The organism is Enterobacter asburiae, assembly GCF_007035645.1.
GTDB lineage: Bacteria > Pseudomonadota > Gammaproteobacteria > Enterobacterales > Enterobacteriaceae > Enterobacter > Enterobacter asburiae_B.
In genome coordinates this window covers 2295515-2526200 of the sequence record NZ_AP019632.1, presented here as the reverse complement: position 1 = coordinate 2526200, position 230686 = coordinate 2295515, and the positions used below count along the sequence as shown (strand labels likewise).

Sequence of the window (230686 nt, the reverse complement as noted above, 5' to 3'; positions counted from 1 at the left end):
GAATGCGACGAGATCGAGATGATGAATAGTGACCGTTATTTGTTATATCCCTTTTTGGTAATCGTGCCATAAATAACCACCATCCGGGCATTTTGACTGGTATGATTATGTCACTGAAATTAATGGCTTAAGGGACACGAAATGGCTTCAGTTAAGGTGACGGCTCTATGGGTCGGGGATGAAAAATCGAGTATTTCATTCGTTTCTCCAGTTCTGAATGACAAAAAACTCAATTATGACAATGCTTCCTTCGGTTTTGGCGTTGTAGAAAACTACGAGGCATGGGGAGTCGAACGATACCCATTTGTAATGGAAGAATTTGGGAAAGGTTTAGCCCTTCTTGATTGGGGGTCAACAATCCACAAAAACATAGCCACAATTGATGTATTGGATGTCCCTCTAAATGTTGACGGCATCATTACATACAACGAAATTGACGAGAACGGATCGCAACGTGGGCCTTATGTCTACCGAATTTCGACTGTGGAATCGTTTTAATAATAAATAGGATCTCACGTGATTAACCCAGCCTTCGCTGGGTTTTTTTATGCCCGGAGGAAAGGTGGCGATCGAAACATTTACCTGGCGAACCCAGATTCAAGCGGGAATGGAAGGGGAGTTCACTTACGCAACACGCTCTGCATCCTTCGGAGACGGCTTTGAACAGATCGCCGGTGAAGGCATCAACCCTGAAAAACAGTCATGGCCGATGACCTTAACGGGAAAAAAGGCAGAGATGCTCGATGCGCTGAGTTTTTGCCGCAAGCACATCACAAAATCCTTTATCTGGACGTCTCCTGTTGGCGAAACCGGTTTATACCGGATTGAAGCTGATTCCATTAAAGCCCAGCCGCTATCCAGCAAAGTGATGACCATAAAAGCAACCTTCAAACAGGCATACGCACCATGATTACTGAAGATTATCAACGCCTCGAACCGGGTGAAAAAATACGTCTTCTTGAGGTAGACGGTTCTACGTTTGGTCTGGACGACGTTCTGCGCTTTCACGCTTATAACCTCCCGCATACTGAAGAAGAGATTACGGCGGCTGGTGGCGACGAATCAAAGTTAAAGGCGAAGAGTATCTGGTGGCAGGGCGAAGAGTATGGTGCCTGGCCATATAAGCTCGAGGGACTGGAAGCTTCAACCGATGGCAGTAGCGCCCAGCCGACGCTCACCGTTGCCAACATTGACAGTTCTATCACTGCGCTCTGTCTGGCATATGACGATATGCTGCAGGCCAAAGTTACGATTCATGAAACTTTTGCGCATTACCTGGATGAGCGCAATTTCCCGGATGGAAATCCAACAGCAGATCCCTTGCAGGTGAGAAAGCGGGTTTTCTATATCGACGGTAAAAATAGCGAGCTTCCCGGTGAAAGTATCGAGTTTGTTCTTACCAGCCCGATGGATCTGCAGGGGTTGATGATCCCGACCAGGCAGCTTCATTCCCTGTGTACCTGGTGCATCCGGAATAAGTACCGCACCGGCGATGGGTGCGATTATACGGGCACGCTTTACTTCGACAAAAACAACAATCCGGTAAGCGATCCCTCATTGGATGAATGTAACGGCACGCTCACCGCCTGCAAGCTTCGGTTTGGTGAACACAATGAACTTCCTTTCGGTGGTTTTCCTGGAACATCTTTGATCAGGAGTTAACATGCGTCAGAAAACAATTCAGGACATCCTGGTGCATGCCGCGAAAGAATATCCCCGCGAATGCTGTGGTGTAATAGCGCAGAAAAGTCGGGTGGAACGCTATTTCCCATGCCGTAATCTGGCTGCCGAACCAACGGAACAGTTTCACCTTTCGCCAGAGGATTACGCTGCTGCTGAAGACTGGGGGACGATAACGGGAATCGTACATAGCCACCCCGACGCGACGACCCAACCAAGCGAACTGGACAAGGCTCAATGCGATGCAACGTTGCTGCCCTGGCATATTGTTAGTTGGCCGGAAGGCGACTTTCGCACCATCACTCCCCGCGGTGATTTGCCACTGATCGGGCGGCCGTTTGTGCTTGGACACTATGACTGTTGGGGACTGGTGATGAGCTATTACAGGCAGGAACATGGTATCGAATTGAAAGATTACCGTGTTGATTATCCGTGGTGGGAGGACTGCTATCCGGACAATTTCTATCAGGATTGCTGGTATGAGTGTGGTTTCCGTGAATTCGACGGGCCGCTGCAACCGGGGGATATGGTGATCATGCAAGTTCAGTCTAGCAAGTGGAACCATGCCGGCATATTGCTTGAAGGTGATATCTTACTTCATCATCTTTACGGTCATTTAAGCCAGCGTGTGCCATATGGTGGGTATTGGCGTGAGAGGACAAACAAAATCCTTCGCCATCAATCGAAGTTTATATAATAATGAGTCCAACTTACTTCATTAACGGATATTAATGTGGCATTTGTCAACTTGAATAATTTTTATATTAAAATGGTCGTGGTCTGCGTTCCATTTGTCGTTGGGGTCGGGCTTGCATGCTTGAGTTTCTTCGGGCACAGTCACAATCTATGGACTGGGTTTGGATATTTGATAACGTCCGTAGCAGTGAGTTTTTTCCTGTTGCGATGGTTGGTATGGGGAGATTTGAACCTCGCCAACGGTTCAGCCATTGCTACAATCGGAGGTGGGTTAGGTCTGATAGGAATCTTGGCTGGTTCAAATATTACTGATCCTGCATTTATTCAAGTGCGCACCGATTTACAGGAGTCCTTCTTAGATGCGTCCTTAAATTGCAAAGGTAATAAGACGTTATTTGACGGTGCTCTTACGTCTTGTTTAGCAGCTACTTCTAAGGATGCTTTGGCGTTGGGGCAAGAGTTGATTAAAGCCAGGTATTTAGCTCCGACATTATCTTTGGCAGATGGTGTGTATCATTCGAGCGATGAAGCTAAGGCGGATGCATGTTTAGTAAATTATTATTTACTTTCAAAGGAATGCCCAAGTAGCTTTATAGAATTCAATAAAAAACACCCAGAAGTTGCTAATCCGTCAGCCAATAATAAGTAAGTTGATTTGAATTCTTGGATTGCGTGGTAAAAACATCAAAAAGTCTATCAACATTAACAGTCTCTCTTAGTCAAGAGAGACTTTGGAGGCATGTATGACATTTTTAACTGGTCAGCCGATGAGAACCATACGCCTCTATGGAATACTTGGCTCAACATTTGGTCGTGAATTCAAACTTTCTGTTGCTTCGCCTAAAGAAGCCGTTCGTGCATTGTGTGTGATCGTGCCGGGTTTTGAGCGTTTCCTGAATACTAGTAAGCAGCGCGGGCTTACTTACGCTGTATTCAGTGGAAAGCGTAACCTGAACGATGATGAACTCTCTATGGATCAGAGCACCGCTGATATCCGTATCGCGCCGGTTATCCTCGGGAGTAAACGTGGTGGAGTATTCCAGACCATCTTAGGCGTGGCTTTGGTCGCAGTTGGTGCTGTGGCGTCATACTTTGGAGGTGGTGCTGTTGGCGTACCTCTAATGCAATTTGGCGCTGCGATGGCCCTTGGCGGTGTTGTGCAGATGCTATCTCCACAGACAACCGGACTTGCGAGCAAGCAATCGGCAGACAACAAGGCTAGTTATGCCTTTGGTGGAGTAACAAATACGACAGCTCAGGGCAATCCGGTACCTCTCTTGTACGGACGGCGCCGTATAGGTGGCGCGATCATCTCCGCCGGTATCTATGTTGAAGATCAGCAGTAAGCATGGTGTAATGAGCTTACTTAATATGGGGTAACTTGAGCTTAGATTCAAAAATGAAAAAAATATCTACTCTTTTCCTTTGTACTTCCTTATTTTCAGGCATGGCTTTAGCTGATAACAATTACATACCTCTCCTCTATAATTTATCTACTATGTTTGATTTCAATCCAGTTAAAGGAGCTGTCAAATCATTAGATACTGATGTTGAAGAAAATGGTAAGGTCACTTATAAAATAGCCATCAGACTAGCTAAGAATGGTTGTGTCGAAAGCTTAGATCTTGATAACGTTTCGTCTGGTCATGAAACAAATCTAAAAAATAGCAATGGTAGTCTTGTTGGCCAAAGAGATGGTAAGCCTTTCTCTATACAGCTCGATGAAAAATGTAATATTTTGACTAAAAATGAAAATGGTGACGAGTTGCGATATAGTCTTTACTCGAATGGCTTAATTAAAGACACCTATTATTTGGGTAAGAAAATATCTGAGCATTTTTATGATGATAATTCTAATTTGATACGTTCTGAGTTTTATGGTTCTGGTAAGGTCCTCTCTAAAAACGAAATATCTTATGTTGACAAAGACAGGAAGCCTCTTGATTATAAAATTATAAACACATCAGTTTACTCGGAAGGTTATACAGCAACGAATACTTGTCATTATACCGAAAAGCTTGTCCCTGAAATATGTAAATTAACAATGCAGAGCGCAGGGAATCCTGTGCCGAAGCCAGTATTAATGACAGCGAATACGAAAGTTGAATTCTACTAGATTAAATACATTTCAATAAGCCACCTCCGGGTGGCTTTTTTTATGGGCGCAATATGGCTATAGCAACCGCTATTAAAGGCCGCAAGGGCGGCAGTTCAAGCTCAAGAACTCCTACGGAACAGCCAGACGATCTGCAGTCAGTAGCCAAGGCAAAAATCCTTCTCGCGCTGGGAGAGGGAGAGTTTGCTGGTGGCCTGACTGCGCGCGATATTTATCTCGATGGCACTGCACTTGAGAACGCAGATGGTTCGCAGAACTTCAGCGGTGTGGCGTGGGAGTTTCGTTCTGGAACTCAGGCGCAAAAATACATTCAAGGGATCCCGGGTACCGAAAATGAAATCAATGTAGGTTCCGAAGTTTCCAGCACCACTGCATGGACGCGCACGGTCACCAATACGCAGCTTTCAGCTGTTCGCCTGCGTCTAAAATGGCCTTCTCTCTTCAAACAGGAGGACGATGGCGATCTGGTTGGCTATTCGGTCAACTACGCAATTGACCTTCAGACAGATGGCGGTACCTGGCAGACGGTGCTAAATACCAGCGTGACCGGGAAAACCACCTCCGGTTATGAACGCAGCCACCGTATTGATTTACCTCAGGCGGGCAGCACATGGACCATCAGGCTGCGCAAGATTACAGCCGATGCCAATAGCGCGAAGATTGGCGACACGATGACGCTGCAAAGCTTCACAGAAGTAATCGACGCGAAACTGCGTTATCCGAATACCGCGCTTCTGTACATTGAATTTGACTCGAGCCAGTTCAATGGTTCAATTCCGCAAATTTCCTGCGAGCCCCGCGGGCGTGTTATTCGTGTGCCCGATAACTATGACCCTGAAACACAAACATACAGCGGTACCTGGACGGGCGCATTTAAGTGGGCATGGACGGATAACCCTGCGTGGATATTTTACGATCTGGTGGTCACTGACCGCTTCGGCCTTGGTAATCGGCTAACGGCAGCCAATATCGACAAATGGACGCTTTATCAGGTCTCTCAATATTGTGATCAACCAGTACCGGATGGTAAGGGCGGCAGCGGAACTGAACCTCGTTACACCTGCAACGTATACATTCAGGATCGAAATGACGCTTACATTGTCCTGCGAGACTTCGCTGCCATTTTTCGAGGTATGACCTACTGGGGAGACGACCAGATTGTTGCCCTTGCAGACATGCCCAGAGATGTCGATTTTACCTACACGCACGCTAACGTCGTCGACGGCAAATTTGTGTATGCCAGCAGCACAACCAAAAGTCGCTATACAAACGCTCTTGTATCCTGGTCTGATCCGGCAAATGGCTATGCTGATGCAATGGAGCCCGTCTTCGAGCAAGCGCTGGTGGCGCGCTATGGTTTCAACCAGCTTGAGATCACCGCCATCGGGTGCACCCGACAGTCTGAGGCAAACAGGAAAGGGCGCTGGGGGATCCTGACCAACAATAAAGACAGGGTTGTAACGTTTGACGTTGGTCTGGACGGCAATATTCCTCAGCCGGGCTACATAATTGCTGTTTCTGACCGAAATCTTTCAGGGAGAGATTTAGGTGGTCGATTATCCGCGGTTAATGGTCGTGTACTCAAACTTGACCGGGTGCCAAGCGCTAAGGCCGGTGACAGGATAATGGTAAACCTGCCGTCGGGCATTACCCAATCCCGGACGATTCAGTCCCTGTCCGGTGAAATGGTCACCTTAACAACTTCCTTTAGTGAACTTCCGCAGGCTGAGGCTGGATGGGTAATTGAATCTGATGAACTCTATGCGCAGCAGTACAGGGTAATTAGTGTCACCGATAACAATGACGGGACATATACCATCACGGGGGCAAATCACGATCCGGATAAATATGCCCGAATCGATACGGGTGCCATCATTGATCAGCGGCCGGTAAGTGTCATCCCTCCAGGCAATCAGTCGCCGCCAGCCAACATCGCGATCAGCTCGTTTTCGGTGGTTCAGCAGAATATCAGCGTCGAAACCATGAGAGTGAGCTGGGACCAGGCACAAAATGCCATCGCTTATGAGGCGCAGTGGCGCCGCAATGACGGGAACTGGGTTAACGTGCCGCGCAGCTCCACCACGTCATTCGACGTCCCGGGGATTTATTCCGGGCGCTACCTGGTGCGCTTGCGCGCAATTAATGCCGCTGAAATTTCCTCAGGATGGGGATATTCAGAAGAGAAGATCCTGACCGGCAAAGTAGGTAATCCGCCTAAGCCATTAGGATTCACGGCCACGGGCATTAACTGGGGGATCCGTCTGAACTGGGGTTTTCCGGCAAACACCGGCGATACGCTAAAAACGGAAATTCAGTACACTGCCAACAGTGACTTTTCAGATCCACTCCTGCTCTCAGATGTGCCTTATCCATCTGCGGAATACACCCAGCTCGGCCTTAAAGCAGGGCAGGAATTCTGGTACCGCGCGCAACTGGTAGACAAAACGGGTAACGAGTCCGGTTATACCGACTGGATCAGGGGGATGTCTAACGATAACGCCGATGATTATCTGGGTGAAATCGCAGACGATTTCCTTACCTCGGCCGACGGCGACCGCTTGACCAGCGATATTGATACCAATCTTGAAGCCACAATGCAGAACGCGCTGGCCAACCACGGAACAGTTGAACATCAATGGGCGCAATACGGAGAGGTTCGCGCCGATATTCTGGTTGTGAAAACGACTATTGCTGAGGTGGACAGGGCAATGGCCGAAATGTCGACACAGGTGCAGGCGCAGATCAACAACGTCACCGCCTCCCTGGAAGACAAGCTTACAGCCGTTGTTGATGCCTCCGGCGCTTCGGCAATCTACACCCTCAAAACAGGCGTGAGGATAAACGGTGTGATGTACAACGCCGGGATGTCGATTGCCGTGCTTGCTGAGGCCGGGAAGCCAGTAGTTACACGTGTTGGTTTTAACGCTAATCAGTTCGTGCTGGTGAGTGGCAGCGATGATACCCAGTATTCACCGTTCGCGGTTGTTAATGGTCAGGTATTTATGAGCTCAGCGTTTATTCAGGATGGCACCATCACCAATGCCAAAATCGGCAACTTCATCCAGTCCAACAATTACGTCCCAGGGCAGTCCGGGTGGAAACTGGATAAAGGGGGGACCTGGGAAAACTACGGCAGTGACGGGCAGGGCGCAAGAAAGACTACGAACGTTACTGACAGCATCAGGGATGCGAACGGCGTCCTCCGCGTACAGATTGGCAAACTTACAGGGGTATTTTAATGACGTGGGGCATTCAGACATGGGATGCCAATGGCAATCCGAACAATTATGGTATTAAGCCAGTTTCAGTGGTCGGCCGTATTCAACTTTCTGAAGGGCAGAACTCCGGAAGCTGGTCGTTTACCATTCCGGCAGGAATGAAGGTCGGGTTTGTCGTTTCTCTGGATAAGGGGGCGATATCGGTGGGGCGCCGTATCGTCGCAAGCGGAAATACGATAACTCTCGGCGCTGCAAGCAGCGTAGGGATTGGAAACTATCCAGCCTCTGAATGTGAGCTCGTAGTTTTTGTGGAGAAGGCGTAATGGCAGATTATGGCGCACTGATAGCTCTGGATAATGGGAATCCCTTTATCACGCCACAGTCCACACCATTTTGTCTCTACAGGAAGGTAGTGGTTAATTCAGTAGCAAGCGGGGCATATCACGGTGCATCTGCAGAAGTAGCTCTGGACGTGTCTTATCCAGCAATGGTTTTTTGCAAAACGAGTGATACAGTTCAGCCTACAATAGTCACTGCGGCCCGATCAGGAGGAAATATTCTTGTTGGATCGAGCAATCCTTATGGACAGGCACATACATTAACGGCTTACATCTTTGCTATTTATCCTCAGACATTGCCAAAATGGGGATTTGCTATCTGGGATGCCACTGGGAAGTTGGTTCTGACAAACGAAAGTCGGATACTGAGTGACCTTGTGACTGTTGGGTCGCCTGGAGCTACGACAGGTGGAATTAATATTGACGTCACTCTGCCTGGTAGTTATGCGGTGGCACCCGCTATTCTTGGCTCCCAGATAATCCAGAACAATAACACTAAACCACCCACCATTGTGAATATCACCGCTTACTCAGGATGTCGGTTTAATGGTTCATCAACCAGAATTAATGCCGCGCCTTCGACCACGGCTACCGGTTCTGCTGCTGGTGGGACAACGACTGGGATAGCTTTGACGGCTATCAACACTGCCGCCTATGATTGATCGTTTTAAGCGATCAAATCCACATAATTGATCTGTTATATCTATTTTATATTTTAATACCGCTGCGTTAGTTTTACTTATTAAAAACTAGCCAAGGTGTGAAATGACAAAAATAATATTCGCGATGGTATTCTGCCTGTTTCTTTCTGCTTGCTCCGGTTCAGTTCTGCAAAAGCAGGAACCATTATGCGAGGCAGAAGCGCTTATTGGTGGCCAGGTTCAGTCGGTACAGATTTATGGTGTGCGTAAAGTAGCCAGTCAGACAGAATATAGAGCAGGCTACCCCTTCAACTGGCGATGGGTGAGCAAAAATAACTTCACCAGGTCGACCTGTTCAAAATGAACAAAACAAGAACCCGCTTCGGCGGGTTTTTTATTATCTGAGCTCAGGAGTTTTTTATGTCGGCAGGTACAATTACCCTCACAAACGGGTCCGCTATTGTTGGTGGTAGCGGAACGGCATTTGCAACTGAAATCGCTGCAGGTGACTTCATTGTCTCAACTGTGGGCGGCGTTCCGTATACGCTGCCAGTCAAATCAGTCGAGAGCAATACCCAGTTGACGCTGGTCAGCAACTTTACCGGGCCAACGCAATCCGGTGCGGCCTGGTCAGCAGTTCCCCGCGTGGCGCTGAACATGGTAACTGCCGCGCTGGTGGCGCAAAGTGCTGAAGCACTGCGTGGACTGAATTACGACAAACAGAACTGGCAGCAGGTTTACACCGCCGCTGGAAACATCACAGTGAAGCTGCCAGACGGCACTACCTTCAACGGCCCTTCATGGAAATATCTGTCTGACAATATGGCAACGAAGAGCGGCGGGGCAGTGCCTGTTAACCAAGGCGGTACCGGATCGACAACCGAATCAGGCGCTCGCACAAACCTCGGTTTGGGAGACAGCGCCACCATGGACGTCGGAACTGCGGCTGGAACGGTAGCCGCAGGCGATGATTCGCGCTTAAATACTGTCGATCAGAAAGCGGGTGGGAAAATTACGAGCCCAATTACAGTCCAGCCAGGGATTAACGGTAACCCCGGATTTGCCATCAATTCAGGGGATAATGGTGGCGGTGGATTGATGAATAACGGCATCAGCCTGGTCGTGGCCAGTGGCTATAACCCAAATACAGGTAATTACGTCAACCTCATCAAAGGCACCTGGTATACAGGAGAATGGTCTTTCGGGGGAGCCCGTGGTGGCGGGGCTAATTTTGATAATGTCACACTAAACCTGAAAGGGTCTAATCAGGAAGGGATGGTCACCTGGGTTTTCCATTCCAATGGCGCTGCCACAGGCAATTGGGTAACGGCATCTGATGAGCGTATCAAAGAGAATGTAACGGTAATCGCAGATCCACTTATGAAAATGCAGCAGCTTCGAGGCGTTGAATGGGATCGCCTCGACACTCCTGCGCATGGGTATGGCTTCATTGCTCAGGAAGTTGAGAAGGTTTTTCCTGAAGCAGTTAAATCATATGGAAAAACAACGTTACGAGATGGCTCAGAAATAGAGGATGTAAAATCAGTCGATACCTTCGGTGTGGCCGCCGCCCTTCACCATGAAGCCATCCTTGCGCTAATGGATGAAGTTAGTTGCATCAAAAGGCTAATCAAAGAACTGGATGTAGGGGCTTTGGATTAAAACTACTCAAATGGAGTTTGAAGCGAATAATTTACAAAAGTCATAATTCGAAACGAGAGAGAAACTTACAAGCGAAACGGCGAAGCTTTAAGCAGTAATGGTAGGGCCTGTATCTTGCGGACACATACAAACACAACTACTGTATATAAAAACAGTGCTAGAGGTGTGCGCAATGGACTTCATTAGGCCAACAGAACTGCGAGAAATTATCGCTCTCCCGCTTTTCAGTGACTTAGTACAGTGTGGTTTCCCAAGCCCTGCGGCTGATTACGTTGAACAGCGCATCGATCTCAATGAGTTACTTGTCGCTCACCCGAGCTCAACATACTTCGTCAAAGCCGCAGGTGATTCAATGATCGAAGCCGGGATCAGCGATGGTGATCTGCTTGTGGTGGACAGTTCGCGCACAGCTGAGCACGGTGACATTGTCATCGCCGCGGTGGAAGGGGAATTTACTGTTAAACGCCTGCAGCTACGTCCAACTGTCCAACTCATCCCAATGAATAGCGCCTATAGCCCGATTGTTGTAGGCAGCGAAGATACGCTCGACGTTTTCGGCGTTGTTACTTTCATAGTCAAATCGGCGAGCTGAGTATGTTTGCGCTCTGTGATGTGAATTCGTTCTACGCATCATGCGAGACGGTGTTTCGGCCCGATTTGAAAGGGCGACCGGTTGTCGTTCTCTCGAATAACGATGGCTGTGTAATCGCACGCAGCGCCGAGGCCAAGGCCGCTGGAATTACAATGGGAGAGCCTTTCTTCAAGCAAAAGGACTTATTTCGGCGCGCTGGGGTTGTTTGCTTCAGCAGCAACTACGAGCTGTACGCAGACATGTCGAACCGGGTAATGACGACGCTTGAGGAAATGAGCCCCCGCGTCGAAATTTACAGTATCGATGAAGCTTTTTGCGACCTGACTGGCGTTCGCAACTGCCGGGACCTGACTGACTTCGGGAAAGAGATCCGCGCTACAGTTCTAAAGCGTACGCACCTGACAGTTGGGGTTGGCATCGCGCAGACCAAAACCCTCGCTAAGCTCGCAAACCATGCCGCCAAAAAATGGCAGCGGCAAACGGGCGGGGTAGTGGACCTATCCAATCTTGATCGCCAGCGCCGACTGCTTGCTCTGGTTCCGGTGGGGGACGTCTGGGGCGTCGGCAGGCGCATCAGTAAGAAGCTGAACGCCATGGGCATCAAAACGGCTCTCGACCTCTCAGAGCAGAGTACGTGGATTATTCGAAAGCACTTCAATGTCGTCCTGGAGCGAACTGTCCGGGAACTACGCGGCGAACCATGTCTGGATCTGGAGGAGTTTGCACCAGCTAAGCAGGAAATCGTCTGCAGCCGGTCATTCGGCGAACGCGTTACTGAGTATGAACAGATGCGCCAGGCTATTTGCAGCTATGCCGCCCGTGGTGCTGAAAAACTGCGGGGTGAACATCAGTACTGCCGCTTTATCTCTACGTTCGTGAAAACCTCTCCCTTTGCGCTTAACGAGCCGTATTACGGTAACAGTGCGTCCATGAAGCTTCTCACCCCCACTCAGGATTCTCGCGACATCATCAACACCGCTGTAAAGTGTCTGGACAAAATTTGGAAGGATGGCCACCGGTACCAGAAGGCAGGGATCATGCTTGGGGATTTTTTCAGCCAAGGCGTGGCCCAGCTCAACCTGTTCGATGAGAACGCGCCGCGTGCTGGTAGCGAGAGGTTGATGGAAGTTCTGGATTATCTGAACGGGAAAGATGGAAAGGGAACGCTTTATTTTGCCGGGCAGGGCATACAGCAGCAGTGGCAGATGAAACGGGATATGTTATCTCCACGGTATACTACGAGGTATTCAGACCTAATAAAAGTTAGATGATCCTTTAAACGGTATATTCATTCGAACCTAATTATCGGCTATGAGTATTAAGATTAATATGTCTACTACTATGCTTTTGTAATGTAAATAAGCCCCTGCAATTATACAGGGGCTTATGGGTATGATGCCGGGTGCCTCCCGGTGAGTCATTGAACTAACCACTCGTGACTCGCTGCTTCAGAAATTCAGGATGAGCCGCTGGATATACAAATCATCAGGTTAATTAGCCCTGCCGCTTAGGAGGATTCATCATTAAACCGAATGTAACAGCAATGCTTAGCAAATGATACAATATTTACTGATGTGCCTCATGATTTTCTTTCGCAGTTTTCACGGTCACGGAATTTTCAGATGGTGAAGGTTAAAATATCGATGTTCATTTTTTTACTTTAAGTCTTGAGACAAAGGTTAAGGTTTTATCTTCTGGGCAAATCATTAGAAAAATTGCTGTGGGAGATTTTTCTAAACGTGTAATTCCATGCAGCATCTGGTAGAGTCTTTTTTTTAGTTTTTCTGCTCCATCTTTTTCAGACTCCCACTCTAAAACTGCCTGACCCTCTGAACCAATGAATGCATGGGATGGAAGTTTGACACCTCGGTTTGACTTACTTGAATAGTTTCGGTCATGCAAGAGACCCAAGATAAGAGGGTTGATATTATTATCTAAGAATGGGGCCTCAAGAACTATTAATACTGTGTAATGCAGGATTTTCATGGAAGCCTTATGGTTGCCTCAGCAATAAAGTCATATTGCCATGGTGTTGGATGTACATGTCTTAATTATAAATGTTTGTGTGGGGGTAAAAAAAGCCTGCGTTAAGCAGGCTATAATAATTAAACGTAGTTATAATAATGATTTCATGAATGTCTGTGTTGAATCCCTGGCGTCAAAGATACTTCTGCGCCGCATCTAATATTTCCTGAGAGGTAAGCTCTCGATCTGATGCCACATGGACCACTTCATGGTCACCTGTTAAAGAGGGAAAACCTGCTGACATTATCTGAAGGTTTATCACTTCTCCATTAGGATATTCTTCGCGTATTGATGTCACACCTTTAAGCACAGTGATAACTTTACTTGGCTTACCATTAAAAAAAACGATTACTTTTTTCATATATCACCATGTATTTTGAGGGTTTCTAGCCCCTGCAGGTGGTCGAAAGGGTTCTGTTTGTTCATTTTTTTTGCCTCTTTCGAAATTAAAACAAGCATTATACTTTCTTAACGTGTACTGTAACGGTCCATTTGAACTGGAGAAGTCTATGTCTGCACGTAAAAACACTCAATTCCGCCGAAATTATTTAGTAAAATGTCCTTGTCCAAACTGCTCAAAAGATTCCGAACATAGTTACAATCGTGTACAAAAGGGGGCTCAGTTGGTGTGCCCATACTGCTGTGCTTTGTTCAAATCTTCCCAGCGCTTCTAAAAAAATTATTAAAAAAATAAGAAGTGATGCTTTTGGAGGCTGCCTAACCTCTTACGCACTTTAGTATTTTATAAGCAGTTAGCTTCTGCTTTGAGACTGTTCATGCAGCAGTCCTGCATTTCATCACATCGGTCAGCAAACTTGATGGTAAGTAAATATGCTGGCCTGTTGTAATGATGTGAGTAACCGAACATCACCTTTCACTAATAAAGTCATGCTGGCTTAAGCAAACCATCTAAAAATTATCTATCGCAAAGTGTTACATTGGCAGCGACTGGACCTTTAGTTCCAGCTATGATAGCGAATTTGACTTTTTGTCCTTCAAAAAGAGTATTAAATGTTTCTCCCTGCAGGGAAGAAGTGTGAACAAGAACATCTTTACTTCCATCGAGTGGGGAGATAAAGCCAAACCCCTTATCTTCGTTAAACCACTTAACAAGACCTATGATTTTAGATGACATACAAACTCCGTTTGAACATTTCAAACTGACAAGCAAGCTCATGATAAGAAACGTATGCTGGTATATGTATGGACTCAAGAGGAGGGATATCAGAGATAACACCTAGTTATGAGAACGGCTTTTGGAAAAGTTAGATTCATCATCGCACCGAATCAGCCAAACCATTAAGGCACGTGTTGAATGATTAAGCAAATTTTATCTTAGCCTTCTAGAAGGCCGTTAAAATAGTGTTAGCTATTATTAACTGATCCTGTATAGTGAAATCTGGATTACCATTAGGAAAATATTTGTCTCGTAAAATGACAGGAGTTGTCAAAAGTTTTGACTTCAAGAGCGGAAAGGGATTGATTATCCCATCAGATGGCAGAAAAGATGTTTTTTTGCATGTTTCTGCGTTAAGTAATAGTGAAATCCAAACGTTAAAGCCAGGTGTTCGTGTTGAATTTTATCGTATAAATGGACTTAGTGGTCCGATGGCTGCAAATATATTCCTTTCTTAAGATAAGATAATATTTAACCAAATATAAAGTGCGCATCAAAAGTACGGCAGATTATATATTTGTTTGTTCTATCAATTTTCTCCCCTGATTTTTTACATTTCCAACATCACGGGCCACTGCATGCCAGATAAACATCTCAGCTGGCACAGTGCCGTCGGCTGCGATCTCTTCAGCTTCTTTCCCACCAATATCCTGCCGCATCCACTCACGTGCCGCTTCTGGTGACAAAACAAGTGGCCGGCGGTCGTGAATGTCGACCAGACCTTTATCCGCTGCCGATGTCACTATAAGAAAACCCTCAGCTTCATCACCACGCTCAAATGGTGTGCTGCCGATCGCTGCCATAAATATTGGTTGGCCATTGGCACGGTGAATGAAGTAGGGCTGTTTTTTGTCACCTTCTTTTTTCCACTCGAACCATCCATCGGCGAAGCAGATCGCGCGGCCATGTTGCCATAGAGGTTTAAACATTCTGCTGGTGGCCGCCGTTTCGACGCGCGCATTAATCAGGGGTGCTTTATCCCACCATCCCGGGGCATAACCCCATAATACAGGATCAAGATGTAACTGCTCGTTTCGTTCGCTTAGCAACAGGACCTTCGTGCCTGGAGCCACGTTGTAACGTCCAATCGGCTCAGGGTCGAATGCGATGTCTCGATCGGCTTCATCTGCGAGGTATGCCAGATATTCTTCACGGGTTTGGGCTTGTGCAAAGCGTCCACACATAGAAACCTCCAGCCAGATATCAGACTGAAAGTATAGGGCAGGGAGAAAAAGAGATGCGCTGGTTAAGTCTTACAAACGAATTCGTGGCGACCATGCTGATCAGATAGAGAGACGTAAAGCAGAGTGTTGCGAACCCGGAAGGAGCTTCGCAAAACAGGGGAATATTGGGGGCAAATTTGGGGGCATTTTGAAAGAAGGGACACCGATAGGGGCATCAAAAAGACCGTGCATGTCCGTATATGTCCGTTAAACGTTTCTGGCTAACTCACTGATACCATGACAAATAAAGCCATTTCAATGAGTTGCGAATTTTCTGCACACTAAAACTGCACAAACAGCTTTTTCATTGGATCTCACCGAAGAAACGCTTTGTGCAGAATATACATGAAAACCCGTCGATATTTTCATGTCTGTGGAGCGCGTTACATGGCAATTGCGCTGTTTTTTACCTTGGCGATGAGTGTTTCCGTTACGGCCAGTCCTTCCGCAATGTGCATATCAATCACATCGGTACCGAATTCGTTAATTAAATCCAGAAGTATTTCGTAAGTCTGGATGAGCTCAAGGAGATCAAAGAGCGCTTTTTGATCGGCGCGTGAGGGGGAGGAATGGCTAAGTGCAGCCTGATTAACAATCCATTCAAGATTGGTTTTGATGGCTTCTACCTGACTGTAGCTATACATATTTCATGGGCTTAAATCCTCATTTCAAGATTTTATGGGAGAGGTATCGTCAGAGCTTCACGGTGAAAAAAGAGTCTGCATGTCGCCGGGGCAGTGCTGGCTGTAGAAAGAATGGATGAAGATTTAATTATGGGATAGTTCGCGTGCTTAGCAAGTTAATTGTTGCGCAAACGTAAAAATAAACGCGCGAAAGAGAGGGCATTGCTGCGTAATACCTTCATTTCGCGCACGTTATGCTAGCCAGGTAACGGAATCAGGTTTCCCAGGCGTGCGGGGCAAACAGATAACCCTTGTTACGCACGGTTTTAATGCGGTAGGGCTCGGTAGCGTTATCCTGCAGCTTTTTGCGCAGACGCGAAATCGCCACGTCAACGCTGCGGTCCATTCCGTCATAGCTCACGCCACGCAGGTTTTTCAGCAGCGCGTCGCGGTCCATGATTTGCCCGGCGTGCGTTGCCAGCTCCCACAGCAGGTCAAAGTCTGCGGTGGAGAGGGCGATAAGCTCGCCGGAGAGCAGCACCTGGCGGTTAATGGGGTCAATAGACAGCGTACCGAAGCGCATCGCTTTGTGCGGCGTCAGAGACGGCGCGGGCGCTTCGCGTTCGATGCTGGCGTGCTGGCGCAAATGCAGGCGCAGGCGGGCAAGCAGGACGGCAGGCGGTGTGGTTTTCAGAATGTAGTCATTGGCGCCCATCTCCAGCGACAAAATGTGGTTCATATCGCTGTCCAGTGAGGTGAGCAGGACGATAGGACCCTCCCACCGGGCGCGCAGGTCACGGCAGAGCGTCATGCCGTCTTTGCCTGGCAACATAATATCCAGCAGTACCAGATCCGGGTTTTCACGGACGACCACCTCTTCGGCACGATCGCCGCGAGGTTCAACAATGACGTCCATATCATGTTTACCCAGATAGGCGGCGATCAGTTGCCCGACCTCGGGTTCGTCTTCAACATAAACAATCTTATTCATACAGCGTCTGTTTTCGTGAAAAAAGCCAACATACACCGCGGAACCTTAACCTTCCATTAATCTTTCAAAATTAACGCCGGTTCCGTTATTCTGGCTCATATTGTTACTTGATTGTTATAGGGAAAAGTATGGGGCTGGTAATCAAAGCCGCACTGGGCGCGCTGGTGGTGTTACTGATTGGCATTCTGGCAAAAACGAAAAACTACTACATTGCCGGGCTAATCCCGCTGTTTCCGACCTTTGCGCTAATTGCCCACTATATCGTGGCTTCTGAGCGGGGTACGGAAGCGTTACGCACGACCATCGTGTTTGGCATGTGGTCTATCATTCCGTATTTTCTCTACCTGCTTTCGCTGTGGTATTTCACCGGTTTTCTGCGTCTTCCCCTGGCGCTGAGCGGGGCGGTGGTCTGCTGGGGACTCAGCGCCTGGGTGCTAATTTTCTTCTGGAGCCGTTTTCACTAGCGCAGCGGGCGGCCGCCGTCCACGGCAAAGGTTCTGCCCGTGACGTAGCAGCTGGTGAGCAGGTAATCCACAAGGTCGATCACCTCTTTCTCGCCCGGCGCGATTTTCATGAGCGACTTATTCAGCGCCTGCTGGCGATACTCCGCATCATCGTTTTCGTTAAACAAAATCATCGCCGGGGCGATGGCGTTTACCTTCACCTCGGGCGCGAGCTTGCGGGCAAACGAGCGCGTCATATTATCCAGTGCGGCTTTACTGGCCGCGTAGGCGATGTGCTTGTCGCTGCCGCGCTCCACCACATAATCGGTGAAGTGAATAATATCGCCCGCCGCGTGCCCATGGCCGCGCAGCAGATCCTGCAGAGCGTGGTTAAGCAGATAAGGGGCATTGACGTGGATCTGCAGCATGGCGGAGAGCGTTTCGCTGAGTGACGTACCGGGTTTTTCGGCTCGCCATGCGCTGGCGTTATGGATCACGGCGCGCAGTCCCGTCGTGGTGGCTTTTACCTTTTCCGCGAAAGCCAGAATGCCTTCATCGGTCGAAAAATCAGCCTGAATGCAGACCGCCCCGGCTTTGCGTAACCCTTCAATCGACGGGTATTCCGTACGGTAGCTGACAATGACCGGATGGCGAAGGTTGAGAAAGTGATGGGCGAGGGCGAGGCCGATACGGCGGCCTCCACCGGTAATCAGTATTGGGCGAAGCGGTGCATTTCCCATCGTATTCTCCTTTACAGTTCAACAATGGGAAAGGCGATGCTATCCCATTAACATCCAGGTTGCCGGTAGGGCAGCAACCAGTAACAATCCAATTAAGGCCATCTCACGGCGCTTCAGCGCGTTCTCCAGCTGATGCGTCCGGCGGGCGTAGATAAACACCAGCAGACCCGGTGCGTACAGCACTACCGACAGCAGCAGATGCATAGGCCCGGAAGCATACAACAACCACAGGCCGTAAATACAGGCTCCGACACCCACGACATAATGCGCCGGGCGTGTGGCAATTTTTAACAGATACGCACCTACTAGGAAATAGGGTACCAGAATCATCTCCGAGGCGATGGTTAGCAGGGTGTTATAGTCTGAACCTGTGAGCCAGATCAGCACCAGACAGACCTGAACGCTGATGTTGGTCAGCCAGAGCGATGCCGACGGCGCGCTGTTTTGGTTTTGACGGGCGAACAGACGTGGAAACGCCTTGTGCGTCGCGGCCAGGAAAGGCACTTCAGCCGCCATGATGGTCCAGCTCAGGTAAGCGCCGCAGACGGAGACGATCAGCCCTGCGGCAATCACCACGTCGCCCCAGGGGCCGAGCATTTTCACCATCAGGCCCGCCATTGACGGGTTACGCATTTCAGCCAGCTCAGGACGCGCCACCACGCCCAGCGACAGCAGCGTGACCAGCAGATAGACCCCCAGCGCAGCCAGTACGGCCAGCAGCGTGGCGCGGCCCACATCGCGTTTATTCCTGGCCCGGGCAGAAACCACGACCGCGCCTTCAACACCGATGAACACCCACAGGGTAATCAGCATCGTGTTTTTCACCTGCTCCCAGACGGGCACGCCCAGCGCAACGCCGCTGAAATCAAGCTTGAAAACGTCCATACGGAACGCAATAAAGGCAAGAACGATAAACAGGCCGAGCGGAACCAGTTTCGCCAGCGTCGCCACCAGGTTGATGCTGGCGGCCGTTTGTACGCCACGTAACACCAGCCAGTGGACGAACCACAATAACACCGAGGCGCCCACAATAGACTGCCAGGTATTTCCGTCGCCAAAGAGGCGCAGCTCAGGCGTATCGGTAAAGAAACTGAGCGCCGAGAAGACGATCACCAGGTAGGAGACGTTGGCGATAACGGCACATAGCCAGTATCCCCACGCGGAACAGAAGCCAATCAGCTCGCCGAAACCCTCACGCGCATAGGTGAAAATGCCGCCGTCCAGATCCGGACGAATGCGGGTGAGCAGGAGCATGGCGAAGGCCAGCAGCAGTATGCCGACACCCGTAATGCCCCAGCCAATGATGAGCGCGGATGGGCTGGCAACGGCCGCCATATTTTGCGGCAAACTGAATACGCCTGCACCCAGCATTGAGCTTAAAACGAGTGCAGTCAGAGCACTCAGGCCAAGTTTCTTTTCCATTGGCTTCCTGTTATGAAAGGTCAAAATCCAGAATAATTATTTCGCTCAGGCGCATAAAAATGGTGGATCACACTAAGGCGCGGGATTTTACGGAGTGTAACGAATGCATGCAATGACGTGAGGCAGAAATTCAAAAAAAGTAACAAAAAAAGGCGGCATTGCGCCGCCTTTCGTAAACGATGTTGTTACTTGTACAGATCGGCGCTGATGGTCACGTTGTTACCACGTTCCTGCCACTGGCGGGTGATGTGGTAGTACTTCGCCCCTTTCTTCGCCGCACGCTTCGCGACCTGGTAAGAGACTTCCGTCATGTTGCCGTAGTTGCCGGTAAACTTGATGCTGTCGAACGGCACCATCTGCGCTGCAGTGGCGTTGTTCAGCTCTTCAATTTTGGTACCGTCAGGCAGCGTAACGGAGTAACGGCCACCTTTCGTGGACTGCGTTTCGAAGAAACGTCCCACTTCAGCGCTTGGGGCAGCCGTCGTTGCTACGCCTGGAATTTCAACTTTCTTCGCTGCTTCGCCGCCTTTCGCTATCGCCGCGCGACCTGCTTCTGAATTCGCCGGGATGGCATCCGGGCTCTGCAGAACACGTTTTTTCGCATCTTTTTTATAGATGAACGCGGTAATACGCTGGTTGCCACCCTGGTTAGCATCGACCTGACGCACGATGAAGAAAGAGTAGGCCCCTTTCTCTTTCGCGGCTTTGGTGATGGCATCGTTCACTTCAGGCTGGCTGCGATAGAAGCCCTGAACGGTGACGGTGTCGTATGGTTCCAGCTCAATCGCCTGATCTTTCGGCAGTTCAACAACACCGTTGATCACGCGGTTTTTCGGTGCGTCAGCTTTTGGCGCATTGTCTTTGAACAGCGCGATGGTCACGCGCAGGTTACCGCTGTTGCCGTAATCGGACTGGTCAACGACATAAAACGAGGCCGCCCCGTTTTTATCAGCGGCTTTTGATGCAGCGGCGACAGCGTCGCCAATAGAATTATAACGACCCACAATGACCGTATGGTCAAAAGGTTTTAACGCTGCCGCTTGCTCCGGCGTTAACTCTGTTGCGGCATTCGCAGACAGGGCGGTCGCGGAAAGAAGTGCGGACGCCAGGAGTGTGTTCTTAAGCTTCATAAAAATGATCCTTCGCCTTGCGCAAACCATGTACTGGTATTGTTGTTAATTTGAGACGGTCCCGATTATTGCATTTAAAACCCGTCGCTGTCTGCGCCATTTTTCACTGCCTGTGCTTACTGAATCACCGAATTCGATAACATTTAGTGATATGTTGAAAAAACACGCGTTTGACAAGTAAAACTGATAAAGCATATGACTTTTACAAGTTAATTTAATGTTAATAAGTTGTTCTGTCATGGCGCTATATCATGTTTTTACCGCTTCGCTTGCGCGATTTATCGGTTCTGGCAGTGAATTTAAGGTAAATATCACTGTCAGTGACGCCGATCGCTTATTTTTCACAGATAAAGTAAGAAATAGTGTTTTCTGGCGGTAGATCACGGGCGCTATTTTCAGTAGGTTATAGACAGTTTGTTACTGTTTTATTTTCCGGGGTTAATCATCTCTCGTCGCTCGCGCGATGGCGAAAATTGATACAAACCGCGGGCATTTATCGATAAACCATCATCAAAAACCGATGGAAGGGAAAACTATGCGTATTGGGGTACCAAAAGAACGGTTAGCCAATGAAACCCGCGTAGCGGCAACACCGAAAACGGTGGAGCAACTGCTTAAACTGGGTTTTACGGTCGCGGTTGAAAGCGGCGCGGGCAAACTGGCGAGTTTCGATGACGAGGCCTTTATCCAGGCTGGCGCGGAAGTGGTCGACGGTGCTGACGTCTGGCAGTCGCCGGTGATTCTGAAGGTCAACGCACCGGAAGAGAGTGAGATTGCGTTGCTGAATCCGGGAACAACCCTGGTGAGCTTCATCTGGCCTGCGCAAAACCCGGAGCTGATGGAGAAGCTGGCGGCCCGCGGCGTGACCGTGATGGCAATGGACTCCGTGCCGCGCATTTCGCGCGCGCAGTCGCTGGATGCCTTAAGCTCCATGGCAAACATTGCCGGCTACCGCGCCATTGTTGAAGCGGCCCACGAGTTTGGTCGCTTCTTTACCGGTCAAATCACCGCCGCGGGTAAAGTCCCTCCGGCGAAAGTGATGGTGATTGGCGCAGGCGTGGCGGGCCTTGCCGCAATCGGTGCGGCAAACAGCCTGGGCGCTATCGTACGCGCTTTTGACACCCGTCCTGAAGTAAAGGAACAGGTCCAGAGTATGGGCGCCGAATTCCTTGAGCTGGACTTCAAGGAAGAAGCAGGCAGCGGCGATGGTTACGCGAAGGTAATGTCCGAAGCCTTCATCAAAGCCGAAATGGAACTCTTCGCCGCTCAGGCGAAAGATGTCGACATTATTGTCACCACCGCGCTTATCCCGGGTAAACCGGCGCCGAAGCTGATCACCCGTGAGATGGTTGACTCCATGAAGCCGGGCAGCGTGATTGTCGACCTGGCCGCCCAAAACGGCGGTAACTGTGAATATACCGTTCCAAATCAGGTAACCACGACCGCTAACGGCGTGAAGGTGATCGGCTATACCGATCTGCCGGGCCGTCTGCCAACGCAGTCTTCTCAGCTCTACGGCACTAACCTCGTTAACCTGCTGAAGCTGCTTTGCAAAGAGAAAGACGGCAACGTCACGGTTGATTTCGACGATGTGGTGGTGCGCGGCGTCACGGTGGTCCGTGAAGGTGAAATTACCTGGCCTGCGCCGCCTATTCAGGTTTCTGCTCAGCCTCAGGCGGCAACGAAAGCGGCACCTGAGCCAAAAGAACCCGCCAAACCCGCTTCTCCATGGCGCAAATACGCGATCATGGCGCTGGTGATTATTCTGTTCGGCTGGCTGGCTGACGTTGCGCCAAAAGAGTTCCTCGGCCACTTTACCGTCTTCGCGCTCTCCTGCGTCGTGGGCTACTACGTGGTGTGGAACGTCTCCCATGCGCTGCATACGCCGCTGATGTCGGTAACCAACGCCATCTCCGGGATCATCGTGGTGGGGGCGTTACTGCAGATTGGTCACGGCGGCTGGATCAGCTTCCTGAGCTTTATCGCGGTGCTGATCGCCAGTATCAATATTTTCGGTGGTTTCACCGTGACTCAGCGCATGCTGAAAATGTTTCGTAAAGGCTAAGGGGTAGCATATGTCTGGAGGATTAGTGACAGCTGCATATATTGTTGCTGCAATCCTGTTTATTTTCAGTCTGGCGGGGCTTTCCAAACACGAAACGTCTCAGCAGGGTAATAACTTTGGTATCGCCGGGATGGCGATTGCGCTGATTGCCACCATCTTCGGGCCGGATACCGGCAACGTGGCGTGGATCCTGGTGGCGATGATCATCGGCGGCGCGATTGGTATTCGCCTGGCAAAACGCGTTGAAATGACCGAGATGCCGGAGCTGGTTGCTATCCTGCACAGCTTCGTGGGTCTGGCGGCGGTGCTGGTGGGCTTCAACAGCTACCTGTATCACGAGCCGGGTCTGGAACCGATTCTGGTGAACATCCACCTGACGGAAGTGTTCCTCGGTATCTTCATCGGTGCGGTGACCTTCACCGGCTCTATTGTGGCGTTCGGCAAGCTGCGCGGGAAGATCTCCTCTAAACCGCTGATGCTGCCAAACCGTCATAAGCTGAACCTCGCGGCGCTGGTTGTGTCGTTTGTTCTGCTGGTGGTCTTCGTGCGTACCGAAAGCGTGGGCCTGCAGGTACTGGCGTTGCTGGTAATGACCATCATCGCGCTGGCGTTTGGCTGGCACCTGGTGGCATCCATCGGCGGTGCGGATATGCCGGTGGTTGTCTCGATGCTGAACTCCTACTCCGGTTGGGCGGCAGCGGCGGCAGGCTTTATGCTGAGCAACGACCTGCTTATCGTCACCGGTGCGCTGGTGGGTTCTTCCGGTGCGATCCTGTCTTACATCATGTGTAAGGCGATGAACCGCTCGTTCATCAGCGTTATCGCCGGTGGTTTCGGGACCGATGGGTCTTCTTCCAGTGCGGATGAAGAAGTGGGTGAGCACCGCGAAATTTCTGCGGAAGATACCGCAGACATGCTGAAAAACTCGCACTCCGTGATCATCACTCCGGGCTACGGCATGGCGGTGGCGCAGGCGCAGTATCCGGTTGCGGAAATCACCGAGAAGCTGCGCGCGCGGGGCATCAAGGTTCGCTTTGGTATTCACCCGGTGGCAGGGCGTCTGCCTGGCCATATGAACGTGCTGCTGGCGGAAGCGAAAGTGCCTTACGACATCGTGCTGGAAATGGATGAGATCAACGATGATTTCGCCGACACTGATACCGTGCTGGTCATTGGTGCCAACGATACCGTTAACCCTGCTGCACAGGACGACCCGGGTAGCCCAATCGCCGGTATGCCTGTTCTGGAAGTGTGGAAGGCGCAGAACGTGATCGTCTTCAAACGCTCCATGAATACCGGCTATGCCGGGGTTCAGAACCCGCTGTTCTTCAAAGAGAACACCCACATGCTGTTCGGCGATGCTAAAGCCAGCGTGGATGCGATTCTGAAATCACTGTAAGTTGCGTTGAAACGAAAAAACCGCCGAATTCGGCGGTTTTTTTATTGCCGGGTGGCGCTGACGCTTACCCGGCCTACGGTTTTGTAGGCCCGGCAAGCCTGCGCCGCCGGGCGTCAGGCGTTAATCGTCTTCCGGATCGTCCAGCTCAACCGGCGTCTGATACTCATCCGGCTTAATGACCAGCAGGTCGCAGCGCAGATGGTCGATCACCTGTTCGGCGGTATTGCCGAGGAACGCGGCAGAAATACCGGTCCGGCCAATGGTGCCCAGCACCACAATCCCCGCCTGCAGGTGTTCCGCCAGGTCCGGGATCACCTCTTCAGGCAGCCCTTTTTCCACGTGAGTCATTTTCTCATCGATGCTGAATTTCTGGCGCAGCGCTTTCATGGCCAGCAGATGCTGACCGCGGATCGCGTCGTTGTACACGCTCGGGTCAAATTCAGGGAGCTCAATAGCAATGTTAATCGGGGTGACCGGATAGGCGCCAACCAGATGCACTTCGGTATGATTCACCTGATCGGCAAGCTGGATGGTCTCCTTCACCAGCTTCTCGTTCAGCGAATTGTGGTAATCCTCTTCGCTCGCGAGGTTTACCGCCACAACGGCTTTCCCGCCTTCAGGCCACGGCTGGTCTTTCACCATCCAGACCGGGCAAGGGCATTTGCGCAGCAAGTGCCAGTCGGTCGGGGTGAAAATCACGGACTCCAGCTTGTCGTGCTGGTGCGCCATCTTCAGCAGCAGGTCGTGCCCACCGGCGACAATTTCCTGGATGATGGCTTCGAAAGGTCGGTTATGCCAGACCACTTTAATATCAATGGGCACGCCCGCTTCCAGGTAATACTTCGCCTGTTCACGGATCCACGCGGTACGCTGGCTGATGACGCCCTGACGCATAGCGGTGCGCTCGTCAGGCGACAGAAGGGTGGTCATCTCATACGAGAAGTCATAGATCGGCAAAAACGCTTTGATTTTGCCACCAATCCGTTGATGTAAATACACAGCACGTCGTAATGCCGGCTGATCGTCCTGATTCGGATCGATAGCTACCAGCATGTTTTGATACTTGGCCATACAGGTCTCCTTACTACTGTCACCACAGTCTGTAATTAAAAGAGTAACCTATATATCCTGAATGAAACAGAGGGGAGGTTTTGCCAGATCAATAATTCATGAAAATTTATCAGAGGAAAAGTACCGTCGTCGTCACCGCGATAAACGCAATAAACAGCAGCACCATCACCGCTATCGCAAAGGTCGTGGAGTCCTGGACGTAGGTTTTTTCCTCCCCCTTCATCGGGCCGACAAGCATGATCCAGATGAAGATAAAGGTCACAGAGGCAATCACGACTGAAACGAAAAACAAACTTTCTCTCAATTCATAACCTCAACGAGAACCTTTCGGGCGCTGTGTGGGGACGTGCTACGGTGAAAATTTCTTGAAACGGAAGTGATTACACCAGACCAATAAATCACAAGAATTTATGGTCTGGTCATCAACATGCGGAGAGTTACGCCACGTTGCGGGCGTGCCCGGCAAGAACGGCAAGCGCTTCACCGTTTTCGATAGTGATGTATTTACCTTTAACGGCCAGCATCCCGCTTTTCTGGAAACGGCCCAGCAGACGGCTGATGGTTTCTACGGTCAGACCCAGGTAGTTGCCGATATCGCCACGCGTCATCGTCAGACGGAATTCACGCGGCGAGAAGCCACGCTCGGCGAAGCGGCGGGAGAGGTTGTAGATAAACGCGGCCAGGCGCTCTTCTGCGTTCTTTTTAGAAAGCAGCAGAATCATGTCCTGATCGCCTTTGATCTCACCGCTCATCAGACGCATCATCTGCTGACGCAGGTTAGGCATCTTACCGGACAGATCGTCCAGGGTTTCAAACGGGATTTCGCAAACCATTGAGGTTTCAAGTGCCTGAGCAAAGCTCGGGTGATGGCCCGTGCCGATGGCATCAAAGCCCACCAGGTCGCCCGCCAGATGGAAGCCGGTGATCTGCTCATCACCCTGTTCGGTGATGGTGTAGCTTTTGATGGTGCCAGAACGGATAGCATAGAGCGATTTCAGTTCGTCTCCCGCTTTAAACAGCGTCTGCCCTTTCTGAATAGGCTTTTTGCGCTCGATGATATTATCAAGCTGATCGAGTTCATGCTCATTCAGGGTAAACGGGATACAGAGCTGGCTGATGCTGCAATCCTGGCAATGGATAGCACAACCGCCAGACTGAATGCGTCGTATAATTCGCTTTTCCGGGATCATAGGTTTGCTCAAGCCTTAATTGATATTGGTCAATTTTAACATCTTTTTGGTAAGTACGTAAGCCTGACAAACCCTCAATAAGGACAAGAGACGGCAACGTGTCGCCATCTTCTTGAAATTCCACAGCTTGATTATGGATTTTTAGCCTAACCGGTAGAAAATTAAGCACAAAAAGCCTGGGAGCTAGAGCAGGAGATACCCTTCGTGACGCAGTAACCACTCTTTGCGCTGCACGCCGCCGGCATAGCCTGTCATGGTACCGTTGCGGCCAATGACGCGATGGCAGGGCACCACGATGCTGACCGGGTTAGAGCCGTTAGCGGCCCCCACCGCGCGTGCGGCCCCCGCGCGGCCTAGCTGTTCCGCGAGCTGGCCGTAATGCATCACCTGCCCGCACGGAATCGACCGCAGCGCCTGCCACACCTCGCGCTGAAAAGGCGTGCCTGCCGTGGCGGTCGGCAGAGTATCGATGATGCTGAGATCGCCTTCGAAGTAGGCGGCAAGCTTGTCGCTCAGCCCGCCCGGGTTGGTGGCGCGGATACGTTCATACCCCTGCGCGCGGTAGTGAACATTGAGCAGTTCTTCCATCCGGTCGCTGTGCTCTTCCCATTCGACGGCGCGCAGGCAGAACTGCTCGTCCGCGATCACCCACAGCGGCCCGAGCGGCGTCGCAATCTTATCTTCGAGTAATCTCAGCATCCTCATTCCTTTAGTTCAGCCTCGGGTAAATCCCCGGCCCAATCGGCAGGCCGACAAGATACCATGCGACCAGCATCACCAGCCATACCCCTAAAAAGATAAGCGGGTAGGGTAAAACCAGCGAATAGTAGGTACCCAGTTTGGCCTCGGGTTTATAGCGCTGCAGGAAGCCTAAAAACAGCGGGACAAACGGCGAAACCGGCGCCAGCGGTATCACCGAGGAGTCCGCGATGCGGAACAAGATCTGCGCGAAAGCCGGGTGGAACCCCAGCATCATAAACATCGGCACGAAGATCGGGGCCAGAATCGACCAGATGGCGGAGCCGCTGGCGATAAACATGCACAGCAGGGATGACAGCAGCGCCAGGCCGACAAACGCCGGAACGCCGCTTAGCCCGGCCGCCTCCAGCGCGTCGGTCAGGCCCACGGCCATAAACTTGCCCATGTTGCTCCAGTTAAACATCGCCACAAACTGCGCCAGCGGGAACACCATCACGATAAAGCCCGCCATCTCCTTCATCGGCTCGATCATCAGCTGCGGCAGATCGCCCTGACGGCGGATCTTACCGGTCGCGATACCGTAGGCGAGCGAAACGACAAAGAAGAAGAGGATAATCAGCGGCACGATGCCCTGAATAAACGGCGACGGCAGAACGGTATGCTTAACCGGATCGCGCAAGATGCCGTTTTCCGGCACCACCATCAGCGCCACCAGCGCGATGAAGGCCAGCGAGACAACGCCCGCCACGCGCAGGCCGAAGCGCTGCTCTTTGCTTAGGGTTTCCAGCTTTTCATCGCTACGGCCTTCCCATTTACCCAGCCGCGGCTCGATGATTTTATCGGTAATCAGCCCGCCGACAATCGTCAGGACAATCACTGAGCTGGCCATAAAGTACCAGTTGTCGATCACGCTGACGTGCATTGCCGTATCAATGGTCTTCGCCGCCTCCGTGCTGATGCCAGAGAGCAGCACGTCGGTGGTGACGATCAGCAGGTTAGCGGTAAATCCGCAGCCCACGCCCGCAATCGCCGACAGCAGGCCTGCCACGGGATGACGCCCGACGGCGAGGAAAATCAGCGCGCCCATCGGCGGCATGATCACCAGCGCGGCGTCGGAGGAGATATGGCTGAAGAAGGCGATAAACAGCACCATATAGCTGGCGTAACGCGCGCTGACGTGGGAAGCCATCTTCACCATTAATGCGGGCAGCAAGCCCACGCGTTCAGCCAGCCCGGCGCCCAGCACCAGCGCCAGAATGGCGCCCAGCGGGGCGAAGCCGCTGAAGTTCTTAATCACGTTGGGTAAAAACCAGTGCAGCCCGTCAACGCTGAGCAGGTTTTTCACCGCCACCAGGCTGCCGTCGGCCGGGCTGCGCACGCTCACGTCAAAGGCGGAGAGCACGGCGGTGGCGACCATTAAAATCACAATCAGATAGATAAACAGCAGGAAAGGGTGCGGCACTTTATTGCCGATCCTTTCAACCCAGCCATAGAGCTTACCGGATGGGGAATGCGAAGGTATGGATGACATACTCATGGGCGTTCCTCGGGAGTGTTGTGTTGTTGTGTTGTGTTTTTTTATTTTAAAGGTGACGGTGTCACGCCCTGTGGGATCGGACACACGTACGGTTTTTCTTGTATTTGTTGTTCGAACTCTTCACGGCATTTTTTCAGCAGCGCCGCGTCCTGCAGCAGATTGAGCGCGGTTGCGCCCATCACTTTTCCGGCCAGCAGCATGCCTTTGTGGGCAATGGAGGTACGGCCCTGCGCCACCAGCTGCCAGGTGTGCAGCGGCGTGCCGACGGTAAAGCAAGGGCTGAAGCACTGGGCGACCGGCATTTTCCAGCTGACGTCGCCCACGTCGGTTGAACCCGCCAGCACGTTGTCGGTGATGGCATAGGGCGCGACTTCATCCACCAGCAGCGTCTCCTGATGGCGCCGGGCAAAGGCTTTACCCGCGTCACCGCCCGTCGCGGCAATATTTTTCAGGCTGTTTTGCAGATCGTTGGGCGTCAGGGTGGCGCGGATCTCGCGGGCGAAGGCGCGTTCCTCCTCCGTCCAGAGCGGCGTGCCGTAGTGCTGCAACGCGCGATACATCGCCGCTTCAAGCGTGCGGTTCGGCAGGTAGCTGGAGCAGGCTTTATCAAAGCGGCACTCGACGGTGGTTTCGGTCATCATCGCCGCGCCCTAGGCGATTTTTTCGATGCGTTCGTAGATCTGCTGCGCATCGGCCATCTCCGGGGCGCGGATCAGGTACAGCACCTCCGCCTGCGCCTGCACCACGTTGGGCGAAATCCCGCCGGTGTCGGTGATGGCGTAATGGACGCGCGCTTTCTCAATGATGTGTTCGTTGAGGAAGTTTGTGCCGGTGGTCATCAGCGTCACGGCGTCAAGCGCGCTGCGTCCCAGATGGGGGGAGTTGGCCGCGTGTGCCGCCACGCCGTGAAAACGCCAGGCGGCCTGAATATTCGCCAGCGTGCTGACGTTAAACATCCCGGCGAAGGCTTCCGGATGCCAGGTGACGGCGGCATCGACGTCATCAAACAGGCCTTCGCGCACCATAAAGGTTTTCCCGGAGCCACCTTCCTCGCCGGGACAGCCATAAAAACGCACCGTTCCGCTGCCGCCGTGCTGCTCCAGCCAGCTTTTCACCGCCACCGCGCCCGCAAGCGCCGCGGTGCCTAAGAGGTTATGCCCGCAGCCGTGGCCGTTGGCTCCCGGCGTGGCGGATTGCGCCGTCGCGCAGTGCGCCTGCTGGCTTAGCCCGGCCAGCGCGTCGTATTCGCCCAGCAGGGCGATGACCGGTTTCCCGCTGCCGAAGCTGGCGATAAAGGCATTTGGAATACCGCCGGCCTCGCGCGTCAGCGTGAAGCCCTCGGCCTCAAGCTCGCTGGCGAGCCGCTCGGCGGACCAGAACTCTTCAAAGCGGGTTTCAGGACGATCCCAGATCGCGTCGGCAATATCGGTTAACGTCCGACATCGCGTGTCGATCGCATCGGCAATAAAAGCGTAGTTCTCCTGCATTACACACCTCGCGTCCACGGGAAATTGAGCGCAGTTCGCGCCAGCGTTTCAATGGCAATCGCCATGACCTGCTCATCGAAGTCGAATTTTTCGTTGTGATGTCCGGCGCTCAAATCCGTGCCGAACACCATATAGGACGCCATGCCGCCGTTCTCCTGCACGCGGGCCATCATCAGCGTGGCGTCTTCGGAACCCGCTGGCGCTTTCACCTTGTCGATGGCGTGAATAACCCCGGAAACCTGGCTCGCCTGTTCGCGCAGGTAATCCACCCACGCCGGTGTCGGCGCGCTGGACGTCGCGGCCCCCATCAGGCGCATCTCAGCGCGCACGCCGTAGAGCGCCGCTGCGCCGGTAATGACCGCCTGCGCGCGTTCAAAGACGTACTGATTAATCGCTTCGCTTTCACCGCGGGTTTCAACCTTTATCAGAGCATTCGCGGGCACCACGTTGCGTCCGCTGCCCGCCTGCATCACCCCGACGTTCACCCGGGAGGCGCCGTCGCTGTGCGGGGCGATGCTGTGCAGGGCGAGGGCGGCCTGCGCGGCGGCGAGCAGGGCGTTACGTCCGTCCTCCGGCTTACCGCCCGCGTGTGCGGCAACGCCGGTAAAGTTCACGTCGAACTTGGTGGTGGCCATAAAGTTATCGCTGCCGCAAATCACCGTTCCGGCAGGGACGCCGGTACCAATATGGATGGCCGTAAAATAGTCCACGTCGTCCAGCGCCCCGGCGGCAACCATGGCGCGCGCCCCGCGGGTGCCTTCTTCGGCTGGCTGGAAGATCAGCTTGATGGTGCCGTTGAGCTGTGCGTCATTCTGCTTAAGCACCTGCGCCAGCCCCAGACCAATAGCGGTGTGGCCGTCGTGCGCGCAGGCGTGCATCATGCCCGCGTTGCAGGAGGCAAACCCGTCGCGGAACGGGCGATGGCTTTCATCCAGCGCTTCGCTTAAGTCAAGGGCATCCATGTCGACGCGAAACGCCAGGGTCGGTCCAGGGCGGCCGGTATTGAGGGTCGCCACAATGCCGGTAAACCCGCCTTCAAACGGCGCCAGCCATTTCTCAGGCGCGCCCTGCGCCCGCGCGCGGGCAAACTCTTGCGCCAGGGTAGCGGCATCGGGCAGCCCCATCCGGCTTTCGGCATCGACGACGTCGCGGCCCATCGCCAGTTCGTAGCCCAGCGAGTCGAGGATTTCCGCGACTTTCGCGGCCGTTCGAAACTCTACCCAGCCGGATTCCGCAAAATGGTGAAAATCGCGACGCCATGCGCTCAGCTGCGGGGATAGTGTCTGGATGTACTGCGCCAGTGTGTCCATATCTGTTCCTGTCATCATTAAAATATGTGAACTGCTTCACGCTGTGATAGTTTTTACTTATCACTAACCGATTTTTCACAGTTTTAACCGTTCAGGAATTACCCTCGCACATCCCTTTCCATTAAAGTAGATGACAGTTTCTTTACTCTGATAAACAACGGTTATCGGTCGGGCTATGACATTCCAGATTAAATTTCATCAAATCCGGGCGTTTGTTGAGGTAGCGCGTCAGGGCAGCATTCGCGGTGCCAGCAGGACGCTGAATCTTTCCCAGCCGGCGCTGACCAAATCCATCAAAGAGCTGGAGGAGGGCATGGCGGCGCAGCTTTTCGTGCGCAGGAGTAAGGGCGTCGCGTTGACCGAATGCGGTGAGGGTTTTTACCAGCGTGCCAGGTTGATTCTGGAAGAGCTGCGCGCGGCGCAGGATGACATCCGTCAGCGGCAGGGTGAGCTGGCCGGGCAGATCAACATCGGGATGGGGGCCAGCGTTTCACGCACGCTGATGCCCGCCGTTATCACCCGCTTTCATGCGCAGCATCCGCAGGTCAAGGTGCGGATTATGGAAGGGCAGCTGGTATCGATGATCAATGAATTACGCCAGGGCGAGCTGGACTTCACCATCAACACCTATTATCAGGGACCTTACGACCAGGAATTTACGTTTGAAAAGCTCTTCGAAAAACCGTTTGCGGTATTTTGTCGGGAGGGGCATCCGGCAATGGGGGCAACGTCAATTAATGAGCTCCTGCATTATAACTGGACAATGCCGACGCCGCGGGGAAGTTATTATAAGCAATTAGAGGAGGTATTTAGTCATCGTTCGCAAATACCGCGAATTGGTGTGGTTTGCGAAACATTTTCTTCCTGTATTAGCCTGGTCGCGCAAAGTGATTTTTTAAGCATATTGCCGCAGGAGCTAGGCTGTGACCCGCTGCTGGCACACCGTCTGGTCATGCTGCCGGTTGTCGAATCGCTTCCTAAAGCAACCTATTATTTAATTCAGCGCCGTGATTCACGTCAGACGCCCCTTGCTGAGTCATTAATTACGCAGTTCAGAAGGGAAGCGAGAAAAATAATCGTCGCGTGAAATGCAGATTAAAAAAAACAGGATCTGCCCGACATCAGACAGACCCTATAGTACACACAGCAGTGCGTCCTTTCGCCAATCCTGGGTATTATTTCCATGAGGCAGGTATATTTAGGTATAACACCTTTTCTGAAAAATGAAAGGCGGGCGAGTGATTGATTTCACGAAATTTTAACATAAATCACGTATTTTACCTTTGCTGAAATTTTAGTTAAGTCTGATTTAAATCTATTTAATAATTACTATATATATTCATCAGGTTAATATTATTACCGCGCATTGCCCCGTAACGGTGATTGAGGCCGGTCTCTGGCGCAGGTATAGTACAGCCCTCGGATGTAGCCGGAGGATGTCCATGAACCCTGACGACAAATCATTTTTTCTTGACGCCATGGAAGATGTCCAGCCCCTGAAGCGCTGCGCGGATATTCACTGGCAGCCCAGCCGCAATACGCGGACGCGCGAGGAGGTGGATAGCGAACAGCTGGATAACTTCCTGACGCTGGATTTTCTTGACATGCTTCCCCTGGAAGAACCGCTGGCGTTCCAGCGCGAAGGGGTACAGCAGGGCGTTATCGATAAGCTGCGCTCGGGGAAATATGCCCGCCAGGCCAGCTTAAACCTCCTGCGCCAGCCCGCCGAACGCTGCCGTCAGATGCTCTATTCTTTTATTCGCCAGGCCGGACGCGACGGGTTACGCAATCTGATTATCATTCACGGGAAAGGGCGCGAGCAGAACTCGCATCCCAATGTGGTGCGCAGCTATCTGGCGCGCTGGTTAACCGAGTTCGAGGAAGTGCAGGCCTTCTGCGCGGCGCTGCCGCATCACGGCGGCAGCGGGGCATGTTATGTTTCACTGCGAAAATCGGATGAGGCAAAACGGGAAAACTGGGAGCGGCACGCCAAGCGCAGCCGCTAGCGGGCGATCTCCTCGCCCGCCGGTGACTCAGAACGTTTCCCAGTTGCTGTCGGTGGAGGCGGTTGTCGTTGCCGGGCGCAGCAGCTGTGGCGTTTTCAGACTGGCCGGGCGCGGGGCGACCGCTTTTTCTTTGCCGTTCAGGCGAAACGCGGCTACCGCCTGGCGCAGCTGCTCGGACTGATCTTCCAGTGCCGCAGCCGCCGTGGCGGACTCCTGCACCAGCGCGGCGTTTTGCTGCGTCACGCTGTCCATCTGCGAAACGGCCAGGCTCACCTGCTCAATACCGCGGCTCTGCTCGTCAGAGGCTGATGAAATCTCACCCATGATATCGGTCACGCGGGTGACGGCGGCGACAATTTCCTTCATGGTGGTGCCAGCCTCGCTAACCTGCTCAGAACCGGTATTCACCCGGCTGACGGAGTTCTCGATAAGCCCTTTGATCTCTTTCGCCGCCTGCGCGCTGCGGCTCGCCAGCGTACGGACTTCACCTGCAACAACCGCAAAACCACGGCCCTGTTCCCCGGCGCGTGCTGCTTCCACCGCGGCGTTAAGCGCCAGAATGTTGGTCTGGAACGCGATGCTGTCGATCACGCCGGTAATATGCGCAATTTGCTGCGAACTGTCGGCGATTTCGTTCATGGTGCGAACCACGTTATCCACGACGTGACCGCCGCGCGCGGCCGTTTCAGAGGCGTTTTTCGCCAGCAGCGTGGCCTGACGGGCGTTATCGGAGTTCTGCTTAACCGTCGCGGTCAGCTCTTCCATGCTGGCGGCGGTCTCTTCGAGCGAGGCGGCCTGCTGCTCGGTGCGGGCGGAAAGATCGTTGCTTCCTGCGGCAATTTCGCCTGCGCCGGTGTAGATGGAATCCGTACTTCCCCGTACGGCGCTGACGGTGGTCACCAGCGACTGCTGCATCTCATGCAGGCCCGCGGCCAGCTGGCCCATCTCATTGCGACCGGAGATAGCGATCTCCTGCGTCAGGTCACCCCCTGCAATGGCGCGAATATGGTTCATAATGGAGTGGAGGGGTTTTAACAGCAGGTGTTGTAAACCCTGCCAGATGACCACCAGAACCGCGATAACGGCCAGCAGAATCGCCGCCAGCGTCCACTGCATCTGCGTGAAGCTGCTCTGGTTCTCTTCGGTTGCGGCCTTCAGCAGGGTGTTGTTTTCGGCGCGCCAGCGGTTATAAACCGCCTCCATCTCGTCCTGCGCCTGCTGGGCGTCCAGATCGCCATAGGCCTGATAGTTGTCGGCACGCAGATACTCAATCGATAGGCGCATCACTTCGTGCATCTGGTTCCAGGACTTCTGCATCTCGTCGGTTAATGCCGCCTCCTGGCCGTTAACCTGCGGCAGCTTCTGCCACTCTTTGTTATAGGTTTCGGCTTTTGCCAGCGAGTCGGCTGCGGTGCCAAGCAGTTTATTGATCGCCGCAAGGGAAGCCGGATCGCGCTGGTTTTTCAGGTAGCGGATCGCCACCCGGGTGACGGTGACGCGCGTTTTCACCAGCGTGTTCACGCTGTCGCTCAGGCTTTCCTGCTGGGCATTGAGCACGCCGGAATTCTGGAAGTTATGGCGATCGTTGCTGACGGCAGAGTAGAACAACCCTCCCGTGACAACTTGCAACAGACAGAATATGGTGAGGGCAAAGATAATACCGGTAATCACGTGCAAATTTTTCAGCATAGCGGTCGTCCGTTAGAAAGGATGCAGAGGTACACCAATACTATCGTCGTATAGAATTTAAACTTTAATTTAACTCGCGCTTAACTAAGGGCTCCGGTGAGGAACCTGTTGTAAATCCGGATCATTTTTATGAGGAAGGTTAACATGAGCAGCATTGATAAAAGCGGGACGTACGCGCTCGGGACGCGGACGGTAAAACGACTGGGCTACGGTGCGATGCAGCTCGCCGGGCCGGGCGTCTTTGGTCCACCGAAGGATAAGCAGGCCGCGCTGGACGTGCTGCGCGAAGCGGCGGCGGCGGGGGTGAACCACATTGATACCAGTGATTTTTATGGTCCTCATGTCACTAACCAGCTGATCCGCGAGGCGCTTCACCCTTATCGGGACGATCTAACGCTCGTCACCAAGATTGGCGCCCGTCGCAACGACAAAGGTGCCTGGCTACCGGCCTTTTCCGCGCAGGAACTGACCCAGGCGGTGCATGACAACCTGCGTAATCTGCAGCTGGACGTGCTGGACGTGGTGAATCTCAGAATCATGTTTAGCGCGCACGGGCCGGCGGAAGGGTCAATTGCTGAACCGCTCTCCACCCTGGCCGAATTACAGCAGCAGGGGCTGGTGCGTCATATTGGCCTGAGCAACGTCACGGCCACCCAGGTTGCGGAAGCCCAGAAAATGGTTCCGGTGGTGTGCGTGCAGAACATGTACAACATTGTGAACCGGGGTGACGACGCGCTGGTGGATCTGCTGGCGCAGCAGGGGATCGCGTATGTGCCGTTCTTCCCATTGGGAGGCTTTACGCCACTGCAATCTTCCGGGCTGAAGGCCGTCGCGGATTCACTGGGCGCCACGCCAATGCAGGTTGCGCTGGCATGGCTGCTGCAGCGTTCCCCGAATATTCTGCTGATCCCAGGCACCTCTTCCGTAGCGCATCTGCGGCAAAACCTCGCGGCGGGGGAGCTGCGTTTGCCGCCTGAAGCACTGGAAACGCTGAATTCGCTGAGGGATTAAAAGTGACACGCGCAAAGCCTGGAGGGTGCTTCCGGCTTTGCGCGCTTAGGCTCCTGTCTGACTTTTCTGCCTGTGAAGCGCTAACGCTTCCGCCACAATCTCCTGCTTGCTCTTACGCGTCTCAAAGGCGGTGGTTCTGATGTACTCCATCAGATCGGGATCGATGCGGGCGCTCAGCATCCTGAGATCGGCCTCCTTTGCCAGACCGCGTGCAACACGCTTGTCTGGATAGTCACGGGCTGGCATTGAAAATATTCTCCAGTAAGTCTTGTTAATTCGTGCCGTAAAATATGCTTTTATCTGACTTAAAAGTCAACATGTAGTTATTGCATAGTGATGTTATTTTTTATAAGTCATAAACTAGATGACTTTTATATGACTTGTGCTGTCAGGCCTGTTAACGGCGGGCAACGTTGCTAAATTAAAACCGCTCAAACTTCAACGCGTTTGGGTTCGCCTTTGGAAATGACCTTGATCCTTGTCCATAATCCGTAATACTGTATTTATATACAGTACCTGGCGAGAAAGGCATTATGGACACTCTCTTTTCTTATCACCCAAAACAAGACATTGAATTACCTTTGTTTTTAGAACGCGTTGCCTGTGGTTTCCCCAGCCCGGCGCAGGATTATGTGGAGGATCGTCTCGATCTTAACCGGCTGGCAGTCAGACACCCCAGTGCGACCTATTTTATCAAGGTGAGTGGAGACTCCATGATTGGGGCGGGGATCGGCGACGGCGATCTGCTGGTGGTCGATCGTTCGTTAAATGCCGAACACGGGGATATCGTCGTGGCGTCGGTCGCCGGTGAGTTTACGGTGAAAGAGCTACAGACCCGTCCGGTTCTGAGACTTCTGCCGCATAATGCCCGCTATCAGCCGATTACCTTTCAGTCTGAAGAGGAGCTGCAGATCTTCGGCGTCGTCACCCACACGCTCAAAACGCATAAACATGTTCGCGCTGGTTGATGTGAATAGCTTTTACGCCTCCTGCGAGCGGGTCTTCCGCCCCGATCTGCAGGGGAAACCCATCGTGGTGGTGTCCAATAACGACGGCTGCATCATTTCGCTGTCGCGGGAGGCAAAGCAGTTCGGCATAAAAATGGGTGAGCCGTATTTTAAATTCAAAGAAAAGCTATATCCGTCAAAAGTTTACGTCTTTAGCTCGAACTATGCGCTGTATGCCGATCTCAGCAGTCGGGTCATGCAGACGCTGACCGATCTCGCCCCGGCAATAGAGATTTACTCCATCGATGAAGCGTTCGTGAACGTTTCAGGGGTCAGCCACTGCCTGTCGCTGGAAGCGTTCGGTCACCAGATGCGCACAGAGGTCTTTAAAAATACGGGCCTAACCGTTGGCGTCGGTATTGCCCCGACCAAAACCCTTGCAAAGCTGGCCAACTATGCGGCGAAACGCTGGGCCAGCACGGGCGGCGTGGTCGATCTCTCAGGCCGCGAGCGGCAGCGTAAGCTGCTGGAAAAGGTTCCGGTAGAGGAGGTGTGGGGCGTAGGGCGGCGCATCACGAAAAAGCTCAACGCTATGGGCATTACCACGGCGCTGGAGCTGGCGGAAGCGTCGTCCTGGGTCATCCGCAAACATTTCAACGTGGTACTGGAGCGGACGGCCCGCGAGCTGCGCGGTGAGCCCTGTCTTGATCTGGAGGAGTTCACCCCCACCAAGCAGCAAATCATCTGTAGCCGTTCGTTTGGACACCGTATTACCCAATATGAAGAGATGCACCAGGCCATTTGCGCCTACGCGGAACGCGCTGCGGAAAAACTGCGCGGCGAGCATCAATACTGTTGTTTTATCAGCGTGTTTGTGCGCACCAGCCCGCACGCGGATAACGAAATTTATTACGGCAATCAGGCTTCCGTCACCCTGATGACGCCTACCAATGACTCACGGGATATCATCCGCGCCGCCACGGAGGCGCTGGGGCGTATATGGCTCGACGGCTATCGCTATATGAAAGCCGGGGTCATGCTTGCGGACTTTTTCAGCAGCGGCGTCGCCCAGCTTAACTTGTTTGACGATAATCGCCTGCGCGCCAACAGCGCGGCGCTGATGGAAACGATCGACAGCCTGAATCATTCCGGCAAAGGGAAGATATGGTTTGCCGGGCAGGGTATTGAGAAATCCTGGGCGATGAAGCGTGAGATGCTGTCACCGGCCTATACGACGCGGTACGCCGATTTGCCGGTGGCGAAGTAGAAGATGGTTGCGTTATTTCTTTTGCGTCAACCAGGTTGCCGCAGCCGTCAGCACGCCAATCCACGGCATTTGGCCCGCTCCGGCCAGGAAGTTATGGCGATCGATCTCGTTATTTTTACGGATATCGGCAAGGCGGGTAAGCGCCTCTTTTTCATCCGCGGCGCCAATCTCCTCAAACTGTTTTTCAAACCCCTGAGCGATGAGCTGAGCGGCCGCATCGGTGTTTGCGCTCTCGATCGCAATGAGGTTCGGGCCTTTTTGGAAAAAACGGTAATCCGGCATAAGTGCTCCAGAAAGAGGAGGATACGGTAAAAACACTCTATTCCTGGCGGTTAAAAAATGCACGTCATTTACGGCGGAAACAATCAATTTTTCTTGAGTATTTCAGGCAGTAACTGCTCGATTACGCTGACGACCTTTCTGACGCGCTGTGGAATAAAGCGGGCGTCAGGGTAGACGGCATAGAGGAAGCGATCGGGTAACCGCCAGTCGGGCAGCACCGGTACCAGCGTGCCCGCCTGCAGCGCCCTGTCCACGAGCGGTCGCTGCATGCCGCCGATACCCATGCCGGATTCCAGCGCCTGCAGCAGCGCGTCGCTGGTGTTGGCTCGGAAAACAGTATTCACGTTGATCTCGACCGTTTCCTCGTCGGACATCAGGCGCAGGGGGGCATCCAGCGGAATACCGCTGAACCGTACGTGTGGCAGCGTCGCCAGCTCGCTGACGGCGTGTACCACCTGAAAACCGGGAGCGGCAAACAGCGCGGCTTCAATACGCGCCAGCACGCGAGCCGCGTGCGCCTGCGGAGGCTCACTGCCCAGCCGTATCGCGACATCCACGCCCTCCGTCACCAGATCGGCAAGGCGGTCATCCAGGGAAAGCATCAGCTGCAGTTCGGGATGCAGGTGCTGCAGCGCCAGCAGATGCGGCAAAAAAATCTGCCCCAGGCCGCTCGGCAACTGGACATGGACGCGTCCCTGAACGCGATGGTCGGCAGGATGTAAACGCCTCTCCGCTTCCCCCATGGCGTCCAGCACAAGCTGCATATCACGCCGGTAACGTTCACCCTGTTCGGTCAGCTTCATCGTACGCGTCGTACGGTGCAGCAGCACCACGCCAAGCTCATCCTCAAGCGCCGCGATCTGTTGACTGACGGCGGACTGCTTAATGCCGGTCTGACGGGCGGCCGCTGAAAACGAGCCCGCTTCAGCGACGCGTAGAAAGGTAGAAATGGCGGTGAGCTTATTATTCATTTAATGATTCTGCTTATAAGTGCCATCGGTTTCAGGGGATATCTCCAGAAAAAATAATAGATCACACTGCGTCTGTCACCCTTTGCGGAGAAACACCATGAATAAGATGCAGCAGCACAACGTCGCCCTGGTCGCGGGGGCCAGCGGCATTGTCGGCAGACAGCTGGTCAACACGCTCCTGCACCATCAGTGGGAAGTGATCGGCCTCAGTCGCCGCGAGGTAACCCATCCGGACGGCATTCCCATGGTGAACGTTGATTTACTGGATGCGCAGGACACCGCAAGGGCGCTGCACGCCCTGAACGGTATTACCCACATCTTTTACAGCGCCTGGGCGAACGCGGCGAACTGGACGGACATGGTTGAGCCGAACGTCACCATGCTGCGCAATCTGGTCAGCACCCTCGAAAAAACGGCACCTTTGCAGACGGTCAGCCTGATGCAGGGGTACAAAGTCTATGGTGCGCATCTGGGGCCGTTTAAAACCCCGGCGCGGGAAAGCGATCCCGGCGTGCCGGGTGCCGAATTTAACGCCGCGCAGCTCGCGTGGCTCAGCCAGTTTCAGCGGGGGAAAGACTGGCACTGGAATGCCATCAGGCCGGGCGTGGTGGGGAGCCCGGTACCGGGCAATGCCATGAACCTTGCGCTGAGCATCGCCCTGTACGCCTCCCTGTGCAGGGCGCAGGGTTTACCGCTGCGCTTCCCCGGTTCGGAACAGGCCTGGCACAGCATCGTCGACCATACCGACGCCGGGCTGCTGGCCGAGGCCACGGTGTGGGCCGCCGCGTCACCTGCGGCACAGAATCAGGCGTTCAACGTGAACAATGGCGATATCTGGCGCTGGAGCGAGCTGTGGCCGCGCATCGCACGCTGGTTTGAACTGGACTCTGCGCCGCCGGTGAGTCTGTCATTTCATCAGCTGTTTAACGACTATCGCGGCGTATGGCGCGAGCTTGCCGAAGAACGGCTGGCGGAAGCGGATATTTTGCAGCTGAGCGACGGGCATTTTGCCGATTTTGTCTTTGGCTGGAATTACGACATGTTTGGTGACGGGAGCAAGCTGCGCAGGGCGGGCTTCACGCAAATGCAGGCGACCGATGAGATGTTTTTCAGCCTGTTCGCGCAGCTGAGAGCCGCGCGGATTATTCCCTGATGAGCCGGGCGTCCTGGGGCAGGCCAGGACGCTGGGTGCTTACTCAACCGTTAACGCATTCACAACCTCGGCCACGCTTTTCACGCTGCGGATGTTCCCAATCCCCGTGCCGAGCGCGATATAGCCTTCATCGGTATTATCTTCCAGCATGCCCAGGCGCAGGCCCCGTAATCCTCCCATCGCCTTGCCCAGCGCGTCGTTGCTTGCGCCAGCTTTATCCATCGCCGCCAGTTTTTCCGCCAGCCTGCCGGGAAGAGCGCGGTAGTAATGGGGCACGGTGCGGAAAAGCAGTAAATCGAGACCGTTGGCGGCAACGATTTTCTCTTTGACCCCCTGCGGCACGCGGCTTTCTTCCGTGCTGATAAACACTGAACCGGCAAACACGCCTTCCGCGCCCAATGCATGCGCCGCTCTGGCGGTGCGACTGTCGGTAATGCCGCCCGCGGCCATTACCGGGATGTGCTTCACGGCATCGGCAATCAGCGGCACGATGGAAAAGGTGCCAAGCACCGTTGCGGGTAACGTCCCGCCCTCATCAAAACCGGTGGCGACGATAATGTCAGCCCCCATTTCTTCTGCGAGGCGGGTGTTCTCAGGCGTTGGGTTGATATCGCGGTAGATAATGGCGATACCCGCCTCTTTTAACTCGCGGAACAGCGCGGGAATAATGCTGCCTTCCCCGTAGCCCGTATACACCACGGCCCTGACGCCTTCGTCTTTCACCACCTGAAGAATAGGCCCTGTCCAGACGTCATTAACGGCCGTGGGGATCAGGTTCACGCCAAAGGGTTTTTCGGTCAGCCGTTTGGTTTTACGAATTTCTTCGCGCATTTTTTCGGCGGTCTCTTCCGGCGTGGAGACCGCGGTGTCGGCGGTTAAACCGGCATTGGGCCCCAGCACGCCGAGCCCTCCGGCATTGCTGACCGCTGCGACCAAGCGGGCATCGGTGAGCCAGGATAACGGCCCCTGAATAACAGGTTTTTCGATGCCCAGGATCTGACAAATACGGTTATTTTTCATAGCAGACTCTCCCTCACGTTTGAATGGGGAAGAGTGTAGGGCGGAGGATTGTTAGGAAAAATAGCCAAAAAGATTCATCACTGTTATAAAATTAATAACAATTATATTATTCTGCTCGCGGCAAAAGCATTCCTTATGCAAATAAACCTCTTTGAATCTATTCGAATTTTTATTGAAATTGTTGAGTCAGGCAGTCTTAGCCAGGCGGCGGAGAATCTGCAGATCCATCGTCCGGCAGTCACCAAAGCGTTACAGCTTCTGGAGCAGCACAGCGGCACCCGGCTACTGCAGCGCACAACGCGTCGGATTAGCCTGACCCCGGATGGGGAAGCCTTTTATCGCCGGAGTAAACCCCTGCTGGCGCAGGCGGACGAATTACTGGAGTCGTTTGGTACGGACCGGGCAATACACGGCCAGCTGCGTGTGGATATGCCGGTCTCTTTTGCCACGCTGCGGGTGATACCTAATCTGCCTGATTTTTATCGTCAGCATCCTGAGATCGACATCATTCTGAGCAGCTCTGACCGCCGTCGGGATATGCTGCGGGATGGCCTGGACTGCGTGCTGCGGGTGGGAGAGCTGGACGACGGCGAGTATATCGCGCGTAAAATCGGGAACATCAAAATCACGACCTGCGCCAGCCCGGCCTGGCTGGCAAAGCACGGTACGCCAGAAACGCCGGATGATTTACGCGAACATCAGGCCATCAACTGGATTAATAACCGCAGCAGACAAATTCATCCGTGGACGTTTACCACGCCGGAAGGCATCGCGGAAATTACCCTGCCCGGTAAGCTTGTCGTGGATAACTCCGAAGCTTACATCGCGGCAGGTCTGGCCGGACTGGGGTTAATGCAGGGGATGAATCTCTTTCTCCAGCCTTACATTGACCGCGGTCTTCTGGTTGAAGTCCTGCCGGACTATCGCTCGCCGGACCGCAAGCTGTCACTGCTCTATCCACACCGCCACCTCTCCCGCAAGGTGCGGGTCTTTACCGAGTGGCTGGAGAGTCTGGTGTGAAAGCGGCCAGCTCGTGACACAGCGCGCCAATCTGTTCTACGGCGTTCAGCAGGCGGGGCGTGGGTTCGTTTGCGCAGTTCAGCCGCAGAAAGTGCGTTAACTCTGCGGCAGGTGAAAACAGAGGGCCAGGGCTGACGCCAATACCCAGCGCCAGCGCGCGACGGTGCACCTCCAGCGCGTTGACCCGCTGAGGCAGTTCAACCCACAGCAGGAAACCGGCAGCGGGCACGTTAACGCGCGTACCGGGCGGAAAGCTCGCCTTGACCTGCGCCACGACGGCGCGAACGCCCTCTGCGATCCGGCGCTTCAGCCGCCGCAGATGGCGATCGTAGTCGCCGCTCGCCAGAACCTCGCTCGTCGCCGCTTCCAGCAGCGGGGCGCCAGCCCATTCTCCGGCCATGCGGGCCTGTAAGACCTGCGGGGAGTAGCGTCCGGCGGCGATCCAGCCGATTCGCCATCCGGGCGCAAGCGTTTTGGACAGGGAACTGCAGTAAATCACATTCCCGCTCTGGTCGAACGCCTTGCAGGCCGGAGGGCGTTGCCCCTCGCCGACCAGGTCACCGTAAACATCGTCCTCAATTAAAGGAATTTCAGCCTCTTCAAGCAGGGCAACCAGTTCCTGCTTGCGCGCGACGGGCATGCTGGCACCCAAAGGATTTTGCACCGTGGGCGAGGCCAGAACGGCCGCGGGGCGGTGGCAGCGAATGGCGTCCGCCAGCGGTTCCAGCAGCAGGCCTTCCACAGGGTCGGTGGAGATCGCTAACGCCTTCAGGCCTAAATCCTCCAGCAGCAGGAGCGTGCCAAAGTAGGCGGGCTGCTCAATCGCCACGACGTCACCCGGCTGGCACACGGCCCGAAGGGCCAGGCGCAGCGCCTGCGTCGCGCCTGCGGTAATAATGAGATCGTCCGCGCCGAACCGGGCTCCCCACTGGGCAGAGCGCGCGGCAATCTTGCTTCGCAAATCCCGCCTTCCCGGAGGCAGGCTGTAGCTCTGTCCATGCGCGTCCAGACGACGGCCCGCAGAGTGCAACGCCCGCTGCAGGGCATCTCCCGGCAGCCACGCGGGATCGGGCAGGGCGGCGCCCAGCGGGATCAGCCGGGCTTCTGCACTGCTGAACAGCGACCGGGCCACGGCGGACATTGTGACGGGGACCGGGCCCGGCGTGGAACGCGCGGGCTGGCTGGTCTGGCGGATGTAATAGCCTGAACGCGGGCGCGCAACGATCAGCCCTTCAGCCTCAAGGCAGCGAAGGGCCTCCAGCGCCGTCGGAAGGCTAACGCGCTCGCGTTCGGCCAGTTTGCGCGCGGAGATCATCCTGTCACCGGCGCGCAGCGCGCCGGACGTAATGGTAAGACGCAGCATATCCGCAATACGGCGATAGTGAGGAGCGGACTGGGACGGGGCAGACATGGGTAACTGTTCAGGCTAATTTTCGATAAAACTGACTATACAGCCAATGATGCGCGCCATCTATAGTGTCCGGCATGTTCAGGACAAGGAGGCATTATGCACAGCGATAACTTCAACATTTCCACCTATTTCAAACGCATAAACTACACCGGACCGGCGGGTGCCGATACGGCCACCCTGCATGCGCTGATGCGTCATCAGCTCTTTTCCGTTCCCTTTGAAAATCTGGACGTGCAGGCGGGCAAAGTTGTCTCGCTGGCGCCAGACGATATCGCCGATAAGGTGTTAACGCAGGGGCGCGGCGGCTACTGCTATGAGGTAAACGGGCTTTTTGCCATGGCGCTGGCGGCGTTAGGGATCCCTTACCGCTTCGTGGCGGCGCGCCCGATGTTCTACCCCGCGCGGCGGCCGAAAACCCACATGGCGATCGTCGCTGAGGTAGATAGCCGACAGTGGCTTTGCGACCTCGGGTTCGGCAGCTACGGCATTCGTGCGCCGATGGCGCTGGACACGCTTGATGTGGATATCACGCAGGATTTCGACACGTTTCGGCTAAGCCGCGGCGCGGAGGGTGAGTATCTGCTTGAGGCGAAGGTTGAGGGTGAATGGGCCCGGCAGTACGGCTTTGATCTCACCCCTCAGGAATGGATTGACTTCGTTCCGGCCAACTACCTTAACTCCACGCACCCGGATGCCATCTTTGTGCAGAAGCGGGTAGTGGTGCAGCACAGCCCGGAGGGACGCCAGATTTTACTGGGCGATATGCTGAAAACCATCACGGCGAACGGCACTGAAACGCGGCAGCTGGCGGAGGATGAAATCCGCCATGTCCTGAAAGACCTTTTTGGGCTGACCGCCGCGTAATCTGCCGGGAAACGATGGAGCCTCAGCGCAGCCCGTCTTCTGCGGCGTTGCGCTGAGTTCCCCACTGTAACAGCAGGCTAAACGACGCGGGTAACACGGTCAGCGTCACCAGCGTCGCGACCAGCAGCCCGCCGATAATCGCATAGGCCATTGGCCCCCAGAAGACCTGATGAGAGATCGGGATCATGCCCAGAATGGCGGCGCAGGCGGTCAGACAGATGGGTCTGGCCCGGTGCTCCGCGGCCGCCATAATCGCGGCATCGTTTGCCATTCCCTGAGCAAGATTGCTGTCAACCTCGCTAATCAGTATCACCGCGTTGCGCACGATCATCCCCGCCAGAGCGATGACGCCCAGCAGCGCGACAAACCCCATCGGCGTGCCGCCGGGCAGCATAGCCAGCACGATCCCCGGCAGGCCAAACGGGGCCATCAGGAGGGCCAGCAGCATCCGGGAATATCGCCGCAGCTGAAGCATCAGCAGCAACAGCATGAGGACCAGCGTTACCGGAAGAACGGTAAAGACGGAGCTGTTCCCCTTATCCGATTCGGCAACCGCGCCGCCTTCTTCAATGCTGTAACCTGCGGGCAGGCTCGCGCGCAGCTTGTCGACCGCCGGACGCAGCGCCGCGGATACCGCTTCAGCCTTCAGCCCCGGGGCAAGATCCGTTTGCACCGTGATAAAGGGCACGCGCTGCCGACGCCAGACGACCGGATCGTCCACGCCCCAGACCGGCGTCGCGACGGCGCTGAGCGGAATTTTTTTACCGTCATTCCCCTGAATCGTGAGCGAGGAGAGGGTGGCGGTGCTGTGACGTGCATCGTCCGTGGCCCGCAGCACCACGTCGACAAGGCGGTCGTTATCCCTGATGGAGGTGACAACGCTGCCGGACCAGACGGTGTTCAGCGTGCGGGCGAGGCTTTCTGACGATATTCCCGCCGCTCTGGCCGCCGTCTGATTCACCTTAAGGGTGATGACCCTCTCCGGCTCTCCGGCCGTCTGGTTAACGTCGCGTGAGAACGGGGACTGGCCAATCGCGTCCGTGAGACGGTTCGCCAACGCCCGGACCTGCAGATAATCTGGCCCGCTCACCCGGTATTTGATGGGCCAGCCGACGGGCGGCCCCAGCTCAAGGGGCGACACGCGCGTGATGATGTCGCTAAACTGCGTCGCCAGGATCCTGTTGAGCCGAGCATGCAGACGATCCCGCGCCTCAAGATCCTTAGCCACCACGACCATCTGGGCGATGTTTTCATTTTCCAGCAGCACGTCCATCGGCAGGTAAAAACGGATGGCTCCCGACCCGACGTACGTCGAATAGCGATCGATGTTGCCGTTGCCTGCCAGCGCCTTTTCCAGCTTTTCCACCTCTCTTAACGTTTCCGGCTGCGACGCGTTGGCCGGAAGCGTCAGGCTGACCAGCAGCTCTGGCCGGTCCGAAGCGGGGAAAAACTCGCCCTGCATAAACGTCGTGCCGTACGCTGACAGCCCCAGCGCGGCAAGCGCAATCAGCACGGTAGCGAGCCGGTGGCGCAGTGCCAGGCGTAAAAGGCGCCCGTACCTGCGCGCGATCCTGCCGGGGCCTGCCGCGTGATGTCTGACTTTTTCCGGCAGCAGCCACGTGCCCGTCAGCGGCGAAAACAGGATCGCGACAGCCCAGGAGCAGAGCAGGGCAATGAGCACCACCGCAAACAGGGAAAAACAGTATTCACCGGCGCTGGAGGCCGCAAAACCAACGGGAATAAAGCCGGCAATCATCACCAGAGTACCGGTGAGCATCGGGAAGGCCGTCGTTTTGAACGCATGCGTGGCCGCGTGCCGACGGGAATCCCCCGCTTCCAGCCGGGAGACCATCGTTTCGACGGCGATCATCGCGTCATCCACCAGCAGGCCCAGGGCAATGATCAGCGCCCCGAGCGAGATACGCTGAAGGCCAATACCGGCGAGCATCATGCCGGCAAACGTCATGGCGAGCACCAGCGGAATGGCCGTCGCCACCACCAGCCCGGCCCGTAACCCCAGCGAGACAAATGAAACCGCCAGCACGATAACAACGGCTTCGATAAGCACCCGGATAAACCCGCTTACCGCGTCACTGACCACCGCTGACTGATCGGCGACTTTCACCATCTCGATACCGTGCGGCAGCCCGGCGCTGAGGGCCGCCATTCTGGCATTCAGCGCAGCGCCGAAACGCAGCATGTTGCCCGTTGGCGCCATCGACACCGCCAGCCCGATAGCCGGTTTGCCGTTCACCCGGTAGGCCGGGGCCGGTGGCTCGGCGATTTCCCGGGTGACGGTGGCAATGTCGGTCAGCGGAATATAGCGATTGTTCACGTGCAGCGTGACGGCGCGTAAGCTCTCTTCGGTCGTGAGCGCTCCGCTGACCTTGATCGCCATGTTCTCTTTTTCGGTACGCATCGTTCCTGCCGGGACAACCGCATTTTGCGCCCGGAGGGCGTCGGCGACCGCCTGAATATCGAGCCCCATCCCGGCCAGGCGCGCCGGAGAAAAGGCGAGAACCCACTGCTCCTGCTGTTCGCCCAGCAGGGTGGTTTTGCCTATATCCGGCAGGGACATCAGCTCGCGCCGTATTGTCTCTGCGCGATCCCGCACCTCCCGCAGGGTAAAACCTTCGGGAATAAAGGCGTAAATTGTGCCGAACGTGTCGTCAAATTCGTCGTCCACGGCAGGGCCCTGCACCCCTTCGGGCAGGGACGGCGCGATGTCCTGCATTTTTTTGCGAACCTGATACCAGATATCCGGCACGCGTTGCGGGGGCGTATCGTCACGGAGGTTGACGTGGATAACGGTGCGTCCGGCCCGGGTTTCACTTTCGAGATAGTCCAGCCAGGGCGTTTCCTGCAGCTTTTTTTCAAGCGTATCGGTCAGCAGGCGGGTGGTATCCGTCACGGAGGCTCCCGGCCACTGCGCGGAGACGACGGCCGTTTTAATGGTAAAAGCCGGATCTTCGTTACGCGGCAGCTTCTCATAGCAGAACACGCCCATCGCAATTACCAGCAGCATGAAAAAGCTGACCATCTGCTGGTTCTTCAGCGCCCAGGCGGAGAGGTTAAATTTGGCTTCCGGTAATGTGTTCATGGCTGAACCTCTCCGGCAACCACCGGCTCGCCGGACCGCAATGTGCTCACGCCCGCCGTAATCACCCTGTCGCCCGGCTCAAGGCCGGAGGCAATCATGACGGAGGTGGCCGTATAGCTCGCGGGCACCACCGCGCGCAGCTGCGCCCGCGACTGCGGGGTAATCACAAAAACGGCCGGTTTGTCGCCGACGCGGGTCAGCGCCGAGGCGGGAAGGGTGTAGCCGCGCGGGGCAGACGATGGCAACGTGACGGTAACGCTGGCGCCCAGCGCCATGGCCGCCGGCGGGTTTTGCAGGGTGGCCCTGACGCGCCAGGTGCGGGTCTGAGGATCGGCCTGCGGCGTGATATCCCGCAGCGCGGCAGACGCCTGTACCGACGGGTCGCTGAGGAGGGAAACCCGCAACTCCGCCTTATCCAGAGGCGGGATCGCATCCGGAGTGGCAATATCAAACGCCACGTCGCGGGCTTCACCCGTTGCCAGCGTCAGCACGGACTGACCGTCGCTGACAACCTGCCCCGCAGAAGCGTTCACGGCCGTGATGACGCCCGCCTGCGGCGCGATCAGGCGCGTCCAGCCGAGGCTTTCACGGGCATTTCGCCACGCGGCCTCGCTGCTTTTTAAGCGCGCGCGGGCGACAAGCCAGTCCGCACGGGCGCTGTCGAGCTGCGTGCGGGCTATCGCGCCCGTTGGCATGAGCTTTTGCATTCGACTGACGTTAAGCGCGGCGACCTGCGCCGAGGCTTTGGCGCCTTCATAGTCGGCCGCCGCGCCGTCGAGCTGGTTTTGCCCGGTCGCGTTGTCAAGCGTGGCCAGCAGCTGTCCGGCAGTGACCCGGTCGCCAATATCAACGCTGCGCGTCAGTATCCGGCCCCCGGTCCGAAAGCTCAGGGGCGTTTCATCGCGGGCATGGATCTCACCGGTTCTTTCCAGCGCGGGAAGGGTCTGGGCGGCCCCGACGACGACGTAGCGTACCGCTCGCGCCGGGTCAGGCTTATTTTCGTGTTTATCACCGCAGCCGGTCAGCGGAAAAATCGCCAGCGCAAGCAGGGCCAGGGGAAGAAAATGCAGCCAGGAAAGGGTGCGCGCCACGCCGTACAAATGATGCAGGCAGTGGCGGAGGGAGAGAAAAAATTCGTCTGACATAACGCCGCTCCATAAAGGGAATGGCGTTATTAAATGCGCGCTACGTCGAGAAAGATTCGATGTTCTGTCAAGGCTTTATCAAGAGTGAAGATTTTCATTACCGGACGGATGCCAGGGCAATAAAATGCGCACGGCGAGGCCGCCGGTTTCCGGTAATGACGCGCTAATCTCACCCCCATGCGCCTCGCAAATCGCCCGGGCGATGGATAAACCGAGGCCGCTGCCGCCGGAATGCCGCGCGCGGGACTGCTCCTCGCGGCTAAAGCGTTTAAACATTTCCGGTAAAAACTGGGGCGAGACGCCCGGCCCGTCATCGGTAAATTCGAGGGTGTAGCGCCCGCTGGCGTAGTGCAGCGCCACCTCGAGGTGGCCGCCCTCGCGCCCGTAACGTAGCGCATTTTCCATGAGGATGGTAACGACCTGTCCAAGACGGAACGCATCGCCTCTGAAGGGGCTGGTGCGCGGGTTGCGAAGCGTTATCCGAAAATGATGCGCGTCAGCCTCGGGCATGATCCAGGCAGCCCGCTCCTGAATCAGCTCATCCAGACAGAACGGCTGGTCCTCCAGCACGAGGTTACCCGCGTCGGCGAGCGAGAGAAGGTGAAGCTCATCGGTGAGGCGGTTGAGGTGCTGGAGCTGTTTCATCACCATGCCGAGCTGCGCCGGGCTGGCGTCAAACACGCCGTCTAACATGCCCTGCAGACGCCCGATGGCGGCCGTCAGGGGCGAGCGCAGCTCGTGCGCCATCGCAACGTGCGAGGCGCGGAGCTCTTTTTCATAGCGGGCGAGCTGTCCCGTCATGGAGTTAAAGTCGGTCGCAAAGCTGACCATTTCAGCCGGCGCATCCTTGATAAGTTCCGCCTGGCGGCCAAACTGCCCGTCGGCAACATCCTTTGCCGCATCGCGAAGGCGGCTGAACTGCAGCGCCAGCGGCCGGGCGTGTTTGAGCCCCATCACCACGATAAACGGGATCATCACCAGCACCAGCAGGGCCACCGTGGCCCAGTCGGCTGAGGCGATAGATGGCGTGGAATAGCTCAGTCCCCACCAGGTGTCCACAATCGAGTGGAAGCGGGCCGGATTGGCCTGCGGGTTCTGGCTGAGCGTCAGAAACTCCTGCCGGACCGCCGCTGGCATTTTGCCCATTATCCAGTAGTTCTGTACCGCATAGCGCAGCCACATGCAGGTGGCAATGACGATCACGCTGCCGATAGCCAGCGCCAGGATGCGCGCGCAAATCCAGCGCCACAGAGAGGAGTGCTGATTTTTAATCATGGCTGTCTGAACCTGTAACCCACGCCGCGAACGTTGATCAGCACGCCGGAGATCCCCGCCGCTTCCAGTTTTTTACGCAGGTTATAAATATGGGTGTCCACCACGCGCTCCAGCGCCTCGCTTTCCGGCAGACAGTGCTCCAGTAAATACTGGCGGGAGAACGGGTGCGCCGGAGAACGCAGCAGCGTTGCCAGAAGCGAGAATTCCGTTGGCGTAAGATCGAGCATCACGGGCGCGTCGCCGCCGTTATCCACGCTCGCCACAATGGCGGCAACGTCCACCTCGAGCGTTTGCCAGCGAAGGATCGCTTCGTCCGTCTCTTTTTTACTGCTGCGCCGCAGCACCGCCTGCACCCGAGCCACCACTTCCCCCGGATGATAAGGCTTCACAACGTAATCATCGGCACCGTACCGCAGGGCACCAATGCGGTCCGGGGTATCCCCCATGGCCGTGACCATGATCACCGGCACATCGCTTTTACGACGCAGGCCAGCCAGCACCTCGGTGCCGTTAAGCCCCGGCAGCATCACGTCCAGCAGGATGAGGTCGGGCTTCCACCGCTGCGCCATATCCAGCCCGGAATGACCGTCTCCGGTAATGGTCACGTCGTAATTTTCCCGCCGTAAATAGGCCTCGAGCACGCCGGCCGCATCGGCGTCATCTTCAATAATCAGCACTCTTCTGGACAACATCCGTTCACCTTGACCATTTCTTAACACTATCCCGACGATTCATTGATTCAGCCAAATCATACTGCGCCAACGTTGTGTGGCCGCCCCCGTATCAGGAGGCGCCAGCGTCCGTATGGAGAGCAGTATGATAGCGATAAAAAAAGTCCTGTATATGTCCGTCCCGCTTCTGATGGCCGTGGCTTCCGGCGCGCAGGCGGATGATGGCTCCGCGTCCGATTCCTTAACCGTCGGGCTGGGGGGACAGTATGCCCCACGTTACTCAGGCTCAGACAAGCAGGTGTGGCAGGTGGTTCCGGTGCTGCAGGGTCGTAAAGGCGCTTTCTTTATTGATGCGCAAAAAGGGGTGGGATATGACCTGCAAAACGACAGCGGCTGGTATTTTGAACACACGCTGGGCTACGACTTCGGAAGGGCTGATAAAAATTCTGGCTGGCGTGAGGGCGCAAACAATCTGAAAGGGATGGGGGACATTGATGCCACCCTGAATACCGGCCTTGCCGTCGGCTGGCAGGCCGCGCCATGGCTGAGTATGGAAGGCAAAGCGACGCTGCCGTTAACGGACAGCCAGGGGGGAAGCTATCAGGCTTCCGTTACGCTAATCCCGGTACAAAATAATCAGGACACGGTCGCCTTTCAGTCTGCGGCCCTGTTTGGCGACAGCCGTTATCTGAATACCTGGTATGGGGTCAGCGAGCAGCAGAGCCGCCGCACCGGCTATCGCCGCTATGCTGCGACGGGTGGATTCTATGGCGTCGACACCAGCCTGACCTGGAGCCATCAGTTCGATGCTCACTGGGGGACGGTGCTGAGCGCGGACTATACCTGGCTGGGCGCTCGTGCGAATAACAGCCCGATCGTGATGCGGCGCAATGAGGGGGCTGCAACCGCCGCTATCACCTGGACATTTTAAATTCGAGAAGCACGAGGGGACGAGAGGATTATTTCTTCTTATCCATCATCGCTTTTAAATCGGCAAACGGGTTAAACGTGGCGACGCCTACGTCTTTTTGCGCGTCTTCCCCGGCGACCACGGTGGTGCCGTACTGATCCGCTTCGGTGTATTTCGAATGTTCGTGGTCGTGGCAAAACAGGCACAACAGCTCCCAGTTGCTGCCATCTTCCGGGTTGTTGGTATGGTCGTGATCGATATGATGAACCGTGAGTTCACGCAGATTGGAATAGACAAACTCGCGCGAGCAGCGTCCACACACCCATGGATAGATTTTTAATGCTTTTTCGCGATAGCCGCTTTCCAGCCGCGCGTAGTTTTTGGGGATCAAAGCCATTGCCGGTTTTACCTGTGATAAAAATAGTGTGCCAATATAGCCCATCGGGTGCCGTAAAGGTAAACGCCATTGCTCCGTTAGAGTGAAAATGCGCCTTCAAGCGTAATCACACATTTTCCCCCTACGCGAACCACCGCCTTTCCTGACGAGGCATCGTATCCCGCGAACAGCACGCTTGCTCGCCCCATATCAACGCCCTGACTGACGTTAAGGTTAAGCGTCGTTTTATTGCGGTGCAACGCCAGCAGCGCCGTTGTAGCGGCGGTCGCGCTACCTGTTGCAGGATCTTCTGTCATGCGGGGAGTAAACATGCGGGCCTGCACATCGTGAGGTTCATCGGGATCCGTATCCAGGGTATAGGCATAGAGGGAAACCGCGCCATCCAGCGGTAACGTTGCGCGAAAACCCTGTAAATTCGGCACGCACCGACGAAGCGCCTCGCGAGAAGCCAGCTCGGCTATCAGGAAGGGCAGACCTACCGACGCGACAACAGGCATATGTACCGCGGTACGGATATCTTCTGCGTTCAGGGATAAGCAGGCAGCCACGCTTTCCGGGCTTACTTCAGAGCGGCAGGAGAGTGCCTCAGGCACCAGGAGTTCTGCGCCAGTCACGGTATCGTTGTCACGCAGCAGGCGTACTGGCACCAGACCGGCTATTTCCTCGAAGTGCAGCGTTTCAGGCAGGGGCTGATGATTCATCGCGGCGTGATAGGCCAGCACGTACGCAGTTCCAACATTCGGGTGCCCGGCGAAGGGGATCTCGCGCGAGGGCGTAAAAATTCGCACGCGTGCCGTACTGGAGGGATTGTCTGGCGGCAGAACGAACGTGGTTTCGCTGTAGCCAAATTCAACGGCGACCTGCTGCATTTGTGCTTTGCTCATACCCTCCGCATCGAGTACGACGGCGACAGGGTTACCCTGAAACGGGGTGTCAGTAAAAACATCCGCAACAACATAGCGTCTCTTCATTTTCTGTCCGGTGTAAAAATCCTGACATAGAGTAGTAACGTTAAATCAAACCGATAACCAGCCGTTTTTTACCTGACGGACCTGAAAAAAATTCAATCAATTTATTTGAATTATTCCGTTAAATAAACGGCATTTATTATTACCGGGTAATGCGTAAAGTGTATAGGACGCAAAGCATTCTCAGGACACATGGTTATGAAAAAGATCGGGTTTTTATCCTTTGGTCACTGGACGCCTTCGCCGCAGTCCGGCACGCGCTCGGCGGCAGACACGCTGCTGCAGTCCATTGATTTAGCCGTGGCGGCTGAAGAGCTGGGGGCAGACGGCGCCTATTTCCGCGTGCACCATTTCGCCCGACAGCTGAGCTCGCCGTTTCCTCTGCTGGCGGCCATTGGCGCAAAAACGAAAACCATCGAAATCGGTACCGGCGTAATTGATATGCGCTATGAAAATCCGATGTACATGGCCGAAGACGCGGGCGCGGCGGATCTGATTTCCGGCGGTCGTTTGCAGCTTGGCATCAGCCGCGGCTCGCCGGAGCAGGTCATTGATGGCTGGCGCCATTTCGGCTATGTCCCGCAGGAAGGGGAAAACGAATCGGACATGGCGCGCCGTCATACCGAGGTGCTGCTTGAGGTGCTGCGCGGTGAAGGGTTTGCCAAACCCAATCCGCAGCCTATGTTCCCGAATCCGCCGGGGCTGCTGCGTCTGGAGCCGTATTCTGAAGGGCTACGCGAGCGTATCTGGTGGGGCGCTGGTTCCAATGCGACGGCCGTATGGGCCGCAAAGCTGGGAATGAACCTGCAAAGTTCAACCCTGAAGGACGATGAAACCGGCGAGCCGTTCCATATTCAGCAGGCAAAACAGATCCGCGCGTACCGTCAGGCCTGGAAAGAGGCAGGGCATATGCGCCAGCCGCGGGTGTCGGTCAGCCGCAGCATTTTTGCGCTAATGGACGACCGCGACCGGATGTATTTCGGTGCCAGCCGCAACGACAGCGATAGCGTGGGCTACCTTGATGAGAAAACGCGCGCGATCTTCGGGCGCAGCTATGCGGCGGAGCCGGACAAGCTGATTGAACAGCTGAAAAAGGACGACGCGATTGCCGAAGCCGATACGTTATTACTGACCGTGCCGAACCAGCTGGGTGTGGATTACAATGCGCACGTGATTGAATCCATTCTCAAACACGTCGCACCGGCAATGGGCTGGCGCGAGTAGTTGGCACGCAGGGATAGCGCGTGGCGTGATTCTCAATCTGTAACTATCCGGGCGCTTATCGCGAAGACAGGAGGGGCAATACGTCCCTCCTGTCAGCGCTATTTATGGCTCATATCGCTCAGCAGCACGGCGATAGTTTGCCCGCCCGCCGTCTGTTCCAGACCAATCTTGACGATAATGGTCAGCGGGACGGAGAGCAGCATCCCAACGGGCCCGAGAAGCCAGCCCCAGAAAATCAGGGACAAAAAGACCACCAGCGTGGAGAGTCCCAGCCCCCGACCCATCATGCGTGGCTCAAGAATATTACCGAACACCAGGTTGATGACCAGATAGCCGGCCAGCAGGATCAGCGCGTCATAAAGCCCGCTGAAAACCAGCACCTGAAGGATAGGGGGGATCGCCGCCAGCACGGAGCCGATGTTGGGAATGTAGTTAAGCGCAAACGCCAGTAACCCCCAGACAAACGCAAAGCGAACGTCCAGCGCAAGAAGCATTCCCCAGACAACACCGCCCGTGACCAGGCTAATCGCCGTTTTCAGCACCAGATAGCGGGAGACGCTGTCCAGCGCGCGTTGAATCGCTCCCATTCCTTCAACCGGACGGACCATCATCTGCTGCAGCTTTGCCGGCAGCTGCGGCACCTCCAGCAGCATAAACACCACAGTTAAAAACAGCAGGAAAATGGAGGTCATGGCATTGGAAAGCTGCGCCAGCAGGCTGGTGACGATCGTCATGGCCGCGTTGGGGTCGATATATTTCAGGAGTTCCTCAACCGAGACTTCGATGCCCGCGCGCTGCAGCCAGGGTTCCAGCTGCAGCAGCGGTATCGCCAGCGAAGAGCGGTACTTCGGCAGCGTTCGCGCCAGTTCATTGAGCGAGGTCCCCAGATACGCCACCAGCAAGACCATCGCCACAATGATGATGCTGATAAGCAGCGTTATCGCCAGCACGCGCGGGATGCGTAGCCGCGTCATGCGCTGCACCAGCGGGTTAAGGATCACCGCAACAAACAGGGCCAGAATAAAAGGCACAATAATGTCGGCGGCAAAACGAACGCCCGTCAGTATGATCACCAGCATGCCCAGCATGATGACAATTTTTAACCCGTTCAGGGTAATAATGGGTTTAGCCATGGTGACTCCGAATTTTTCTTTATATTTATAATAAAGGTGAAAGGCGTTGCAATAAACTAACCAAAATCAAACGGTATGGGTAAAGAATTGCAAAGACTTTGAGTAAAATCCTGGCTTATGGTACAAATCTGGTGTGTTTAACTACCGAGGACAATTTTCATCCGCAAAGACGAGAAGCAACAACGCGGATAATTGTAATTTTATGGACAATATGTTCAGGACGTACTCTTCAAACAATACCGCTGTATACTCCACTTCTTTCTGCCTGCTTTCTGGTGAGCAACACTGGCGCACCGCACTATAGTCACGTCTTCTGCCTGAGCTGGCGCTAAGCGCTTAGCTATTTGATTTCAATTCGTATTTTTTTGGTTTGCTGCACGCAGCGAGCCATGATGGATTATATTCTCAAGCAGGAGAAAAACATGTTTTACTGGATCCTATTAGCGCTGGCTATCATCGCTGAAATTACCGGCACGCTGTCTATGAAATGGGCAAGCGTCAGCGATGGCAACACCGGTTTTATTTTGATGCTGGTGATGATTTCGCTTTCTTATATTTTCCTCTCGTTTGCGGTGAAAAAAATTGCGCTGGGCGTCGCGTATGCACTGTGGGAAGGGATCGGTATTTTGTTGATTACGCTGTTCAGCGTGCTGATATTTGACGAAACATTAACAACAATGAAGGTCGCCGGATTAACGACGCTGGTCGCGGGTATTGTGCTGATTAAATCGGGTACCCGTAAACCTGGCAAACAGCAGAAGGAGCAGAACCATGCAACAGTTTGAGTGGGTTCATGCGGCCTGGCTGGGGCTCGCCATCGTGCTGGAAATCCTGGCGAACGTTCTGCTGAAATTCTCGGATGGTTTTCGCCGTAAACTCTACGGCCTGATGTCGATTGCCGCGGTTCTGGGGGCGTTCAGCGCGCTGTCTCAGGCGGTAAAAGGGATCGATCTTTCGGTGGCCTATGCGCTGTGGGGCGGTTTTGGTATCGCCGCTACCCTGGCCGCTGGCTGGGTACTCTTCGGCCAGCGCTTAAACAACAAGGGCTGGATGGGGCTCATCTTGCTGCTTGCCGGCATGATCATGATAAAACTCGCCTGACAGACCTCTCGCCATGATTTACAGGCAGCGAAATTCGCTGCCTGTATTACGCTTAGAAAAGCAAAACATGAAGAGGATGGCTGATGTATCGCACATTAAGCTGGCGCAATATTCCCAATGCGAGAACGTTGTTTGCCCTGGTCTTCATGGCGGGCATCGGCTTAATCATCTCCATCGTCGCACTGCTCTATCTATCCCTGCATCTTATCAGCACCAAAACCAACGAAATTGATGAACACCGCACGGCGCTTTCCGTGCAGGGGTCTATTCAGACATCGGTTAACCGCGTCTCCTCTCTGGTGCTTGATAACGCCGTCTGGGACGATGCGGTGCGGGAGGCCTACCGTCCCACGCTCGATACCGACTGGTTGTACAACACCTGGGGTACTGGCTTTAAAATCAATAACCTCTATGACGGCACCTTCGTGCTGGATGAGCATTTCAACGTCCTCTGGGGATCGTTTCAAAGCCGGCCCTTTAACGAAAAAAACCTCGACTTCTTTGGTAAAGGCCTCAAAGCGCTTATCGACCAGCACGGGCGCGAGCTTGCGGGCGAAAAAAATATCTATGCGGGGATCAGCCAGACGCGCAACGGCGTGGCCTTTGTCGGCATTGGGCTGATTCGCCCGATGGTCGGCAGCTTACAGGTCCACGACGGAACGCGCCGCTATCTGGTGATTACCCGCCATCTGAACGCCAGAATATTATCCGACCTGGGCGGCACCTTTCAGATCGATAACCTCCATTTTACCCCTGGCAAAATCAACGATCGCAGTATGCCGCTGCACAGTGCGGCAGGGGAGTTAGTCGGATATCTGAACTGGCAGGCGCGGCTCCCGGGCGCACAGGCCGCCCGGGCGGCATCGTCTGATATCAGGCAGATTGTGGTGCTGGTGTCGGGGCTGATTCTGCTCTTCATTCTGGTGAGCAGCGTGGGGCTGTACAAACTCGCGCGCGGCGAAAGCCAGGCGCGTCTGGTCGCAAGAACGGACTGGCTAAGCCATCTGCCGAACCGGCGCGCGCTTATAGAAACGCTTGATCGGGTGCGTTTACGCGGCGATACCGACGTCAAAAGCGTGGTGTTTATCGATCTGGACGGTTTTAAAGATGTGAATGACATCTACGGCCACAGCGTGGGTGACGACCTCATCGTGGCGATAGCAAAAACGCTGAATGAACGCGTGCCGCCGGGCGGGATGCTGGCGCGCATGGGCGGGGATGAGTTTGCCATGACCATCGGTGGAGATGATGCAGAGGCGCAGGCTACCGCCTTTGCCGTTTCCGTGCTGGATTTTCTCACCACCCCGGTTCAGCTGGGGGAACGCACCATCCATATCGGTGCCAGCATCGGCATCGCCAGCGGAACCCTGACCGAATGCAACAGTTCCGAACTGTTTCGCCGTGCCGATATTGCCATGTATCACGCCAAAATGAGCGGGAAAGGGCGTATTACCCACTACGACGCGGAGCTGAATAGCGTCCGGGAACGCAAGCTGGCGATTGAAAATCAGATCCGCAGCGGTCTGGAGCGCGATGAGTTTGAGGTCTGGTATCAGCCGATCGTTGACGCCCGCAGTCAGACAATGAGCAGCGTCGAAGCGCTGGTCCGCTGGCCACGTCGCCCGGAGGGGCCGCTGGGTCCGGATACCTTTATCGCCATTGCGGAGACCAGCGGTCTGATTTACAAGCTGGGTCAGTTCGTATTGCAGCGAGCATGTGAGGATCTACAGCCGTACGGTGAATTAAAGCTCTCCGTGAATATCTCCCCCGCGCAATTTCGCGATCCTGCCTTCGAAGAAAAAGTGGCCAGCGTGCTGGAGAGCACCCGTTTCCCGGCCAACCGGCTGCAGCTTGAGGTTACGGAGTCGTATGTACTGGAAAATCCGGAGCGAGCCCGCATGGCGATAGCGAATCTTAAAGCGCTGGGTACGGCGGTGGCGCTGGATGACTTTGGCACCGGCTATTCCAGCATTGGCTATTTGCGGCGTTTTAACTTCGACACCATCAAGATTGATAAATCCCTGGCCGGGCTGATGGATAACGATGAACAGGCGGCCGCGCTGGTGAGCGGTACGGTGCGGATCGCCAATGCGCTGGGCATGGCGGTGGTGGCAGAAGGGGTGGAAACCGAGAAGCAAATGAAACTGCTGCGGCTGGCTGGCTGCGATCAACTGCAGGGTTTTTGGTTCAGCCAGCCGATGCCAATTGAGTCAATCAAAGCGTTACGTAAGGTCAGGCGCTGCTGATTTACTGCTGCGCCAGCGCTTCCAGCTGGTCGCGGAAACCGGTAACGGACAAGGCGCGGTTATCGGCGCGCCACCGGTCTTTTGCCGCCGGGGCAGAGCTCTGGACACCAATCAACTGCCAGCCATTGTCGGTTTTCAGCATCAGCGGCGAACCACTGTCACCCGGCAACGTATCGCACTGATGCGAGAGTACGCTGGTTTGCGCCCAGCCCGTCACAATACAGTCGCTGTGCGTATAAAGCGTATCCAGATGATCGACAGGATAGCCTGACTGCGTCACCTTTCGGTCGGCGGCTTTCAGCGCGGCGGTGAGAGCGGCCTTGTCGCCGTCAAATAACGGCAGCGGCGTAATGCCCGAAGGCGGGTAGCGTAAAACGATCAGGCCAAAGTCCCATGAGGCGGCCGCCGGTGGCACGATCCAGCCGTCGCCATCCGGCTTCAGGCGTTTGCCGAGAGACGGATCGACCCGTCCTTCAATGCCGTGGATTTCATAGCGCCAGGTCCCTTTTTGCGACACAAACCGCAAGGCAACCGCTTTATCCGGCTTGCCGTTTGGCGGCGTTAACAGGCAGTGGCCTGCCGTCAGGGCAAGCTGCGGGGTGATCAGCGTCGCGGTGCATAAGTTACCGCTGGCGGTTTCCAGTTGACCTATAGCATCCCAGGGGGCCTGGGTGGGATCGGCGACGCGCGTACGATCGTCATGACCGAAAAAAAGCGTCTTTAGCTCTTTCGCGCTAATGGTGTCATCACCGCCATCATCCGCATGTGAGAATCCAGAAAAAACACCAAACGTTCCCAGTAACAACACAACAGATTTACGCATATCACACTCTGGTGGGGGTAATTATGATTATTAAAAGTGAACCCTATGAAAATACTATAGACGGGACAGCGCTAAAGTGGGAGTAAAATCAGCGTGCTACAATCAGGAAAGATAAAAATGGCTGGCGATGAGCGCGCATAAAATAAGCAGGATAAGAATCAGCTCAAACCGATAGCGTCGCAGCATACGCCCTCCGGAAATAAAAAAACGGCGCGGAACCTGTTCCGGTTCAGCGCCGGTTTACCAACGTGCCCCGAAGGGCACGGTTAAGCTTGTACTCTTACGCAGCTGGCTGTGCAGCTGGTTTAGCAGCTTCGTGTTTTACTGCTTTTTTGTGATGCTTTTTAGCAGCCTGAGCTTTCTGTTCTACAGCCGGTTTGGTCGCTTTTTTGTGGTGCTTTTTAGCAGCCTGCGCTTTCTGCTCTACAGCCGGTTTGGTCGCTTTTTTGTGGTGCTTTTTAGCAGCTTGCGCTTTCTGCTCTACAGCCGGTTTAGCGGCTTTTTTGTGGTGCTTTTTAGCAGCCTGCGCTTTCTGTTCTACAGCCGGTTTAGCGGCTTTCTTGTGGTGCTTTTTGGCAGCCTGAGCTTTCTGCTCGGTTGGTGCTGCGGTTGCTGGCGCAGCGGCTTCTTTTTTCACTGCAGCTTTGTGATGTTTCTTATGGTGAACCGCTTTTGCTGGCGCAGCGGTGGTGGTTGCTGCAGGCGCGGCAGCCGGTGCAGCAGTTGCGGTAGTGTCAGCAGCAAATGCAGCAGAAGACAGACCCATAGCAGCGGCAACAACCAGAGCTAATACTTTATTCATTCTCATACCCTCGAATTTGGTTTTTCATTTAACCCCACTGCGGGGCCGTTGAAATAACTATATCCCTGTAAATTCGAGGTTTCCGTGAGTGATTGGTATCAGCGTGTAACGGAATGTACAGCGGGGAGGAAAGTGTACGAACAGGCCAAACGCCGCTGCTCGTACGGGCCTCTGTTATTTGTTCAGTGTGGCCAGAATAGCCGCCGGAGACTGACTGCCTATAATCGTCCGTGATTCAGGCTCGATCACCACCATTACCGGGGTGATGCTAATGCCCAGTCGTTCTGCCAGTGCAGATTGCCGCGCGATCAGATCGGAACAGGCTGTGGTGGTGTCGTTATCCGGTAAAAATCCCGCCATCGCTTGTTGCAGGCTTTTGACCTTATCGGTTGAACACCAGACGCGCCCCATATCTTCAATCACCGAATCGCGAATGGCGTTGGGCGCAACGGTCAGAAACGACATCGTCAAACCGGCATCCGTATATTGCTTAACGCTTTTCACTACGTTGCTGCAGTAAATGCACTGGTTATCAATAAACACCAGCAGCTTATATTTTTCAGCAGGAGCCTGAAACGTGATGGGCTGGAGGTCTGCAAGAGAGCGGGTAATATCGTTGAACGCGTCTTGCGGGGTAGTATCCGTGGCTGCGAAAGTACTTAAACTGGTCGCACACAGAATGGCTAACATCGTTTTCATTATGCCTTTCATCATTCATCCCTTTATTTTTTTAATCCTGACCTGATGGCAGTCTAATTGTGTCGGAAGGACACGCATTCATACACCCGACACATTCATGACAACATGTGCTAAATCATATTCTTATTGAAAAGGGTGAGAAGAGTGCCGGAGCAGGCTCCGGCAGAGGGATTAAAGATAACGGGAGGTCAGATGTTCGCGGAAGTAACGGATATTCAGATCTTCGCCCGTCGCCAGGGTGATTAATTGCGACGTGCTGAAACGGCTGCCGTGCTGCCAGATGTTCTGACGCAGCCACTCAAAGAGTGCGGAAAAATCGCCTTCAGCGATGGAGGTCTGCAGACCCGGCAGTGCGGTTCGGGCGGCATGGAACAGCTGCGCGGCGTACATAGCGCCAAGGGTGTATGACGGGAAGTAACCAAAACCGCCGTCGGTCCAGTGGATGTCCTGCATACAGCCGTTGCGGTAGTTGTCTTTGGTGGATAATCCGAGCCAGGCCTGCATTTTCTCGTCCCACAGGGCGGGAATATCGTCCACCTCGATCTCGCCGTTGATCAGCGCACGCTCAATCTCATAGCGCAGCACCACGTGTGCCGGGTAGCTCACTTCGTCCGCATCGACGCGGATGTAGCCAGGCTTCACGCGCTGGTTCCAGGCAATAAAGTTCTCTTCGCTGAACGCCGCCTGGCTACCAAAGCGGGCGTGTACCGCAGGGAGAAGATGCCTGAGGAAGGCTTCACTACGCCCCAGCTGCATTTCAAAGAACAGGCTCTGTGACTCATGGATCGCGGTTGAGCGCGCCAGGGCAACCGGCTGTCCTGCCCACGCGCGCGGCAGGTTTTGTTCGTAGCGGGCGTGTCCGGTTTCGTGGATCACGCCAAACAGCGCGCTGAGCAGCTCATCTTCGTCATAGCGCGTGGTGATGCGCACGTCTTCCGGGACGCCGCCGCAGAACGGGTGCGCGCTCACGTCCAGGCGACCGCCGTTAAAATCGAAGCCGAGCATCTTCATGGCTTCAAGGCCCAGCTCACGCTGTGTTGCCGTCGGGAAGGGGCCTTGCGGCGGAATAAACGACCGTTGAGCCTGCTTTTCCACCACGTTTGCCAGCAGGTCCGGGAGCCAGGACTTCATATCGCCGAACAGAACGTCCAGACGCGCGCTGGTCATGTCGGGTTCAAAAATGTCCAGCAGCGCGTCGTACGGCGTACAGCCTTTGGCTTCGGCCCGCAGGCGAGCCTCTTCGCGGCTGAGTTTGACCACCTCTTTCAGGTTGGCGGAAAAACCCTGCCAGTCGTTAGCGGGGCGCTGAGTACGCCAGGCGTGTTCACACTTGCTGCCCGCCAGGGATTTGGCTTCCACCAGCGATTCCGGCAGCAGAGTGGCCTGCTGGTAGTGGCGCGTCATTTCGCGCAGGTTGGCCTGTTCGACATCATTCAGATCTTCACCTGCCGCCGCCGCTAACAGGTCGCCGACTTTTTTATCGGTCAGGATCTGATGTTGCAGGACGCTCATCTCCGCGAGTGCTTCACCGCGCGCGGCGCTGCCGCCCGGCGGCATCATCGTGAACATATCCCAGCTGGCGATGGAGGAGAGGTGGGAGAAGCGGGAGAGACGCTGGAAGGTGCGGGTGAGTGCCTGATAAGCCGATGATTTTTCCATTCTTGTTCTTCCTTATCGTTTTGGGAGTATTGAGGGAGTGTATCGCGAATTATGGAGGATTAGTGCACTTTTGATGCAAGGGGCGCGAAGCCCCTTATTAGTCAGTCGTAGAGCCACTTTCCTGCTTTTGCCGACTCTGCAAACATTCTTACGGTCAACGGTATGCGGGTTGCCTCAATTTCTTCCCGCTTTAACCTGAACCAGCGCTTTAACAAGGGCGTATTCTGCCAGGGAAAATAGCGAGACCAATCCACACCAGACAAATCGACGTTGAACTCTTTCTCGTATCGGGTTAATGCATCGTGTAGGTCATCGCCCGGTGAATCGAATAAATCAGAATCCAGTTCCAGGGGAACTTCTTTCCAGTCGTTATCCAGATAACCAGGAATTTCATCCCGAAACATAAATAACACGTCGTCTACGATGCTCATTAGAAAGATGTCCACGCTATGCGGTCTTTTGGTCGTGCAATCAAATTGTATTTCTCTCGTGTACGCGTTGAAACTCGATGAAGAGTCAGTGCAAGTGAGGCCCATCCAAGCCAGGGGATATAGCGACCAATTACCGCTGCGAGTTTGTTAGTTGGCTGCATCCTGACTCCCACGGGAGTGGGAATTTTAATCCCGAAAGGAAGACGAGCGTCCCGTAAAATTATTCGCGCGTACATAGAAACAACGCTTGTCCCCAGGGTAGCGCCTTCGGGTTTTGCCCGAGTACTTAGCCACGGTTGTCCGCCTAAAATAGCCGCGCCTGAAACGGCATCTATCCCCAACTCCATACAGAACTCCTCAAGAAAAATGATCTCAAGTAACTCGCCCGAAGTGACGTTTGAATGACCTCTGTAGAAGTAGGTTCCGTTAATCTCTTCCGTTGTATCCATACCAGTACCCCAGTTACGCTGTCGCCCGTTCATTCCATGCGTCAGAGAAAATGATATTGCCGTCGTTATGTTTCCACGTAATTTTCTCATAGCGCAATTCAACCGTTTCGAGGTGGTTGTTATTATTGTCGCCCGGCGCAGCCATTGCAGGTGATACTGAAACAATCCGCACGCCTTCCAGAAGAATATTGAAATACTCCGCTTCAAGACCTGCGTCATTAATCTTGTAGAATTTAAGTTCGGCTTTTTGCAGAGCCTGACCTGTCGCGACCGCTTTGTAGAGATAGGGTGATGAGTAATCAAATTCCTTTACGATCATCATTGGGGAGTGGATGCGTTTACCCGTAGGTTTACCCGTCAGGTTATCGGTTGGCGTCGAAAGATTGTGGTGAAATCCTTTGAACTCAATGCTGTATTCCCTGTGCTGCACATCACAACCGCCTTTGATAAGCGCACCACCGTCATCGAACAACCACATATTGCCTGGAATGGCCATTTTAAAATCCCTCTTTTCATACGATGAAGTCGATGAGCTTACAGAGAGAGGGAAGAGAGCTGAATGCACAAAATGGTTATAAAGAATTCGTTTTACTTAATACTGAATTAAGTTTAGCTAACATGAGAAACGCGCCCCCGTACATTAGCTGATATGCGGGGGATAGCGTTTGTTTATTTCAAACGCTGATGCAGGCTTCTCCCCACCAGCAGCGCCGCGCACAGCATCAGCGCGATAAACCCGCCCACGCCGTTCCAGCCGTAGTTATGCCAGAACACGCCGCCGAGGGTCCCGGCGATACTGGAGCCCAGGTAATAGCTGAACAGATACAGCGATGATGCCTGGCCTTTGGCGCGACGCGCGCGCGGGCCAATCCAGCTGCTGGCGACCGAGTGGGCGGCGAAGAACCCGGCGGAGAAGAGCAGCATCCCGGCAAAGATGAACCACAGCGAGGATAATAGCGTCAGCAGCAGGCCGAGTAACATCACGCCCGTGAATACCAGCAGTACCGGCCCGCGTCCATAGCGTGCGGTCATCGCCCCGGCTTTCGGCGAGCTCCACGTGCCGGTGAGATAGGCCACAGAAAGCAAACCGACAACGGCCTGATTCAGATGCCACGGCGAGAGCATCAGGCGGTAGCCAATATAGTTAAACAGCGTGACGAAGGCGCCCATCAGCAGGAATCCCATCAGAAACAGTCGCGGCAAACCTTTGTCGCGCCAGTGCAGGCGGAAGTTGATAAACAGCGTTTTCGGGCGCAGCGATGTCGGGCGGAAATGACGCGATTCCGGCAGAATTTTCCAGAACATCAGCGCTGATGCCAGCGCAAAACACCCGATGACCGCCAGCGCAATACGCCAGTTAAAGAAATCCGTAAAGACCCCGCTCAGCAGGCGGCCGCTCATTCCGCCAATCGAGTTCCCGCTGATGTAAAGCCCCATGGAGAAAGCAACAAAGCTCGGGTGAATCTCCTCGCTGAGGTAGGTCATCCCGACCGCCGCCACGCCGCTGAGCGAGAGCCCAATCAGCGCGCGCATCACCAGAATACCGTGCCAGCTGGTCATCATGGTCGAGAGTAACGTACAGACCGACGCCAGCATCAGCGCGGTTACCATCACCGGTTTACGGCCAATGGCGTCGGACAGCGGTCCGGTAAAGAGCAGGCCAATCGCCAGCATGCCGGTAGAAACAGAGAGCGAAACGCTGCTGCTGGCAGGCGATACGCCAAACTCATGAGAGAGAACGGGCAGGATCGGCTGAACGCAATAGAGCAGGGCGAAGGTCGCCAGACCGGCGGAAAAGAGCGCCAGCGTGACGCGCATAAATTGGGGGGTACCACGTTTAATGAACTGGACCGGCTGCGGTGCTGCGGGTAAATCATCGATATCTCTTGCCGGATCGATATCAATAGTCGTTGTACGGCTCACACTGTTTCCTTGCTTAAACATCCCCGTGATTTCTGGTGACGGGTATGACCACCTGTTCAGGGTAGGAAAGTGTAAATATTCTGTCTAATATATTAATAATCTCAAATGATACTTTAAAAATATGAATATCGAGCTGCGTCATCTTCGCTACTTTGTCGCCGTCGCCGAGGAGCTGCATTTTGGCCGCGCGGCGGCACGCCTGAATATCTCTCAGCCACCGTTAAGCCAGCAGATTCAAATCCTGGAGCAGCAGGTCGGGGCGCGCCTTCTGGCCCGCACCAACCGCAGCGTGAGTCTGACGGCGGCGGGTAAGCAGTTCCTGATCGACAGCCGACAAATTCTGAGCATGGTCGATGACGCCGCCGCCCGTGCAGAACGGCTCTATCTCGGGGAAGCCGGAGAGCTGCGAATCGGGTTTACCTCGTCCGCACCGTTCATCAGCGCCGTCTCGGAGACCCTTTCGTCATTCCGTCGCCACTTTCCGGATGTTCACATTCAGACGCGCGAAATCAACACCCGCGAGCAGATTGCGCCGCTGAATGAGGGTTCGCTGGATCTGGGGCTGATGCGTAACACCCAGCTGCCGGACACGCTGGCGTGGGAGGTGATCCTGCGCGAGCCGCTGATGGGTATGATCCCGCACGATCACCCGCTGGCGTCGCGTCCGTCGGTTTCGCTGGCAGAGCTGGCAAAAGAGCCGTTTGTCTTTTTTGACCCGCAGGTCGGGACGGGCCTGTATGACGATATCCTTGGGCTGATGCGCCGCTACGATCTTGCCCCGGTCATCACCCAGGAAGTAGGGGAAGCGATGACCATCATCGGCCTGGTCGCGGCCGGTCTGGGCGTGTCTATTCTTCCGGCCTCCTTTAAGCGGGTGCAACTGCGCGAAATGCGCTGGGTGACCATCGCCGAAGAGGATGCCGTTTCCGAAATGTGGCTGGTGTGGTCAAAACACCGTGAACAGAGCCATGCCGCACAGCGCTTCAAACAGCAGCTAATGAGCGCCTCTGCCGGGCGGCATTTTCACGTAAAAGAGGGTAAAAATGTGCGGTAAATCACATGGCTAAGTAAATATTTGACGACGGCCATGCAAGTGCTTCACCATAGCAAACAGTTTATTTCGAAGCTCGAAAATAAGGGAGTACGAGGTGGTTGCTGATAGTCAGCCAGGGCATATCGATCAGATTAAGCAGACCAACGCTGGCGCGGTGTATCGCCTGATTGATCAGCTTGGTCCGGTTTCGCGTATCGATCTTTCGCGCCTGGCACAACTGGCACCTGCCAGTATCACCAAGATTGTCCGCGAGATGCTGGAAGCGCACCTGGTTCAGGAGACGGAAATTCAGGAGCCGGGCAGCCGCGGTCGTCCGGCAGTCGGGCTGGTGGTTGAAACGGAAGCGTGGCACTACCTGTCACTGCGCATCAGCCGGGGGGAGATCTTCCTTGCGCTGCGCGACCTGAGCAGCAAGCTGGTGGTGGAAGACCGGCTTGAACTGCCGCTCAATGCGGAGGAACCGCTCCTCGACGCGATTGTCTCGCATATCGATCACTTCTTTATCCGCCATCAGCAGCGGCTGGAACGCTTAACGGCGATTGCCATCACCATGCCGGGCATTATTGATACCGAAAACGGGATTGTTCACCGCATGCCGTTTTACGACGATGTCAAAGAGATGCCGCTGGGCGAGGTGCTGAAAAACCATACCGGCGTGCCGGTCTATATTCAGCATGACATTAGCGCCTGGACGATGGCGGAGGCGCTGTTTGGCGCGTCGCGCGGCGCGCGGGATGTGATTCAGGTGGTCATCGACCATAACGTCGGGGCGGGCGTGATTACCGACGGACGTCTTCTCCACGCCGGGAGCAGTAGCCTGGTGGAAATCGGTCATACCCAGGTCGACCCGTACGGCAAGCGCTGCTACTGCGGAAACCACGGCTGTCTGGAGACCATTGCCAGCGTGGAAAGCGTGCTGGAGCTTGCGCAGGTCCGGCTCAGCCAGTCCATGAGCTCCTCGCTGCACGGCCAACCCCTGACGGTGGATTCCCTTTGCGCCGCCGCGCGCCAGGGCGATCTGCTGGCGAAGGACATTATTACCGGCGTGGGGAATAACGTTGGCCGCATACTGGCCATTATGGTGAACCTCTTCAATCCGCAAAAAATCCTTATTGGCTCACCGCTGAGCCAGGCGGCGGAGATCCTCTTCCCGGCGATTTCGGCCTGCATCCATCAGCAGTCGCTTCCCGCCTACAGCAAAAATATTGCGGTAGAAAGCACCCAGTTTTCCAACCAGGGAACCATGGCCGGCGCGGCGCTGGTCAAAGATGCCATGTATAACGGCTCGCTGTTGATCCGCCTGCTGCAGGGTTAACTCTTTTCCGCAGATGTAAGAAAAATTGCGCTATCTCAAGCCGGGTAGCGCACGCATCCCGTAGACTTCCTCCACTGAATTATTTACCTGGTTTATATTTTCGAAGCATACCCAAGAGGTGGAGTGAGTCATGCTTAAGCGTTTCTTTGTTACTGGTACAGATACCTCTGTCGGCAAGACCGTCGTATCCCGCGCATTGCTGCAGGCGCTGGCAGCAAGCGGTAAACGCGTGGCAGGGTACAAACCGGTCGCAAAAGGCAGTAAAGAGACGCCAGAGGGATTGCGTAATAAAGACGCCCTGGTGCTGCAAAGCGTCTCGTCACTGGAACTGCCTTATCACGCGGTCAATCCCATTGCGTTAAGCGAAGAGGAGAGCAGCGTAGCGCACAGCGGCCTGATTAATTATCCCCTGTTGTCCGACGGCCTGGCGAACCTGAGCGAAAAGGTGGACCACGTGGTCGTGGAAGGGACGGGCGGCTGGCGCAGCCTGATGAATGATTTGCGCCCGCTGTCTGAATGGGTCGTACAGGAACAGCTTCCGGTGGTAATGGTGGTGGGTATCCAGGAAGGGTGCATCAACCACGCGCTGCTGACGGCGCAGGCGATCGCCAATGACGGCCTGCCGCTGATTGGCTGGGTAGCAAACCGCATCAACCCGGGCCTGGCGCACTACGCCGAGATCATCGACGTGCTGAGCAAAAAGCTGCCCGGGCCGCTGGTGGGTGAACTGCCTTATCTGCCCCGCGCCGAGCAGCGCGAGCTAGCGCAGTACATCGATCTCTCTGCCCTCGGTGGCGTGTTGACCGTAGACCGAGTCGTGGCGTAACGTCCGCGACAGCACGGACGCCACCACGCAGGCGACCAGCAAGCCGGGCAGTAAAAAATACTGCCCGGTCATTTCACAGACCATCAGCGCTGACATAATGGGCGCATGCGTGGTCGCGGCAAGTAGCGTTGCCATCCCCGCCAGACCCAGCAAAATCGCCATCTCAGAGCCCGGCAGCCACAGCGCGAAAAGCTGCGCGAACAGCATTCCTGTTGCCATACCGACAAACAGCGTGGGCGTAAACACCCCTCCGGGCGCGCCCGATCCGCTGCTCGCCAGTACCGCCAGCAGTTTACAAACAAACACCCCGGCAATGACCGACAGCAGCGGCGGGGCGAGCAGAAAAGCCTGAACCACGCTGTAGCCATTCCCCCACACCTTCGGCGTGAGAAGAGACAGCAGCCCGACGATCGCACCGCCCAGCGCTAATTGCCACGGCGGCGAAAGCTTGAGGCGCAGGAAAAGCCCGTGGCTGACATCCATCAGCCACATCAGCAGCGGTCCGCAGAGGCCCGCCACCAGCCCCATCGCGACGAGAAGAGCATAATCGGCCGCGGTAAGGAGGCCGCTCAGATGGACCGCGTAGAGCGTACCCGCGCCCGGAGCCAGGAGCTGAGTGGTGAGAAGCGCCACCACCGCCGCGATCACCACGGGGCCGAGCGAGGCCAGCATCAGCGTGCCAAACAGAATTTCCGCGATGAACAGGCTTCCGGCCAGGGGCGCGTGATAGGCGCTGGCCATCCCGGCGGCGGCACCACAGGCTATCCATAATTTCCATTCGGATTTGGGCGTAAAGCGCCGGGCGAAAAGGGAGGCGGCGAGGGCGGCAAGCAGGATCATCGCCCCTTCACGCCCGATGGCGCTTCCGCTGGCCACGACCAGCAGCGAGGCAAGGGATTTCACAAGGCTGGCGCCGTAGTCAAACTGGCCGTCTCCGGTCTCCAGCGCTTCCATGTAATCGGTGGGAGCATGAGGCCGCTGCGCGGTCAGACGCTGCCAACCCCAGAGCAGCAGTCCGGCGGCCAGCCCACCCAGTGCGGGCGTCAATGCGCGTCGCCAGGGCGAGAGCGACGCGGCCGCATTCACCAGGCTGCCGCTGTCGTTGCTGAGAAGCAGCCACTCCAGCAGGTACATGCTGTGGCGGAATACCGCAACGGCCAGCGCGGCCAGCACGCCGGTGACGGTGGCAATCAGCAGACGACGAAACATCGCGCGGATGTCGGGGTAGGTATGAAGACGTTGCATGGGTCGCGTTTTAACGGGGACGATACGATATTGTGGCGGGAAATCGCGGGGTTAGCAAAAGGTCTGCGTGCGAAAAGCCGGGCGATGCCCGGCCAGAAAGGTTAGCTGTCGCTATGAATATTCAGCGCCCGGCGCGTACGCCCGGAGCTCAGGTACTCGGCAATATAGTCCTGCGAAATCTCGCCGTTGTAGCGACCGTCCTCATCCACGATCGGCATCCAGCTGGTATTACTCTCATACAGACGTGAAAGCACCACGCGCAGGTTGTCTTCCGCCTTGCCGGTCATGCGGAACGGATGCAGGATGTCGGCGCAGGTACCGCTGGCGTTACGCGCTTCGCGACGCTTCACAAAGCCCTGCGGTTTGCCGTGCTCGTCAACCACCGTAACGGCCCGAATGTCGTTATCATCCATGGTCGCAAAGGCTTCGGGAAGCGGAGTAGAGCCCCGCACCGTAATGGTCGGCTGCTGGTCGGTGACGTCGCCCGCCGATACCAGCAGCAGACGCTTCAGGGTGCGGTCCTGACCGACAAACGAGCCGACAAACTCGTTCGCCGGTTTCGCCAGCAGTTCATCCGGGCTGGCGCACTGCACGATTTTCCCCTGACGGAACACCGCAATACGGTCGCCGAGCTTCAGGGCTTCGTCGATATCGTGGCTGACCAGCATGACGGTTTTTTTCAGCTTGCGCTGCATCTCCAGGAACTGGTTCTGGATCACCTCGCGGTTGATCGGGTCCACCGCGCCGAAGGGTTCATCCATCAGCAGTACCGGAGGATCCGCCGCCAGGGCGCGGATCACGCCGATACGCTGCTGCTGGCCGCCGGACATCTCGCGCGGGTAGCGGTTGAGGAACTTATGCGGATCCATCGCCACCATATCCATCAGCTCTTCGGCGCGGGTTTTGCAGCGCGCTTTATCCCAGCCCAGCATGCGCGGCACGACGGTGATGTTCTCTTCGATGGTCATGTTAGGGAACAGGCCAATCTGCTGGATAACGTAGCCAATGTTGCGGCGCAGGGTGACGGTGTCCATCCCGCTGGTGTCTTCACCGTTGATCAGGATTGTCCCGCTGCTTGGGGTAATGAGGCGGTTAATCATCTTCAGGGTGGTGGTCTTCCCGCAGCCGGAGGGGCCGAGCAGGACGCACATTTCCCCTTCGGGTACGGTCAGGTTAACGTTGTCGACGGCCTTAAAGGACTGGCTGTGCTTCTGTGAAAATTGTTTGGTGAGGTTTTCCAGTTTTATCATTATCGAATCCCCTTTGGAGTCAGAACAACCTGCAGACGGTGCAGCAGCCAGTCGAGCACAATTGCTAAAAGACAAATCATCAGCGCGCCCGCAATCAACATGCGAATATCGCTTCCGCCGATACCGTTGAGCAGCAGCAGGCCCAGCCCGCCCGCGCCGATCACGGCGGCAATCGCCATCACGCCGATATTCATCACCACTGCGGTGCGGATCCCGCCGAAAATCACCGGCAGCGCCATCGGGATTTCAACCCAGCGCAGCCGCTGCCAGAAGGTCATGCCGATGCCGCGCCCGGCTTCGCGCAGGCCCGGCGGCAGACTGTCGAGCGCCGTATGGGTGTTACGCACAATCGGCAGCAGCGAGTAGAGAAACACCGCCGTGATCGCGGGCAGGGCGCCAATACCCTGACCGATCAGCGAAAACAGCGGGATCATCAGGCCAAACAGGGCGATGGACGGAATGGTCAGCACGATGGTAGCAATCCCCAGTACCGGCGTTGCCAGCCACTTATGGCGGACAACCAGAATGCCCAGCGGTACGCCGATGATGATGGCTAAACCTACGGCCAGCGCCACCAGCCACAGGTGCTGAAGGGTGAGGGTTAAGAGGTAATCCCAGTTGTCCAGAATGTAGTGAATCGTCTCCATAGCGCCTCCTACAGCAGCTGTTTGCTACGCAGGAAATCGCGGGCGACCTGCTGCGGTGACTGATGGTCGATATCCACCTTCTTATTCAGCTCGGTGATAACGTCGTTGTTGAGCTGCGCCGAGAGGGTGTTGAGCGCCTCTTCCAGACCGGGGTTCGCCTCCAGCGTGTCCTTACGCACCACCGGCGTCACCGCGTAGCTCGGGAAGAAGCCTTTATCGTCTTCCAGCACCTTGAGGTCGAAGCCTTTCACGCGCCCGTCGGTGGTGTAAATCAGACCGGCGTCAACGAAGCCGTCGCGCACCGCGTTATAGACCAGACCGGGGTCCATCTGACGGATTTGCGGGCGGTCCAGTTCCATCTTGTAGGCCTCCTGCAGCGGCTTCATACCGTCGCTGCGCCCGGCAAATTCCAGGTCTAATCCCAGCAGCCAGTTTTTGTCCGGGTTGGTTTTACGGATCTGCTCAATCTTCGCCACCATCTCTGAGATGGTGTTGATGTGTTCCGCCTCGGCGCGCTTGCGCTGCATGGCGAAAGCGTAGGTGTTGTTCATGTCGGCGGGATTGAGCCAGACCAGACCGTGCTTCGCGTCCAGGCGTTTCACCGTCTCGTAAGACTCCTGCGGCGACATGCGCTGGTTGATATGGTTAAAGATAATCAAAGACGTGCCGGTGTACTCCCAGGTCATGTCAATCTGCTTGTTGATCATCGCGTTGCGGGAGATCACCGTGGCAATGTTGGTTTGCGGCTGGACCTGAAAACCTTTCTTTTGCAGGTACTGCACGGTCATCGCCGAGAGAATATGCTGCTCGGTAAAGCTCTTGGTCGCCAGAATCAGCGGGGCCGCCATCGCCTGGCTGGTGAACAGCGCCGCGGCACACAGCGCCGTCAGGCCGGAAAACAGTCTCATAAAAGCTCCTTGTTATTGTTATCGAGCGAGATGGGGACTCATCGCGCGACCCAGCGCCGCCAGCAGGGTATCGAGGATCAGGGCGAACAGGGCGGTGGCCGCCGCGCCGAGGATCAGGGTCGGGAAATCGTTCAGGTAGATACCGGGGAAAATCAGCTCGCCGTAGCTGCTGGCCCCAATCAGGAACGCCAGCGGCGCGGTACCGACGTTAATGGCGGTGGCGATGCGGATCCCCGAGAGCATGACCGGCCAGGCGGCTGGCAGCTCAACCTGACGCAGACGCTGCCATTTAGTCATCCCGATGCCGTTTGCCGCTTCCAGCAGCGACGGCGGTACCGAGCACAGCCCGGCGTAGGTATTGCGCACGATTGGCAGCAGCGAGGCGAGGAACAGGGCGATGATGGCGGGCGTATCGCCAATGCCAATCACCACCATCGCCAGCGCCAGTACGGCCAGCGGCGGGAGCGTGTTGCCGACGTTAAAAATTTGCATCACATATTCGGCGATACCCCGCGCGGCCGGGCGGCTCAGCAGAATACCGGCCGGAATACCGACCAGCAGGGCAAAAAACATCGATGAGAAAACCAGAATCATGTGCTGTTGCCCGAGATAAACCAGGTCAACCTGGCGCGCCCTTATCGTTTCCAGCCCGATGCCCCAGACGAGGAGGGCGAGGACCACGATAATGGCGCCGACAAACAGCAGCGAACGTTTGAGTAATGGGTGCATTGCGGTGTGTCTCCCTGTGCGCATGCGTTATAGCAACCACCGGTTGCCTGTTGTTATGCCATGTTTCGGCAGGGGTATTTCACCTATAGCAAGCGTTTGGGAAGGGTTCCAGCGAAGGGGTAAAATCAGTAACCCTATGAAAACAGTGACAACCTTGGGTTAAGCCTTATGGCATAAGGGCTGATTGAGGGTCAGGCAGAATAGTCCTAAAGCGAATTTTTAGATGTGACGGTGTCACATCTAAAGAGCTCATACGCCGGATATCGGTCATTAACTTCAGAGAGAGGCACGAACCCGTCGAACCCGCATCGAGACGGTGATAATTGAAACGATAGCGACCACGGCGAGCATCAACCCGAGCGCCAGCATGGCGTTAAACCCGATCCATCTGAACAGCAGCAGCCCCGCGATGCCGCCCGAAATAAACGAGAAAAGGGTGGTTAAGTGGTTTTTAAGCTGACTTTTTTGCGCCGCCGTATCTTTGGAGTAATCCCTGCGCAGCATCGCCACCAGTACGGAGGCCAGGGATATCCCCGCGTCCGTCAGCGTGCCGGTAATGTGCGTCGATCTCACCCGTCCGCCGGAAAGCTGCGTGGAGGTGGAGTTATGAATACCCATTAGTCCGCACAGAAAAAGAATAATCACGCGGTTGCTGGTGAGGGCGTGAAAATACATCTCATAGAAGGAGACGCCGGTCAGCAATATTCCCTCGACAAACAGGATCTGGCAAAAAATCAGCCTGACGTTATGGATAATGCCCCATATCACGATCGTGCGCGCAACAATGGCGCCTGCAACAAAAGAGAGAATAATCGAGCCGAAGAAAATGATATCGCTGAGATCGGTGGAGGAGACTTCGCTGGATAACTGTGAGGTGTTGCCGGTCATGTGTGAGGGGAAAAAACCAAATGCCCCGAGGGCGATGGCATTCAGCAAACCTGCCGAGGTCGCCAGCCAGAGAGCAAGCCGGCGATCCTCCTTATGCGTTCGTTCTTTCTTGAGTCTAATCAGCAAGAATACCTCCAGGTTGAGCTTTGCCTGAATAGTCAGGCTAGCAAAGCGGTGCAACGGGCTGTCCAGGATATGGCTTAATTATTATTCCCTCTGGCGACTTTCAGGGTTAAGTAATTAAATAAAATATCCTTGCTCAACATGGGGCGTGAATACTTCACATCATGCCGTTATTGCCGTGACGCAAAAACGCCGGGCGCTGGTTAAGACGTTGAAACCAGGCCTCGATCGCGGGCACGTCGGGCTTATCAAAGGGCGTCATTTTCCAGCGATTCACCGACAGCCCAAGCACGACATCCGCAAGGGTAAACGTCTCGCCCGCCGCAAAGGCCCCGGTGCGCTGCAGCTGGTTTTCCAGAATGGTGATGCAGTGGTTCCACTCTTTTATTCCCGCCGCAATACGTTCTGGATCGTTAAAGTCCGGGTTTTTACGCCCCAGCGCCGGGAAGACATAGCGCCAGGCGTTGTTAAATTCGGTTGCCTGCCAGTCCATCCAGCGCTCAACGTTGGCGCAGGCCTGCGGTTCTGCGGGCAGCAGATCGTGACGTCCGGCCTTGCGCGCCAGGTATCGGCAGATGGCGTTGGATTCCCACAGCACGAAGTCGTCATCGATCAGCACCGGCACCATGGCGTTGGGATTCAGCGCGCGGAAGGCATCCGTTTCCGTTGAGGCAAAACCGCTGCCGTAATCTTCCTGTTGATATTCGAGGCCTGCTTCTTCGCAGGTCCAGAGCACTTTACGAACGTTGATGGAGGTGGTTTTGCCGAGGATGGTGATCATTGCGCAGGTGTCCTTTAGAGGAATGAATTGTCTAAAAACAATACACCAGTTGCGCGGGGAAGGTTGGGGCAAAATTTGGTGGGATGTACAGTCTTACCCAATCGACCACTTCCGGCGATGCCGATCTTTTTGCCGTCGCTGACAGCTGCGCCGCGCTCATACCGCAGGAGTTGTCGATGGTACAAAGGCAGCAACCATCGCTTTCCTGCCAAAAAATATAAATCCCGCGCAGGGAATTCCAAAAAATGATTTCTGTGCAATTGACATCCTTTATTGGACACAAAACCGCTCCAATATTGCCGCATATTTATCTAATATCAATCTATATGGAATTATATTTATAAATGATACGATGTTACAACAAAAAATAACGGAAATTATACTTTATGAACCTCGGCCACTGTTTCGCAATGCGGCCAAAAACAGCATCCAGGCCGTCAATGGCTCTCTGTTAGAGATTGAACCAGATGCGCTATTAGAAGAGGTGCCTCCCTTTACTGACCAAGCGTCTTTATTCGCTGCAGGCCTTAGTGGTGCCGGTGAGGAAATATATTCGCTATTACGGTTAATTCACCATCTAATAATGCAGGGAAAAGAAATTATCGTATGGGTCGCAAAACGGGATGACCTGCTTATCAGACTGATGTACCAGCTTGGTGTACAGACGCTACTCTGCGAAAATTATTTGGAAGAAGAACTCGCTCAGCGCATGTTATCCAAAAATTTCAGTTCAGAATATTTGCCTTTACGCTCTCCGCAAATAAATAACATGAATAGAATAAATAGGCTCACACACTCTGAACTGAATATTCTTATCGACTGCGCCCGAGGTCTGAGTGCCTATGAGATCGCCAGTCTGCGCCATATGGGATATAAAACGGTCTTCACCCATAAACAAAACATCCGGTTGCGTCTGAGCCTGCAAAAGTCAGCCAGTTGGCTGGATCTGCTTAATCGTTTGGATCAGATCTATTCAGTCTGAACATCTGGAGAACTATGTTTACTTTTACTGTTTGTTCCCGTGTGGTTCATCCGACTCTACTGAACGGGTTTCTATCCAGCCTGAAGGCTTTTCGCGAACAAAATCCCGAATGGAATTATGAAGTTGTTCGGCATGATAATGCACATCTGACTTTACTTGATTTCACTGCATATGACACGCTTACTGATATCTCCGCCGCGGAGTACGAAAGTCTCTGCCGGCCAGGTGAAGGAACTGCTCTGGTTATGCTCTCTGCATGTCAGGAGAAGCTGGCGCATCAGCTCATGAGGTCATACCGATGTTCACTGCTTTGTGTGGATGAACGTCTGCTTGAACTGCGTGAGCTAATAAAACACAGTTTGAAAAAACAACGTTATATCAGTGCTCACTTCCTGCGACTGCAGGAGCAGGAGCAGGAGAATAATATAACCGACGGTATGATTTTTACCTATGCAGAAAAAAAAGTACTTATTGGCCTGAAAAGCGGTAAAACCGGGATTGAATTATCACGCGAAATGTTTCGAAGTCAGAAAACGATCAGTACCCATAAGCGAAAGATTATGTTTAAGCTGGGGGTCAAGAATGATCTGCAACTGCGCAAAGCGATACAAAAGCTCCAGCCGCCGCAATGATGCGGCGGCTGTTCTTACGTCAGGTAATTTATCCTCCGGTATTTTTTGTCAGATGTAACGGCCTAGTGTTAATTATCCGTTAAAAGCGTTTAATATTTCTCAGGCAATTTATTAATTTTTATCAGAATACCTCGATTGATCTCAATATAACCACCGATACGCAAATCGCCCAGTATTTTAATAACACGACTGCGTGAAAGTCGGGTTTTTTCGAGAATATAATCACTGACGTTGATATAAGCACTCAACGCCTCATCTTCATTCATCAGGGCAATCAAATTCAGTATTATCAACTAACTGCTGAGGCAGTATCGATAATTCCTGTTTTCCCGCCTTCCTGATCACAGAAAGGAAGAATGATGAGGTGGGGGGATTTGTGCACGTCGTTGTTAAGGTTTTTCACTACCGCCTCAATTAAATACGGTGCACTGAACGGGTTGCGCACGATTAATGAAACTTCTTTTTTTGCTGCTTTATCTAAAAACGGGTGCCGCGAAAATTGACAGTGTCGGAGGTATTATGAATGAGGGCAATTGCAACGCAGCCAGTTAATATAGGTAATGTGGCTTTCAATCCTGGCTACACAATAATTAATTGAAACAAACTCCGTAATATTATTATCTGGAGCTCCTTGCAGATCTTAAAAGATGATACTGAGGAAGTTAAAAAAGTCTCTTTTGTAAGTCCTTAAAAGGATTGTGTTCTGGTTGTTACATCAGACTAAATTTCTTTATTTGTCCGCTATTATCATAAAACCGTGTTTATGAACCAACCTGATGTATCTGCAGGCAGGGCTCTTTGGTTGCTGGATTGCGATGGGTTTCTGAGGTGAGGGCGGCAGGAGCGGGGGAGAAAGCTGGCTGAGCAGAAACGTGTTATCTTTTTGTGCATGCGGAAGCTTTGTAAAAGGACGTTATCTTTGCAGGCTTTTCGTAAAAAAACCGGGCATAACATCATGCCCGGTTTTCGTTCGTGTCATTTATTACCAGGTGTAGCCGACACCGGCATTCAGCATCCACGGTGACTCATAGTTATCCTGACCTTTGGCATAGTTCGCCCCGGCCCAGCCGCTCAGGTTTTTGCTGAGTTTCACATCCGCGCCCAGGCCAACGATGCCGCGTGAACCGTCGGTGCTGTCGTTGATTTTCTCGCCGTTGATGTCCATCGTGTTGCCGTTCTCGGTTTCACCCGCAACGGCCAGATGCACATACGGACGGACCTCGGTGCCATTGTTCAGCGCCATCGCCATACCGGCATTCACACCGCCTTCCAGACCCAGTGACGTGCTGCCGTCATCTTTCGTGTGCAGGCCATTTTTCAGCTTGTAGTCGACGCTGTTATAGCGTGCATATGAAATCTGGGCATAAGGTTCGATATACCAGGCATTAAACTGCTTGTGGTAGCCCGTTTTGAAAGCCCCGCCGAAGCCATTGTTGTTATAGTCGCCGGTAGTATGACCGCCGTCCAGAGACGTCACGCTGATGTCGTTTTTCAGGTGCGTACCCTTGATGCTGGCATCAAAGAACAGACCGTTGTTCAGACGCAGTGAGGTATACAGTGAGGCGCCGTAGCTGTCGACATCTGTACCTGCACTGCCGCCGTCATGCATGTTCACATCCGAATACCCGCGGGTGGCGGCAAAACCGAACAGCAGGTTGCCCGGGGCGATATCGACACGCTTGTCAGCACCTAACATAAAGCCGTTGTTGGTCTGATCGTAGGCAGTACTGGTCTGCTCCATCTGCTGACGGTGGTAGCCGCCGTAGTAGCTGCCCCAGGCGTTCACCGTGCCGTCGCTGCTGCCGGTGAGGCGCTCGTTATCCAGACGGCGGTTCAGCACATCCTGTTCGTCGCTCCAGATGCTCATCGCTGCCGCACGGGTATTCACTACAGCCTGCGCGGCGGTTGAGAGCGTGCGTGAATCCGGGTTCGGATTCGGGCCAGGGGCCGGGTCTGGCGTTGGTTCTGGCGTAATGTTATCGAGGATCACGCTGGTTGACCCGTCTGCGTTAGCCACGCTGCGTGATTCGTAACGGTAAACCCCGACATCGCTCTGCATGGAGTTGAAGGTCGCACCGGAACCGTCCGTCACCTGAACAATGGTGTTGCCGGTCATATCGCCCGCCGCACCGCTGGAGCTGGAGGTGACGCCGGCATTAAAGCTGCCGGTAGCCTTGTCGGCCGTGAGCACGAAGGCTGAACCGGTTTCCGCGTTATACGTGGAGTAAATGGTGGACGCCGTCGGGCTGGCCGCCGCCAGCAGCGTGGTCGGTGCGGTGTCGGAAAGACTTGCGGTGTGGATATTCCCGCCGTCCATCACGATGGTGCTGCCACCGGTCAGGCTGATGGCATCGATATCCGTGGCCGCGTTGTTGATCCAGGTTGAGCCGTTGCTGATATTCAGCGCCAGCGCGCCGGTTCCTGTTTTGCCGGCGCTGCCGGTCCAGGCTGAGCTGTCGATGTTCACCGACTGGTCAGCACCTGAAGAGGTGGTGATGGCGCCGGAAAGGGTAGAGCCCCTGAAATCAACAGTATCTACCGCGCTGGTGCCGGAAATCTGCAGCAGATTGGTTTTGCCGGTGACGGTGGAATCTTTCACGTTGACGGTAGCGCCAGTGGTATCTCCTTTAAGGACAATGGCGTTCTCACCTTCAATAGTTGACCCTGCACTCGAATTTAACGTGAAACCGCCGCCCAGTGAAATACCATTGCCGGTCGACGAACGTACGGTGGAGCCATCAACATTGATGATATTATTTTCATTGTTAGTATCTTCAGTGAGGATCCCATTATTAGCACCGTTTATTGTTGTGCCATTAGACAGCGTTACGGTGGTGTTTTTATCACCGGATGCCGTATAATAAATGCCCATATCATCACTATTTACAGTGGTGTTTGAAATATTGTAAATACTTCCGTCATTTTGCGTTAATCTGAAGCCAATCTTAGCAGAAATGGTTGAGTCCTTAATATCCATTACGCCGGAATAACCACCATTGGACTGGATGCCGCGATCGTCCGATTTAATCGTGCTGTTAGTTATATGGACAACACTACTCCCTTCGCTAATAAATACGGCCGCGTCGCCAGAAGCGCCACCATTAGCTTCTATCAAGGAATTAGAGATATCAATGTTACTGCCACTTTTCCCCGTGCTTTCCCAAACATAGATTCCGTTTTTCCCACCCTTGACTGTCGAGTTTTCAACCTTCAGATTTGCGTTAGCCTGACCATTAACATTATTACGGACGAATAAGCCGGTTTCCACGCCTTCAACATACGCGTTATCCGTGACGTTAACCTTAGCCCCTGTGGAGTTGGCTACATCTATACCAATTTTTCCACCAGAAATAGTGGTCCCTGCGCCGCTGACATTCAGTGTTGCGCCTTTCGTAGGATCTGTAAGATTAATGGTTACACTATCTTTATCAGGGGCATTACTTATTTTGCTACCGCCATTGATATTGGCAGTGACACCAGCAGTGTCTATCAGCACGCCATCAGTAACATTTTTACCAGTAACATCGGTATCGGCACTGATGGTTTGTGCAGATGCGCAGGAACCCCAGGAATAAAGGGCGCCTAAAATAACAATATTAATTGCCTTGATTTTTGGTTTAAAAGTATTTGGAGACTGCTGTTTTGCGTTTGCCATAATGCACCATAGATAATAATTTCGCCATAAAAATGGCACCGATATATTGCGGCGAGCAATATTAATTGCGGCCGACTAAAAAGTTGGCAAATTTTACTTACAATTAAAAAGAAACACTCAGAAAAAAAAGTCCACTTTAGTACTTTTTCCCCTAAAAGGTCAGATGATTGTTACAAGCGACTGATAGGGTTGTCGTTTTTTGACGTTATTACCCTGGGTTTATCCAGGTAACAGGATTGCACTTTAATGCGAAAATGATGTTAATATTTCTTTAATAAAACGAAAATAAAAAGAAAAATTCCGTTCAGAATAAACTGAACGGCATCTATTATTACGGGACGCATTACAGGTTCTATTATTAACCCGGAAAGGTGCGATAGAGCTGATTCGGCACCGAACGCGCTAAACGCCGGGCGACCTCATTAAGCATTTGAACTCACGGTACAAAGCGCACTGCAGCAGAAAAAATGTCTGCTTTGAACGAAAAGTTGACGTGTAAGCTGGCGTCCTGTCCTTTCGGGAGAAACGGGATACAGAGCGCGTCGTCATGGCCTGTGGTAGAAGAATTCCCGCCCTGACCGAGCGGGGGGATTCATATTCCGGTTTTGTCCTCACCTGCCATCCCCCATTAGCGTGTTACAGGGCTGAGACGAGGTTGCTGAAGAGGCAATTTTTGAATCACAGATCCTGATGATTTTCGCCTTCATTTCCTGGCGCACGCCATCTCCTTATTTATGTTCTGAATATGAAACAATGACATTGTTACCATCAACCAGCAGTGGATCCCGACAGACAGCAAAAAAGCCGTAAGCAGTTATCTGCTTACGGCGCCAGGATCGGTGATGGTTTTTCTGACAATCAGGCCGCTTTCACGGCCCTGATTTTTTTCGTGTCAGCCGCATCGGATTCTGTTTTACCCGCTGCAGCTGAAGCATTGAGATCGGGAAGCTTGCTGGTACGCAGAATATGCTGCACGGTATCTTTCTGCTCGGCGAGATACAGGCCAAGATTTTCAGCCTGCGTTTCATCCATTTGCATTCCGCTTTGCAACAGCCAGTCGGTGAACGCGTCTGCCATATCGAGCAGCTTGTCGTGAGCGTCAGCCTCTTTCTTACTGGCAAATGTCATTTTCTCTTCACCTTTTCTTACGACAACAAATTTTGTTTCAACAGCCATCGGGCACCTCGCTATACTGTATTTATATACAGTATAGCAGCTACCGATCGATGTTGCAGCAAAATATGCGTCACTGGCAAAGCAGCTGCGATTCCGGGCCACCCATACTCCGCCGCCACGCCCCGGGCGCCTGACCATACTGACGCTTAAAGCTGCGGTTGAAGGACTGCTGGGAATCGAAGCCCAGCGCGATCGCCACGTTCAGAATCGGCTCATCGCTGCGGGTTAAGCGCTCAACCGATTTTTGCAGCTTTTGTGCGCGAATATACCCGGCGAGGGGATAGCCCGTATGCTCTTTAAACAGGCGCTGGAGATGCCATTTTGAGTAGCCGGATCGCCTGGCAACGGACCCAATGTCCAGACGGCTATCAAGGTTGTTGTCGATCCAGTCGAGTAAATCATGCATAAATGCGCCAGTGTTCATCGGGTTACTCCCACGCTGCCTGTTAAAAAGTATCTTTGTCTGTTGCATTAAAAGGTGGCGCGTTTTTGTATTAATTGCAAGTTTTATTGTTGCATTTAAATCCCTGACCGTAACGGGTCTTTTCACATCCGCTCAAATAGCACATAAAGTGCAACAATTATTCTTGCACTTAGTTAAGCGCCTTCCTACAATCGCCGCGATAGTGTATTCGCAACTGTTACAGTTTTGTGGCGATGAACGACACAAATGGCCTTAAGACAGCCACCGGACAAAGGAAGTGGCGCAGTGCCTCCTGCTGCGTCTTGCCCGGCGGCGACAATTACCGGAATAAAAATAATGAGCCTGCAAAAAACCTGGGGTAACTTTCATCTGAACGCGCTGGGGGTCATGTTGCTCTCCATGCTGCTCGTCGGATGCGACAACAGCGTCGCGCAAAACGCCGCGCCGCCTGCGCCCGCCGTCAGCGCTGCTGACGTGGTGGTGAAATCCATTAGCCAGTGGGATAGCTTTAACGGCCGGATTGAAGCGGTGGAGAGCGTTCAGCTCCGTCCGCGCGTTTCCGGCTACATTGATAAAGTGAATTACACCGACGGCCAGGAAGTGAAGAAGGGCGAGGTGCTGTTCACGATTGATGACCGAACCTATCGCGCGGCGCTGGAACAGGCGCAGGCGAACCTGGCGAGAGCTAAAACGCAGGCCAGCCTGGCGCAAAGTGAGGCTAATCGTACCGATAAGCTGGTCAATACCAACGTTGTCTCCCGCGAAGAGTGGGAGCAGCGTCGTTCGGCCGCCACTCAGGCGCAGGCCGATATCCGTGCCGCGCAGGCGGCAGTTGACGCCGCGCAGCTCAACCTGGACTTCACCAAAGTCACCGCGCCTATCGACGGTCGCGCCAGCCGGGCGCTGATCACCAGCGGCAACCTGGTGACAGCGGGCGACACCGCCAGCGTTCTTACCACTCTGGTCTCGCAGAAGACGGTTTATGTCTACTTTGACGTGGACGAGTCGACCTACCTTCACTACCAGAATCTGGCCCGCAGCGGGCAGGGGGCGTCCAGCAATCACACGGCGCTTCCGGTTGAGATTGGCCTGACGGGCGAGGAGGGTTATCCCCATCAGGGCAAAGTGGACTTCCTTGATAATCAGCTGACGCCGAGTACCGGCACCATCCGCATGCGCGCGCTGCTGGATAACGCCCAGCGTCAGTTCACGCCGGGACTTTTTGCCCGCGTCCGCCTGCCGGGCAGCGCGGAGTTCAAAGCCACGCTTATCGACGACAAAGCGGTGCTGACCGATCAGGATCGTAAGTACGTTTATATCGTCGATAAAGAGGGGAAAGCGCAGCGCCGTGACATTACGCCGGGCCGTCTGGCAGACGGTTTACGCATCGTGCGGCAGGGGCTGAACCCTGGCGATAAAGTCATCGTCGAGGGTTTACAAAAAGTGTTTATGCCGGGGATGCCGGTTAACGCGAAAACCGTTGCCATGACCGCCACCAGCGCCCTCAACTGATCCCTTGACCTGAGAATCCATCCATGGACTTTTCCCGCTTTTTCATCGACAGGCCGATCTTTGCCGCGGTGCTGTCGATTCTGATTTTTATCACAGGGTTAATCGCCATTCCGCTCCTGCCGGTGAGCGAATATCCTGACGTCGTGCCGCCAAGCGTGCAGGTGCGCGCGGAGTACCCGGGCGCCAACCCGAAAGTGATTGCCGAGACGGTGGCGACGCCGCTGGAAGAGGCGATCAACGGCGTTGAGAACATGATGTACATGAAGTCCGTCGCGGGCTCCGACGGCGTGCTGGTCACCACCGTCACCTTCCGTCCGGGTACCGACCCGGATCAGGCGCAGGTGCAGGTGCAAAACCGCGTCGCGCAGGCCGAAGCGCGTCTGCCGGAAGACGTGCGGCGCCTGGGCATTACCACCCAGAAACAGTCCCCGACGCTGACGCTGGTTGTGCATCTGTTTTCGCCTAACGGTAAGTACGACTCCCTGTATATGCGTAACTACGCCACGCTGAAGGTGAAGGACGAGCTGGCGCGCCTGCCCGGCGTCGGCCAGATCCAGATTTTCGGCTCGGGTGAATACGCGATGCGCGTCTGGCTGGATCCCAACAAGGTGGCGGCCCGCGGGCTGACCGCGTCGGACGTGGTGACGGCGATGCAGGAGCAGAACGTGCAGGTGTCCGCCGGGCAGCTTGGCGCCGAGCCGCTGCCGAAAGAGAGCGATTTCCTGATCTCCATTAACGCCCAGGGGCGTCTGCATACCGAAGAAGAGTTCGGCAATATTGTCCTGAAAACGACGCAGGACGGTACGGTCGTCCGCCTGCGCGACGTGGCGCGTATCGAAATGGGGTCCGGCAGCTATGCGCTGCGTTCCCAACTGAACAATAAAGACGCGGTCGGGATTGGTATCTTCCAGTCGCCTGGGGCGAACGCCATTGATTTGTCTAACGCGGTGCGCGCGAAAATGGACGAACTGTCCACGCGCTTCCCGGCTGACATGAAGTGGGCGGCACCTTACGATCCGACCGTTTTCGTGCGCGATTCGATCCGTGCGGTGGTGCAAACGCTGCTGGAAGCGGTGGTGCTGGTGGTGCTGGTGGTGATCCTGTTCCTGCAAACCTGGCGCGCGTCGATCATTCCGCTGATCGCGGTGCCGGTTTCGGTGGTGGGTACCTTCAGCATTCTCTACCTGCTCGGCTTCTCGCTGAACACCCTGAGTTTGTTCGGGCTGGTGCTGGCCATCGGCATCGTGGTGGACGACGCCATCGTGGTGGTGGAAAACGTCGAGCGAAACATAGAAGAGGGGCTTGCTCCGCTTGCGGCGGCGCATCAGGCGATGCGCGAAGTGTCCGGGCCGATTATCGCGATTGCGCTGGTGCTGTGCGCGGTGTTTGTGCCGATGGCGTTTCTCTCGGGCGTTACCGGTCAGTTCTACAAGCAGTTTGCGGTGACGATCGCGATTTCCACGGTCATCTCCGCTATTAACTCGCTGACGCTCTCTCCGGCGCTGGCGGCACTGCTGTTAAAACCGCACGGCGCGCCGAAAGATTTCCCGACCCGGCTTATCGATCGTCTGTTCGGCTGGATTTTCCGTCCGTTTAACCGCTTTTTCCACCGCAGCTCGAACGGCTATCAGGGGCTGGTGGGCAAAACGCTGGGACGGCGCGGCTCGGTATTTGTGGTGTATCTGCTGCTGCTCTGTGCCGCTGGCGTGATGTTTAAAGCGGTGCCCGGCGGGTTTATTCCGACGCAGGATAAGCTGTACCTGATTGGCGGCGTGAAAATGCCGGAAGGTTCTTCGCTGGCGCGCACCGACGCGGTGATCCGCAAAATGAGCGAAATCGGGATGAATACCGAAGGGGTGGATTACGCGGTTGCGTTCCCGGGGCTGAACGCGCTGCAGTTTACCAATACGCCGAATACCGGGACGGTCTTCTTTGGCCTGAAGCCGTTCGACCAGCGCAAACATACTGCGGCGGAAATAAACGCGGAGATTAACGCGAAAATCGCGCAAATTCAGGAAGGCTTTGGCTTCTCCATTCTGCCGCCGCCGATTTTAGGGCTGGGTCAGGGGTCGGGCTATTCTCTGTACATCCAGGACCGAGGCGGTCTGGGGTATGGCGCGCTGCAAAACGCGGTGAACACCATGTCCGGCGCGATTATGCAGACCCCGGGAATGCACTTCCCGATCTCAACCTACCAGGCTAACGTTCCGCAGCTGGACGTGCAGGTCGACCGTGACAAGGCGAAAGCGCAGGGCGTGTCGCTGACCGATCTTTTCGGAACGCTGCAAACCTATCTGGGCTCGTCGTACGTGAATGACTTCAACCAGTTCGGCCGTACCTGGCGCGTGATGGCGCAGGCCGACGGGCAGTTCCGCGACAGCGTTGAAGATATTGCGAATTTACGCACCCGTAATAGTCAGGGCGAAATGGTGCCGATTGGCAGCATGGTGAAAATCACGACCACCTACGGGCCGGATCCGGTGATCCGCTACAATGGCTACCCGGCGGCGGATCTGATTGGCGATGCCGACCCGCGCGTGCTCTCGTCCTCGCAGGCGATGACGCAGCTGGACGCGATGTCTAAGCAGATCCTGCCAAACGGGATGAACATTGAATGGACGGACCTGAGCTTCCAGCAGGCGACGCAGGGCAACACGGCGCTGATCGTCTTCCCGGTCGCGGTGCTGCTGGCGTTCCTGGTCCTGGCGGCGCTGTATGAAAGCTGGACGCTGCCGCTGGCGGTGATCCTCATCGTGCCGATGACGATGCTCTCCGCGCTGTTTGGCGTCTGGCTGACCGGTGGCGATAACAACGTCTTCGTGCAGGTGGGGCTGGTGGTGCTGATGGGGCTGGCGTGTAAAAACGCGATTCTTATCGTGGAGTTTGCTCGCGAGCTGGAAATTCAGGGCAAAGGCATTATGGAAGCCGCGCTGGAGGCGTGCCGCCTGCGTTTACGTCCGATTGTGATGACCTCCATCGCCTTTATTGCCGGGACTATTCCGCTGATCCTCGGCCACGGCGCGGGCGCAGAAGTGCGCGGCGTCACCGGGATCACGGTCTTCTCCGGGATGCTGGGCGTGACGCTGTTTGGTCTATTCCTGACGCCGGTGTTTTACGTGACGCTGCGTAAATTCGTGACGCGCGGGAAAAAAGAGGAAAGGGACGTTCTGCCCGCATAGGAACGCTGCAGATAATAAAAAACCGCCTTCATTGTGAAGGCGGTTTTTTTACATCTGAATGTAGGCCGGGTTAGCGCAGCGCCACCCGGCAAGTTCGCTAAGACGTTTTTTGATACTGGGCAATAAGGTCCGGGAGGGGATCCCATCCGCTGCTATCGGCGTTTTTGACCGCTTCCAGGGCGCTGGCCACGGTATGGCGGGCCAGTACCGCTAACGAAGCCTCCTCGGCTTCTTCCGATATTGATTTGAAGTACCAGCAGGCGTTAGCGCTGACCACGCAGCGGGCCGGCACGTCAGGGCGCGACGCCCACAGCTTTTTATCTTCGATGACCGAAAGGTAGATGTCGCGCAGGGTGATCTCTTCCGGCGGGCGACCAAGATGAATTGAGCCGTTACGGCCAAGCGTTGAGACGATGATGCCGTCACGCGTCAGCGGAACCATCAATTTGCGGATGAAGCTCGGGTTCGCTTCCAGGCCGTAGGCCAGAATCGCACTCGTGGAACGTTCACCCAATTGCTCCGCCATCGCTACGCTGAGAACCATCTGCAAAGCTGTCGGGAAGCGGTAATCTAACATTTCTCTGTCCTGGGTTGCGGTGAATCTTGTTCTTTTTGGCACCGCAGAGGTGAATAAGCAATAAACAACAATATAACAAATACGGTAATTATTTTGAAGCAATCTGCGGCATTTGCGATCGAACTCCCTGTTCTGATTTAGCAAAACGTGCGGTTCGGGAAGTCAACCGTCACCATCAGGCCACCTTCAGCGGAAGTACTCAGGTTTACGCTGCTGTTGTGTTGCTGCGCCACCGCTTTAACGATGGCAAGCCCCAGCCCGCTCCCGCTTTGCACCTGATTGGGGTCGCGGAAAAAACGGTCGAACACGCGCTCGCGCAGTTCAACCGGAATACCGGGCCCTGCATCTGAAACGCGAAGCCGCGCGAAGCCATCTGCTATGCAGACATCGACCTGAATCCGCCCGCGCTCGGGACTGTACTTCACAGCGTTCTCAATGAGGTTATCAATAAGCGACACCAGGCGTTCCCTGACGCCGGGGATCCAGATGTCATCCTCGGCGAAGAATTCCAGCTCAATCCTGCGCGCAGACGCCAGCGGTTCCAGCTCGGCCATTCGCTCCTGAATAAGCGTCGTCAGCGGCACGGGCTCCCTGTCCGTATCAATCCGCGCTTCGCTGTGCATCATCAGCAGCAGCTGGTTGACGAGACGCGCTGCCCGACTGTTGCTGCGAATCACCCCCGCAAGCAGCTCCTGCTGACTCTCACTGATGACCCAGGACTGCAGCGCTTCCACGTTGATGCGCATCGCCGCGAGGGGCGTACGCAGCTCGTGCGCGGCATCCGCAATGAAAATACGTTCCCTTTCCGCGCTTTCACGCACCCTGGCAAGGAAGTCATTGATCGCATCCACCATCTGGCGAAGCTCCCTGTGTCCGGGAACGGCTTTTAAAGGGGAGAGATCGTCAGGCGTGCGTAGCGTAATTTCATTGACCACCTTGTTCCAGGGGCGCATCGCAATGCGGATTGACAGCCACGCGGGAAACAGAAGAAAAGGGAAGCAGACCAGCAGCGGCATGATGTAGTAGCCGCGCGAGTTCAGGTAGATAAAGAAGTTCCAGCCGCCGGCCGGGGTGAAAAGGGTAACCTCCACGTCGGAATGAGCGGATTTAAGGGTTCGGCTGGTCCAGGTACGACCATCGCTCTGAACACGCTGCATTTCCCCAAACCGGGTGTTGGTTACCCCCGTTGGCGCATCAGGCGATGAAAAAATAATCGCGTTATTTTTGCGCACGATGAAGTTGATTGACAGCGCGGGATCTTCGCCGCCGCCATAGCCCTCACGCAGCGCCTTGCTAAAGGCTTCCAGCACCGCGGTGCGATCCTGCGGGTGTTCGTCCATCCGCTCGACCAGGATAAAAAGGGTGTCGTAGGTATGACTGCCCGTAAGGATGGGAGGGCTGCGCAGGTCCTCCCACAGAATAAAGGTTAAAAATAGACACCACAGCAGGGTAAGCAGCAGCAACTGGGCGATAATAATTCGCCGTACCAGCGTTGGGCGTCTCAGGTGGTACCAGACGTTTTGCATTACCCGGACACCTTCTGGACTGAAACGGTATCAATGACATACCCGACGCCCCGCACCGTTCGCACATACCCGTCGCCGATTTTTCGCCGCAAATTTCCCATATGCACGTCGAGCGCATTGCTGAGGTTCTCTTTGTTACCGAATATCCGTTCTTCCAGAAACCGTCGCGTAATCACGCGGTCAGCGCGCAGCATCAGCGTTTCCAGCAGCGCATATTCACTCGCCGTCAGGTCTACGTGGCGCGCGCTCACCGTCACGCGGCGCGTCGGAACATGAAGCGATAGGCCCCGAATTTCTATCGCCTCATTCTCGAAACCGTAGCTGCGCCGCGCCAGGGCTCTCACCCGCGCCAGCAGCTCGGCGAGAATAAATGGCTTGACGAGATAGTCGTCCGCACCGGCATCCAGCCCGCTCAGCCGATCCTGCAGCGTGCCTCGCGCCGTCAGAATGATGACCGGGATCCCCTTGAGCTGCTGACGCAAACGCGCCATCAGGCTCATGCCGTCGCCGTCGGGCAGCCCCAGGTCGAGCAAAATAAGTTCCGGCACGCAGACGTCCAGCTGATGCAGCGCATCCTCTTTGCGGCGAACCCATATGACGTCAAACCCTTGATCGGAGAGGGCGATACGTACGCCGTTGCCGAGATCCAGGTCGTCTTCGATTAGTAGAATTTTCACACTGGTAACTGTATCAACCGTGAATGAAGAACTTCTTAAGAAAAAAACGGTATCAGGAAACCTGCCCGGATTACAGCACCGGCTCGCGCTTCAGTGTTTCTTCATGTTCGGCTCATAAGAACCTTAGGGTCGGTATTCAAAATGGGCGTTCTGGCGGTTAACCGCATGCATCGTCATCATTTGAATCCAGAAGGGCTTCTTTAATGAGAAACATCGAACTGCGTCATACGTTCCCCCATTTACTCCCGGGCCGCAGCCTGAAAAACATCGTGCCGGGCGTCGTTCTGGCGTTACTGGCCACGCCCGTACTGGCGGCAGAACAGAGCCAGGGTAACGTCTTAACCCTGGGGGGAGGCGTGGACGTCGCGCCGCGCTACTCGGGTTCAGATAAAACCCGCGTTTCCGCAGCTCAGGTGGTGGAGTACGCCATGGCAAACGGCTTCTTTATCGGCACCACGCGAGGGATCGGTTACGGCAACAACTTTGGCAATCTTGATTACAGCGCCGCGCTGAGCTATCGAGTTGGGCGTAAAGATAAAGACGTGAGCAGCGATTCGATCAGTTCCGGCAGCGACGAGCTGCGGGGAATGGGCGAGATAAAAGGCTCGGCAATCGTTGTGCCAGGGCTTGAGTACAGGGTGACCGACTGGCTTCACCTGCAGCTGCAGGCAGAGGTTCCGGTTTCTGAGAGGGACAACGGTGAAGCGGTGCATTTCGGCATTTCCAGCCCGTTCTATACCTCACCAAAAAATGAGGTGACGCTGGCGCTGACCGGCAGCTGGGGATCCGACAAGTACATGCAGACCTACTACGGGGTCAGCGCCGCTCAGTCGAGCGCATCGGGCTTTGCCCGACATGACGCCGGGGCGGGGATTTATGGCTACTCGATGAATCTTGACTGGACCCACAGGCTCACCTCGCGCTGGAGCGTGCTTGCCTCAGCGGGCGTTATGCAACTGACGGGTGATGCGGGTGATAGCCCCATTGTGCAACGCAAAACGTCGCCCACGGGGAGTTTGAAGGTGACGTACAGTTTTTGATTGTGGGCCGCGGTGGCTTAACGTTTTGAGCACGCACTTGCGGTAATTAAAGCCGCTCCGGTTGAGATGGCGGGGCGGTTCCCTTTGCAGACAGTTAGAGCACTGCACACGAGGTTGACGGATTTATCTAAAGCTCCATTGTGCCGTAATGACAAACACGGAAGGTATGATAATACCCACATCCATTCCAAAATAAGATGTAAAATTATACTGGAACCCATGATATATATAGGGCGAAAATCCTATCCCTGTTGCTTTTTTAAAATCATGGTATGAACCATGGTCACCACAATCATCGAAAGTATCAAAGAAAAATTCACCTACATATCCATAGATTCCTTTAAAAACCCAACCGTTATCCCATCCAGCCCAGTCTCTTCTTACGCCGGCTGCCAGGCATCTGTCATTAAAGCTGTTTTTCATTGTCCCTAGCACAAGACTGTATTTCGACGTATCCGAGAATTTCCTCTCCACGGATATGAACTTATTTTCAAAGTTTTCCGTGTATTGTCCTCGATTATGGGTCAGATGATAAACGTATGAGCCGGTGTTTATTGAATACAGATTTATTTCATCTGCAGAGCAATGCAACGTAAAAAGATAAAAACTTCCGCACCACAGCCATGTGGGGCATCTTTTCCGAACTGTCTGCTTATGTGGAATATTATCCATATTCGCTCACTTTGGCTAACGTACTGAAATTATAAGGACTGTTTTCGGTCTTCAGCTGGATAAATTTTAGCATACATACCAAAACTCGAGATATTCACGTCACGGATTGGGGGCTAAAATTACATAGAACATGTTCTGCGAACCCTTACCCCACGCGCTTACAGGAGTGAAAATCAGCCTTTTGCCGCCGCTAAAATCATAGCCTCTGAGGTATAATCGCTGTTCAGAAAACGGCAAAGAGGATGTGACAAGATGCTGACTTATATCACTATAGGTACAAATGATCTTCAGCGCGCCGCGGCGTTTTATGACGCGATTTTTAACGTGCTTGGCTATTCACGCTTGCCTGCCTGGACCAAGGACTGGGCAATGTGGGGAGATGAAAATAATCCAGATGAGGGGTTTAGCTTCTGTATTTGTCCTCCCTTTGACCGACAACCCGCAACGGCGGGAAACGGGACAATGTTCGCATTCCGAGCAGCTAACGCGGAGCTTGTCAGACGTTTCCATGCAGCAGGCCTTCTTGCGGGAGGGAAGAGTGAAGGCATGCCAGGGACACGAACCGCGTACGGCCCCGATTTTTATGTTGCCTATCTGCGCGATCCTGACGGGCATAAGCTGGCATGCGTTTGTCAGCATTATTCTCCTGAAGCCGATACGTTCCCGGACGAAGAATAGTCACAAGCGGTCGTTTTTGAACTATGTTTAACACCAGTCAGAATAATAAATAGTTCAACTGTTATTAGATTCTGAACAGTGGCGCCTTAATCCGGAGCATTTGAAAACCAGAACCTCACTGAGAAGTGTGCCAGCATGACGTGGCTAATATCCCTATCCGGAGAACAACGTGTTCGGAAAACAATTGCTAAACTTCATGCCAGGTTTACAAACTTTGTTAGCCTACGATAAAAGCTGGCTAAAACATGATATTAAAGCCGGGTTATCCGTTGCGGCTGTCGCGCTACCCGTGGCTATTGCTTATGCTGAATTGGCGGGTGTTGGGGCAATAGTGGGGCTCTATTCCTGCGTTTTACCGATGATAGCGTATGCACTCTTTGGTTCTTCACGTCAGCTTATTGTGGGCCCTGATGCCACGACCTGCGCGGTGATCGCGGCCGTCGTGTTTCCTCTTTCTGCAGGTAATTCCGAACTGCACTGGCAGCTGACCATTATCATGACGTTGATGATGGGCGGGTGGTGCCTGCTTGCCAGTAAATTTCGTTTGGGCGCACTTGCCGATTTACTTTCTCATCCCATCCTCACGGGGTTGCTTAATGGCGTTGCCGTGACGATTATTGTCGGGCAATTAGGCAAGGTGTTGGGGATAAAACTCGACGAAGCGCAGGTAATTGAGAAAATAATGGCCTTGCCAGGCCGTCTTTCCGACAGCCATTTATTAACCGTTGGCATATCGCTTTTGACGTTAATTATTTTAATGGCGATCAAAACGTATCGCAGCCACTGGCCAGCACCGTTGATTGCCATTGTGATGACAACGCTACTGGTATGGGCGACATCTGCGCAACAGTACGGTATTGCCACTATTGGGGGTGAAGGCTTCCAGCCTGGTTTACCCGTCGTTAACTGGGGCGCGTTCCAGCCCGGTCCGATGCGTGATTTAGTGATCCCGGCACTGAACCTGGCGTTGGTCAGTTTTGTCAGCCTGATGCTGACCGCCCGCAGTTTCGCCGCGAAAAATGGCTATGAAATTAATGCTGATGCAGAGTTCAGAGCGCTGGGTATTGCGAACATTATGTCTGGGTTATCTCAGGGGTTTGCTATCAGTGGAGCCGATTCCCGGACAGCGGTTAATGATTCAGTGGGTGGGAAAAGCCAGCTGGTTTCCATCGTCGCAGCCTTACTCATCGGTATCGTGGTGGTGTTTTTCACTCAGCCATTACAATTTATTCCGGTATCTGCATTAGGAATTGTTCTGATGTACGCATCCTGGTCATTAATTGATCTGCGCGGGTTATGGAATCTGAGGCGAAGAAATAAACAGGCATTTCGCCTGGCCTTTTTCACGTTTGGCTGTGTGTTAATTATCGGCGTTATCCAGGGGATCGGCCTTGCGGTGTTGCTTGGCCTGTTACAGTTCCTGCGTACGGTGTTTCGTCCCTCTGAGCACTTACTGGGAACCGACGAAGATGGAATGATTCACTCGTTAGGGAATACAACCGATATTAAAATGGTCCCGGGCGTGCTGATGTATCGATTTAACTCCCCGTTGACCTATTTTAACGTGGCTTATTTTAAACGTCGGGTATTGAACCTGGTTGATGGTGCAGCAGTACAGCCTAAATGGGTGGTCATTGATGCCGTTGCATGCTTCACCTATTCAGATATCAGCGTTCTGGCAACCATAAATGAGTTAAAGCGCGATCTGAAAGGTCGAGAGATTACGTTAATCCTTGCGGGCAGAAAAACGGAATTAACGCGCTGGTTTAAAGATAGCCGGCCAACGATGAATGATGATGACATGATTCTGGCGCCAGACCTCTATCTGGCACTTCGGTTCATTCAAAGCAAAGAGAGTGCGAGTGAATCAGGTGGCGAGGTATAAGCTAAAGGCTTGCCCGCCAACCGCGAGCAAGCCACACCCTTAGCGATACAGCGTTTTTTCCGCAACCGGAATAAGCAGACCGGATCGCCAGTCCGCGAGCGTCAGCTGCGCAAGCCTGCCCAGCGCGGCATAAAACGGATGCCCGGCGTTGTCGACAAACACCGACAGGAAGCGGGTGCTCCACGGCAGCAGGTGCCACGCCAGAAGCTGAGCGCACTCTGCTTCGCGGCCATTCTCGGCCAGCCACGCCGCCAGCAGCAGCAACGTACCGAAATGATCTTCCGGCTCATTCTGCTGCATCTCAAACGCGATATTGTTCTCCCGCATCCACTGGCGCAGCGCGAGGGTCGAGTCGCCAAACAATACGGATTCACGGTCCAGCCAGACGGAACTCCACGGCGGAGCGGGCAGGGCATACGGACCAATAAACAGCCGTTGCCAGGCGTCCGCCAGCGACTCATCGGAAGATGAAGCAAACGTATCGGCAACGGGCTGCAGCGTTTCCGTAGGCAGGGGCCAGTCCTGAACCCATTCGCCAGCGGTGAGCGCTTTCACCAGCGGCGCGGCCTGCTCGCTGTCGGGAGCGAAATAAAACAGCGCGCCCAGCACCCGGGCGCTGAACGCGAACGATTCACGATGTGAGACGTCTTTCATTAAACTTTCCTTGCTCGCGCGGATGACGCCCGCGCGACTGTGTTAACCGATAATAGTGACCACAGAATAAACCAGGGTCTCGCGTTTCACCCTCTACACCTTCTCAATCTGCACCAGATTGGTGTGCTGCGGGTTGCCTTTTGCCAGCGGAGAAGGTCGATGGGTCGTCAGCGTGTTGATGCATGAACCGTGATCGATACGATCGCCATTCATATTGGCATCATGCCACGCTCCCTGGCCCATGGCGCTCACGCCGGGCATGATGCGTGGCGTGACTTTCGCTTCAATTCGCACCTCGCCGCGATCGTTAAATACGCGCACCGTATCGCCGTTCTTAATGCCGCGTTTTGCTGCATCGACAGGATTAAGCCACACCTCCTGGCGACAGGCCGCTTTCAGCACGTCGACGTTACCGTAGCTCGAGTGGGTACGGGCCTTGAAGTGGAAGCCGAACAGCTGCAGCGGGAACTGCGCGCGCTCGGGCGCATCCCAGCCGTCAAAGGTCGACGCGTAGACGGGCAGAGGGCTGATGGTCTCATCTTTGGCCAGCTCCCAGGTAGCCGCAATCTCCGCCAGCTTGCTGGAGTAAATCTCAATCTTGCCCGATGGCGTTTTCAGCGGATTGGCTTCCGGGTTCTCGCGGAATTTTTTATAGGCCACAAAGTGTCCGTTCGGATCGTTGCGCTTATAAATGCCCATTTTTTTCAGCTCGTCATAGGACGGAAGCTTAGGGTCTTTCTCGAGCATTTTGGCATACAGGAACTGCAACCATTGTTCCTGCGTGCGTCCTTCGGTGAATTTCTGAAGGATATCCGGCCCGAGGCGTTTCGCCACTTCGCTCATCATCCAGTAGATCGGCTTACGCTCGAACTTCGGCGCGGTCACGGGCTGGAGGAAAATCAGGTAGCCCATGTTACCGGCATAATCGTTAGGAATAATGTCTTCCTGCTCGACGGTCATCAGGTCCGGCAACACGATATCGGCGTACTTCGCTGACGAGGTCATGAAGTTGTCGATGACGACAATCATTTCGCACTTGCTTTCGTCCTGCAGGATCTCGTGGGTTTTATTGATATCGGAGTGCTGGTTGATGATGGTGTTGCCCGCATAGTTCCAGATGAACTTAATCGGCACGTCCAGCTTATCCTTACCACGCACGCCGTCGCGTAAGGCGGTCATCTCCGGCCCGCGGGCGATGGCGTCCGTCCAGCTGAAGCAGGAGATTTGCGTTTTGACCGGGTTATCCGGTATCGGCATACGTTCGATGGTAATGGTGTAGGTCGACTCGCGCGCGCCGCTGTTACCGCCGTTGATGCCGACGTTTCCGGTGAGGATTGGCAGCATGGCGATGGCGCGGGACGTCAGCTCGCCGTTCGCCTGGCGCTGTGGTCCCCAGCCCTGGCAGATATAGGCCGGTTTCGCGGAGCCGATTTCACGAGCAAGCTTGATGATGCGATCCGCAGGAATGCCGGTGATGCGTGAGGCCCACTCCGGCGTTTTCGCCGTGTTGTCATCGCCCTGGCCGAGAATGTATGCTTTGTAGTGGCCGTTAGCGGGCGCGCCTTCCGGCAGCGTTTTTTCGTCATAGCCCACGCAGTATTTATCCAGAAACGGCTGGTCGACCAGGTTTTCGTCGATCAATACCCACGCGATTCCCGCCACCAGCGCGGCATCGGTACCCGGACGGATCGGGATCCATTCATCTTCGCGTCCGGCTGCCGTATCGGTATAGCGCGGGTCGATAACGATCATGCGCGCATTGGATCGCTCGCGGGCCTGCTCCAGATAATAGGTAATCCCGCCGCCGCTCATGCGGGTTTCCGCCGGGTTATTGCCGAACATCACCACCAGTTTGCTGTTTTCAATATCCGAGGTGCTGTTGCCATCGTTGCTGCCGTAGGTGTAGGGCATCGCGCAGGCGATTTGCGCCGTACTGTAGGTGCCGTAGTGGCTCAGGAAACCGCCGTAGCAGTTCATCAGGCGCGCCACCAGCGAAGCGTAAGGGGAGGAGCGGGTGATATTGCCGCCGACAATCCCGGAGGAGTAGTTGATATACACCGCTTCGTTGCCGTATTTGCTGACCACGTTTTTAAGGCTGGCGGTGATGGCGTCCAGCGCTTCATCCCATGTGATGCGCTCGAACTTGCCTTCACCGCGTTTGCCCACGCGTTTCATCGGGTAGTTGAGACGGTCAGGATGATTGATTCGACGGCGAATTGAACGTCCGCGCAGGCAGGCGCGCACCTGATGGTTACCGTAAATATCCTCGCCGGTGTTATCGGTTTCGACCCAGTACACTTCGTCGTCGCGGACGTGCAGACGCAGCGCGCAGCGGCTGCCGCAGTTGACCGAGCAGGCGCCCCACACCACTTTATCTCCAGAAGGCTGGACGGCGTTCTTCACCGCCGCGGCGGCGCTTTTTAAGCCGAAAGGAAGCGAGATCCCGCCGGCGGCCAGCGCCAGAGACCCTATTGCCGTGGATTTCACGAGAGTTCGACGGCTAATTCCGCCGTGATGTTCAGTATCGGACATGGCTCACCCCATCATTATAATTACGTATTATTTTTCCCGAAATGATAACCGGGCTAATGATGGGGTGAGTGTTACTGATTTGGGGGTATTAAATCTTAATCCTCATCAAATCAAAGGGGATTGAGGGTAAATTACTGCGCTTCAGCAGCCCCGCTGCCTGTACGGGTGTACAAAATTTTAAAGGTGTCGTTGGCGCAGTGGCCTACCACCTGAGTGCCCGCCTGGTCAGCCTGATCGTTCGGCACAATGCTCAGCGTAAAACCTGATTCAGGCACGCCGTTGTTGATAATTTTCTGCTGAATGTCGCTTTTCACGCGCTCGCAGGAATCCGGTGCCGCTAGCGCGGCCGTTGAGGCACTCATTAACAGCAGGGCGGTAATCCAGGGTAACCGTTTCATCTATAGCTCCTTTTCTCTGTGTAGAGATTAATTTTAGCAGGCTTCGTGTAAACAACTGTATTTGCTAATATGATTGGGAATAATCTCCCTGTACGGTAATAAATGTGAAGAAATACGCAGCGATAACGCTACTGGCAGCAACACTGGTGGGGTGCGACAACAGCTCCGCGCCGCTGTCGTTTACGCCCGAGATGGCGAGTTTCTCGAACGAATTTGATTTTGATCCGCTGCGCGGCCCGGTGAAAGACTTCACCCAGACGCTGCTCAACGAGAAGGGCGAAGTGTCCAAACGGGTGACCGGCACCGTGTCGGCGGAAGGGTGTTTCGATACCCTGGAACTGCACGACCTGGAGGCCAATACCGGCGTGGCGCTGGTGCTGGATGCCAATTACTACCTTGATGCGGAAACCCAGCAGCGAAAAGTGAAGCTGCAGGGGAAATGCCAGCTGGCCGAACTGCCGTCAGCCGGAATAACGTGGGATACCGACGACAACGGTTTTGTGGTGGCGGCGCACGGCAAAGAGATGGAAGTGAAGTATCGCTACGATGCGGATGGCTACCCGCTGGGCAAAACCACCGTCTCGGGGGATCAGCATCTGTCCGTCCAGTCGACGCCGTCTAAAGACGTTCGCAAAAGAATGGATTACTCGGCAGTGAGCATGTTGAATGATAAGCCGCTGGGCAACGTGAAGCAGAGCTGCGACTACGATCGACACAATAATCCGGTGAGCTGCGATCTGACGATCACGGACGATAGCGTCAAACCTGCCGTTGAGCACAAATACACCATCAAAAACACGATTGAATACTACTGAGAATAAAACCGCGCAGGTTACTGCGCGGTCGGTTTCAGCAGGCTGGCGCCTGACGGCTTGTGCCCGGCAAGATGCTGATGCTGGAAGATGCACATGCGAATGGTATTGCGGTATTCGCCGTTGATAAAGAACTCGTGAATCAGCTCGCCTTCCACCATAAAGCCCAGCTTGCGGTAGATATGGATCGCTTTCTCGTTCTCTTTATCCACAATCAGGTAAAGCTTGTAGAGATTCAGAACGTTGAACCCGTAATCCATTGCCAGCTTCGCTGCCCGTGAGGCAAGGCCTTTTCCCTGATGCTCAGGGGAAATAATGATCTGAAACTCCGCCCGACGGTGAACATGGTTGATTTCAACCAGCTCCACAAGACCGGCTTTTTCGCCTTCACACTCCACCACAAAACGACGTTCACTCTGATCGTGAATGTGCTTATCGTAGAGATCGGACAGCTCAACAAAGGCCTCGTACGGCTCTTCGAACCAGTAGCGCATTACGCTGGCGTTATTGTCCAGCTGGTGGACGAAGCGCAGGTCTTCGCGCTCCAGCGGGCGAAGCTTAACGTCGCAGGGCGCCGACATTACGGGGCTACCGTACGGCCAGTGCGGCGATCCAGGCAGCGCAGGGTGTTTGGCTCCCAGTAGGCGTTGACGTTTGCACTTTGCTGACACTTATCGCGCGCGTCAAAAGCGACATCTTCTTTATCCCACTCTTTCTCAGCACGTTTGTTGACCTTGTGGCGAAGGCTGCGGGTGTCATTCCATTGTTCTTTGTCCATAGCGGCGTTCTGGCGGCTTTGCGCGCTGTCACCAGACTCAATAATGAGCTTGCTGGTTTCCGCTGTCGCAGAGGCGGCAAAGGCGAACGATGACAGCGCCAGCAGGGCTGTCAGACAAAGGCGTTTGCTTAATGTGGTCATAGCGTTTCCTTTTAAACGGGTGCAGATAATCAAGTTACCCCGAACAGATTCTACACCAAAGCGAAAAGACGTCATACCCGCGGTGCAAGTATGGAAAAGTAAAGGATATCATCAGGTATGATGTCTAAATAAATCCTCACCTGACGTGAAATATGCTCAAAACGACGCTGCTTTTTTTTGCCACCGCGCTATGCGAAATCATCGGCTGCTTCCTGCCATGGCTCTGGCTGAAGAAGGGGGGATCCGTATTGCTTCTCATCCCGGCAAGCGTCGCGCTGGCTCTGTTTGTCTGGCTGTTAACGCTGCATCCTGCTGCCAGCGGCCGCGTCTACGCCGCTTACGGTGGTGTCTATATCTGTACCGCGCTGCTGTGGCTACGCGTGGTGGACGGCGTCAAGCTCAGCGCGTACGACTGGGCCGGCGCGCTGATTGCCCTGTGCGGCATGCTGATTATTGTGGCGGGATGGGGGCGGGCCTGAGCCCCCGGTTTTGTGATCGTTAGCGGATTTTATGATCATTATACTTGTATGGTAGTCTGGTTAGTGGGTAAGTTTCCAGCATCACAACGAATGATGTAAGGAAAGGAAATATGAAGATTGTCGCGGCTGACGTGTTTGTTACCTGCCCGGGGCGAAACTTTGTCACCCTTAAAATCACCACCGACGAGGGGATTGTCGGCCTCGGTGACGCTACGCTAAACGGGCGTGAACTCTCCGTGGCTTCCTACCTGAAAGACCATCTCTGCCCGCAGCTGATTGGCCGCGATGCGCACCGCATCGAAGACATCTGGCAGTTCTTCTATAAGGGCGCCTACTGGCGTCGCGGCCCGGTCACCATGTCGGCCATCTCAGCCGTGGACATGGCGCTGTGGGACATCAAAGCCAAAGCGGCCAACATGCCGCTCTACCAGCTGCTGGGCGGCGCATCCCGCGAAGGCGTGATGGTTTACTGCCACACGACCGGTCACACCATTGACGACGTGCTGGAAGATTACGCCCGTCATAAAGAGATGGGCTTCAAGGCGATCCGCGTGCAGTGCGGGGTGCCGGGCATGAAAACCACCTACGGCATGGCCAAAGGGAAGGGGCTGGCCTACGAGCCTGCGACCAAAGGCGACTGGCCGGAAGAGCAGCTCTGGTCCACCGAAAAATACCTCGATTTCACACCAAAGCTGTTCGACGCGGTGCGCAGTAAATTCGGCTTCAATGAACATCTTCTGCATGACATGCACCACCGCCTGACGCCAATCGAAGCGGCGCGCTTCGGCAAGAGCATTGAAGAATTCCGCATGTTCTGGATGGAAGATCCAACGCCTGCGGAAAACCAGGCCTGCTTCCGCCTCATTCGCCAGCACACCGTCACGCCAATTGCCGTGGGCGAAGTGTTTAACAGCATCTGGGACTGCAAGCAGCTCATCGAAGAGCAGCTCATCGACTATATCCGCACCACCATTACCCACGCGGGCGGGATCACCGGGATGCGTCGCATCGCGGACTTCGCCTCGCTCTATCAGGTGCGAACCGGCTCGCACGGCCCGTCGGATCTCTCGCCGGTATGCCACGCCGCCGCGCTGCATTTCGACCTGTGGGTGCCAAACTTTGGCGTCCAGGAATATATGGGCTATTCCGAACAGATGCTGGAAGTCTTCCCGCACAGCTGGCGTTTTGATAACGGCTATATGCATCCGGGCGACAGGCCGGGGCTGGGCATCGAGTTTGATGAAAAGCTGGCGGCGAAATACCCCTACGATCCGGCCTATCTGCCGGTGGCCCGTCTTGAGGACGGCACGCTGTGGAACTGGTAAACGAGGAGCGAACGATGAAAAGCGTAGTGATTCAACAGCCGAACGAACTGGTGATTGAAGAGCGGCCACTCCCGGCGCCAGGTGCAGGTGAAGTTCGCGTCAAAATCACGCTGGCGGGGATCTGCGGCTCGGACAGCCACATCTATCGCGGCCATAACCCGTTTGCGAAATATCCACGCACGATCGGCCACGAGTTTTTTGGCGTGATTGACGCCGTAGGCGAGGGTGTCGACAGTGCCCGTCTGGGCCAGCGCGTCTCGGTCGATCCGGTGATCAGCTGCGGACATTGCTATCCGTGTTCCGTCGGAAAACCGAACGTCTGCACCTCGCTGGTGGTGCTGGGCGTACACCGCGACGGGGGCTTCAGTGAATACGCGGCGGTACCCGCTAAAAATGCCTGGCCTATTCCGGATGACATTCCTGATAAACACGCCGTCATGGTGGAGCCTTTCACCATCGCCGCCAACGTGACGGGGCAGGCCAACCCCATCGAGCAGGACGTCGCGCTGGTTTACGGCGCAGGGCCGATGGGGCTGGTCACCGTGCAGGCGCTGAAGGGCGTCTATAAGGTGAAGCAGGTTATCGTGGTTGATCGCATCGACGAACGCCTGAAAATGGCCCAGCGCAGCGGCGCGGACTGGGTGTTGAATAACGGCGAGCAGTCGCTGCAGGCCGCGCTGGACGAACGGGGCATCAAACCAACGTTAATCATTGATGCCGCCTGTCATCCGTCGATATTGCAGGAGGCGATTACCCTGGCCTCTCCGGCGGCGCGTATCGTGCTGATGGGCTTCTCCAGCGAGCCGAGCCATATTGTCCAGCAGGGCATCACCGGCAAAGAGCTGGCGATCTTCTCCTCGCGCCTCAATGCCAACAAATTCCCGGTCGTCATCGACTGGCTGAAAAAAGGGCTGATCGACCCGGAAAAACTGATCACTCATGCCTTTGACTATCACCATGTAACAGACGCCATTGAACTGTTTGAGAAAGACCAGCGGCAGTGCTGCAAAGTCTTGCTCACGTTCGGGCAATAATCCTTTACGCGGTTAAGAGCCTGCGCAGACAGGCTCTATGTGGTACGCATCTTACCCTTCAGAGATAGCCATTATGACGCAAGCACAACCTCAAAGAACTACCTCCGATCTGGTGAAAGCCGCCGTTTCCGGCTGGCTGGGCACCGCCCTGGAGTTTATGGACTTTCAGCTTTACTCGCTGGGGGCTGCCCTGGTCTTTCACGAGATCTTCTTCCCGGAACAGTCAGCCGCGATGGCGCTGATCCTCGCGATGGGGACCTACGGCGCAGGCTATATCGCACGCATTGTCGGCGCCTTTATCTTTGGCAGAATGGGCGACAGCATTGGTCGTAAGAAGGTGCTGTTTATCACCATCACCATGATGGGGATCTGCACCACGCTGATTGGCGTCCTGCCGACCTACGCGCAGATCGGGATTTTTGCTCCCGTTCTGCTGGTGACGCTGCGTATCATCCAGGGCCTGGGGGCCGGGGCTGAGATCTCCGGGGCCGGGACCATGCTGGCGGAGTACGCGCCGAAAGGCAAACGCGGCATTATCTCCTCGCTGGTGGCGATGGGCACTAACTGCGGGACGCTGAGCGCCACGGCGATCTGGGCGGTGATGTTCTTTGCCCTCGACCGTGAAGAGCTAATTGCCTGGGGCTGGCGCGTGCCGTTCCTCGCCAGCGTCGTGGTGATGATTTTCGCCATCTGGCTGCGAATGAACCTGAAAGAGAGCCCGGTCTTTGAGAAAGTGAACGATGCCCAAACCGTACAGCCGGACACCTCGCTGGGTTCAATGGTGAAAAGTAAATCCTTCTGGCTTGCGACCGGGCTGCGTTTCGGTCAGGCGGGCAACTCGGGGCTGATCCAGACGTTCCTCGCCGGGTATCTGGTCCAGACGCTGCTGTTCGATAAAGCCATCCCGACCGATGCGCTGATGATAAGCTCCATTCTCGGGTTTATCTCCATTCCGCTGCTGGGCTGGCTTTCCGATAAAGTAGGGCGCCGTCTGCCGTACATTATCCTCAATATCTCCGCCATTCTTCTCGCCTACCCAATGCTGTCGATCATCGTCGATAAGAGCTATGCGCCGGGGACGATTATGCTCTCCATCATCGTTATCCATAACTTCGCCGTGCTGGGGCTGTTTGCGCTGGAAAATATCACCATGGCGGAGATGTTTGGCTCGCGAAATCGCTTTACCCGCATGGCTATCTCGAAAGAGGCGGGCGGTTTGGTGGCGGTGGGCTTTGGTCCGGTACTGGCGGGGATCTTCTGCAACATGACCGGCTCATGGTGGCCGATCGTCGCCATGCTGGTGGCTTATTCCGTGATTGGGCTGGTCTCGGCGTTCCTGATGCCGGAAGTGCGCGACCGTGATTTGAGCGCGGCGCACGACGCAGCGGAGTCCGCGCCAGAGGAGAGCTTGGGTTACGGCGCGGTCTCCTCGCGACGCTAATGGTTTATAACTTACGTGACCTGTCACATAACTTTATCTTTATGTCACACCACATGAGCAAAAGTTAATATAAATCAAAATCTCAAACGGCAGTATCAGTATGGTTGATGGCAGTTATTTTTTTACCCCAACTGCCATTCTAGTTGGTGTAGTCAGCAGGCGCTGCCGCTTCAGAGGAGCGGCAGCGGTCCACGACTTTCTAATTAACGAGTCTTAATCATGGAAAACACCTTATTACAGGCCAACGCGACGCTGCCTCAGTACGATCGCGACAGCCTTCAACCACGCATTGTTCATCTGGGTTTTGGCGCCTTTCACCGGGCGCACCAGGCGGTGTACGCCGACATTCTCGCCGCCGGGCACGGCAGCGACTGGGGCTACTGTGAGGTTAACCTGATTGGCGGCGAGCAGCAGATTGCCGATCTGAACGCGCAGGATAACCTCTACACCGTGGCGGAGATGTCTGCCGATGCATGGACATCCCGCGTAGTTGGCGTGGTTAAAAAAGCGCTGCATGCGCAGGTTGACGGGCTGGAAAGCGTGCTGGCGGCGATGTGCGAACCGCAGGTGGCGATTGTCTCGCTGACCATCACCGAGAAAGGGTACTGCCATTCACCGGCGACAGGACAACTGATGCTCGATCACCCGTTTATCGTCGCCGACCTGCAAAACCCGCACCAGCCGAAATCCGCGCCGGGCGTGGTGGTGGAAGCGCTGGCGCGTCGCAAAGCGGCGGGTCTGCCCGCGTTTAGCGTGATGTCCTGCGACAACATGCCGGAGAACGGACACGTGATGCGCAATGTGACCTGCGCGTACGCCCGGGCCGTAGACGGCGAGCTGGCGGACTGGATCGAGGCTAACGTCACCTTCCCGTCAACCATGGTGGATCGTATCGTGCCGGCGGTCACGCCCGATACGCTGGATAAAATTGAGCAGCTGACCGGCGTGCGTGACCCGGCGGCAGTCGCCTGTGAACCGTTTCGCCAGTGGGTGATCGAAGATAACTTTGTGGCAGGACGTCCAGAGTGGGAAAAGGCCGGAGCCGAGCTGGTGTCAGACGTGATCCCGTTTGAAGAGATGAAGCTGCGCATGCTCAACGGCAGCCACTCGTTCCTGGCGTACCTGGGCTATCTGGCCGGCTACCCGCATATCAACGACTGTATGGAAGACGAGAACTACCGCCTCGCCGCGCACGCGCTGATGCTTAACGAGCAGGCGCCCACGCTGAAAGTGAAGGGCGTTGATTTAGGCCGCTATGCCGATCTCCTGATTGCCCGCTACAGCAACCCGGCCCTGCGCCATCGGACATGGCAAATCGCGATGGACGGCAGCCAGAAGCTCCCGCAGCGTATGCTGGACTCCGTGCGCTGGCACCTGGTGCACCAGACGCCTTTCCCGCTGCTGGCGCTGGGGGTGGCTGGCTGGATGCGTTATGTCGGCGGCATTGACGAGCAGGGTAACGCCATCGACGTGAGCGATCCGCAGCTGGCGGTGATTCAGGCGGCGGTGAACGAAAGTGCGGAAGGCGAAAGCCGGGTCAATGCGCTGCTCGGCATTGAGGCCATCTTTGGTAACGAGTTACCGCAGGAGCCGCGCTTTGTGGCTGCGGTGATGGCCGCGTACCGGTCGTTGCTGCAACAGGGCGCGAAAGCGACCGTCGCGCAGTACGCGTCTCAACGGTAGTTCAGCACATGCCGCCGTGCGCGGCGGCATGGCTGCGCACAGCTTAGTGCATCCCCAGGCGAATCAGCTCAATCGGTTCGAACTTACCTTCGCATCCTTCCACTTCAACCGTTTTGCTGCGGCGCACCTGCGCGGCATCCAGCCCGTCGCTGTGGATCGCTTTAATCACGCCAGTTTTGCCCGTGCCGCTAATCATGACGCGGCTGCCGGTGGTGATTGCATTGCGGTTACGGTCGTATGTCATCATGGTATTTTCTCCTCTCTAACCTGTTCGTTACGGCGCTATTTCGGGTTATGCCGTTCACGGGGCATATAAATACGCCTGTCCGCGCTTCATGTTTTTGTTTTTGATCAAACTCACACTTTTTTCTTTATTTCGTCGGGCGCTGACGGTTCAGGACGGTAATTTACAAAGTGGACCGTTATTTTCATTAATTGATAGTTTCGACAGGGAAGCGTTGAGGGTTGGTTTATATTCCTGATGTCATCCTGTGTGCAGGAAATAACCCTTTCATCGGAATAAGGAGTCAGGCTTATGTATAAGAACATTTTGATGCCTGTAGACGTGTTTGAAATGGATTTGAGCGACAAAGCGGTTCGCCACGCGGCAAGCCTTGCGAAGGCTGAGGGCGCGTCGATTACCCTGGTCAATATTCTGCCTGCCAGCAGCCGGTCTCTGCTGCGCGGTTTCAACGCCGATATAAAAAAGTTTGAAGAGTATATGACCGCAGAATCCGGGAAGAAAATGAACGAGTTAAAAAGACTGTTCGATATTGCCCCTGAGAATATTCACAGCATGGTGCGTTTTGGCAACGTCCGGGATGAAATTATCAAGCTGAGCAAGGAGGGGAAATATGATGCGATTGTCATCGGGTCGAAAAATCCGAGCATCTCCACGCATCTGCTGGGTTCAAATGCGGAATCTATTCTGCGCTACGCCACGATCCCGGTGTTAGTCGTTCGCTAATCACCTCGCCGCACCCGAAAGGGGCGGCGCATATTACTCTTCGCTAAACCACTCGCTATTTTCCTGACGAATAAGCTGCACGGATTCGCTAATTTCCTGCAGATGCAGCGTCATCGCTTTTTCCACACCGTCCGGGTCGCGTTTTTCCAGCGCGCTGAAAATATCATGATGCTGTCGGAGCAGCATTTCCGGCGGGGAGACGTGATCGAGGCTCATATAGCGCACGCGGTCAATGGTGGCCTTGATGTTCTCGATGGTGTCCCAGGCCAGCTGACAATCCGCGATCTGCGCCAGCTTCTGGTGGAATTCATCGTCAAGCTGGAAGAAATCATTGAGCTGCTTACGGTCAATCGCAATACGCTGCTGGTGCAGGTTCTGCTCCAGCTGGTAACACTGGTTGTCGTTGATAAGCGTTGCGGCACGGCGCGCCACCGCGCATTCAATGGCCTGGCGAACGAAACAGCCGTTGCGTACCTGAGAGAGTGAAATTTTGTTCACGTAGCTGCCGCGCTGCGGGCGGATCTGAATCAGTCCGTTCTCAGCAAGCTTAATAAACGCTTCACGTACCGGCTGACGGGAAACGTCAAAACGCACAGACACCTCTTTTTCAGAAAGCGGCGTTCCCGGTGGGATCAGGCAATGGACAATATCACGTCGCAAAATGCGATAGATTTGCTGGTTAACGGGCTGGGTGGGATTGAGTTGCGATTCAGCGGCCATGAGTTGTCATTTCTCAGAGAGTTAGCCTGAACATACTACCATTCTTTTATAACCCGAAACAGACCCGGCCCGCAGGCCGGGAAGGGCAGATTTAGCCACGATGGACGCTAAGTCCGGCAAAACTCTGGCTGACGGGCATCATTTCCACGGTATTGATGTTGACGTGTTTTGGCAGCGTTGCCACCCACCAGACCGTTTCGGTCACATCTTCCGGCGTCAGCGCGTTAGCATTTTCGTAGGTTTTATCCGCTTTCGCGTCATCGCCTTTGAAACGCACGTTGGAAAACTCGGTGCCGCCCACCAGGCCCGGCTCGATATCGGTAACGCGAATGGCGGTGCCGTGCAGGTCGGTACGCAGGTTAAGGCTGAACTGGCGCACAAACGCCTTCGTTGCGCCATAGACGTTGCCGCCCGCGTAAGGCCAGCTTCCGGCGGTGGAGCCAATGTTGATAATGTGGCCGCGGTTGCGCTCGACCATGCCCGGCAGCACCGCGCGGGTCATATAGACCAGCCCTTTGTTGTTGGTGTCGATCATGTTTTCCCAGTCTTCAACGCTGGCTTTGTGGGCGGGCTCCATGCCCAGCGCCAGACCGGCATTGTTGACCAGAACGTCGATGGCGCGCCACTCGGCGGGCAGGTTGGCAATCATCTCTTCAATGGCCGCGCGGTTACGCACGTCCAGCTGCGCGGTCAGGATGCTGTCGCCTAATTCGTCCTTCAGCTCCTGCAGGCGCTCCTGACGACGGCCCGTGGCAATAACCTTGTGCCCGTTGGCGACGAAGCGACGCGTGATGCTTTCACCAAAACCTGCCGTTGCCCCGGTAACTAAAATAATCATCTCACTGTTCCTCAACGCTTTTTGTGTTGTACTAACATAGCACGGCCGCAGAGGGTGCGTTAAGGCAACATTTGTATGACGGCGTTGCAGGGGATGGCGGCCTGGCCTACTCTGGGAGGATACCCGTACTCAGGAGCGAAAGATGACGGCCACGAACCCCTTTTTTGACATCAGCCTGCTGCCTTACCAGGCCCCCCATTTTGATGAAATCAACGATAGCCACTATCGCCCGGCCTTTGATGAAGCGCTTCGCCAGAAGCGGGCGGACGTAGACGCCATTGTGTCTCAAACCGCTGCGCCGGACTTCACCAACACCGTGCTGGCGCTGGAGAAAAGCGGCGCTTTGCTCTCGCGCGTCAGCAGCGTGTTCTTCGCTATGACCTCCGCACACACCAATGCGTATCTGCAGGAGCTTGAGGAGCAGTTCTCCACCGAGCTTGCCGCGCTGGCAAACGACATCTGGCTGAATGACACCCTTTTCGCCCGCGTGGAGAGCGTCTGGCAGGACCGTGCCGCGCTGGACGCCGAATCCCGCCGGCTGGTCGAGGAGACGTATCAGCGGTTTATTCTGGCCGGCGCGCGTCTCAATGAAACGGAAAAAGCCGAGCTGAAGGCGCTGAATACCGAGGCGGCGACCCTGACCAGCCAGTTCAATCAGCGTCTGCTGGCTGCCGATAAGACGGGTGGGCTGGTGGTGGATTACGCGCACCAGCTTGATGGGCTCAGCGCCAGCGAGATCGCCGACGCGGCGCAGGCTGCCGCGGAGCGAGGGTTAAACGACCGCTGGCTGATCCCGCTTCTGAACACGACTCAGCAGCCCGCGCTTTCCGCACTGCGCAATCGTCAGACCCGCGAAAACCTGTTCAACGCAGGCTGGACGCGCACCCAGAAAGGGGATGAAAACGACACTCGCGAGCTGATCCTCCGCCTTACGGCGCTGCGCGCCCGGCAGGCCCGCCTGCTGGGATTTGACGATTACGCCAGCTGGAGTATCGCCGACCAGATGGCGAAAACCCCGGACGCCGCGCTGGAATTTATGCGCGGCATTGTGCCCGCCGCCCGCGCCCGGGCAGAGCGCGAGCAGGCCGATATTCAGAAAGTGATTGATGACGAGCAGGGCGGTTTCACCGCGCAGGCCTGGGACTGGGCCTTTTATGCCGAGCGCGTGCGTCAGGCAAAATATGCCCTCGATGAATCGCAAATCAAACCCTATTTTGCGCTCAATACCGTATTGCACGATGGCGTATTCTGGGCCGCAAGCCAGCTGTTTGGCATCCGCTTTGTGGAGCGCTTCGATATTCCGGTGTATCACCCGGACGTCCGCGTCTGGGAAATTTTCGACCACACCGGTGAGGGCATGGCGCTGTTTTACGGCGACTTTTTTGCCCGCGATTCCAAGCAGGGCGGGGCCTGGATGGGGAATTTCGTCGAGCAATCCTTCGAGCTTGCCGCCCGTCCGGTGATCTACAACGTCTGTAATTACCAAAAACCGGCTAACGGCGGCGTCGCGCTTCTCTCCTGGGATGACGTGATCACCCTGTTCCACGAGTTTGGCCATACGCTGCACGGTCTGTTTGCCAGCCAGCGTTTCGCCACGCTCTCCGGGACCAATACGCCGCGCGATTTCGTTGAATTCCCGTCGCAGATCAACGAACACTGGGCCAGCCATCCACAGGTATTTACCCACTACGCCCGCCATTACGAAACCGGTGAACCGATGCCGGACGCGCTGCGGGAAAGCATGCTCAACGCGACCCATTTCAACAAGGGTTATGACATGACGGAGCTGCTGGCTGCCGCGCTGCTGGACATGAACTGGCACGGGATTAGCGAAGCCGTTTCGAGCGTAGACGCGTTTGAAGCGGCAGCACTGAAAAAAGAGGGGCTGGATCTGCCCGCCGTACCGCCGCGCTATCGCAGCAGCTATTTTGCCCATATTTTCGGCGGCGGCTACGCGGCGGGATATTACGCCTACCTGTGGACGCAAATGCTGGCGGACGATGGCTATCAGTGGTTTGTCGAACAGGGCGGTCTGACTCGTGAAAACGGACAAAAATTCCGCGAGGCGATTTTGTCCCGTGGTAACAGCACGGATCTGGCAGAACTTTATCGGCAGTGGCGCGGGCACGATCCGAAGATTGAACCGATGCTGGAAAATCGCGGGTTGAGCGAATAGAGCCAGTCTCGTCAGAAAAAAGAACCGGGCTTTACGCCCGGTTTTTTATAGTCTCCAACGTGCTTGTAACGTCTTCTGCAAAAACAGTTTTAATATGTTTTCTTTATAAATAAAACAGGTGAGATTAAAACTTACTTCGAACAGTATATTTAATTAGCCAAGATTAGGCTTTAAATGAATTAATGGTTAATAGTTTGTTCTGGATTGTAAAAATAAAAACCTTTAGCTTCGGATTTTTAGCTATAAATTTTTGTTATTTTGTGCCGATAAATGAAAGTGGCATAAAAATCGACGCAGTAGCAGTTAAGAAGGCGAAAGATGACCCTACCTCTGAACAATCCGGGCTTCACGGATACCGAGCCTTCTAAAGGCCTGATAAATAAAACCTTTACCTATATTGTAACGTTGTTGATAAGTATTTTTATTGCGGCAATAATTTCCCTGCTAATAATAAAAGGTAATGTGAATGAAATCAGCGACAAGCACGATGAATTTTTGTTAAGGAAAGCCCTGGAGACCCGCCAGGAGAGCATGCGAAGTCATTTGAAAGATAATGCCGAGTGGGGAGATGCCTACAAACATCTTCATCTGAACAATGACGTTCACTGGGCGTGGGATAAGCAGAACCTGGGTAAGTCCCTGTATGACAACTTTGGCTACGAAGGGGTGTTTGTTCTCTCTCCGGAAGGGAGTACGCGATACAGTGTCGTTGACGGGAAACTGAAGCTGCAGGAGCTGGAGAGCTGGTTAGACAAATCAACCAAAGACCGTTTACTCCATGAGTTGAGTATAAAAAAGGGAGTGCCGGTTTCTGTGCTAGCGCTTATCGATTCCGTGCCGGCCATTGTTTCTGCGCAATGGATAACGACGGGCGATGATGCGAGCGTGCAAACCATGCCCGGAAAACCGTCGACAATGGTGTTTATAGACAAGTTAACGGCTAAAAAACTCCTCACGATTGGGCAGGATGACGGCATCCAGAACGTTCGTACTTCACCTGATACAGCCACTTCTCAAATAAATAATCAGACGGAATTTACCTTAAGCACCCAAAATGGGGATGTGCAAATTATCTGGGACGGTGAAAATCCCGGCCAGGCGTTAATAATTTATTTTTTGCCATTGCTCATTCTTTCCGTCGTTCTGACGGTATCGATGACGGTGATATTGATGCGCCATATTATGCACAAGGCGAGAATGCTTGACGAAAATACGTTTCTCCTTGAGCAGGCGCGGTTGAATCTTATTACGAGTGAAAAACGATTCCGGGACGTCAGTGAAACAACCAGCGACTGGTTCTGGGAAACAGATTTATCGTTAAGGATAACGTGGCTATCGGGTCGTTTCTCTACAATAACGGGATATGAAAATAGCAAATGGATAGGCCGCAGGTTGGATGAACTCTTTCCGGCGACAGGCGAATTATCACATGACTGCGCCGGGCAGCGGGATTTAACCGAACGCTTTGAATTTAAAAACTGTCCTTATACTCACGCGCAAAAAAACACGTCATATTGCACGCTTCTGGCAAAGTTTTCTGCTCAGCCTGATGGAACGGTGGTGTTGCGAGGCGCGGCAACCGACGTCTCTCAGGAAGTTGAAGCAACAAAACGCGTGGAGTTCCTGTCACGCCATGATGAATTAACCGGTCTGCCGAACCGGTATCATATTAAGGAATTTTTGGCTGGCCAGTTGGCGAAAGAAGACCTCAACCGTTATCCGTTTGCCATGATTTGCCTTGATTTAGACAAGTTTAAACCCGTCAATGATATTTTCGGGCACTCCACCGGCGATGCCCTGCTTGGCGAGGTCGCTTCACGTCTTAAAAATTGCGTTCGTCGGGGTGATTTTGTCGCACGGCAGGGAGGGGATGAATTTATGCTTCTCCTCGGCAACACCAGCCAGCAAGACCAGATTGAGGAGGTGTGTCGTCGTATCGTGCACGAACTTAACCGTCCTTTCGCCATTGAGGGCAATGATGTGGCGATAGGCGTAAGCATGGGCATTGCGCTGGCTCCCCGGGATAGCAGCAGCGCAAACGATCTTCTACGCTACGCGGATATTGCGCTGTATCAGGCGAAACAATCCGGCAGAAACCGATGGGTCTATTATCGCCCGGATATGTCGGAAAAGTTGACTGAACGCAGGAAACTGGAATTAGAACTCAAGACCGCGATTCGCGAAGAACAGCTCTACCTGGTTTACCAGCCGCGTTATAACCTCCGGTATTCTAAAATTGAGGCCGTCGAAGCGCTGGTGCGCTGGCAGCACCCGGCTCGGGGGACCATAATGCCCGATCAGTTTATCCCGCTGGCAGAAGAAACCGGGCTGATTATTAGCCTGAGCAACTGGGTCATACGCAAAGCCTGTGCGGAGACGAAAGATAAATTGCCGGGATTATCGGTCTCCGTCAATATTTCTGCTATCGAATTCCAGGCAAGCGATCTTGCCGAAAGAATAAAAGAGATCCTTCACGAAACGGGGCTTGAACCCAACCGGCTGGAAATTGAAGTGACTGAAAACGTTACGCTTTCCGACCCGGAAAAAACCTTGCAGACCATGAAGTCTCTCAAAAGAATGGGCGTCCGCATTCTGATTGACGATTTCGGTACCGGCTATGCCTCTCTGAGCTATCTGCGGAAGTTTCAGTTTGACGGGCTTAAGCTCGACAAGAGCTTTATTTTTACCCTCGGTGACTCGCCGCAGAACCAGTCAGTCGTGGAGAAAATTATCGACCTGGGCAAAGCCTATTCCATGGCGGTAACCGCAGAAGGGGTGGAGACCGTCGAACAGCTGTCTTTTCTGAAAAAAAATAAATGTGATGAAGTTCAGGGCTACCTGCTTGGAAAACCGGCCGCCATTACGGACTTAAATTTAAACGCCAACAGAGTCAATCTCTAAATCGCGCTTTCACTCAGGGCAGCGTAAATGAAAAACCGGGCTTCTCGCCCGGTTTTTGTTATCCGCTCTCCGTTCGTATCCAGAGCGTAAACGCCGCTTTCTATCTTACGACCAGGACAGGGCATTTCGCATGCCGAACCACTGCCGCAGCGTTCGAACCCAACAGATACGTCGATATGTCAGGTTTGTGGGAAGCGATGATAATCAGGTCGACATCGATCGTGTCAGCGAGCTTAAGGATTTGATCTTTTGGAGATCCCGTCACGGCGTGAGTCTGTACCTTGTCTGGAGGAATTTTGAATTGCTTAACGATTTCATCCAGCTTCGCTAAGGCCGCGTGCTGGAACTCTTTCAGCTTCGGCATTTCTACCGAATAGGCCAGGCCTAATGATGAATAATACGGAAGCGATGGAATGACGGTAAGAAAGTGTACTTTAGCTGTGTTAAGTGCTGTATGTGCCTGAACGAAAGGGATAACCATGTGCGTCAGGCTATCCTCCGAAATGTCAATTGGAACCAAAATTGAGTTATACATTTGTCCCTCCTGAGTGTTTTTCACACAATTCAGGGTAGACCGTTAATTTCAGGAAAACAGAGAGCAAGCTGTCATAACGGGGACAAATTTCGGTTATGTGATAGGCGTACAGTCGAACCTGCCCTGATCTCGTCAACGTGGCGTGACAACGAACAGGGGCATTCGGGGATGAATCTCTCCGCGTCACGGTCCGTTTTCTGCAAAACGCCAAAGCCTCAACCGGGCGCAAGGCCCGGTACCTTGTTCATATTGCGTGACAGCTGACGGACGCGATAATTTTATTTCCGCCCATATTCCCCATAATCAGATCGAGTAATTTTCGGTATTCCTCCCGGGTCATCACCTCCGCCCGAATTTCGGTTTTACCTTCTGCTTGCGCCGTAGCGGAATAAATCGCTTTCAGACTTAACGTCAACTCTTTCGCCATATTTACAACGCTCTGCCGCACCGCATCTTCATGCTCATCATTGCAGGTGATTTTAAGGACATAGCATTTTTCGCCTTCATGGAGCACGGGCAGTTGATTAATTCGCTGCGCGGCTTCGCGAAGCAATATGTTAGCGCAGAGAATAATTAGGCTGGCCATAGCGGCATTCCAGAACTGGCCTAATCCGCACAGTACGCCAATTCCGGCCGAGCACCACAGCGTTGCGGCGGTGTTCAAACCACGAATATTCATTCCTTCACGCATAATGACGCCAGCGCCAAGAAAGCCGATTCCTGAGACGATCTGCGCTGCGATACGCCCCGGGCTATCAGGAGAAGTCGATACCGAACTTAAAATGAACACTGCCGCACCCGTGGCAACCAGTGCATTGGTACGAAGTCCGGCCATACGCTGGCGCCACTGTCTTTCCGCGCCAATAATTGCGCCCAGCAGCATCGCTGCGAGCAGATGAGAGATATAAGGGAACATCAGCCTGTCGCCTGTTAACGTTATTAAATAATAAGCGTCAGTGCTTTGCTAAGCACATCATAACGCCGTTTAAATGCTAAACGTGTCAGGACGACGGTGGCGGAAAGAGTGAATGTGTAAACATGAACATGCGATGCCCCACAAATTGAGTGGTTCTTACTGTGTCGGGATACAATCGCTTAAAGAGGATTGCTGCCCACCGTTTCAGGTAAGCAGCGAGAAAATCGCGCTAGCTTACCTTCGTATCAACAATAAAATAACTTTCCAACGAAGGACTCCTGTGAAAATTTATTGCCAGTATAGTCAGGGTCGATAATGAGTAAAGCGAAAAAACAGCCTCCGTTATGAATTGTTTAAGTTCGCAAGGCATATTTTTTAAGACGTCATCTGATTTTAAAAAATACCCGCTATACTACATTTCCTTTTTTACAGGCGATAACAGACAAAGGCAGGAAGTATGTCTCTTCGTTCGCTGCGGGCATTATGCCTGACAAGTTTTTTCATCGCGGATGTCCGCGATGGCCTCGGTCCTTTTCTCGGTATTTTTCTGACCGAACGCCACTGGGCTCCCGATGATATCGGCATCCTGATGACGGCCGGTGGGCTGGCGGGACTACTGGCCACGCTGCCGGCGGGATTCATCACCGACACCTCACGCAGCAAGCGGACCGTGCTGGCGCTGGTGTGCCTGCTTATCACTCTTAGCACGCTGCTGCTCTGGTTTAGCCAGCAGAGCGCTGTTGTCGCCGTTTCGCAAATTGTCTCCGGCATCTGTGCGGCATTTGTCGGGCCGCTGATCGCCGGGATTACCCTGGGGCTGACCGGCCAGAGCGGGTTCAGCGCGCAGATGGGCAAAAATGAGGCGTTCAATCACGGCGGCAACTTTGTTACCGCACTGATTGCAGGGGGCATTGCGTGGTACTGGGGCGTCGGCGGGATTTTCCTGCTGATGACCTGTACCACGCTGTTAACGCTCTGTGCGCTGCTTGCCATTCGCAACGGGGATATCGATAACGACGCGGCGAGGGGGCTCTCTTCTTCAGCGAGCCTGCCGGTTCCCGGCTTTGCCGTGCTGATTAAAAACCGGGCGCTGTTTGTGACCGGACTGACGCTGCTGCTGTTTCACCTGGCGAACGCCGCGCTGTTGCCGATGCTGAGCATGAGGGTGGCCGCCGCGCCCGCCTCGATCAACCCCGGTTTGTACGCGGCGGGCACCGTTATCATCTCTCAGGCCGTGATGATCCCCGTCGCCATCTGGGTCGCCCACCGAATAGACCGCTACGGCTACTGGCGCTTGATTATGCTGGCGCTGCTGGTGATGCCGGTGCGCGCCGCGCTGGCGGCGTCGACGGACGCGCCGCTCATGATGATCCCGGTACAAATTCTCGACGGGCTCGCCGCAGGGATCCTGGGCGTCGCGGTGCCGTCGTTTATCGTGGTGCTGTTGCGCGGGAGCGGGCACGTCAATGCGGGGCAGAGTGTGGTGATGCTGATGCAGGGGGTTGGGGCATCCATGAGCCCGGCGTTAACCGGCACGATTGCCGGTCATTACTCATTTGCCACGGCATTCAGCGTCCTGAGCGCGATTGCGCTGGTGGCCGTTCTGCTGTGGTGGTGCTTTGCGCACCGGACCTGGGAAACAGACAGTACGCCGGGTGGGGCATAGCCGCCACCCGGCGTCACGCTTACGCCAGTTCATTAGGGCACGCTTCGCCCTTTTCAAGCTGCTGCAGGTTACCCAGCGTGGTTTCTGAAATGCTGATCAGCGCTTCGGCAGTCAGAAACGCCTGGTGTCCGGTAAACAGCACGTTATGACAGGCTGACAGGCGGCGGAACACGTCGTCCTGGATCACATCATTCGACTTGTCTTCAAAGAACAGATCGCGTTCGTTCTCGTACACGTCCATTCCCAGCGCGCCAATTTTCTGGGTTTTCAGCGCTTCGATAGCGGCCTGAGAGTCAACGAGCCCGCCGCGGCTGGTGTTGATGATCATCACGCCATCTTTCATCTGGTCAAACGCCGCCTGGTTAAGCAGGTGGTAGTTCTCCGGCGTCAGCGGGCAGTGCAGGGAGATCACGTCAGACTGGGAGAACAGGGTCTGCAGGTCGACGTATTCCACGCCCAGCTCCAGCGCAGCGGCGCTCGGGTACGGATCGAACGCCAGCAGACGCATGCCGAAGCCTTTCAGAATGCGCAGGGCGGCGACGCCAATTTTACCGGTGCCGATCACGCCCGCGGTTTTGCCGTACATGGTAAAGCCGGTCAGCCCTTCCAGAGAGAAGTTGGCATCACGGGTGCGCTGATAAGCGCGGTGAATACGACGGTTGAGCGACATCATCATGCCAATTGCATGTTCCGCGACCGCTTCCGGGGAGTACGCCGGGACGCGCACCACCCTCAGACCCAGCTCTTTCGCCGCGTCGAGGTCCACGTTATTAAAGCCCGCGCAGCGCAGGGCGATATATTTCACGCCCTGTTTTTTCAACTCTTCCAGCACCGGACGACTGCCGTCGTCGTTAACAAAAATGCAGACGCCTTCACAGCCGTGCGCCGTTTTGGCGGTTTTTTCGGACAGCAGAAAGTCGAAAAATTCAAGCTCAAACCCGTAAGCCTCGTTAACATGTTGCAGATACTTTTTGTCGTACTGCTTTGTGCTATATACCGCGAGTTTCATAAGACTTTCTCCAGTGATTTTGCATTCACGTTAGCATGATTAAAATTATCTTACAATTTCTAAAATATTATTGAATTCAATAAGTTCTATCAATTATTCTAGAGCATATGTACACCCTAACTCCATGATATTCTTACTACGAGAAATCTTCGGCGCGGATCTGAACAGGGCATGTAGCGGATAATGGAGTGGGTAGAGGATGTGAGAAACGCCTGTCTGGATTAGGTTAAAGAATGGCAAGAGGGCATGAAAACTGCAATGCCTACGTATGAGATGGAAAGATATTAGGAACCAGGTGAGTTTCTGACAAATATGGAGAATGATGCATGTCGCAACAATTGGAGTTGTCCTTATCTCCGCCGATGCTGCCCGCCTTGTACTATTTTGTTGTATCTATTGCGGTTTTATTCTTACTGTTGATGGGGAAACTCAAGGTCGACAGGCTGCGTAAATATCCTCTGTTCATTGCCTATACGCTATTTGTGATAGCCATCGCAGCCATTCAAATTAACGTTTTTGCCAACGGCTATGAGTTTGTTAGCGGTTTTTTACATATTGATTTTGATCCCTGGCGGTACGACTCGGTGTATTGGGGGTCATTGATATTCGCCATGCTTTACCTGCTGGCAATGCCACGGAACAGGCCCTAGTTTCGCAACTTAACGTTACAGCATCTATCCTTAAACCTGGCTTTGACTTCAACTGACCAGCTAAACATGCGACAATGATCGGCACTGCCGGCTTAATTCTTTCGCTAAATCAGGATATTAACTGCCCATGAAGGGTAAATACAAAGCCGCTCTTGCGCTTTTACTGCTGTTCATATTGTTGCCGCTGACGCTGCTGATGACGCTCGCCCAATGGGTACCGACGCTCGCCGGGATTTGGCTGCCCGTCGGGACGCGCATCGCTTTCGAAGAAAGTCCGAAACTTACCCGCCACGCGCTGGTGATCCCCGATCTTCGCTATCTGGTTGAAGACTGCGAAATTGCCCGCATCGATAACGTGACGCTGTCACATCCGAGCCGCTGGAAGCTGGATATCGGCGCGCTGGATCTTAACTCCGTCTGTCTGAGCAAAATTCCCCAGTCTGCGCCCTCAACGGTCGCTCCCAAAACGCTGGCACAGTGGCAGGCGGTATTACCCAATACCTGGATCACGGTTCACCGTCTGACGCTGTCGCCCTGGCAGCAGTGGCAGGGCGAGCTGCATGCGTCGCTGACGCCGTCCATTCAGGAGATCGCCTATAAAGGCGAGCAGGTCAGCATTAAAGGCACGCTTCGCGGTCAGACGCTCTCGGTCAGCCAGTTCGATGTCCAGCTCCCGGACCAGCCGCAGCCGATTAAGCTGGTGGGCGAGTTTACCTTGCCGCTGGTGCCGGATGGCGTGCCGGTGAAGGGCCACGCGGTCGCGAGCTTTAACGTGCCACAGTTGACGTCTCTGGTCGATGCCGATCTGGACTGGGAAGACAATCAGGGACAGCTGGTGGTGATGGCGCGGGACAACCCCGATCCGCTGCTTGACCTGCCGTGGCAGATCACCGCGCAGCAGCTGAACATCAGCGACGGGCGCTGGAACTGGGATCTCTCGGGTATGCCGCTGAGCGGGCGGGTGTCCCTTCGCGCCGACAACTGGCAGCAGGGGCTGGATAACACCACCCTGACCGGACGGCTGAATGTGCTTACCCAGGGTGACGCGGGGAAAGGCAACGCGGTACTGAACATTGGGCCCGGCAGGCTCAGCATGGAAAACAGCGACATGCCCCTGCATCTGAGCGGTGAAGCGAAGCAAAACGATCTCATTCTTTACGCAAAATTGCCCGCCACGCTGACCGGCAGCCTGTATGAACCGCAGCTGGCCTTTGAGCCGGGCGCGCTGCTCCGCTCGCGCGGGCGCATCATTGACTCACTCGATATCGATGAAATTCGCTGGCCGCTGGCGGGCGTGAAGCTGACGCAGAAGGGCGTGGACGGTCGTTTACAGGCGATTCTGCGCGCCCATGAAAACGAGATGGGCGATTTTGAACTCCATCTGGACGGCCAAGCCAACGACTTTTTACCTGATAACGGCCTGTGGCAGTGGCGCTACTGGGGGAAAGGCGGTTTTACGCCGATGCATGCCCGCTGGGATGTCGCCGGGAAAGGCGAGTGGCGCGATAACCTTATTGAGCTGACGGCGCTCTCCACCGGTTTTGACAAGCTCCAGTACGGTACGATGGAGGTCAGCAAGCCGCGTCTCGTGCTGGATCAACCGGTGCGCTGGCTGCGTGACCCCGAAAAACCGGCCTTCAGCGGCGCGCTGTCGCTCAACGCCGGGCAAACCCGTTTCTCCGGCGGCAGCGCGTTGCCGCCCTCGGTCCTGACCTTCAGCGTCGACGGCACCGACCCGACCATTTTTCAGTTCAAGGGCGACCTCCATACGGACAAAATCGGCCCGGTACAGGTGAACGGACGCTGGGATGGCGTGCGCCTTCGCGGGCAGGCCTGGTGGCCAAAACAGTCGCTCACCGTCTTCCAGCCGCTGATCCCGCCGGACTGGAAAATGACGCTGCGCGACGGGGAGCTTTACGCGCAGGTCGCCTTCTCGGCGGCGGCCGATCAGGGCTTTGAGGCCGGTGGGCACGGCGTGCTGAAATCCGGCAGCGCCTGGATGCCGGATAACCAGATTAACGGCGTCGATTTTGTGCTGCCGTTCCGCTTCAGCGAGGGTACCTGGTCTCTCGGCACGCGCGGTCCGGTCACGTTGCGCATTGGCGAAGTGGAAAACCTGGTGACCGCGCGCAACATTACCGCCGATCTACAGGGGGATTATCCGTGGACGGAGGACAATCCGCTGCTCCTCACCAACGTGAAGGTGGAAACCCTCGGCGGGAAGATCACCATGCAGCAGCTGCGGATGCCGCAGCACGATCCGGCCCTGCTGCGCGTGGACAATATCTCTTCGAGCGAGCTGATTAGCGCCGTTAATCCGAAACAGTTTGCCATGTCAGGGCCGGTGAGCGGGGCGCTGCCGTTCTGGCTGGACAATGAAAAATGGATCATTAAAGATGGCTGGCTGACCAACCCGGGGCCAATGACGCTGCGCATCGACAAAGATACGGCCGACGCCATCGTGAAAGATAATATGGTGGCGGGCGCCGCGATTAACTGGCTCCGCTATATGGAAATTTCGCGTTCGTGGACGAGAATCAATTTAGATAATCTGGGTGAATTAACCATGCAGGCGACCATCAAGGGGACCAGCCGGGTGGATGGCAAAAGCAGCTCCGTCAACCTGAACTATACCCATGATGAGAATGTCTTTACCCTCTGGCGCAGCCTGCGCTTTGGGGACAACCTGCAAACCTGGTTTGAGCAACATGCGGCGATACCTGCTCCCCGCAGTTTGACTGGCAAGGAAAGTGAGGAACAACAATGAAAAAGATGGCTGGTGTGCTCACCGTTGCCGTTGCCGCGCTACTGACCGGCTGTACGCCGCGCATTGAAGTCGCTGCGCCAAAGGAGCCGATTACGATCAATATGAATGTCAAAATCGAACATGAGATCCACATTAAGGTCGATAAAGACGTTGAAACCCTGCTGAAATCGCGCAGCGATCTGTTCTGAGGATGCCATGAAACGATTAGCTCTCATTTTACTGGCGCTGGGGATGAACGTGCAGGCGGCTGCGCTGACCTTAAACGATGCCCGGGCGCAGGGGCGCGTGGGGGAAACCCTCAGCGGCTATCTTGCCCCGATTCAACAGGACGCGGAAACGCTGGCGCTGGTCAATCGTATCAATGCGGCGCGCGCGGAAAACTACCAGAAGCTGGCCGACAGCAATAATTTGCCGGTTGATGAAGTGGCTAAAATGGCCGGTCAGAAACTGGTTGCCCGCGCGCAGCCGGGCGAATACGTGAAGGGCATTAACGGAAAATGGCTCAAAAAGTAGTTAGCGGTAGCGCCTGCGGTATTCACCCGGCGAGACGCCAAAACGCTGCTTAAACGCCGTTGAAAAATGGCTATGGTCGGTGAACCCCCAGCTGTAGCCAATGCCCGCCAGCTTTTCATCATCACCGGTAGATTGCAGTGCCTGCGCGCAGAGATCCAGACGACGGTTTTTGATGTACTGCGCCACCACCAGCCCCTTCTCGGCAAACATGCGGTAAAGGCTGCGCACGGACATACCGCTCTCGGCGGCAATCCATTCCGGGCGCAGCGATTCAGACTGAATATGATCGTCAATCAGCGCCACCACATGCTGGAACTGGCGCTCCTTGCGCGGCTGAATGATTTCACGCTGCTGGAAAGCGGGGCGCAGCAGGCAGATCATCGCCTCGAGCGCCGCTTCGCTCTCCCGGTCACTCAGGTCGGCATTGCTCATGCTCTCCATCAGCAGGCGATGGCTCAGCTGTACCGTGGGCAAGGTGCGGGAAAGGGCGGTCGCGCAGCTTATCTCCTGGAAACGACACTGCTGCTCAATAATCTGACGAGGAACCAGCAGCGAAATCTGGCGGGATTTTTCCCGCCAGTTGATCGAGCAGGGACGTGACGCGTCAATCAGCGTGATATCACCGGTTCTGAGCAGCGCGCGACGGTCATCCTGCTCAATTTCCGCGCTGCCTTCGAGCTGGAACACGGTATAGAACCAGGCATCATTACTCTGAGCGATCTCCTGACGGGAGCGGAACAGGTTGACGCCGCCTGCGGTCACGGTGCTGAGCTTCAGGCTGCGCGCATAGCTGGTCTCCAGCTCGCCGAAGAATTTCCCCCCGGTGGGCTGCGCGTTAAAACGCCCGCAAACCTGGTTAATTTGCGCCAGCCACTGCTGATACTGTTCCTGCTCGCTTGCACACGCCATCGTTTCTCTCACTGCACCGTCAACGTTTTCGCATTGTTGCATTTGTGTTGCATTTTGTCAGAGCTATGAGGCTGACTATAGGAAAGAACACTCACCGGTAACAGCGATATAAGCGGCAATTATCGCGATTTGCGGAGCCTGTCACAGGTGGCAAAGCGAATGTCACAGAGACAAAAGCGCGAACGCAAAACCCCACTTAGACTGGATGGACACCCTGCGAAGAATAACGAAGGAGTATCCTATGTCTGAATCACAGGTGGCCATTCAGCCTGCCGTACAACAATTTTTAGACCGACAGCATGGCCTGTGGATTGAAGGGCGTCAGGCCGCGTCGGACAGTGAAAAACGGCTGAACGTCTTCAACCCGGCCACGGGCGAGGTCATTGCCTCGACTGCCGATGCCAGCGTCGATGACGTTGATCGTGCCGTCATGTCCGGCTGGCGCGCGTTTGTCGCCCGCAGCTGGGCCGGAAAACTGCCGGCGGAGCGCGAGCGGATCCTGCTTCATTTCGCCGATCTGGTCGAACAGCACAGCGAGGAGCTGGCCCAGCTTGAAACGCTGGAGCAGGGCAAATCCATCAACATTTCCCGCATGTTTGAAGTCGGCTGCACCCTGAACTGGATGCGCTATACCGCCGGGCTGACCACCAAAATTTCGGGTAAGACTCTCGACCTTTCCATCCCGCTGCCGCAGGGCGCCCGCTATCAGGCGTGGACGCGTAAGGAGCCGGTTGGCGTGGTGGCCGGGATTGTGCCCTGGAACTTCCCGCTGATGATCGGGATGTGGAAAGTGATGCCTGCGCTTGCCGCGGGCTGCTCTATTGTCATCAAGCCGTCAGAGACCACGCCGCTGACCATGCTGCGCGTGGCGGAACTGGCAAGCGAAGCGGGCATTCCGGACGGAGTGTTCAACGTGGTGACCGGGAGCGGCGCGGTGTGCGGCGCAGCGCTGACCTCGCATCCGCATATTGCAAAGGTGAGCTTTACCGGCTCAACGGCGACGGGTAAGCAAATTGCCCGCACGGCGGCGGACACGCTAACAGGGGTGACTCTGGAGCTGGGCGGGAAAAACCCGGCCATCGTACTAAAAGACGCAGACCCGGCGTGGGTGATCGAAGGCCTGATGACCGGCAGCTTCCTGAACCAGGGGCAGGTGTGCGCGGCGAGCTCGCGCATCTATATTGAAGCGCCGCTGTTTGACACGCTGGTCAGCGGGTTTGAGCAGGCGGTGAAATCCCTGAGCGTCGGGCCGGGCATGTCGCCGGAGGCGTTTATCAACCCGCTGGTGTCGCGCGCGCACTGCGACAAGGTGCAGACCTTCCTTGATGAAGCGAAGTCGCGCAACGCGGAGCTGATCGTCGGTAACCGGGGGCCGGAAGGCAAAGGCTATTACGTTTCGCCTACGCTGGTGGTGAACCCGGATGCCTCACTGCGCCTGACCCGTGAAGAGGTGTTTGGCCCGGTGGTCAACCTGGTGCGCGTCGCCGACGGAGAAGAGGCGCTCCAGCTGGCAAACGACAGCGAGTATGGCCTGACGGCCAGCGTCTGGACGCAGAATATCAGCAAGGCGCTGGAATATACCGACCGGCTGCAGGCGGGCACCGTCTGGGTGAACAGCCATACGCTGATTGACGCCAACCTGCCGTTCGGCGGCATGAAGCAGTCCGGCACCGGACGTGACTTTGGTCCGGACTGGCTGGACGGCTGGTGTGAAACCAAATCGGTGTGCGTGCGCTACTAGTAAAAGCAAAAGGCAACCTGGAGGTTGCCTTTTTTGTGTTTGTTCCCTCTCCCGTGGGAGAGGGTCAGGGTGAGGGCATCAGGCTGCACCGGGCGAATTTTGTAGGTCGGGTAAGCCGTAGCCGCCACCCGACATGTTTACAGCGACCACCGATCCCGCCCGGCCTCTTTCGCCCGATACAGCGCCGCATCGGCGCGGGCGATGATCTCGGTGCCTGCTAACCCCTCCGCCATGCTCGCAATCCCCATGCTCACGGTGACACGATCGCTAACGGTTGACGCACTGTGCGGTATAGCTTCTGTACGCAGGCCGTCCTGAATGCGTAAGGCCACCTTTTCCGCAATGTTTTCCGGACAGTTAAACAGGATCACCACGAACTCCTCGCCGCCGTAGCGTGACACCACATCGTCAGGCGTGCGCACCGACTGCTTTAGCACCCGCGCCACGCGGGTCAGGCAGTCGTCACCCGCCTGGTGCCCGTAGGTGTCGTTGTAGCGTTTGAAATAGTCGATATCCAGCATAATCACCGAGAAGGTTTTTTTCTGCTCAACCGCGTTCTCCAGCACCACTTCCATTTTCCGGCGATTGGCGGTTTTGGTTAATGGATCCTGATGCGCCAGCGCATCCAGCCTGGAGATCAATAGCTGATTTTGCTGGTTACGTCGCCAGGCCTCGTCAAACCAGCTCAGCAGGATGAAACGTCCGCAAATCAGGATCAGCGTAAAGACGCTCCAGATAACAATGAAGTGAAGGTTGAGGCCATCGTTCCGTATCCAGCTTGCTACCGGCAGGGTGATCCAGAGCGGGAGCACAAAGGCGAGTAGCCCTTCAGGATAAAAATAGAGCGCCGTTAAGCCGGCGAGTAATAAAATGACGCACAGCGGCCAGACGTGCGGGAGCAGCAGCTGGGTGATAAACCAGAAGCAGGAGACCGACCAGATGGCGCTGCAGATAAACAACACCACGCTGATGCCGGCGATGCGCCGCCAGGCCATCAGGATCAGCGCGGCGGAGAGGATGATAATGCCGAGCATGGAGGCATCAACTATTCTCGTCAGCTGCGGCGAATGGGGATACAGGGGATCGCTGGTATTAAGCAAAACGTGTCGCAGCAGAATCATCACCGCGAAGCTGATATTCACGAAGGCCAGCCACGGCAGGTTCATCGCCAGCCCGTGCATAACCATAGCATGGCGCGTTGGCCAGGTTGCCCGTTCAAGTGTCGGTTTTTTTCTTTTTTCCATTGACGCTTTTTACCCTTTCTGGCTAACACGTGAAGCAGGAAAGGGCGGACGAACCGCCCTTTTGCGTGCACCGTTACGGTGTCACAATGTTAAACCAGAAATCAAACTTGTCCATATAGCTAAGCATGGCATCAAGTTTCGCGCTGTCGCCAGTAATTTTAATATTTCCGCTGTCCTGAGCCTGTTTCAGCGTCACCTCCTTGAGGATGATTTTATTCAGGGTGTCACGGTTAAGCGTCAGCGTCGCGTCCGCCTCTTTTGCTTCCGCGTTCGCCGTGTGGTTCAGCACGCCGTTTTCCAGCTCGAGTTTGTACTTCCCGCCATCGCTGCCCAGATCGATGTTAAACACCGATTTGGCGTCACCCGCTTTTTGTCCGTTGATATGGACAGCCAGATAGTCAAAGAACATCTCCGGCGTCATCGCGCGCACCGTATCCGGGCTGGCGGTATTCGGCGTTGGCCCTTTCACCACGCCGTTACGCAATTCCTGCGCGCCGGTCAGGTAGAAGTTACGCCACGGGCCGGATTCAGCCTGATAGCCAAGCTGTTCCAGCGCATCCGCTTCCAGGTTGCGCGCCGCCTGGTTGTTCGGATCGGCAAAGACCACTTTGCTCACTACCTGCGCCACCCAGCGGTAGTTACCCTGGTCGAAGTCGGTTTTCGCCTTGCTCAGGATGGCATCCGCGCCGCCCATATACTCCACGAATTTCTTCGCGCCTTCTTCTGGCGGCAGTTCATCCAGCGTCGCCGGGTTGCCGTCAAACCAGCCCAGATACAGCACATAGGTGGCTTTTACGTCATGGCTCACCGAACCGTAATAGCCGCGGTTGGCCCAGGTATGCGCCAGTGAATCCGGGAGCTTGAAGTTCGCGGCGATTTCGTCGCGCGTCAACCCTTCGTTGGCCATACGCAGCGTCTGGTCGTTGATGTAACGATAGAGATCGCGCTGGCTTTTCAGCAGTTTGACCACGTTTTCATTGCCCCAGGTCGGCCAGTGGTGCTGCGCCATGATGATTTCAGCTTTGTCACCCCAGCGCACAATCGCCTGGTTGATGTATTTCGACCACGGCAGCGGCTCGCGGATTTTGGCCCCGCGCAGCGAGTAGGTGTTGTGCAGGGTATGGGTCACGTCCTCAGCGGATTCAATCAGTTTTTTCTCTTCGATATACCAGAGCATTTCCGATGGCGCTTCGGATCCCGGTGCGAGCATAAAATCATAGGTCAGGCCGTCGATAACCTCTTTTTGCCCGTCTTTCTCAATGATATTGGTCGGGGCAATCAGCGTGACCGTCCCGGCGGAGGTCGTTGTCCCAAGACCGGCACCCACCTGGCCTTTGGCATCGGGCTTCAGCAGGTTGCCATACATATAGCTGGCGCGGCGGCTCATCACGTTACCCGCCATGATATTCTCGGCAACGGCCGCTTCCATAAACCCGGCTGGCGCGTAGACCTTCACTTTGCCGGACTTCACGTCGGCTTCATCCACCACGCCGCGCACGCCGCCATAGTGGTCAACGTGGCTGTGGGTATAAATAACGGCGACGACAGGCTTCTTGCCGCGATTTTTAAAATAGAGATCCATCCCGACCTTCGCCGTTTCTGCCGACACCAGCGGGTCAACCACGGTAATACCTTCTTTCCCTTCAATGATGGTCATATTTGACAGGTCAAGATTTCGGATCTGATATACGCCATCGGTCACTTCAAACAGGCCGCTAATATTAATCAGCTGAGATTGACGCCATAAGCTGGGATTAACGGAGTCCGGTGCTTTATCGCCTTCTTTAATAAATGAATATTGCTGTGGATCCCAGATGACATTCCCTTGTTCCCCTTTGATAATTTCCTGAGGAATCGGTGCAATAAAGCCTTTATGGGCGTTCGTAAAATCGGTGTTGTCGGAGAAAGGAAGCTGATTAAACAAGGCGTTATTGGCTTGTTGCGTTGCAGTCGTGGCATCCTTCGGGGCGTCTGCGGCATACGCGGAACTGACGGAAATAACAAGTCCAGCCAGAGCAAGACTCCTGACGATCAAATTGAATTTCATCCTAAACCTCTCAGTGATGTATTACGTCGTTCGTGGAAACTTCGTGTCCTGGCTGAAAGTGGTTCAAGAAATGCAATGGAAATATATGAGGTAGAAATAACTATAATCGGGGAGTGGTATTCAGCAAGTAAATGGATGAAAAACCGGGCATTGCGCCCGGTACGTTATTTATTTCTTTTCGTCTTTCTTTTTCCCGAGCGTTGGCGTCTCGTCGAAGAAGTTCCACGGTTTAAGCAGGGTATGCACCCATTCCGTCGGCATAATCGGCCACTCTTCCGCGCGGGCGACGTGGGTGGTGCCGGTGGTCATCCAGACCACGTCATCCCGATCGTTGAGCGACTCGTTATCCTTGCTGTACTGTCCCAGGCCCGTGTCGTGTACGGAGCGGTTCGGGAATTTTCCTTCCGGGTAGAGCTCATCCGGATGGTAACGGGTCACCCACAGCTGTTTGTCCATAAAGCTCAGGCGATGATAAATCCACTCGTCCGGGGCAAATTTCGCGCCGGTCGCCACCGGGTGCGTACCGCCCGCGTAAGGGATAATCTGGTACGAGACCGGGTTGCCCATGCGGTTCTCTTTACTGGTGTTGCTCAGCAGCCGAATGGTGCCCGGGTCGAATTTCTGCGCCGCCTGCTGCTCGGTATCAATATCATACTGATTGATCTGCATGGTGCTGGTGCGCGGGCCCCCGGCGGTATTCGGCTTCACTTCTGGATCCATCGCCACCAGCTTGTTGTTGATGCCGTCCACGTCCATATCGAGACGGAAGTTGTAGATGTGCTGGTGCGTGGTGCCCACAACGTTATGGTCGATCAGCGTGCCGTATTTGGTGTCGTCTTTGGCGGTGGCGTCGTGCATGGTTTTCGCCTGAACGCCTTTCACCGCTTCGATACCCGTTGCGCCGGCATCAATGCCGATGGTGCCATTTTCATGGAACACCCAGTCGAAGATGTAATCGTAGTTGCCCACGGTACTCACCCAGCGCACCACCAGCTCGCGGCGCTCGGTGCTGACGTTCGGCTGGCCCATCTCCTGATGTTTGTATTCCGGCCCCGCGTAGCGTTCGAAAATGGCGATCGCGCGCGGGATCTCCATCGGCGCGCCGGTGTAATCCGGGATAGTTTCATTGAGCATCACGGCGTTGGACGGCACGTCTTTACCGCGCACCAGCGGTGAGGTCAGGGTGCCCATACCGTAGTCGCCGGAGTCGAGGTAGGCTTTAAAGTACCAGCCCACGTCCGGATCGCCATAAGGGACGATCATGCCGCCGAGTGACCCCTGATACATCACCTGGCGCTTTTTGCCGTTGTCGTTATAGGTGACGGTTGAAATCATCGGGCCGACGCGGGAGTCCAGGCTCAGGTGGAAATCCCAGTTCTGCCAGTGCACCATATCCCCGGTGATGGTGTAGTTCTTGCCTTCCGGCTCAGTGATGTTGAGCGGTTTTTTCGGCGTCTCCATGCGGTCGCGGCCATCATAGGGACGCGGGGTCATGGGAACCGGAACAACGGCGCCTTCTTCAATCTTCTGGATCTTTTTCTGCTCAAGATCGACAACCGCGACCAGGTTTTCAATCGGGTGCGCCCAGTAGTTGCCGTCGCCCACGTCCAGATAGCTCACCACCTTCAGCAGGCGATCTTCCTGCTTCAGGCCGTCTTTACCGTCGAAATAGCCGACGGTCAGCGGCGTGGTAATCACTTTTTTCGGGTCGGTGATGCCGTGTTTTTTAAGCACCTCGGCGAACTCGGTACTTTCGTTGATGATCTGCTGAACCGCGGTGAAATCATCCAGCAGCACCATGCCGTGCGCGTCTTTTACCGGTTCCCAGCGCAGGATTTTTTTATCCTTCAGGTCCACTACGCTTTCGATAACGTGCTTTCCATCAAGCATGACGATCTTCGCCTGACGCGGGGCATCCACTGCCGTACCGTTAAGCACAAAGTCCCACACTTTGGCTTTCTCAGGCTCTGCCAGGGCGATCTGGGTAAAGCGGGTATTCGGCTTAAAATCCGCAGAGGCTTTCACAATCTCAACGGCCTGCTTAATTTCGTCCGCCGTTAGCGCGTTTAACGGGTGAGGGCGTTTTTCAACCTGGAAGGTCTGGTCAAGGCCGGACTGGAAAACATCGTTGATGAAGGTATCTGAAATAAAGGCTTTCTTGCCTTTCATCACCACCGGCACCTGAAGCCTGAGGGTTTTACCGTTGACGATGGCGGTTTTTGCGCCCGGCTTGACCTTCACAAAGGCACCGTCTTTCGCAATGGTGAACATCTGTGCGTAATCATCCCACTGAACGTCCGCACCAAAGTCCTGCAGCGTTTTGTCCATCGGGACCATATGCGCCTCACTGCCGTGGGCGAAAACAGGGGATTGCCAGGCGCAACACAGCGCAACGGCCATGGCCAGCGCCGTTCTACGGGCAGAAAAAGAAGAATTGCTTCCCATCGTAGACCTCATCTTGTTGTGTTTATACCCGTCATACTTCAAGTTGCAGGTGCGTTGGCTGCACTCACTCACCCCAGTCACGTACTTATGTACGCTCCGGGGGATTCGTTCCCTTGCCGCCTTCCTGCAACTCGAATTATTTAGGGGATATTGTGTTGTGACAGCCTTATCCTGACAGGCGCCCGAGAAAAGCGTTTGCCTGCATCTGCCAGATTATTTGTCAGCCTTGCCAGGTTAAAAAAAGAGCGGGGATAAATCACAGGCCGGGCCATTTCCTCTCCCCACAAATGATGTCAGCACAGACGGCCCCCTCTCCCTTGAGGGAGAGGGCTGGGGTGAGGGGGAACATACGGCTGTGGAGGTTATTCCGTTCACTTTATGTTGAGGGCCTTGCTGAAGGCCCCCAGTGAATCTGTAAGCAGCGTCAAATTACCGGGAGCCACCAGCCATTGTGGTAAAGGGGAAGGGACGTTAGCTGAATTCGCCCTGCTGGCGCGCCACCAGCGTCAGGATGGAGTAGAGCGCCACGGCCTGCTGGTGCTGGTTGAAGATCTCAACCGCCCATTCCACCACGCCGGTTGGTTTTTCCTCGGCGGTACGCTGTTTCTTCAGCGTTTTACGTTTGCAGGTCAGACGCACCTGAATGGTATCGCCCGGCTTAACCGGCTCGATAAAGCGCAGGTTTTCCATGCCGTAATTGGCAATAACCGGCCCGACGCCCGCATCAACAAACAGTCCCGCCGCGGCGGAGATCAGGAAGTAGCCGTGCACCACGCGCTCGCCAAAGATCGACTCTGCCGCGCCTATCTTGTCCATATGGGCGTAGAAATGGTCCCCGCTCAGGCAGGCAAAGTTCACGATGTCCGCTTCCGTGAGGGTGCGGCGCGGCGTCAGCAGGCTATCGCCCGGCTGCAGCTCCTCAAAGTATTTGCGGAACGGATGAACGCGATCTTCCTGCACCGTTGCGCCACGCACCCACTGTTTGCCAATGGCGGCCAGCATCGTCGGGCTGCCCTGAATCGCGGTGCGCTGCAGATAGTGCTTCACCGCGCGCAGGCCGCCCAGCTCTTCGCCGCCGCCCGCGCGGCCCGGGCCGCCGTGCACCAGCTGAGGCAGCGGGGAGCCGTGGCCGGTAGACTCTTTTGATGATTCCTCGTTAAGGATCTGAATGCGTCCGTGGGCGCGCGCCGCGCCGGCAATAAACTCGCGGGCAATGGCCTGGTCTGCGGTGACCAGCGTACCCGCCAGGCTGCCGCCGCCCGCGCGGGCAAGCTGCATCGCGTGGCGTGCGTTGCGATACGGCATCAGCGTCGCAACCGGGCCGAAGGCTTCGGTTGAGTGCACCGCCGGGGTTTCATCCGGCTGCGGGCAGAACAGCAGGGTCGGCGGGAAGAACGCCCCCGCGGCCTGCAGATCCGCTTTGCCGCCCAGACGGATCTGGCAGCCAGCGGCGATCAGTTGCTCCACTTTCTCCTGCACGTCCGCGCGCTGTTCGGCGTTGACCAGCGCACCCATCTTCACCCCTTCCTGCGCCGGGTCGCCCACCACCACTTTTTCCAGGCGGGCAATCAGCGCCTTGCTCACCGCGTCAATCTGGTTTTGCGGGACGATAATCCGGCGAATGGCCGTACATTTTTGCCCGGCTTTAGCGGTCATCTCGCGGACCACTTCCCGGACGAACAGCGCAAACTCCGGCTGTTCCGGCGTGACGTCTTCCCCCAGCACGCAGCAGTTCAGGGAGTCGGCTTCCATGGTGAACGGAATCGAATTCGCCACAATATTCGGGTGCACGCGCAGGCTTTGCCCGGTGCTGGCGGAGCCGGTAAAGGTCACCACGTCCTGGCTGTCGAGCTGGTCGAGGAGATCCCCCGTGCCGCCGCAGATCAGGCTGATGGCGCCGTCCGGCACCAGTCCGCTGTCGACGATGGATTTCACCATCGCCTGCGTCACCTGCGCGGTCGCGGTAGCGGGTTTGATGATGGCGGGCATGCCGGCAAGCCAGGTCGGCGCCAGCTTTTCCAGCATCCCCCAGCAGGGGAAGTTAAAGGCGTTGATGTGCACCGCCACGCCGGATTTGGAGGTGAGGACGTGGCGCGCCGCAAAGCCGCCTTCTTTCGACAGTGGGATTAACTCGTCTTCCGGCCACAGCGTGTCATCCGGCAGCTCGCGGCTGCCCAGGCTGGCGTAAGTGAAGAGGGTGCCGATGCCGCCTTCAATATCCACCCAGCTGTCCGCCTTCGTTGCGCCCGTCTGAGCTGACAGGGCATAGAACGCCTCTTTTTCGCTGAGCAGGTGCTTTGCCACCGCCTTCAGCATGGCAGCACGTTCGATAAAGGTCATCTCGTGAAGCGCTTCCCCGCCGCGCTCAATCGCATAGCGACGGGCGGCCACCATGTCCAGCCCTTCGCTGGTCACGCTCCACAGGGCTTCGCCACTGATGGCGTGATGAATAGTGCGCTCGCGGCCCCGGCCAGACTGCCAGGTACCGGATAAGAAGCTGGCTAACTGCTGCATCGCTTATCTCCAAATGTTACGTGATTTACTCATTAATAGTTTGATCGTGAATCATAAAAATCAAGCTGAGTTTTTAATGAATTGTTAACGTTGTGATCTGGCTGGATGAATCGCATCGCTTGAAGACGCTTTCTGAAAGGCCTGATGCAAAAGCCTTGCGAGCAGCATCACAAAACCAGGAAACAATTCTTGGGGTTATATTTAACCTATGTGTAACTTCTAAAAAAACAAAGTGATTCAACATTACGCCTTAATTTGCAAACTAACGAATCATAAAGGTGATGACGTGACGCAAGAACAACGGTTTGAGCAGCGCATAGCGCAGGAGACGGCGATTGAGCCTCAGGACTGGATGCCTGACGCCTACCGTAAGACGTTGATCCGTCAGATTGGTCAGCATGCGCACTCCGAAATTGTCGGCATGCTGCCGGAAGGGAACTGGATCGCCCGCGCGCCGACGCTGCGCCGAAAAGCGATCCTGCTGGCGAAAGTTCAGGACGAAGCCGGGCACGGACTCTATCTCTACAGCGCGGCGGAAACGCTGGGCTGCGCGCGGGAAGACATCTACCAGAAAATGCTCGACGGCAGGATGAAATACTCCTCCATCTTCAACTATCCGACCCTGAGCTGGGCCGATATCGGCGTGATCGGCTGGCTGGTGGACGGCGCCGCTATCGTCAACCAGGTGGCGCTATGCCGGACCTCCTACGGTCCGTATGCCCGCGCGATGGTGAAAATCTGTAAAGAAGAGAGCTTCCACCAGCGCCAGGGCTTTGAGGCCTGCATGGCGCTGGCGCAGGGCAGCGAGGCCCAGCGCCAGATGCTACAGGACGCCATCAACCGCTTCTGGTGGCCAGCGCTGATGATGTTCGGGCCGAACGACGACAACTCGCCGAACAGCGCCCGCAGCCTGGCCTGGAAAATCAAACGCTTCGGCAATGACGAACTTCGCCAGCGCTTTGTCGACAACACGGTGCCGCAGGTGGAGATGCTCGGCATGACGGTACCGGATCCCGACCTGCGATTTGATGAAGAGAGCGGTCATTATCGCTTCGGCGAGATCGACTGGCATGAGTTTGACGAGGTCATTAGCGGGCGCGGCATCTGCAACCACGAGCGCCTGGCCGCCAAACGTAAAGCCTGGGAAGAGGGGGCGTGGGTGCGCAAAGCCGCACTGGCGCACGCGGAAAAACAGCGCGCCCGTCAGGCCGCATAAGAGGAAATAACCATGAGCAATGTCTACTGGCCGCTGTACGAAGTGTTCGTACGCAGCAAACAAGGGTTATCCCACCGTCACGTGGGCAGTCTGCATGCCGCCGACGATCGCATGGCGCTGGAAAATGCGCGTGATGCCTACACCCGCCGCAGCGAAGGGTGTTCTGTCTGGGTGGTTAAGGCGAGCGAGATTGTCGCCTCCCAGCCGGAAGAGAGCGGTGAGTTCTTCGACCCGGCGGAAAGCAAGGTTTACCGCCATCCGACGTTCTACACCATCCCTGACGGCATCGAGCATATGTGAGGCAAAGAATGAGTTCAGTGACAGCCTATGCCCTGCGTCTGGGCGACAACGGTCTGGTGCTTTCCCAGCGTCTCGGCGCCTGGTGCGGCCATGCGCCGGAGCTGGAAATCGACCTCGCGCTCGCCAATATCGGTCTCGACCTGCTGGGCCAGGCGCGCAATTTCCTGACCTATGTCGCGGAGCGGGAAGGCCAGGGCGATGAAGACACCCTGGCGTTTGGCCGCGACGAGCGCCAGTTCCGCAACGTCCTGCTGGTGGAGCAGCCGAACGGCAGCTTCGCCGACACCATTGCCCGCCAGTACCTGATGGATGCCTGGAACGTGGCGCTGTACGAACGCCTGACCCGGAGCAGCGACGGCCAGCTTGCGGCCATCGCCGCCAAAGCGATTAAAGAGGCGCGCTACCACCTGCGCTTCAGCCGCGGCTGGCTGGTGCGTCTGGGCGACGGGACCGAAACGTCCGCGCAAAAAATGCAGCAGGCCATCGACAACCTGTGGCGTTTTACGGCGGAGCTGTTTGAAGCCGATGACGTCGAGCTGGCCCTGATTGACGCCGGCGTGGCGGTTGACCCGCGCGTCCTGCGCCAGCCGTGGGAAAGCGAAGTCTTTGCCGGTCTCAATGAGGCCTGCCTGCAGGTTCCCGCAGAGGTGGCGTACCGCACCGGGGGCAAGAGGGGGCTGCATACCGAACATCTGGGCCCGATGCTGGCGGAAATGCAGTATCTCCAGCGCGCGTATCCCGGTCAGCAGTGGTAAAGGAGAACGCTATGCAACGCCTCGTCGACATCGCGCCCGCGCAAATCCCGCAGATCTGGTCGCTGTTAAGCCAGATCCCCGATCCGGAAGTGCCGGTATTAACCATCACCGATTTAGGCATGGTGCGCAGCGTGAAGGCGCAGGGGGAAGGCTGGGTCATTGGCTTCACGCCAACCTACTCGGGCTGCCCGGCAACGGAGCACCTGCTGGGGGCGATCCGCGACGCGATGAGCGCGAACGGCTTTACCCCGGTACACATTGTGCTCCAGCTTGAACCCGCCTGGACCACCGACTGGATGACCGCCGACGCGCGCGAGCGCCTGCGGGCGTACGGCATCAGCCCGCCCGTGGGGCATAGCTGCCACGCGCACGCGCCTGTGGAGGTGACCTGCCCGCGCTGCGCCAGTACCGACACCTCGCTTATCAGTGAATTTGGCTCGACGGCCTGCAAAGCGCTCTACCGCTGCAACACCTGCCGCGAGCCCTTCGACTATTTCAAATGCATTTGAGGCTGTTATGACAACGTTTCATTCATTAACAGTGGCAAAAGTGGAACCCGAAACCCGCGACGCGGTGACCATCACGTTCGCGGTGCCGCAGGCGTTGCAGGACGCCTACCGCTTCCGCCCCGGCCAGCACCTGACGTTAAAAACGAAGCTTGGCGGGGACGAGCTGCGCCGCTGCTACTCCATCTGCCGGAGTACCGCCCCGGGCGAAATCAGCGTGGCGGTCAAAGCCATCGACGGCGGGCGCTTTTCCCGCTATGCCCGGGATGAGATCAAAGCGGGCATGGCCCTGGAGGTGATGGTTCCTCAGGGGCAGTTTGGCTACCAGCCGCGGGCTGAACGCGAAGGCCACTATCTGGCGATTGCGGCAGGCTCCGGGATCACCCCGATGCTGGCGATTATCTCCGCGACGCTTGCGACCGAACCCAAGAGCCACTTCACCCTGATCTACGGCAACCGCAGCAGCCAGAGCATGATGTTCCGCCAGGCGCTGGCGGACCTGAAGGACAAGTACACGCAGCGGCTGCAGCTGGTCTCCATCTTCAGCCAGGAGCGGCTGGACAGCGATCTGCTTTATGGCCGCATCGACGGGGAAAAGCTGCAGGCGCTGGCGAAAACCCTGATTAACTTCCGCCAGTACGACGAGGCGTTTATCTGCGGCCCGTCGGCGATGATGGACGACGCGGAAGCGACGCTGAAGGCGCTGGGGATGCCGGACAAATCCATTCACCTTGAGCGCTTTAACACCCCGGGAACCACCGCTAAACGCGCGGTGCACGTCCTGGCGGAAGGACAGAAAGTGACCGTGCGCCAGGACGGGCGCGACCGCGAAATCACCCTGACGGCGGATGACGAAAGCATCCTGGATGCCGCCCTGCGTCAGGGGGCGGATCTCCCGTATGCCTGCAAGGGCGGCGTGTGCGCCACCTGTAAATGCAAAGTGCTGCGCGGGAAGGTGGACATGGCGACCAATTTCAGCCTGGAGCCGGACGAGCTGGCCGCCGGATACGTGCTGAGCTGCCAGTCGCTGCCGTTAACCGCCGACGTGATTGTCGACTTCGACGCGAAGGGGATGGCATGAGCGAACTGATTGTTACCCGTCATGGCCGCGTGCTGCAGCTGACGCTAAACCGTCCGGCGGCGCGCAACGCCCTCAATAACGCGCTGTTAACCCAGATTGCCGAGCAGCTTGAGGACGCCGCAGCAGATGCCGACATCGCCGTCTGCGTGATTTACGGCAGCGAGCGCTGCTTTGCCGCCGGGGCCGATCTCAACGAAATGGCGGAGAAAGATCTGCCCGCCACGCTGAACGATATCCGCCCGCAGCTGTGGGCGCGCATCAACGCTTTTCCTAAACCGCTGATTGCCGCCGTGAACGGCTTCGCGCTGGGCGCAGGCTGCGAGCTGGCGCTGCTGTGCGACGCGATCGTTGCTGGCGATAACGCCCGCTTTGGCCTGCCGGAAATTACGCTGGGCATTATGCCCGGCGCGGGTGGCACCCAGCGTCTTATCCGCAGCGTCGGTAAATCCCTTGCCAGCAAAATGGTGCTGACCGGAGAGAGTATCTCCGCGCAGCAGGCGCTCAGCGCCGGGCTGGTGAGCGACGTCTTCCCGCCAGCGCTGACGCTGGAGTATGCCCTGAAGCAGGCGGCGCTGATGGCGCGCCACTCTCCGCTGGCGCTGCAGGCGGCGAAACAGGCGCTGCGCCAGTCTCAGGAGGTGCCGCTCCAGGCCGGTCTGGCCCAGGAGCGCCAGCTGTTTACGCTGCTTTCTGCCACCGAAGACCGCCGGGAAGGCATCGACGCCTTCTTACAAAAACGCACCCCCGACTTTAAAGGACGCTAATTGTGGAATGTATTCTCAGTCATGTTGAGCAGGGCGTAATGACCATTACGCTGAACCGTCCGGAGCGTCTGAACAGCTTTAACGACGTGATGCACCAGCAGCTTGCCGAGTGCCTGAAACAGGCCGATCGTGATGACACCGTTCGCTGCCTGCTGATCACCGGGGCGGGTCGCGGCTTTTGCGCCGGTCAGGATCTGAACGACCGCAACGTCGACCCCAACGGCCCGGCGCCGGATCTGGGGATGTCCGTTGAAACCTTCTATAACCCGCTGGTGCGCCGCCTGGCAAAGCTGCCGAAACCGGTGATTTGCGCGGTTAACGGCGTAGCAGCGGGGGCGGGGGCGACGCTGGCGCTGGGGTGCGATATGGTGATCGCCGCCCGTTCCGCCAACTTCGTGATGGCCTTCAGCAAGCTCGGCCTGGTGCCGGACTGCGGCGGCACCTGGCTGCTGCCGCGCGTGGCCGGACGCGCCCGCGCTATGGGGCTGGCGCTGCTCGGCGACAAGCTCAGCGCCGAACAGGCGCAGGCCTGGGGGATGATCTGGCAGGTGGTGGATGACGAACAGCTCTCCGCTACCGCGCAGCAGATGGCGCTGCACTTTGCGTCTCAACCGACCTTCGGGCTGGGGCTGATCAAGCAGGCGATCAACGCCGCGGAAACCAACACCCTGGACGCCCAGCTCGATCTGGAGCGCGACTACCAGCGACTGGCCGGGCGCAGCGACGACTACCGCGAGGGCGTCAGCGCCTTCCTGGCGAAGCGCGCGCCGAACTTTACGGGGAAATAAGATGCTGAACATACGGACTGTCGCCGTGATTGGCAGCGGCACCATGGGCGCAGGGATTGCCGAAGTCGCGGCCAGCCATGGGCATCAGGTGCTGATCTACGACATCTCCAGCGATGCGATATCGCGCGCCATCGACGGGATCCGCCAGCGTCTGGCCTCCCGGGTGACGCGCGGAAAACTCTCCGCCGATGCCGGGAGCCAGATCCTCGCCCGGCTGCTTCCGGTCACCGATATCGAGGCGCTCGCCGCGGCCGATCTGGTCATAGAAGCGGCCTCCGAGCGTCTGGAGGTGAAAAAGGCGCTGTTTGCTCAGTTGGCTGAGATCTGCCCGCCGCAAACGGTGCTGACCAGCAATACCTCTTCCATCTCCGTTACGGCGATTGCTGCGGACGTCCACCACCCGGAGCGCGTCGCAGGGCTGCACTTCTTCAACCCGGCGCCGGTGATGAAGCTGGTGGAGGTGGTCAGCGGGCTGGCGACCTCTCCGGAAGTGGCCGACGCGCTGTGCGAGCTGGCGCTGAACTGGGGCAAACAGCCCGTTCGCTGCCAGTCAACGCCGGGGTTCATCGTCAACCGCGTCGCGCGTCCGTTTTATTCCGAAGCCTGGCGCGCGCTGGAAGAGCAGGTCGCGCCGCCGGAGGTGATTGATGCCGCCCTGCGCGACGGCGGCGGTTTCCCGATGGGGCCGCTGGAGCTGACCGACATGATTGGTCAGGACGTGAATTTCGCGGTGACCTGCTCGGTATTTAACGCCTTCTGGCAGGAGCGTCGTTTTCTGCCTTCGCTGGTGCAGCAGGAGCTGGTGCTGGCAGGAAGGCTGGGCAAAAAGAGCGGGAAGGGCGTCTACGACTGGCAGGGTGACAAACCCGACGTGCAGTGGGTGCCAGCCGTGAACGACAGCTACAGCCCGATGCGCGTGGAAAGAAGACGTGACGGTGTCACCGAAATTGATGATGTGTACCTGATCGAAACGCAGGGCGAAACCGCTCAGGCGCTGGCGCTGCGGCTCAACGGCCCGGTGGTGGTGGTGGACCGCATTGAGCGCGACGTGGCGGTGATTGCGGCGGCCGCCAGCAACCCGCACACCGCGACGCAAAAGGCCATCCGCTACCTGCAGCAGCAGGGTAACCGGGTGGTGCAAATTGCCGATTATCCCGGCCTGCTGGTCTGGCGCACGCTGGCGATGATTGCCAACGAAGCGCTGGATGCCCTGCAAAAAGGGGTCGCCAGCGAGAAGGACATCGATACAGCCATGCGTCTGGGCGTGAACTACCCGAGCGGGCCGATCGCCTGGGGCGAGCGGCTGGGCTGGCAGCGCCTGCTGACGCTGCTGGAGAACCTGCAGCGTCATTACGGCGAAGAGCGCTATCGCCCCTGTTCCCTGCTGCGCCAGCGCGCGCTTCTGGAGAGTAGCTATGAGTCATAACGCCTGGCATAACGCCCGCGCGATGTACGAACGAGACGCCTGCGCGCAGGCGATGGGGATGGACATTGTCGACATGGACGAGGGCTACGCGGTGGTGACCATGACCATCACCCCGCAGATGCTGAACGGCCATGAAACCTGCCACGGCGGACAGCTTTTTTCGCTGGCAGACACCGCCTTTGCCTACGCCTGCAACAGCCAGGGGCTGGCGGCGGTAGCCTCAGGCTGCTCGATTGATTTTCTGCGTCCGGGCTTTGCCGGGGACACGCTCACCGCCACCGCGCGGGTGATGCATCAGGGCAAGCTGACCGGCGTGTATGACATTGAAATCCAGAACCAACAACAGAAAACCGTCGCCCTTTTTCGCGGGAAATCTCACCGCATCGGCGGCAGCGTGACAGGAGAGGCCTGATGCGTGACGCATTTATTTGTGATGGCGTTCGAACCCCGGTGGGTCGCTACGGCGGCGCGCTTGCCGCAGTCCGGACCGACGATCTCGGTGCCGTGCCGCTGCGCGCGCTGCTGGCCCGCTATCCCCAGCTCGACCTCGGGCGGATCGACGATGTGATTTTCGGCTGCGCTAACCAGGCGGGGGAAGATAACCGCAACGTAGCGCGCATGTCGTCCCTGCTCGCCGGGCTGCCGCAGACGGTGTCCGGAACCACCATTAACCGCCTGTGCGGGTCGGGTCTGGACGCGATTGGGTTTGCTGCCCGCGCCATTAAGGCGGGCGATGGCGAGCTGCTGATTGCGGGCGGCGTGGAGTCGATGTCGCGCGCGCCGTTTGTGATGGGCAAAGCCACCGCCGCGTTTCAGCGTCAGGCGGAAATCTTTGATACCACTATCGGCTGGCGATTTGTGAATCCGCTCATGCATCAGCAATTCGGAACTGACAGTATGCCGGAAACGGCAGAGAATGTAGCTGAATTGTTAAATATCAGCCGTGCCGATCAGGACGCATTCGCGCTGCGCAGCCAGCAGCGTACCGCGCAGGCGCAGCAGAACGGCATTCTGGCGCAGGAGATTGTGTCGGTACCGGTGCCGGGCAAAAAAGGGGCGGTCACTGAGTTCTGCGTGGATGAACATCCGCGCGCGGACACCACGCTCGAACAGCTCGCCGGGCTAAAAACGCCGTTTCGTAAGAACGGGGTGGTTACGGCGGGGAATGCCTCCGGCGTCAACGACGGCGCTGCGGCGCTGATCGTCGCCAGCGAGAAGATGGCGCTGGCGCAGGGATTGGTCCCGCGCACGCGGATCGTGGCGATGGCGACGGCGGGCGTGGAGCCTCGTCTGATGGGGCTCGGCCCGGTCCCTGCGACCCGCAAGGTGCTGGAACGCGCCGGACTCAGCATTAACGATATGGACGTTGTCGAGCTTAACGAAGCTTTCGCCTCGCAGGCGCTGGGCGTGCTGCGTCAGTTAGGCCTGCCGGATGATGCCGCGCACGTCAACCCGAACGGTGGCGCGATTGCGCTGGGCCACCCGCTGGGCATGAGCGGTGCCAGACTGGCGCTGGCCGCGAGCAACGAACTGCACCGACGCGGCGGGCGCTACGCGCTGTGTACGATGTGCATCGGTGTGGGTCAGGGCATTGCCATGATCCTTGAGCGTGTTTGAGCATAAAAACAATGTGAGTACCCTACAATGACAAATACAACAAAGCTTGATCCGATTGAAACGGCCTCCCTTGACGAGCTACAGGCGCTGCAGACCGAGCGTCTGAAATGGACGCTGCATCACGCCTACAACAACGTGCCGATGTACAAACGCAAGTTTGACGCGGCGGGCGTTCACCCTGACGATTTCAACGAGCTGGCGGATATCCGTAAATTCCCGTGCACCACCAAGCAGGACCTGCGGGATAACTATCCGTTCGATACCTTTGCCGTGCCGATGGAGCAGGTGGTGCGTATTCACGCCTCATCCGGCACCACCGGCAAACCGACCGTTGTCGGCTACACGCAGGGCGACATCGACAACTGGGCCAATCTGGTGGCCCGCTCCCTGCGCGCCGCGGGCGGCAGCGCGAAGGACAAAATTCACGTGGCGTATGGCTACGGCCTGTTTACCGGCGGGCTGGGGGCGCACTACGGCGCCGAGCGTTTAGGCGCGACGGTGATCCCGATGTCCGGCGGCCAGACGGAGAAACAGGCGCAGCTGATCCGTGATTTCCAGCCGGACATGATCATGGTGACGCCGTCCTACTGCCTCAACCTGATTGAGGAGCTGGAGCGCCAGATGGGCGGCGATGCCAGCGGCTGTTCCCTGCGCGTGGGCGTCTTCGGCGCCGAGCCGTGGACGCAGGCCATGCGTCGCGAAATCGAAAAACGCTTGGGCATTACCGCGCTGGATATCTATGGCCTCTCCGAAGTGATGGGGCCGGGCGTGGCGATGGAGTGTATCGAAACCGTCGACGGCCCGACCATCTGGGAAGATCACTTCTACCCGGAGATCGTCAACCCGAACGACGGCACGCCGCTGGATGACGGCCAGCAGGGCGAACTGCTGTTCACCACGCTGACCAAAGAGGCGCTGCCGGTGATCCGCTACCGCACCCGCGATCTAACGCGTCTGCTCCCGGCCACCGCGCGCAGCATGCGCCGCATGGACCGCATCAGCGGGCGCAGTGACGATATGCTGATCATCCGCGGCGTCAACGTCTTCCCGTCGCAGCTGGAAGAGGAGATCGTCAAGTTCGAACACCTTTCTCCGCACTATCAGCTGGAGGTGAACCGTCGCGGGCATCTTGATTCACTTTCCGTGAAGGTCGAGCTGAAAGAGAGTAGCCTCACGCTGACCCATGAGCAGCGTTGCCAGGTGTGCCACCAGCTTCGCCACCGCATTAAGTCGATGGTGGGGATTTCCACCGACGTAATGATTGTTAACTGCGGCAGCATCCCGCGCTCGGAGGGCAAAGCCTGCCGGGTGTTTGACCTGCGTAAAGCTGCGGCCAACGGCTAAGTTTTCCCTCACCCCGGCCTTCTCCCAAAGGGAGAGGGTGTAAACAGTTCCCTCTCCCTTTGGGAGAGGGTTAGGGTGAGGGGGAAACCCCAAAATCCTATGCTATGATTCATCCAGGACAAAAATAACAACAGAATGAATCACATGAATAAACTCGACGCCTTTATCCAGCACGCGGTCAGCTCCGTTCCCGTCAGCGGGACCTCGCTTATCTCCTCGTTATACGGTGACGCGCTTTCCCATCGCGGCGGTGAGATTTGGCTCGGTAGCCTGGCCGCCCTGCTGGAAGGCATGGGGTTTGGCGAGCGCTTCGTGCGCACCGCGCTGTTTCGCCTCAACAAAGAGGGCTGGCTGGACGTTTCCCGCATCGGGCGTCGCAGCTTTTACCGCCTGAGCGATAAGGGGCTTCGCCTGACGCGTCGCGCGGAGAATAAGATTTACCGCGCGGAACTGCCCGCCTGGGACGGCAAATGGCTGTTGCTGCTCTCCGAAGGTCTGGATAAAACCACCCTTGCCGACGTCAAAAAACAGCTGATCTGGCAGGGGTTTGGCACGCTGGCGCCGAGCCTGATGGCCTCGCCGTCGCAGCATCTGGCGGACGTGCAGTCCCTGCTTCACGATGCCGGCGTGGCGGAAAACGTGATTTTCTTTGAAGCCCACTCGCCGCTGGCGCTCTCCCGTGCCGCGCTGCGTTCGCGGGTGGAGGAGTGCTGGCAGTTAACCGAGCAAAACGCGATGTACGAGACGTTCATCGATTCATTCCGCCCGCTGCTGCCGCTGTTGAAAGAGGCCGCGCCGGAGGAGCTGACGCCGGAACGCTGTTTCCAGATCCAGCTGCTGCTGATTCACTTTTATCGTCGCGTGGTGCTGAAAGATCCGCTGCTGCCGGAAGAGTTGCTGCCCGCGCACTGGGCGGGGCAAAGCGCCCGACAGCTCTGCATTAACATCTATCAGCGTGTCGCGCCGGGGGCGCTGGCGTTTGTCAGCGAGAAGGGCGAAACCTCCGTGGGCGAGTTGCCCGTGCCCGGCACGCTCTACTATCAACGCTTTGGTGGTCTTACAAGCGCATAAGGAGTGAAGATGCCAGTTTATCAAATTGACGGTCTGACGCCGGTCGTGCCGGACGAGAGCTATGTTCACCCGACGGCGGTGCTGATTGGCGACGTGATTCTGGGCAAAGGCGTTTACGTCGGTCCTAACGCCAGCCTGCGCGGTGATTTTGGCCGTATCGTGGTGAAAGACGGTGCCAACATTCAGGATAACTGTGTGATGCACGGCTTCCCGGAGCAGGACACGGTGGTGGAAGAGGACGGGCATATCGGCCACAGCGCTATTCTCCACGGCTGCGTGATCCGCCGCAATGCGCTGGTGGGCATGAACGCGGTGGTGATGGACGGGGCGGTCATCGGTGAAAACAGCATCGTCGGCGCGGCGGCGTTCGTGAAGGCGAAAGCGGAGATGCCCGCCAACCATTTGATTATCGGCAGCCCGGCCAAAGCGATTCGCGAACTCAGCGAACAGGAGCTGGCGTGGAAGCAGCAGGGCACGCGGGAGTATCAGGTGCTGGTGGAGCGCTGCAAGCTAACTATGCACCAGGTGGAGCCGCTGCGAGACGTTGAGCCTGACCGGAAACGGCTGGCGTTTGATGAGAACTTAAGGCCGAAGTCGGCGGTGTAGGGCTCAGACCGTCTTTTTTCGCCATATCCATCAACAGCGCGATGCCAATGTAATTACTCCAGTTAAAGGTATTTTGCAGCACCACCACCGCATTGCCTTTTTCTTTGTCATAGCCGATAAAGCTGGAGTAACCGCCGATATAGCCGACCTGATAGGTGATTTTTTCCAGACCGATAAAGTCGGTGGTCCAGGCAATACCCTGCACTCCGTCAGGGCGTTGAATATCGGTATTTCTCACTTCGGCAAAGACATTGTCCAGCAGGGGATTGTGGGTCGTTGAGACGTGATAGCGGGCATAGGCCGCCAGATCTTCGGCGTTGCTGTACAAGCTCGCTGCCGCCACCATGTTGTTGGAAAAATGCCAGTCCGGGGTGAGCTGCCCGCGCGGGATGAATTTCGGCTGATCGCCCGCGTGGCCGAGCGCCCGCTGCGGGTAGCCTTTGAGCTGCTGGGGAATAAAGCTGCTGTTAGCCATTTGCAGCGGACGGAAAATATAGCGTGAGGCTAAACTCTGGATATCTTCGCCGGTCTTGTGCTTCAGGATATAGCCGATCAGGGCGTAGCCGGTATTGGAATATTGCGGCACTTTATTCTTTGGCGCCCGCCAGTCGGCGAGGTAGCGCAGCACGTTATCGCTGTCCAGCTCGCTATAAAAATTTTCGCCCGTGCTTAAATAGCCGATGAATTTCCCAAGCATCGGAACATCCATATTCTGACGCGGCAGGCCGGAGGTGTGGGTTACCAGTTCAAGCAGGGTGATTTTTTGTGCATCCGCGCTAAGCGGCGTCCCCGGCGGTAGCAATGTCGCCAGGTTATCGTTCCAGTTCAGTTGCCCTTCATTCACCAGACAAGCCACCACTTCCGCCGTGATCCCTTTGCTGAGCGAGCCGAGCGCAAACAGGGTGTCGGACCTGACCGGATAGCGATTGACCGCATCGGTTACGCCCCATGTGTAAAACTGCGGCGAGCCGTGATTATGGATCACCGCGACCGTCATCCCGGGAACGGATTTTTGCGCCATATAGTGACGCACCACGCTGTCAACGTCGCCATCCAGCGAATCATGGGTGAGAAGTTCCTGAGTACCTTCCGGGGAGGACATCTGTGAGAGCGTGCCACAACCGCTGAGGAGTGGGAGAGTAAGCAGAAGCCAGCGAATTTTTTTTGTTATGTTCTGCATACCTGATAGCGAGTGTGGTGGTCATTGGCGCGCCAGGAATGTATCACAAATAGCCTGCCTGAATGTAAACTTTCTAAACGGCGGCGGCCCTGTTGATGGTCACCGTGACTTTTCGGCCAGCCTTGAGGGATTTCAGTATGACTCGCTTTTATCAACTTACCGCCACCCGCCTAGATGGCCGCCTTATCTCAATGGCCGACTATGCGGGAAAGGTGGTTTTGGTCGTCAATACCGCCAGCCAGTGTGGCTTTACGCCGCAATATGCGGGCCTTGAAGCGCTATACAAGAAATACGCCGATCAAGGACTAGTGGTGCTGGGCTTCCCCTGCAACCAGTTCGGTAAACAGGAACCCGGCGGCGCCGACGAAATCTCGAAAACCTGTCACATCAACTACGGCGTGAGCTTCCCGATGTTTGAGAAGGTAGAAGTTAACGGTAACGCAGCGCACCCGCTGTTTCGTTATCTGAAAAACGAATTGCCCGGCGTGCTGGGAGGGCGGATCAAGTGGAACTTTACTAAGTTTCTGATCGGCCGCGACGGTAAACCACTCAAGCGTTTTGCTCCGGTGACCACGCCAGAGAAAATGGAGAGGGTGATTGTCGAGGCTTTGGGGAGGTGAGAGTTTTGGTGAATGGAATTAACCATGAGTCGGGCACTTCCGGAATACCCGATGTCCGCTTTGTGCCAGGAGCGGACTTTTAGTTCGCTGTAGTACCCTTTTATAAGCGTATGAGATGGAAAATAAAGAAGCCGCCAACTGGCGGCTTTTGTGCAGGAAGGTAAATTTAGCAGTATTCGATAATATCAAACCCTTCATCAGCCGTTGGCTCTTCGAAATAGCGCGTTATGATGTCAAATTGTTGGTCTGAGGCAGAAAATTCATGCACGCCTTCTGCATTACGGGCGCGCAAGCGGGATTTACATACTTCATCAGAAACTTTCAGATAGTGCAGCTGATTACTGGCACCTGACTCCTTAATAATGCTCATCATCCATTCACGATTTGTTTGTGTGTTTGCCGGGAAATCAAGAACTACTGATAAACCAGCTTTGAGTAGTGAAACCAGATGAGGCTTCATGGCATTTCTTAGTCTTAATGAATACTGTACATAATCAGATATGGATTGCATTTCATTGGTAAAGAGGGCAGCCAGCCAGCGATCCTCGCTGACAATTACAGTCCCAGGTGATGATCCTAATTTTGCTGACAATGTGGATTTTCCGGATGCAATTTTTCCACATAACAAGTGCAAGACAGGTTTTTCAGGCGTCGTTACTGCATTTGAGTCCATTCTTTACCTCACTGAATTGTTACCGGTAAGGCCCGCCTTACCGGCGGGAAAATGGCGAACGTTATCCCACCTGAGTCAGACAGGTGATAATAATCATTGAATAGGTTAGGACTGAGTGTGTTTTCATCGTCATTCAACTTAACAGAAAAAGACTCACACCGTTGGTGTAAATAGCATAAGGGTACGCCCACTGTTCGCTCAAAGCAGGCGTTTCCCCCTACTATGCTGCTTTCCAAAAACCATTTATCCCCGCAGCCACGGCGTAATCGTCAGCCCGGTAAGCAAGCCTTCCGGGCTGAGCAGGCGAGTGACGGTTTGCCCCCACGGTTCCAAACGGTTAGCTACCAGCAGCCGATAGCCTTTTTCACTTAGAACGCGGGTAGCCGAGTCCAGATCCTGAACCTCATACTCAACCCATCCCTGCGGTATCGGGTGCTCAACTGGCCACTTTTCCTCTCCAAAACAGGATGCAGCCGCCTGTGCGAGCGGCCAGACGGCGAAATGCTTCACGCCTTCCAGCTGATCCTCCTCAGTGAGCAGATAATCGGTATTCCCCTCCATCGGCTTCAGCGGAAGGCCGAGTGTCTGAACATAAAACGCGCTGCTGGACTCCGTATCCCGCGAAATGGGTCCGAACCCGGCGACGAACAAGACATCAATTTCCGGTAACGTCTGCGGCATATCCACTCCTGAATGAGGTGAAATTCACCCTGAATTTATCTTACGAACGGCGGAAATACGACCCTTAATTCTGGTATCGCATTCACCGTGCCTGCACGTCCACGACGGGTTTAAAATTCAGCGCGATAACGATCAGCAGCACGACTCCCGCACTCATGATCAGCCATGCGCTGGTCAGCGAGACCGAACTGTCGCGAACGATCCCCGCAATTAACGGCATAAGCGCGGCGATCGTGTATCCGCCTCCCTGAACTTTAGACAGCAACTTCCCGGCCTGCGCGGGCGTTCGCGCATGATCGAACGTGACGATGAGCGACAGCGGGAAGAGGGCGCCGATCCCGGTGCCAAGCAGCAACGTGGATAATACAGGCGTCGTACCCGGCGCAAAGACCAGACACAGTAATCCTGCCAGCAGCAACAGCAAAACGGCAATCAGCGGTACGCGACGATCGGGGAATTTACCGATCAGCGCGGAGACGGCAAACCCGGCGACAACCTCGGTCAACGTCAGCCAGGCCAGCATGTAGCCGCTGCTGCGTGCGGACCATCCCGCCTGAATATAGAGCGGGGGCAGCCAGGCCAATACCAGCGTGTAGGCGCCCGTTCCCACGCCGAAAAAGAGCAACAGTAGCCCTGTGCGAGAGGACGAGAGCGTAACGGTTTCGCGTGCTGTTTTTTCCCCTTGAGGATGCTTAACCAGGGTTAACCACAGTATCAGCGCCAGCAGCGCTAACAGCCCGGCCATTGCCAGCGTGGGCTTCAGCGTCAGCCATGAAAATAACGGCTCGGCGCTGGCGGCGGCGACTGCCGCACCGGCCATAATGCCCGTGCTGAAAAGCGACATTACCGTGCTGGACGTTTGCGTATATTCCTTTTTAATCAGGGCAGGCATTAACGCCTGGATCGTGCCTATACTGGCCCCGCCCAGTAGCGCGGTGCCCATAAGACTCTCCGGCGAGGCGCTAAAACCGCGCAGCAAACAGGCCGCAAGCAGGATAAAGAGCCCAAACATAATTCCCCGTACGGCGCCGACTCGGGCTAAAAGCCAGGGGCCACACAGGGCGGCAAGCCCCATCATCGCGACCGGCAGGGTGGTTAGCAGGCTGAATTGCGTAGCGGTCAGCCCTGCTTCGCGCTGCAGCACGGAAAACAGCGGTCCGACAGAAGCCAGAATGGGGCGCAGGTTCAGCCCGACGATAAAAGCGATAACGGCGAAGAGTAAAGGCGACGTGCGTTTCAACATGGAGTCCTTTTCGGTTGTGAATGGCCCGGGCAAATCGCACGAGCATTTATCTTAACATTAAGATAAAATATGTTTTTGCGTAAGATGTACCGCACAACAGGATAAATTCGCACGCCATCAGGGGTGAAAATGCAAGATCACGTAGACTTCGTTGTCGGCCAGTGGAGCCGCGCCATGCCGGAGCTGGACGCCTCGTCGATGAAAATTTTTGGCCGAATGCTCCGGCTGATGAAGCATCTGGGAAAAGAATGGGCGCAGGCGATGGCGCAGTTTGGCTTTCGCGAGGGCGAGTTTGACGTGCTCGCCACGCTGCGTCGCGCCGGTGAGCCGTACTGCCTTTCCCCCACGCAGCTCTATAAATCGCTGTTGGTAACCTCAGGGGCGATGACGAACCGGCTCAGCCATCTCGAACAGCTTGGGCTTATCAGGCGAATTGCCGATCCGGATGACAAGCGCAGCACCCTCGTAAGCCTGACGCCGCACGGGCAGGAGCGCATCGAACAGGCGCTGATCGTCCATACACAAACGCAAAATGCGCTGCTGAGCAACTTATCTGACGCGCAGCGCGCGCAGCTTGAGTCCCTGCTCAGGGAGCTGCTGATGACGTTCCCGTCTGAGGACCTGAGCGACAAGTCACAGAGTGCCGATAATACAAAAACTGCATAGCTAAACCTCACAGAAAGGGAATGTATGTCTTTACCACCACTGTATGCGCTGCGCGCTTTTGAAGTTGCCGCGCGGCTGAACTCCTTCAGCAAAGCGGCTGAAGCACTGAATATCACGCCGGGCGCGGTCAGCAGGCATGTCCGGACGCTTGAACAGTGGTTCGACTGTGAGCTCTTTAAACGCCAGGGGCCGCGAGTGGAGGTCAGTGATGCCGGACGTATTCTGGCCGGACAGCTCAGCGAAAGTTTCTCGAATATTGAGTGGGCCTGTCGCGCATTCAGAAGCGAAAACCACCTTCTGCGCCTCAAAGCCCCCAGCACCCTGACGATGCGGTGGCTGCTGAATGTGCTTAAATCCTTTCGCGAGAACCACGCTAAGCCAAAAATTGAAATTGCCAGCGTCTGGATGGACTTCGACACCGTTGACTTCAGCCGTGAGCCCTACGATTGTGCGATCCTGCTCGGTAATGGCTATTTCGGCGAGTCTACGGAAAGCAGGCTGCTCTTCAGTGAATGGCTCATTCCGGTTTGTACCCCGTCTTTGCTTGATTCAGCCCGGCATCAGCTTGCGCAGTGCGATATTATCCATCCCTCTCCGGACAGACGGGACTGGAAGCGATGGCTGAAAAGAACCGGGTCATTCCCAGGGCTCGACGTGAGTCGTGGAATCGTGTTCGACACCCTGGAGCAGGGAAGCCTGGCCGCCATGCACGGTCACGGCGTGACGATGGCCGACCTCCGCCTCACGCTCGACGCGCTGAAAAGCGGCCTGCTCGCGCTACCCTTCAGGGAAGCTATCGCAACCGGCGATGGCTACTACCTCGTCTGGCCGAAAAATTCGCTCAGAAGACAGAGTATTGAACGGTTGCTGGCGTGGCTTAACCTTAATGCGCCGGTGCTGCCTTCGTTGGATATCGTCTGTCTTGATTACAATGAAAATCGGGTTTAATAAATAGCGGAATATTTAGTGAAGGATATTCCGCATATAGAACATATTTATGCGTAGGGAATATTCGCCATCTGTTTATATCGCTCCGGCAGGGCGCTGTTCAGGTTGAGTAATTTATCCAGAATATAAAGCGCAGGCGTTCCCTTTGCTCGCTCGGCGTCGATCAGCGCAGTGCGTAACAGATTGGCAGCCGAGGTCATATCACGGAAATACTCCTGCGATTCACGCGTCTGAGCTTCGCCTGACGCGGCGTAACGCACCTTTGGCCAGTCCGCAAAGTCCAGCAGCGGAAGGATCCCATCCTCTTTTGGTAAATGCGCTGAGAGCAACTCTTCGGCGTTACCCGGATTGCTTTGGGCGAAAGCCAAAAGATGCAGTCGATGGATGAAGGGCGATAGCGCTTCTGAGCTTTCCTTTTCTGCTGAAAGTAACGTAATCAACTCATGCACATTTGTTTGGGCGCTAAATTTATGAGGCGAGATAATATTCAATACAGGGAATAAAACATCGAGTGTCATAGGTGCTCCATACAGGCTTAGTATTATTTATTTTTCTATCCCAGGGGTGAATGGATGGTATTTCAGGTGCGTCAATTTTTAAAAACGATAAATACTGGGAATCAATGTGAGTTTTACTCAACGTTGCGCTTTGGGGGCGATCGCGCGCATCCTCACGCTGCAGCGATTTGTTTCACAAATGCCATCGCTCATCGACCGTCCAGAATGGTATAACGTCGTGCGGCTAAAGGGTTGCCGTCCGCTGACTCCATTCACAAAGGTGTATATGAAACAAATTACGTTCAGTGACCTGCAGCAACAAAGCGAGCAGGCTGCCAATTCTCCTCGCTTACGCGCGCACCGCAATTTACATCCCGAGCTGAGCGACCCGGTACAGCGCCTGGCTATCGCGATGGAGCCTGGTACCTATGTTCGCCCTCATCGCCACCCGCACACGTTTGAACTGCTGACGGCTTTGAGCGGTCGCTTTCTGGTGTTGAATTTTGATGACGGCGGTAACGTGACCCAGCGCGTGGTGTTAGGTGAAGACTGCAAAGTGCTGGAGATGGATGCCGGTACCTGGCATGCCGTGCTGTCGCTGGATAAAGGCGGCGTCATTTTCGAGGTAAAACACGGCGGCTATCAGCCTGTTCCGGAGCACGATACCGCCCAATGGTCACCGGCTGAGAACGCGCCCGGTTGCGCGGAGCTGATGAAATGGTACGCCCAGGCGCAGGTGGGTGACGGGGGTTTTACCCTGTAAACCGGTGAATTTTGATAAAAATAATCACAAAAAGGATGTGCGTATGTTGAAAAGATTAGTCGCGGGGCAGATGAGCTTACCGATGACTTTCTGGGGATGGGGATTCTGCGGAGGTTTTCTGCTGGGTCTCATTGGGCTTGCTGGAGTGCATACCGGTCACCCGGCAATGGTTCCGCTTTCCTATATCCTTAAAGCCATTCTGTTCAGTGCTGTACTTTCCGGCATTACTTTCATTCTGCGTCGAAAAATCACAGTCTTGGGTGGGGTCGCTTTTTTTATTATTCTGATTCAGGTGATTATGAGCGTAGTGATGGCGATTGGCCTTTTCTCGTTATTTTTTGAATAATCGCTGGAAAGAGAGTTCCGGTTAGCCAGCAGGATTAAAAGATCGCCCCTGACGGTGGTAGGTGATAACGAGACACGCGCTTCCTTCTGGCGAAGGAGGCGCGCCTTTGCTGTGACTGAATAGCCGGTATTATTTAAGGCCCTCTAGCCCCTGCAGGAAATCCTCTACCTGCTCAGGCGTCGCCGTGTCTGCCTGGTAAAGGATATCGAGCTTAACGTTCTTCAACCCGCAGAAGCCAAACACGCCTTCGATTATCTGCGTCTGAATCGCCGTCGAATAGCCGTGTTTGTCGAATCCGGTGAGATCGCTGCCGCCGGTGGCGATCAGGCGGACAGGAACGTCGCGTAAGCTGCCCACAATCCGGCCATCGTCGGCCACCTTATACGCCCAGTTCAGGGTTAATACGCGATCGAACCAGCCTTTCAACAGCGCGGGGACCGACCACCAGTACACGGGGAAGACAAACACCAGCATATCCGCTCGCTCGACGCGCTGCTGCTCGCGCAGAATATCGTCGGGAAGGGCGCTCGGATCGCCGTGATACAAATCGAGATCGGCGCGGGTCATCGCCGGATTAAACCCTTCAGCATGCAGATCGGCAATCTCAACCTGCGTACCTTGCTCGCGTAATTTTCCGGCAATACGGGCTGCCAGCGAATGGGATAACGAATTGTCGACAGGATGAGCCGTCACGATCAGTGCGTTATTAATGGCATTTGTAGCAGACATAGCGACCTCGAATGGGTGAGAACTGACGCCTATATTACTATTGGTAACTTAGGTGTCAATCCGCCCCCAGCGATCATTTTGTGCTATTCACGTAGGTCTCCAGCACGCCGGTCATGGCGCCGCTGAGCGTATCTTCCGCCACGTTCCGGGCGAGCACGCCGTTGCCCGCGGCGGTGCTGAGCGCGTCCGCCGCGCCAATGATGGCCGTCAGTACCGCTTCTCCCTGAACGCCTTTCAGCGCAACGAACGGGGAAAGCGCGGTACGCAGGCAGTCGGCGCATTCGGCCACGCATGCCTCACGAAACGTCTGCAGCGCGTGGGATCCGGACAGCGCCGCGGCGATTGGGCCGGTCTCCGGCCCGGCACTAATGGCGCAGTCGATATAGGCGGCGCTGAAAAAGCGGATCGTCTTTTCCAGCGTTTTGCTGTCGACCGCCAGCGTCTCGCGGAACTTCGCCAACTGCCGGTCGCTATAATCCTGATACAGCGCCATCAGCAGCCCTTCACGATCGCCAAAGTGGTCGTAGGGGATAGGCTTGGTCACGTTGGCTCGTTCGGCCAGGTAGCCAAGGGTCAGCGCCTCCGTGCCTTGCTGACGAACGATTCCGCGCGCAACCTCCAGCAGCTGCACGCGGCGGTCCTCTTTTCTTAAGCGCTTAACAACCATGCTTTCCTCAGAAGTGTTATCTACTCATGGTAGTTTACACGTTTTCTGCAGGGTGCTGCACGCGTTGTTCCGCAGGGCGGATCCGGAACCAGATCGCATACATCGCGGGCAGGAAGACGAGCGTGACGATCGTCCCGCCCAGCGTTCCGCCTATCAGCGTGTAGGCCAGCGTGCCCCAGAACACCGAATGCGTCAGGGGAATAAACGCCAGCACGGCGGCCATGGCGGTCAGAAGGACAGGGCGTGCGCGCTGGACCGTCGCTTCAACCACCGCCTGGAACGGCTCGAGGCCCTCCTTCTGGTTATGATCGATTTGACCGATCAGGATCAGCGTATTGCGCATCAGAATGCCGGAAAGGGCGATCAAGCCGACCAGCGCGTTGATGCCAAACGGCTGATTGAAAATCAACAGCACGGGCACCACGCCAATCAGCCCCAGCGGCGCGGTTAAGAACACCATCACCATCGCCGAGATTGAGCGCACCTGCAAAATGATGATCAGCAGCGTCAGGGCAATCATGATCGGAAACAGCGGGATCATGGCCTGCGTGGCTTTGCCCGATTCCTCAATCGAACCCGCCATGTCGATACGGTATCCGGCCGGCAGCGCGTCAACAATCGGCTGGAGCTGCTTCATGACGGCGACCGACACATCCGGTGGCTGAAGATGGTTAGCGATATCGCCCCGCACGGTAATCGTCGGGGTGCGATCGCGACGGCGCAGGATCGGATCTTCCATACCGATCTCAATCTTGCCGATTTGAGACAGCGGAACGCGCTGTCCCGCATTGCCGACAAGGGTGAAACCCTCGATTTTGGCCGGGTCAAGACGGATATCTCCCGCCGCGCGGCCAATGACCTCAACCGAGCGAATATCTTCCCGCACGGAGGTGACAGGCACGCCTGAGAGCAGAAACTGAAGCTGATCGGCAACGGCACTGGAGGTTAAGCCGGTCGCCTGCAGGCGGTTTTGATCGAGAGTGAAATGCAGGACGGGAACGCGCGACCCCCAGTCGGTGTTGACGGTTCTCATCATCGGGCTCGCCTGAAGCACGGCTTTCACCCGGTCAGCGATGTCATGCACCTGTTCGACATCCGGCCCCGACACGCGCCAGGCAACCGGGAAGGGCGAGTACGGGCCAAACACCAGCTGCGTTACCCGCACGCGCGCTTCGGGGGCAAGGCCGTTGGCGACAGCGTCTCTCAGCCGGAGCTTGAGCGCCTCGCGTGACGTCTCGCTGTCCGTCAGGATCACTATTTTCGCAAAAGACGGGTCGGGCAGTTCTGGCGCCATCGCCAGATAAAAACGGGGTGAACCCTGACCAATATAGGCCGTGACAATTTTGGCTTCAGGCTGCTGGCCCAGCCACGCTTCGATTTTTGCGGTGGCGGTGCTGGTTTGCTCAATCGAGGTACCGTAGGGCATCTGCACCTCAACCAGTACTTCCGGGCGGTCGGAGGTTGGGAAAAATTGTTTTTTTACCAGGCCCATGCCGAGCACGGCCACGATGAAAATGGCGACCACCGAGCCGGCCACCCGCCATTTTCTGGCGATAACGCGGGCAAGCAGCTGGCGAAAACGGTTATAGCGAGGCGTGTTATAGATGGCGGCATGACCCCCTTCCACTTTAGGGATCGCCGGCAGGATCTTCACCCCAAGATAGGGCGTGAACACCACCGCGACAAACCACGAGGCAATCAGGGCGAGGCCGACGATCCAGAACATATTGCTGGTGTATTCCCCTGCGGTCGACTGGGCAAAACCATTCGGCATAAAGCCAATGGCCGTCACCAGGGTACCGGCCAGCATGGGCGCGGCGGTATGGCTCCAGGCGAAGGCCGAGGCTTTGATTCTGTCGTAACCTTCCTCCATTTTCACCACCATCATTTCGATGGCGATAATGGCATCATCAACCAGCAGGCCGAGGGCGAGGATCAGGGAGCCCAGCGTAACGCGGTCAAAGTTTATCCCCGCGGCTTCCATCACCACGAAAACGACAGCCAGCGTCAGCGGTACCGCCGCCGCAACGACAACACCCACGCGCCAGCCCATGCTGACAAAACACACCACCATGACCACAAGCAGGGCGACGAAGAATTTGATCATGAACTCATCGACCGACGAGCGAATATTCACGGACTGGTCGGTAACTTTGGTCAGGGACATGCCAAGCGGCAGGCTATCATTTATTTTTGCCGTTTCCGCATCCAGCGCTTTCCCCAGCGCCAGACCGTTCCAGCCTTCACGCATCACGATGCCCAGCAGAAGGGCGGGCTCATGCTGATTGCGTATCAGCATCGTCGGGGGATCTTCGTAGCCTCGCTCAACCGTTGCCACATCGGACAGCTTGAGCGTTTTGCCCTGAGCCACAAAAGGCGTATCGCGGATTTTCTGCAGTTCATCGAACGCGCCGTCCAGGCGGATAAAAATCTGCGCGCCTCGGGTCTCAATGGAGCCCGCCGCGGCTAAAGCGTTCTGGCTGTTGAGGGCGTTGAAAATGTCCTGGGGTGAGAGCCCTATCGTCGCCAGACGGTCGTGGGAGAAGGAGATGTAAATCCGCTCGGCCTGTTCGCCGATAATGTTCACTTTCTTCACGCCGGGAACGTGCAGGAGCTGCTGGCGCAGGCCTTCGGCATCGCGTACCAGCTGCCGCTGCGGTTCGCCTTTCGCTTTCAGGGCAAAGAGGGCAAAGGTGACATCCGAGAATTCGTCATTGATCATCGGGCCGATGACGCCCGCCGGAAGACGCTGAGATTCATCTCCAAGCTTCTTCCGCGCCTGATAGAACTCCTCCTGCACTTCGGCTGGCGGGGTCTTGTCCTGCAATGACAACGTGATAAACGCCATGCCGGGACGGGTATAGGTTTCGGTACGGTCGTACCATTTGAGTTCCTGCAGGCGCTTTTCCAGCGGCTCGGCGACCTGATCCTGAATTTCCTGCGCGGTGGCGCCCGGCCAGACGGTTATCACCGTCATTTGCTTTACCGTGAAGGGCGGATCTTCCGCCCGCCCGAGCCCAAAGAAGGCGTAAATTCCGGCAATCGTGACCAGAACGATCAGAAACAGCGTGACGGAACGTTCGCGGACGGCCAGCGCCGACAGGTTAAAGCGGCTTCCGCTCATGGTGTGTTCTCCGCCAGGGCGGCATTGCGCTGCTTAGCAAGCCTGACGACCTCACCTTCGTGCAGAAGATGGGCGCCTAACGCAACAATCTTCTCACCGGGCTTCACGCCGCCCGTGACCTGCGCCGCATCTTCACCCACGCTCAGCACCCTGACGGGCGTCCATGCAACCTTTGCCGGCTGGGCGGAAATACGCCAGACGCCGGGACCTTTTCCTGCATCATAGAGTGAAGCCAGCGGGACCTGCATGACCTGACCTTCCGCTTTATTGTCCTGAATGTTCAGCGTGACGGTTGCCCCCAGCGGCGCGTTCGCCAGCAGGCCATCCAGCACGTAGCGGGCTTCATACGTGCGGGTCGCGGCATCGGCCGAATCAGACAGCAGGCGCAGCGTTGCGGTGACCGGATGTTTTTCATTGCCATACAGCGTGGCCTGCGCTTCGCTGCCGACGGCAGGGCGCAGCGTTTCCGGAAGCTGGACGAGCGCTTCACGCTGTCCCGCTCTGGCGAGCCTGATCGCCACCTGTCCGGCGCTGACGACCTGACCCGGCTCGGCGAGCGTCTCCATGACCACGCCGTCCGAATCCGCCAGCAGCACGGCATAGCCCGTGGCGTTTTGCGCCACGCTGGCCTGCGCCCGGGCGGCGCTGAGATCGGCCCTGGCCGTATCGGCCGCCGCTTTGATCTGGTCATACTCCGAGGCAGACACCGCGCCGGACGCCACAAGACCGCGATAGCGCGCCTCATCGCTGGTGGCTTTTCGCGCGCGCGCCTGGGCCGCATCTACCGCGCGCTGCTGCGCCTGAGCCTGTAACTTCAGGTCAAGCGGATCCAGGCGCAGCAGGGGCTGGCCCTGTTTGACGGTCTGGCCCGTATCGACCAGCCGCTCAAGGATTTTTCCCTGAACCCTGAAACCTAAATCGCTTTGCGTTCTTGCTACCACCACGCCCGTGAAGGCGCGGGCGTTATTGTTCGCAAGCTCGACGGAGGCGGATCTGACGAGCGGTGGCTTGGTGCGCGGATCGTCACTCGCGGAAATATCGCCGCACGCCACCAGGGCAAACGGCAGGAGACAAACGGCAACGCGGGCTGAAGTGAGCCTGAGCATGGGAAACCTTTTTGACGTAACAGGACGGTATCCGCATTCTCTGACTAGTGACCAAAATTGTCAATGGTCACAAATTAGGGGGCCAGGCTTCTTAAAATCAGTGAAGAGAGAAGCACCGCCGCGGTGGGAGCCATTTCGAGGTTGTACTGTAGCTGAACGGGGTTAATGTAAGGGCACATCACCATGTAGACGGCACAGGTGACTTCATCCAGCGGCGTTTTTCTTTCAAACTCGCCGGCCTGCCTGCCTTCGATAATGATGCTCTCGATCAGCTTCATCAGGCTTTCACTGTACTTTTGCGTGGAAGGCCACTGCTCCTGCGCGGCGACGGCGGCGATGTCGTATAGCTTACGGTCGTGGAAAAACAGCTCGCTTCCCGCCTCGGTGAGCGCTTTGAAAAGGCGGCGTAATTTTTCGCTTGCTGACGGCGCATCCTTGATGGCGGAAAGCACTGCCGCCATGATCAGCTCCAGGCGGTTAGCGCAGATCACCTCGCCGATAGCCTGTTTGGAATCGAAAAACTTATAAATGTAGGACTTTGAAAAGCCGATGGATTTAGCCAGTTCGGCGACGGTGGTTTTTTCATAGCCGTAGTGGCCGAAGTGCTCAAAAGCCGCTTCGACGATTTGCTCTCTGACAGCGTGGTCAAGGGGACCACGTGATGATGGGGGATTCATATTTTTAGTCATTATTTAAGCTTAGCGTGACAGGCTACGATTAACAACGAGTGACCATTTTGAGATTTGGTTACCGTCATTCATCATGCGCCCTTCAGACGGGACGATCAACCAGGTGGGGTAAGTGTATCACTGTTTTTCGTGCACTATGGCATCTATCTGCCTGCGATAAGCGAGGATTTCAGCGCAACTCCCTTGCGCTGAACAGGGCCGTTTTTGCTTAAGCCGAGCGCGGACGCAATATTTTTTCAACGATAAGCACCAGACGCCTGCGCGTCACGAACCGGTGTAGCTGCCCCAGAAGCCAGTTACCGCATCCGGTAATCAGGTAGTTACGGTTACTCTCCACGGCCTTCAACGCCAGGGTGACCACCTTGTGCGCGGGCATTCTTTTCCCTACCGAGGCCTCCTCTGCATTCACCACATCAAAAAAGGCCGTATCCGTTGCGCCGGGGCAAAGCGCCAGGACGCGGATGCCCCTGGAGCGATACTCTCCCCACAGCGCGTTCGAAAACGAGAGCAGAAATGCTTTGGTTGCGCCATAAATCGCCATATAGGGATCCGGCTGCATCGCGGCGGTTGAGGCAACGTTAATAATTACCCCGGAGCCCTGCTGCAGCATTCCCGGCAGCAAGGCGTGAGTCAGCTCCACGGGGGCCATGCAGTTTACGTTTATCTCATCACGCTGCCTGTCGATCGACAGCTTTTCGAATGGCCCGTAGGTGGCGAAGCCGGCGCAATTGATCAGAATTTTGGCTGTCTGGGTTGACGACAAATTTACCGCTGAGCAAAAACAGGCTTCACTGCGCCGCAAGCTGCAGCAGCTTGAAGAGAAAGAAGCGGCGTTAATTGAACTCAGAGCCAGGTTGAAAAACGCCCTTAATAAGGTCGGTCAGCCTTGTGTCGACACGTTTTGACGCCGGGTGAGAGGAGGCCGCAAAACCGATGCGGCCTTATCTGTCAGGCAGCCAGTTCAGGCATCTGCTCCTTCACGAAATTCAATACTTTCCTCGCGTCGAGAGAGGCATAGGGCAGGCTCTCAATAATGGCGATTGAACGCGTATTGCCCACCGTTTCTTTTATCTCATCGAGTTTGTACTGAATGTGCGGCGCGATGAGGAAACCATCGAAAGCGGGAGCGACGCTGGCGAAGTTATCCAGCCCAACAGCGCTAATCATCAGCGGATAGCCTTCGCGTTCTGCCAGAGACTGCATCTTTTTGGCGAGAGAGTTTGCGGTATTACCAAACAAACAACAGATCAGAAGCTTTTTCATATTTTGTACCTCCTGAAAACCGCACACAGAGTAGTCCTGAGGTTGTCACCGAAATGCGCGCCATCTCTTATTTTGGCGAGAAATTAACCGCAGATGCCTGACGCGATTTAATTTTACTGTTTTTTTAGCCAGTCGAGAAAAAACTGGCTAAACGCCGTGACCTGAAGCGGCTGCAGTTTGCGCTGGGGGTAAACAAGCTGCAGGCCGACATCTTTGCGATCGTATCGGCTAAAGCCGGTGAAGCTGTCGGCAAACAGTACCGTGAGCCTTCCGGTTTCAACATCGTCTTTGACGTCCCACCACGATTTCCCCGCGATGCCAGCCCCGCTGAGAGCCCACTGACGAAGCAAAGCCCCGTCGTCGCACACCATGGCTGGCTCTACGCGAACGACGCTTTCATCGCCATCTTTTTCAAAGCGCCATTCGTTCATCACCACACCCTGAGACTCAAGCGCCAGGCACCGGTGCTGAGCTAAATCGGCAAACGTGGCGGGGATGCCGCGTTCGTTAAGATACTCCCTGGAGGCGACCAGCACCCGATGGTTCGGGCGGATATTTCTGACGACAAGGCTGCTGTCCGGCAGGTTGCCGAAACGCACGCTCATATCCAGCCGGTTAGCGACCAGGTCCTCAACGTTTTCTCTTAGCGAGATGAAAAATTTAACGTCGGGATGGCGTCGGGAGAATTCCACGACGGCGGGGCTGAGATACTGTCTGCCAAAGTCCGAGGGCGCAGAAAGGCGAATGTTGCCGCTGAGCACGCCTTCCTTTTGCGTCAGTAACGACTCGGCGTGATGCACTTCTTCCAGCACGCGCAGCGCGGCATGGTAAAACTCTTCCCCGGCGCGGGTCAGCGCGATCGATCGCGTTGAGCGGTGAAACAGGCGCGTCTGGTAACGCTCCTCAATCGCCTTCAGCCTGGCCGTCATGGTGGCGGGGGAAAGCGACAGGCGTCGCCCGGCGGCAGAAAGACCGCCAGCCTCGGCAACTTCCACCAGTAACGCCATGTCTTCGAGTTTACCCATTATTCATATTTTCCGAAAAGTGCATCTGATTTTAGCGTAATTATCAAAATCAGATGCCGACTGTAAAGTGATTTCATCCAAACCATAAGGGATGAAAACATGCAACGTACCTCACTTTTTGAACGCTACAGGCTGGGTCAGCAAGACCTGAAAAACCGTATCGTCATGGCGCCGATGACCCGCGCGCGCTCCCTTCAGCCGGGAAATATTCCCTCGGCGCTGATGGCGGAGTATTACCGGCAGCGGGCCAGCGCCGGATTAATCATCACGGAAGCCACGCAGATTTCGCCTCAGGGCCAGGGATACTCCTGGACGCCCGGCATCCATTCGCCTGAGCAGGTTTCAGGATGGCAGCTCACCACGGGCGCCGTGCATCAGGCGGGCGGGGTGATTTTTTCGCAGCTCTGGCACGTCGGGCGAATGTCGCACGCCAGCTTTCATCAGGATGGTCAGCCCGTCGCCCCGTCAGCACTGGCGCCGGACGCGCAGGTGTGGGTGGTGAATGAAAAGGGGGAAGGCCAAATGGTTGACTGTCCGCAGCCGAGAACCCTCTCGCGCAAGGACATTCACAGCATCATCGCGGACTATCGTCAGGCGGCACTGAATGCCGTTCAGGCCGGGTTTGACGGCGTGGAGGTTCACGGCGGAAACGGCTATCTGATCGACCAGTTTCTTCGTCAAACCTCCAACAAACGCACGGACGAGTACGGCGGCACGCTGGCGAACCGGATCCGCTTTGCTCAGGAGGTGCTAAGCGCCATTGCCGAGGCCATTGGCCGCGAGCGTACGGGCATTCGCCTTTCCCCGTTTATTACCCAGCGCGGGATGAACGATCCGCAGGTGACGGTAGCCATACTCGCTCTCGCGGCCTGGTGTGAACAAGAAGGGATCGCGTTCATCCACCTGGCGGAAGCCGACTGGGACGATGCGCCGCAGGTGCCTGAGCCGTTCCGACAATCGCTACGCGAGACATTTAGCGGAACCCTTATAGTCGCGGGGAACTATGACCTTGAAAAAGCGGAAAAGATCCTTGCTGCCGGCTATGCCGATTTGATTGCCTTCGGACGGACGTTTATTGCCAACCCGGATTTACCCCACCGGCTGGCGCACCAGCTGCCTCTGGCCCAGGTGCGCGATCCCGCCACGCTGTTTGGCGGCACCGCGACGGGATATACCGATTACCCCATTTACACCCTGCAGGAGAAGACGTTATGACCCGTAAAACCTTAATTATCGGCGGCGCTTCCGGCATCGGTTTCGCCGTGGGCAGCCTGCTTGCCGGGCGCGGCGAGGAGATTATTCTCGCGGGCCGCGACGGCGCGAAGCTGGACGCTGCGCGGCAACGGCTGAGCGCCCACGCCGCGTCTGTTCATACCCTCGTGCTGGATATCAGTCGTGAGGCAGAGCTTGTCGCACTCGGTGAAACGCTGGGTGAGGTCAATAATATCGTCGTTACGGCGGGTTCACAGGCACCGGGAGGGCTTCTTTCCGGGCTGGATCTCCGCGCGGCAAGGCTGGCTTTTGATACAAAATTCTGGGGAAGCATCAATGTCGCCCGCTATCTCTGCGGGAACATCGCCCCCGGCGGTACGCTGACGTTCACCAGCGGGTTCGTGGCGCGTCGCACCGTGGCGGGCGCCATTGTTAAAACGACGATGAATGCCGCCATCGAGGCCGCGACAAAAGTGCTGGCGAAAGAGCTTTCACCGCTGCACGTCAACGTCGTGAGTCCGGGGCTGACCGACACGGAAGCGTATGCGGGCATGGACGCCGCCGCGCGGGAAAAAATGCTCGCTGGCGCGGCGGAAACCCTGCCAGCCAAAGCCTGGGGAAGGGCGGAGGACGTGGCGCAAGGATATCTTTTCGCCATTGATAATCCCTTTGTCACGGGGTCGGTCATTGATATTGAAGGCGGGGCGTTAATTAACTGACCCTCTCTGATTTGAACCGCAGGAAATCGACTGCGGGTAATGTAATACTCTATTGAGAGATATCATGAAATATTCGACGTATTTTTATTCGGCTGTAGCGATGGTTATTTTTGCAGGTCTGTCGGGCAATGCGATTTCCGCGCAGGGGGAATGGCTTCAGCCGAAACAGCTTATAGTGGACAACAGCCTGCCGCAGGCGCAATTAAAGGTGAATGAAGCCGTTGCCAGAGAATATGCTTCATTCTGGAACACGGGTAATGAAACCCTGGCGCGTGATGCCCTGGCGGCAGGTTTTATTGATAAAACGCCTCCGGAAGGGCGTAGGCAGGGGCCGGAAGGCGCTATTTTAGCGTCCCGAGCGTTTCGCGCAGCCGTGCCTGATTTGCGCTGTGACGTTGAGCAAATGATTATTTCAGGCGATCGCGTGGTTTCGCATTTACATTTTCACGGCACGTTCACCGGAACATTTGGCAAGCTGAAAGGACAGGGGCAGAAAATTGATTTTATCGCCACGGATATTTATGAGATTGGTGACGGTAAAATTGTGGCTAACTGGCATATTGAGGACAACCTGACGCTGATGAAACAGCTGGGCGCGCTGTAAATTCATCACTCCGGGGCGGCCCGGAGTGATGCAAAAATCCTATAAGCCAAGATCGCTCAGCGAAGGGTGATCGTCCGGGCGTCTGCCCAGCGGCCAGTGGAACAGACGCTCAGAGGCTTTGATCGGCATATCGTTTACGCAGGCAAAGCGGCGCTTCATCAGTCCGTCCGGTTCAAACTCCCAGTTTTCATTGCCGTAAGAGCGGAACCAGTTGCCGGAATCATCATGCCATTCATAGGCATAACGCACCGCGATCCGGTTCTCCGTAAATGCCCAGAGCTCTTTAATCAGACGATAGTCCAGCTCTTTTTTCCATTTCCGCTCCAGAAACGCCTGGGCTTCTTCACGGTTGGTGGCGAACTCTGCGCGGTTACGCCATTGGGTATCCAGCGTATAGGCAAGCGCGACTTTCGCCGGGTCGCGGCTGTTCCAGCCATCTTCTGCCAGTCTGACTTTTTCGATGGCGCTTTCACGAGTGAAGGGCGGTAAAGGAGGACGTGTGTTCATGGCGATTACCTCAGTGTTATATTATGTAGACAGGTCTGTCTACTTGCGGTAATCTATGCCTGTAAAATAACGCTGTCAACATTATTTTAGAGGCTACCCAAAAGTGAAAACAGAACCCGCAGACAACGATACTAAAATCAGCGTCAGAGATAAGATATTACTCACGGCGCACGATCTGTTTTATTCCACGGGCTTCAGGGCGACGGGGGTGGATACGCTTATTAAAGCGTCTAAAGTGACCAAGGTGACGTTCTATCGCCATTTCCCGAGTAAAAGCTTGCTTATTCTTGCCTATTTGAACTACCGGCATGAAATATGGATTAACTGGTTTGAGACCACGCTGCGTCGACATCTCGATCAAGGCGAAATACCTGCTGATGCGATATCCGCAACGCTTTACGAATGGTTTATTTCGCCCGAGTTCCACGGCTGCGCGTTTATTAACGCCAGCGCAGAGGCGAAATCGGAAGATATTGAAAACGAAATAAAAGAGATATGCCGCAGTCATAAATCAGAAACAAAGAAAATTATTGCCTTGCTGACGAAGAGTGCTGATGAGCGCGTCGTCAATGAAATCATGCTGCTCATTGACGGCGCAATTATTCATGCACAGATGGGCATGGATTCAGAAACGGTTAGACATGCGTTAAAAAAGGGCCTGGAGAAACTGTCCAAACAGTGATATTCCCCGGTGCTTAATCAACTCTCGCACCGAGCCGATTAAGCACCCGCGTTACACTGTGGGAATGGTGCCGCCATCAATCACAAATTCAGTACCGGTGATACTCGCAGCATGCGATGAAGCGAGGAAGACGATGAGGTTGGCCACCTCTATCGGTCTGGCAGGGCGTCCGAGCGGTATTCCACCTAGCGCCTTCATAATGATCTGCTTGCCGCCTTCGTAGTCTGTACCTGCCTGCTTTGCCAGCCTCTCCGCCAGTGCAACCGCCGCTTCAGTTTCGATCCAGCCGGGTGCAACGCGCACCACCCGAACGCCCTTCGGTGAGACTTCCTTTGAAAGGCTTTTACTGTAGGTTGAGAGGGCTGCTTTAGCCGCCGCATAACCCGTTGTTGATTCCGGTAACGGCAGCTCGCGCTGAATAGACGTCACGTGAATAATCACCCCATTTCCCTGCGCGAGCATTCCGGGAAGCAGGGCGCGATCTAAGCGTACTGCAGGCAACAAATTAAGATTGAGCTCCTGCTGCCACTCTTCTTCGCCAAGCGCAGCAAAACCGCCACCGGGTGAGGTTGAACCGCCCGCAACATGGATAATCACGTCGACGCCTCCCATCTGCTCCTGAACTGCAGATGCGACAGCGGCACATCCAGCGACCGTCGTAAGATCAGCGGCGACGAAAGTATCTGCGACATCTACGTCCGGCTCGTGGCGCGCAGTGGTGAATACCGTTGCACCGAGCTGTTTTAAAAGCCCGACGACCGCTTTTCCGAGCCCTTTCGTGCCAGCGGTAACAAGCACGCGTTTGCCTTTAAAATCAATATCTAATGACATGACCTTGCACTCCCGTTATTTACAGTACAGGTATATTCAACATAGACTGAGAAATTGACAAGTACGCACGAAAAAGTGAGCTACTGAATTATGAGTAAGTTATATAGTCCGGAATCTGCCGCGAGCGGCGTGGAGCAAGTGTTACGGCTGCTGGAAGGCCGCTGGAAATTAATTATTCTTTTTCATCTTTTCGACGGAAAAGTGCAGCGCTACTCTGATTTCGAAAAACTGATCCCCGGTATTTCCCAGAAGATGCTGGCGCAGCAGCTCAGGCAACTTGAATCCGATGGTATCGTTTCGCGGATGGTCTACCCGCAAGTGCCACCGAAAGTGGAGTATCGCCTCACCGATTGGGGGCAGGCATTATGTCCGGCGCTTGATGCCATGCTGAAATGGGCAGAAAAGCGCGAGGCTTACGCAAGCCAGTAAATCCGGCGGCCAGCACGCTGCAATGGGATAGCGTGCCCGTAACCCATTTATGCAAAGGAAACGAAAAATGAGAACACAGAAGCGATGCCTTGGCTGCGTGGCTATTGTGGTTGATGACTACGATCGCGCCATTGAATACTACACAGATAAGCTGGGTTTTACCCTCGTAGAGGATACGCCTCAACCGGGTAAACGCTGGGTGGTCGTCTCACCCAACCCGGAAAGTGACTGCAACATTTTGCTGGCTCGCGCTTCTAACGAGAGGCAGGAAAGCTTTATCGGCAATCAATGCGGCGGCAGAGTTTTCCTCTTCCTCCAGACGGACGATTTTTGGCGCGATTACCGTGCCATGAAAGACAAAGGCGTTCATTTCTGTGAAGAGCCTCGTGAGGAAGAGTACGGTACGGTAGTGGTGTTTGAAGATATTTACGGCAACCGCTGGGATCTCTACCAAAATGCCCAACGCGGGTGATTACCAGGGAGACTTTCCATGACGCTTCAAATTCGACAGGCCACCCGTGCCGATGCCGCGCTCTTAAGCGAGCTGGGATACCGAATCTATCCCGCCCATTTTCAGCATCTGTGGGTGTCAGAGGCAGAGATGAAGGATTTTCTGGACGGCGAGTACGCGCTTTCCGTACTTGAACAGAGCCTGAAAGATAACGCTGTTTCCTGGTATGTTGCTGAGACCGATCGGCCAGTGGGATTTATGAAAGTGACCTGGGAAGCCCTGCTCCCGGAAACGGACAAGAAGGGCGTTCTCCTCAACAAGCTCTACCTCGATCCCACCGAGACCGGCAAGAACTATGGCCAGGTGATGTTCAACAGCATCACCGACATGGCCCGGAGCAGGGGAAAAGACTATCTCTGGCTGGAAGTGCTTGAGCAGAACGCGGGAGCGTACCGGTTCTACCAGAAGCAGGGCATGCTCTGCGTTAAGAACGTCCTTTTCGAAACCGCATCACAGCAGAGCATAATCAGGATTATGGGGATGTCTCTTTAGAGCGAGAGCTCTCGTCGCGCTGTGCCAGCGACAGCGCGCTGGCGCTGGCGGGATCGAACAGCGAGAGGCTCTCAATCTGATTGAGTAAAATCACCTTCCGGAATGACATGGCGCTGCGGGGTTCGGAGTCGAGCGTGATGTCATGCTCCGCATACCATTTGCTGTAGTTATTCTCGATGCGAAAGTTCATCGTCTTCGCATCTCTGTACCCGCTTAACATCGGAATCAGCACGATATTGGCCGTTTTTTCATATTCCAGCGTCGCGGTGTGGATCATGCCGACGTAAATCCGCCTCGACCGCAGCGTGACCTGCGCCAGTTCCCCTTGCTCCATACACTGATACAGCAGCTGTTCAATACCGCTCGACTGCGCCAGACGTTTGTAGAGCTTTTTCCGGCTTTCGCCGTCCAGCCTGGCGCTGCCTGCCCAGTTAGAGCGGTAGAGGCAAAACAGGATGGCAAACGCCAGCATCACGACCACCGGCGCCTGAATGCCTAAAAAGCTCCAGTTCATAAAGTCGATTTGCCAGTCGGTATATTTCGGCGAGGCAAAGTGAAAAGCGTTGTTGGCTGCAGAAAGAGAGAGCAGGAGCAGCCAGAGCAGACCGGTGGCAATCACGCCCTGCAGAACGAAAATACAGCCGTACAGCGCCACAAGAAAATAGACGTCCCAGCCAAAGGAGCGCTTGATTTTAAAGCGTGTCGACAGGTCGCGGCTGGTGTACCAGTACCCGCATACCATCAGCACCATAAATATCGCCGTTCCCATATCAGGCCCTCTTCAGCATGTTGACGTGACGCAGAAAATCCTGCCGTACCTCGTTGCTTTTGTAGTTCACCGAGGCGTTCCCGTCCTGGTCGATAATGATGCGATCGCCATCTTCGACGGCTTCTATGATTTCCTGCTGGCTCATCACCTGCAGTAAGGATTCCGGGCTGGAGAAAAGGGAGAGAAAGAAACGTTTCACGAGGACATCCTTATGAATAAAAAGGATAAGCCTGGAAGAAGACCGGCGAGTTTGCCTTAAGGATATCCTGAAAGTTAAAGCCGGGTGGCGGCTACGCGTTACCCGGCCTGAAAAATCACTCTTTTGCGCAACTTTAAATTATTGATATATAGCCAGAATAAAAAATAAATCTCCACAAACTTGGACAAATAACGTTAATTGTGTAAGTTTTAGGTATGCGATTACGCCACGTTGTTTACAGCCAGGATGTGACCCATGAGCACTTTGCCCTCTGTCGTGAGTCGGTTTGTTGAGTACTACGCCGCACTGGATAGCCAGCCGCCGTCCGCGCTGGTGGGGCTTTACCATTCGAATGCCACGCTTATCGATCCGTTTGGCGAGCATGACGGGATTTTCGCGCTTCAGCGCTATTTCACCCATCTGCTGGCCAACGTCGAGCATTGCCGTTTTACCATCGATACGCCGCTGTGCAGCGGGAACCGGTTTGCTGTGACCTGGGTAATGCACTGGTCGCATCCGCGCATTGCCGGGGGAGAGCCGCTCGAACTGCCGGGATGTTCGGTGGTGGACACGGAAAACGATCTCATCACGCACCAGCGCGACTACTACGATGCGGGAGAGATGATCTACGAACACCTTCCTCTGCTGGGCTGGGCGGTACGCGGCGTGAAGCGGAGGGTCAAATCATGAAAACGGTACTGATCACCGGCGCAAGCTCGGGCATTGGCGCCGGGCTGGCGAAATCCTTTGCCGCAGACGGCTACCACGTGATTGCCTGCGGACGCGATCCGGCGCGCCTCGAAGCGCTGCATCAGACCTGCCCCAATCTCACCGTTCGCCTGTTCGATATGACAGACAGGGATGCCTGTCGCCAGGCGCTGACCGGCAGCTACGCCGATCTGATTATTCTCTGCGCCGGTACCTGCGAATATCTCGATGGAGGCGTGGTGGATGCGGCGCTGGTGGAGCGGGTTATGGCGACAAATTTCCTCGGCCCGGTGAACTGTCTTGACGCGCTGCAGCCCCAGCTGACGGCTGGCAACCGCGTAGTGCTGGTGAGTTCCATGGCCCACTGGCTACCTTTCCCACGGGCAGAGGCCTACGGCGCGTCCAAAGCGGCCCTGAGCTGGTTTGCCGAGAGTTTGCGCCTGGACTGGGAGCCAAAAGGAATTGCCGTCACGGTGGTCTCCCCGGGCTTTGTTGATACGCCGCTGACGCGCAAAAACGACTTTGCCATGCCGGGCAGGGTGAGCGTCGACGAGGCGGTCAAGGCGATCCGTACCGGGCTGGCGGCAGGGAAAATGCATATCGCGTTTCCTGACGGGTTTGGCTTTATTTTGCGGTTGCTCTCCGGGCTGCCTGCGTTTCTTCAGCGCGCGCTGCTGCGCAGGATGGTGCGTTCATGAACATTGCGATTATCGGCAGCGGCATCGCCGGGCTGACCTGCGCCTGGCGCCTGGCCGGGCACCATCAGGTGACCCTGTTTGAAGCGGGCGCCACGCCCGGCGGCCATACCGCAACGGTTGACGTCCCGACGCCACAGGGCACCTACGCGATCGATACCGGGTTTATCGTTTACAACGATCGTACCTATCCGCGCTTTATGGGCCTCCTCAGCGAGCTGGGCATCAGTGGACAAAAAACGCAGATGAGCTTTTCGGTGCACAACCCGGCGACGGGGCTGGAGTACAACGGACACACCCTGACGTCGCTGTTTGCCCAGCGCCGAAACCTGGTGAATCCGGCATTCTGGCGGCTGCTCGGGGAGATCGTCCGCTTCAATCGTCTGGCGAAACAGGCGCTGGACGGGGAGGTGGACCCGAACGCCACGCTGCAAACGTTTCTGGAACAGCACGGCTTCACGCCGTTTTTTGCGCGCCACTACATTCTGCCGATGGGGGCCGCCATCTGGTCCTCGTCGCTGCAGGAGATGAAGCGTTTCCCGCTGCCGCTTTTCTTACGTTTCTTCCAGAACCACGGGCTGCTGGATATCACCCAGCGCCCGCAGTGGTACGTGGTGCCGGGCGGCTCGCGGGAGTATATCCGCGCCATGCTCGACAAGCTGGGCGACCGTCTGAATCTGCATCTCAATTCTCCGGTGCAGCGGGTGAGCCGCCACGAGCACGGGGTTACGCTTCAGCTTGAAAACGGCAGCCATACCTTCGATCGGGTGATTTTTGCCTGCCACTCCGCCAGCGTTCTGGCGATGCTTGATGACCCGACGCCCGCAGAGCGCGAGGTGCTGGGCGATATCGGCTGGCAGCGCAACGAGGTCGTTTTACACAGCGATCCGCGCTGGCTGCCGGAGCGGCGGCGCGCGTGGGCAAGCTGGAACTACCGCCTGAGCGCTCACGAGCAGGCCAGCGCCTGCGTCACCTACAACATGAACATCCTGCAGGGGCTGCCTGCGGGCAGTCCGCTATTCTGCGTTACCCTCAACCCGGACGCGCCGGTGGATGAACGCTTCGTTCTGCAACGCTTTGTCTATGAACATCCGCTGTTTAACCCGCAAAGCTGGCGGGCGCAGGCGCGGCGCGGCGAGATCAACGGTCATAACCGGAGCTGGTACTGCGGTGCCTGGTGGTACAACGGCTTTCATGAAGATGGCGTCCGCAGCGCGCTGGACGTGGTCAACGCGATTGCGGCCGGAGAGGGGAACTGAGATGAACAGCTGCCTCTACCACGGCATGTTACGCCACCGCCGCCTTCAGCCGAAAACCCACGAATTCAGCTACAGCGTCTTTATGGCCTGGCTGGATCTCGATGAACTGCCGCTGCTGCCGTCCATCGGCGTGCGGCGCAATCGCTTTGCCGCCGCCTCGTTCCACGACGCTGACTATCCGCTCGGCGCGCCGCTTAAAGAGAACGTGCTCAGCAGGCTGGAGAGCCTGACCGGGGAACGTCCGGACGGGCGGGTGATGCTCCTGACGCAGCTGCGCTATTTCGGCTTTCATTTCAATCCGGTCAACTTTTACTACTGCTACGACGGGAAGGGAACGCTGCGCTGGGTGCTGGCGGAGGTCCGCAACACGCCGTGGAATGAACGTCATTACTATGCCGTCAACGGACAGGATGCGCAGCCGACGGAAAAAGCGTTTCACGTTTCCCCCTTCAACCCGATGGACATGATCTACCACTGGCGCTTTAACGACCCGGATAACACGCTGCATATGCACATTGAAAATCATCAGGAAGCGAAGGTTTTTGACGCCACGCTGGCGCTGCGCCGGGAGCCTTTGACGCGCCCCGCGCTGCGCTCGCTGTTGCTGCGCATTCCGCTCATGACCCTGAAAACCGTTTTTGCCATTTACTGGCAGGCGCTGCGCCTGTGGCTCAAGCGCGTGCCGCTGTATAACCATCCCGTCAGCAGGAGTGAACGCTCATGACCGATCCCGTCTTTGCGTTAGAACCCGATATTCCGCGCAACGTCCGCATCGCACGATGGCTGCTGTTTCGTCTGTTAAGCGGTATCCGCGGCGGCTCGCTCACGCTGCGTGAAGGGGCGCAGACCTTCCATTTTGGCGAGTCATCCTCCGCGCTGCATGCCGACGTGCAGATCCTCACGCCCGGCGTCTACTGGCGCGTCTTAACGGGCGGGAGCCTTGCTGCGGCAGAAGCCTGGATGGACGGCGAATGGGAAACTGCACACCTCACGCCGCTTCTGGAACTGCTCGCGATAAACGGCGAGGTGCTTGGGCGTCTGGAAAACGGGTTCCGTCTGCTCGGCAGGCCGCTGGAGCGGATACGCCACTGGACGCGGCGTAACTCCCGCATGCAGGCGCGCGAAAATATTGCCGCCCATTACGATCTGGGCAATACCTTTTACGCCCATTTTCTGGATAAAGAGCTGCTCTATTCCAGCGCGCTGTTTACTGGTGACGAGCAGGATCTGACGGCGGCCCAGCAGGCCAAAATGGCGCGCCTGTGTGACCAGCTGGCGCTAAGTCCGGGTGACCACCTGCTGGAAATTGGCACCGGCTGGGGCGCGATGGCGGAATACGCGGCGCGTCATTACGGCTGTCGGGTGACGACCACCACGCTGTCGCAGGAGCAATATAGCTGGGCGACAGAGCGGATCGCCCGCGCGGGGTTGCAGGATCGCGTTGAGGTACTGCTCTGCGACTATCGCGACCTCACCGGACAGTACGACAAGCTGGTCTCAATCGAGATGATTGAAGCCGTCGGGCAACGCTATCTGCCCACGTTCTTCCGCACCTGCCAGGCGCGGCTGCGCCCCGGAGGACGGATGGCGATTCAGGCCATTACCATTCAGGACCAGCGCTATCGCGACTACAGCAAAAGCGTCGATTTTATCCAGCGCTACATTTTTCCCGGCGGCTTCCTGCCGAGCATTACCGCGATGAACGAGCTGATGACGCGCCACACCGATTTCGTGGTGCGCAATCTTTTCGACATGGGCCCCGACTACGCCCGCACGCTGGCCCACTGGCGGCAGCGGTTTGTCCATGCCTGGCAGGAGATTGAAAAGCTCGGCTTCGATGAACGGTTCCGCCGCATGTGGCTGTACTACTTTGGCTACTGTGAGGCCGGGTTTAACGCTCGCACCATCAGCGTGGTGCAGCTGACCGCCGAGCGCGTATGAGACGTTACCTTCAGGTCTTCCTGCTCGCCGTCGCGTTCGATCTCTACTGGGTGCTGGTGGTGCTCTTTCGCGAACAGGGCCTGATTATCTGGCTTGCGCTGGCGATCCTGGCGTGCCTGCTCTTGCCGCCTGCTTACCGTTTTTACGCCATTGGGCTGGCCGCGGCGGGCAGTCTGCTGGACGCACTCTGGGCCCTGACCGGGCTGATTGCCTTTACGGGCGAGTCCCTGATGCCGTTATGGATGGTGGCACTGTGGCTGATGTTCGCCACGGTCTGGACGCAGCTGACGCGCACCACCACGCTACCCGGCTGGCTGCTGACCCTGCTGGCCGCCGTGGGCGGACCGGTGGCCTATCTGTTCGGCGAGCGGCTGGGGGGCATCACGTTTCTGGAGCCGACCTTTATCGTCGTGAGCTGGATGGCGCCGGGCTGGCTGGTACTGATGCTGTTTTTCCACCTGCTGATGGGGAGACAAAAATGAGATCTGTGGTTTTGCTGCTTTGGCTGACGCTGGTTGTTCCGGTTGCCCAGGCCGCCGACTGGCTTGCCTGGCGGAAGGTGGGTGACGCCACGCTCACCTGGGGACCTTTCACCGTCTACACCTCCCAGCTGCGCACCCCGGATGGCCGTTACAGCCGGGACAATCAGGATCAGGCGCTGATTATTACCTATGCGCGGGACATCGATCGCGATGAACTGGTTGAGGCGACCCGCGACCAGTGGCAGGCGCAGGGGATCCTGGCCCAGGAGCCGCAAAGCGAAGCCTGGCTGCGGATGCTCCAGTCCCTTTGGCCGGATGTCCGCCCGGGCTCACAGCTGGCGTTTGTTCTCAACGATAAGCAGGGGCAGTTCTGGTATCGCGCGTCAGCGGCGCAAACATCCTTTATTCCACTCGGAGCGCGCCAGTCGGAAGCGTTCAGCACCCGTTTTCTGGCCATCTGGCTCGATCCCCGCACGCAATATCCTGAGCTGCGTCAGCAGTTAATCGGAGGCCAAAAATGAAACGTATCCTGATGATGGCGCTGGCATTCACGATGCTGCTGGCGGGCTGTAGCACTGAGGTGGCCGAGTATCGCCAGCAGCAGCCGCGGCTTGATATCTTCCACTACTTCCAGGGCAAAACCGAAGCGTGGGGGATGGTGCAGGATCGCAGCGGCAAGCAGATCCGCCGTTTCCACGTTGAGATTGCCGGAGACGTTATCGGCGATACGCTGACGCTCAACGAGCACTTTGTCTACGACGATGGCGAGAAGCAGCAGCGGGTCTGGCATATACGCCGCGTGGGGAACGATCGCTACGAGGGAACGGCAGGGGATATTGAAGGGGTTGCCACGGGGCAGGCCGCAGGCAACGCCTTTAACTGGCATTACAGCATGAACGTGAAGGCCAACGGCAGCACCTGGCTACTGAACTTCGACGACTGGATGTATTTGCAGGATGAGACGCATCTGTTTAACAAAACCGAGATGAAGAAATTTGGCGTCACCGTCGCCACGGTGACGCTGTTCTTTACCAAGGGATAAGGAATCCCACTCAATTCTTAATCAGAAGCGATTCAGGTTTTTTAAAATGACATGATTATTTTGCAGCGATGACCTGGTCCGGCTGTAAATCGCTGGGGCGTTTCCTGCAGGCCGGGGCGAGGCGCATGGATGCGCCGAGAGGGCGGGCTTTACAGGGACGTTACCTCCGCCCGTCCCCGATAAGCCGGAAGGAATAAGCCGAAGGGACCGCGAAGCGGCGATTTACCGCCGGGAGCCCGGGTCGCCAGGGTGGTGGCGACTGAGCCACCCTGGCACGTTCACAGGTTATGTCGTAACAGAGTAGCAAGAAACATAAAGTGAACGGAATCACCACTACAGCCTTATGTTCCCCTCACCCTAACCCTCTCCCCAAAGGGGCGAGGGAACTGTTTCGTGTCTACGCTGTGTCCGCAAGGTGTGGTGTCATGTCCCGGCAGAACGGGTTTTACTACCCGAGTAAATAAAGACAAGCGCTATCCCCAGGCAGACAATCGCCCCCAGACGACTCGTCGAGAACGGAATGGCCGCATTCCCCAGCCAGCCAAAGTTATCAATCAACATACTCATGGCGAGCTGGCCGAATATCACCGCCACCGTGGCGACGGCGGTGCCGATGCGCTGCACCGCCACGACCATGATCACAATGTAGGGCACGCCGAACATCGCCCCGATGAGCTGCCATTTCGGCACGTCCAGCAGCGTGACCGCCTGCTTCGGTTCAAAGAAGAAAATGAGCAGGGCGGTTATCAGCGCGCCGACGGAAAACGTCAGAAACGCGCTTTTAAATACCCCGACATTGCTGCCGAGCTGCCCGTTAATCGCGGCCTGAATGCTCAGCGTTGCGCCGCCGCAGACGGCCAGAAGAATCATTATCAGCGTCATATCATCACCCCTGCGCGACCAGAACCAGTGCCGCAATAATAAAAACCAGCGCCACGATACGTTTTGCGTTTATCTTCCTGTGCGGCGTACCCAGCAGGCCAAAGTGGTCAATGATCAGGCTTTTAAAAACCTGACCAGCCAGAATGCCAATCATCGTCAGAGCGATGCCGATGGTCGGCGTGGCGATCGTCAGAATGACCACGTAAACAGGGCCAAGCACGCCGCCGAGCAGCTGCCAGCCGGGCTGGGCGAAAAACGACGGGCTGTTACGCGGGCTGAAAAACAGCATCAGCAGAAACGTCAGCGCGGCGCCGACGCCAAAAATGCTGAACGTCGCCCATAAATCGCCCACTTCTCCCCCTAATGGCCCCAATAGCCCCGCCTCGACGGAGAGGCCCATCCCGCCGGCAATCACCAGTAAAATCAAAACAAACTGCATTACGCTTCCTCCGTTTTCAGGCGAAGAAGATTACGTCGGTAGACCAGTGAGAAAAATGCCATAATGCAGGAAACACCTTTGCAGGAAATGCATTAATGTCAGATGCCGGAAGCATGAACCTTCGCTCACTGCTGCTGTTTATTGCCGTCTATGAAACGCAGAACTTTTCCGTCGTCGCGCGACGAGAGGGAATCTCTGCCTCGCAGGTGTCGCGCATTGTTCATCAGCTTGAGGACGCGCTCGGCCAGCAGCTGTTCTATCGCAATACCCGGGCGGTGATCCCCACGGAAAGCGGGCATCTGTTTATCCGCTATGCCCGGGCGATGGTCGATAACTTCGAAGAGGCGCGTCGTGAGCTGGATGAACGTTCGACCGAACCCTCCGGCAAGGTCCGCATAAATGGGCCGGTATTTTTTGGACAGAGACACGTTGCGCCCGGGCTGGCAGGTCTGGCCGAGCGTTATCCACGGTTAACCATAGAGCTGACGCTGACCGATGACTTTATCGACCCGCACCGGGATGCCGCCGATCTCATCTTCCGCATCGGCACGCTGACGGATTCGACGTTCCACGCCCGTGTTTTTGGGCAGCAGCGCTACCACCTCGCCGCGTCGCCCGCGTATCTGCGTCAACACGGCGTCCCGACCGACCCGGCCGAACTGAGCCAGCACAAATGTCTGGTCTACCGCGGTTCGTCCGGGCCTAACCGCTGGCTCGTGCGTCGCAAAGGGGAGAATTGGGTGCATTATCCCGTCGCGCCGCTGATGACGTCCAATAATGCGGAGTCGCTGCTTATTGCCGCGCTGGGCGGGATGGGGATCGTCCTGTTTCCGGACTGGCTGATTGGCGACAGGCTGAAGCGGGGGGAGCTGGTCGCCCTTTTGCCGGAAATGGCGTGCGCCATCAACACGGAGCCACTCAATATTGCGGCGATCTATCCTAACGCACGTCATCCGCCCCTGAACGTCAGGGCGGTGATTGATTATTACGTGGCGTTTTTCGGTACGCCGCTCTACTGGCAAACGTAAGGGATTACGCGCCGAGCTCCTTGCGGATAATCTCTGCGCCGGCGCTGAGCGCTTTCAGCTTGCCGTTAGCCACCTGACGTGAAAGCGGAGCCATGCCGCAGTTGGTTGACGGGTAAAGCTTGTCGGCATCGACGAACTGCAGCGCTTTACGCAGCGTATCGGCGACTTCCTCCGGCGTTTCAACGGCGTTGGTTGCCACATCAATCGCGCCGACCATCACCTTTTTACCGCGGATCAGCTCCAGCAGATCCATCGGCACGCGGGAGTTGTGGCACTCCAGGGAGATAATGTCGATATTAGAGGTCTGCAGCTTAGGGAAGGCCTCTTCGTACTGGCGCCACTCTGAGCCGAGCGTCTTTTTCCAGTCGGTATTGGCTTTGATGCCGTAGCCGTAGCAGATGTGTACCGCGGTTTCGCACTTCAGCCCTTCAATGGCGCGCTCCAGCGCGGCGATACCCCAGTCGTTCACCTCGTCAAAAAAGACGTTAAATGCCGGTTCATCAAACTGGATAATATCCACGCCCGCGGCCTCTAACTCACGCGCTTCCTGATTGAGGATTTTGGCGAATTCCCAGGCCAGCTTTTCGCGGCTTTTATAGTGCGCGTCGTAAAGGGTGTCGATCATGGTCATCGGCCCGGGCAGGGCCCATTTGATCGGCTTGTCCGTGAGCTGACGCAGGTATTTCGCATCGTCCACGAATACCGGTTTCTGACGCGCAACGGCTGAAACCACGGTCGGCACGCTGGCGTCGTAGCGGTTACGAATGCGCACCGTCTGGCGATTTTCAAAATCCACGCCGCTCAGGTGTTCAATAAAGGTGGTGACGAAGTGCTGGCGGGTCTGTTCTCCGTCGCTGACGATATCGATACCCGCGCGGATCTGCTCATCCAGAGACAGGCGCAGCGCGTCCTGTTTACCCGCCAGGAGTTCCTGATCCTGTAATTTCCAGGGTGACCACAGCGTTTCAGGTTGTGCAAGCCAGGTCGGCTTAGGCAGGCTGCCAGCCGTAGAAGTCGGGAGCAATGTTTTCATAATAAAAGACCTTTTTTGATGAATTAAAGCGTGTAGTTATCAGACCACTGCTCAAGAATGTGTTGGTAAGGCTTAATAAAGTACGCTTCGGTAAAGCGACCCTGTTCAATCGCCAGTCGGCTACGCTCTTCCCGGTCATAAACAATTTTGGTTAAGGAGTGATCCTGCTGGTTCAGATCCGGTCGGTAGCACAGTCCCGCCGCCGAGTTTGCGTTATAAATTTCCGGGCGATAGATTTTCTGGAACGTCTCCATCGTGCTGATGGTGGCAATCAGCTCCAGATCGGTGTAGTCACTCAGCAAATCCCCGGTAAAGAAGAACGCGAAAGGCGCCACGCTGTTTTCCGGCATGAAATAGCGAACCTTCAGGCCCATCTTCGCGAAGTACTGTTCCGTTAGCGACTCGCCATCCGGCTGATACTCAACGCCCAGCACAGGATGCTGGTTACCGTTGCGGCGATAGGTGTCTTTGCTGGAGACGCTCAGGCAGATCACCGGACCCTTGCTGAAGTTCTCTTTGTATTCCGGCGAGCTCACAAAGTGGCGGAAAATATTGCCGTGCAGTTCGCCAAACTTTTCCGGAATGCTGAAGTGCTGCTGGTTCTTGTTGTGTTCCAGCAGGCGCACGCTGAAATCATAATCCCGCACGTAAGAAGAGAAGTTATTTCCGACGATGCCAGGGATACGCAGGTTATTTTTTTTGTCGACAATCGTGGTTTGCAATATCTCAATGGCCGGGAACGGTTTTTCCGCGCCAATGTGCAAGTCGACAGAGATGATTTCCAGCTCAACCGCGTAGCGATCGGCGTTTGGGTTATCCCAGCGCGCCAGGGCGTTAAAGCGGTTGTTGATCATCACCAGCGTATTGCGCAGGTTTTCCTGACGCTTTTCCCCGCGCGCCAGGTTGGCAAAGTTGGTGGTCGTACGCGTATTTTCTGACGGGTTGTAATTCTCATCGAAGCAACTGCGCTTAAGGGTATATGTGAAAGCTTTGCTCATTGTGGTTATGCATCCTAAGTTCATGTTGCTAAGAAGTTACCGATGCATAATTTATGCCTGAGCCCGCGGCGCAGGGGAAGTGACTTAATTTCAATGCAACATGAGCGAAGTTCATGAACAGTGTTGCGCACAGGCTGGAGAGGGCAGTGAGAGAAGAGGTATCGGAATGCTTTCGTTATACCTCCTTATTAATGCGATCCAATAGGCTGGTTGAAAATACAACCAGCAATTGATGTTGCGGATTTCAGCTCAACGTATCAATCAGCGTGGACAACAATTCGCTGAGGTTAGCATGTGTTTCAATGGCATAATCCATTGATGCTTTATCACGGATCTCGAAACAGTCATCTGTGAAGTTGTAGGCAAACACGGTCATACCATCTTCACCAATGAGTACCTTGTCAGTAAGGTTCGGATCAACATAGCTTTCGTTGTCACGTATTTCAAAGTTACGAATGTAGATATTCGACCATACGGGTTCACCGTTCTCCGCCCCCACCAGGCTGTACAGCATCAAACCGTTATACTCAAGGCCATCCATGATTTCGAACATACCAGAGTAGTCCAGCCGGTTAACCATCAGGCGTTGGATATCCTCGTAAACTCTTCTCTTCTGAGCATCCCATTCAGCAGGGGCGGCTTTGTACATCAAGTCTGTCATTACGTCAGGATCTACTGGGTTGGCTACCGGGAAATGATTGTCAACCAGCAGTGTTTTAAGGATACCTGGAGTGAAATAACTCTTTAGTTGAGCAGGAAGCAAAGCAGGCATTGCGATTGTTCTTCCTTCCTCATCGCAAAACTCGACAAGATAGCCCCGCGTAGGGGTGTCGAAAACCATAACAATGGTACCAATAGTCCCTTTTACCAGTCCTTCATCCGGTAAATCCTCGCCTAAAACCACTACGTCTAATTCGGCTCTTTTCATTTGTATTTTCTCATTTAACGAATATGGTTGTCAGGCGAGGAGCTAACGCGTCTGTTTCATACATCCAACCTGTACGCACGATCGCTGTTTCATCATTGACGCCTAAAATGGACATATCGACAGCCATTGTTTGGCCGTAATTATTTGCCTGCAACACTTTTGCTGGGGCCGATAATACGCCTTCCTGGATTCTTGCGGCTAAAACATCTGCATTAGTTGGGTTGTATCCCAGCGCTGATTCAAACACCCTGGCTTTGTGCCCCCCTGTAGGATGTGTTGAATCTAAAGCATAAGCCGCGAGTTTTTTTGGGTCGATAACGGCGTGTTCAGCATTCACTAATGTACCATTCTCAGAGGTGAAACCTTTTACATATGGGTTTTCAAGTGCTGGTATCTTACTGAGACCCGATATTTCGTCTATTTCGCTTAAAGGGTTCAACCTGCCAATTGTCAATCCTGCTGCAATGGAGACACCCGCAATCATTAACCCTTTGTTGTTCATGATTTGATCGTAGCCCGCGGGGGCATCCCCACCAAGCTGCTGTGCGGTTTCATGAAAACCTTTAGTATTGCCGTTATACACCCCACCAGCGGCGAGCAGTCGACCAACAGCTTTACTATTCAGCGTTTTCCCCGACGGTGAAGTTGTTGGCCCGTAATAATCATAATGCATCCGTTGAGTGGGAGCAGGCTTCCTGCCTTGCCGATCGGCAATAACGTTCCGGTAAGCGCTCATGATTTCGTCCTTATACCATGCATGCCACGATGAGGAAGTAGGGGTAAAAATTAGCTCGCCGTTATTGTCGATATAAAACGGGTTCCGGTCGCTGCTCCAGCGCCTGGAGGTATCTACTCCAACAAGCCAGCCAATTTGAAGTTCGCGTTCTACTTGATCATAAATGGGATCTGCGTAGCTGCATTGCCTTCGTTCATAGGGTCTTTGATGTGGAGATATGCTGTATTTTCTTTTGGGAAGACCAAAAGAGAGGCTATGACCGTTTGCTTCATAAGACAGATCATAATGTTTACACGCCTCTTTCAGTGAACCTGCTGGAGTAAGAATGTATTGAAAATCTTCAGGGTTTAATTGCCGTGTTAAATCATGTGACCGGTAGAGTCGAAACATGCGGAATCCTTATCGTTAAGCATCATTGTTCCTTTTAAGGGCATATTTTTTTTCATTCTCTTAATAAGAAAAAACAGCCTACGCCTGAAGCGATCGCAATTATTCAATCCACATCATATTCACGAACTGCTCATTTTTTTTAAGAAAATGACCTGACAATTTTTAATCACTCTTGCGGCTGTAACGTTAGTAAACGCTGAATAAATAATAAACAAGGCCCATGCGACAAAGCGCCATGCCTACTTCTCTGGCACACGCTCCGCAATTCCCGCTATAATCCCCAAAATTTCCAACCGGTTTAGAAACAATCATGACAAAACTCACCTTACAAGAGCAGATGCTGAAAGCGGGCCTGGTCAGCAGCAAAAAAGCGGCAAAAGTGCAGCGCACGGCAAAGAAATCACGCGTTCAGGCGCGTGAAGCTCGGGAAGCGGTAGAAGAGAACAAGAAAGCGCAGATCGAGCGCGACAAGCTGCTGAGCGAACAGCAGAAGCAGGCCGTGCTGGCGAAAGAGTTTAAAGCACAGGTGAAGCAGCTGATTGAGATGAACCGCATCACCGTGGCGAAAGGTAACATCACCTTTAACTTCACCGACGGTAAACTGATCAAAAAAATCGAGGTCGACAAGCAAACCCAGGCTCAGCTGATCAACGGCCGTCTGGCGATTGCCCGTCTGGTCATTAACGCTAGCGGCGACTGTGAATACGCGATTATTCCGGCGGTGGTGGCCGATAAAATTGCCCAGCGCGATGCCGACAGCATCGTGTTAAACAGCGCGCTAAGTCAGGAAGAGCAGGACGAAGACGATCCGTACGCGGACTTCAAAATCCCTGACGATTTGATGTGGTAAACCGCATTCAGAACGGGGCGGCGTGACGGGCGTTAACCGGCTCTCCGCTCACGGGATGAATAAAATTCAGTTCGCTCGCATGCAGCATCAGCCGGGGCGTTTCCTCCGCCCCCGGCGCTTCAAGACCGCCATACAGATCGCAGCCCAGAATCGGGTGCCCCAGCTGCTGACAGTGAATACGCAGCTGATGGGTTCGCCCGGTCTCCGGCGTAAGTATCACCCGCGTTAACGGCAGTCCCGTACCCTGATAAAACCGTTCCACCACCCGATAGCGGGAGCGGGCGGGTTTTCCGTTGATGGCGCAAATCGACATCAGCGGGAACAGCGCCGGGTCTTTGGCAATCGGCGCGTCTATTATTCCCTCGTCGTTTTCCACATGGCCGCAAAGCAGGGCGCTGTAGACCTTTTCCACGCTGCGCTGGCTGAACTGCTGGCACAGCGCCGCGTTGATGGCCTTATTGCGCGCAACCACCATCAGCCCGGACGTGCCGAAATCCAGACGGTGTACCAGCGTGCAGCCGGGGAACGTCTGGACCAGACGATAATGGACGGAATCAAGGTTTTGCGGATTTTTGCCCGAGAGGCTGAGCAGACCGGAAGGCTTATCGATCAGCAGCAGATGTTCATCCTGCCAGAGGATCTGAATGTCGTCGTGACACGGTGGGGCAATAAAAGAATCAATAATCGCAGACATCAGGCCGCCCGGCTGGAGAGTGGGAGCGGATAATAACGAAATGCGGGGAAAAGAAAAACCCTCCCACCAGGCGGTGAGAGGGTGAAGTCTTAGGCTGCTACCAGGCTGTCGATGGCGGCTTTCGCATCGGTCTGCGCTTTGGTCGCCACTTCCGGACCGTAAGCGATACCTTCAGCGAACACGAAGTTCACGTCAGTGATGCCGATGAAGCCCAGGAACAGGCTCAGGTACGGCGCAACCAGGTCGGTTGGGGTGTCTTTATGGATACCGCCACGGCTGGTCAGGACGATCGCACGTTTACCTTTCACCAGACCTTCAGGGCCGTTCTCGGTGTAACGGAAGGTTACGCCAGCGCGCGCCACCAGGTCGAAGTAGTTCTTCAGCTGGGTAGGGATGTTGAAGTTGTACATTGGGGCGTTGATGACGATAACGTCGTGCGCCTGCAGCTCAGCAATCAGCTCGTCGGACAGGGCCAGGGCTTCCTGCTGACGTGGAGACAGCGGTGCATCGCTTGGGCGCAGCGCGCCAACCAGCTCACCGTCCAGCACAGGAATTGGGTTTGCAGCCAGGTCACGCACGGTGATTTCGTCAGCGGAATGCTGTTCACGCCACTGTTCAACGAAGTAATCAGACAGCTGACCAGACTGAGAGTACCCTGCCAGAATACTGGATTTCAAAACTAATACTTTGCTCATGGGTGATTCCTGTTGTTGCATTTGATTGAAGGGGGTTGCCCCGTTGCTTGTTGACACTCTATTCACAATCCTGCCACAGAGATAGCGCAATATATCGAAGCCTATGTTCGAATTTTTTGAATAAGGCGCGAAAGGCGTCGATGTGGTACTCTATAGCAATCATTAAAAAGAGAGTTTATCAGGGCGTGTACTGCCCTTTAACGCTATGACAGAACAACAAAAATTAACCTTCCCGATGCTCCTGCAACAGCTTGATTCTCTGATGCTGCGCGATAAACAGCGCTTTGCCCGCCGTCTGCACGGCGTGAAGAAGGTTAAAAATCCTGATGCACAACAGGCCATTTACCAGGAGATGGCGAAAGAGATTGAACAGGCGGCAGGGAAAGTTGTGCTGCGCGAAGCCGCACGTCCGGCAATTACCTACCCGGAAAACCTGCCCGTCAGCCAGAAAAAACAGGACATCCTTGAGGCCGTCCGCGACCACCAGGTGGTGATTGTTGCGGGGGAAACCGGCTCGGGGAAAACCACCCAGCTGCCGAAAATCTGTATGGAGCTGGGACGCGGGCTAAAAGGGCTGATTGGCCACACCCAGCCGCGTCGACTGGCGGCGCGCACCGTGGCGAACCGTATTGCCGAAGAGCTGCAGACGGAGCCGGGCGGCTGCATCGGTTACAAGGTGCGATTCAGCGACCACGTTAGCGATAACACCATGGTCAAGCTGATGACCGACGGTATTCTGCTGGCGGAAATCCAGCAGGATCGTCTGCTGATGCAGTACGACACCATCATCATTGACGAAGCGCACGAGCGCAGCCTGAACATCGACTTCCTGCTCGGCTATCTGAAAGAGCTGCTGCCGCGTCGCCCGGATCTGAAAATCATCATCACCTCCGCGACCATCGACCCGGAGCGCTTCTCGAAGCATTTCAACAATGCGCCGATTATCGAGGTGTCAGGACGCACATATCCGGTGGAAGTGCGCTATCGCCCGATTGTGGAAGAGGCGGACGATACCGAGCGCGACCAGCTGCAGGCTATCTTCGACGCCGTTGACGAGCTGGGCAACGAAAGCGCGGGCGACATCCTGATCTTCATGAGCGGCGAGCGCGAAATCCGCGATACCGCCGATGCGCTCAGCAAGCGCGACCTGCGCCACACGGAGATCCTGCCGCTTTACGCGCGCCTGTCAAACAGCGAGCAGAACCGCGTGTTCCAGCCGCACGGCGGGCGACGCATCGTTCTGGCGACCAACGTGGCGGAAACCTCGCTGACCGTGCCGGGGATTAAATACGTTATCGACCCGGGCACGGCGCGCATCAGCCGCTACAGCTACCGCACGAAGGTTCAGCGGCTGCCGATTGAGCCGGTCTCCCAGGCGTCCGCGAACCAGCGTAAGGGCCGCTGCGGCCGCGTGTCGGAAGGGATCTGTATTCGTCTCTATTCGGAAGATGATTTCCTGTCGCGTCCGGAGTTTACCGACCCGGAAATTCTCCGCACCAACCTGGCGTCCGTTATCCTGCAGATGACCGCGCTGGGGCTGGGCGACATCGCGGCGTTCCCGTTCGTCGAAGCGCCGGATAAACGCAACATTCAGGACGGCGTGCGTCTGCTGGAAGAGCTCGGCGCCATTACCACCGACGAGCAGGCGACGGTCTACAAGCTGACGCCGCTCGGCCGCCAGCTCAGCCAGCTGCCGGTGGATCCGCGTCTGGCCCGTATGGTGCTGGAAGCGCAGAAGCACGGCTGCGTGCGCGAGGCGATGATCATTACCTCGGCGCTCTCCATTCAGGATCCGCGCGAGCGTCCGATGGACAAGCAGCAGGCGTCTGACGAAAAGCACCGTCGCTTCCACGACAAAGAGTCCGACTTCCTCGCCTTCGTGAACCTGTGGAACTATCTCGGCGAGCAGCAGAAAGCGCTCTCTTCGAACCAGTTCCGCCGCCAGTGCCGCGTGGATTTCCTCAACTACCTGCGCGTGCGCGAGTGGCAGGATATCTACACCCAGCTGCGCCAGGTGGTGAAAGAGCTGGGCATTCCGGTCAACAGCGAGCCTGCGGAGTACCGCGAGATTCATATCGCGCTGCTGACCGGCCTGCTGTCCCACATTGGGATGAAGGACGCGGAAAAGCAGGAATATACCGGCGCGCGCAACGCCCGTTTCTCCATCTTCCCCGGTTCCGGCCTGTTCAAGAAGCCGCCGAAATGGACCATGGTCGCCGAGCTGGTGGAAACCAGCCGCCTGTGGGGGCGCATTGCCGCGCGTATCGATCCGGAATGGGTGGAGCCGGTGGCGCAGCACCTGCTGAAACGCTCGTACAGCGAACCGCACTGGGAGCGCGCGCAGGGCGCGGTGATGGCGACCGAGAAGGTGACCGTTTACGGCCTGCCGGTGGTCGCCGCGCGTAAGGTCAACTACAGCCAGATTGACCCGGCGCTCAGCCGCGAGCTGTTTATCCGTCACGCGCTGGTGGAGGGTGACTGGCAGACGCGCCACGCCTTCTTCCGCGAAAACCTGAAGCTGCGCGCCGAAGTGGAGGAGCTTGAGCACAAGTCCCGCCGTCGCGACATTCTGGTGGACGACGAGGCGCTGTTTGAGTTTTACGACCAGCGCATCAGCCACGATGTTATCTCCGCCCGCCACTTCGACAGCTGGTGGAAGAAGGCCAGCAAAGAGACGCCGGACCTGCTCAACTTCGAAAAGAGCATGCTGATCAAAGAGGGGGCGGAGTCGGTCAGCAAGCTCGACTACCCGAACTTCTGGCATCAGGGCAACCTCAAGCTGCGTCTGACGTATCAGTTTGAACCGGGTGCCGACGCGGACGGCGTGACAGTTCATATTCCGCTGCCGCTGTTAAACCAGGTCGATGAGGGCGGGTTTGAGTGGCAAATCCCCGGCCTGCGCCGCGAGCTGGTGATTGCGCTGATCAAATCCCTGCCGAAACCGGTGCGCCGTAACTTTGTGCCTGCGCCAAACTATGCGGAAGCGTTTTTAGGCCGCGTCACGCCGCTGGAGCTGCCGCTGCTGGACGCGCTGGAGCGTGAGTTCCGACGCATGACCGGCACCACCATCGACCGCGAAGACTGGAACTGGGATCAGGTGCCCGATCACCTGAAAATCAGCTTCCGCGTGGTGGATGATAAAAACAAAAAGCTGCTGGAAGGGCGTTCGCTGAGCGAGCTGAAAGAGGCGCTGAAAGGCAAAGTTCAGGAAACGCTGTCTGCGGTGGCGGACGACGGTATCGAGCAGAGCGGGCTGCATATCTGGAGCTTCGGTCAGCTTCCGGAAAGCTACGAGCAGAAGCGCGGTAACTATAAGGTCAAAGCCTGGCCTGCGCTGGTGGACGAGCGCGACAGCGTGGCGATCAAGCTGTTTGATAATCCGCAGGAACAGCAGCAGATGATGTGGCGCGGGCTGCGTCGCCTGCTGCTGCTCAACATCCCGTCGCCGATCAAGTATCTGCACGAGAAGCTGCCGAACAAAGCCAAGCTCGGGCTGTACTTTAACCCGTACGGCAAGGTGCTGGATCTGATTGACGACTGCATCTCCTGCGGCGTGGACAAGCTGATCCACGAGGCGGGCGGTCCGGTCTGGACGGAAGAGGGCTTTGCTCAGCTTCATGAAAAGGTGCGCGCAGAGCTGAACGACACCGTGGTGGAGATAGCCAAACAGGTCGAGCAGATCCTCACCGCCGTGTTCAATATCAACAAGCGCCTGAAGGGGCGCGTGGATATGACCATGGCGCTGGGGCTGTCGGACGTGAAGGCGCAGATGGCGGGGCTGGTCTATCGCGGCTTCGTCACCGGCAACGGCTTTAAGCGTCTGGGCGATACGCTGCGCTATCTGCAGGCGATTGAAAAACGTCTGGAAAAAATGGCTATCGACCCGCACCGCGATCGCGCGCAGATGCTGAAAGTGGAGAGCGTGCAGCAGGCGTGGCAGCAGTGGTTAAACAAGCTGCCGCCGGCGCGCCGCGACGATGAAGACGTGCAGGCGATCCGCTGGATGATCGAGGAGCTGCGCGTCAGCTTCTTTGCCCAGCAGCTCGGTACGCCGTATCCGATTTCGGATAAGCGTATCCTGCAGGCGATGGAGCAGATTTCCGCTTAAAACCCTTGCCCGGTTTTCTCCCTCTCCCTGTGGGAGAGGGTCGGGGTGAGGGCATCAGGCCGCACAATTTTCACCCGTTCACCATTGCCAGCGTAAACCCATCCCATCCCTTAACCCCCACCGTTTGCAGCGCGGTGGCGGTTAGGCGCGGGTTATCCCCAATCATTTCGATAAAACGCCGCACCCCCAGCACACGCGCGTCGTCGCTTTGCCCGTTAATCACTTCGCCATCGCGCACCACGTTATCGCCAATGATTATCGTGCCGGGACGTGAATAGTGCAGCGCCCACTCCAGATAGCCGGGATTGTTTGGCTTATCGGCATCAATAAAGATCAGGTCGAACGGCGGAACGTCACCGAAATTCTCCAGTGAGCTCAGCGCCGGGCCTTCAATCAGTTCAATGCGATCGTTCAGCCCCGCGAGGTGAATATTCTGGCGGGCCACATCGGCATGCGTCGGGTCAGCCTCGAGCGTAATCAGCTTTCCGTCCGGCGGCAGGGCGCGCGCCATCCAGATTGAGCTATAGGCGCCCAGCGTACCAATCTCAAGGATGCGTCTTGCCTGGGTCATGCGCACGAACAGCGCCAGCAGTTGCCCCTGATTGGCCGCAACATCGTGTTCGGGTAGCCCGGCGCGTTTATTGTTTTCCAGTACCTGATGAAGCACGTCATCGTCAGGGATTAGCGAAGAAATCATGTAATTATCTACTGCAGACCATTGTTGATGCATAGATTGACTCCTTGGGTTTTTCTCCCTCTCCCTGTGGGAGAGGGTCGGGGTGAGGGCATCAGCGCGCAAGGGGGTTCACGCGCTCTTCCAGCCGCCGCCCAGCGCCCTGTACAAATCGATCTGCGCCAGCAGCAGGTTATTTTTCACCTGCACTACGCTGGTCTGAACCGAGTACAGCGTGCGCTGCGCGTCCAGCACGTCCAGATAGGAAGAGTAGCCGTTGCGATTGCGGTTCTGCGCAATGCGCAGCGTCTCCTGCGCCACCTCCTGCTGGGCAAGCAGCTCGGTCAGCTGTTCCTGATAGCGCGTAATAGCATCAAGGCTGTTATTCACTTCGGCAAACGCGTTACGCACGGTTTTTTCATAGGCGTACAGCGCCTGGTTACGCTGGGACTGGGAAATATCCACCTGCGCATTCAGCGCCTGGCGGTTCAGCAGCGGGGCGAGAATACTGCCCCCGACGCTCCAGAGCTGAAGCGGGTTGTCCAGCAGGCCGGACAGGGTGCGATCCTGTATCGATCCGGTCGCGGTCAGGTTGATCGACGGCAGCAGGCTCGCGCGCGACGCGGCAAGCGAGGCGTCTGCCGCAACCAGCTGGCGTTCGGCCTGAACGATATCCGGTCGACGGTTCAGGAGGGTGGAAGGCAGCTGTGACGGCAGCGTCAGCGGCGTTAGCGCCTCAAAGCTTTCGCTGCGCGCTACCGCGCCGGGATTACTTCCCAGCAGCAGGCTCAGGGCGTTCTCCTGCTGTGCAATCTGATGCTGCAGCACGGGAACCTGCGCTCGCGTCGAGCGGAGTTCGGAATCCGACTGCATCAGCTCCAGACGCGAGCTGTAGCCCGTCTCAAACTGACGTTTCGCGAGGTTAAATGCCTCTTCGCGCGATTTCAGCGTGGATTCGGTCACCCGCAGCTGTTCGTCAAGCGAGAGCAGGGTGACGTACCCGGATGCAACGGAAGACGCGACGGTCAAATCCGCGGCGGCAGCGGCGGCTTTTTGCGCCGCCAGCGAGGCTTCGGCGGCACTGGCCGTGCTGCGGTTGACGCCCCAGATATCCACGTCGTAGCTCGCCGTCAGGCTACCTCTGTACAGCGTGCCGTAGACCGGCAGCCCGGTCGCGGCGGATTGCGAACGGGCGCGGGTCCCCGTTACGCCCGCGTCAAGTGACGGAAACAGGCTGCCGTCGGCCGCAAAGACCCGCGCCTGATACTCGTTAATCCGTTCGCGGGCGATCAGCACGTCGCTGTTGTTCTTTAGCGCCCGATCCACGTAGCGGTTGAGGTTGTTGTCATGAAAATTGCGCCACCAGAGCTGCTCCGCCGGGCTGGCAGGACCGGCGTCAGCACGCCACTGGGCGGGGATTTGCAGCGTCGGCTGCGCAGGTTTTACGTCGACGGACTGGCATCCGGCCAGCGTCACCGCCAGCACCAGACCGGCTATCGGGCGAAGGGTCATTGTTTGCCCTCCCGCGTATCAATGGTCACCTGCACCGACATGCCCGGACGCAGCAGGGCGGTCTCCTCAGGCTTGCCGAGCACCTCGATGCGCACCGGAATACGCTGGGCGATTTTGACAAAGTTGCCGGTGGCGTTGTCAGGCGTGATGGCGCTGAATTCAACCCCGGTTGCCGGCGAGATGCTCTCCACGCGGCCCTGATAGGCTTTGTCGTTCAGCGCATCGACGGTGAATTTTACCGGCTGGCCGACGCGCAGCTCCGCGAGCTGCGTCTCTTTGATATTGGCGATCACCCAGTGCTGCGGCGGAACCAGCGTGGTGAGGTGGGTCCCGGCGGTCACGTACGCCCCGAGACGCACGGCAATCTGGCCGAGCTGGCCGTCGCGCGGGGCGATGATGCGGGTGTTTTGCAGGTCTATCTGCGCCAGCTCCAGCGCCGCTTTGGCGTTTTCGACATCCGCCTCCAGCGCGCCGCGGTTCACAATTACCGTCTGCAGATCCTGACGCGACATCTCAAGCAAGGCTTTAGCCTGCTCGATGTCGGCGCTGCCCTGGGCCGCGCTGGCCAGCGCCGCGTCGCGCTCGCGAATGGAAAGCGAGCCGTCCGCCGTCAAATCCTTCACGCGCTTTAAATCCGCCTGGGTTTTCAGGCTCTGGGCGCGGGCATTTTTCAGCGCCGCGTCGTTTTTGGCGATCGTCGCTTCGGCGCTTTTACGCTGCTGCAGGTTGTTATTAAGCGCGGCAATTTTCATCGCCAGCTGTGCCTCGGCCTGATGCACGCGCTGACGATAGATACGGTCATCAATCTGCAGCAGCAGGTCGCCTTTTTTAACCTGCACAAAGTCCTGAACCTTCACCTCGGTGATATAGCCATTCACCTGGGGGCTGATGAACGTCGTCTGACCGCGCACGTAGGCGTTGTCGGTAAACTGCGCGTGGCGGGTGAACGGCGGAAGCTGCCACGCGTAAAGGATCACCAGCACGCCGACAATACCGATGGCAGCGGCTGTGAAAACGGAAACAATGCGCACATTTTTGCGGGTGTTGGCCTGCTCTTTAGCGGCATCCTGCTGACTCATAAACTCTCCAGAAATATTTCAATTATTTGTTGCCGGTGGCGTTCTTAAGCGCCATACGGGCAGTGATGCGCAGGCGCAGCAAGCGCCATAAAATCCAGACCAGCGTGGCGGCAGCGATGCCCGCCGTCAGCAGATAAGTATCGTTGTAAGCCAGAATATTCGCCTCAAGCGTCGTCACCGTTTGCAGCTGCGTGATCGCCTGCGTTCCCAGCAGCGAACTGTCGCCAATCAGGCTCCGGTACATCTGGGTGTAAATCTGGATACGCTCGTTGACCAGCGGATTGAGCGTGGTGAGCTGGTCCGCCAGCAGGCTGGAGTGGTACTTCTCGCGCCAGGTCTGGAAGGTTCCGAGGATCGCGGAACCCAGCAGGCCGCCGAGGTTCTGACTCATGCCGAACATCACCGAGAAGCTGACCAGGTTGCGCGGGTCGGCGATCACCCCGCCAATGGCAGCCAGCATGGCGGGCGCCAGGAAGAAGGCGCTGCCGAAGCCCAGCAGAAACTGGCTTAGCATCAGCTGATCCGGCCGGGTCAGGTTGTTGGACTGGCTGTCCAGCAGCGAGGCAACAATCATCAGCGCCAGGGAGGTGATAATCGGCCACGCCAGTTTGGTCGGCTTAATCGTGAGGCAGCTGGTGACAATCCCGCAGACGATCCCGGCGAAAATGGACCACGCCAGGTGGGTCATCTGCTCGTTCTGTAACCCCACGTACTGCAGCCAGCCGATGACCCCGGTGTTTTGCTCTGCCAGCACGATACGGATCAGCAGCATGATGAGCCCCAGACGGACGATGCTGCCGCTCGACAGCCAGCGGGTGTTCAGCAGCGGGTTGGCGCGGTTATGTTCAAAGACGATGGCGGCCACAATTAATACAAGCGACAGCGCCAGCGACCAGCCGATCCACGGCGCCTCGAACCACCAGTCAAGGCGGCCCAACGAGAGCACGGCGCAGAGCAGGGCCATTCCGGGGGCCATTAAAAAGAAGGTGATGAAGTCTTTCTTCTCAAAGACCTTTCGCCGATCGCCCGGCGGCAGTTTTAAGGCTATCACGCAGGCCAGGGAGATCAGCGCCAGCCCGAGCTCGAAGAAATAGAGCCCGCGCCATTCGTCCAGCTGCAGCAGTTCGGTGGAAAACAGGCGGGCCAGAGGAATAGCGAGTGATGACCCGGTAATCCCGATGGTGAGCGCCTTCAGGCGGTGCTTCGCAGGCCAGGCCTGGATCTGGTAGTAAATCCCCAGCGAGCTGAGCGCGGCGGCCACCATCCCGTGCGCGGCGCGCACCATCAGCGCCGAGCTGAGATCGTTAACGAACAGGTGGAAAAAGGTCACCAGCACGTACAGCACCAGAAAACCTTCCGTGAAGGCGCGCAGACCGTACTGCTGGCGGAACTTGACCAGCAGCAGGTTGATGGAGATGTTGGTCATGACGTAGACCGCGGGAAGCCAGGCGATTTCGGTCGACCAGGCCCCGAAGGTCCCCTGCAGGTTTTGCAGGTTGGCGGTCACCACCGCATTTCCCAGCGCCCCCGTCAGGCACACCAGCAGGCCAACGACGCCGTAGGCAATGCGTTTTGGCGTACTGTGCTCGGGTGTGGAAGGCGAACCCAGCAGGGCGGGTTTCTCATGTGGCTGCCACTCGCGAGGAGCATAAGGGTCGCGTTCGGGCAGGCGCATAACGTCGTTTACCTTAGAAATAGTTGAATAATTAGCGGGCTAGCGATTCTACGTCTGCCGCAAATGATAATTCAAGTGAATATGATTTACGCATGTTAATCAAATGTAGAAGGGAAGTTTAAGGAAAAAGAGCGGCCCGATGTCGCCGTTGTGTTGAGAACCTGAAGTCGCTACCCTGAAGGGATAGAGAGAAGGAGTTCATCATGGAACAGCCCCATTTTCCCATCCTGCCGGATGCCACGCTGGCGGCCATCAATACTGTCGGTGAATGGCTGGCGCAGGACGACCTGAGCGACAGCCGCCAGCCCCCGGACATCGATGCGGTGATCCTGGCAGGAAACGCGGTGATCCCGACCATTGAGGCGGCCTGCCGTATTGCCGCGCAGAGAGACATCCCGCTCCTGATTAGCGGCGGTATTGGTCATTCAACCGCGTTTTTATATTCAGCTATCGGCAGTCATCCGCGTTATCACACCTTGCCCGTCGAAGGGCGGGCGGAAGCGAGCATTCTTGCCGACATTGCGCGGGAGTTCTGGCAGATCCCCGATGCGCGCCTGTGGATTGAAGATCGCTCCACCAACTGCGGTGAGAACGCGCGTTTTAGCTGGAATATGCTAAAACAGCATGAGCGAGCAACCGGGCGGGTGCTGGTGGTACAGGACCCGACGATGCAGCGCCGTACGATGGCGACGTTTGCCCGCGTGTGTCGGGATGAGCCCGTGTCACCGCAGTGGATAAGCCATCCCGGGTTTACGCCAACGCTGCACAATGGCGAAGAGGGCGTGGAGTTTAGCGCGGGCAATAGCGGACTGTGGCCCGTTGACCGCTACCTTTCACTGGTTCTGGGGGAACTGCCGCGTTTGTATGATGACGTTAACGGCTATGGTCCGGCCGGGCGGGATTTTATCGCGCACGTTGAATTCCCGGATGCTGTGATTGCCGCATGGGAACAGTTACAGCAGGACCCGGTTCTCGCGGATGCGTTGTCCAGGCGCTCGATTTAAGGGTGTAATCAGAAGCGATAACAACCGCTTCAGAATAACCTTTGGCTTACAGCAATGTCCTGGTCCGGCTGTATATCGCCGGGAGCCCGGGTTGCCAGGGTGGCGGCGATTGAGCCACCCTGGCACGTTCACCGGTTATGTCGTTAAAGAGTAGCAAGGAACATAAAGTGAACGGAATGACCACCACACCCGTATGTTCCCCTCACCCTAACCCTCTCCCACAGGGAGAGGGGATGCTTCACTGCTCATATTAGCCCTGAATAAAGGCATAGAATCACAGCGCCGCAAACTTATCCAGCGTCCGCACCAGCTGCGTCACGAAACCGTACTCGTTGTCATACCAGGCTACCGCTTTCACCAGCTGCAGCTCTCCCGCTTCTGACACCTCCGTCTGCGTGGCGTCAAACACCGAACCATAATGCGAGCCAATCACATCGGACGACACAATCTCTTCGTCGGTATACCCGAACGATTTATTGCCCTGCGTCGCCTTTTTCAGCGCGGCGTTGATCTCCTCAACGGTCACTTTCTTGCCCAGAATCGCCACCAGCTCGGTGACTGAACCCGTCTTTACCGGCACGCGCTGCGCGTGGCCCTTCAGCTTGCCGCTGAGCGCAGGGATCACCAGACCGATGGCCTTTGCCGCACCGGTAGTGTGGGGAATGATATTCTCTGCCGCCGCCCGCGAGGCGCGAAGGTCTTTCCCGCGCGGGCCATCCACCAGCGCCTGCGTACCGGTATAGGCATGAATGGTGGTCATGGTGCCCACTTTTATTTCAAACGCATCGTTCAGGGCTTTCGCCAGCGGGGCGAGGCAGTTGGTGGTGCAGGATGCGACGGAAATAATGGTGTCACTGGCGTCAATGGTGTCGTCATTCACGCTGTAGACGATGGTTTTCATCTCGCCCGCAGGCGCAGAGATCAGCACTTTCTTCGCGCCGGCGTCCAGGTGCGCCCGTGATTTCTCTTCAGAGGTATAAAAGCCGGTGCACTCCACGACGATATCCACGCCTGCGGCTTTCCACGGAATGTGCTTCGCCTCTTTTTCGGCGTACACCGCAATGGTTTTACCGTCGACAATCAGCGCATCCTCGGTGAAATCGACGCTCCACGGGAAGCCACCGTAGTTGGAATCATGCCTGAGCAGGTAGGCCAGCACTTTCGGTGAGGTGAGGTCGTTGATGGCGACGACGGTATTGCTGTCCTGGGTTTCAAGAAGGCGACGCAGTACAAGGCGCCCAATGCGTCCAAAGCCGTTAATGCCAATTTTACTCATGGTGTTCTCCTGTAAACGTGTCGATGCGACAGTTTGAACTCATCCAGGCTTAGACCATCACGGGCAGGGCGGCAATTGAAGATGCTTCATGCGGGAGGAAGTATTTGAAAAACCATACAGAAAAGTTAATGAATTTTTAAGGAAAGGAGATTATGTTGGCGCGATAACTGTTTTTTAATCGGGAAATCACATGCGCAATAAATATACAAGCCTGCAAATCGGCATCCACTGGCTGGTGTTTCTGTTAATCATCGTCGCCTACTGCGCCATGGAGTTCAAAGGTTTCTTCCCGCGCACCGCGCGTCCAGCGATCAATATGATCCACGTCTCGTGCGGTATCAGTATCCTGGTGCTGATGGTGACGCGTCTGCTGGTTCGCCTGAAATTCCGCGCGCCGCCGATTCAGCCAAAGCCAAAAGCGATGGTGACGGGGATGTCCCATCTGGGGCACCTGGTGGTGTATCTGCTGTTTATTGCGCTGCCGCTGATTGGCATTGTGATGATGTACAACCGGGGCAGCGACTGGTTTGCTTTCGGCCTGGCGATGCCGCATGCGGCGGAGTCCAATTTCGACCTGGTTGATATGTTGAAAGAGTGGCACGAGACGCTGGCGAACCTGGGCTACTTTGTGATTGGCCTGCACGCGGCGGCGGCGCTGATGCATCACTATTTCTGGAAAGATAATACTCTTCTGCGCATGATGCCGAAAAAGCGTCAGTAGTGCTGAAACATTGTCGCCACCTTTCTTGCCCGGCGGCGCTTCGCTTGCACGGGCCTACAAACGGCTCTGAATCGTAGGCCGGGTAAGCGCAGCGCCACCCGGCTTGTTTTTTAACCCAGCAGCGCACGCTCTTCGGCAGTTAACGCCAGCGCTTGCGTTGACCCCGTCTCCGACGACTTCACCGCCGCTTCCAGCACGGCCATGACCGCCAGTGCCTCAACAGGGTGGACAGGATTGGTGATTTTCCCGAGCAGCGCATCACGTACGTTGACGTAATACTGGCGCTGATCGCCTTTCGGGGTTGGGATCGTCTGCGGTGCGACGTCGGCCCCAAAGAACACCATGCTGTCGTCGTCTTCGCCCCAGGTTTCACTGCCGGGGATCACCCCTGCGAGCAGCTGCGCTTCCTGCTGGTCGATTCTGGCTTTCACCACGCTGCCCTTGTCCCCGTGGACGCTAAAGCGCGCCGTACCGCCAGCAACCAGCATGCTGGCGTGCAGAATGACCTTATGCTCCGGGTAGTTTAAGACCACGTGCGCCCAGTCGTTAATTTCTGCGCCGTCGCGCAGCGTCGCGATATTCCCCTGAACCGACTCCGGCAGTCCAAAGAGCTGTAGCGTCTGGTCAATCAGGTGAGGGCCCAGATCAAACCACAAACCGCTCCCGGGGACGTTCTGCTCGCGCCAGCGCACGCGCACTTCCGGGCGGAAGCGGTCGATGTGCGATTCCAGGTGTTTAACCTTGCCGAGCGTGCCTTGTTCAATAATCTGCTTAATGCCGAGGAAATCGCTGTCCCAGCGGCGGTTGTGGAAGACGGAGAGCAGCAGCTGCTTTTCATCCGCCAGCGCAATCAGGTCGCGGGCTTCCTGCATGTCGAGGGTAAAAGGCTTATCGACGACCACGTGTTTACCCGAGTTCAGGGCCAGCGTCGCCAGCGGGGCGTGCGTGGCGTTGGGGGAGGCAATCACCACCAGATCGATATCAGGATGCTGAATGGCCTCTTCCGGTGTCGCTACTACCTGTACATCCGGCAGATCGCGTTTAACCTTCTCTTCATCACGAGAAGAGACCACGGCCAGCTTAATCCCGTCCACCGACTGGATCAGCGGGGCATGGAAGGTTTTACCGACAAATCCATACCCGATCAGCGCAATGTTGATTGTTTGAACTTTATTCATGACCTTCTCCACGTTAATTCGCGCACACCGTAACCTGCAGTGCGCTATGGTCCCCAAGCTCAGGCCAGGGACGATCTAAAAAGAGTTGTTGAATGCTGGATAACCCGGAAACCAGATACGGTTCGCAGCGGTTAATTTTCAGATGGTCGGCGACAATCCAGTGCGCATGGCTTGCGTCCAGCATCGCGCGTTTCACCTCGGCATCCGCTTCTTTACCGGCGCTCAAACCGAGTTCGGCATGAATGGCGCACGCCCCAAGAATGGCGATATCTGCCCGATAACGGGACAGCAAAGACAGCGTGGCGCTGCCGGCAAACAGTCGCTGCTTGTGGTCCCATTTCCCGCCGAGCAGGATCAGCTCAACGTCTTCCCGGTCGCTAAAATGCTGGGCGATATCCAGTGAGGGGGTAATGACGGTGAGCGGACCCTGAAGAAAGGTGGCGACGGCCATCACCGTGCTTCCGGCATCCAGAAACAGGGTGGAGCCTGGTGGAACCTGCTGTGCGACCTGTTTACCCAGGCGCTGTTTGGTCTCCGGCAGCAGCGTATTGCGGCCCTGACGGTTCATGGCGGAGAGGTTGAGCGCGATGGCGCCGCCGTGGTTCTTCTGCGCAAGGCCCTGGTTTTCCAGGTCGGTCAGATCCCGACGGATGGTATCCGCCGAAACCTGCAGCTTTTCAGCCAGGTCGGTGATGCTGGCCTGGCCTTGCTCGCTGAGGATATCCAGGACGTAGCGTTGACGAGCGGTTTTGTGCATGGGGTACATTCCTGCAAAATGTCGCAATAGTTTGCATAATACAGCATTTTGACGCAGAGAGAAGGGGAATGTCCTCAGGACGATGTGCAGCGGCGTGATGATTCACATGGGTGATTATTAAAATTTTATTAAGGGGCTATAAGGAAGCCGTTTTGAATGTTAATCACGATGTTATTGTTATGTTTTATTTAACTATTTGGGTTATGTAACCAGCGTAACGCCATTGTGTGGTGTTAAATGCTGTTTAATAGAAATTATGCAGGGTTTAATTGCTTTAATTAGTTTTTTAAAAGTTTTTAATTTTAAATATATCCCTTTGGCTACGTAAACTGACACTTCTTTGAAAATCTTTGTGTCTGACTCGCGCTGAAATTAACGCAAAAATGTGCACGGAGTGAATTAAGAATTTTCCTTAGATAACAGAGAGTTTATATGTTTCATCTGAAAGGATACTTTTAGAGTTTTGTCCAGAAACCCCATATTTTTTCTTGCTTGTAACACCACATTAACATTGTGGCTGTAGTGGGCTATAACACATTTTGTTATGCTGCTAACCAGTTTAAGAAATAAGTAAATTCTTAATTGAAATAAGATGCGGGCAGATCTCATCTCCGATGGAAATGGGTATGGGGAGTATTACCTGAAATTCAGCAAGGTAGCTAAATAAGATATTTGTCTAATTATCTGTACCTCTTTTTGGGTATTTGCTTGAGTATCACTCAGAGTCAGGGAGATAACATGACGATATTACGAAAGCCTATGTTACGCCGATTTACAGCAGCACTGGCATTCATTTCATTAGCCATAAATACGGCTTTCGCCAATAGTAATCAGGTGGGTATTGCCCCGGTGGCAACCACAACCTTAAAAGAAAGTATTCTTTTTGCGATCGATCGCGATCCGTCAATTAGCCAGCAGGCCGCGCAATTAGGTATTGGCCAGGCACAAATAGATGAAGCGCGCAGCGGCTGGATGCCGCAAATATCGTTGAACGGAAGTACGGGGCACAGCCAGACCACCGATTCCAGCGGGTCGCTGAAGAATTCAGCCGCCTGGGGGCTGAGCCTGACGCAGCTGCTGTACGATTTTGGCAAGACCAATAACAGCATCAGCCAGTCCTCCGCCCAGCGCGATAGCTACCGCTATCAGCTGATGGGCACGCTTTCGGACGTGGCGGAAAAAACGGCGCTGAGCTACGTCGAGGTCAAACGCTATTCCGATCTGCTGCAGGCGGCAATAGATAACGTGCAGGCGCTCAAGAACGTCGAGCAGCTGGCAAAGCTTCGCGCAGACGCGGGCGTGAGTTCGACCTCCGATGAGCTTCAGACCCGCACGCGCATTGCCGGCATGCAGGCGACGGTCGCGCAGTATCGCGCCGCCTTAAACAGCGCGCGCGCCAGGCTTGCGGTATTAACCGGCATGCAGGCAGAGGCCTATTCGCCGGTGCCCGCGAATCTTGCCGTGGAGCCGGACTCGCTCAACCGCATCGATTATTCCCTGATACCGGCGGTGATGGCCGCGCAGAACATGGAACGCTCGGCTCAGTATGGCGTGGAAACGGCGAAGTCCCAGCACTGGCCTACGCTAAGCCTGAAGGGGGGGCGCACCCGTTATGAATCGGACAACCGTTCCTACTGGGACGACCAGATACAGCTCAATATCGACGCGCCGCTGTATCAGGGGGGCGCGGTTTCCGCGCGCGTTCGACAGGCGGAAGGCGCACGGGCCATGGCCTCCTCTCAGGTCGATCAGGCGCGTTTCGATGTCCTGCAAAAGGCCTCCGTCGCGCAGGCTGACTGGACCGGCGCGCGGGGACGAATGGAGGCGGGGAAGCAGCAGCTGGAAAATGCGCTGCGGGCCCGCGATGTTTATAAAAATGAATACACCCTGAGCAAGCGGAGCATTAACGATCTGCTCAGCGTTGAGCAGGATGTCTGGCAGGCCACCTCAGCGAAAATAATCGCCGAGTATGACGGCTGGAGTTCGGCAATTAATTATGCTTCCGCGGTTGATAATTTAATGCCGCTTATTGGAATAGAGAAAAACGCTGCCGCAAAATTACCCGACTTGAGTTAATAAAAGACGCGCAGTGTTGCGCAAAGTAAGACTGAAAATAATGGGTGTTTTTTCCCAGGGATAGCTACATCCGTCTGGTGGACATATCCACAGGAATCCGTACACCTGCAAGGAGAAGAATATGAGTAACATGAAAGTTGTTGATGTCATCATTCGCAAAACGGCGGAGAAAACGAAATTAACCGGCGAAGGAAATCTGTCGGTCTCTATTTCATCGCCGAGCGTGATTGAAATCCAGGGCTCTGCTCAGGATGTGGCGCGTTATGTCCGCCAGGGTAAAGATCTCCTCATTTATATGAAAGATGGCAGCGTTATTCGCTGCAATAACTATTTTGTCGAAGATCCAGAAACGCATAATCAGTCAGAGCTGGTGTTCAACGACCGTCAGGAACTGACGCATATTTCTTTTGCCGATGCCGGGGAAGCGTCAGGCGTTGCGGTGACCGAGTTAACCGCGCAGGCCACACCGATTAGCAGCATTCAACCTTTCCTCGAGCAGGAAAGTGTTTTAAGCGACGCGCCGTGGGGCTGGATTGCGGGGGCTGCGTTAGGCGGCGGTGCCATCGGGGCACTGCTGGCAAACGGCGGTGACGGCGAAACTAAAACAAAAGTCATTGATAATACAAAAGACGTTGAAAGCGCGACGCCGACCTTCTTGCTGTCGGATAAAGCGGGTGACAAGCAGGGCGTGCTGAGCGCAAACGAGATCACGGACGACAGCAACCCAACCTTTAGCGGCACCGGTCAGCCGGGCGCGACCATCCAGATCAAAGACAGCAGCGGCAGCACCATTGCCAGCGCCATGGTCGGTAAAGACGGCACCTGGACGGTAATATTACCGACCCAGACGGACGGGGAACACACCTGGTCCGTCGTGCAGATCGACGGCAGTAAAACCACCTCTGCGGGCAGTATCACCGTGACGGTCTCTACCGCCGACGCCGCCATTACGCTGGCCACCACGGCGGGCGATAACGTGCTGAACGCCAGCGAGCAATCCGCGGGCTTTACGCTTTCCGGTGCCAGCAAAAACCTGGCGCAGGGTACCGCACTCACCGTGACGCTGAACGGCAAAACCTACGCGGCTGAAGTCGGGGCAGACGGCGCGTGGAGTGTTAACGTGCCTGCGGCGGACGCGCAGGCGCTGGGCGACGGAACCTGGACGGTTAGCGTTAGCGGTAAAGACGCGGCGGGTAACACCGTTAGCGGAAGCCAGACGATTGGGGTGGATACCACCGCGCCAACCCTCTCTGTCGATACCCTCGCGCAGGACAACATCATTAATGCGGCTGAGCACAGCCAGCCGCTGACCCTGACCGGTAAAACGAATGCGGAAGCCGGTCAGATCGTCACGGTCACGCTGAACGGTAAAAACTATAACGCCACGGTGGGCAGCGACGGCACCTGGTCCGTCACGCTTGATGTGAACGACGTGCAGGCGCTGAGTGAGGGTAATCACACCCTGACGGTTAACGTTAGCGACAAAGCGGGCAACGGCTCGTCCGTGACGGCAGATTTCACGGTGGATACCGCCGCGCCGATCGTCACCATCCATACCGTGGCGGGCGACGATATCCTCAATATCAGCGAGCAAGGCCAGGCGCACATTATTTCCGGCCTGGCGAGCGGTGCCGCCGCGGGCGATGTGGTCACCGTGACCCTTGGCGGCCAGACCTTCACCGGCGTGGTGCTGGCGGACGGCAGCTGGAGCGTGGGCGTTCCGGCGTCCGTGCTGGGCGCGCTGGGTGAAGGCAACCACACGCTTTCGGTTTCCGTCACTGACGCGGCAGGCAACACCGGCAGCGCCACGCACGGCATTACGCTGAGCGGACATCCGCCGGAATTTACGATTGACGCCATCAGCCAGGATAACGTCCTGAATGCCCAGGAGGCGATGCAGCCGCTGAGCCTGACCGGCACCAGCAACCTGCCGGACGGCTCCACCGTCACCGTGACGCTGAACAACGTCAGCTATCAGGCCACCGTCGAAAACGGTATCTGGGCTGTCCAGGTGCCGGTTTCCGACGTCCTGAATCTGGCGAACACGCTTTATACCGTCAGCGTCAGCGGGACCGACAGCGTGGGTAACAGCGGTTCTGTCGAAGCGAATCTGCTGGTGGATACCGTTCTTCCGCAGGTCATTATCAATACGTTTGCGGGCGACAACCTGGTCAATAACGCCGAAGCGGGCGTCGATCAAACCCTCAGCGGTCGCGTCACCGGCGCGGCGGCGGGCGATACCGTCTCCATCACCGCAGGCGGCAAGAGCTACACCGCAACGGTTGGCAGCGACCTGACCTGGAGCGTGAAAATCCCGTCAGCGGATCTTCAGGCGTTCGGCGACGGGGATTTAACCTTCACCGCGTCCATCACCAACGGGCACGGCAATACCGGCACCGGCGAGCGTGATATCAACATCAACGCGGAGCTGCCGGGCCTGCGCGTGAACACCATTTCCGGCGATGACGTGATCAACGCCATCGAACAGCAGCAGGATCTGAGCGTCACCGGCTCCAGCACCCATCTGGCCGCGGGCACGCAGATTGTCGTCACCATCAACAATGTGGAGTACGTCACCGCGGTTAACGCCAGCGGCAGCTGGCAGATCGGCGTTCCGGCGGCGGACCTGCAGGCCTGGACGGCGGGCGGCATGACGGTTAGCGTCAGCGCGGTAGATGCCTGGGGCAATCCCGTTGCGGCTGAACACCCGATTGAACTCGATCTGAACGCCGTGGCGGTCACCATTGATACCGTCTCCGGCGATGACCTGCTGAATGCGGCAGAAAAAGGCGGTGATTTAACCCTTTCCGGCCAGACGCAGGGCGTGGAGGCGGGGCAGACCGTGGTGGTGAAATTCGCCGACCAGACCTTCACCGCGCAGGTGCAGCAGGATGGCTCCTGGAGCCTGACCGTACCCGCCAGCGCCATGGAAACCCTGATCGACGGGCGCGCGCAGGTGAGCGTCAGCGTCACTAACGTCAGCGGCAACAGCGCGGACGCCGCGCGCGTGGTCACGGTGGATACGCAGCCTCCGGCGATTACGCTCGATAACCTGACCGCCGACAACATCATCAATGCCGCTGAAGCGCAGCAGGATTTACTGTTAAGCGGCAGCAGCAGTGCGGAACCTGGCCAGACGGTCACCGTGACGCTGAACGGCAAAACGTATCAGACCACGGTTCAGGCGGACGGTACGTGGCAGCTGAGCGTGCCTGCGGCTGACGTGGGTGACCTTAACGACGGCATTGTGACCGTGACGGCCACCGTCAGCGACGTGGCGGGTAACGCCAGCAGCGCGGACCGCGTGGGTCTGGTGGACGCAACCGTACCGCAGGTGACCATTAACGACTTTGTCACCGACACCAACACCGTTAACCAGCTCGCCCATTCACAGGCGCAGATCCTGAGCGGCTCCGTCACCGGTGCGGCCGCGGGCGACCTGGTCACCATCACCATTAACAGCGTCGATTACACCACCGTGGTGGATGCGGCGGGGAACTGGAGCCTTGGCCTGCCGGCGTCCGTCGTGCAGGGACTGACTGACGGCACCTGGACCATCGACGTCTCCGTGACCGACCGATCCGGCAACACCGGAAGCAGTTCGCTGGATGTGGTGGTGAATACCGTGACGCCTGTCATCGGTATCAACACGCTGGCGGCGGACGACGTGATCAACGCGACCGAGAAGGGCGAAGATCTGCTGCTCTCCGGCACCAGCAACCAGCCGGAAGGCACGACCATTACGGTGACCCTGAACGGCATTCAGTACACCGCCACCGCTGACGCCAGCGGTAACTGGAGCGTGACCGTACCGGCCTCCGCCGTAAGCGCGCTGGGAGAAGCCCATTACACCGTGACGGCGAGCGTCACGGATAGCGCAGGCAATAGCGCCTCAACCTCGCATGACGTGCTGGTGGACAGCTCCCTGCCGATAGTAACGATCGACACCCTGGCGGGCGACAATATCGTTAACGCAGCGGAAGTGGCGGCAGGGCAAACCCTGACCGGTAAGGTGACGAACGCGGCTTCAGGTGACACTGTCACCATTATCCTTGGCGGCCAGACGTACACCGCTACCGTGCAGGACGATCTGACCTGGAGCCTGCCGTTAAGCGAGAGCCAGTTAACCGCGCTCGGTAACGGCGACCTCACCGTATCAGCCAGCGTGACCAACGCGCACGGCAATACCGGCTCTTCTTCTCACGACTTCACCATCGACGCCCAGCTCCCGGGACTGCGTATTGATACCGTGGCGGGTGACGACGTAATTAACGTGATTGAACACGCTCAGAACCTGATTGTGTCCGGTACCAGCACCGATCTGGCGGCGGGCAGCACCGTGACCGTGACCATCAACGGCAAAGATTATTCCGCAACGGTACTGGCGGACGGCACCTGGCAGGCGGCGGTACCGGCGGCCGACGTGTCCCAGTGGGCGGACGGTTCGCTGGATATCAAGGCAAGCGCGCAGGATGCTTCCGGCAACCCGATGACTATCGGCACCGTCGTGGACGTCGATCTCGCGCCTGTCGCCATCACCATCAGCAGCGTGACCGACGATAACGTGCTCAACGCGGCGGAAAAAGGCCAGGATCTGCTGCTTTCCGGCACCACCTCCAGCGTGGAAGCGGGCCAGACCGTGACTATTACCTTTGCGGGTAAAACCTATACCACGACGGTGGATGCTAACGGCGACTGGACCTGGACCGTTCCGGCAGCCGATTTGAGCGGCCTGAAAGACGGTGACGCCAGCGTGCAGGTAACCGTCACCAGCGTGAACGGCAACGCGGCGTCTTCGGCGCAGGAATTCAGCGTCGACACTACCGCGCCGACGGTGACCATCAACACCATCAGCCATGACAATATGCTGAACGCGGCAGAGGCGGCGCAGAATCTGACCCTGAGCGGCACCTCTACTGCCGAAGCGGGCCAGACGGTCACCGTGATCTTCAACGGCAATCAGTACACCGCGCAGGTGCAGGCGGACGGCAGCTGGACGCTCGACGTTCCGGCTGCGGATATGGCAGGCATCGCCGACGGCAGCGCGGCGGTCACGGCGACCGTGTCCGATAAGGCAGGCAACCCGGCCAGCGCGGGCTCCTCGGTGCTGGTCGACACCACCGTACCGCAGATTAGCTTCAACATCGTCGCGGGCGACGACATCGTGAATATTGCCGAGCACGGCCAGGCGCTGATTGTCTCCGGTAAGGTCACGGGCGCGCAGGCGGGTGACGTGATTACCGTGACCCTGAACGGCAAAGACTACACCGCCATGCTGGACGCGTCCGGCAGCTGGAGCGTGGGCGTTCCGGCGGCGGACGTGGGCGCGCTGGTTAACGGCGAACAGACCATCTCCGCGACCCTCACCGATAAAGCCGGTAACAGCACCAGCGCGACGCACGAGTTTGACGTTTCCCTGACCGCACCGGTGATTGCCATCAATACCCTGGCGGCTGACGACGTGATCAACGCGACCGAGAAAGGCCAGGATCTGCTGGTGTCCGGCACCAGCAACCAGCCGGACGGAACCACCATTACGGTGACCCTGAACGGTATCAACTATACGGCCACCACCGACGCCAGCGGTAGCTGGAGCATCAGCGTTCCGGCGGCAAACGTCTCCGCGCTGGGCGAAGCGAGCTACGTGGTGACGGCGAGCGTAACCGACACCGCGGGCAACAGCGCGAGCACCGGCCACAGCGTGCTGGTCGACAGCGCGCTGCCGCAGGTCACCATCAACCCTGTCGCCACGGACGATGTCATTAACGCAGCGGAAGTGGCTGCCGGGCAGACCCTGAGCGGCAAAGTGAGCGGCGCGGCGAGCGGTGACACTGTCACGATTTCAATTGGCGGCAATACGTACACCGCGATGGTTCAGGACGATCTGAGCTGGTCGGTCAACGTGCCGTCCACGGTCTTAACCGCCATCGGTAACGGCGATCTGACCGTGTCAGCCAGCGTCACCAACGGCCACGGCAACACCGGAACCGGCGAGCGCGAAATCGTTATAGACGCTAACCTGCCTGGCCTGCGCGTGGATACCGTGGCGGGCGACGATGTCATCAACAGCATTGAGCACGCTCAAAACCTGATTATCACCGGCTCCAGCGAAGGCCTGGCAACGGGCGCGGCGTTAACGGTGACCGTCAACGGCAAAACCTACGCCGCAACCGTGCTTGCAGACGGCACCTGGACGGCGGCCATTCCGGCAGCTGACGTCAGCGCGCTGAATGCGGGCACGGTCACCGTGACCGTGGAAGGCCAGAGCGCGGCGGGCAATCCGGTTTCCATCAGCCACGACGTGAAGGTGGATCTGGCGGCAGTCGCCATCAGCATTAACCCGATTGCCTCGGACGACGTAATCAACGCGGCTGAGAAAGGCGCGGACCTGGTGCTGTCCGGCTCAACCACCAACGTGGAAGAAAACCAGACCGTCACCATTACCTTCGGCGGCAAGTCGTACACCGCGACGGTCGATGCCAGCGGCAACTGGACGGCGACCGTACCGTCCGCCGATTTGGGCAGCCTGAAAGACGGCGATGCCAGCGTGCAGGTGAGCGTCACCAACGTGAACGGCAACAGCGCGTCGGCGGGCCGCGAGTACAGCGTGGACGCGACCGCGCCGACGGTATCTATTGAGATCGTCAGCGACAACAACATCATCAATGCTGCCGAAGCGCAGCAGGATCTGGTCGTTAACGGCGTAACCAACGCCGAAGCGGGCCAGACCGTCACCGTGACGCTGAACGGCGTGGACTACTCCACCAGCGTGCAGGCAAACGGCAGCTGGAGCGTGACCGTGCCGTCCTCGGATCTGAGCGGCATTACCGACGGCAACTACACCATCAGCGCCGCCGTGTCTGATAAGGCGGGCAACCCGGCCGCAGCGGATCGCGACGTGCTGGTCGATACCACCGTCCCGCAGTTGACCATCCACACCGTTTCAGACGACGACGTGATCAACAGCGCCGAACATGCGCAGGCACTGATTGTCACGGGTTCCGTGACCGGCGCGGCGGCGGGTGATGTGGTCACCGTCACGCTCAACGGCAAATCGTACACCGCCACCCTGGATGCCTCAGGCAACTGGAGCGTGGGCGTGCCTGCGGCAGACGTAACCGCGCTGGCCGCCGGGGATCACACTATTACCGCGGCGCTGACCGATAAAGCGGGCAACAGCAACAGCGCCACGCACGGCGTAGAGGTGAACCTGACCGCGCCGGTGCTGACCATTGACACCGTTTCCGGTGACGATGCGATCAACAACGCCGAGAAAACTCAGGATCTGACGATCTCCGGTACGGCTTCCGGCCTGGCGGCAGGCGCGGTGGTGACCGTGATGCTGAACGGCAAAGCGTACAGCGCGCAGGTGGACGATAACGGAAAATGGACGACTACCGTTCCGGCGAACGAGGTCGGTCAGCTGGGCGAGGCGCTTTATACCGTCACCGCCTCAGCAACGGACAGCGTCGGCAACAATACCAGCGCGTCGCACACCGTGAACGTGGAATCCGTCCTGCCGGGCGTGATCGTCAACACCATTGCGGGCGACGACGTGATTAACGCGGCGGAGCTGGCAGCCGGCCAGACCATCAGCGGTAAGGTGGTGAATGCCGAAGCGGGCAACACCGTGACCGTGACGATTGGCGGCAACAGCTACACCGCCACGGTGCAGAGCGATCTCACCTGGTCCGTTAACGTGCCGGAATCCGTGCTGACCGCGCTGGGCAACGGCGATTTGACGGTGTCGGCCAGCGTCACGAACGGCGTGGGCAATAGCGGAACGGGCGAGCGCGAAATCGTGATAGACGCTAACCTGCCGGGCCTGCGCGTGGATACCGTGGCGGGTGACGACGTGATCAACAGCATCGAACACGGGCAGAATCTGATTATCACCGGCTCCAGCGACGGGCTGGCGGCTGGCGCGGCGCTGACCGTGACCGTCAACGGCAAAACCTATCCGGCGACCGTGCTGGCGGACGGCACCTGGAGCGCGGCGATCCCGGCGGCGGACGTGGGTGCACTGGCCGCAGGCACGGTTACCGTGACCGTTGCGGGCCAGAGCAGCGCCGGTAACCCGGTTTCCATCAGCCACGATGTGACGGTGGATCTGGCGAGCGTTGCCATCAGCATCGATGCGCTTGCCACCGATGACGTGATTAACGCGGCCGAGAAGGGCGCGGATCTGGTGCTCTCCGGCACCACCTCGAACGTGGAAGCAAACCAGACCGTTACCATTACCTTTGGCGGCAAGAACTACACCGCCACGGTGGACGCCGACGGAAAATGGACAGCAACCGTGCCGTCTGCGGATCTGGCGGGGCTGAAAGACGGCGACGCCAGCGTGCAGGTGAGCGTCACCAACGTGAACGGCAACAGCGCCTCGGCGGGCCGCGAGTACAGCGTGGATGCGACCGCGCCCTCCGTGACCATTAATACCCTGGCGACCGACGATATTCTGAACGCCGCTGAAGCGCAGTCCGATCTGACCGTATCCGGCACCACCACCGCCGAAGCGGGCCAGACCGTGACCGTATCGCTGAACGGCAAAGACTACACCACAACCGTCAGCGCAGACGGCAGCTGGACGCTGAACGTCCCGGCGGCGGATCTGGCTGGATTAACCGACGGCAGCGTGACCGTCACCGCATCAGTCAGCGATAAAGCGGGTAACCCGGCGTCCGTGGATCACAACCTGACGGTAGATATCACCGCGCCTGCGGTGACCATCAATACCGTTGCGGGCGACGATGTCATTAACCTCGCAGAACACGGCCAGGCGCAAATCATCAGCGGCACCGCCACCGGCGCGGCAGCGGGCGATAAGGTGACCGTCACCATCGGCGGCCAGACCTACACCACCGTGCTGGACGCGGCGGGGAACTGGAGCGTGGGCGTACCGGCGAGCGTGATTTCCGGCCTCAGCGACGGCACCGTAACCGTAACGGCGTCAGTCACCGACGCGGCGGGCAACACCGGCACCGGCACGCATAACGTGACCGTCGATACCGGTCTGCCATCGGTGGCCTTCAACGCCATCAGCGATGACAACGTGCTGAACGCGGTAGAAAAAGGTCAGGATCTGAGCGTCAGCGGCACCAGCGCCAACCTGGCGGAAGGCACCGTAGTGACCGTGACCCTCAACGGCAAAAACTACACGGCGACGACGGCGGCAGACGGCACCTGGAGCCTGACCGTTCCGGCAGCGGATCTGGCCGGTCTGGGTCAGGCCAACTATACCCTGAACGCGACCGCCACCAACGGCGTGGGCAACAGCGTGAGCAACACCGCGAACCTGCTGGTGGACACCGCGCTGCCGACCGTCACCATCAACACCGTGGCGGGCGACAACGTCATCAACGCGGCGGAAGTGGCGGCAGGCCAGACTCTGAGCGGCACCGTGGCGAACGCCGAAGCGGGCAACACGGTAACCGTGACTATCGGCGGCAACAGCTACACCGCAACGGTGCAGAACGACTTCACCTGGTCCGTGAACGTGCCGTCTGACGTGCTGACCGCGCTGGGCAACGGCAGCCTGAGCGTAACGGCGACCGTCACCAACGGCCACGGCAACACCGGCACCGGCGAGCGCGAAATCGCTATCGACGCTAACCTGCCGGGCCTGCGCGTCGACACCGTCGCGGGTGATGACGTGATCAACACCATCGAACACGCGCAGAACCTGATCGTCACCGGCTCCAGCGACGGGCTGGCGGCAGGCACGGCGCTGACCGTCACCGTCAACGGTAAAACCTATGCGGCCACGGTGCTGGCGGACGGCACCTGGAGCGCGGCGATCCCGTCCACCGACGTGAGCGCGTGGCCGGAAGGCACCGTCAAAATCAGCGTGACCGGCGACAGCTCAGCGGGCAATCCGATCACCATCACTCACGACGTGACGGTAGATCTGGCGACCGTTGCCGTCAGCATCAACGCCATCGCCACCGACGACGTGATTAACGCGGCGGAGAAGGGCGCGGATCTGGTGCTGTCCGGTGCGACCACCAACGTGGAAGCCGGGCAGACCGTGACCATCAGCCTGAACGGCAAAATCTATAGCGCGACAGTAGACGACAGCGGTAACTGGACCTACACCGTACCCTCTGCGGACCTGGCACACCTTAAGGACGGTGACGCCAGCGTGCAGGTGAGCGTCACCAACGTGAACGGCAACAGCGCTTCGGCAGGCCGCGAGTACAGCGTGGATGCGACCGCGCCGTCCGTGACCATCAACACCCTGGCGGCTGACGATATTCTGAATGCCGCAGAAGCGCAGTCCGATCTGACCGTATCCGGCACCACCAGCGCCGAAGCGGGCCAGACCGTGACCGTGACGCTGAATGGCAAAGACTACACCACAACCGCAGGCGCGGACGGCAGCTGGACGCTGAACGTTCCGGCGGCGGATCTGGCATCGCTCGGCGACGGCAGCGTCACCGTGACGGCGAGCGTCAGCGACAAGGCGGGCAACCCGGCGTCGGCGGATCGCAATCTGACGGTGGACGTGACCGTGCCTGCGGTGACCATCAACACCGTGGCGGGCGATGACGTCATTAACCTCGCAGAACACAGCCAGGCGCACATCATCAGCGGCACCGCCACCGGCGCGGCAGCGGGCGATAAGGTCACCGTGACCATCGGCGGCCAGACCTACACCACCGTGCTGGACGCGGCGGGGAACTGGAGCGTGGGCGTACCGGCCAGCGTGATTTCCGGCCTCAGCGACGGCACCGTGACCGTGACTGCGTCAGTCACCGACGCGGCGGGCAACACAGGTAGCGGCAGCCATAACGTGACCGTCGATACCGGCCTTCCATCGGTGGCCTTCAACGCCATCAGCGGCGACAACGTGCTGAACGCGGTGGAGAAAGGTCAGGACCTGAGCGTCAGCGGCACCAGCGCCAACCTCGCGGAAGGCACCGTGGTGACCGTGACCCTCAACGGCAAAAACTATACGGCCACGACGGCGGCGGACGGCACCTGGAGCCTGACCGTCCAGGCAGCGGATCTGGCGGGGCTGGGCGAAGCGAATTACACCCTGAGCGCGACTGCAACCAACGGCGTGGGCAACAGCGTCAGTAATACGGCGACCCTGCTGGTGGACACCGCGCTGCCGACCGTCACCATCAATACCGTGGCGGGCGATAACGTCATCAACGCGGCGGAAGTGGCCGCGGGTCAGACCATCAGCGGTAAGGTAGCGAACGCGGAAGCGGGCAATACTGTCACCGTCACCATTGGCGGCAACAGCTACACCGCAACGGTGCAGAGCGATCTGACCTGGTCCGTGAACGTGCCGGAATCCGTCCTGACGGCGCTGGGCAACGGTGACCTGACGGTGTCAGCATCCGTCACCAACGGCCACGGCAATACCGGCGCGGGCGAGCGCGATATCACTATCGACGCCAGCCTGCCGGGTCTGCGCATTGATACCGTGGCGGGCGACGATGTGATCAACAGCATCGAGCACGGGCAGAACCTGATCGTTACCGGCTCCAGCGACGGGCTGGCGGCAGGCACCACGCTCACCGTGACCGTCAACGGCAAAACCTATGCGGCCTCCGTGCTGGCAGACGGCACATGGAGCGCGGCGATCCCGGCGGCGGACGTTAGCGCGCTGAATGCGGGCACGGTCACCGTGACCGTTGCAGGCCAGAGCGCGGCGGGCAACCCGGTGACCATCAGCCATGACGTGACCGTCGATCTGTCAGCGGTGGCTATCAGCATCGATGCGATTGCCACCGACGACGTGATTAACGCGGCGGAGAAAGGCGCGGCTCTGGTGCTGTCCGGCAGCACCTCGAACGTGGAGGAAAACCAGACCGTTACCATCACCTTCGGCGGCAAGACGTACACCGCGAAAGTCGATGCCGACGGTAACTGGACGGCCACCGTGCCGTCTGCGGATCTCGCGGGCCTGAAGGACGGCGATGCCGGCGTGCAGGTGAGCGTCACCAACGCGCACGGCAACAGCGCCTCGGCGGGCCGCGAGTACAGCGTGGACGCCACCGCGCCAGCCGTGAGCATCGATACGGTCGCAGGCGATAACGTGATTAACGCCAGCGAAGCGGCTGCGGGCGTGGCCATTTCCGGCACCACCACGGCGGAAGTCGGTCAGACGGTCACCGTGACGCTGGGCGGGAAGAGCTATACCGCGCAGGTGCAGCAGGGCGGTATCTGGAGCGTGAACGTGCCTGGCACAGACCTGTCCGCACTGGCGGATAACGGCTACACCGTGCAGGTCAGCGTGAGCGACGCCGCGGGTAACCCGGGCAGCGCGGGCAAAGCGATTACGCTTGATACCACGCCGCCGACCGTCAGCTTTAACGCCGTCGCGGGCGATGACGTCATCAACAGCGTGGAGCACGGGCAGACGCAGATTGTCAGCGGCACGGCAACCGGCGCGAGCGTCGGCGATAAGCTGGTCATCACCATCGGTTCGAACCAGTACACCACCACCGTTGACGCCAGCGGTAACTGGAGCGTGGGCGTGCCGGCCAGCGTGATTTCCGCGCTGACCGACGGCACCGTGACCCTCAGCGCGACGATTACCGACAGCGCGGGCAACAGCAGCACCCAGACCCACGACGTGGTAGTGAACACGGCCTCCGTGGCGCTGACCATTAATACCCTCAGCGGCGATGACGTCATCAACGCGGCTGAAGCCGGTTCGGCACTGGTAATTAACGGCTCCAGCGCCCAGTTCGCCAGCGGTACGCAGGTCACCGTGACGCTGAACGGCAAGAGCTATACGGCCACCATCCAGAGCGACGGCAGCTGGACGACCACCGTTCCGGCCGCCGACGTGGGTGCCCTGGCCGATGGCGCGAGCTACCAGGTGTCCGTCTCGGCACAGGACAGCGCGGGCAACAGCGCGTCGGCGACCCACGGCATCAGCGTGGATACCACCGCGCCGGTCGTGAGCATTGCGACGCTGTCGGGTGACGACATGCTGAACGCGCTTGAAGCGCAGCAGCCGCTGACCGTGCACGGCTCTTCCAGCGCGGAAGCGGGCCAGACCGTCACCGTAACGCTGGGCGGAAAAACCTACACTGCCACCGTCGCGAACGACGGGACGTGGACGCTGGATGTTCCGGCTGCCGATCTGGCTGCGCTGAGCCAGGGCGCGCTGACGGTGACCGCCTCGGTCGACGATAAAGCGGGTAATAACGGCCAGACCACGCACACCTTAACGGTCGATACCGTCGCGCCAACCGTGACCATCAGCACCGTGGCCGATGACGATATCGTCAACAACGCGGAGCAGCTGGCGGGCCAGACCATCAGCGGCACCACCACGGCGGAACAGGGCCAGACGGTGACCGTCTCCTTCAACGGGCACAGCTATCAGGCGACCGTCGGGGCGGACGGATCCTGGTCGGTCTTCGTGCCGGGCCGTGATTTCCTCGGCCTGAGCGACGGGGATTACACCATCACCGCTTCGGTAAGCGACAGGGCGGGCAACCCGGGCAGCGCGACGCACGACGTGACGCTGAACGGCGATGTCCCAACCATCACCATCAACACCTTTGCGCAGGACGATATCGTCAACGCCGCCGAGCACGGCACGCCGCTGGTCATCAGCGGCACCACCGACGCCCCGGCGGGCCAGACGGTGACCATCACGCTGAACGGTAAAACCTACACGGCGACCGTCCAGAATGACGGCAGCTGGAGCTATACGGTGGGCAGCGCAGACGTGGCCGCGCTGGCGGACGGCGGTTCGTACGTCATTAACGCGCAGGTCAGCAACACCATCGGCAACAGCGGCAGCGATAACCACACCGTCACCGTGGATCTCACCGCGCCGTCGATGAGCATCAGCATTGATTCGCTGCAAAACGACACCGGCCTCAGCGCGAGTGATTTCATCACCAACGATAGCCAGGTGGTGGTCAACGGCTCGCTGACCGCGCAGCTCGGCAATAACGAGAAGGCGCAGATCAGCCTCGACGGCGGCACCACCTGGATTGACCTGACCGTGACTGGCACCACCTGGCGCTACACCGATGGCCGCACCCTGACGGACGGTACGTATCAGTACCAGGTGCGCGTTATCGATAACGCGGGCAACGTGGGGGCGACGGACAGCCAGGACGTGGTGATCGATCAGACGAAGCCTGCGGCGACGACCATTACCGTGGATTCCATCACCCAGGATACGGGTCTGTCCGGCAGCGACTTTATCACCAGCGACAGCCAGATCAGCCTGAAAGGGACGCTCGGCGCGGCGCTGGGCAGCGGCGACCACGCGCAGATCAGCCTCGACGGCGGCGTTACCTGGACAGACGTCAGCGTCAGCGGCCTGAGCTGGACCTATGTCGATGGCCGCACGCTGGCCGACGGGGATTACAACTACCAGCTGCGCGTGATTGACGACGCGGGCAATATCAGCGCCACCGCCAGCCAGGTGGTGACCATTGATACGGTTGCGCCGGACGCGAGCAAAACCATCGCTATCGACAGCATCAGCGACGATACCGGCCTGAGCGTCAGCGACTTTGTCACTAACGATACGTCCCTGACGCTGCACGGCTCGCTCGGCGCGACGCTGGCCGACGGCGAATATGCCCAGATCAGCATCGACGGCGGCGTCACCTGGCAGAACGTGATTGTTACCGGCAACAGCTGGTACTACGTCGATAGCCGCACGCTGGGTAACCAGACCTATGACTACTACGTTCGCGTGGTGGATGCGGCGGGCAACGTGGGGGCCAGCGCCCATCAGCAGGTGACCGTCGATACGGTCGCCCCGGATGCGGCGATTACGGTGACCGTGGATAACATCACCGTGGATACCGGCTTCGACAATAACGACTTCCTGACCAGTTCAACCTCGTACACGCTGCACGGAACGCTCGGCGCAGAGCTTGGCGCGGGTGAATTCGTGCAGGTGAGCATGGACGGCGGCACGACATGGGTGTACGCCACCGTCAGCGGTACGCAGTGGAGCTACAGCGACACGCGTACCCTGACCGACGGCAGCCATAACTACCAGGTGCGGGTCGTCGACCAGGCGGGGAACGTCGGGGCAACCGCCGCGCAGGCGGTGACGGTGGATACGCAGGCGCCGCAGTACGGCGTCACCATCGACAGCATCAGCGAAGATACCGGCCAGTCCGGGAGTGATTTCATCACCATGGACACCACGCTGACCATCAACGGTTCGCTGGGCAGCGCGCTGGCAAACGACGAGCGCGTACAGATCAGCCTGGACGGCGGGAACACCTGGTCAGATGCCACGGTCACCAACCAGCGCTGGAGCTACACCGATACCCGCGATCTGGCTGACGGGGACTACACCTACCAGGTGAGGATTATCGACCAGGCGGGCAACGTCGGCTCCACCGCCTCTCAGGTGGTGACGGTGGACACCACGCCGCCAGCCACCGTAGGCACGGTAGTGAGCTATACCGACGGCGAAGGCGAGCGTCAGGGGACCTTTGGCAGCGCGGTGGCAACGGACGATAACTCGCCGCTGATCAACGGTACGCTTAACCGCGCCCCGGACGACGGTGAAATTGTGCAGCTCTACCGTGACGGGGTCCTGCTCGGCCAGGTGACCATGAACGGCAGCGCAAGCTGGTCCTTCCAGGACAACGGCCTGAGCGACGGCAACCACACCTACATTGTGCGCGTCACCGATAAGGCCGGTAACTACACGGAATCCGACGGCTTTGTGCTGAACGTTGATACCAGCATCCCGACCACCACGGCGGCGATTACCGCGCAGACCACGTCGGACACCACGCCGATTGTCAGCGGTACCGTCTCCGCTGACCTGGTGAACGGTGAATACCTGGTGGTAACGGTGAACGGAAAAACCTACACCTCCCAGACCGGCGGTGCGGTGGTGGTCGATCCGGATCACAACACCTGGTATCTGCAGATCCCGGACGGCGATGCGCTGAGCGTGTCGAGCTACAGCGTGACGGCGCAGGTGAAGAGCAGCGCGGGGAACGGCAATACCACCGGTACGGCGACCGGCAGCCTGGTGATTGATACCACCTCGGTGAATACCGACTGGGCAACCACGGCGGGGAACAGCAACAACTCCACCATGACCCTCGGCATGAACAGCAGCGGTCTGTGGAATATCATTGCTAACGGCCAGTCATACTCCAGCAGCGATAGCTCGACCTATGCCGGAAATGCGCTGACCAACACCCGCGGCTATTACGTGGTGAGCCAGACCGCCGCCGACTTTGACCGTAACGGCACGCAGGATATCTTCGCGACGGAAAATACCTACGCCGGGTCAACGCAGGTGATGTGGACCTACGATGGCAGCACCTATAACGCCAGCCAGCTGGCGATGGGCACCACCATCTGGTACGGCGGCGTGATTGCCTACGACAAAACCGGCGATGGCTATCTGGATCTGGCGTACGGTGATGCCGGCATGGACTCACTGACCTACCTGGTGAACAACAACGGCGTTCTGTCGCCGGACGGCACCGGTGGCGAAGGCGGTTTCTACGGCCAGTTCGATTCCGGGCGTGAAATCTCCGGCGTCGACCTGAACAACGACGGCACGGTGGATATCGTTCAGCACACCAACCGTAGCGGCGCGTACTCGTTAACCGTGATCAACAACAACGGTAACGGCACGCTCTCTATCGGTCAGAACCTGACGAACGTGTTTGTGGCAAACGCCTCGAATACCACCACGGCGGCGTCCATGACGTGGGCGGACTTCAACGGCGATGGCTACATGGATCTGTACCTGGGCAGCAGCTACAACAACAACGGCGGGGTGATCTACTACAACGACGGTACCGGGAAGCTCTCTGCCACCAAGAGCGCCGTGGAAGCCTCTAACGCCACGGCGGGGTATCTGTCGGTGGCGGTGGACTGGAACGGTGACGGGCAGATGGACATCATCAAGCTCAGCACCTACGGCGGCTCGCAGACGGCAACGCTGTTTACCAACAACGGCTACGGTTCCACCTGGACCTCCAGCCAGCTGGCGTCCGGTATTGCCTACGCGACCGGCGTGGCGGCGGTGGACTACAACTGGGACGGTGCGCAGGATCTGCTGGTCTCTCAGCAGAACGGCAAGGTGGTGCTGGTGCAAAACAGCAAAACCATTGCTGACGGCACCGCGATGCACCTGCACATTGTCGACAGCGAGGGCATCAACGCCTACTACGGCAACACGGTTAATCTGTACAACGCCGCGGGCGTGCTGGTGGCCTCGCAGATCATCAACGCCCAGTCCGGTATCGGGTCGAACGATACTTCTGCGCTGGTGAGCTTCTACGGGCTGGATCCGAATGAAACCTATTCGGCCGAGATCCTGAAGATCACCAACGGCGTGTCGGATAACGTCACCTGGAGCGGTCTGGAAGCGGGCAACGGCAAAGAGGGCTACGTCCTGACGGCCGAAGCCGCCACCGGCGGCCACAGCGGGACGATCACCGGGACCGGGTATAACGACACCTTTATCGCAGAGGATGGCACCTATACCTACAACGGCTCCGGCGGCTGGAATACCCATTCTGACTACGACACCTGGAGCAACACCGGCGGGATGGACGTGGTGGATTACCGCAATGCGACCTCCGGCGTGACCGTTGATTTGCGCCTTTCTACAGCGCAGGACACCGGGTTCGGAACGTCACGACTGCTCAACATTGAGGGGATCAACGGCTCGAACTTCGACGACGTCATTACCGGCAACAGCGGTGATAACCAGTTCGAAGGCCGCGGCGGGAACGACACCTTCAACATCGGCAGCGGCGGTCACGATACGTTGCTCTACAAGCTGATCAACGCCTCGGATGCAACGGGCGGTAACGGTCACGACGTGGTGAACGGCTTTACGGTCGGCACCTGGGAAGGGACCGCGGACACGGATCGCATTGATCTGCGCGATCTGCTCTCCGGCAGCGGCTATACCGGCACGGGCTCGGCGAGCTACGTGAACGGCGTCGCCACCCTGGACAGCAGCGCGGGCAATATCAGCGATTACATCCGCGTGGTGCAGAACGGCAGCAATACCGAGATCCAGGTTGACCTGGACGGTACCGGCGGTCAGTTCTCGCCAACCACGCTGGTGACCCTGAACGGCGTGCAGACGGATCTGGCGACGCTGCTGGCGAACCATCAGCTGTTAATTGCGTAAAACAACGCCGCGGGGAGCGATCCCCGCGGCCTTTTGCGTTTCTTTACATGAATAGCCATAACCCTATATTTCACATGATTATTTTGCGGGCTCGTTTAGAAAGTGTTCGATTTTTAATCATTCCGTAAAGGTATCATTTCAGTGCGAAATTACCGCTCTGGACAGGACGTAGCATTATGAAGACACATCCACAGTACGAACCCTGGCTGCAGGGCATGCTCATCATCGCGAAGCACTACCGGCTGGATTTCTCAGCGGAGCATGTGCGGGTCACGATTAACCATGAAAGCCAGTCTCCGCGCCAGCTGGTGCTGGAGGAGATGGCGCGCCAGCTTGGGCTGGGGATGCGTATGGTGGCGGCTGAAGCGGTATCCCTCGATCCGTGGCGCCTTCCGCTGCTGGCGGAATTCACCGGCGGACAAATCGCGGTCATTAACCGCATGGACAGCGAAGGCAACGTCAGCCTGCAGTTTAGCGGCGACGCGGGGCTGGAGACGACGCTGACGCGTGACGAACTCGGGGCGCGGTTAAAAGGGCTGATGGTGTTGCGCCCGCTTGAATCCACGCCGGATGCCCGCGTGGACGACTACATCAAACCCTATGAGAAAAACTGGTTCTGGCAGCTGGCGCTGAAGGACTGGCGACGCTACAGCGACATTATGCTGGTGGCGCTGGTCGCCAACGTGCTGGCGCTCTCCGGCATGGTCTTCTCCATGCAGGTGTACGACAGGGTGGTACCGTCGCAGTCGGAAGCCACGCTGTGGGTCCTGTTTGGCGGCGTGATGATCGCCATCGTGTTCGAATTCATCATGCGCATGCTGCGCGTGCATATTTCTGACGTGGTGGGGAAGCGCGCCGACCTGCGTATCTCTGAACGCGTGTTTGCCCACGCGCTGCGGATTAAAAACGGCGCGCGCTCCAAATCAACCGGATCCTTTATCGCCCAGATCCGCGAGCTGGAGTCGGTGCGCGAGCTCATTACCTCGACCACCATTGCGGCGATTTCCGATCTGCCGTTCTTCCTGCTGTTCGTCTTTATTCTGTGGATGATTGGCGGGCCGCTGGTGCTGGTGGTCCTGCTCGCCGTGCCGCTGCTGCTCATCCCCGGCCTGCTGGTGCAGCGCCCGCTGGGGAAACTCTCCAGCGAAGGGATGCGTGAATCCGCCATCCGTAACGCCACCCTGGTGGAAGCGGTGCAGGGCATTGAAGACATCAAGCTGATGCGCGCCGAGCAGCGTTTCCAGAACCAGTGGAATAACACCAACGACGTTGCCGCCAGCGTCGGCATGAAGCAGCGCTGGCTGACGGGCCTGCTGCTCACCTGGACGCAGGAGGTGCAGTCCATCGTCTACGCGGTGGTGCTGCTGGTGGGCTGTTACCTGGTCATCAGCGGCGACATGACTACCGGTGCGCTGGTGGGAACCTCGATTCTGGCGTCGCGCACCATCGCGCCGCTGTCGCAGATCTCAGGCGTGCTGTCGCGCTGGCAGTCGGCAAAAGTGGCCCGCAAGGGGCTGGACGACCTGATGCAGCGCCCGATTGACGATCCGCAGCACGGCAAGAAGGTGCATAAAGCCCACCTGCGCGGCGACTATGCGCTTGAGGACGTCGGGTTTTATTACGACGAGGAAGAAAAACTCACCGTGCTCAACATCAGCAAGCTGCAGATCCGCGCCGGAGAGCGTGTGGCGGTGCTTGGGCGCAACGGCTCCGGTAAAAGCACGCTGCTGCAGCTGCTGGCGGGCATGCAGGAGCCGCAGCAGGGCAGCATCCTGCTCGACGATATCGCCCTCAATCATCTGGACCCGGCCGACCTGCGTCGCGACATGCAGCTGCTCAGCCAGCAGGCCCGGCTGTTCTTTGGCTCCGTGCGGGACAACATCCTGATGGGGAACCCGTTAGCCACCGACGATGAGATTCATCAGGCGCTGGTCAACAGCGGCGCGCTGGAGTTTGTGCGCAAGCAGAAAATGGGGCTGAACTACATCATCAACGAGGGCGGGGCGGGTCTCTCCGGCGGCCAGCGTCAGGCGCTGCTGCTGGCGCGAGCCCTGATTACCTCGCCGAATATTCTGCTGCTGGATGAGCCTACCGCCTGGCTGGACGAAATGAGCGAGAAGCAGTTTATTCAGCATCTTCACAAATGGCTGGGCAAACGCCGGACGCTGGTCGTGGCGACGCATCGCCTGCCGATCCTGGACCTGGTCGACCGCATCATCGTGCTGGAAAACGGCAAGGTGGTGATGGACGGCCCGCGCGATGCGATCCTGCACCAGCACGGCATGGCGCCGCAGAAAGCCGCGCAGCGCACCGTGACCATGAAGCCAGCGGCGGTTGCAGAGGAGGGCGCGGCATGAATGATTTCTCTCGTTTCAATAGCCGACTGAAGGAGCCACGCCTGCCGCGCTCGTCGCTGGTGGCATGGTCCCTGTTCGCCCTGCTGGCGGTGTTTATCGCCTGGGCAAGCCTGTTCCATCTGGATGAAGTGACGACCGGCAGCGGCAAGGTCATACCGTCTTCGCATGAGCAGGTCATCCAGTCCCTGGAAGGCGGCATCATTCACAGCCTGATGGTGCGCGAAGGCGACATCGTGGAACGCGGGCAGCAGCTCGCGCAGCTTGACCGGACAAAAACCGAGTCGAGCGTGCTGGAGAGCGAGTCTCGCCTGAATGCGGCGCTGGCAACCGCTGCGCGCCTGAAGGCCGAAGTGAACGACACGGAGCTCGCGTTTCCGGAGGAGCTGGATGACGACGTTGAGCTGGTCAAACAGGAAACGGCGCTCTATCAGTCCCGTCGTGAAAGCCTCGAAAAAGGGCTGGCCGGGTTGCGTCAGGGCGCCGAGCTGGTGCAGCGCGAGCTGTCGTTAACCCGTCCTCTGGTGACCCAGGGGGCGGCCAGCAAGGTTGAGGTGTTACGTCTTGAGCGTCAAAAAAATGAGCTTGAGAACAAAATCACCGAGATGAAAAACCAGTATTACGTTCGCGCCCGTGAAGAGCTGGCGAAAGCCAATGCGGAGATTGAGGCCCAGCGTTCGGTGATGAAAGGGCGTGAGGACTCCCTGACCCGGCTGACCTTCAATGCCCCGGTTCGCGGGATCGTGAAGGATATTGACGTCACGACCGTGGGAGGCGTTATTCCGCCGAACGGCAAGCTGATGAGCCTTGTCCCGCTTGACGATCAGATGGTGGTCGAAGCGAAAATCTCGCCGCGCGATGTGGCGTTTATCCATCCCGGCCAGAAAGCGCTGGTGAAAATTACGGCCTATGACTACTCCATTTACGGCGGGCTGGAAGGGGAAGTGACGATGATTTCGCCGGACACCCTGCAGGATGAGGTGAAAAGGGATGTCTACTACTATCGCGTCTATATCCGTACCGACAGTAACCATCTGACCAATAAGCAGGGTCAGGAATTTCCGGTCTTTCCGGGCATGATTGCCACCGTTGATATTAAAACCGGCAGCAAAACCATTCTGGATTATCTGTTGAAACCGCTGAACAAGGCAAAAGAGGCGCTGCGGGAACGATAGGGGAATGGCGTTCGGAACTCCGAACGCCTGCTGGATTATACGGTTGACGTCACGTTGTGAGCGTGGCGTCGCTCTTTAGGCACAACGTTGATGTAATGCGTAACATACGCAAAATATAAACCGGCATAATTTTCGACAAGGTCGATAAACGCCGGGTATATCGACATCCGACCATCACCACGATCTTTAAGATAACCCGCCTCTTGTGCCGATTTGACAATTCGGTTGACGTGGATGCGCGAAACAAAAAATTCCTTTGCGAGCGTGCTGGCTGAATAGTCAATGACCGCACCGTGAGCGGATTTATTTTTCATGGCCTGCAGATAGATATAAAGCATAATCATGCGGCCGCCATCTTTATCAATAAATAACCCCACCTCAGGTAACACCTTTCTGAACGTTAATCCCCGGAAAAGATATTCAGCCGCGCGGCGGAAAAAGTTGTTTCTCAAAATATCATTATCCAGCAGGTTAACATTAATATTAAATGCCGGATAAAGAATGCTGACGGGCAAAAAAGCGCCGGACATATAGCGCTTAAGTTCATTGAGTCCTTTTTCGGTTGGCGCGATTCTCGTTTTGCGTCGGTCATCCGTGCAGCGCCAGGTCCTGATGCGCCCGGTGGTTCTCAGTATCGTAATGATCGCAATCACGCTGTTGGGGCTGGCTATTTTATAGCGAGAGCATAACTCTTTAATCTCTGAAACTGACTCGGCCTGATTTCCAAAAATAAAACAACACATGGAGAGGATAATGTTAAACCGTGATTCCTGCAGCATTGTCTTGTAGAACAAAGGTTGTTTTTTGTAGATGGTGTCATTAATTGTGTAGTGCTCTAATATTGCCTCACCGAATCGCGGATTGTTCTTTATAACATCCCTTCGATGTAGCAAGGCCCTGGATGAGATGTGATTATCCATAGCATTTTTCTCGTATTTGAATGAGCCGATAGATGAAGTGTCCACTCTTCTTTTTCGGAATTTTCATTATACCCTGAGAATAAGATATTTGCCGTTGTTATTTGCAAAGAAAAGTATATTTAAACGACGGTGATTAACGCAAAGATGTTCCTGTGAGTTCAGCGGATAACTGTTTCTTACCCTGAGGCTGTACTGTAAAATTAATGTTTATAACAGGTGCGTTAAATTTTACGTATTCACAAATGGAAATGGCGCCTCAGTGCCCAGGAGCAGTTTATGACCCACACAATTTCTCTCAGAAATGAGGCGTGCGATGAACATAAATTTGTCATCTCCGCCTGCGGTTTTACGTTCCAGGGATATCATCTGATCCTTAACCAGTACGGAATACAGGCTTCGCATATTCACTTTGACGGGGATGAGGTATCCCAACAGGATTTAGAAAATATCCTTATAAATCAGAGTGCTCATATTGTGGTGTTTCTCGGAAAAGGTATCGTCAGCCTCCTGGAGAGCCTGAAGAGACTGGCGTCCGTACTCAATGCACTTCCCGTTATTCGACGCGTCACCCTGTATGGCGACCTGCCGGATAGCTGGCTATATCGCACCCTGGGCACTCTTTTAAATAATAGTTATCAATTATCGTTGATTCGACTGGCCCGCGTTTCAGATGTCATAACCTGTATTCATACACACCATCATGTTTTTAAAGATCGTTCGTACGTATTACGCGATCGCTACAAGGATAATTCTTCGCAAGAAACCGTAAAGTGGCTAACAAAAAGAGAAATTGACGTTTTATTAAATTTCTACCGCGGCATGTCCGTAAAAGAAATGTGCGACGAAATGGGGCTTTCTAATAAAACGGTTTATACCCACCGTAAGGAAGGCGTGCTGAAATTACGCTTAATTAAGCGGTGGCTAAACGATTCGCACAATTTCAGCGCGGAAAGACGTATCAAGCGGCGGAGCCAAAATACGGATTTTACGGATAAAGAATCAGAAATTTTTAATGCATTATATAAAAAAGAGATCTTCCCTGCTTATCAGATCATTACCGATCGTGACAAAAAGGGCGTAGGCTTTGAGATACTGATCCGCTGGAATAAAAACGGTAAAATTGTCAAGCCGGCCAGTTTTCTCACGGATATTTCAAATCATGAGATATGGTTGAAAATAACGGCGTTAGTCATCCATGCCGCCGTGTCAGGGATTAATAAGTATAATGGAAAATACTATTTTTCTGTAAATATTCCGCCTCGTCTGGCTTCCGGAAATGCATTGCCTGATATGGCAAAGAAAGCTATCGACATGCTGCTCAAGCCGCAGTGGGCCGAAAAGCTGGTCTTTGAATTTGCTGAAGATATTGACGTGACGAAGGACAAAAGGATCCCTGAAACCATGCGGCATTTGCGTAATACGGGGTGTCGATTATTTCTGGATGACTGCTTCTCTAACCATCAAACCATGTTCCCGGTGCGGCAGGTGCATTTTGATGGACTCAAGCTGGATCGCGACATCGTTGAGCATTTTGTGGCAAACGACAATGACTATAACCTGATTAAAGCGATACAGATTTATAGCGACATGACCGGAACGGACTGTATTGCCGAGGGGGTTGATAGTGAAGAAAAGTTTGAAAAATTAGTCGCGCTGGGCGTCAAAAATTTTCAGGGGTATTATTTATCGCGCGCAGTGAAAGAGGAAGAGTTAGACCGCATGGTCAGAATGTTTAGCTAAGAAAAATAAAGCCCCGAAGGGCCTTTTATTATTTTCGACCGAGCAGCAGGCCGAGAACAATACCGACCGCACCCGCTGCGACGAGGCCGGTGAGGGGATTATTTCTGACAGCTTCAGTGACGTCGGAAACGGCATCGCTGGCCTGCGCGGCATATTTTCTGGCCGCACCTTTTACCTGATGCTTTGGTGAATCAACGAATTCACCAAACTGCTGCTGCGCGGAACCTGCAAGCTCGTCAAATTTATTTTTTGCTTTATCTTCAGCAAACTGGGTGTTTTTATCAGTACCGAAATCAGACATTTTTGCCTCCTTTTGTTGATTATTAAAGGATAGCCGCTCTTTGTGGATGTGGGAGACGTTAGGCTAAATTCGGTACATATCAGGGCTGTTTTCGGATATATCTCTATACCGGGAACCCGTTATTTCTCATTGTCATCCTGACCGTAATACAGTTTCCCGATGCGAATCAGCGGGCGGCCCTGAGACTTACGATGCAGGTTACTGTCCCTGAGCGAATAAACGCACCCGCAGTATTCCTGCTGGTAAAACTGCTCCCGCTTGCTGATCTCAATCATGCGAGAGGAGCCGCCCTGTTTACGCCAGTTATAGTCCCAGTAAACCATACCCGGATAGCGCTCGGCAGCACGCTGGCCGCAGTCATTTATCTGCTGCATGTTTTTCCAGCGGGAGATCCCCAGCGAGCTGCTGATGACGCGGAATCCATTTTCTGCCGCATAGAGCGCCGTACGCTCGAAACGCATATCGAAGCACATGGTGCAGCGGACGCCGCGCTCGGGTTCCCATTCCATGCCTTTCGCGCGCTCAAACCAGTTATCTGTATCGTAATCGGCATCAACAAACGGCACGCCGTGTTTTTCCGCAAAGCGAATATTCTCCTCCTTCCGAATGAGGTATTCCTTTTGTGGATGGATATTGGGGTTGTAGAAGAAAATCGTGTAGTCAATCCCCGAAGCCTGGATAGCCTCCATCACTTCACCCGAGCAGGGGGCGCAGCAGGAGTGCAACAGCAGCCTGTCGGCACCGTCTGGCAGGGAAAGTTGTGGGCGGATAAAAGGGGCTGTCGTCATGGCGTTCTGCAATATGTTTATGAAATTTATGGAAGGGTAGCATAAATTCATCATCTGTTGAGACGGGATCAAGGCAGGACAGAGCGACCCCGCGGGGCGGGATCATCTCGGGTACCACGTGTTGCTATTCGGCAAAATTCAGCAGCGCTGCGCCATCAAGACGATAGCGAACCCATTCGGACTGCGGCAGCGCGCCTATGCTCAGGTAAAAATCAATGGCGGGCTGGTTCCAGTCCAGCACGCTCCATTCAAGGCGGCCGCACTGCCGTTTTACCGCGAGCTGCGCGATATGTTTCAATAGCGATCTTCCCGCGCCTTTACCGCGATACTCCGGGGATACGTACAGGTCTTCCATGTAAATCCCGTTGCGTCCGAGCCAGGTCGAATAGCTGGTGAAGAACACGGCATAGCCGGCAGTCTTGCCTTCACACTCCGCGATCAACGCTTCGGTTTTTGTGCCTGCGCCAAAGAGCGTTTCGCGGATCTCCTCCGGCGTGGTAACCACTTCTTCCGGCGCTTTTTCATACACCGCCAGCTCGTAGATCATGGCGTATATTGCCGCCGCATCTTCGGGGCGGGCCTGACGAATGGTGATGCTCATTGTTTTTCCTGTGTTTTAGCCTGTGTTCGATTGATGGCGTTAAGCATACGGAGTATTGTCCGAAGAATTAAGTGCAATGAAATCAACAAAAGATGAATATTATGCATTCGGTACTGAGGCGTCTTGATTTAAACCTGCTGCCCGTTTTCGACGCGATTTACCGCCACCGTTCCGTTCGGCTGGCCGCTGAGGAGCTGGCGATGAGCACATCGGCACTGAGCCATGCGCTGTCGCGTTTGCGCATCACCCTTAATGACCCGCTCTTTTTTCGGGAAGGGCATCGCATGTCCCCCAGCGTGTATGCCTCTCAGCTTGCGCCTTCCATTGCTTCCGCATTGTCGTTCCTCAATCATGAGCTGACCCCGCAGCCGGAGTTTGACCCGGCCAGCAGTACCGAAAGCTTACAAATTGGGATTACGGACTTTACCGCGCTGTGCATTTTCCCGGCGCTGATGCACAAACTGCAGCTTGCTGCCCCGGGTTTGCGTTTCGAATTGCGCTATCTGCCGCACAGCCCGGCGCTGACGGAACTGCTGGCGGGCGAAGTGGATCTCGCGCTGGGGTTCAGCACTCAGGATGATATCCGGCACCCGGAACTGGAAGAGATCGACTGGTTTGAAGATGAGTATGTGGTCATCGGCAACGCGCGCCGGACGCGTCTCACTCTGGAGGATTATCTCGCGGCCCGACATCTGGTGGTGACGCCATGGAATGAGAAGCAGGGCGTTCTGGACGTGCGGCTGGAACAACTGGGCTATACCCGACAAATTGCGATCAAAACGCCGTCGATGCTCAGCGCGCCGTTTATCGTTGCGGAAAGCGACCTGCTGATGGCGATCCCCCGTTTTGCCGCTGAGAAGCTGGCTGCGGCAGCGGACCTGAGGATTTTTCCTTTACCGTTTTCGATACGCACGTTTGAAGTGAAAATTTACTCGCATAAACGCAGCGGCCAGCGGGGGGCGACCCGCTGGCTTAAGGAGGAGCTGCAAACGCTGGCGCAGGCGCTTCATTCCGGGCTGTCCGGCTCCCAGGAAAGGATGTCGCCGGGTTGACACTGCAGCGCCTCGCAAAATGAGTAGGGCGTAAAGTCCAAACGATAAAAAGAGATGCGACCGGGAAGGAAAGTACGATATCGTAACTCTATGATTAAACGCGTAGTTCGCAGGAAAGCCGTCGCAACAGGACGATAAATGATTGATGACATTCGTTATCTGATAGTGTTTGCAAAGATTGCTGAGGCAGGATCCATTTCAGGTGGGGCAGAAGCGTTAGGGCTCACAACCGCAACGGCAAGCGCGCATTTATCAAAGCTGGAAAAAAATCTTGGCTGCGCGTTGCTGTACAGAAACACCCGCAAACTCTCTCTGACTCACGATGGCGCCAATTTGCTGGAAACGGCCAAATCGATGCTGGCGCTTTATGAGCAGGGGGTCATTGAATTTAAGCAGCGTTCGATATCAACGGCGAATAAGCTGACTATTTCTCTTCCTGCCGTTTTTCTGAAGAGTGCGTTTACCCGCCATCTGGCCGATTTTATAAAACGTCATCCGGGCATTTTACTGAATATCTCTTACAGCGATACGCGCAGAGATATTATTGCCGACGGTATTGATGTGGCATTTCGAATCGGCGAGCTTCCGGACAGCTCTCTTAAAGCGCGCCATCTTTTTGTGCTGCCACGTCAGGTAGTTGCGTCCCGGGAATTGCTCAGCTATTACCCGACGATTACGCATCCTGATGAACTGGCGAAACTGCCATGGATTGGACTCAATATGAGGCAGAATAACCGGGAATTCCGGCATAAAAATGGGGACGTGGCTGTCGTGACGTATACGCCCACGGTGTATGTAGATAATGTCGAAGCCGCTTATGCTCTTGCCAGACAACAAATTGGTCTTGCAGCACCTCCTCGCTATTTAAGCGAAGAGGATGTTAAGCGCGGAGAAATGCAGGAAATACTTCCTGACTGGTCATTGGAACCGCTGAAAGTCTATGCCGTATGGCCTTCTAATATGTCGACCAGCAGTATTGCCTACAACCTGATTAATGATATTTATAACGCAATTGAGTATCACACGTTATAACGGGTTTAAAACGTTAAAAAGAGCATGTAACACGCCGTAATAAATAACAACCCGCCCATCAACACGTTAAACGTACGGAGCTGCCGTGTGCTCCTGAGAAGAACCGATACCTTTTCTCCCATCAATGCCCAGGCAGAAAGCGACAGGTAACAGACAAAAAAATAGACCGTGATAAAAACGAGTGCTGTCACAGGGGTTGAGGGTTCAGAAAACATCGCAACTCCTGAGGCGCACGCGGTCCAAGCTTTTGGGTTGATCCACTGCATGACAAAACCCTGAACAAAACCGGGTGAATCCGTTTTTGTTAATGACATATCGGACCGTGACGACGCTATCTTATAGCCCATATACATGATAAATAAAGAACCGGCAATATTAAGATACCGGAAAAACACTGGATATTTTTCGATTGCAGCGTAAAAGCCGAAACATATAAAGATAAGTAATAACGTAAACCCTATCGTTGCACCGGAGACAAATGAGAAGGTCTTTCTAAAACCGTGAACGGCACCAGACGATATAATCACCATATTAACGGGGCCAGGAGAAAATGAAAGCGTCAGTGAAAATATAAACATTGTAAAAAGTAACAGCATTTTATCTCCGTGGGTTGGTTTATCTGCATTAGAGGTACTGCGACTATTAAGTCACAACTTTACTCGTCATGTGTCTGAATACTACCTGGGAACGTATGCCAGAATAAGTGGCCTTTATCTAAAGGTGTGTTTGATTTTTTGCACCAATCGCGCAGGCGCGGATGGCCCATTAGTGACAGGGTTTCAGTTCTATCTTTGATCTGAAAATTTAATCAGTGGCCAGCGGGGGCGACCCGCTGACTCAAGGAGGAACGGCAAACGCTGGCGCAGTTTGCAAGGGAGTCCTGTGCCGGGCAAGCTCAGCGCTACCCGGAAAAAGGTGGAAACAAGTGATAGTCAATTTAACGGCAGGTATATATCCGTTTGCAGCGCATGTTCCGGCACTTCGTGAATAAAGTTGAGGTAGTGGAAAAATACCGGGGCGTCGCGCAGCGTTTCGCCGCTGGCCGGTAGCCAGTCGCGAAACATCGCCCACACCGTGGCGGAAATGGTATCCAGAGACCCCGTGTGACGGCCAACAGCGTAACGTCCGCCGTCGATTTCGCCACTGCAAACCCCGAATTCATTTTCTGGTATCGCTTCAGAGATACTGCCGCAGATATCGAAACGAAAGGTGTCTGCGGGTGTGGTTGCCGGGTCATCCCAGGCAATGCCAAACGTGCTGCTTTCGTGTACTGGCGATAAGCCCGTAGTTTTACGCCAGGCAATAAATTTCGCCGCGCTGTCATTAACCCGATCCGGGCTACCACGGTGCTGCAGCATTGCCACTTGGGTCTGTGGGAAATCAACAATTTTAATTTCCATCGTTTTTTGCTCCTGGAAGGTCATTTTCGGTACGCGCTGGTGCCAGTTCAGCCAGTCCGGCTGCTGCCGAAACTGACGCGGGCTTTTTCCAAATGCGTTTCTGAAGGCGCGACTGAACGATTCAGGGCTCTGGAACCCGGCATCGAGCGCAATATCAATCACCTTATCCTGAGGATTAAACGCCAGTCGCCAGGACGCATGACGCAGGCGCAACCACTGAATATAGCGATACAAAGGCTGGCCGCTAAACGCCAGGAACTGCCGGTGAAGATGATAAGGCGAACAGCAGGCTAACGCGCTGAGCTTCCCCAGCGTAAGCGGTTCATCGAGATGTTGGGCGATATAGTCGCATACCGTCGTGAAGCGCTCGCGGTAAGCCGTTTTGATTGCATCGTTCATTGCATCCTCCTGATGACCCACTTTGCCTCACCGAACGGCCAAAATCCTGACCGATCTTGCTGATTATGGAGAGGGTAGACTGGCGGCATAACGTTGTGCGGCAGCAATCGCCCTGTCGTCAAAAATGTATTGTTCAAAATGATGGCTCGCATCGGTGACGCGATAAATTTTCCATTTACCGTCTTCATTGCGCAGATATACGTTTAACCGCTGTTTCTGCCCATTACCTGCACCCAGGTCGACGTTAACAACTTTTCCGGACACCGAGTTTATTGCGTTGCTAACGCTTAGGTCAGGGATCCACTCCGCTGCATAGTCTTGCGTATAGGTAAAATAATCAGAACTGATAATTTCTTGTTCATAGAGAGAGGAAATTTTCTGCAGTCGGAAGAGCGTGTCTCGCGCGATATACTCACGCATTTTTGGGGAATCGAGATTATCTTCTTTGCTGTCTGTGACAAAAGCCGTGAGGTAAAATGTATAAAAGTCATGAGTGCGTTTTTCCGGCGTATCCATCTGTTTAGCACATCCTGTCAGTAACAGGCACATCAAAAGAACGTTACGCATCAGCTTTTCCTGTAAATTTTATAAGCAGGGCGTGCGGAGCGATATCCCGGGCCACCCCACATATCTCTTTGTCTGAAGTCAGAGTACCAGGTAGTGGCGTCATAAATTGCCATGTGACCCGCAGGATTACCGCCATCATAGGGCTGAATAACAACCACATCGCCTTCCTGTAATGATGGCAATTCACCATCTTACTTTCATAAGTCGATGAATTTTAACTTTTCATATCGTCGCTGGTTGCAGCTGGCCAACGTCCTGCAGCTGCGACCGGCGAGGCTGAAATTCAACGTCAAATTCAAAAAAAATGATGAAACATTTCACCGCCGCAGTGTAAGGGACGCTACGTCTGGATGTGCTGGCCGTCATTTTCTCCTGTGATGCATTTCCCCTTCGTATCAGCTTCCGGTAATTGTTCCCCGTCACAACCTGTCCAGCAAGGGTATATGAACGCTGCGCGTTTTGTTGTGGCGCTATATTACAGGTAAATCCTCGAACTCCCCCGATCTCACGTCGGTGAAGGTACTTACCACTTTGGCCCCTTGCAATAGCTTACCGTTCTCATTTTTGGGTAGGTTTTAGTATAATTTTGGCTGGAGATATAAAATTTTGCGAGGGCGTCGTTAGCCTCCTCATTATGCAAAAAATTTCTTTCCTTTGTTTTGCAAAAATTAAGAAACTCTTTGGGGTTGCATAACCCAACAGCACAGAACGTTCCTGTCATTATATTAAATGTGTTGTTTTCTTTAAATGCTTCATGCAACATACTTAGCTGTAACTTGCCGTTGTCACTCCATGTCCATGGATGCACAACCCAAGAATTTAAATATATAAAAGCAAGATCTTGAGTTTGCTGTTGCATTTTTGCTGGGATTTCTTTATTTGTGCATGCATATTCCGCCACATCATAAGTTTCATTTATTATTTTAGCAGAAAAAGTATGAGATTTACTTATAAGAGATTTTTGTTCTTGTCCGGACAGTTTAATATTATTTGAGTCAACGTACACAGGCGAACTGGTATCTTCTTCTTCACTTAGTCCCATTCCAAATGGACAGAACTCGTTTTGATCTAATGAATAGCATCCATGCAAAAAAAATGTAATCATGAGCAATATAAATGATTTAATTTTTGAGCTAACGGTGTTGCGCCTCATTTAAGTTCCTTTTTTGTCAATAAAACAAATTCTATACATCGCGGCCGTCTGGGCGTTGAGGTGATTCTGCTCACTTAAAATGATAATGTGTTAGCTCGAAAATCCTCTATAAATTATAATAACCGCAACCAAGCAAATAAACGCTGATAGTGATATTTTCACAGGTCTGGTTCCGAATTTGAAAATCATTAAACTTAAATAAATAAAAGCTAAGGCAGGTAGTCCCCATATTATACAGATAACCATTAATTCAAATCCCCAGCCAAAATATGGGGTGTAACCAAAAAATTGACTCATAAATTCCCTTTTATATCAAAGCGGTCACAACAAAAACAGTTCTCTTGGGTTGATATTGGTCATTTATTAATGACCGCCACTATAGAAAGGTAAAACAAAATAAATGAACAGGACCACTCCAACGACAACAAGGCATAACGCTCTAAAAAAAGAGCCACCGCCACCCTTTTTAAGTAATCCAACAATAGTGATAACTAATATGACTAAAACAATACAAGCTGGTAACAAAATCATCCCCATGATGATAACTCCCTGAATAATAGCACTGTGCTTATGCAATATATCATTTGCACGAAATGACTGTAACCCAGAACTTAATCCAACGAAAGATTGGGAATGAAAGCAATTACAGCGGCTTTTCCGCCATCTGGACGTTCAGATTATTCTATCCAAAAGGACCCCTTCGGCTCCTGCCCATTTCGGGCAGTCGTCGAGCCGCACTCCGCTAACCCGCTGCCAGCACCGGCTAAGCTACGCCGAACCCCTGCTGGTTTCGGGCTACTCGCTAGCGTCTGAGGTAGGAAACCCCGCCACGCCCTGCGCCGGACTCGCCCAAATAGCTGGCTATTTGCCCCGCCCCCAAAGGGGTAGCTTCGCTATCCTCTTCGAAAGACATTTCACCACCGCCGCGTAAGGGGCGCTACGTCCGGATGTGCTGGCCTTCATTTTCTCCTGTGATGCCTTTCCCCTTCGTATCAGCTTCCGGTAATCGTTCCCCTTCACAACCTGGCCAGCAAGGGGATATGAACGCTGCGCGCCCTTGCTGGCCAGGTTGTGGCAGGGAGGCCGAACCGTCAGGCGACACGAAGACGAAATTCACACTGACGGAGAAAGAACCCATGACTATGACCCATCACACCCAGACTAGCGCCCCTAACGCCGCACCGGCGACCAGCGTATCCCCGCTGGAGCAGTCAGGCTTAACAAAAACGAAATTTCCAGAAGTCAAAACCGTTAAAACAGCTATCGCAAAACTGATTAGCG

At 56.0% G+C, this 230686-nt stretch carries 215 protein-coding genes and 2 pseudogenes (2 of these 217 cut by a window edge); 106 read left to right on the top strand and 111 right to left on the bottom strand.

Annotated elements, in window-relative coordinates; all coding sequences use genetic code 11:
- From FOY96_RS11960 to FOY96_RS11890, 15 genes are all read left to right on the top strand, one after another.
- Window positions 1-22, top strand: the 3' portion of a protein-coding gene (locus FOY96_RS11960; protein ID WP_143347124.1) for a phage tail tape measure protein. Its footprint begins 2891 nt before the window's first position; only the last 22 of its 2913 coding nucleotides appear in the window; its start codon lies beyond the left edge, outside the window; its stop codon occupies window positions 20-22.
- A 119-nt stretch (window positions 23-141) separates the two neighbouring features.
- A complete protein-coding gene (locus tag FOY96_RS11955; RefSeq protein WP_047652153.1) occupies window positions 142-498 on the top strand; it encodes a hypothetical protein in 357 nt (118 codons plus the stop codon).
- 64 nt (window positions 499-562) lie between these two features.
- Window positions 563-910 carry a phage tail protein gene (locus FOY96_RS11950; protein ID WP_126327716.1) on the top strand — a complete coding sequence of 116 codons (348 nt, stop codon included), beginning with the start codon at window positions 563-565 and terminating at the stop codon, window positions 908-910.
- The gene (locus tag FOY96_RS11945) at window positions 907-1662 is read left to right on the top strand and encodes a phage minor tail protein L (RefSeq protein ID WP_143347123.1); all 756 of its coding nucleotides are present in this window, start codon (window positions 907-909) and stop codon (window positions 1660-1662) included. Before FOY96_RS11950 ends, FOY96_RS11945 begins: the two co-directional genes overlap by 4 nt.
- A gap of 1 nt (window position 1663) precedes the next feature.
- Window positions 1664-2377, top strand: a complete 714-nt coding sequence (locus FOY96_RS11940) for a C40 family peptidase (RefSeq protein WP_136431267.1) — start codon at window positions 1664-1666, stop codon at window positions 2375-2377.
- A 36-nt stretch (window positions 2378-2413) separates the two neighbouring features.
- Window positions 2414-3025, top strand: coding sequence for a hypothetical protein (locus FOY96_RS11935; RefSeq protein ID WP_126327719.1), 612 nt, complete (start codon window positions 2414-2416; stop codon window positions 3023-3025).
- A 94-nt stretch (window positions 3026-3119) separates the two neighbouring features.
- Window positions 3120-3722, top strand: coding sequence for a tail assembly protein (locus tag FOY96_RS11930; protein WP_143347122.1), 603 nt, complete (start codon window positions 3120-3122; stop codon window positions 3720-3722).
- A 35-nt stretch (window positions 3723-3757) separates the two neighbouring features.
- The gene (locus FOY96_RS11925; RefSeq protein WP_269473743.1) at window positions 3758-4492 is read left to right on the top strand and encodes a YnfC family lipoprotein; all 735 of its coding nucleotides are present in this window, start codon (window positions 3758-3760) and stop codon (window positions 4490-4492) included.
- Window positions 4493-4545: 53 nt separating this feature from the next.
- Complete coding sequence (locus FOY96_RS11920; RefSeq protein WP_143347121.1) at window positions 4546-7731, top strand: TipJ family phage tail tip protein; 3186 nt, start codon at window positions 4546-4548, stop codon at window positions 7729-7731.
- Window positions 7731-8033, top strand: a complete 303-nt coding sequence (locus FOY96_RS11915; protein ID WP_039262736.1) for a hypothetical protein — start codon at window positions 7731-7733, stop codon at window positions 8031-8033. The genes FOY96_RS11920 and FOY96_RS11915 overlap by 1 nt, the downstream gene beginning before the upstream one ends.
- Window positions 8033-8710 carry a hypothetical protein gene (locus FOY96_RS11910; RefSeq protein ID WP_039262735.1) on the top strand — a complete coding sequence of 226 codons (678 nt, stop codon included), beginning with the start codon at window positions 8033-8035 and terminating at the stop codon, window positions 8708-8710. Before FOY96_RS11915 ends, FOY96_RS11910 begins: the two co-directional genes overlap by 1 nt.
- Before the next feature lie 103 nt (window positions 8711-8813).
- On the top strand, window positions 8814-9053 hold the full coding sequence (gene cor, locus FOY96_RS23125; RefSeq protein WP_039262734.1) for a phage exclusion lipoprotein Cor: 240 nt from the start codon (window positions 8814-8816) through the stop codon (window positions 9051-9053).
- 56 nt (window positions 9054-9109) lie between these two features.
- Window positions 9110-10351, top strand: coding sequence for a tail fiber domain-containing protein (locus FOY96_RS11900; RefSeq protein WP_143347120.1), 1242 nt, complete (start codon window positions 9110-9112; stop codon window positions 10349-10351).
- A 172-nt stretch (window positions 10352-10523) separates the two neighbouring features.
- The gene (locus tag FOY96_RS11895; protein ID WP_039262733.1) at window positions 10524-10943 is read left to right on the top strand and encodes a translesion error-prone DNA polymerase V autoproteolytic subunit; all 420 of its coding nucleotides are present in this window, start codon (window positions 10524-10526) and stop codon (window positions 10941-10943) included.
- A gap of 2 nt (window positions 10944-10945) precedes the next feature.
- Window positions 10946-12214: a Y-family DNA polymerase gene (locus FOY96_RS11890; RefSeq protein WP_039262732.1), complete on the top strand. Its 1269-nt coding sequence runs from the start codon at window positions 10946-10948 to the stop codon at window positions 12212-12214.
- 376 nt (window positions 12215-12590) lie between these two features.
- Here FOY96_RS11890 and FOY96_RS11885 read toward each other — a convergent pair whose 3' ends face one another.
- Window positions 12591-12929: a hypothetical protein gene (locus FOY96_RS11885; protein ID WP_127353291.1), complete on the bottom strand. Its 339-nt coding sequence runs from the start codon at window positions 12927-12929 to the stop codon at window positions 12591-12593.
- Between the two features lie 172 nt (window positions 12930-13101).
- On the bottom strand, window positions 13102-13329 hold the full coding sequence (locus FOY96_RS11880) for a phage protein (RefSeq protein WP_039262731.1): 228 nt from the start codon (window positions 13327-13329) through the stop codon (window positions 13102-13104).
- Between the two features lie 148 nt (window positions 13330-13477).
- Here FOY96_RS11880 and FOY96_RS23120 point away from each other — a divergent pair, with 148 nt between their 5' ends.
- Window positions 13478-13642 (top strand): YnfU family zinc-binding protein, encoded by a 165-nt coding sequence (locus FOY96_RS23120; RefSeq protein WP_213729873.1) that lies wholly within the window; start codon window positions 13478-13480, stop codon window positions 13640-13642.
- Window positions 13643-13884: 242 nt separating this feature from the next.
- Here the strand turns inward: FOY96_RS23120 and FOY96_RS11875 are convergent, their stop codons facing one another.
- A complete protein-coding gene (locus FOY96_RS11875; RefSeq protein WP_143347118.1) occupies window positions 13885-14103 on the bottom strand; it encodes a cold shock domain-containing protein in 219 nt (72 codons plus the stop codon).
- A 287-nt stretch (window positions 14104-14390) separates the two neighbouring features.
- On the opposite strand from FOY96_RS11875, the gene cspF reads away from it, so the two are divergent.
- Window positions 14391-14603, top strand: coding sequence for a cold shock-like protein CspF (cspF, locus tag FOY96_RS11870; RefSeq protein WP_071884838.1), 213 nt, complete (start codon window positions 14391-14393; stop codon window positions 14601-14603).
- Between the two features lie 51 nt (window positions 14604-14654).
- On the opposite strand, the gene FOY96_RS11865 is transcribed toward cspF, so the two are convergent.
- The 3 genes from FOY96_RS11865 to rstA form a co-directional block, all read right to left on the bottom strand.
- Entirely contained in the window at window positions 14655-15329 is a 675-nt protein-coding gene (locus FOY96_RS11865; protein WP_039262729.1) for an SOS response-associated peptidase, read from the bottom strand.
- 422 nt (window positions 15330-15751) lie between these two features.
- The gene (locus tag FOY96_RS11860; protein ID WP_033145345.1) at window positions 15752-16012 is read right to left on the bottom strand and encodes a hypothetical protein; all 261 of its coding nucleotides are present in this window, start codon (window positions 16010-16012) and stop codon (window positions 15752-15754) included.
- Window positions 16013-16265: 253 nt separating this feature from the next.
- Window positions 16266-16982 carry a two-component system response regulator RstA gene (gene rstA / locus FOY96_RS11855; RefSeq protein WP_021241154.1) on the bottom strand — a complete coding sequence of 239 codons (717 nt, stop codon included), beginning with the start codon at window positions 16980-16982 and terminating at the stop codon, window positions 16266-16268.
- A gap of 128 nt (window positions 16983-17110) precedes the next feature.
- Here rstA and FOY96_RS11850 point away from each other — a divergent pair, with 128 nt between their 5' ends.
- Window positions 17111-17446, top strand: coding sequence for a GlpM family protein (locus FOY96_RS11850; RefSeq protein WP_028017326.1), 336 nt, complete (start codon window positions 17111-17113; stop codon window positions 17444-17446).
- Here the strand turns inward: FOY96_RS11850 and folM are convergent.
- The 3 genes from folM to ydgH form a co-directional block, all read right to left on the bottom strand.
- On the bottom strand, window positions 17443-18165 hold the full coding sequence (gene folM, locus FOY96_RS11845) for a dihydromonapterin reductase (protein ID WP_033145346.1): 723 nt from the start codon (window positions 18163-18165) through the stop codon (window positions 17443-17445). The genes FOY96_RS11850 and folM overlap by 4 nt on opposite strands.
- Window positions 18166-18204: 39 nt before the next feature.
- The gene (locus tag FOY96_RS11840) at window positions 18205-19587 is read right to left on the bottom strand and encodes an amino acid permease (protein WP_029740292.1); all 1383 of its coding nucleotides are present in this window, start codon (window positions 19585-19587) and stop codon (window positions 18205-18207) included.
- A gap of 185 nt (window positions 19588-19772) precedes the next feature.
- Window positions 19773-20717 (bottom strand): DUF1471 family protein YdgH, encoded by a 945-nt coding sequence (gene ydgH, locus FOY96_RS11835; RefSeq protein ID WP_033145347.1) that lies wholly within the window; start codon window positions 20715-20717, stop codon window positions 19773-19775.
- Between the two features lie 535 nt (window positions 20718-21252).
- Between ydgH and pntA the strand changes: the two genes are divergently transcribed.
- Together pntA and pntB are read left to right on the top strand one after the other, a co-directional pair.
- Window positions 21253-22782 carry a Re/Si-specific NAD(P)(+) transhydrogenase subunit alpha gene (gene pntA / locus FOY96_RS11830; protein ID WP_023311474.1) on the top strand — a complete coding sequence of 510 codons (1530 nt, stop codon included), beginning with the start codon at window positions 21253-21255 and terminating at the stop codon, window positions 22780-22782.
- A gap of 10 nt (window positions 22783-22792) precedes the next feature.
- Window positions 22793-24181, top strand: coding sequence for a Re/Si-specific NAD(P)(+) transhydrogenase subunit beta (gene pntB, locus FOY96_RS11825; protein ID WP_024909329.1), 1389 nt, complete (start codon window positions 22793-22795; stop codon window positions 24179-24181).
- 120 nt (window positions 24182-24301) lie between these two features.
- Here the strand turns inward: pntB and uspE are convergent, their stop codons facing one another.
- The 7 genes and pseudogenes from uspE to FOY96_RS11790 all read right to left on the bottom strand — a co-directional run bounded on the left by uspE (window position 24302) and on the right by FOY96_RS11790 (window position 31475).
- Window positions 24302-25252: a universal stress protein UspE gene (gene uspE, locus FOY96_RS11820; protein WP_023335478.1), complete on the bottom strand. Its 951-nt coding sequence runs from the start codon at window positions 25250-25252 to the stop codon at window positions 24302-24304.
- Between the two features lie 109 nt (window positions 25253-25361).
- Window positions 25362-25544: a hypothetical protein gene (locus tag FOY96_RS11815; protein ID WP_014883604.1), complete on the bottom strand. Its 183-nt coding sequence runs from the start codon at window positions 25542-25544 to the stop codon at window positions 25362-25364.
- Window positions 25545-25689: 145 nt separating this feature from the next.
- Window positions 25690-26442 carry a fumarate/nitrate reduction transcriptional regulator Fnr gene (fnr, locus tag FOY96_RS11810; protein ID WP_006174991.1) on the bottom strand — a complete coding sequence of 251 codons (753 nt, stop codon included), beginning with the start codon at window positions 26440-26442 and terminating at the stop codon, window positions 25690-25692.
- Between the two features lie 183 nt (window positions 26443-26625).
- Entirely contained in the window at window positions 26626-27141 is a 516-nt protein-coding gene (ogt, locus tag FOY96_RS11805; protein ID WP_045888966.1) for a methylated-DNA--[protein]-cysteine S-methyltransferase, read from the bottom strand.
- 10 nt (window positions 27142-27151) lie between these two features.
- Window positions 27152-28678: a p-aminobenzoyl-glutamate transporter gene (gene abgT / locus FOY96_RS11800; RefSeq protein WP_048980415.1), complete on the bottom strand. Its 1527-nt coding sequence runs from the start codon at window positions 28676-28678 to the stop codon at window positions 27152-27154.
- A 41-nt stretch (window positions 28679-28719) separates the two neighbouring features.
- Window positions 28720-30165: pseudogene (locus tag FOY96_RS11795) on the bottom strand (M20 family metallopeptidase).
- Window positions 30165-31475: a M20 family metallo-hydrolase gene (locus FOY96_RS11790; protein ID WP_094935360.1), complete on the bottom strand. Its 1311-nt coding sequence runs from the start codon at window positions 31473-31475 to the stop codon at window positions 30165-30167. Before FOY96_RS11790 ends, FOY96_RS11795 begins: the two are co-directional and overlap by 1 nt.
- 175 nt (window positions 31476-31650) lie before the next feature.
- Between FOY96_RS11790 and FOY96_RS11785 the strand changes: the two genes are divergently transcribed.
- The gene (locus tag FOY96_RS11785; RefSeq protein ID WP_069302720.1) at window positions 31651-32562 is read left to right on the top strand and encodes a LysR family transcriptional regulator; all 912 of its coding nucleotides are present in this window, start codon (window positions 31651-31653) and stop codon (window positions 32560-32562) included.
- 355 nt (window positions 32563-32917) lie between these two features.
- The gene (gene smrA / locus FOY96_RS11780) at window positions 32918-33481 is read left to right on the top strand and encodes a DNA endonuclease SmrA (protein WP_094935359.1); all 564 of its coding nucleotides are present in this window, start codon (window positions 32918-32920) and stop codon (window positions 33479-33481) included.
- 27 nt (window positions 33482-33508) lie between these two features.
- On the opposite strand, the gene tcp is transcribed toward smrA, so the two are convergent.
- Window positions 33509-35170, bottom strand: a complete 1662-nt coding sequence (gene tcp / locus FOY96_RS11775; protein WP_069302722.1) for a methyl-accepting chemotaxis citrate transducer — start codon at window positions 35168-35170, stop codon at window positions 33509-33511.
- A gap of 144 nt (window positions 35171-35314) precedes the next feature.
- On the opposite strand from tcp, the gene FOY96_RS11770 reads away from it, so the two are divergent.
- Entirely contained in the window at window positions 35315-36181 is an 867-nt protein-coding gene (locus FOY96_RS11770; RefSeq protein WP_094935358.1) for an aldo/keto reductase family oxidoreductase, read from the top strand.
- A 45-nt stretch (window positions 36182-36226) separates the two neighbouring features.
- Here the strand turns inward: FOY96_RS11770 and FOY96_RS11765 are convergent, their stop codons facing one another.
- The gene (locus FOY96_RS11765; protein WP_023311485.1) at window positions 36227-36427 is read right to left on the bottom strand and encodes a hypothetical protein; all 201 of its coding nucleotides are present in this window, start codon (window positions 36425-36427) and stop codon (window positions 36227-36229) included.
- A 287-nt stretch (window positions 36428-36714) separates the two neighbouring features.
- Here FOY96_RS11765 and umuD point away from each other — a divergent pair, with 287 nt between their 5' ends.
- A complete protein-coding gene (umuD, locus tag FOY96_RS11760) occupies window positions 36715-37149 on the top strand; it encodes a translesion error-prone DNA polymerase V autoproteolytic subunit (RefSeq protein WP_029740280.1) in 435 nt (144 codons plus the stop codon).
- On the top strand, window positions 37133-38395 hold the full coding sequence (umuC, locus tag FOY96_RS11755) for a translesion error-prone DNA polymerase V subunit UmuC (RefSeq protein ID WP_143347117.1): 1263 nt from the start codon (window positions 37133-37135) through the stop codon (window positions 38393-38395). Before umuD ends, umuC begins: the two co-directional genes overlap by 17 nt.
- Before the next feature lie 12 nt (window positions 38396-38407).
- On the opposite strand, the gene FOY96_RS11750 is transcribed toward umuC, so the two are convergent.
- Together FOY96_RS11750 and FOY96_RS11745 are read right to left on the bottom strand one after the other, a co-directional pair.
- A complete protein-coding gene (locus tag FOY96_RS11750; RefSeq protein WP_033145359.1) occupies window positions 38408-38677 on the bottom strand; it encodes a hypothetical protein in 270 nt (89 codons plus the stop codon).
- Window positions 38678-38760: 83 nt separating this feature from the next.
- On the bottom strand, window positions 38761-39648 hold the full coding sequence (locus FOY96_RS11745) for a LysR family transcriptional regulator (protein ID WP_143347116.1): 888 nt from the start codon (window positions 39646-39648) through the stop codon (window positions 38761-38763).
- Window positions 39649-39745: 97 nt separating this feature from the next.
- Here FOY96_RS11745 and FOY96_RS11740 point away from each other — a divergent pair, with 97 nt between their 5' ends.
- Window positions 39746-40801, top strand: a complete 1056-nt coding sequence (locus tag FOY96_RS11740) for an SDR family oxidoreductase (RefSeq protein WP_143347115.1) — start codon at window positions 39746-39748, stop codon at window positions 40799-40801.
- 39 nt (window positions 40802-40840) lie between these two features.
- Here the strand turns inward: FOY96_RS11740 and FOY96_RS11735 are convergent, their stop codons facing one another.
- The gene (locus FOY96_RS11735) at window positions 40841-41821 is read right to left on the bottom strand and encodes an NAD(P)H-dependent flavin oxidoreductase (protein WP_143347113.1); all 981 of its coding nucleotides are present in this window, start codon (window positions 41819-41821) and stop codon (window positions 40841-40843) included.
- Window positions 41822-41956: 135 nt separating this feature from the next.
- Between FOY96_RS11735 and FOY96_RS11730 the strand changes: the two genes are divergently transcribed.
- Entirely contained in the window at window positions 41957-42841 is an 885-nt protein-coding gene (locus tag FOY96_RS11730; RefSeq protein WP_064672935.1) for a LysR family transcriptional regulator, read from the top strand.
- Here FOY96_RS11730 and FOY96_RS11725 read toward each other — a convergent pair.
- Window positions 42813-44252, bottom strand: coding sequence for an aminotransferase-like domain-containing protein (locus tag FOY96_RS11725; protein WP_143347112.1), 1440 nt, complete (start codon window positions 44250-44252; stop codon window positions 42813-42815). The genes FOY96_RS11730 and FOY96_RS11725 overlap by 29 nt on opposite strands.
- Before the next feature lie 96 nt (window positions 44253-44348).
- Here FOY96_RS11725 and FOY96_RS11720 point away from each other — a divergent pair, with 96 nt between their 5' ends.
- A complete protein-coding gene (locus tag FOY96_RS11720; protein ID WP_143347111.1) occupies window positions 44349-45116 on the top strand; it encodes an arylamine N-acetyltransferase family protein in 768 nt (255 codons plus the stop codon).
- Window positions 45117-45138: 22 nt separating this feature from the next.
- Here the strand turns inward: FOY96_RS11720 and FOY96_RS11715 are convergent, their stop codons facing one another.
- The 4 genes from FOY96_RS11715 to FOY96_RS11700 form a co-directional block, all read right to left on the bottom strand.
- The gene (locus FOY96_RS11715; protein ID WP_143347110.1) at window positions 45139-48216 is read right to left on the bottom strand and encodes an efflux RND transporter permease subunit; all 3078 of its coding nucleotides are present in this window, start codon (window positions 48214-48216) and stop codon (window positions 45139-45141) included.
- The gene (locus FOY96_RS11710; RefSeq protein WP_143347109.1) at window positions 48213-49361 is read right to left on the bottom strand and encodes an efflux RND transporter periplasmic adaptor subunit; all 1149 of its coding nucleotides are present in this window, start codon (window positions 49359-49361) and stop codon (window positions 48213-48215) included. Before FOY96_RS11710 ends, FOY96_RS11715 begins: the two co-directional genes overlap by 4 nt.
- A gap of 78 nt (window positions 49362-49439) precedes the next feature.
- Window positions 49440-50636 (bottom strand): sensor histidine kinase, encoded by a 1197-nt coding sequence (locus FOY96_RS11705; protein WP_143347108.1) that lies wholly within the window; start codon window positions 50634-50636, stop codon window positions 49440-49442.
- Complete coding sequence (locus tag FOY96_RS11700; RefSeq protein WP_029739347.1) at window positions 50633-51328, bottom strand: response regulator; 696 nt, start codon at window positions 51326-51328, stop codon at window positions 50633-50635. The genes FOY96_RS11705 and FOY96_RS11700 overlap by 4 nt, the downstream gene beginning before the upstream one ends.
- A 124-nt stretch (window positions 51329-51452) precedes the next feature.
- Here FOY96_RS11700 and FOY96_RS11695 point away from each other — a divergent pair, with 124 nt between their 5' ends.
- Window positions 51453-52238, top strand: coding sequence for a MipA/OmpV family protein (locus FOY96_RS11695; RefSeq protein ID WP_143347107.1), 786 nt, complete (start codon window positions 51453-51455; stop codon window positions 52236-52238).
- Between the two features lie 28 nt (window positions 52239-52266).
- Here FOY96_RS11695 and yajD read toward each other — a convergent pair whose 3' ends face one another.
- Window positions 52267-52614 (bottom strand): HNH nuclease YajD, encoded by a 348-nt coding sequence (yajD, locus tag FOY96_RS11690; RefSeq protein WP_003857471.1) that lies wholly within the window; start codon window positions 52612-52614, stop codon window positions 52267-52269.
- A gap of 77 nt (window positions 52615-52691) precedes the next feature.
- The gene (locus FOY96_RS11685; RefSeq protein WP_094935347.1) at window positions 52692-53585 is read right to left on the bottom strand and encodes a PhzF family phenazine biosynthesis protein; all 894 of its coding nucleotides are present in this window, start codon (window positions 53583-53585) and stop codon (window positions 52692-52694) included.
- Window positions 53586-53780: 195 nt separating this feature from the next.
- Between FOY96_RS11685 and FOY96_RS11680 the strand changes: the two genes are divergently transcribed.
- Window positions 53781-54806, top strand: coding sequence for an LLM class flavin-dependent oxidoreductase (locus FOY96_RS11680; protein WP_143347106.1), 1026 nt, complete (start codon window positions 53781-53783; stop codon window positions 54804-54806).
- Between the two features lie 98 nt (window positions 54807-54904).
- Here FOY96_RS11680 and FOY96_RS11675 read toward each other — a convergent pair whose 3' ends face one another.
- Window positions 54905-55939 carry an AI-2E family transporter gene (locus FOY96_RS11675; protein WP_033145372.1) on the bottom strand — a complete coding sequence of 345 codons (1035 nt, stop codon included), beginning with the start codon at window positions 55937-55939 and terminating at the stop codon, window positions 54905-54907.
- A 133-nt stretch (window positions 55940-56072) separates the two neighbouring features.
- Between FOY96_RS11675 and FOY96_RS23360 the strand changes: the two genes are divergently transcribed.
- The 4 genes from FOY96_RS23360 to FOY96_RS11660 all read left to right on the top strand — a co-directional run bounded on the left by FOY96_RS23360 (window position 56073) and on the right by FOY96_RS11660 (window position 59286).
- On the top strand, window positions 56073-56243 hold the full coding sequence (locus FOY96_RS23360; protein ID WP_085930315.1) for a protein YdgV: 171 nt from the start codon (window positions 56073-56075) through the stop codon (window positions 56241-56243).
- A gap of 118 nt (window positions 56244-56361) precedes the next feature.
- Window positions 56362-56724 (top strand): multidrug/spermidine efflux SMR transporter subunit MdtJ, encoded by a 363-nt coding sequence (gene mdtJ / locus FOY96_RS11670; RefSeq protein ID WP_029739354.1) that lies wholly within the window; start codon window positions 56362-56364, stop codon window positions 56722-56724.
- Complete coding sequence (gene mdtI / locus FOY96_RS11665) at window positions 56711-57040, top strand: multidrug/spermidine efflux SMR transporter subunit MdtI (protein ID WP_024909144.1); 330 nt, start codon at window positions 56711-56713, stop codon at window positions 57038-57040. Before mdtJ ends, mdtI begins: the two co-directional genes overlap by 14 nt.
- A gap of 83 nt (window positions 57041-57123) precedes the next feature.
- Window positions 57124-59286 (top strand): bifunctional diguanylate cyclase/phosphodiesterase, encoded by a 2163-nt coding sequence (locus FOY96_RS11660; protein ID WP_143347105.1) that lies wholly within the window; start codon window positions 57124-57126, stop codon window positions 59284-59286.
- 1 nt (window position 59287) lies between these two features.
- On the opposite strand, the gene FOY96_RS11655 is transcribed toward FOY96_RS11660, so the two are convergent.
- The 9 genes from FOY96_RS11655 to FOY96_RS11620 form a co-directional block, all read right to left on the bottom strand.
- Window positions 59288-60109, bottom strand: a complete 822-nt coding sequence (locus tag FOY96_RS11655; RefSeq protein WP_045888859.1) for a trypsin-like serine peptidase — start codon at window positions 60107-60109, stop codon at window positions 59288-59290.
- A gap of 102 nt (window positions 60110-60211) precedes the next feature.
- Window positions 60212-60295, bottom strand: coding sequence for a small membrane protein YdgU (gene ydgU, locus FOY96_RS23355; protein WP_021241182.1), 84 nt, complete (start codon window positions 60293-60295; stop codon window positions 60212-60214).
- A gap of 94 nt (window positions 60296-60389) precedes the next feature.
- Window positions 60390-60911 carry an acid resistance repetitive basic protein Asr gene (gene asr, locus FOY96_RS11650; RefSeq protein WP_033145375.1) on the bottom strand — a complete coding sequence of 174 codons (522 nt, stop codon included), beginning with the start codon at window positions 60909-60911 and terminating at the stop codon, window positions 60390-60392.
- A 174-nt stretch (window positions 60912-61085) separates the two neighbouring features.
- A complete protein-coding gene (locus tag FOY96_RS11645; RefSeq protein WP_232926348.1) occupies window positions 61086-61610 on the bottom strand; it encodes a thioredoxin fold domain-containing protein in 525 nt (174 codons plus the stop codon).
- 171 nt (window positions 61611-61781) lie between these two features.
- Window positions 61782-63269: a carboxypeptidase M32 gene (locus tag FOY96_RS11640; RefSeq protein ID WP_143347104.1), complete on the bottom strand. Its 1488-nt coding sequence runs from the start codon at window positions 63267-63269 to the stop codon at window positions 61782-61784.
- 101 nt (window positions 63270-63370) lie between these two features.
- Window positions 63371-63700, bottom strand: a complete 330-nt coding sequence (locus tag FOY96_RS11635; RefSeq protein WP_087822471.1) for a DUF1493 family protein — start codon at window positions 63698-63700, stop codon at window positions 63371-63373.
- Complete coding sequence (locus tag FOY96_RS11630) at window positions 63700-64149, bottom strand: STM2901 family protein (protein ID WP_143347103.1); 450 nt, start codon at window positions 64147-64149, stop codon at window positions 63700-63702. Before FOY96_RS11630 ends, FOY96_RS11635 begins: the two co-directional genes overlap by 1 nt.
- Window positions 64150-64162: 13 nt before the next feature.
- The gene (locus FOY96_RS11625; protein ID WP_047742055.1) at window positions 64163-64645 is read right to left on the bottom strand and encodes an Hcp family type VI secretion system effector; all 483 of its coding nucleotides are present in this window, start codon (window positions 64643-64645) and stop codon (window positions 64163-64165) included.
- Between the two features lie 173 nt (window positions 64646-64818).
- Window positions 64819-66072 carry an MFS transporter gene (locus FOY96_RS11620; RefSeq protein ID WP_094935337.1) on the bottom strand — a complete coding sequence of 418 codons (1254 nt, stop codon included), beginning with the start codon at window positions 66070-66072 and terminating at the stop codon, window positions 64819-64821.
- A 121-nt stretch (window positions 66073-66193) separates the two neighbouring features.
- On the opposite strand from FOY96_RS11620, the gene FOY96_RS11615 reads away from it, so the two are divergent.
- From FOY96_RS11615 to bioD, 3 genes are all read left to right on the top strand, one after another.
- Window positions 66194-67126, top strand: a complete 933-nt coding sequence (locus FOY96_RS11615; RefSeq protein WP_143347102.1) for a LysR family transcriptional regulator — start codon at window positions 66194-66196, stop codon at window positions 67124-67126.
- A gap of 94 nt (window positions 67127-67220) precedes the next feature.
- Window positions 67221-68441: a sugar metabolism global transcriptional regulator Mlc gene (gene mlc, locus FOY96_RS11610; protein ID WP_023311510.1), complete on the top strand. Its 1221-nt coding sequence runs from the start codon at window positions 67221-67223 to the stop codon at window positions 68439-68441.
- A 130-nt stretch (window positions 68442-68571) separates the two neighbouring features.
- Entirely contained in the window at window positions 68572-69267 is a 696-nt protein-coding gene (bioD, locus tag FOY96_RS11605) for a dethiobiotin synthase (protein WP_023311511.1), read from the top strand.
- Here the strand turns inward: bioD and clcB are convergent.
- The 7 genes from clcB to FOY96_RS11570 all read right to left on the bottom strand — a co-directional run bounded on the left by clcB (window position 69202) and on the right by FOY96_RS11570 (window position 75838).
- Window positions 69202-70512, bottom strand: a complete 1311-nt coding sequence (clcB, locus tag FOY96_RS11600; protein ID WP_143347101.1) for a voltage-gated ClC-type chloride channel ClcB — start codon at window positions 70510-70512, stop codon at window positions 69202-69204. The genes bioD and clcB overlap by 66 nt on opposite strands.
- A gap of 101 nt (window positions 70513-70613) precedes the next feature.
- Entirely contained in the window at window positions 70614-71762 is a 1149-nt protein-coding gene (gene osmV, locus FOY96_RS11595) for an osmoprotectant ABC transporter ATP-binding protein OsmV (RefSeq protein WP_143347100.1), read from the bottom strand.
- Window positions 71762-72409: an osmoprotectant ABC transporter permease OsmW gene (gene osmW, locus FOY96_RS11590; RefSeq protein WP_143347099.1), complete on the bottom strand. Its 648-nt coding sequence runs from the start codon at window positions 72407-72409 to the stop codon at window positions 71762-71764. The genes osmV and osmW overlap by 1 nt, the downstream gene beginning before the upstream one ends.
- An 8-nt stretch (window positions 72410-72417) precedes the next feature.
- Complete coding sequence (gene osmX / locus FOY96_RS11585; protein WP_143347098.1) at window positions 72418-73317, bottom strand: osmoprotectant ABC transporter substrate-binding protein OsmX; 900 nt, start codon at window positions 73315-73317, stop codon at window positions 72418-72420.
- An 18-nt stretch (window positions 73318-73335) separates the two neighbouring features.
- Window positions 73336-74046, bottom strand: coding sequence for an osmoprotectant ABC transporter permease OsmY (osmY, locus tag FOY96_RS11580; RefSeq protein WP_045356906.1), 711 nt, complete (start codon window positions 74044-74046; stop codon window positions 73336-73338).
- A gap of 276 nt (window positions 74047-74322) precedes the next feature.
- Window positions 74323-75060, bottom strand: a complete 738-nt coding sequence (locus tag FOY96_RS11575; RefSeq protein ID WP_143347097.1) for a YoaK family protein — start codon at window positions 75058-75060, stop codon at window positions 74323-74325.
- A gap of 154 nt (window positions 75061-75214) precedes the next feature.
- Entirely contained in the window at window positions 75215-75838 is a 624-nt protein-coding gene (locus FOY96_RS11570) for a glutathione S-transferase family protein (protein WP_143347096.1), read from the bottom strand.
- 352 nt (window positions 75839-76190) lie between these two features.
- Between FOY96_RS11570 and FOY96_RS11565 the strand changes: the two genes are divergently transcribed.
- Complete coding sequence (locus FOY96_RS11565; RefSeq protein WP_094935335.1) at window positions 76191-76820, top strand: helix-turn-helix transcriptional regulator; 630 nt, start codon at window positions 76191-76193, stop codon at window positions 76818-76820.
- 14 nt (window positions 76821-76834) lie between these two features.
- Window positions 76835-77452 (top strand): helix-turn-helix transcriptional regulator, encoded by a 618-nt coding sequence (locus FOY96_RS11560; protein ID WP_143347095.1) that lies wholly within the window; start codon window positions 76835-76837, stop codon window positions 77450-77452.
- Between the two features lie 89 nt (window positions 77453-77541).
- On the opposite strand, the gene FOY96_RS11555 is transcribed toward FOY96_RS11560, so the two are convergent.
- The 4 genes from FOY96_RS11555 to FOY96_RS11540 all read right to left on the bottom strand — a co-directional run bounded on the left by FOY96_RS11555 (window position 77542) and on the right by FOY96_RS11540 (window position 82707).
- Window positions 77542-77730, bottom strand: coding sequence for a helix-turn-helix domain-containing protein (locus tag FOY96_RS11555; protein ID WP_255741387.1), 189 nt, complete (start codon window positions 77728-77730; stop codon window positions 77542-77544).
- A gap of 704 nt (window positions 77731-78434) precedes the next feature.
- Window positions 78435-80324, bottom strand: a complete 1890-nt coding sequence (locus FOY96_RS11550; RefSeq protein WP_172620513.1) for an autotransporter outer membrane beta-barrel domain-containing protein — start codon at window positions 80322-80324, stop codon at window positions 78435-78437.
- Window positions 80325-81965: 1641 nt separating this feature from the next.
- Window positions 81966-82283 carry a YebG family protein gene (locus FOY96_RS11545; RefSeq protein WP_143347093.1) on the bottom strand — a complete coding sequence of 106 codons (318 nt, stop codon included), beginning with the start codon at window positions 82281-82283 and terminating at the stop codon, window positions 81966-81968.
- Between the two features lie 70 nt (window positions 82284-82353).
- Entirely contained in the window at window positions 82354-82707 is a 354-nt protein-coding gene (locus tag FOY96_RS11540; protein ID WP_143347092.1) for a helix-turn-helix domain-containing protein, read from the bottom strand.
- Between the two features lie 336 nt (window positions 82708-83043).
- Between FOY96_RS11540 and oqxA the strand changes: the two genes are divergently transcribed.
- Both oqxA and oqxB read left to right on the top strand, forming a co-directional pair.
- Window positions 83044-84219, top strand: a complete 1176-nt coding sequence (gene oqxA / locus FOY96_RS11535; RefSeq protein ID WP_143347091.1) for a multidrug efflux RND transporter periplasmic adaptor subunit OqxA — start codon at window positions 83044-83046, stop codon at window positions 84217-84219.
- A 23-nt stretch (window positions 84220-84242) separates the two neighbouring features.
- Window positions 84243-87398, top strand: coding sequence for a multidrug efflux RND transporter permease subunit OqxB (oqxB, locus tag FOY96_RS11530; protein WP_047061712.1), 3156 nt, complete (start codon window positions 84243-84245; stop codon window positions 87396-87398).
- Window positions 87399-87495: 97 nt separating this feature from the next.
- Here the strand turns inward: oqxB and oqxR are convergent, their stop codons facing one another.
- The 3 genes from oqxR to FOY96_RS11515 all read right to left on the bottom strand — a co-directional run bounded on the left by oqxR (window position 87496) and on the right by FOY96_RS11515 (window position 90178).
- The gene (gene oqxR, locus FOY96_RS11525; RefSeq protein ID WP_029739386.1) at window positions 87496-87975 is read right to left on the bottom strand and encodes an efflux pump transcriptional repressor OqxR; all 480 of its coding nucleotides are present in this window, start codon (window positions 87973-87975) and stop codon (window positions 87496-87498) included.
- Window positions 87976-88112: 137 nt separating this feature from the next.
- Window positions 88113-89501: a sensor histidine kinase gene (locus tag FOY96_RS11520; RefSeq protein ID WP_143347090.1), complete on the bottom strand. Its 1389-nt coding sequence runs from the start codon at window positions 89499-89501 to the stop codon at window positions 88113-88115.
- Entirely contained in the window at window positions 89501-90178 is a 678-nt protein-coding gene (locus FOY96_RS11515; RefSeq protein ID WP_047061714.1) for a response regulator, read from the bottom strand. Before FOY96_RS11515 ends, FOY96_RS11520 begins: the two co-directional genes overlap by 1 nt.
- Before the next feature lie 203 nt (window positions 90179-90381).
- Here FOY96_RS11515 and FOY96_RS11510 point away from each other — a divergent pair, with 203 nt between their 5' ends.
- On the top strand, window positions 90382-91218 hold the full coding sequence (locus tag FOY96_RS11510; protein WP_143347089.1) for a MipA/OmpV family protein: 837 nt from the start codon (window positions 90382-90384) through the stop codon (window positions 91216-91218).
- A gap of 123 nt (window positions 91219-91341) precedes the next feature.
- On the opposite strand, the gene FOY96_RS11505 is transcribed toward FOY96_RS11510, so the two are convergent.
- Complete coding sequence (locus FOY96_RS11505) at window positions 91342-91890, bottom strand: hypothetical protein (protein ID WP_232938167.1); 549 nt, start codon at window positions 91888-91890, stop codon at window positions 91342-91344.
- A gap of 252 nt (window positions 91891-92142) precedes the next feature.
- Here FOY96_RS11505 and FOY96_RS11500 point away from each other — a divergent pair, with 252 nt between their 5' ends.
- Complete coding sequence (locus tag FOY96_RS11500; RefSeq protein WP_143347088.1) at window positions 92143-92568, top strand: VOC family protein; 426 nt, start codon at window positions 92143-92145, stop codon at window positions 92566-92568.
- A gap of 169 nt (window positions 92569-92737) precedes the next feature.
- Window positions 92738-94453: a SulP family inorganic anion transporter gene (locus tag FOY96_RS11495; protein WP_143347087.1), complete on the top strand. Its 1716-nt coding sequence runs from the start codon at window positions 92738-92740 to the stop codon at window positions 94451-94453.
- A gap of 39 nt (window positions 94454-94492) precedes the next feature.
- On the opposite strand, the gene dmsD is transcribed toward FOY96_RS11495, so the two are convergent.
- The 3 genes from dmsD to FOY96_RS11480 form a co-directional block, all read right to left on the bottom strand.
- Window positions 94493-95107 (bottom strand): Tat proofreading chaperone DmsD, encoded by a 615-nt coding sequence (dmsD, locus tag FOY96_RS11490; protein WP_143347086.1) that lies wholly within the window; start codon window positions 95105-95107, stop codon window positions 94493-94495.
- Window positions 95108-95200: 93 nt separating this feature from the next.
- Window positions 95201-97639, bottom strand: coding sequence for a selenate/tellurate reductase subunit YnfE (gene ynfE / locus FOY96_RS11485; protein ID WP_143347085.1), 2439 nt, complete (start codon window positions 97637-97639; stop codon window positions 95201-95203).
- A gap of 131 nt (window positions 97640-97770) precedes the next feature.
- Window positions 97771-98037: a DUF1161 domain-containing protein gene (locus FOY96_RS11480; protein WP_048976916.1), complete on the bottom strand. Its 267-nt coding sequence runs from the start codon at window positions 98035-98037 to the stop codon at window positions 97771-97773.
- 104 nt (window positions 98038-98141) lie between these two features.
- On the opposite strand from FOY96_RS11480, the gene FOY96_RS11475 reads away from it, so the two are divergent.
- The gene (locus tag FOY96_RS11475) at window positions 98142-98852 is read left to right on the top strand and encodes a YnfC family lipoprotein (RefSeq protein ID WP_033145401.1); all 711 of its coding nucleotides are present in this window, start codon (window positions 98142-98144) and stop codon (window positions 98850-98852) included.
- A gap of 17 nt (window positions 98853-98869) precedes the next feature.
- Here FOY96_RS11475 and speG read toward each other — a convergent pair whose 3' ends face one another.
- Both speG and FOY96_RS11465 read right to left on the bottom strand, forming a co-directional pair.
- A complete protein-coding gene (gene speG / locus FOY96_RS11470; protein ID WP_023311549.1) occupies window positions 98870-99430 on the bottom strand; it encodes a spermidine N1-acetyltransferase in 561 nt (186 codons plus the stop codon).
- Window positions 99430-99768 (bottom strand): DUF1283 family protein, encoded by a 339-nt coding sequence (locus FOY96_RS11465; protein ID WP_023311550.1) that lies wholly within the window; start codon window positions 99766-99768, stop codon window positions 99430-99432. The genes speG and FOY96_RS11465 overlap by 1 nt, the downstream gene beginning before the upstream one ends.
- Before the next feature lie 152 nt (window positions 99769-99920).
- On the opposite strand from FOY96_RS11465, the gene FOY96_RS11460 reads away from it, so the two are divergent.
- The 5 genes from FOY96_RS11460 (at window position 99921) to FOY96_RS11440 (ending at window position 105730) form a co-directional block, all read left to right on the top strand.
- The gene (locus FOY96_RS11460) at window positions 99921-100247 is read left to right on the top strand and encodes a YnfA family protein (protein WP_063418702.1); all 327 of its coding nucleotides are present in this window, start codon (window positions 99921-99923) and stop codon (window positions 100245-100247) included.
- Between the two features lie 110 nt (window positions 100248-100357).
- Complete coding sequence (gene manD / locus FOY96_RS11455; RefSeq protein WP_032657497.1) at window positions 100358-101572, top strand: D-mannonate dehydratase ManD; 1215 nt, start codon at window positions 100358-100360, stop codon at window positions 101570-101572.
- A gap of 14 nt (window positions 101573-101586) precedes the next feature.
- Window positions 101587-102606, top strand: coding sequence for a Zn-dependent oxidoreductase (locus FOY96_RS11450; protein ID WP_143347084.1), 1020 nt, complete (start codon window positions 101587-101589; stop codon window positions 102604-102606).
- A 73-nt stretch (window positions 102607-102679) separates the two neighbouring features.
- Window positions 102680-104047, top strand: coding sequence for an MFS transporter (locus FOY96_RS11445; RefSeq protein WP_143347083.1), 1368 nt, complete (start codon window positions 102680-102682; stop codon window positions 104045-104047).
- A 219-nt stretch (window positions 104048-104266) separates the two neighbouring features.
- Window positions 104267-105730, top strand: a complete 1464-nt coding sequence (locus FOY96_RS11440; RefSeq protein WP_143347082.1) for a mannitol dehydrogenase family protein — start codon at window positions 104267-104269, stop codon at window positions 105728-105730.
- 43 nt (window positions 105731-105773) lie between these two features.
- Here FOY96_RS11440 and ydfZ read toward each other — a convergent pair whose 3' ends face one another.
- Window positions 105774-105977 carry a putative selenium delivery protein YdfZ gene (gene ydfZ, locus FOY96_RS11435; protein ID WP_014883679.1) on the bottom strand — a complete coding sequence of 68 codons (204 nt, stop codon included), beginning with the start codon at window positions 105975-105977 and terminating at the stop codon, window positions 105774-105776.
- A 288-nt stretch (window positions 105978-106265) separates the two neighbouring features.
- On the opposite strand from ydfZ, the gene FOY96_RS11430 reads away from it, so the two are divergent.
- Window positions 106266-106697, top strand: coding sequence for a universal stress protein (locus FOY96_RS11430; RefSeq protein ID WP_033145406.1), 432 nt, complete (start codon window positions 106266-106268; stop codon window positions 106695-106697).
- A 33-nt stretch (window positions 106698-106730) separates the two neighbouring features.
- Here FOY96_RS11430 and FOY96_RS11425 read toward each other — a convergent pair whose 3' ends face one another.
- Window positions 106731-107417 (bottom strand): GntR family transcriptional regulator, encoded by a 687-nt coding sequence (locus tag FOY96_RS11425; protein WP_023311557.1) that lies wholly within the window; start codon window positions 107415-107417, stop codon window positions 106731-106733.
- Window positions 107418-107508: 91 nt separating this feature from the next.
- Complete coding sequence (gene ydfG / locus FOY96_RS11420) at window positions 107509-108255, bottom strand: bifunctional NADP-dependent 3-hydroxy acid dehydrogenase/3-hydroxypropionate dehydrogenase YdfG (protein ID WP_023292548.1); 747 nt, start codon at window positions 108253-108255, stop codon at window positions 107509-107511.
- A 142-nt stretch (window positions 108256-108397) separates the two neighbouring features.
- On the opposite strand from ydfG, the gene dcp reads away from it, so the two are divergent.
- Window positions 108398-110431, top strand: coding sequence for a peptidyl-dipeptidase Dcp (gene dcp / locus FOY96_RS11415; RefSeq protein WP_143347081.1), 2034 nt, complete (start codon window positions 108398-108400; stop codon window positions 110429-110431).
- A 318-nt stretch (window positions 110432-110749) separates the two neighbouring features.
- Window positions 110750-113332 carry a bifunctional diguanylate cyclase/phosphodiesterase gene (locus tag FOY96_RS11410; protein WP_143347080.1) on the top strand — a complete coding sequence of 861 codons (2583 nt, stop codon included), beginning with the start codon at window positions 110750-110752 and terminating at the stop codon, window positions 113330-113332.
- A 100-nt stretch (window positions 113333-113432) separates the two neighbouring features.
- Here FOY96_RS11410 and uspF read toward each other — a convergent pair whose 3' ends face one another.
- Both uspF and FOY96_RS11400 read right to left on the bottom strand, forming a co-directional pair.
- Complete coding sequence (gene uspF, locus FOY96_RS11405) at window positions 113433-113867, bottom strand: universal stress protein UspF (RefSeq protein WP_143347079.1); 435 nt, start codon at window positions 113865-113867, stop codon at window positions 113433-113435.
- Between the two features lie 244 nt (window positions 113868-114111).
- Window positions 114112-114783: an MgtC family protein gene (locus FOY96_RS11400; protein ID WP_033145409.1), complete on the bottom strand. Its 672-nt coding sequence runs from the start codon at window positions 114781-114783 to the stop codon at window positions 114112-114114.
- A gap of 457 nt (window positions 114784-115240) precedes the next feature.
- Between FOY96_RS11400 and FOY96_RS11395 the strand changes: the two genes are divergently transcribed.
- Window positions 115241-116449 (top strand): MFS transporter, encoded by a 1209-nt coding sequence (locus FOY96_RS11395; protein ID WP_047061728.1) that lies wholly within the window; start codon window positions 115241-115243, stop codon window positions 116447-116449.
- A 19-nt stretch (window positions 116450-116468) separates the two neighbouring features.
- Here FOY96_RS11395 and FOY96_RS11390 read toward each other — a convergent pair whose 3' ends face one another.
- The gene (locus FOY96_RS11390) at window positions 116469-117458 is read right to left on the bottom strand and encodes a 2-hydroxyacid dehydrogenase (RefSeq protein WP_033145411.1); all 990 of its coding nucleotides are present in this window, start codon (window positions 117456-117458) and stop codon (window positions 116469-116471) included.
- Between the two features lie 326 nt (window positions 117459-117784).
- Between FOY96_RS11390 and FOY96_RS11385 the strand changes: the two genes are divergently transcribed.
- The 4 genes from FOY96_RS11385 (at window position 117785) to FOY96_RS11370 (ending at window position 121388) form a co-directional block, all read left to right on the top strand.
- Entirely contained in the window at window positions 117785-118108 is a 324-nt protein-coding gene (locus FOY96_RS11385) for a hypothetical protein (protein WP_094935210.1), read from the top strand.
- 127 nt (window positions 118109-118235) lie between these two features.
- Entirely contained in the window at window positions 118236-120875 is a 2640-nt protein-coding gene (locus tag FOY96_RS11380) for a YdbH family protein (RefSeq protein WP_143347078.1), read from the top strand.
- The gene (locus tag FOY96_RS11375; RefSeq protein ID WP_014169918.1) at window positions 120872-121063 is read left to right on the top strand and encodes a YnbE family lipoprotein; all 192 of its coding nucleotides are present in this window, start codon (window positions 120872-120874) and stop codon (window positions 121061-121063) included. Before FOY96_RS11380 ends, FOY96_RS11375 begins: the two co-directional genes overlap by 4 nt.
- A gap of 7 nt (window positions 121064-121070) precedes the next feature.
- Entirely contained in the window at window positions 121071-121388 is a 318-nt protein-coding gene (locus tag FOY96_RS11370; RefSeq protein WP_023311566.1) for a YdbL family probable chaperone protein, read from the top strand.
- On the opposite strand, the gene feaR is transcribed toward FOY96_RS11370, so the two are convergent.
- Window positions 121389-122297: a transcriptional regulator FeaR gene (gene feaR / locus FOY96_RS11365; protein WP_033145415.1), complete on the bottom strand. Its 909-nt coding sequence runs from the start codon at window positions 122295-122297 to the stop codon at window positions 121389-121391.
- Window positions 122298-122538: 241 nt separating this feature from the next.
- On the opposite strand from feaR, the gene FOY96_RS11360 reads away from it, so the two are divergent.
- Complete coding sequence (locus FOY96_RS11360) at window positions 122539-124038, top strand: aldehyde dehydrogenase family protein (protein ID WP_039262650.1); 1500 nt, start codon at window positions 122539-122541, stop codon at window positions 124036-124038.
- 137 nt (window positions 124039-124175) lie between these two features.
- On the opposite strand, the gene FOY96_RS11355 is transcribed toward FOY96_RS11360, so the two are convergent.
- From FOY96_RS11355 to paaZ, 4 genes are all read right to left on the bottom strand, one after another.
- Window positions 124176-125282, bottom strand: a complete 1107-nt coding sequence (locus FOY96_RS11355; protein WP_058840684.1) for a GGDEF domain-containing protein — start codon at window positions 125280-125282, stop codon at window positions 124176-124178.
- A gap of 73 nt (window positions 125283-125355) precedes the next feature.
- Window positions 125356-127329 carry an alkyl/aryl-sulfatase gene (locus FOY96_RS11350; protein WP_143347077.1) on the bottom strand — a complete coding sequence of 658 codons (1974 nt, stop codon included), beginning with the start codon at window positions 127327-127329 and terminating at the stop codon, window positions 125356-125358.
- 168 nt (window positions 127330-127497) lie between these two features.
- Complete coding sequence (tynA, locus tag FOY96_RS11345; protein WP_143347076.1) at window positions 127498-129774, bottom strand: primary-amine oxidase; 2277 nt, start codon at window positions 129772-129774, stop codon at window positions 127498-127500.
- Window positions 129775-130245: 471 nt separating this feature from the next.
- Window positions 130246-132288 (bottom strand): phenylacetic acid degradation bifunctional protein PaaZ, encoded by a 2043-nt coding sequence (gene paaZ / locus FOY96_RS11340; protein WP_094935215.1) that lies wholly within the window; start codon window positions 132286-132288, stop codon window positions 130246-130248.
- A 286-nt stretch (window positions 132289-132574) separates the two neighbouring features.
- Between paaZ and paaA the strand changes: the two genes are divergently transcribed.
- The 13 genes from paaA (at window position 132575) to paaY (ending at window position 143762) form a co-directional block, all read left to right on the top strand.
- Entirely contained in the window at window positions 132575-133504 is a 930-nt protein-coding gene (gene paaA, locus FOY96_RS11335) for a 1,2-phenylacetyl-CoA epoxidase subunit PaaA (RefSeq protein WP_269473742.1), read from the top strand.
- Between the two features lie 12 nt (window positions 133505-133516).
- Window positions 133517-133804, top strand: a complete 288-nt coding sequence (gene paaB / locus FOY96_RS11330) for a 1,2-phenylacetyl-CoA epoxidase subunit PaaB (protein ID WP_033145422.1) — start codon at window positions 133517-133519, stop codon at window positions 133802-133804.
- Between the two features lie 8 nt (window positions 133805-133812).
- Window positions 133813-134559 carry a 1,2-phenylacetyl-CoA epoxidase subunit PaaC gene (gene paaC / locus FOY96_RS11325; RefSeq protein ID WP_143347075.1) on the top strand — a complete coding sequence of 249 codons (747 nt, stop codon included), beginning with the start codon at window positions 133813-133815 and terminating at the stop codon, window positions 134557-134559.
- An 11-nt stretch (window positions 134560-134570) separates the two neighbouring features.
- On the top strand, window positions 134571-135068 hold the full coding sequence (gene paaD, locus FOY96_RS11320) for a 1,2-phenylacetyl-CoA epoxidase subunit PaaD (protein ID WP_143347074.1): 498 nt from the start codon (window positions 134571-134573) through the stop codon (window positions 135066-135068).
- 7 nt (window positions 135069-135075) lie between these two features.
- The gene (gene paaE / locus FOY96_RS11315) at window positions 135076-136146 is read left to right on the top strand and encodes a 1,2-phenylacetyl-CoA epoxidase subunit PaaE (protein WP_143347073.1); all 1071 of its coding nucleotides are present in this window, start codon (window positions 135076-135078) and stop codon (window positions 136144-136146) included.
- Window positions 136143-136910, top strand: coding sequence for a 2,3-dehydroadipyl-CoA hydratase PaaF (paaF, locus tag FOY96_RS11310; protein WP_039262616.1), 768 nt, complete (start codon window positions 136143-136145; stop codon window positions 136908-136910). The genes paaE and paaF overlap by 4 nt, the downstream gene beginning before the upstream one ends.
- The gene (paaG, locus tag FOY96_RS11305; RefSeq protein ID WP_143347072.1) at window positions 136910-137698 is read left to right on the top strand and encodes a 2-(1,2-epoxy-1,2-dihydrophenyl)acetyl-CoA isomerase PaaG; all 789 of its coding nucleotides are present in this window, start codon (window positions 136910-136912) and stop codon (window positions 137696-137698) included. Before paaF ends, paaG begins: the two co-directional genes overlap by 1 nt.
- Window position 137699: 1 nt before the next feature.
- Window positions 137700-139124, top strand: a complete 1425-nt coding sequence (paaH, locus tag FOY96_RS11300) for a 3-hydroxyacyl-CoA dehydrogenase PaaH (RefSeq protein ID WP_143347071.1) — start codon at window positions 137700-137702, stop codon at window positions 139122-139124.
- Window positions 139114-139536, top strand: coding sequence for a hydroxyphenylacetyl-CoA thioesterase PaaI (gene paaI / locus FOY96_RS11295; protein WP_047061748.1), 423 nt, complete (start codon window positions 139114-139116; stop codon window positions 139534-139536). Before paaH ends, paaI begins: the two co-directional genes overlap by 11 nt.
- A complete protein-coding gene (pcaF, locus tag FOY96_RS11290) occupies window positions 139536-140741 on the top strand; it encodes a 3-oxoadipyl-CoA thiolase (protein ID WP_143347070.1) in 1206 nt (401 codons plus the stop codon). The genes paaI and pcaF overlap by 1 nt, the downstream gene beginning before the upstream one ends.
- Before the next feature lie 27 nt (window positions 140742-140768).
- On the top strand, window positions 140769-142085 hold the full coding sequence (gene paaK, locus FOY96_RS11285; protein ID WP_045888536.1) for a phenylacetate--CoA ligase PaaK: 1317 nt from the start codon (window positions 140769-140771) through the stop codon (window positions 142083-142085).
- Window positions 142086-142220: 135 nt separating this feature from the next.
- A complete protein-coding gene (paaX, locus tag FOY96_RS11280; protein WP_033145431.1) occupies window positions 142221-143156 on the top strand; it encodes a phenylacetic acid degradation operon negative regulatory protein PaaX in 936 nt (311 codons plus the stop codon).
- A gap of 9 nt (window positions 143157-143165) precedes the next feature.
- Window positions 143166-143762, top strand: a complete 597-nt coding sequence (gene paaY, locus FOY96_RS11275) for a phenylacetic acid degradation protein PaaY (RefSeq protein ID WP_045888537.1) — start codon at window positions 143166-143168, stop codon at window positions 143760-143762.
- Here paaY and FOY96_RS11270 read toward each other — a convergent pair.
- Complete coding sequence (locus FOY96_RS11270) at window positions 143671-144942, bottom strand: serine hydrolase domain-containing protein (RefSeq protein ID WP_143347069.1); 1272 nt, start codon at window positions 144940-144942, stop codon at window positions 143671-143673. The genes paaY and FOY96_RS11270 overlap by 92 nt on opposite strands.
- A 137-nt stretch (window positions 144943-145079) precedes the next feature.
- Here FOY96_RS11270 and FOY96_RS11265 point away from each other — a divergent pair, with 137 nt between their 5' ends.
- Entirely contained in the window at window positions 145080-145562 is a 483-nt protein-coding gene (locus FOY96_RS11265; protein WP_143347068.1) for a glutathione peroxidase, read from the top strand.
- A 166-nt stretch (window positions 145563-145728) separates the two neighbouring features.
- Here FOY96_RS11265 and FOY96_RS11260 read toward each other — a convergent pair whose 3' ends face one another.
- The 3 genes from FOY96_RS11260 to FOY96_RS11250 form a co-directional block, all read right to left on the bottom strand.
- Entirely contained in the window at window positions 145729-146235 is a 507-nt protein-coding gene (locus FOY96_RS11260; RefSeq protein ID WP_143347067.1) for a P-loop nucleotide/nucleoside kinase family protein, read from the bottom strand.
- 243 nt (window positions 146236-146478) lie between these two features.
- Window positions 146479-146916 (bottom strand): VOC family protein, encoded by a 438-nt coding sequence (locus FOY96_RS11255; protein ID WP_112778035.1) that lies wholly within the window; start codon window positions 146914-146916, stop codon window positions 146479-146481.
- A gap of 82 nt (window positions 146917-146998) precedes the next feature.
- Window positions 146999-148159, bottom strand: coding sequence for an MFS transporter (locus FOY96_RS11250; RefSeq protein WP_143347066.1), 1161 nt, complete (start codon window positions 148157-148159; stop codon window positions 146999-147001).
- Window positions 148160-148288: 129 nt separating this feature from the next.
- Here FOY96_RS11250 and FOY96_RS11245 point away from each other — a divergent pair, with 129 nt between their 5' ends.
- Together FOY96_RS11245 and FOY96_RS11240 are read left to right on the top strand one after the other, a co-directional pair.
- A complete protein-coding gene (locus FOY96_RS11245; RefSeq protein WP_143347065.1) occupies window positions 148289-148825 on the top strand; it encodes a MarR family winged helix-turn-helix transcriptional regulator in 537 nt (178 codons plus the stop codon).
- Window positions 148826-148849: 24 nt separating this feature from the next.
- On the top strand, window positions 148850-149773 hold the full coding sequence (locus FOY96_RS11240; protein ID WP_143347064.1) for a LysR substrate-binding domain-containing protein: 924 nt from the start codon (window positions 148850-148852) through the stop codon (window positions 149771-149773).
- Window positions 149774-149820: 47 nt separating this feature from the next.
- On the opposite strand, the gene FOY96_RS11235 is transcribed toward FOY96_RS11240, so the two are convergent.
- The gene (locus FOY96_RS11235; RefSeq protein WP_143347063.1) at window positions 149821-150291 is read right to left on the bottom strand and encodes a hypothetical protein; all 471 of its coding nucleotides are present in this window, start codon (window positions 150289-150291) and stop codon (window positions 149821-149823) included.
- A gap of 265 nt (window positions 150292-150556) precedes the next feature.
- Here FOY96_RS11235 and FOY96_RS11230 point away from each other — a divergent pair, with 265 nt between their 5' ends.
- Window positions 150557-151033, top strand: coding sequence for a WbuC family cupin fold metalloprotein (locus FOY96_RS11230; protein ID WP_033145441.1), 477 nt, complete (start codon window positions 150557-150559; stop codon window positions 151031-151033).
- A 43-nt stretch (window positions 151034-151076) separates the two neighbouring features.
- Window positions 151077-151379 carry a hypothetical protein gene (locus FOY96_RS11225; protein WP_033145442.1) on the top strand — a complete coding sequence of 101 codons (303 nt, stop codon included), beginning with the start codon at window positions 151077-151079 and terminating at the stop codon, window positions 151377-151379.
- A 129-nt stretch (window positions 151380-151508) separates the two neighbouring features.
- Here the strand turns inward: FOY96_RS11225 and FOY96_RS11220 are convergent, their stop codons facing one another.
- The 6 genes from FOY96_RS11220 to FOY96_RS11195 all read right to left on the bottom strand — a co-directional run bounded on the left by FOY96_RS11220 (window position 151509) and on the right by FOY96_RS11195 (window position 158457).
- Window positions 151509-152108 (bottom strand): NAD(P)H-dependent oxidoreductase, encoded by a 600-nt coding sequence (locus tag FOY96_RS11220; protein WP_143347062.1) that lies wholly within the window; start codon window positions 152106-152108, stop codon window positions 151509-151511.
- A gap of 73 nt (window positions 152109-152181) precedes the next feature.
- Window positions 152182-152775 (bottom strand): TetR/AcrR family transcriptional regulator, encoded by a 594-nt coding sequence (locus FOY96_RS11215; RefSeq protein ID WP_023335591.1) that lies wholly within the window; start codon window positions 152773-152775, stop codon window positions 152182-152184.
- Between the two features lie 34 nt (window positions 152776-152809).
- A complete protein-coding gene (locus FOY96_RS11210) occupies window positions 152810-155899 on the bottom strand; it encodes an efflux RND transporter permease subunit (protein WP_143347061.1) in 3090 nt (1029 codons plus the stop codon).
- A complete protein-coding gene (locus tag FOY96_RS11205; protein ID WP_143347060.1) occupies window positions 155896-157005 on the bottom strand; it encodes an efflux RND transporter periplasmic adaptor subunit in 1110 nt (369 codons plus the stop codon). Before FOY96_RS11205 ends, FOY96_RS11210 begins: the two co-directional genes overlap by 4 nt.
- A 74-nt stretch (window positions 157006-157079) precedes the next feature.
- On the bottom strand, window positions 157080-157694 hold the full coding sequence (locus tag FOY96_RS11200; protein ID WP_143347059.1) for a TetR/AcrR family transcriptional regulator: 615 nt from the start codon (window positions 157692-157694) through the stop codon (window positions 157080-157082).
- Window positions 157695-157902: 208 nt separating this feature from the next.
- Window positions 157903-158457 (bottom strand): SDR family NAD(P)-dependent oxidoreductase, encoded by a 555-nt coding sequence (locus tag FOY96_RS11195; protein ID WP_269473741.1) that lies wholly within the window; start codon window positions 158455-158457, stop codon window positions 157903-157905.
- On the opposite strand from FOY96_RS11195, the gene FOY96_RS11190 reads away from it, so the two are divergent.
- Window positions 158405-158599: a hypothetical protein gene (locus FOY96_RS11190; protein WP_269473788.1), complete on the top strand. Its 195-nt coding sequence runs from the start codon at window positions 158405-158407 to the stop codon at window positions 158597-158599. The two genes, FOY96_RS11195 and FOY96_RS11190, sit on opposite strands and share 53 nt — an antisense overlap.
- Before the next feature lie 43 nt (window positions 158600-158642).
- Here FOY96_RS11190 and FOY96_RS11185 read toward each other — a convergent pair whose 3' ends face one another.
- Window positions 158643-158957: a PTS sugar transporter subunit IIB gene (locus tag FOY96_RS11185; RefSeq protein WP_033145449.1), complete on the bottom strand. Its 315-nt coding sequence runs from the start codon at window positions 158955-158957 to the stop codon at window positions 158643-158645.
- Window positions 158958-159070: 113 nt separating this feature from the next.
- Entirely contained in the window at window positions 159071-159982 is a 912-nt protein-coding gene (locus FOY96_RS11180) for a LysR family transcriptional regulator (RefSeq protein WP_143347058.1), read from the bottom strand.
- 99 nt (window positions 159983-160081) lie between these two features.
- Here FOY96_RS11180 and FOY96_RS11175 point away from each other — a divergent pair, with 99 nt between their 5' ends.
- The 3 genes from FOY96_RS11175 (at window position 160082) to FOY96_RS11165 (ending at window position 162517) form a co-directional block, all read left to right on the top strand.
- The gene (locus FOY96_RS11175; RefSeq protein ID WP_143347057.1) at window positions 160082-161197 is read left to right on the top strand and encodes an alkene reductase; all 1116 of its coding nucleotides are present in this window, start codon (window positions 160082-160084) and stop codon (window positions 161195-161197) included.
- Window positions 161194-161913, top strand: coding sequence for an SDR family oxidoreductase (locus FOY96_RS11170; protein WP_143347056.1), 720 nt, complete (start codon window positions 161194-161196; stop codon window positions 161911-161913). Before FOY96_RS11175 ends, FOY96_RS11170 begins: the two co-directional genes overlap by 4 nt.
- 64 nt (window positions 161914-161977) lie before the next feature.
- Entirely contained in the window at window positions 161978-162517 is a 540-nt protein-coding gene (locus FOY96_RS11165; RefSeq protein ID WP_126793994.1) for an ester cyclase, read from the top strand.
- A 39-nt stretch (window positions 162518-162556) separates the two neighbouring features.
- Here FOY96_RS11165 and FOY96_RS11160 read toward each other — a convergent pair whose 3' ends face one another.
- Window positions 162557-163024, bottom strand: coding sequence for a nuclear transport factor 2 family protein (locus FOY96_RS11160; protein WP_023311608.1), 468 nt, complete (start codon window positions 163022-163024; stop codon window positions 162557-162559).
- A 103-nt stretch (window positions 163025-163127) separates the two neighbouring features.
- On the opposite strand from FOY96_RS11160, the gene FOY96_RS11155 reads away from it, so the two are divergent.
- Window positions 163128-163706: a TetR/AcrR family transcriptional regulator gene (locus FOY96_RS11155; protein WP_143347055.1), complete on the top strand. Its 579-nt coding sequence runs from the start codon at window positions 163128-163130 to the stop codon at window positions 163704-163706.
- 51 nt (window positions 163707-163757) lie between these two features.
- Here the strand turns inward: FOY96_RS11155 and FOY96_RS11150 are convergent, their stop codons facing one another.
- Window positions 163758-164537, bottom strand: coding sequence for an SDR family oxidoreductase (locus tag FOY96_RS11150; protein WP_033145455.1), 780 nt, complete (start codon window positions 164535-164537; stop codon window positions 163758-163760).
- A 90-nt stretch (window positions 164538-164627) separates the two neighbouring features.
- Between FOY96_RS11150 and FOY96_RS11145 the strand changes: the two genes are divergently transcribed.
- The 3 genes from FOY96_RS11145 to FOY96_RS11135 all read left to right on the top strand — a co-directional run bounded on the left by FOY96_RS11145 (window position 164628) and on the right by FOY96_RS11135 (window position 165969).
- Window positions 164628-164966 carry a winged helix-turn-helix transcriptional regulator gene (locus FOY96_RS11145; RefSeq protein ID WP_023311611.1) on the top strand — a complete coding sequence of 113 codons (339 nt, stop codon included), beginning with the start codon at window positions 164628-164630 and terminating at the stop codon, window positions 164964-164966.
- A gap of 67 nt (window positions 164967-165033) precedes the next feature.
- Entirely contained in the window at window positions 165034-165438 is a 405-nt protein-coding gene (locus FOY96_RS11140) for a VOC family protein (RefSeq protein WP_032639272.1), read from the top strand.
- A gap of 18 nt (window positions 165439-165456) precedes the next feature.
- A complete protein-coding gene (locus FOY96_RS11135; RefSeq protein ID WP_143347054.1) occupies window positions 165457-165969 on the top strand; it encodes a GNAT family N-acetyltransferase in 513 nt (170 codons plus the stop codon).
- Here FOY96_RS11135 and FOY96_RS11130 read toward each other — a convergent pair.
- On the bottom strand, window positions 165950-166738 hold the full coding sequence (locus FOY96_RS11130) for a hypothetical protein (protein WP_143347053.1): 789 nt from the start codon (window positions 166736-166738) through the stop codon (window positions 165950-165952). The two genes, FOY96_RS11135 and FOY96_RS11130, sit on opposite strands and share 20 nt — an antisense overlap.
- A 1-nt stretch (window position 166739) precedes the next feature.
- A complete protein-coding gene (locus FOY96_RS11125) occupies window positions 166740-166937 on the bottom strand; it encodes a hypothetical protein (RefSeq protein WP_023311615.1) in 198 nt (65 codons plus the stop codon).
- A gap of 255 nt (window positions 166938-167192) precedes the next feature.
- On the opposite strand from FOY96_RS11125, the gene FOY96_RS11120 reads away from it, so the two are divergent.
- The 8 genes from FOY96_RS11120 to FOY96_RS11085 are packed head-to-tail and all read left to right on the top strand — an operon-like array spanning window position 167193 to window position 173064.
- Window positions 167193-167627 carry a nuclear transport factor 2 family protein gene (locus tag FOY96_RS11120; protein ID WP_048977880.1) on the top strand — a complete coding sequence of 145 codons (435 nt, stop codon included), beginning with the start codon at window positions 167193-167195 and terminating at the stop codon, window positions 167625-167627.
- Entirely contained in the window at window positions 167624-168343 is a 720-nt protein-coding gene (locus FOY96_RS11115; RefSeq protein ID WP_032657315.1) for an SDR family NAD(P)-dependent oxidoreductase, read from the top strand. Before FOY96_RS11120 ends, FOY96_RS11115 begins: the two co-directional genes overlap by 4 nt.
- Complete coding sequence (locus tag FOY96_RS11110; RefSeq protein ID WP_143347052.1) at window positions 168340-169599, top strand: NAD(P)/FAD-dependent oxidoreductase; 1260 nt, start codon at window positions 168340-168342, stop codon at window positions 169597-169599. Before FOY96_RS11115 ends, FOY96_RS11110 begins: the two co-directional genes overlap by 4 nt.
- Before the next feature lies 1 nt (window position 169600).
- On the top strand, window positions 169601-170323 hold the full coding sequence (locus tag FOY96_RS11105; RefSeq protein WP_143347051.1) for a DUF1365 domain-containing protein: 723 nt from the start codon (window positions 169601-169603) through the stop codon (window positions 170321-170323).
- Entirely contained in the window at window positions 170320-171540 is a 1221-nt protein-coding gene (locus FOY96_RS11100) for an SAM-dependent methyltransferase (protein WP_126793971.1), read from the top strand. Before FOY96_RS11105 ends, FOY96_RS11100 begins: the two co-directional genes overlap by 4 nt.
- Window positions 171537-172022 (top strand): DUF2878 domain-containing protein, encoded by a 486-nt coding sequence (locus FOY96_RS11095; RefSeq protein WP_143347050.1) that lies wholly within the window; start codon window positions 171537-171539, stop codon window positions 172020-172022. The genes FOY96_RS11100 and FOY96_RS11095 overlap by 4 nt, the downstream gene beginning before the upstream one ends.
- Window positions 172019-172543 carry a hypothetical protein gene (locus FOY96_RS11090; RefSeq protein ID WP_143347049.1) on the top strand — a complete coding sequence of 175 codons (525 nt, stop codon included), beginning with the start codon at window positions 172019-172021 and terminating at the stop codon, window positions 172541-172543. The genes FOY96_RS11095 and FOY96_RS11090 overlap by 4 nt, the downstream gene beginning before the upstream one ends.
- A complete protein-coding gene (locus tag FOY96_RS11085) occupies window positions 172540-173064 on the top strand; it encodes a DUF3833 domain-containing protein (RefSeq protein ID WP_058840650.1) in 525 nt (174 codons plus the stop codon). Before FOY96_RS11090 ends, FOY96_RS11085 begins: the two co-directional genes overlap by 4 nt.
- Window positions 173065-173487: 423 nt before the next feature.
- Here FOY96_RS11085 and FOY96_RS11075 read toward each other — a convergent pair whose 3' ends face one another.
- Together FOY96_RS11075 and FOY96_RS11070 are read right to left on the bottom strand one after the other, a co-directional pair.
- Entirely contained in the window at window positions 173488-173946 is a 459-nt protein-coding gene (locus FOY96_RS11075) for a DMT family transporter (protein WP_094935248.1), read from the bottom strand.
- 4 nt (window positions 173947-173950) lie between these two features.
- On the bottom strand, window positions 173951-174385 hold the full coding sequence (locus FOY96_RS11070; protein ID WP_032657293.1) for a DMT family transporter: 435 nt from the start codon (window positions 174383-174385) through the stop codon (window positions 173951-173953).
- A gap of 95 nt (window positions 174386-174480) precedes the next feature.
- On the opposite strand from FOY96_RS11070, the gene FOY96_RS11065 reads away from it, so the two are divergent.
- Window positions 174481-175413 (top strand): LysR family transcriptional regulator, encoded by a 933-nt coding sequence (locus tag FOY96_RS11065; RefSeq protein ID WP_143347048.1) that lies wholly within the window; start codon window positions 174481-174483, stop codon window positions 175411-175413.
- Window positions 175414-175417: 4 nt separating this feature from the next.
- Here the strand turns inward: FOY96_RS11065 and FOY96_RS11060 are convergent, their stop codons facing one another.
- The 4 genes from FOY96_RS11060 to FOY96_RS11045 form a co-directional block, all read right to left on the bottom strand.
- Window positions 175418-176446: a methionine synthase gene (locus FOY96_RS11060; RefSeq protein ID WP_023311627.1), complete on the bottom strand. Its 1029-nt coding sequence runs from the start codon at window positions 176444-176446 to the stop codon at window positions 175418-175420.
- Between the two features lie 23 nt (window positions 176447-176469).
- Entirely contained in the window at window positions 176470-177444 is a 975-nt protein-coding gene (locus FOY96_RS11055) for a DUF1852 domain-containing protein (RefSeq protein WP_143347047.1), read from the bottom strand.
- A gap of 244 nt (window positions 177445-177688) precedes the next feature.
- Entirely contained in the window at window positions 177689-178372 is a 684-nt protein-coding gene (locus tag FOY96_RS11050; RefSeq protein ID WP_143347046.1) for a YrhA family protein, read from the bottom strand.
- A 10-nt stretch (window positions 178373-178382) separates the two neighbouring features.
- Window positions 178383-179498 (bottom strand): DUF8093 domain-containing protein, encoded by a 1116-nt coding sequence (locus FOY96_RS11045; protein ID WP_143347045.1) that lies wholly within the window; start codon window positions 179496-179498, stop codon window positions 178383-178385.
- A 310-nt stretch (window positions 179499-179808) separates the two neighbouring features.
- Here FOY96_RS11045 and FOY96_RS11040 point away from each other — a divergent pair, with 310 nt between their 5' ends.
- Complete coding sequence (locus tag FOY96_RS11040; RefSeq protein WP_143347044.1) at window positions 179809-180348, top strand: DUF2058 domain-containing protein; 540 nt, start codon at window positions 179809-179811, stop codon at window positions 180346-180348.
- Between the two features lie 7 nt (window positions 180349-180355).
- Here FOY96_RS11040 and FOY96_RS11035 read toward each other — a convergent pair whose 3' ends face one another.
- Window positions 180356-181042, bottom strand: a complete 687-nt coding sequence (locus FOY96_RS11035) for an RluA family pseudouridine synthase (RefSeq protein WP_126793952.1) — start codon at window positions 181040-181042, stop codon at window positions 180356-180358.
- 89 nt (window positions 181043-181131) lie between these two features.
- Window positions 181132-181737 (bottom strand): FMN-dependent NADH-azoreductase, encoded by a 606-nt coding sequence (gene azoR / locus FOY96_RS11030; RefSeq protein ID WP_008502313.1) that lies wholly within the window; start codon window positions 181735-181737, stop codon window positions 181132-181134.
- A gap of 205 nt (window positions 181738-181942) precedes the next feature.
- Between azoR and hrpA the strand changes: the two genes are divergently transcribed.
- A complete protein-coding gene (gene hrpA / locus FOY96_RS11025; protein WP_143347043.1) occupies window positions 181943-185845 on the top strand; it encodes an ATP-dependent RNA helicase HrpA in 3903 nt (1300 codons plus the stop codon).
- Between the two features lie 70 nt (window positions 185846-185915).
- Here hrpA and FOY96_RS11020 read toward each other — a convergent pair whose 3' ends face one another.
- From FOY96_RS11020 to FOY96_RS11005, 4 genes are all read right to left on the bottom strand, one after another.
- Window positions 185916-186575: an O-methyltransferase gene (locus tag FOY96_RS11020; protein ID WP_094935252.1), complete on the bottom strand. Its 660-nt coding sequence runs from the start codon at window positions 186573-186575 to the stop codon at window positions 185916-185918.
- A 75-nt stretch (window positions 186576-186650) separates the two neighbouring features.
- Window positions 186651-188030, bottom strand: a complete 1380-nt coding sequence (locus tag FOY96_RS11015; RefSeq protein WP_087822532.1) for an efflux transporter outer membrane subunit — start codon at window positions 188028-188030, stop codon at window positions 186651-186653.
- A complete protein-coding gene (locus tag FOY96_RS11010; protein WP_033145473.1) occupies window positions 188027-189109 on the bottom strand; it encodes an HlyD family secretion protein in 1083 nt (360 codons plus the stop codon). The genes FOY96_RS11015 and FOY96_RS11010 overlap by 4 nt, the downstream gene beginning before the upstream one ends.
- Before the next feature lie 22 nt (window positions 189110-189131).
- The gene (locus FOY96_RS11005) at window positions 189132-190784 is read right to left on the bottom strand and encodes an MFS transporter (protein ID WP_047061824.1); all 1653 of its coding nucleotides are present in this window, start codon (window positions 190782-190784) and stop codon (window positions 189132-189134) included.
- Between the two features lie 203 nt (window positions 190785-190987).
- Here FOY96_RS11005 and FOY96_RS11000 point away from each other — a divergent pair, with 203 nt between their 5' ends.
- Window positions 190988-191788: a YdcF family protein gene (locus FOY96_RS11000; protein ID WP_143347042.1), complete on the top strand. Its 801-nt coding sequence runs from the start codon at window positions 190988-190990 to the stop codon at window positions 191786-191788.
- A 274-nt stretch (window positions 191789-192062) separates the two neighbouring features.
- On the opposite strand, the gene gap is transcribed toward FOY96_RS11000, so the two are convergent.
- Window positions 192063-193064: a type I glyceraldehyde-3-phosphate dehydrogenase gene (gap, locus tag FOY96_RS10995; RefSeq protein WP_029740556.1), complete on the bottom strand. Its 1002-nt coding sequence runs from the start codon at window positions 193062-193064 to the stop codon at window positions 192063-192065.
- A 190-nt stretch (window positions 193065-193254) separates the two neighbouring features.
- Here gap and cybB point away from each other — a divergent pair, with 190 nt between their 5' ends.
- On the top strand, window positions 193255-193785 hold the full coding sequence (cybB, locus tag FOY96_RS10990; protein WP_048976093.1) for a cytochrome b561: 531 nt from the start codon (window positions 193255-193257) through the stop codon (window positions 193783-193785).
- A gap of 110 nt (window positions 193786-193895) precedes the next feature.
- Here cybB and FOY96_RS10985 read toward each other — a convergent pair whose 3' ends face one another.
- Both FOY96_RS10985 and FOY96_RS10980 read right to left on the bottom strand, forming a co-directional pair.
- On the bottom strand, window positions 193896-194963 hold the full coding sequence (locus tag FOY96_RS10985; RefSeq protein ID WP_143347041.1) for an oxidoreductase: 1068 nt from the start codon (window positions 194961-194963) through the stop codon (window positions 193896-193898).
- 13 nt (window positions 194964-194976) lie between these two features.
- A complete protein-coding gene (locus FOY96_RS10980) occupies window positions 194977-195720 on the bottom strand; it encodes a DeoR/GlpR family DNA-binding transcription regulator (RefSeq protein WP_047061832.1) in 744 nt (247 codons plus the stop codon).
- Window positions 195721-196458: 738 nt separating this feature from the next.
- On the opposite strand from FOY96_RS10980, the gene FOY96_RS10975 reads away from it, so the two are divergent.
- The 4 genes from FOY96_RS10975 (at window position 196459) to FOY96_RS10960 (ending at window position 219452) form a co-directional block, all read left to right on the top strand.
- A complete protein-coding gene (locus tag FOY96_RS10975; RefSeq protein ID WP_087822538.1) occupies window positions 196459-197796 on the top strand; it encodes a TolC family outer membrane protein in 1338 nt (445 codons plus the stop codon).
- A 121-nt stretch (window positions 197797-197917) separates the two neighbouring features.
- Window positions 197918-215923: an Ig-like domain-containing protein gene (locus tag FOY96_RS10970; protein ID WP_143347040.1), complete on the top strand. Its 18006-nt coding sequence runs from the start codon at window positions 197918-197920 to the stop codon at window positions 215921-215923.
- Window positions 215924-216099: 176 nt separating this feature from the next.
- A complete protein-coding gene (locus FOY96_RS10965) occupies window positions 216100-218280 on the top strand; it encodes a type I secretion system permease/ATPase (protein WP_064672468.1) in 2181 nt (726 codons plus the stop codon).
- Window positions 218277-219452, top strand: coding sequence for an HlyD family type I secretion periplasmic adaptor subunit (locus tag FOY96_RS10960; protein WP_029740549.1), 1176 nt, complete (start codon window positions 218277-218279; stop codon window positions 219450-219452). Before FOY96_RS10965 ends, FOY96_RS10960 begins: the two co-directional genes overlap by 4 nt.
- A 35-nt stretch (window positions 219453-219487) precedes the next feature.
- Here FOY96_RS10960 and FOY96_RS10955 read toward each other — a convergent pair whose 3' ends face one another.
- Window positions 219488-220372, bottom strand: a complete 885-nt coding sequence (locus FOY96_RS10955; protein WP_033145482.1) for a helix-turn-helix domain-containing protein — start codon at window positions 220370-220372, stop codon at window positions 219488-219490.
- 276 nt (window positions 220373-220648) lie between these two features.
- On the opposite strand from FOY96_RS10955, the gene FOY96_RS10950 reads away from it, so the two are divergent.
- A complete protein-coding gene (locus FOY96_RS10950; RefSeq protein WP_143347039.1) occupies window positions 220649-222112 on the top strand; it encodes an EAL domain-containing protein in 1464 nt (487 codons plus the stop codon).
- Window positions 222113-222140: 28 nt separating this feature from the next.
- Here FOY96_RS10950 and FOY96_RS10945 read toward each other — a convergent pair whose 3' ends face one another.
- The 3 genes from FOY96_RS10945 to FOY96_RS10935 form a co-directional block, all read right to left on the bottom strand.
- Window positions 222141-222413 (bottom strand): ElaB/YgaM/YqjD family protein, encoded by a 273-nt coding sequence (locus FOY96_RS10945; RefSeq protein WP_048977815.1) that lies wholly within the window; start codon window positions 222411-222413, stop codon window positions 222141-222143.
- Between the two features lie 119 nt (window positions 222414-222532).
- Window positions 222533-223201 (bottom strand): epoxyqueuosine reductase QueH, encoded by a 669-nt coding sequence (locus FOY96_RS10940; protein WP_143347038.1) that lies wholly within the window; start codon window positions 223199-223201, stop codon window positions 222533-222535.
- 124 nt (window positions 223202-223325) lie between these two features.
- Entirely contained in the window at window positions 223326-223802 is a 477-nt protein-coding gene (locus FOY96_RS10935; RefSeq protein WP_143347037.1) for a GNAT family N-acetyltransferase, read from the bottom strand.
- A 101-nt stretch (window positions 223803-223903) separates the two neighbouring features.
- On the opposite strand from FOY96_RS10935, the gene FOY96_RS10930 reads away from it, so the two are divergent.
- A complete protein-coding gene (locus FOY96_RS10930) occupies window positions 223904-224854 on the top strand; it encodes a LysR family transcriptional regulator (protein ID WP_269473783.1) in 951 nt (316 codons plus the stop codon).
- Here the strand turns inward: FOY96_RS10930 and FOY96_RS23115 are convergent.
- The gene (locus FOY96_RS23115) at window positions 224809-225006 is read right to left on the bottom strand and encodes a helix-turn-helix domain-containing protein (RefSeq protein ID WP_127353284.1); all 198 of its coding nucleotides are present in this window, start codon (window positions 225004-225006) and stop codon (window positions 224809-224811) included. The genes FOY96_RS10930 and FOY96_RS23115 overlap by 46 nt on opposite strands.
- Here FOY96_RS23115 and FOY96_RS10920 point away from each other — a divergent pair.
- Complete coding sequence (locus tag FOY96_RS10920) at window positions 224993-225886, top strand: LysR family transcriptional regulator (RefSeq protein WP_143347035.1); 894 nt, start codon at window positions 224993-224995, stop codon at window positions 225884-225886. The two genes, FOY96_RS23115 and FOY96_RS10920, sit on opposite strands and share 14 nt — an antisense overlap.
- A gap of 5 nt (window positions 225887-225891) precedes the next feature.
- Here the strand turns inward: FOY96_RS10920 and FOY96_RS10915 are convergent, their stop codons facing one another.
- The 5 genes and pseudogenes from FOY96_RS10915 to FOY96_RS10895 form a co-directional block, all read right to left on the bottom strand.
- Window positions 225892-226482 (bottom strand): LysE family translocator, encoded by a 591-nt coding sequence (locus FOY96_RS10915; protein ID WP_143347034.1) that lies wholly within the window; start codon window positions 226480-226482, stop codon window positions 225892-225894.
- A gap of 336 nt (window positions 226483-226818) precedes the next feature.
- Entirely contained in the window at window positions 226819-227685 is an 867-nt protein-coding gene (locus tag FOY96_RS10910; protein WP_143347033.1) for an AraC family transcriptional regulator, read from the bottom strand.
- 63 nt (window positions 227686-227748) lie between these two features.
- Window positions 227749-228252, bottom strand: coding sequence for a YqhG/Tai3 family protein (locus tag FOY96_RS10905; protein ID WP_143347032.1), 504 nt, complete (start codon window positions 228250-228252; stop codon window positions 227749-227751).
- A pseudogene (locus FOY96_RS10900) lies at window positions 228252-228437 on the bottom strand (hypothetical protein); the annotation flags it as partial. The pseudogene FOY96_RS10900 and the gene FOY96_RS10905, both read right to left, overlap by 1 nt.
- A gap of 338 nt (window positions 228438-228775) precedes the next feature.
- Window positions 228776-229405, bottom strand: a complete 630-nt coding sequence (locus tag FOY96_RS10895; RefSeq protein ID WP_143347031.1) for a hypothetical protein — start codon at window positions 229403-229405, stop codon at window positions 228776-228778.
- A 1136-nt stretch (window positions 229406-230541) separates the two neighbouring features.
- On the opposite strand from FOY96_RS10895, the gene FOY96_RS10890 reads away from it, so the two are divergent.
- On the top strand, window positions 230542-230686 hold the start of the coding sequence (locus FOY96_RS10890; RefSeq protein WP_143347030.1) for a hypothetical protein. It continues 287 nt past the right edge of the window; 145 of the gene's 432 nt are visible here — the first part of the coding sequence; it begins with the start codon at window positions 230542-230544; its stop codon lies beyond the right edge, outside the window.

Excerpts from the sequence above, each read along its gene's own strand:
- FOY96_RS11955 (WP_047652153.1), top strand. The coding sequence starts at position 142 with ATGGCTTCAGTTAAGGTGACGGCTCTATGGGTCGGGGATGAAAAATCG.
- FOY96_RS11945 (WP_143347123.1), top strand. The coding sequence starts at position 907 with ATGATTACTGAAGATTATCAACGCCTCGAACCGGGTGAAAAAATACGT.
- FOY96_RS11940 (WP_136431267.1), top strand. The coding sequence starts at position 1,664 with ATGCGTCAGAAAACAATTCAGGACATCCTGGTGCATGCCGCGAAAGAA.
- FOY96_RS11930 (WP_143347122.1), top strand. The coding sequence starts at position 3,120 with ATGACATTTTTAACTGGTCAGCCGATGAGAACCATACGCCTCTATGGA.
- FOY96_RS11920 (WP_143347121.1), top strand. The coding sequence starts at position 4,546 with ATGGCTATAGCAACCGCTATTAAAGGCCGCAAGGGCGGCAGTTCAAGC.
- FOY96_RS11915 (WP_039262736.1), top strand. The coding sequence starts at position 7,731 with ATGACGTGGGGCATTCAGACATGGGATGCCAATGGCAATCCGAACAAT.
- FOY96_RS11910 (WP_039262735.1), top strand. The coding sequence starts at position 8,033 with ATGGCAGATTATGGCGCACTGATAGCTCTGGATAATGGGAATCCCTTT.
- cor (WP_039262734.1), top strand. The coding sequence starts at position 8,814 with ATGACAAAAATAATATTCGCGATGGTATTCTGCCTGTTTCTTTCTGCT.
- FOY96_RS11900 (WP_143347120.1), top strand. The coding sequence starts at position 9,110 with ATGTCGGCAGGTACAATTACCCTCACAAACGGGTCCGCTATTGTTGGT.
- FOY96_RS11895 (WP_039262733.1), top strand. The coding sequence starts at position 10,524 with ATGGACTTCATTAGGCCAACAGAACTGCGAGAAATTATCGCTCTCCCG.
- FOY96_RS11890 (WP_039262732.1), top strand. The coding sequence starts at position 10,946 with ATGTTTGCGCTCTGTGATGTGAATTCGTTCTACGCATCATGCGAGACG.
- FOY96_RS11885 (WP_127353291.1), bottom strand. The coding sequence starts at position 12,929 with ATGAAAATCCTGCATTACACAGTATTAATAGTTCTTGAGGCCCCATTC.
- FOY96_RS11880 (WP_039262731.1), bottom strand. The coding sequence starts at position 13,329 with ATGAAAAAAGTAATCGTTTTTTTTAATGGTAAGCCAAGTAAAGTTATC.
- FOY96_RS23120 (WP_213729873.1), top strand. The coding sequence starts at position 13,478 with ATGTCTGCACGTAAAAACACTCAATTCCGCCGAAATTATTTAGTAAAA.
- FOY96_RS11875 (WP_143347118.1), bottom strand. The coding sequence starts at position 14,103 with ATGTCATCTAAAATCATAGGTCTTGTTAAGTGGTTTAACGAAGATAAG.
- FOY96_RS11865 (WP_039262729.1), bottom strand. The coding sequence starts at position 15,329 with ATGTGTGGACGCTTTGCACAAGCCCAAACCCGTGAAGAATATCTGGCA.
- FOY96_RS11860 (WP_033145345.1), bottom strand. The coding sequence starts at position 16,012 with ATGTATAGCTACAGTCAGGTAGAAGCCATCAAAACCAATCTTGAATGG.
- rstA (WP_021241154.1), bottom strand. The coding sequence starts at position 16,982 with ATGAATAAGATTGTTTATGTTGAAGACGAACCCGAGGTCGGGCAACTG.
- FOY96_RS11850 (WP_028017326.1), top strand. The coding sequence starts at position 17,111 with ATGGGGCTGGTAATCAAAGCCGCACTGGGCGCGCTGGTGGTGTTACTG.
- folM (WP_033145346.1), bottom strand. The coding sequence starts at position 18,165 with ATGGGAAATGCACCGCTTCGCCCAATACTGATTACCGGTGGAGGCCGC.
- FOY96_RS11840 (WP_029740292.1), bottom strand. The coding sequence starts at position 19,587 with ATGGAAAAGAAACTTGGCCTGAGTGCTCTGACTGCACTCGTTTTAAGC.
- ydgH (WP_033145347.1), bottom strand. The coding sequence starts at position 20,717 with ATGAAGCTTAAGAACACACTCCTGGCGTCCGCACTTCTTTCCGCGACC.
- pntA (WP_023311474.1), top strand. The coding sequence starts at position 21,253 with ATGCGTATTGGGGTACCAAAAGAACGGTTAGCCAATGAAACCCGCGTA.
- pntB (WP_024909329.1), top strand. The coding sequence starts at position 22,793 with ATGTCTGGAGGATTAGTGACAGCTGCATATATTGTTGCTGCAATCCTG.
- uspE (WP_023335478.1), bottom strand. The coding sequence starts at position 25,252 with ATGGCCAAGTATCAAAACATGCTGGTAGCTATCGATCCGAATCAGGAC.
- fnr (WP_006174991.1), bottom strand. The coding sequence starts at position 26,442 with ATGATCCCGGAAAAGCGAATTATACGACGCATTCAGTCTGGCGGTTGT.
- ogt (WP_045888966.1), bottom strand. The coding sequence starts at position 27,141 with ATGCTGAGATTACTCGAAGATAAGATTGCGACGCCGCTCGGGCCGCTG.
- abgT (WP_048980415.1), bottom strand. The coding sequence starts at position 28,678 with ATGAGTATGTCATCCATACCTTCGCATTCCCCATCCGGTAAGCTCTAT.
- FOY96_RS11790 (WP_094935360.1), bottom strand. The coding sequence starts at position 31,475 with ATGGACACACTGGCGCAGTACATCCAGACACTATCCCCGCAGCTGAGC.
- FOY96_RS11785 (WP_069302720.1), top strand. The coding sequence starts at position 31,651 with ATGACATTCCAGATTAAATTTCATCAAATCCGGGCGTTTGTTGAGGTA.
- smrA (WP_094935359.1), top strand. The coding sequence starts at position 32,918 with ATGAACCCTGACGACAAATCATTTTTTCTTGACGCCATGGAAGATGTC.
- tcp (WP_069302722.1), bottom strand. The coding sequence starts at position 35,170 with ATGCTGAAAAATTTGCACGTGATTACCGGTATTATCTTTGCCCTCACC.
- FOY96_RS11770 (WP_094935358.1), top strand. The coding sequence starts at position 35,315 with ATGAGCAGCATTGATAAAAGCGGGACGTACGCGCTCGGGACGCGGACG.
- FOY96_RS11765 (WP_023311485.1), bottom strand. The coding sequence starts at position 36,427 with ATGCCAGCCCGTGACTATCCAGACAAGCGTGTTGCACGCGGTCTGGCA.
- umuD (WP_029740280.1), top strand. The coding sequence starts at position 36,715 with ATGGACACTCTCTTTTCTTATCACCCAAAACAAGACATTGAATTACCT.
- umuC (WP_143347117.1), top strand. The coding sequence starts at position 37,133 with ATGTTCGCGCTGGTTGATGTGAATAGCTTTTACGCCTCCTGCGAGCGG.
- FOY96_RS11750 (WP_033145359.1), bottom strand. The coding sequence starts at position 38,677 with ATGCCGGATTACCGTTTTTTCCAAAAAGGCCCGAACCTCATTGCGATC.
- FOY96_RS11745 (WP_143347116.1), bottom strand. The coding sequence starts at position 39,648 with ATGAATAATAAGCTCACCGCCATTTCTACCTTTCTACGCGTCGCTGAA.
- FOY96_RS11740 (WP_143347115.1), top strand. The coding sequence starts at position 39,746 with ATGAATAAGATGCAGCAGCACAACGTCGCCCTGGTCGCGGGGGCCAGC.
- FOY96_RS11735 (WP_143347113.1), bottom strand. The coding sequence starts at position 41,821 with ATGAAAAATAACCGTATTTGTCAGATCCTGGGCATCGAAAAACCTGTT.
- FOY96_RS11730 (WP_064672935.1), top strand. The coding sequence starts at position 41,957 with ATGCAAATAAACCTCTTTGAATCTATTCGAATTTTTATTGAAATTGTT.
- FOY96_RS11725 (WP_143347112.1), bottom strand. The coding sequence starts at position 44,252 with ATGTCTGCCCCGTCCCAGTCCGCTCCTCACTATCGCCGTATTGCGGAT.
- FOY96_RS11720 (WP_143347111.1), top strand. The coding sequence starts at position 44,349 with ATGCACAGCGATAACTTCAACATTTCCACCTATTTCAAACGCATAAAC.
- FOY96_RS11715 (WP_143347110.1), bottom strand. The coding sequence starts at position 48,216 with ATGAACACATTACCGGAAGCCAAATTTAACCTCTCCGCCTGGGCGCTG.
- FOY96_RS11710 (WP_143347109.1), bottom strand. The coding sequence starts at position 49,361 with ATGTCAGACGAATTTTTTCTCTCCCTCCGCCACTGCCTGCATCATTTG.
- FOY96_RS11705 (WP_143347108.1), bottom strand. The coding sequence starts at position 50,636 with ATGATTAAAAATCAGCACTCCTCTCTGTGGCGCTGGATTTGCGCGCGC.
- FOY96_RS11700 (WP_029739347.1), bottom strand. The coding sequence starts at position 51,328 with ATGTTGTCCAGAAGAGTGCTGATTATTGAAGATGACGCCGATGCGGCC.
- FOY96_RS11695 (WP_143347107.1), top strand. The coding sequence starts at position 51,453 with ATGATAGCGATAAAAAAAGTCCTGTATATGTCCGTCCCGCTTCTGATG.
- yajD (WP_003857471.1), bottom strand. The coding sequence starts at position 52,614 with ATGGCTTTGATCCCCAAAAACTACGCGCGGCTGGAAAGCGGCTATCGC.
- FOY96_RS11685 (WP_094935347.1), bottom strand. The coding sequence starts at position 53,585 with ATGAAGAGACGCTATGTTGTTGCGGATGTTTTTACTGACACCCCGTTT.
- FOY96_RS11680 (WP_143347106.1), top strand. The coding sequence starts at position 53,781 with ATGAAAAAGATCGGGTTTTTATCCTTTGGTCACTGGACGCCTTCGCCG.
- FOY96_RS11675 (WP_033145372.1), bottom strand. The coding sequence starts at position 55,939 with ATGGCTAAACCCATTATTACCCTGAACGGGTTAAAAATTGTCATCATG.
- mdtJ (WP_029739354.1), top strand. The coding sequence starts at position 56,362 with ATGTTTTACTGGATCCTATTAGCGCTGGCTATCATCGCTGAAATTACC.
- mdtI (WP_024909144.1), top strand. The coding sequence starts at position 56,711 with ATGCAACAGTTTGAGTGGGTTCATGCGGCCTGGCTGGGGCTCGCCATC.
- FOY96_RS11660 (WP_143347105.1), top strand. The coding sequence starts at position 57,124 with ATGTATCGCACATTAAGCTGGCGCAATATTCCCAATGCGAGAACGTTG.
- FOY96_RS11655 (WP_045888859.1), bottom strand. The coding sequence starts at position 60,109 with ATGCGTAAATCTGTTGTGTTGTTACTGGGAACGTTTGGTGTTTTTTCT.
- ydgU (WP_021241182.1), bottom strand. The coding sequence starts at position 60,295 with ATGCTGCGACGCTATCGGTTTGAGCTGATTCTTATCCTGCTTATTTTA.
- asr (WP_033145375.1), bottom strand. The coding sequence starts at position 60,911 with ATGAATAAAGTATTAGCTCTGGTTGTTGCCGCTGCTATGGGTCTGTCT.
- FOY96_RS11645 (WP_232926348.1), bottom strand. The coding sequence starts at position 61,610 with ATGAAAACGATGTTAGCCATTCTGTGTGCGACCAGTTTAAGTACTTTC.
- FOY96_RS11640 (WP_143347104.1), bottom strand. The coding sequence starts at position 63,269 with ATGGAAAAATCATCGGCTTATCAGGCACTCACCCGCACCTTCCAGCGT.
- FOY96_RS11635 (WP_087822471.1), bottom strand. The coding sequence starts at position 63,700 with ATGAGCATCGTAGACGACGTGTTATTTATGTTTCGGGATGAAATTCCT.
- FOY96_RS11630 (WP_143347103.1), bottom strand. The coding sequence starts at position 64,149 with ATGGATACAACGGAAGAGATTAACGGAACCTACTTCTACAGAGGTCAT.
- FOY96_RS11625 (WP_047742055.1), bottom strand. The coding sequence starts at position 64,645 with ATGGCCATTCCAGGCAATATGTGGTTGTTCGATGACGGTGGTGCGCTT.
- FOY96_RS11615 (WP_143347102.1), top strand. The coding sequence starts at position 66,194 with ATGAATATCGAGCTGCGTCATCTTCGCTACTTTGTCGCCGTCGCCGAG.
- bioD (WP_023311511.1), top strand. The coding sequence starts at position 68,572 with ATGCTTAAGCGTTTCTTTGTTACTGGTACAGATACCTCTGTCGGCAAG.
- clcB (WP_143347101.1), bottom strand. The coding sequence starts at position 70,512 with ATGCAACGTCTTCATACCTACCCCGACATCCGCGCGATGTTTCGTCGT.
- osmV (WP_143347100.1), bottom strand. The coding sequence starts at position 71,762 with ATGATAAAACTGGAAAACCTCACCAAACAATTTTCACAGAAGCACAGC.
- osmW (WP_143347099.1), bottom strand. The coding sequence starts at position 72,409 with ATGGAGACGATTCACTACATTCTGGACAACTGGGATTACCTCTTAACC.
- osmX (WP_143347098.1), bottom strand. The coding sequence starts at position 73,317 with ATGAGACTGTTTTCCGGCCTGACGGCGCTGTGTGCCGCGGCGCTGTTC.
- osmY (WP_045356906.1), bottom strand. The coding sequence starts at position 74,046 with ATGCACCCATTACTCAAACGTTCGCTGCTGTTTGTCGGCGCCATTATC.
- FOY96_RS11570 (WP_143347096.1), bottom strand. The coding sequence starts at position 75,838 with ATGATCACCATCCTCGGCAAAACCACCTCCATCAACGTTCGTAAAGTG.
- FOY96_RS11565 (WP_094935335.1), top strand. The coding sequence starts at position 76,191 with ATGTTACAACAAAAAATAACGGAAATTATACTTTATGAACCTCGGCCA.
- FOY96_RS11560 (WP_143347095.1), top strand. The coding sequence starts at position 76,835 with ATGTTTACTTTTACTGTTTGTTCCCGTGTGGTTCATCCGACTCTACTG.
- FOY96_RS11550 (WP_172620513.1), bottom strand. The coding sequence starts at position 80,324 with ATGGGCATTTATTATACGGCATCCGGTGATAAAAACACCACCGTAACG.
- FOY96_RS11545 (WP_143347093.1), bottom strand. The coding sequence starts at position 82,283 with ATGGCTGTTGAAACAAAATTTGTTGTCGTAAGAAAAGGTGAAGAGAAA.
- FOY96_RS11540 (WP_143347092.1), bottom strand. The coding sequence starts at position 82,707 with ATGAACACTGGCGCATTTATGCATGATTTACTCGACTGGATCGACAAC.
- oqxA (WP_143347091.1), top strand. The coding sequence starts at position 83,044 with ATGAGCCTGCAAAAAACCTGGGGTAACTTTCATCTGAACGCGCTGGGG.
- oqxB (WP_047061712.1), top strand. The coding sequence starts at position 84,243 with ATGGACTTTTCCCGCTTTTTCATCGACAGGCCGATCTTTGCCGCGGTG.
- oqxR (WP_029739386.1), bottom strand. The coding sequence starts at position 87,975 with ATGTTAGATTACCGCTTCCCGACAGCTTTGCAGATGGTTCTCAGCGTA.
- FOY96_RS11520 (WP_143347090.1), bottom strand. The coding sequence starts at position 89,501 with ATGCAAAACGTCTGGTACCACCTGAGACGCCCAACGCTGGTACGGCGA.
- FOY96_RS11510 (WP_143347089.1), top strand. The coding sequence starts at position 90,382 with ATGAGAAACATCGAACTGCGTCATACGTTCCCCCATTTACTCCCGGGC.
- FOY96_RS11505 (WP_232938167.1), bottom strand. The coding sequence starts at position 91,890 with ATGGATAATATTCCACATAAGCAGACAGTTCGGAAAAGATGCCCCACA.
- FOY96_RS11500 (WP_143347088.1), top strand. The coding sequence starts at position 92,143 with ATGCTGACTTATATCACTATAGGTACAAATGATCTTCAGCGCGCCGCG.
- dmsD (WP_143347086.1), bottom strand. The coding sequence starts at position 95,107 with ATGAAAGACGTCTCACATCGTGAATCGTTCGCGTTCAGCGCCCGGGTG.
- ynfE (WP_143347085.1), bottom strand. The coding sequence starts at position 97,639 with ATGTCCGATACTGAACATCACGGCGGAATTAGCCGTCGAACTCTCGTG.
- FOY96_RS11480 (WP_048976916.1), bottom strand. The coding sequence starts at position 98,037 with ATGAAACGGTTACCCTGGATTACCGCCCTGCTGTTAATGAGTGCCTCA.
- speG (WP_023311549.1), bottom strand. The coding sequence starts at position 99,430 with ATGTCGGCGCCCTGCGACGTTAAGCTTCGCCCGCTGGAGCGCGAAGAC.
- FOY96_RS11465 (WP_023311550.1), bottom strand. The coding sequence starts at position 99,768 with ATGACCACATTAAGCAAACGCCTTTGTCTGACAGCCCTGCTGGCGCTG.
- FOY96_RS11460 (WP_063418702.1), top strand. The coding sequence starts at position 99,921 with ATGCTCAAAACGACGCTGCTTTTTTTTGCCACCGCGCTATGCGAAATC.
- manD (WP_032657497.1), top strand. The coding sequence starts at position 100,358 with ATGAAGATTGTCGCGGCTGACGTGTTTGTTACCTGCCCGGGGCGAAAC.
- FOY96_RS11450 (WP_143347084.1), top strand. The coding sequence starts at position 101,587 with ATGAAAAGCGTAGTGATTCAACAGCCGAACGAACTGGTGATTGAAGAG.
- FOY96_RS11445 (WP_143347083.1), top strand. The coding sequence starts at position 102,680 with ATGACGCAAGCACAACCTCAAAGAACTACCTCCGATCTGGTGAAAGCC.
- FOY96_RS11440 (WP_143347082.1), top strand. The coding sequence starts at position 104,267 with ATGGAAAACACCTTATTACAGGCCAACGCGACGCTGCCTCAGTACGAT.
- ydfZ (WP_014883679.1), bottom strand. The coding sequence starts at position 105,977 with ATGATGACATACGACCGTAACCGCAATGCAATCACCACCGGCAGCCGC.
- FOY96_RS11430 (WP_033145406.1), top strand. The coding sequence starts at position 106,266 with ATGTATAAGAACATTTTGATGCCTGTAGACGTGTTTGAAATGGATTTG.
- FOY96_RS11425 (WP_023311557.1), bottom strand. The coding sequence starts at position 107,417 with ATGGCCGCTGAATCGCAACTCAATCCCACCCAGCCCGTTAACCAGCAA.
- ydfG (WP_023292548.1), bottom strand. The coding sequence starts at position 108,255 with ATGATTATTTTAGTTACCGGGGCAACGGCAGGTTTTGGTGAAAGCATC.
- dcp (WP_143347081.1), top strand. The coding sequence starts at position 108,398 with ATGACGGCCACGAACCCCTTTTTTGACATCAGCCTGCTGCCTTACCAG.
- FOY96_RS11410 (WP_143347080.1), top strand. The coding sequence starts at position 110,750 with ATGACCCTACCTCTGAACAATCCGGGCTTCACGGATACCGAGCCTTCT.
- uspF (WP_143347079.1), bottom strand. The coding sequence starts at position 113,867 with ATGTATAACTCAATTTTGGTTCCAATTGACATTTCGGAGGATAGCCTG.
- FOY96_RS11400 (WP_033145409.1), bottom strand. The coding sequence starts at position 114,783 with ATGTTCCCTTATATCTCTCATCTGCTCGCAGCGATGCTGCTGGGCGCA.
- FOY96_RS11395 (WP_047061728.1), top strand. The coding sequence starts at position 115,241 with ATGTCTCTTCGTTCGCTGCGGGCATTATGCCTGACAAGTTTTTTCATC.
- FOY96_RS11390 (WP_033145411.1), bottom strand. The coding sequence starts at position 117,458 with ATGAAACTCGCGGTATATAGCACAAAGCAGTACGACAAAAAGTATCTG.
- FOY96_RS11385 (WP_094935210.1), top strand. The coding sequence starts at position 117,785 with ATGTCGCAACAATTGGAGTTGTCCTTATCTCCGCCGATGCTGCCCGCC.
- FOY96_RS11380 (WP_143347078.1), top strand. The coding sequence starts at position 118,236 with ATGAAGGGTAAATACAAAGCCGCTCTTGCGCTTTTACTGCTGTTCATA.
- FOY96_RS11375 (WP_014169918.1), top strand. The coding sequence starts at position 120,872 with ATGAAAAAGATGGCTGGTGTGCTCACCGTTGCCGTTGCCGCGCTACTG.
- FOY96_RS11370 (WP_023311566.1), top strand. The coding sequence starts at position 121,071 with ATGAAACGATTAGCTCTCATTTTACTGGCGCTGGGGATGAACGTGCAG.
- feaR (WP_033145415.1), bottom strand. The coding sequence starts at position 122,297 with ATGGCGTGTGCAAGCGAGCAGGAACAGTATCAGCAGTGGCTGGCGCAA.
- FOY96_RS11360 (WP_039262650.1), top strand. The coding sequence starts at position 122,539 with ATGTCTGAATCACAGGTGGCCATTCAGCCTGCCGTACAACAATTTTTA.
- FOY96_RS11355 (WP_058840684.1), bottom strand. The coding sequence starts at position 125,282 with ATGGAAAAAAGAAAAAAACCGACACTTGAACGGGCAACCTGGCCAACG.
- FOY96_RS11350 (WP_143347077.1), bottom strand. The coding sequence starts at position 127,329 with ATGAAATTCAATTTGATCGTCAGGAGTCTTGCTCTGGCTGGACTTGTT.
- tynA (WP_143347076.1), bottom strand. The coding sequence starts at position 129,774 with ATGGGAAGCAATTCTTCTTTTTCTGCCCGTAGAACGGCGCTGGCCATG.
- paaZ (WP_094935215.1), bottom strand. The coding sequence starts at position 132,288 with ATGCAGCAGTTAGCCAGCTTCTTATCCGGTACCTGGCAGTCTGGCCGG.
- paaB (WP_033145422.1), top strand. The coding sequence starts at position 133,517 with ATGAGCAATGTCTACTGGCCGCTGTACGAAGTGTTCGTACGCAGCAAA.
- paaC (WP_143347075.1), top strand. The coding sequence starts at position 133,813 with ATGAGTTCAGTGACAGCCTATGCCCTGCGTCTGGGCGACAACGGTCTG.
- paaD (WP_143347074.1), top strand. The coding sequence starts at position 134,571 with ATGCAACGCCTCGTCGACATCGCGCCCGCGCAAATCCCGCAGATCTGG.
- paaE (WP_143347073.1), top strand. The coding sequence starts at position 135,076 with ATGACAACGTTTCATTCATTAACAGTGGCAAAAGTGGAACCCGAAACC.
- paaF (WP_039262616.1), top strand. The coding sequence starts at position 136,143 with ATGAGCGAACTGATTGTTACCCGTCATGGCCGCGTGCTGCAGCTGACG.
- paaH (WP_143347071.1), top strand. The coding sequence starts at position 137,700 with ATGCTGAACATACGGACTGTCGCCGTGATTGGCAGCGGCACCATGGGC.
- paaI (WP_047061748.1), top strand. The coding sequence starts at position 139,114 with ATGAGTCATAACGCCTGGCATAACGCCCGCGCGATGTACGAACGAGAC.
- pcaF (WP_143347070.1), top strand. The coding sequence starts at position 139,536 with ATGCGTGACGCATTTATTTGTGATGGCGTTCGAACCCCGGTGGGTCGC.
- paaK (WP_045888536.1), top strand. The coding sequence starts at position 140,769 with ATGACAAATACAACAAAGCTTGATCCGATTGAAACGGCCTCCCTTGAC.
- paaX (WP_033145431.1), top strand. The coding sequence starts at position 142,221 with ATGAATCACATGAATAAACTCGACGCCTTTATCCAGCACGCGGTCAGC.
- paaY (WP_045888537.1), top strand. The coding sequence starts at position 143,166 with ATGCCAGTTTATCAAATTGACGGTCTGACGCCGGTCGTGCCGGACGAG.
- FOY96_RS11270 (WP_143347069.1), bottom strand. The coding sequence starts at position 144,942 with ATGCAGAACATAACAAAAAAAATTCGCTGGCTTCTGCTTACTCTCCCA.
- FOY96_RS11265 (WP_143347068.1), top strand. The coding sequence starts at position 145,080 with ATGACTCGCTTTTATCAACTTACCGCCACCCGCCTAGATGGCCGCCTT.
- FOY96_RS11260 (WP_143347067.1), bottom strand. The coding sequence starts at position 146,235 with ATGGACTCAAATGCAGTAACGACGCCTGAAAAACCTGTCTTGCACTTG.
- FOY96_RS11255 (WP_112778035.1), bottom strand. The coding sequence starts at position 146,916 with ATGCCGCAGACGTTACCGGAAATTGATGTCTTGTTCGTCGCCGGGTTC.
- FOY96_RS11250 (WP_143347066.1), bottom strand. The coding sequence starts at position 148,159 with ATGTTGAAACGCACGTCGCCTTTACTCTTCGCCGTTATCGCTTTTATC.
- FOY96_RS11245 (WP_143347065.1), top strand. The coding sequence starts at position 148,289 with ATGCAAGATCACGTAGACTTCGTTGTCGGCCAGTGGAGCCGCGCCATG.
- FOY96_RS11240 (WP_143347064.1), top strand. The coding sequence starts at position 148,850 with ATGTCTTTACCACCACTGTATGCGCTGCGCGCTTTTGAAGTTGCCGCG.
- FOY96_RS11235 (WP_143347063.1), bottom strand. The coding sequence starts at position 150,291 with ATGACACTCGATGTTTTATTCCCTGTATTGAATATTATCTCGCCTCAT.
- FOY96_RS11230 (WP_033145441.1), top strand. The coding sequence starts at position 150,557 with ATGAAACAAATTACGTTCAGTGACCTGCAGCAACAAAGCGAGCAGGCT.
- FOY96_RS11225 (WP_033145442.1), top strand. The coding sequence starts at position 151,077 with ATGTTGAAAAGATTAGTCGCGGGGCAGATGAGCTTACCGATGACTTTC.
- FOY96_RS11220 (WP_143347062.1), bottom strand. The coding sequence starts at position 152,108 with ATGTCTGCTACAAATGCCATTAATAACGCACTGATCGTGACGGCTCAT.
- FOY96_RS11215 (WP_023335591.1), bottom strand. The coding sequence starts at position 152,775 with ATGGTTGTTAAGCGCTTAAGAAAAGAGGACCGCCGCGTGCAGCTGCTG.
- FOY96_RS11210 (WP_143347061.1), bottom strand. The coding sequence starts at position 155,899 with ATGAGCGGAAGCCGCTTTAACCTGTCGGCGCTGGCCGTCCGCGAACGT.
- FOY96_RS11205 (WP_143347060.1), bottom strand. The coding sequence starts at position 157,005 with ATGCTCAGGCTCACTTCAGCCCGCGTTGCCGTTTGTCTCCTGCCGTTT.
- FOY96_RS11200 (WP_143347059.1), bottom strand. The coding sequence starts at position 157,694 with ATGACTAAAAATATGAATCCCCCATCATCACGTGGTCCCCTTGACCAC.
- FOY96_RS11185 (WP_033145449.1), bottom strand. The coding sequence starts at position 158,957 with ATGAAAAAGCTTCTGATCTGTTGTTTGTTTGGTAATACCGCAAACTCT.
- FOY96_RS11180 (WP_143347058.1), bottom strand. The coding sequence starts at position 159,982 with ATGGGTAAACTCGAAGACATGGCGTTACTGGTGGAAGTTGCCGAGGCT.
- FOY96_RS11175 (WP_143347057.1), top strand. The coding sequence starts at position 160,082 with ATGCAACGTACCTCACTTTTTGAACGCTACAGGCTGGGTCAGCAAGAC.
- FOY96_RS11170 (WP_143347056.1), top strand. The coding sequence starts at position 161,194 with ATGACCCGTAAAACCTTAATTATCGGCGGCGCTTCCGGCATCGGTTTC.
- FOY96_RS11165 (WP_126793994.1), top strand. The coding sequence starts at position 161,978 with ATGAAATATTCGACGTATTTTTATTCGGCTGTAGCGATGGTTATTTTT.
- FOY96_RS11160 (WP_023311608.1), bottom strand. The coding sequence starts at position 163,024 with ATGAACACACGTCCTCCTTTACCGCCCTTCACTCGTGAAAGCGCCATC.
- FOY96_RS11150 (WP_033145455.1), bottom strand. The coding sequence starts at position 164,537 with ATGTCATTAGATATTGATTTTAAAGGCAAACGCGTGCTTGTTACCGCT.
- FOY96_RS11145 (WP_023311611.1), top strand. The coding sequence starts at position 164,628 with ATGAGTAAGTTATATAGTCCGGAATCTGCCGCGAGCGGCGTGGAGCAA.
- FOY96_RS11140 (WP_032639272.1), top strand. The coding sequence starts at position 165,034 with ATGAGAACACAGAAGCGATGCCTTGGCTGCGTGGCTATTGTGGTTGAT.
- FOY96_RS11135 (WP_143347054.1), top strand. The coding sequence starts at position 165,457 with ATGACGCTTCAAATTCGACAGGCCACCCGTGCCGATGCCGCGCTCTTA.
- FOY96_RS11130 (WP_143347053.1), bottom strand. The coding sequence starts at position 166,738 with ATGGGAACGGCGATATTTATGGTGCTGATGGTATGCGGGTACTGGTAC.
- FOY96_RS11120 (WP_048977880.1), top strand. The coding sequence starts at position 167,193 with ATGAGCACTTTGCCCTCTGTCGTGAGTCGGTTTGTTGAGTACTACGCC.
- FOY96_RS11115 (WP_032657315.1), top strand. The coding sequence starts at position 167,624 with ATGAAAACGGTACTGATCACCGGCGCAAGCTCGGGCATTGGCGCCGGG.
- FOY96_RS11110 (WP_143347052.1), top strand. The coding sequence starts at position 168,340 with ATGAACATTGCGATTATCGGCAGCGGCATCGCCGGGCTGACCTGCGCC.
- FOY96_RS11105 (WP_143347051.1), top strand. The coding sequence starts at position 169,601 with ATGAACAGCTGCCTCTACCACGGCATGTTACGCCACCGCCGCCTTCAG.
- FOY96_RS11100 (WP_126793971.1), top strand. The coding sequence starts at position 170,320 with ATGACCGATCCCGTCTTTGCGTTAGAACCCGATATTCCGCGCAACGTC.
- FOY96_RS11095 (WP_143347050.1), top strand. The coding sequence starts at position 171,537 with ATGAGACGTTACCTTCAGGTCTTCCTGCTCGCCGTCGCGTTCGATCTC.
- FOY96_RS11090 (WP_143347049.1), top strand. The coding sequence starts at position 172,019 with ATGAGATCTGTGGTTTTGCTGCTTTGGCTGACGCTGGTTGTTCCGGTT.
- FOY96_RS11085 (WP_058840650.1), top strand. The coding sequence starts at position 172,540 with ATGAAACGTATCCTGATGATGGCGCTGGCATTCACGATGCTGCTGGCG.
- FOY96_RS11075 (WP_094935248.1), bottom strand. The coding sequence starts at position 173,946 with ATGACGCTGATAATGATTCTTCTGGCCGTCTGCGGCGGCGCAACGCTG.
- FOY96_RS11070 (WP_032657293.1), bottom strand. The coding sequence starts at position 174,385 with ATGCAGTTTGTTTTGATTTTACTGGTGATTGCCGGCGGGATGGGCCTC.
- FOY96_RS11065 (WP_143347048.1), top strand. The coding sequence starts at position 174,481 with ATGTCAGATGCCGGAAGCATGAACCTTCGCTCACTGCTGCTGTTTATT.
- FOY96_RS11060 (WP_023311627.1), bottom strand. The coding sequence starts at position 176,446 with ATGAAAACATTGCTCCCGACTTCTACGGCTGGCAGCCTGCCTAAGCCG.
- FOY96_RS11055 (WP_143347047.1), bottom strand. The coding sequence starts at position 177,444 with ATGAGCAAAGCTTTCACATATACCCTTAAGCGCAGTTGCTTCGATGAG.
- FOY96_RS11050 (WP_143347046.1), bottom strand. The coding sequence starts at position 178,372 with ATGAAAAGAGCCGAATTAGACGTAGTGGTTTTAGGCGAGGATTTACCG.
- FOY96_RS11045 (WP_143347045.1), bottom strand. The coding sequence starts at position 179,498 with ATGTTTCGACTCTACCGGTCACATGATTTAACACGGCAATTAAACCCT.
- FOY96_RS11040 (WP_143347044.1), top strand. The coding sequence starts at position 179,809 with ATGACAAAACTCACCTTACAAGAGCAGATGCTGAAAGCGGGCCTGGTC.
- FOY96_RS11035 (WP_126793952.1), bottom strand. The coding sequence starts at position 181,042 with ATGTCTGCGATTATTGATTCTTTTATTGCCCCACCGTGTCACGACGAC.
- azoR (WP_008502313.1), bottom strand. The coding sequence starts at position 181,737 with ATGAGCAAAGTATTAGTTTTGAAATCCAGTATTCTGGCAGGGTACTCT.
- hrpA (WP_143347043.1), top strand. The coding sequence starts at position 181,943 with ATGACAGAACAACAAAAATTAACCTTCCCGATGCTCCTGCAACAGCTT.
- FOY96_RS11020 (WP_094935252.1), bottom strand. The coding sequence starts at position 186,575 with ATGCATCAACAATGGTCTGCAGTAGATAATTACATGATTTCTTCGCTA.
- FOY96_RS11015 (WP_087822532.1), bottom strand. The coding sequence starts at position 188,030 with ATGACCCTTCGCCCGATAGCCGGTCTGGTGCTGGCGGTGACGCTGGCC.
- FOY96_RS11010 (WP_033145473.1), bottom strand. The coding sequence starts at position 189,109 with ATGAGTCAGCAGGATGCCGCTAAAGAGCAGGCCAACACCCGCAAAAAT.
- FOY96_RS11005 (WP_047061824.1), bottom strand. The coding sequence starts at position 190,784 with ATGCGCCTGCCCGAACGCGACCCTTATGCTCCTCGCGAGTGGCAGCCA.
- FOY96_RS11000 (WP_143347042.1), top strand. The coding sequence starts at position 190,988 with ATGGAACAGCCCCATTTTCCCATCCTGCCGGATGCCACGCTGGCGGCC.
- gap (WP_029740556.1), bottom strand. The coding sequence starts at position 193,064 with ATGAGTAAAATTGGCATTAACGGCTTTGGACGCATTGGGCGCCTTGTA.
- cybB (WP_048976093.1), top strand. The coding sequence starts at position 193,255 with ATGCGCAATAAATATACAAGCCTGCAAATCGGCATCCACTGGCTGGTG.
- FOY96_RS10985 (WP_143347041.1), bottom strand. The coding sequence starts at position 194,963 with ATGAATAAAGTTCAAACAATCAACATTGCGCTGATCGGGTATGGATTT.
- FOY96_RS10980 (WP_047061832.1), bottom strand. The coding sequence starts at position 195,720 with ATGCACAAAACCGCTCGTCAACGCTACGTCCTGGATATCCTCAGCGAG.
- FOY96_RS10975 (WP_087822538.1), top strand. The coding sequence starts at position 196,459 with ATGACGATATTACGAAAGCCTATGTTACGCCGATTTACAGCAGCACTG.
- FOY96_RS10970 (WP_143347040.1), top strand. The coding sequence starts at position 197,918 with ATGAGTAACATGAAAGTTGTTGATGTCATCATTCGCAAAACGGCGGAG.
- FOY96_RS10965 (WP_064672468.1), top strand. The coding sequence starts at position 216,100 with ATGAAGACACATCCACAGTACGAACCCTGGCTGCAGGGCATGCTCATC.
- FOY96_RS10960 (WP_029740549.1), top strand. The coding sequence starts at position 218,277 with ATGAATGATTTCTCTCGTTTCAATAGCCGACTGAAGGAGCCACGCCTG.
- FOY96_RS10955 (WP_033145482.1), bottom strand. The coding sequence starts at position 220,372 with ATGGATAATCACATCTCATCCAGGGCCTTGCTACATCGAAGGGATGTT.
- FOY96_RS10950 (WP_143347039.1), top strand. The coding sequence starts at position 220,649 with ATGACCCACACAATTTCTCTCAGAAATGAGGCGTGCGATGAACATAAA.
- FOY96_RS10945 (WP_048977815.1), bottom strand. The coding sequence starts at position 222,413 with ATGTCTGATTTCGGTACTGATAAAAACACCCAGTTTGCTGAAGATAAA.
- FOY96_RS10940 (WP_143347038.1), bottom strand. The coding sequence starts at position 223,201 with ATGACGACAGCCCCTTTTATCCGCCCACAACTTTCCCTGCCAGACGGT.
- FOY96_RS10935 (WP_143347037.1), bottom strand. The coding sequence starts at position 223,802 with ATGAGCATCACCATTCGTCAGGCCCGCCCCGAAGATGCGGCGGCAATA.
- FOY96_RS10930 (WP_269473783.1), top strand. The coding sequence starts at position 223,904 with ATGCATTCGGTACTGAGGCGTCTTGATTTAAACCTGCTGCCCGTTTTC.
- FOY96_RS10920 (WP_143347035.1), top strand. The coding sequence starts at position 224,993 with ATGATTGATGACATTCGTTATCTGATAGTGTTTGCAAAGATTGCTGAG.
- FOY96_RS23115 (WP_127353284.1), bottom strand. The coding sequence starts at position 225,006 with ATGTCATCAATCATTTATCGTCCTGTTGCGACGGCTTTCCTGCGAACT.
- FOY96_RS10915 (WP_143347034.1), bottom strand. The coding sequence starts at position 226,482 with ATGCTGTTACTTTTTACAATGTTTATATTTTCACTGACGCTTTCATTT.
- FOY96_RS10910 (WP_143347033.1), bottom strand. The coding sequence starts at position 227,685 with ATGAACGATGCAATCAAAACGGCTTACCGCGAGCGCTTCACGACGGTA.
- FOY96_RS10905 (WP_143347032.1), bottom strand. The coding sequence starts at position 228,252 with ATGCGTAACGTTCTTTTGATGTGCCTGTTACTGACAGGATGTGCTAAA.
- FOY96_RS10895 (WP_143347031.1), bottom strand. The coding sequence starts at position 229,405 with ATGAGGCGCAACACCGTTAGCTCAAAAATTAAATCATTTATATTGCTC.